204 protein-coding genes, 1 tRNA gene and 4 pseudogenes are annotated in these 217,615 nt (G+C 62.0%); 111 read left to right on the top strand and 98 right to left on the bottom strand.

What is annotated here, in order from left to right:
* Nucleotides 1-336 precede the first annotated feature (336 nt).
* The gene (locus tag E3T27_RS04945) at nucleotides 337-2,562 is read right to left on the bottom strand and encodes a UvrD-helicase domain-containing protein (protein WP_174722181.1); all 2,226 of its coding nucleotides are present in this window, start codon (nucleotides 2,560-2,562) and stop codon (nucleotides 337-339) included.
* Between the two features lie 188 nt (nucleotides 2,563-2,750).
* Between E3T27_RS04945 and E3T27_RS04940 the strand changes: the two genes are divergently transcribed.
* The 5 genes from E3T27_RS04940 to E3T27_RS04920 are packed head-to-tail and all read left to right on the top strand — an operon-like array spanning nucleotide 2,751 to nucleotide 8,977.
* Nucleotides 2,751-3,947 carry a MalY/PatB family protein gene (locus E3T27_RS04940; RefSeq protein ID WP_134571782.1) on the top strand — a complete coding sequence of 399 codons (1,197 nt, stop codon included), beginning with the start codon at nucleotides 2,751-2,753 and terminating at the stop codon, nucleotides 3,945-3,947.
* Nucleotides 3,944-5,362 (top strand): O-acetylhomoserine aminocarboxypropyltransferase/cysteine synthase family protein, encoded by a 1,419-nt coding sequence (locus E3T27_RS04935; RefSeq protein ID WP_420898038.1) that lies wholly within the window; start codon nucleotides 3,944-3,946, stop codon nucleotides 5,360-5,362. The genes E3T27_RS04940 and E3T27_RS04935 overlap by 4 nt, the downstream gene beginning before the upstream one ends.
* A gap of 20 nt (nucleotides 5,363-5,382) precedes the next feature.
* Complete coding sequence (locus tag E3T27_RS04930; RefSeq protein WP_134571780.1) at nucleotides 5,383-5,970, top strand: hypothetical protein; 588 nt, start codon at nucleotides 5,383-5,385, stop codon at nucleotides 5,968-5,970.
* Nucleotides 5,970-8,093, top strand: a complete 2,124-nt coding sequence (locus E3T27_RS04925; RefSeq protein ID WP_134571779.1) for an ATP-binding cassette domain-containing protein — start codon at nucleotides 5,970-5,972, stop codon at nucleotides 8,091-8,093. Before E3T27_RS04930 ends, E3T27_RS04925 begins: the two co-directional genes overlap by 1 nt.
* A complete protein-coding gene (locus E3T27_RS04920; RefSeq protein ID WP_134571778.1) occupies nucleotides 8,090-8,977 on the top strand; it encodes an ECF transporter S component family protein in 888 nt (295 codons plus the stop codon). The genes E3T27_RS04925 and E3T27_RS04920 overlap by 4 nt, the downstream gene beginning before the upstream one ends.
* Before the next feature lie 29 nt (nucleotides 8,978-9,006).
* On the opposite strand, the gene E3T27_RS04915 is transcribed toward E3T27_RS04920, so the two are convergent.
* From E3T27_RS04915 to E3T27_RS04905, 3 genes are all read right to left on the bottom strand, one after another.
* A complete protein-coding gene (locus E3T27_RS04915; protein WP_134571777.1) occupies nucleotides 9,007-9,477 on the bottom strand; it encodes a WapI family immunity protein in 471 nt (156 codons plus the stop codon).
* A gap of 193 nt (nucleotides 9,478-9,670) precedes the next feature.
* Entirely contained in the window at nucleotides 9,671-13,306 is a 3,636-nt protein-coding gene (metH, locus tag E3T27_RS04910; RefSeq protein ID WP_241992124.1) for a methionine synthase, read from the bottom strand.
* A gap of 90 nt (nucleotides 13,307-13,396) precedes the next feature.
* Nucleotides 13,397-13,774, bottom strand: a complete 378-nt coding sequence (locus E3T27_RS04905) for a hypothetical protein (protein ID WP_134571776.1) — start codon at nucleotides 13,772-13,774, stop codon at nucleotides 13,397-13,399.
* Nucleotides 13,775-14,163: 389 nt separating this feature from the next.
* Between E3T27_RS04905 and E3T27_RS04900 the strand changes: the two genes are divergently transcribed.
* The 4 genes from E3T27_RS04900 to E3T27_RS04885 all read left to right on the top strand — a co-directional run bounded on the left by E3T27_RS04900 (nucleotide 14,164) and on the right by E3T27_RS04885 (nucleotide 17,008).
* On the top strand, nucleotides 14,164-14,658 hold the full coding sequence (locus E3T27_RS04900) for a hypothetical protein (RefSeq protein WP_206750152.1): 495 nt from the start codon (nucleotides 14,164-14,166) through the stop codon (nucleotides 14,656-14,658).
* A complete protein-coding gene (locus E3T27_RS04895; protein WP_134571774.1) occupies nucleotides 14,658-15,677 on the top strand; it encodes a DUF6545 domain-containing protein in 1,020 nt (339 codons plus the stop codon). Before E3T27_RS04900 ends, E3T27_RS04895 begins: the two co-directional genes overlap by 1 nt.
* On the top strand, nucleotides 15,670-16,164 hold the full coding sequence (locus E3T27_RS04890) for a hypothetical protein (RefSeq protein ID WP_233200512.1): 495 nt from the start codon (nucleotides 15,670-15,672) through the stop codon (nucleotides 16,162-16,164). The genes E3T27_RS04895 and E3T27_RS04890 overlap by 8 nt, the downstream gene beginning before the upstream one ends.
* 67 nt (nucleotides 16,165-16,231) lie before the next feature.
* Nucleotides 16,232-17,008 (top strand): oxygenase MpaB family protein, encoded by a 777-nt coding sequence (locus E3T27_RS04885; protein ID WP_206750151.1) that lies wholly within the window; start codon nucleotides 16,232-16,234, stop codon nucleotides 17,006-17,008.
* 26 nt (nucleotides 17,009-17,034) lie between these two features.
* Here the strand turns inward: E3T27_RS04885 and E3T27_RS04880 are convergent, their stop codons facing one another.
* Entirely contained in the window at nucleotides 17,035-17,361 is a 327-nt protein-coding gene (locus tag E3T27_RS04880) for an antibiotic biosynthesis monooxygenase family protein (RefSeq protein ID WP_134571772.1), read from the bottom strand.
* A gap of 254 nt (nucleotides 17,362-17,615) precedes the next feature.
* Between E3T27_RS04880 and E3T27_RS04875 the strand changes: the two genes are divergently transcribed.
* The gene (locus E3T27_RS04875; RefSeq protein WP_134571771.1) at nucleotides 17,616-17,909 is read left to right on the top strand and encodes a putative quinol monooxygenase; all 294 of its coding nucleotides are present in this window, start codon (nucleotides 17,616-17,618) and stop codon (nucleotides 17,907-17,909) included.
* A gap of 96 nt (nucleotides 17,910-18,005) precedes the next feature.
* Complete coding sequence (locus E3T27_RS04870) at nucleotides 18,006-18,668, top strand: histidine phosphatase family protein (protein ID WP_134571770.1); 663 nt, start codon at nucleotides 18,006-18,008, stop codon at nucleotides 18,666-18,668.
* A 70-nt stretch (nucleotides 18,669-18,738) separates the two neighbouring features.
* Here E3T27_RS04870 and E3T27_RS04865 read toward each other — a convergent pair whose 3' ends face one another.
* From E3T27_RS04865 to E3T27_RS04855, 3 genes are all read right to left on the bottom strand, one after another.
* Nucleotides 18,739-19,089 carry an MmcQ/YjbR family DNA-binding protein gene (locus E3T27_RS04865; protein WP_134571769.1) on the bottom strand — a complete coding sequence of 117 codons (351 nt, stop codon included), beginning with the start codon at nucleotides 19,087-19,089 and terminating at the stop codon, nucleotides 18,739-18,741.
* A gap of 22 nt (nucleotides 19,090-19,111) precedes the next feature.
* Complete coding sequence (locus tag E3T27_RS04860) at nucleotides 19,112-20,110, bottom strand: LLM class flavin-dependent oxidoreductase (RefSeq protein WP_134571768.1); 999 nt, start codon at nucleotides 20,108-20,110, stop codon at nucleotides 19,112-19,114.
* A gap of 101 nt (nucleotides 20,111-20,211) precedes the next feature.
* Nucleotides 20,212-20,682 carry a methyltransferase family protein gene (locus E3T27_RS04855; protein ID WP_166786102.1) on the bottom strand — a complete coding sequence of 157 codons (471 nt, stop codon included), beginning with the start codon at nucleotides 20,680-20,682 and terminating at the stop codon, nucleotides 20,212-20,214.
* Nucleotides 20,683-20,969: 287 nt separating this feature from the next.
* On the opposite strand from E3T27_RS04855, the gene E3T27_RS04850 reads away from it, so the two are divergent.
* The 4 genes from E3T27_RS04850 (at nucleotide 20,970) to E3T27_RS04835 (ending at nucleotide 24,155) form a co-directional block, all read left to right on the top strand.
* Nucleotides 20,970-21,164 (top strand): hypothetical protein, encoded by a 195-nt coding sequence (locus E3T27_RS04850; RefSeq protein WP_104195663.1) that lies wholly within the window; start codon nucleotides 20,970-20,972, stop codon nucleotides 21,162-21,164.
* Nucleotides 21,165-21,449: 285 nt separating this feature from the next.
* Nucleotides 21,450-22,337, top strand: a complete 888-nt coding sequence (locus E3T27_RS04845) for a dihydrodipicolinate synthase family protein (protein WP_134571766.1) — start codon at nucleotides 21,450-21,452, stop codon at nucleotides 22,335-22,337.
* Between the two features lie 155 nt (nucleotides 22,338-22,492).
* Nucleotides 22,493-23,353 carry a 3-methyladenine DNA glycosylase gene (locus tag E3T27_RS04840; RefSeq protein ID WP_134571765.1) on the top strand — a complete coding sequence of 287 codons (861 nt, stop codon included), beginning with the start codon at nucleotides 22,493-22,495 and terminating at the stop codon, nucleotides 23,351-23,353.
* 244 nt (nucleotides 23,354-23,597) lie between these two features.
* A complete protein-coding gene (locus tag E3T27_RS04835; RefSeq protein WP_104195660.1) occupies nucleotides 23,598-24,155 on the top strand; it encodes a hypothetical protein in 558 nt (185 codons plus the stop codon).
* A 54-nt stretch (nucleotides 24,156-24,209) separates the two neighbouring features.
* Here E3T27_RS04835 and E3T27_RS04830 read toward each other — a convergent pair whose 3' ends face one another.
* Together E3T27_RS04830 and E3T27_RS16695 are read right to left on the bottom strand one after the other, a co-directional pair.
* Complete coding sequence (locus E3T27_RS04830) at nucleotides 24,210-24,623, bottom strand: ankyrin repeat domain-containing protein (protein WP_198416485.1); 414 nt, start codon at nucleotides 24,621-24,623, stop codon at nucleotides 24,210-24,212.
* Nucleotides 24,624-24,838: 215 nt separating this feature from the next.
* Nucleotides 24,839-25,690, bottom strand: a complete 852-nt coding sequence (locus tag E3T27_RS16695) for an aggregation-promoting factor C-terminal-like domain-containing protein (RefSeq protein ID WP_134571764.1) — start codon at nucleotides 25,688-25,690, stop codon at nucleotides 24,839-24,841.
* Between the two features lie 7 nt (nucleotides 25,691-25,697).
* Between E3T27_RS16695 and E3T27_RS16810 the strand changes: the two genes are divergently transcribed.
* Nucleotides 25,698-25,931 (top strand): hypothetical protein, encoded by a 234-nt coding sequence (locus tag E3T27_RS16810; RefSeq protein ID WP_206750150.1) that lies wholly within the window; start codon nucleotides 25,698-25,700, stop codon nucleotides 25,929-25,931.
* Between the two features lie 19 nt (nucleotides 25,932-25,950).
* Here E3T27_RS16810 and E3T27_RS16470 read toward each other — a convergent pair whose 3' ends face one another.
* The gene (locus E3T27_RS16470; RefSeq protein ID WP_158251797.1) at nucleotides 25,951-26,112 is read right to left on the bottom strand and encodes a hypothetical protein; all 162 of its coding nucleotides are present in this window, start codon (nucleotides 26,110-26,112) and stop codon (nucleotides 25,951-25,953) included.
* 130 nt (nucleotides 26,113-26,242) lie between these two features.
* On the opposite strand from E3T27_RS16470, the gene E3T27_RS04820 reads away from it, so the two are divergent.
* Nucleotides 26,243-27,019, top strand: a complete 777-nt coding sequence (locus tag E3T27_RS04820; RefSeq protein WP_104195657.1) for an alpha/beta fold hydrolase — start codon at nucleotides 26,243-26,245, stop codon at nucleotides 27,017-27,019.
* A gap of 270 nt (nucleotides 27,020-27,289) precedes the next feature.
* Nucleotides 27,290-29,173 (top strand): DEAD/DEAH box helicase, encoded by a 1,884-nt coding sequence (locus tag E3T27_RS04810; protein ID WP_104195656.1) that lies wholly within the window; start codon nucleotides 27,290-27,292, stop codon nucleotides 29,171-29,173.
* Between the two features lie 667 nt (nucleotides 29,174-29,840).
* On the opposite strand, the gene E3T27_RS04805 is transcribed toward E3T27_RS04810, so the two are convergent.
* From E3T27_RS04805 to E3T27_RS04800, 3 genes are all read right to left on the bottom strand, one after another.
* On the bottom strand, nucleotides 29,841-30,872 hold the full coding sequence (locus E3T27_RS04805) for an NADPH:quinone reductase (RefSeq protein ID WP_134571763.1): 1,032 nt from the start codon (nucleotides 30,870-30,872) through the stop codon (nucleotides 29,841-29,843).
* Nucleotides 30,869-31,015 carry a hypothetical protein gene (locus E3T27_RS16465; protein ID WP_166786101.1) on the bottom strand — a complete coding sequence of 49 codons (147 nt, stop codon included), beginning with the start codon at nucleotides 31,013-31,015 and terminating at the stop codon, nucleotides 30,869-30,871. Before E3T27_RS16465 ends, E3T27_RS04805 begins: the two co-directional genes overlap by 4 nt.
* A 239-nt stretch (nucleotides 31,016-31,254) precedes the next feature.
* The gene (locus E3T27_RS04800) at nucleotides 31,255-31,881 is read right to left on the bottom strand and encodes a DnaJ family domain-containing protein (protein ID WP_134571762.1); all 627 of its coding nucleotides are present in this window, start codon (nucleotides 31,879-31,881) and stop codon (nucleotides 31,255-31,257) included.
* On the opposite strand from E3T27_RS04800, the gene E3T27_RS04795 reads away from it, so the two are divergent.
* The gene (locus E3T27_RS04795) at nucleotides 31,880-32,314 is read left to right on the top strand and encodes a hypothetical protein (protein ID WP_134571761.1); all 435 of its coding nucleotides are present in this window, start codon (nucleotides 31,880-31,882) and stop codon (nucleotides 32,312-32,314) included. The genes E3T27_RS04800 and E3T27_RS04795 overlap by 2 nt on opposite strands.
* On the opposite strand, the gene E3T27_RS04790 is transcribed toward E3T27_RS04795, so the two are convergent.
* The gene (locus tag E3T27_RS04790) at nucleotides 32,218-33,372 is read right to left on the bottom strand and encodes an EamA family transporter (protein ID WP_134571760.1); all 1,155 of its coding nucleotides are present in this window, start codon (nucleotides 33,370-33,372) and stop codon (nucleotides 32,218-32,220) included. The genes E3T27_RS04795 and E3T27_RS04790 overlap by 97 nt on opposite strands.
* Before the next feature lie 84 nt (nucleotides 33,373-33,456).
* On the opposite strand from E3T27_RS04790, the gene E3T27_RS04785 reads away from it, so the two are divergent.
* A complete protein-coding gene (locus E3T27_RS04785) occupies nucleotides 33,457-34,041 on the top strand; it encodes a CGNR zinc finger domain-containing protein (protein ID WP_134571759.1) in 585 nt (194 codons plus the stop codon).
* Here E3T27_RS04785 and E3T27_RS04780 read toward each other — a convergent pair.
* Nucleotides 34,007-34,987 carry an NAD(P)-dependent alcohol dehydrogenase gene (locus E3T27_RS04780; protein ID WP_134571758.1) on the bottom strand — a complete coding sequence of 327 codons (981 nt, stop codon included), beginning with the start codon at nucleotides 34,985-34,987 and terminating at the stop codon, nucleotides 34,007-34,009. The two genes, E3T27_RS04785 and E3T27_RS04780, sit on opposite strands and share 35 nt — an antisense overlap.
* A 215-nt stretch (nucleotides 34,988-35,202) precedes the next feature.
* Here E3T27_RS04780 and E3T27_RS04775 point away from each other — a divergent pair, with 215 nt between their 5' ends.
* Together E3T27_RS04775 and E3T27_RS04770 are read left to right on the top strand one after the other, a co-directional pair.
* Nucleotides 35,203-36,090: a 1,4-dihydroxy-2-naphthoyl-CoA synthase gene (locus E3T27_RS04775; protein ID WP_134571757.1), complete on the top strand. Its 888-nt coding sequence runs from the start codon at nucleotides 35,203-35,205 to the stop codon at nucleotides 36,088-36,090.
* 267 nt (nucleotides 36,091-36,357) lie between these two features.
* Nucleotides 36,358-38,229 carry an FAD-binding monooxygenase gene (locus E3T27_RS04770; protein WP_134571756.1) on the top strand — a complete coding sequence of 624 codons (1,872 nt, stop codon included), beginning with the start codon at nucleotides 36,358-36,360 and terminating at the stop codon, nucleotides 38,227-38,229.
* 33 nt (nucleotides 38,230-38,262) lie between these two features.
* Here the strand turns inward: E3T27_RS04770 and arfB are convergent, their stop codons facing one another.
* The 6 genes from arfB to E3T27_RS04740 all read right to left on the bottom strand — a co-directional run bounded on the left by arfB (nucleotide 38,263) and on the right by E3T27_RS04740 (nucleotide 43,822).
* A complete protein-coding gene (arfB, locus tag E3T27_RS04765; protein ID WP_104195649.1) occupies nucleotides 38,263-38,685 on the bottom strand; it encodes an alternative ribosome rescue aminoacyl-tRNA hydrolase ArfB in 423 nt (140 codons plus the stop codon).
* 119 nt (nucleotides 38,686-38,804) lie between these two features.
* On the bottom strand, nucleotides 38,805-39,572 hold the full coding sequence (locus E3T27_RS04760; protein ID WP_104195648.1) for an SCO1664 family protein: 768 nt from the start codon (nucleotides 39,570-39,572) through the stop codon (nucleotides 38,805-38,807).
* The gene (locus E3T27_RS04755) at nucleotides 39,572-40,111 is read right to left on the bottom strand and encodes a DUF3090 domain-containing protein (RefSeq protein WP_104195647.1); all 540 of its coding nucleotides are present in this window, start codon (nucleotides 40,109-40,111) and stop codon (nucleotides 39,572-39,574) included. Before E3T27_RS04755 ends, E3T27_RS04760 begins: the two co-directional genes overlap by 1 nt.
* Before the next feature lie 132 nt (nucleotides 40,112-40,243).
* Nucleotides 40,244-41,164 carry a pseudouridine synthase gene (locus E3T27_RS04750; protein WP_134571755.1) on the bottom strand — a complete coding sequence of 307 codons (921 nt, stop codon included), beginning with the start codon at nucleotides 41,162-41,164 and terminating at the stop codon, nucleotides 40,244-40,246.
* A gap of 233 nt (nucleotides 41,165-41,397) precedes the next feature.
* Nucleotides 41,398-42,063, bottom strand: coding sequence for an SDR family NAD(P)-dependent oxidoreductase (locus E3T27_RS04745; RefSeq protein WP_104195645.1), 666 nt, complete (start codon nucleotides 42,061-42,063; stop codon nucleotides 41,398-41,400).
* 70 nt (nucleotides 42,064-42,133) lie between these two features.
* Nucleotides 42,134-43,822 (bottom strand): long-chain-fatty-acid--CoA ligase, encoded by a 1,689-nt coding sequence (locus tag E3T27_RS04740; RefSeq protein WP_134571754.1) that lies wholly within the window; start codon nucleotides 43,820-43,822, stop codon nucleotides 42,134-42,136.
* A gap of 281 nt (nucleotides 43,823-44,103) precedes the next feature.
* Between E3T27_RS04740 and E3T27_RS04735 the strand changes: the two genes are divergently transcribed.
* Both E3T27_RS04735 and E3T27_RS04730 read left to right on the top strand, forming a co-directional pair.
* A complete protein-coding gene (locus E3T27_RS04735) occupies nucleotides 44,104-45,171 on the top strand; it encodes an NAD(P)-dependent alcohol dehydrogenase (RefSeq protein ID WP_134571753.1) in 1,068 nt (355 codons plus the stop codon).
* 112 nt (nucleotides 45,172-45,283) lie between these two features.
* Nucleotides 45,284-46,261, top strand: a complete 978-nt coding sequence (locus tag E3T27_RS04730; RefSeq protein ID WP_134571752.1) for an aldo/keto reductase — start codon at nucleotides 45,284-45,286, stop codon at nucleotides 46,259-46,261.
* 4 nt (nucleotides 46,262-46,265) lie between these two features.
* On the opposite strand, the gene E3T27_RS04725 is transcribed toward E3T27_RS04730, so the two are convergent.
* On the bottom strand, nucleotides 46,266-47,144 hold the full coding sequence (locus tag E3T27_RS04725; RefSeq protein ID WP_134571751.1) for a helix-turn-helix transcriptional regulator: 879 nt from the start codon (nucleotides 47,142-47,144) through the stop codon (nucleotides 46,266-46,268).
* 269 nt (nucleotides 47,145-47,413) lie between these two features.
* Between E3T27_RS04725 and E3T27_RS04720 the strand changes: the two genes are divergently transcribed.
* The gene (locus E3T27_RS04720; RefSeq protein ID WP_198417308.1) at nucleotides 47,414-48,139 is read left to right on the top strand and encodes an SDR family oxidoreductase; all 726 of its coding nucleotides are present in this window, start codon (nucleotides 47,414-47,416) and stop codon (nucleotides 48,137-48,139) included.
* A gap of 67 nt (nucleotides 48,140-48,206) precedes the next feature.
* Here the strand turns inward: E3T27_RS04720 and E3T27_RS04715 are convergent, their stop codons facing one another.
* The gene (locus E3T27_RS04715) at nucleotides 48,207-48,968 is read right to left on the bottom strand and encodes an MOSC domain-containing protein (RefSeq protein ID WP_134571750.1); all 762 of its coding nucleotides are present in this window, start codon (nucleotides 48,966-48,968) and stop codon (nucleotides 48,207-48,209) included.
* Between the two features lie 165 nt (nucleotides 48,969-49,133).
* Nucleotides 49,134-49,832: a class I SAM-dependent methyltransferase gene (locus tag E3T27_RS04710; RefSeq protein ID WP_104195638.1), complete on the bottom strand. Its 699-nt coding sequence runs from the start codon at nucleotides 49,830-49,832 to the stop codon at nucleotides 49,134-49,136.
* A gap of 199 nt (nucleotides 49,833-50,031) precedes the next feature.
* On the opposite strand from E3T27_RS04710, the gene E3T27_RS04705 reads away from it, so the two are divergent.
* Entirely contained in the window at nucleotides 50,032-51,039 is a 1,008-nt protein-coding gene (locus tag E3T27_RS04705; protein ID WP_134571749.1) for an NYN domain-containing protein, read from the top strand.
* Here E3T27_RS04705 and E3T27_RS04700 read toward each other — a convergent pair.
* On the bottom strand, nucleotides 51,036-51,776 hold the full coding sequence (locus E3T27_RS04700) for a hypothetical protein (protein WP_134571748.1): 741 nt from the start codon (nucleotides 51,774-51,776) through the stop codon (nucleotides 51,036-51,038). The two genes, E3T27_RS04705 and E3T27_RS04700, sit on opposite strands and share 4 nt — an antisense overlap.
* A 381-nt stretch (nucleotides 51,777-52,157) precedes the next feature.
* Between E3T27_RS04700 and E3T27_RS04695 the strand changes: the two genes are divergently transcribed.
* Together E3T27_RS04695 and E3T27_RS04690 are read left to right on the top strand one after the other, a co-directional pair.
* Nucleotides 52,158-53,066, top strand: a complete 909-nt coding sequence (locus E3T27_RS04695) for a hypothetical protein (protein ID WP_134571747.1) — start codon at nucleotides 52,158-52,160, stop codon at nucleotides 53,064-53,066.
* Nucleotides 53,067-53,127: 61 nt separating this feature from the next.
* Complete coding sequence (locus tag E3T27_RS04690) at nucleotides 53,128-53,742, top strand: class F sortase (RefSeq protein WP_206750149.1); 615 nt, start codon at nucleotides 53,128-53,130, stop codon at nucleotides 53,740-53,742.
* A 201-nt stretch (nucleotides 53,743-53,943) separates the two neighbouring features.
* Here E3T27_RS04690 and E3T27_RS16915 read toward each other — a convergent pair whose 3' ends face one another.
* Nucleotides 53,944-54,072 (bottom strand): DUF6328 family protein, encoded by a 129-nt coding sequence (locus E3T27_RS16915; protein ID WP_241992123.1) that lies wholly within the window; start codon nucleotides 54,070-54,072, stop codon nucleotides 53,944-53,946.
* Nucleotides 54,073-54,217: 145 nt separating this feature from the next.
* On the opposite strand from E3T27_RS16915, the gene E3T27_RS04685 reads away from it, so the two are divergent.
* A tRNA-Pro gene (locus E3T27_RS04685) sits at nucleotides 54,218-54,294 on the top strand.
* A 234-nt stretch (nucleotides 54,295-54,528) separates the two neighbouring features.
* On the opposite strand, the gene E3T27_RS04680 is transcribed toward E3T27_RS04685, so the two are convergent.
* Nucleotides 54,529-55,659 (bottom strand): hypothetical protein, encoded by a 1,131-nt coding sequence (locus E3T27_RS04680; protein WP_134571745.1) that lies wholly within the window; start codon nucleotides 55,657-55,659, stop codon nucleotides 54,529-54,531.
* 63 nt (nucleotides 55,660-55,722) lie between these two features.
* Between E3T27_RS04680 and E3T27_RS17295 the strand changes: the two are divergent.
* From E3T27_RS17295 to E3T27_RS04665, 4 genes and pseudogenes are all read left to right on the top strand, one after another.
* Nucleotides 55,723-56,286 (top strand): annotated as a pseudogene (locus E3T27_RS17295) (N-6 DNA methylase); the annotation flags it as partial.
* A 594-nt stretch (nucleotides 56,287-56,880) separates the two neighbouring features.
* Nucleotides 56,881-57,909 carry an AAA family ATPase gene (locus E3T27_RS16910; RefSeq protein WP_241992122.1) on the top strand — a complete coding sequence of 343 codons (1,029 nt, stop codon included), beginning with the start codon at nucleotides 56,881-56,883 and terminating at the stop codon, nucleotides 57,907-57,909.
* Entirely contained in the window at nucleotides 57,906-58,961 is a 1,056-nt protein-coding gene (locus E3T27_RS04670; protein WP_166786099.1) for a hypothetical protein, read from the top strand. Before E3T27_RS16910 ends, E3T27_RS04670 begins: the two co-directional genes overlap by 4 nt.
* Before the next feature lie 486 nt (nucleotides 58,962-59,447).
* Nucleotides 59,448-60,950: an FRG domain-containing protein gene (locus tag E3T27_RS04665; RefSeq protein ID WP_134571742.1), complete on the top strand. Its 1,503-nt coding sequence runs from the start codon at nucleotides 59,448-59,450 to the stop codon at nucleotides 60,948-60,950.
* A gap of 349 nt (nucleotides 60,951-61,299) precedes the next feature.
* On the opposite strand, the gene E3T27_RS04660 is transcribed toward E3T27_RS04665, so the two are convergent.
* Nucleotides 61,300-62,148 carry a hypothetical protein gene (locus E3T27_RS04660; RefSeq protein ID WP_134571741.1) on the bottom strand — a complete coding sequence of 283 codons (849 nt, stop codon included), beginning with the start codon at nucleotides 62,146-62,148 and terminating at the stop codon, nucleotides 61,300-61,302.
* A 182-nt stretch (nucleotides 62,149-62,330) separates the two neighbouring features.
* Here E3T27_RS04660 and E3T27_RS04655 point away from each other — a divergent pair, with 182 nt between their 5' ends.
* The 9 genes from E3T27_RS04655 (at nucleotide 62,331) to E3T27_RS04620 (ending at nucleotide 72,153) form a co-directional block, all read left to right on the top strand.
* Nucleotides 62,331-64,511: a KAP family P-loop NTPase fold protein gene (locus E3T27_RS04655; RefSeq protein WP_241992127.1), complete on the top strand. Its 2,181-nt coding sequence runs from the start codon at nucleotides 62,331-62,333 to the stop codon at nucleotides 64,509-64,511.
* Between the two features lie 205 nt (nucleotides 64,512-64,716).
* Nucleotides 64,717-65,277, top strand: a complete 561-nt coding sequence (locus E3T27_RS04650) for a hypothetical protein (protein WP_241992121.1) — start codon at nucleotides 64,717-64,719, stop codon at nucleotides 65,275-65,277.
* 557 nt (nucleotides 65,278-65,834) lie between these two features.
* Nucleotides 65,835-66,452 (top strand): hypothetical protein, encoded by a 618-nt coding sequence (locus E3T27_RS16905; RefSeq protein WP_241992120.1) that lies wholly within the window; start codon nucleotides 65,835-65,837, stop codon nucleotides 66,450-66,452.
* Between the two features lie 7 nt (nucleotides 66,453-66,459).
* Complete coding sequence (locus E3T27_RS04645) at nucleotides 66,460-67,881, top strand: hypothetical protein (protein ID WP_241992119.1); 1,422 nt, start codon at nucleotides 66,460-66,462, stop codon at nucleotides 67,879-67,881.
* Nucleotides 67,882-68,180: 299 nt separating this feature from the next.
* Nucleotides 68,181-68,585, top strand: coding sequence for a hypothetical protein (locus E3T27_RS04640; RefSeq protein WP_134571738.1), 405 nt, complete (start codon nucleotides 68,181-68,183; stop codon nucleotides 68,583-68,585).
* A gap of 277 nt (nucleotides 68,586-68,862) precedes the next feature.
* Nucleotides 68,863-69,942 (top strand): hypothetical protein, encoded by a 1,080-nt coding sequence (locus E3T27_RS04635; protein WP_134571737.1) that lies wholly within the window; start codon nucleotides 68,863-68,865, stop codon nucleotides 69,940-69,942.
* Between the two features lie 433 nt (nucleotides 69,943-70,375).
* Nucleotides 70,376-70,618 (top strand): helix-turn-helix domain-containing protein, encoded by a 243-nt coding sequence (locus E3T27_RS04630; RefSeq protein WP_241992118.1) that lies wholly within the window; start codon nucleotides 70,376-70,378, stop codon nucleotides 70,616-70,618.
* A 4-nt stretch (nucleotides 70,619-70,622) separates the two neighbouring features.
* Nucleotides 70,623-71,456: a tyrosine-type recombinase/integrase gene (locus E3T27_RS16770; RefSeq protein WP_198416483.1), complete on the top strand. Its 834-nt coding sequence runs from the start codon at nucleotides 70,623-70,625 to the stop codon at nucleotides 71,454-71,456.
* 136 nt (nucleotides 71,457-71,592) lie between these two features.
* On the top strand, nucleotides 71,593-72,153 hold the full coding sequence (locus E3T27_RS04620) for a hypothetical protein (RefSeq protein ID WP_134571736.1): 561 nt from the start codon (nucleotides 71,593-71,595) through the stop codon (nucleotides 72,151-72,153).
* Nucleotides 72,154-72,414: 261 nt separating this feature from the next.
* On the opposite strand, the gene E3T27_RS04615 is transcribed toward E3T27_RS04620, so the two are convergent.
* The 3 genes from E3T27_RS04615 to E3T27_RS04605 form a co-directional block, all read right to left on the bottom strand.
* The gene (locus E3T27_RS04615) at nucleotides 72,415-73,410 is read right to left on the bottom strand and encodes an ABC transporter permease (protein WP_134571735.1); all 996 of its coding nucleotides are present in this window, start codon (nucleotides 73,408-73,410) and stop codon (nucleotides 72,415-72,417) included.
* Nucleotides 73,407-74,993, bottom strand: coding sequence for a sugar ABC transporter ATP-binding protein (locus tag E3T27_RS04610; RefSeq protein ID WP_198416482.1), 1,587 nt, complete (start codon nucleotides 74,991-74,993; stop codon nucleotides 73,407-73,409). Before E3T27_RS04610 ends, E3T27_RS04615 begins: the two co-directional genes overlap by 4 nt.
* Before the next feature lie 61 nt (nucleotides 74,994-75,054).
* Nucleotides 75,055-76,014 carry an ABC transporter substrate-binding protein gene (locus tag E3T27_RS04605; RefSeq protein WP_134571734.1) on the bottom strand — a complete coding sequence of 320 codons (960 nt, stop codon included), beginning with the start codon at nucleotides 76,012-76,014 and terminating at the stop codon, nucleotides 75,055-75,057.
* Nucleotides 76,015-76,213: 199 nt separating this feature from the next.
* On the opposite strand from E3T27_RS04605, the gene E3T27_RS04600 reads away from it, so the two are divergent.
* From E3T27_RS04600 to E3T27_RS04550, 11 genes are all read left to right on the top strand, one after another.
* Complete coding sequence (locus tag E3T27_RS04600; protein WP_198416481.1) at nucleotides 76,214-77,236, top strand: LacI family DNA-binding transcriptional regulator; 1,023 nt, start codon at nucleotides 76,214-76,216, stop codon at nucleotides 77,234-77,236.
* A 19-nt stretch (nucleotides 77,237-77,255) separates the two neighbouring features.
* Complete coding sequence (locus tag E3T27_RS04595) at nucleotides 77,256-78,269, top strand: class I mannose-6-phosphate isomerase (protein ID WP_134571733.1); 1,014 nt, start codon at nucleotides 77,256-77,258, stop codon at nucleotides 78,267-78,269.
* A 460-nt stretch (nucleotides 78,270-78,729) separates the two neighbouring features.
* Nucleotides 78,730-80,079, top strand: coding sequence for an MFS transporter (locus E3T27_RS04590; protein WP_166786097.1), 1,350 nt, complete (start codon nucleotides 78,730-78,732; stop codon nucleotides 80,077-80,079).
* A gap of 34 nt (nucleotides 80,080-80,113) precedes the next feature.
* Nucleotides 80,114-81,277 (top strand): amidohydrolase family protein, encoded by a 1,164-nt coding sequence (locus E3T27_RS04585; protein WP_134571731.1) that lies wholly within the window; start codon nucleotides 80,114-80,116, stop codon nucleotides 81,275-81,277.
* Between the two features lie 4 nt (nucleotides 81,278-81,281).
* Nucleotides 81,282-82,499: an alpha-hydroxy acid oxidase gene (locus E3T27_RS04580; RefSeq protein ID WP_134571730.1), complete on the top strand. Its 1,218-nt coding sequence runs from the start codon at nucleotides 81,282-81,284 to the stop codon at nucleotides 82,497-82,499.
* 16 nt (nucleotides 82,500-82,515) lie between these two features.
* Nucleotides 82,516-83,091: a Rieske (2Fe-2S) protein gene (locus E3T27_RS04575; RefSeq protein ID WP_134571729.1), complete on the top strand. Its 576-nt coding sequence runs from the start codon at nucleotides 82,516-82,518 to the stop codon at nucleotides 83,089-83,091.
* A complete protein-coding gene (locus E3T27_RS04570) occupies nucleotides 83,088-84,176 on the top strand; it encodes an amidohydrolase family protein (RefSeq protein ID WP_134571728.1) in 1,089 nt (362 codons plus the stop codon). Before E3T27_RS04575 ends, E3T27_RS04570 begins: the two co-directional genes overlap by 4 nt.
* Entirely contained in the window at nucleotides 84,173-84,946 is a 774-nt protein-coding gene (locus tag E3T27_RS04565; protein ID WP_166786096.1) for an HpcH/HpaI aldolase family protein, read from the top strand. Before E3T27_RS04570 ends, E3T27_RS04565 begins: the two co-directional genes overlap by 4 nt.
* A gap of 37 nt (nucleotides 84,947-84,983) precedes the next feature.
* Complete coding sequence (locus E3T27_RS04560) at nucleotides 84,984-85,955, top strand: phosphotriesterase family protein (protein WP_198416480.1); 972 nt, start codon at nucleotides 84,984-84,986, stop codon at nucleotides 85,953-85,955.
* Nucleotides 85,956-85,971: 16 nt separating this feature from the next.
* Nucleotides 85,972-86,295, top strand: a complete 324-nt coding sequence (locus E3T27_RS04555; protein ID WP_338144889.1) for a 2Fe-2S iron-sulfur cluster-binding protein — start codon at nucleotides 85,972-85,974, stop codon at nucleotides 86,293-86,295.
* The gene (locus E3T27_RS04550) at nucleotides 86,295-87,536 is read left to right on the top strand and encodes an NAD(P)/FAD-dependent oxidoreductase (RefSeq protein ID WP_134571724.1); all 1,242 of its coding nucleotides are present in this window, start codon (nucleotides 86,295-86,297) and stop codon (nucleotides 87,534-87,536) included. Before E3T27_RS04555 ends, E3T27_RS04550 begins: the two co-directional genes overlap by 1 nt.
* Nucleotides 87,537-87,598: 62 nt before the next feature.
* Here the strand turns inward: E3T27_RS04550 and E3T27_RS04545 are convergent, their stop codons facing one another.
* Nucleotides 87,599-88,276 carry a GntR family transcriptional regulator gene (locus E3T27_RS04545; RefSeq protein ID WP_134571723.1) on the bottom strand — a complete coding sequence of 226 codons (678 nt, stop codon included), beginning with the start codon at nucleotides 88,274-88,276 and terminating at the stop codon, nucleotides 87,599-87,601.
* 798 nt (nucleotides 88,277-89,074) lie between these two features.
* On the opposite strand from E3T27_RS04545, the gene E3T27_RS04540 reads away from it, so the two are divergent.
* From E3T27_RS04540 to E3T27_RS04520, 5 genes are all read left to right on the top strand, one after another.
* Entirely contained in the window at nucleotides 89,075-89,749 is a 675-nt protein-coding gene (locus tag E3T27_RS04540; protein WP_166786095.1) for a hypothetical protein, read from the top strand.
* 324 nt (nucleotides 89,750-90,073) lie between these two features.
* Nucleotides 90,074-90,331, top strand: a complete 258-nt coding sequence (locus E3T27_RS04535; RefSeq protein WP_241992117.1) for a helix-turn-helix domain-containing protein — start codon at nucleotides 90,074-90,076, stop codon at nucleotides 90,329-90,331.
* 249 nt (nucleotides 90,332-90,580) lie between these two features.
* A complete protein-coding gene (locus E3T27_RS04530; RefSeq protein WP_134571721.1) occupies nucleotides 90,581-91,012 on the top strand; it encodes a hypothetical protein in 432 nt (143 codons plus the stop codon).
* 352 nt (nucleotides 91,013-91,364) lie between these two features.
* Nucleotides 91,365-91,889, top strand: coding sequence for a hypothetical protein (locus E3T27_RS04525; protein WP_134571720.1), 525 nt, complete (start codon nucleotides 91,365-91,367; stop codon nucleotides 91,887-91,889).
* A gap of 100 nt (nucleotides 91,890-91,989) precedes the next feature.
* Nucleotides 91,990-92,457: an SRPBCC family protein gene (locus E3T27_RS04520; RefSeq protein WP_134571719.1), complete on the top strand. Its 468-nt coding sequence runs from the start codon at nucleotides 91,990-91,992 to the stop codon at nucleotides 92,455-92,457.
* 110 nt (nucleotides 92,458-92,567) lie between these two features.
* Here E3T27_RS04520 and E3T27_RS04515 read toward each other — a convergent pair whose 3' ends face one another.
* Nucleotides 92,568-94,481, bottom strand: a complete 1,914-nt coding sequence (locus E3T27_RS04515) for an ABC transporter ATP-binding protein (protein WP_134571718.1) — start codon at nucleotides 94,479-94,481, stop codon at nucleotides 92,568-92,570.
* 43 nt (nucleotides 94,482-94,524) lie between these two features.
* A complete protein-coding gene (locus tag E3T27_RS16460) occupies nucleotides 94,525-94,689 on the bottom strand; it encodes a hypothetical protein (protein WP_166786094.1) in 165 nt (54 codons plus the stop codon).
* A gap of 356 nt (nucleotides 94,690-95,045) precedes the next feature.
* Between E3T27_RS16460 and E3T27_RS04510 the strand changes: the two genes are divergently transcribed.
* Nucleotides 95,046-95,285, top strand: a complete 240-nt coding sequence (locus E3T27_RS04510) for a helix-turn-helix domain-containing protein (protein WP_241992116.1) — start codon at nucleotides 95,046-95,048, stop codon at nucleotides 95,283-95,285.
* Between the two features lie 121 nt (nucleotides 95,286-95,406).
* Nucleotides 95,407-96,123, top strand: coding sequence for a site-specific integrase (locus tag E3T27_RS04505; RefSeq protein ID WP_134571717.1), 717 nt, complete (start codon nucleotides 95,407-95,409; stop codon nucleotides 96,121-96,123).
* A gap of 7 nt (nucleotides 96,124-96,130) precedes the next feature.
* Here E3T27_RS04505 and E3T27_RS04500 read toward each other — a convergent pair whose 3' ends face one another.
* The gene (locus E3T27_RS04500; protein ID WP_166786093.1) at nucleotides 96,131-96,592 is read right to left on the bottom strand and encodes an SRPBCC domain-containing protein; all 462 of its coding nucleotides are present in this window, start codon (nucleotides 96,590-96,592) and stop codon (nucleotides 96,131-96,133) included.
* Between the two features lie 356 nt (nucleotides 96,593-96,948).
* Here E3T27_RS04500 and E3T27_RS04495 point away from each other — a divergent pair, with 356 nt between their 5' ends.
* Complete coding sequence (locus E3T27_RS04495) at nucleotides 96,949-97,164, top strand: hypothetical protein (protein ID WP_166786092.1); 216 nt, start codon at nucleotides 96,949-96,951, stop codon at nucleotides 97,162-97,164.
* 59 nt (nucleotides 97,165-97,223) lie between these two features.
* Here the strand turns inward: E3T27_RS04495 and E3T27_RS04490 are convergent, their stop codons facing one another.
* Entirely contained in the window at nucleotides 97,224-98,654 is a 1,431-nt protein-coding gene (locus E3T27_RS04490) for a dihydrolipoyl dehydrogenase family protein (RefSeq protein ID WP_134571714.1), read from the bottom strand.
* An 85-nt stretch (nucleotides 98,655-98,739) separates the two neighbouring features.
* Here E3T27_RS04490 and E3T27_RS04485 point away from each other — a divergent pair, with 85 nt between their 5' ends.
* From E3T27_RS04485 to E3T27_RS04445, 9 genes are all read left to right on the top strand, one after another.
* Nucleotides 98,740-99,378, top strand: coding sequence for a class I SAM-dependent methyltransferase (locus E3T27_RS04485; protein WP_134571713.1), 639 nt, complete (start codon nucleotides 98,740-98,742; stop codon nucleotides 99,376-99,378).
* Between the two features lie 736 nt (nucleotides 99,379-100,114).
* Nucleotides 100,115-100,465 carry an NADH-quinone oxidoreductase subunit A gene (locus tag E3T27_RS04480; RefSeq protein WP_104195617.1) on the top strand — a complete coding sequence of 117 codons (351 nt, stop codon included), beginning with the start codon at nucleotides 100,115-100,117 and terminating at the stop codon, nucleotides 100,463-100,465.
* Nucleotides 100,456-101,661 carry a hypothetical protein gene (locus tag E3T27_RS04475; protein ID WP_134571712.1) on the top strand — a complete coding sequence of 402 codons (1,206 nt, stop codon included), beginning with the start codon at nucleotides 100,456-100,458 and terminating at the stop codon, nucleotides 101,659-101,661. The genes E3T27_RS04480 and E3T27_RS04475 overlap by 10 nt, the downstream gene beginning before the upstream one ends.
* Complete coding sequence (locus E3T27_RS04470; RefSeq protein WP_134571711.1) at nucleotides 101,658-102,593, top strand: complex I subunit 1 family protein; 936 nt, start codon at nucleotides 101,658-101,660, stop codon at nucleotides 102,591-102,593. The genes E3T27_RS04475 and E3T27_RS04470 overlap by 4 nt, the downstream gene beginning before the upstream one ends.
* A gap of 2 nt (nucleotides 102,594-102,595) precedes the next feature.
* Entirely contained in the window at nucleotides 102,596-103,159 is a 564-nt protein-coding gene (locus E3T27_RS04465; protein ID WP_104195614.1) for an NADH-quinone oxidoreductase subunit J, read from the top strand.
* Entirely contained in the window at nucleotides 103,156-103,458 is a 303-nt protein-coding gene (gene nuoK / locus E3T27_RS04460; protein WP_134571710.1) for an NADH-quinone oxidoreductase subunit NuoK, read from the top strand. Before E3T27_RS04465 ends, nuoK begins: the two co-directional genes overlap by 4 nt.
* On the top strand, nucleotides 103,455-105,416 hold the full coding sequence (locus E3T27_RS04455) for a proton-conducting transporter transmembrane domain-containing protein (protein ID WP_134571709.1): 1,962 nt from the start codon (nucleotides 103,455-103,457) through the stop codon (nucleotides 105,414-105,416). The genes nuoK and E3T27_RS04455 overlap by 4 nt, the downstream gene beginning before the upstream one ends.
* A 3-nt stretch (nucleotides 105,417-105,419) precedes the next feature.
* Nucleotides 105,420-106,910 carry a complex I subunit 4 family protein gene (locus tag E3T27_RS04450; RefSeq protein WP_134571708.1) on the top strand — a complete coding sequence of 497 codons (1,491 nt, stop codon included), beginning with the start codon at nucleotides 105,420-105,422 and terminating at the stop codon, nucleotides 106,908-106,910.
* A 6-nt stretch (nucleotides 106,911-106,916) separates the two neighbouring features.
* Nucleotides 106,917-108,362 (top strand): NADH-quinone oxidoreductase subunit N, encoded by a 1,446-nt coding sequence (locus E3T27_RS04445; RefSeq protein ID WP_241992115.1) that lies wholly within the window; start codon nucleotides 106,917-106,919, stop codon nucleotides 108,360-108,362.
* Nucleotides 108,363-108,760: 398 nt separating this feature from the next.
* Here the strand turns inward: E3T27_RS04445 and E3T27_RS04440 are convergent, their stop codons facing one another.
* Nucleotides 108,761-111,109 (bottom strand): FdhF/YdeP family oxidoreductase, encoded by a 2,349-nt coding sequence (locus E3T27_RS04440; protein WP_134571707.1) that lies wholly within the window; start codon nucleotides 111,107-111,109, stop codon nucleotides 108,761-108,763.
* 1,183 nt (nucleotides 111,110-112,292) lie between these two features.
* Between E3T27_RS04440 and egtA the strand changes: the two genes are divergently transcribed.
* The 4 genes from egtA to egtD are packed head-to-tail and all read left to right on the top strand — an operon-like array spanning nucleotide 112,293 to nucleotide 116,675.
* Entirely contained in the window at nucleotides 112,293-113,585 is a 1,293-nt protein-coding gene (egtA, locus tag E3T27_RS04430) for an ergothioneine biosynthesis glutamate--cysteine ligase EgtA (RefSeq protein WP_338144887.1), read from the top strand.
* Nucleotides 113,575-114,924, top strand: a complete 1,350-nt coding sequence (egtB, locus tag E3T27_RS04425) for an ergothioneine biosynthesis protein EgtB (protein WP_174722180.1) — start codon at nucleotides 113,575-113,577, stop codon at nucleotides 114,922-114,924. Before egtA ends, egtB begins: the two co-directional genes overlap by 11 nt.
* 3 nt (nucleotides 114,925-114,927) lie before the next feature.
* Complete coding sequence (gene egtC / locus E3T27_RS04420) at nucleotides 114,928-115,692, top strand: ergothioneine biosynthesis protein EgtC (RefSeq protein WP_134571705.1); 765 nt, start codon at nucleotides 114,928-114,930, stop codon at nucleotides 115,690-115,692.
* Complete coding sequence (gene egtD / locus E3T27_RS04415; RefSeq protein WP_134571704.1) at nucleotides 115,689-116,675, top strand: L-histidine N(alpha)-methyltransferase; 987 nt, start codon at nucleotides 115,689-115,691, stop codon at nucleotides 116,673-116,675. The genes egtC and egtD overlap by 4 nt, the downstream gene beginning before the upstream one ends.
* Before the next feature lie 40 nt (nucleotides 116,676-116,715).
* On the opposite strand, the gene E3T27_RS04410 is transcribed toward egtD, so the two are convergent.
* The 4 genes from E3T27_RS04410 to hisD form a co-directional block, all read right to left on the bottom strand.
* Complete coding sequence (locus E3T27_RS04410; RefSeq protein ID WP_241992113.1) at nucleotides 116,716-117,543, bottom strand: aminotransferase class V-fold PLP-dependent enzyme; 828 nt, start codon at nucleotides 117,541-117,543, stop codon at nucleotides 116,716-116,718.
* Nucleotides 117,544-117,761: 218 nt separating this feature from the next.
* Nucleotides 117,762-118,727, bottom strand: a complete 966-nt coding sequence (locus E3T27_RS04405; protein WP_104196062.1) for a 3-hydroxyacyl-CoA dehydrogenase family protein — start codon at nucleotides 118,725-118,727, stop codon at nucleotides 117,762-117,764.
* 58 nt (nucleotides 118,728-118,785) lie between these two features.
* A complete protein-coding gene (locus E3T27_RS04400) occupies nucleotides 118,786-119,532 on the bottom strand; it encodes an SDR family NAD(P)-dependent oxidoreductase (RefSeq protein WP_134571702.1) in 747 nt (248 codons plus the stop codon).
* 10 nt (nucleotides 119,533-119,542) lie between these two features.
* The gene (gene hisD, locus E3T27_RS04395; RefSeq protein WP_104196064.1) at nucleotides 119,543-120,889 is read right to left on the bottom strand and encodes a histidinol dehydrogenase; all 1,347 of its coding nucleotides are present in this window, start codon (nucleotides 120,887-120,889) and stop codon (nucleotides 119,543-119,545) included.
* Between the two features lie 212 nt (nucleotides 120,890-121,101).
* Here hisD and E3T27_RS04390 point away from each other — a divergent pair, with 212 nt between their 5' ends.
* The 12 genes from E3T27_RS04390 to E3T27_RS04335 all read left to right on the top strand — a co-directional run bounded on the left by E3T27_RS04390 (nucleotide 121,102) and on the right by E3T27_RS04335 (nucleotide 132,703).
* On the top strand, nucleotides 121,102-122,466 hold the full coding sequence (locus E3T27_RS04390; RefSeq protein ID WP_134547401.1) for an MFS transporter: 1,365 nt from the start codon (nucleotides 121,102-121,104) through the stop codon (nucleotides 122,464-122,466).
* A gap of 27 nt (nucleotides 122,467-122,493) precedes the next feature.
* A complete protein-coding gene (locus E3T27_RS04385) occupies nucleotides 122,494-123,483 on the top strand; it encodes a LacI family DNA-binding transcriptional regulator (protein ID WP_104196066.1) in 990 nt (329 codons plus the stop codon).
* A gap of 743 nt (nucleotides 123,484-124,226) precedes the next feature.
* Nucleotides 124,227-125,300: a glycerophosphodiester phosphodiesterase family protein gene (locus E3T27_RS04380; protein WP_134571701.1), complete on the top strand. Its 1,074-nt coding sequence runs from the start codon at nucleotides 124,227-124,229 to the stop codon at nucleotides 125,298-125,300.
* A gap of 853 nt (nucleotides 125,301-126,153) precedes the next feature.
* Nucleotides 126,154-126,900 carry a hypothetical protein gene (locus E3T27_RS04375; protein WP_134571700.1) on the top strand — a complete coding sequence of 249 codons (747 nt, stop codon included), beginning with the start codon at nucleotides 126,154-126,156 and terminating at the stop codon, nucleotides 126,898-126,900.
* Nucleotides 126,901-127,219: 319 nt separating this feature from the next.
* Entirely contained in the window at nucleotides 127,220-127,459 is a 240-nt protein-coding gene (locus E3T27_RS04370; RefSeq protein WP_241992112.1) for a helix-turn-helix domain-containing protein, read from the top strand.
* 195 nt (nucleotides 127,460-127,654) lie between these two features.
* The gene (locus tag E3T27_RS04365) at nucleotides 127,655-127,855 is read left to right on the top strand and encodes a hypothetical protein (protein WP_134571699.1); all 201 of its coding nucleotides are present in this window, start codon (nucleotides 127,655-127,657) and stop codon (nucleotides 127,853-127,855) included.
* Between the two features lie 233 nt (nucleotides 127,856-128,088).
* A complete protein-coding gene (locus E3T27_RS04360; RefSeq protein ID WP_134571698.1) occupies nucleotides 128,089-128,514 on the top strand; it encodes a hypothetical protein in 426 nt (141 codons plus the stop codon).
* A gap of 78 nt (nucleotides 128,515-128,592) precedes the next feature.
* On the top strand, nucleotides 128,593-129,252 hold the full coding sequence (locus E3T27_RS04355) for a hypothetical protein (RefSeq protein ID WP_134571697.1): 660 nt from the start codon (nucleotides 128,593-128,595) through the stop codon (nucleotides 129,250-129,252).
* Between the two features lie 466 nt (nucleotides 129,253-129,718).
* On the top strand, nucleotides 129,719-130,432 hold the full coding sequence (locus E3T27_RS04350; protein ID WP_134571696.1) for a hypothetical protein: 714 nt from the start codon (nucleotides 129,719-129,721) through the stop codon (nucleotides 130,430-130,432).
* A 933-nt stretch (nucleotides 130,433-131,365) separates the two neighbouring features.
* Nucleotides 131,366-131,662, top strand: a complete 297-nt coding sequence (locus E3T27_RS04345; protein WP_277612387.1) for a phosphoheptose isomerase family protein — start codon at nucleotides 131,366-131,368, stop codon at nucleotides 131,660-131,662.
* Between the two features lie 55 nt (nucleotides 131,663-131,717).
* Nucleotides 131,718-132,341, top strand: coding sequence for a 3-hexulose-6-phosphate synthase (hxlA, locus tag E3T27_RS04340; protein ID WP_104196074.1), 624 nt, complete (start codon nucleotides 131,718-131,720; stop codon nucleotides 132,339-132,341).
* A gap of 146 nt (nucleotides 132,342-132,487) precedes the next feature.
* Nucleotides 132,488-132,703 carry a hypothetical protein gene (locus E3T27_RS04335; RefSeq protein ID WP_104196141.1) on the top strand — a complete coding sequence of 72 codons (216 nt, stop codon included), beginning with the start codon at nucleotides 132,488-132,490 and terminating at the stop codon, nucleotides 132,701-132,703.
* A gap of 23 nt (nucleotides 132,704-132,726) precedes the next feature.
* On the opposite strand, the gene E3T27_RS04330 is transcribed toward E3T27_RS04335, so the two are convergent.
* A complete protein-coding gene (locus E3T27_RS04330; RefSeq protein ID WP_134571695.1) occupies nucleotides 132,727-134,025 on the bottom strand; it encodes a helix-turn-helix transcriptional regulator in 1,299 nt (432 codons plus the stop codon).
* Between the two features lie 166 nt (nucleotides 134,026-134,191).
* On the opposite strand from E3T27_RS04330, the gene tkt reads away from it, so the two are divergent.
* From tkt to E3T27_RS04310, 4 genes are all read left to right on the top strand, one after another.
* Nucleotides 134,192-136,339 (top strand): transketolase, encoded by a 2,148-nt coding sequence (gene tkt / locus E3T27_RS04325; RefSeq protein WP_174722179.1) that lies wholly within the window; start codon nucleotides 134,192-134,194, stop codon nucleotides 136,337-136,339.
* Between the two features lie 30 nt (nucleotides 136,340-136,369).
* The gene (gene tal / locus E3T27_RS04320; protein WP_134571694.1) at nucleotides 136,370-137,500 is read left to right on the top strand and encodes a transaldolase; all 1,131 of its coding nucleotides are present in this window, start codon (nucleotides 136,370-136,372) and stop codon (nucleotides 137,498-137,500) included.
* A gap of 76 nt (nucleotides 137,501-137,576) precedes the next feature.
* A complete protein-coding gene (gene rpe / locus E3T27_RS04315) occupies nucleotides 137,577-138,278 on the top strand; it encodes a ribulose-phosphate 3-epimerase (RefSeq protein ID WP_104196077.1) in 702 nt (233 codons plus the stop codon).
* A 25-nt stretch (nucleotides 138,279-138,303) separates the two neighbouring features.
* Nucleotides 138,304-138,786: a ribose-5-phosphate isomerase gene (locus E3T27_RS04310; RefSeq protein WP_134547417.1), complete on the top strand. Its 483-nt coding sequence runs from the start codon at nucleotides 138,304-138,306 to the stop codon at nucleotides 138,784-138,786.
* On the opposite strand, the pseudogene E3T27_RS17440 reads toward E3T27_RS04310, so the two are convergent.
* Nucleotides 138,712-139,123: pseudogene (locus E3T27_RS17440) on the bottom strand (6-phosphofructokinase); the annotation flags it as partial. The gene E3T27_RS04310 and the pseudogene E3T27_RS17440 overlap by 75 nt on opposite strands.
* Nucleotides 139,124-139,162: 39 nt before the next feature.
* Nucleotides 139,163-140,647 (bottom strand): glyceraldehyde-3-phosphate dehydrogenase, encoded by a 1,485-nt coding sequence (locus E3T27_RS04300; RefSeq protein WP_134571693.1) that lies wholly within the window; start codon nucleotides 140,645-140,647, stop codon nucleotides 139,163-139,165.
* Between the two features lie 451 nt (nucleotides 140,648-141,098).
* On the opposite strand from E3T27_RS04300, the gene E3T27_RS04295 reads away from it, so the two are divergent.
* Nucleotides 141,099-142,382, top strand: a complete 1,284-nt coding sequence (locus E3T27_RS04295; protein ID WP_198416477.1) for a DNA-binding protein — start codon at nucleotides 141,099-141,101, stop codon at nucleotides 142,380-142,382.
* 238 nt (nucleotides 142,383-142,620) lie between these two features.
* Here the strand turns inward: E3T27_RS04295 and E3T27_RS04285 are convergent, their stop codons facing one another.
* The 10 genes from E3T27_RS04285 to E3T27_RS04245 all read right to left on the bottom strand — a co-directional run bounded on the left by E3T27_RS04285 (nucleotide 142,621) and on the right by E3T27_RS04245 (nucleotide 149,964).
* Nucleotides 142,621-143,166, bottom strand: coding sequence for a manganese efflux pump MntP (locus E3T27_RS04285; RefSeq protein WP_134571691.1), 546 nt, complete (start codon nucleotides 143,164-143,166; stop codon nucleotides 142,621-142,623).
* The gene (gene pqqE / locus E3T27_RS04280) at nucleotides 143,163-144,347 is read right to left on the bottom strand and encodes a pyrroloquinoline quinone biosynthesis protein PqqE (protein WP_134571690.1); all 1,185 of its coding nucleotides are present in this window, start codon (nucleotides 144,345-144,347) and stop codon (nucleotides 143,163-143,165) included. The genes E3T27_RS04285 and pqqE overlap by 4 nt, the downstream gene beginning before the upstream one ends.
* Nucleotides 144,319-144,618: a pyrroloquinoline quinone biosynthesis peptide chaperone PqqD gene (pqqD, locus tag E3T27_RS04275; protein WP_104196084.1), complete on the bottom strand. Its 300-nt coding sequence runs from the start codon at nucleotides 144,616-144,618 to the stop codon at nucleotides 144,319-144,321. Before pqqD ends, pqqE begins: the two co-directional genes overlap by 29 nt.
* Nucleotides 144,605-145,321 (bottom strand): pyrroloquinoline-quinone synthase PqqC, encoded by a 717-nt coding sequence (pqqC, locus tag E3T27_RS04270; protein WP_104196085.1) that lies wholly within the window; start codon nucleotides 145,319-145,321, stop codon nucleotides 144,605-144,607. The genes pqqD and pqqC overlap by 14 nt, the downstream gene beginning before the upstream one ends.
* A gap of 9 nt (nucleotides 145,322-145,330) precedes the next feature.
* The gene (pqqB, locus tag E3T27_RS04265; RefSeq protein WP_134571689.1) at nucleotides 145,331-146,224 is read right to left on the bottom strand and encodes a pyrroloquinoline quinone biosynthesis protein PqqB; all 894 of its coding nucleotides are present in this window, start codon (nucleotides 146,222-146,224) and stop codon (nucleotides 145,331-145,333) included.
* A 72-nt stretch (nucleotides 146,225-146,296) separates the two neighbouring features.
* A complete protein-coding gene (pqqA, locus tag E3T27_RS17285; RefSeq protein WP_104134078.1) occupies nucleotides 146,297-146,398 on the bottom strand; it encodes a pyrroloquinoline quinone precursor peptide PqqA in 102 nt (33 codons plus the stop codon).
* A 45-nt stretch (nucleotides 146,399-146,443) separates the two neighbouring features.
* Nucleotides 146,444-148,129 carry a PQQ-dependent dehydrogenase, methanol/ethanol family gene (locus E3T27_RS04255; RefSeq protein ID WP_134571688.1) on the bottom strand — a complete coding sequence of 562 codons (1,686 nt, stop codon included), beginning with the start codon at nucleotides 148,127-148,129 and terminating at the stop codon, nucleotides 146,444-146,446.
* A 16-nt stretch (nucleotides 148,130-148,145) separates the two neighbouring features.
* Entirely contained in the window at nucleotides 148,146-148,622 is a 477-nt protein-coding gene (locus E3T27_RS04250) for an MSMEG_3727 family PQQ-associated protein (RefSeq protein ID WP_104196088.1), read from the bottom strand.
* Between the two features lie 357 nt (nucleotides 148,623-148,979).
* On the bottom strand, nucleotides 148,980-149,114 hold the full coding sequence (locus tag E3T27_RS17150; RefSeq protein ID WP_255408721.1) for a hypothetical protein: 135 nt from the start codon (nucleotides 149,112-149,114) through the stop codon (nucleotides 148,980-148,982).
* Nucleotides 149,115-149,559: 445 nt separating this feature from the next.
* Nucleotides 149,560-149,964: a GlcG/HbpS family heme-binding protein gene (locus E3T27_RS04245; RefSeq protein ID WP_104196090.1), complete on the bottom strand. Its 405-nt coding sequence runs from the start codon at nucleotides 149,962-149,964 to the stop codon at nucleotides 149,560-149,562.
* Nucleotides 149,965-150,265: 301 nt separating this feature from the next.
* On the opposite strand from E3T27_RS04245, the pseudogene E3T27_RS16890 reads away from it, so the two are divergent.
* Nucleotides 150,266-150,423: pseudogene (locus tag E3T27_RS16890) on the top strand (IS3-like element ISAar4 family transposase); the annotation flags it as partial.
* Here the strand turns inward: E3T27_RS16890 and E3T27_RS04240 are convergent.
* Nucleotides 150,420-151,040, bottom strand: coding sequence for a hypothetical protein (locus E3T27_RS04240; protein ID WP_134571687.1), 621 nt, complete (start codon nucleotides 151,038-151,040; stop codon nucleotides 150,420-150,422). The pseudogene E3T27_RS16890 and the gene E3T27_RS04240 overlap by 4 nt on opposite strands.
* A gap of 118 nt (nucleotides 151,041-151,158) precedes the next feature.
* On the opposite strand from E3T27_RS04240, the gene katG reads away from it, so the two are divergent.
* From katG to chrA, 6 genes and pseudogenes are all read left to right on the top strand, one after another.
* A complete protein-coding gene (katG, locus tag E3T27_RS04235) occupies nucleotides 151,159-153,393 on the top strand; it encodes a catalase/peroxidase HPI (RefSeq protein WP_134571686.1) in 2,235 nt (744 codons plus the stop codon).
* A 98-nt stretch (nucleotides 153,394-153,491) separates the two neighbouring features.
* Nucleotides 153,492-153,620, top strand: a pseudogene (locus E3T27_RS17435) (ATP-binding protein); the annotation flags it as partial.
* A 196-nt stretch (nucleotides 153,621-153,816) separates the two neighbouring features.
* Nucleotides 153,817-154,380, top strand: a complete 564-nt coding sequence (locus tag E3T27_RS04230) for a hypothetical protein (RefSeq protein ID WP_134571685.1) — start codon at nucleotides 153,817-153,819, stop codon at nucleotides 154,378-154,380.
* 650 nt (nucleotides 154,381-155,030) lie between these two features.
* The gene (locus tag E3T27_RS04225; protein ID WP_134571684.1) at nucleotides 155,031-155,504 is read left to right on the top strand and encodes a MarR family winged helix-turn-helix transcriptional regulator; all 474 of its coding nucleotides are present in this window, start codon (nucleotides 155,031-155,033) and stop codon (nucleotides 155,502-155,504) included.
* 186 nt (nucleotides 155,505-155,690) lie between these two features.
* Nucleotides 155,691-157,799, top strand: a complete 2,109-nt coding sequence (locus E3T27_RS04220) for a transglycosylase domain-containing protein (protein WP_134571683.1) — start codon at nucleotides 155,691-155,693, stop codon at nucleotides 157,797-157,799.
* 247 nt (nucleotides 157,800-158,046) lie between these two features.
* Nucleotides 158,047-159,246, top strand: a complete 1,200-nt coding sequence (chrA, locus tag E3T27_RS04215) for a chromate efflux transporter (protein WP_420898039.1) — start codon at nucleotides 158,047-158,049, stop codon at nucleotides 159,244-159,246.
* A 137-nt stretch (nucleotides 159,247-159,383) separates the two neighbouring features.
* Here the strand turns inward: chrA and E3T27_RS04210 are convergent, their stop codons facing one another.
* Entirely contained in the window at nucleotides 159,384-160,094 is a 711-nt protein-coding gene (locus E3T27_RS04210; protein WP_104196096.1) for a TetR/AcrR family transcriptional regulator, read from the bottom strand.
* Between the two features lie 274 nt (nucleotides 160,095-160,368).
* On the opposite strand from E3T27_RS04210, the gene E3T27_RS04205 reads away from it, so the two are divergent.
* From E3T27_RS04205 to E3T27_RS04170, 8 genes are all read left to right on the top strand, one after another.
* The gene (locus tag E3T27_RS04205; RefSeq protein ID WP_134571681.1) at nucleotides 160,369-161,994 is read left to right on the top strand and encodes a class I adenylate-forming enzyme family protein; all 1,626 of its coding nucleotides are present in this window, start codon (nucleotides 160,369-160,371) and stop codon (nucleotides 161,992-161,994) included.
* Nucleotides 161,991-162,773 (top strand): SDR family oxidoreductase, encoded by a 783-nt coding sequence (locus E3T27_RS04200; protein ID WP_104196098.1) that lies wholly within the window; start codon nucleotides 161,991-161,993, stop codon nucleotides 162,771-162,773. Before E3T27_RS04205 ends, E3T27_RS04200 begins: the two co-directional genes overlap by 4 nt.
* Nucleotides 162,774-162,815: 42 nt before the next feature.
* The gene (locus tag E3T27_RS04195; RefSeq protein WP_104196099.1) at nucleotides 162,816-164,129 is read left to right on the top strand and encodes an acyl-CoA dehydrogenase family protein; all 1,314 of its coding nucleotides are present in this window, start codon (nucleotides 162,816-162,818) and stop codon (nucleotides 164,127-164,129) included.
* Nucleotides 164,129-165,229 (top strand): phosphotransferase family protein, encoded by a 1,101-nt coding sequence (locus tag E3T27_RS04190; RefSeq protein WP_198416476.1) that lies wholly within the window; start codon nucleotides 164,129-164,131, stop codon nucleotides 165,227-165,229. The genes E3T27_RS04195 and E3T27_RS04190 overlap by 1 nt, the downstream gene beginning before the upstream one ends.
* A 45-nt stretch (nucleotides 165,230-165,274) precedes the next feature.
* Nucleotides 165,275-166,459, top strand: a complete 1,185-nt coding sequence (locus E3T27_RS04185) for a thiolase family protein (protein WP_134571679.1) — start codon at nucleotides 165,275-165,277, stop codon at nucleotides 166,457-166,459.
* Nucleotides 166,456-166,620 carry a 3-hydroxyacyl-CoA dehydrogenase NAD-binding domain-containing protein gene (locus E3T27_RS17280; RefSeq protein ID WP_134571678.1) on the top strand — a complete coding sequence of 55 codons (165 nt, stop codon included), beginning with the start codon at nucleotides 166,456-166,458 and terminating at the stop codon, nucleotides 166,618-166,620. The genes E3T27_RS04185 and E3T27_RS17280 overlap by 4 nt, the downstream gene beginning before the upstream one ends.
* 76 nt (nucleotides 166,621-166,696) lie before the next feature.
* Complete coding sequence (locus tag E3T27_RS04175) at nucleotides 166,697-168,007, top strand: MFS transporter (RefSeq protein WP_134571677.1); 1,311 nt, start codon at nucleotides 166,697-166,699, stop codon at nucleotides 168,005-168,007.
* 189 nt (nucleotides 168,008-168,196) lie between these two features.
* Nucleotides 168,197-169,345, top strand: a complete 1,149-nt coding sequence (locus E3T27_RS04170) for an FAD-binding domain-containing protein (RefSeq protein ID WP_198416475.1) — start codon at nucleotides 168,197-168,199, stop codon at nucleotides 169,343-169,345.
* Nucleotides 169,346-169,465: 120 nt separating this feature from the next.
* Here the strand turns inward: E3T27_RS04170 and E3T27_RS04165 are convergent, their stop codons facing one another.
* The 9 genes from E3T27_RS04165 to E3T27_RS04125 form a co-directional block, all read right to left on the bottom strand.
* Entirely contained in the window at nucleotides 169,466-169,681 is a 216-nt protein-coding gene (locus E3T27_RS04165; RefSeq protein ID WP_134571676.1) for a hypervirulence associated TUDOR domain-containing protein, read from the bottom strand.
* A 318-nt stretch (nucleotides 169,682-169,999) separates the two neighbouring features.
* Entirely contained in the window at nucleotides 170,000-170,608 is a 609-nt protein-coding gene (locus tag E3T27_RS04160; protein ID WP_134571675.1) for a hypothetical protein, read from the bottom strand.
* A complete protein-coding gene (locus E3T27_RS04155; RefSeq protein ID WP_134571674.1) occupies nucleotides 170,595-171,176 on the bottom strand; it encodes an RNA polymerase sigma factor in 582 nt (193 codons plus the stop codon). The genes E3T27_RS04160 and E3T27_RS04155 overlap by 14 nt, the downstream gene beginning before the upstream one ends.
* An 82-nt stretch (nucleotides 171,177-171,258) precedes the next feature.
* A complete protein-coding gene (gene pepD, locus E3T27_RS04150) occupies nucleotides 171,259-172,755 on the bottom strand; it encodes a beta-Ala-His dipeptidase (RefSeq protein WP_134571673.1) in 1,497 nt (498 codons plus the stop codon).
* Nucleotides 172,756-172,774: 19 nt separating this feature from the next.
* A complete protein-coding gene (locus tag E3T27_RS04145) occupies nucleotides 172,775-173,782 on the bottom strand; it encodes an ABC transporter permease (protein WP_104196112.1) in 1,008 nt (335 codons plus the stop codon).
* The gene (locus tag E3T27_RS04140; RefSeq protein WP_134571672.1) at nucleotides 173,782-175,233 is read right to left on the bottom strand and encodes a sugar ABC transporter ATP-binding protein; all 1,452 of its coding nucleotides are present in this window, start codon (nucleotides 175,231-175,233) and stop codon (nucleotides 173,782-173,784) included. Before E3T27_RS04140 ends, E3T27_RS04145 begins: the two co-directional genes overlap by 1 nt.
* A gap of 80 nt (nucleotides 175,234-175,313) precedes the next feature.
* Nucleotides 175,314-176,363: an ABC transporter permease gene (locus tag E3T27_RS04135; protein WP_134547476.1), complete on the bottom strand. Its 1,050-nt coding sequence runs from the start codon at nucleotides 176,361-176,363 to the stop codon at nucleotides 175,314-175,316.
* 94 nt (nucleotides 176,364-176,457) lie between these two features.
* Nucleotides 176,458-177,618: a sugar ABC transporter substrate-binding protein gene (locus E3T27_RS04130; protein WP_134547478.1), complete on the bottom strand. Its 1,161-nt coding sequence runs from the start codon at nucleotides 177,616-177,618 to the stop codon at nucleotides 176,458-176,460.
* Nucleotides 177,619-177,792: 174 nt separating this feature from the next.
* On the bottom strand, nucleotides 177,793-179,028 hold the full coding sequence (locus E3T27_RS04125; protein ID WP_134571671.1) for an epoxide hydrolase family protein: 1,236 nt from the start codon (nucleotides 179,026-179,028) through the stop codon (nucleotides 177,793-177,795).
* A 214-nt stretch (nucleotides 179,029-179,242) separates the two neighbouring features.
* Between E3T27_RS04125 and E3T27_RS04120 the strand changes: the two genes are divergently transcribed.
* The gene (locus tag E3T27_RS04120) at nucleotides 179,243-180,190 is read left to right on the top strand and encodes a beta-keto acid cleavage family enzyme (RefSeq protein ID WP_104196117.1); all 948 of its coding nucleotides are present in this window, start codon (nucleotides 179,243-179,245) and stop codon (nucleotides 180,188-180,190) included.
* Between the two features lie 55 nt (nucleotides 180,191-180,245).
* On the opposite strand, the gene E3T27_RS04115 is transcribed toward E3T27_RS04120, so the two are convergent.
* Nucleotides 180,246-180,995 carry a lipoyl protein ligase domain-containing protein gene (locus tag E3T27_RS04115; protein WP_104196118.1) on the bottom strand — a complete coding sequence of 250 codons (750 nt, stop codon included), beginning with the start codon at nucleotides 180,993-180,995 and terminating at the stop codon, nucleotides 180,246-180,248.
* A gap of 254 nt (nucleotides 180,996-181,249) precedes the next feature.
* Between E3T27_RS04115 and E3T27_RS04110 the strand changes: the two genes are divergently transcribed.
* The gene (locus tag E3T27_RS04110; RefSeq protein WP_134571669.1) at nucleotides 181,250-182,218 is read left to right on the top strand and encodes a sugar-binding transcriptional regulator; all 969 of its coding nucleotides are present in this window, start codon (nucleotides 181,250-181,252) and stop codon (nucleotides 182,216-182,218) included.
* Nucleotides 182,219-182,277: 59 nt separating this feature from the next.
* Here the strand turns inward: E3T27_RS04110 and E3T27_RS04105 are convergent, their stop codons facing one another.
* The 13 genes from E3T27_RS04105 to E3T27_RS04045 form a co-directional block, all read right to left on the bottom strand.
* Complete coding sequence (locus E3T27_RS04105) at nucleotides 182,278-182,949, bottom strand: 2-oxo acid dehydrogenase subunit E2 (RefSeq protein ID WP_134571788.1); 672 nt, start codon at nucleotides 182,947-182,949, stop codon at nucleotides 182,278-182,280.
* Nucleotides 182,949-183,818, bottom strand: coding sequence for a class II fructose-bisphosphate aldolase (locus E3T27_RS04100; RefSeq protein WP_134571668.1), 870 nt, complete (start codon nucleotides 183,816-183,818; stop codon nucleotides 182,949-182,951). The genes E3T27_RS04105 and E3T27_RS04100 overlap by 1 nt, the downstream gene beginning before the upstream one ends.
* A gap of 39 nt (nucleotides 183,819-183,857) precedes the next feature.
* Entirely contained in the window at nucleotides 183,858-185,417 is a 1,560-nt protein-coding gene (locus E3T27_RS04095; RefSeq protein ID WP_166786090.1) for an FGGY family carbohydrate kinase, read from the bottom strand.
* A complete protein-coding gene (locus tag E3T27_RS04090) occupies nucleotides 185,414-187,138 on the bottom strand; it encodes a glycerol-3-phosphate dehydrogenase/oxidase (protein WP_134571666.1) in 1,725 nt (574 codons plus the stop codon). The genes E3T27_RS04095 and E3T27_RS04090 overlap by 4 nt, the downstream gene beginning before the upstream one ends.
* A 38-nt stretch (nucleotides 187,139-187,176) precedes the next feature.
* Nucleotides 187,177-187,419 (bottom strand): biotin/lipoyl-containing protein, encoded by a 243-nt coding sequence (locus E3T27_RS04085; protein WP_104126184.1) that lies wholly within the window; start codon nucleotides 187,417-187,419, stop codon nucleotides 187,177-187,179.
* Nucleotides 187,420-187,437: 18 nt separating this feature from the next.
* The gene (locus E3T27_RS04080) at nucleotides 187,438-188,466 is read right to left on the bottom strand and encodes an alpha-ketoacid dehydrogenase subunit beta (RefSeq protein ID WP_134547494.1); all 1,029 of its coding nucleotides are present in this window, start codon (nucleotides 188,464-188,466) and stop codon (nucleotides 187,438-187,440) included.
* Nucleotides 188,463-189,446 carry a thiamine pyrophosphate-dependent dehydrogenase E1 component subunit alpha gene (locus tag E3T27_RS04075; protein WP_198416472.1) on the bottom strand — a complete coding sequence of 328 codons (984 nt, stop codon included), beginning with the start codon at nucleotides 189,444-189,446 and terminating at the stop codon, nucleotides 188,463-188,465. Before E3T27_RS04075 ends, E3T27_RS04080 begins: the two co-directional genes overlap by 4 nt.
* A 74-nt stretch (nucleotides 189,447-189,520) precedes the next feature.
* Nucleotides 189,521-190,453 carry an HAD-IIA family hydrolase gene (locus E3T27_RS04070; RefSeq protein ID WP_241992109.1) on the bottom strand — a complete coding sequence of 311 codons (933 nt, stop codon included), beginning with the start codon at nucleotides 190,451-190,453 and terminating at the stop codon, nucleotides 189,521-189,523.
* Complete coding sequence (locus tag E3T27_RS04065; protein ID WP_134571665.1) at nucleotides 190,450-191,955, bottom strand: xylulokinase; 1,506 nt, start codon at nucleotides 191,953-191,955, stop codon at nucleotides 190,450-190,452. Before E3T27_RS04065 ends, E3T27_RS04070 begins: the two co-directional genes overlap by 4 nt.
* The gene (locus E3T27_RS04060) at nucleotides 191,952-193,394 is read right to left on the bottom strand and encodes an iron-containing alcohol dehydrogenase (RefSeq protein WP_134571664.1); all 1,443 of its coding nucleotides are present in this window, start codon (nucleotides 193,392-193,394) and stop codon (nucleotides 191,952-191,954) included. Before E3T27_RS04060 ends, E3T27_RS04065 begins: the two co-directional genes overlap by 4 nt.
* Nucleotides 193,391-194,428 carry an ABC transporter permease gene (locus E3T27_RS04055; protein ID WP_198416471.1) on the bottom strand — a complete coding sequence of 346 codons (1,038 nt, stop codon included), beginning with the start codon at nucleotides 194,426-194,428 and terminating at the stop codon, nucleotides 193,391-193,393. Before E3T27_RS04055 ends, E3T27_RS04060 begins: the two co-directional genes overlap by 4 nt.
* A gap of 3 nt (nucleotides 194,429-194,431) precedes the next feature.
* Nucleotides 194,432-196,042, bottom strand: a complete 1,611-nt coding sequence (locus E3T27_RS04050) for a sugar ABC transporter ATP-binding protein (protein ID WP_134571663.1) — start codon at nucleotides 196,040-196,042, stop codon at nucleotides 194,432-194,434.
* Between the two features lie 78 nt (nucleotides 196,043-196,120).
* Nucleotides 196,121-197,128, bottom strand: coding sequence for a substrate-binding domain-containing protein (locus tag E3T27_RS04045; protein WP_134571662.1), 1,008 nt, complete (start codon nucleotides 197,126-197,128; stop codon nucleotides 196,121-196,123).
* A gap of 219 nt (nucleotides 197,129-197,347) precedes the next feature.
* Here E3T27_RS04045 and E3T27_RS04040 point away from each other — a divergent pair, with 219 nt between their 5' ends.
* Entirely contained in the window at nucleotides 197,348-198,370 is a 1,023-nt protein-coding gene (locus E3T27_RS04040) for a GAF and ANTAR domain-containing protein (protein ID WP_338144886.1), read from the top strand.
* Nucleotides 198,371-198,381: 11 nt separating this feature from the next.
* Nucleotides 198,382-198,858, top strand: a complete 477-nt coding sequence (locus tag E3T27_RS04035; protein WP_134571661.1) for a WYL domain-containing protein — start codon at nucleotides 198,382-198,384, stop codon at nucleotides 198,856-198,858.
* Between the two features lie 132 nt (nucleotides 198,859-198,990).
* Here the strand turns inward: E3T27_RS04035 and E3T27_RS04030 are convergent, their stop codons facing one another.
* The 9 genes from E3T27_RS04030 to E3T27_RS03990 form a co-directional block, all read right to left on the bottom strand.
* On the bottom strand, nucleotides 198,991-200,424 hold the full coding sequence (locus tag E3T27_RS04030) for a right-handed parallel beta-helix repeat-containing protein (RefSeq protein WP_134571660.1): 1,434 nt from the start codon (nucleotides 200,422-200,424) through the stop codon (nucleotides 198,991-198,993).
* Nucleotides 200,425-200,636: 212 nt separating this feature from the next.
* Entirely contained in the window at nucleotides 200,637-202,148 is a 1,512-nt protein-coding gene (gene der / locus E3T27_RS04025) for a ribosome biogenesis GTPase Der (protein ID WP_104126024.1), read from the bottom strand.
* Entirely contained in the window at nucleotides 202,141-202,833 is a 693-nt protein-coding gene (cmk, locus tag E3T27_RS04020) for a (d)CMP kinase (protein ID WP_104196132.1), read from the bottom strand. The genes der and cmk overlap by 8 nt, the downstream gene beginning before the upstream one ends.
* 5 nt (nucleotides 202,834-202,838) lie before the next feature.
* Nucleotides 202,839-203,921, bottom strand: coding sequence for a prephenate dehydrogenase (locus tag E3T27_RS04015; RefSeq protein WP_104196133.1), 1,083 nt, complete (start codon nucleotides 203,919-203,921; stop codon nucleotides 202,839-202,841).
* Between the two features lie 26 nt (nucleotides 203,922-203,947).
* Entirely contained in the window at nucleotides 203,948-204,697 is a 750-nt protein-coding gene (locus E3T27_RS04010) for a pseudouridine synthase (RefSeq protein WP_233193167.1), read from the bottom strand.
* 71 nt (nucleotides 204,698-204,768) lie between these two features.
* The gene (gene scpB, locus E3T27_RS04005) at nucleotides 204,769-205,407 is read right to left on the bottom strand and encodes an SMC-Scp complex subunit ScpB (RefSeq protein WP_134571785.1); all 639 of its coding nucleotides are present in this window, start codon (nucleotides 205,405-205,407) and stop codon (nucleotides 204,769-204,771) included.
* 10 nt (nucleotides 205,408-205,417) lie between these two features.
* Entirely contained in the window at nucleotides 205,418-206,242 is an 825-nt protein-coding gene (locus E3T27_RS04000) for a segregation and condensation protein A (RefSeq protein WP_134571659.1), read from the bottom strand.
* On the bottom strand, nucleotides 206,226-207,143 hold the full coding sequence (locus E3T27_RS03995) for a ParA family protein (protein ID WP_134571784.1): 918 nt from the start codon (nucleotides 207,141-207,143) through the stop codon (nucleotides 206,226-206,228). The genes E3T27_RS04000 and E3T27_RS03995 overlap by 17 nt, the downstream gene beginning before the upstream one ends.
* Nucleotides 207,144-207,260: 117 nt before the next feature.
* On the bottom strand, nucleotides 207,261-207,500 hold the full coding sequence (locus E3T27_RS03990) for a hypothetical protein (RefSeq protein WP_134571658.1): 240 nt from the start codon (nucleotides 207,498-207,500) through the stop codon (nucleotides 207,261-207,263).
* 118 nt (nucleotides 207,501-207,618) lie between these two features.
* Between E3T27_RS03990 and E3T27_RS03985 the strand changes: the two genes are divergently transcribed.
* The gene (locus E3T27_RS03985; RefSeq protein ID WP_233200569.1) at nucleotides 207,619-208,071 is read left to right on the top strand and encodes a CHRD domain-containing protein; all 453 of its coding nucleotides are present in this window, start codon (nucleotides 207,619-207,621) and stop codon (nucleotides 208,069-208,071) included.
* Between the two features lie 11 nt (nucleotides 208,072-208,082).
* Here the strand turns inward: E3T27_RS03985 and xerD are convergent, their stop codons facing one another.
* The 9 genes from xerD to E3T27_RS16885 all read right to left on the bottom strand — a co-directional run.
* Entirely contained in the window at nucleotides 208,083-209,018 is a 936-nt protein-coding gene (gene xerD / locus E3T27_RS03980; RefSeq protein WP_104196138.1) for a site-specific tyrosine recombinase XerD, read from the bottom strand.
* A 2-nt stretch (nucleotides 209,019-209,020) separates the two neighbouring features.
* Nucleotides 209,021-209,641: an NUDIX domain-containing protein gene (locus tag E3T27_RS03975; protein ID WP_104196150.1), complete on the bottom strand. Its 621-nt coding sequence runs from the start codon at nucleotides 209,639-209,641 to the stop codon at nucleotides 209,021-209,023.
* Between the two features lie 67 nt (nucleotides 209,642-209,708).
* Nucleotides 209,709-211,367 carry a CTP synthase gene (locus E3T27_RS03970; protein ID WP_369831120.1) on the bottom strand — a complete coding sequence of 553 codons (1,659 nt, stop codon included), beginning with the start codon at nucleotides 211,365-211,367 and terminating at the stop codon, nucleotides 209,709-209,711.
* Between the two features lie 104 nt (nucleotides 211,368-211,471).
* On the bottom strand, nucleotides 211,472-213,184 hold the full coding sequence (gene recN / locus E3T27_RS03965) for a DNA repair protein RecN (RefSeq protein ID WP_134571657.1): 1,713 nt from the start codon (nucleotides 213,182-213,184) through the stop codon (nucleotides 211,472-211,474).
* Entirely contained in the window at nucleotides 213,181-214,101 is a 921-nt protein-coding gene (locus E3T27_RS03960) for an NAD kinase (protein ID WP_104196152.1), read from the bottom strand. Before E3T27_RS03960 ends, recN begins: the two co-directional genes overlap by 4 nt.
* A gap of 4 nt (nucleotides 214,102-214,105) precedes the next feature.
* Nucleotides 214,106-214,906 (bottom strand): TlyA family RNA methyltransferase, encoded by an 801-nt coding sequence (locus E3T27_RS03955; RefSeq protein ID WP_104196153.1) that lies wholly within the window; start codon nucleotides 214,904-214,906, stop codon nucleotides 214,106-214,108.
* Nucleotides 214,907-215,013: 107 nt separating this feature from the next.
* Nucleotides 215,014-215,184 (bottom strand): hypothetical protein, encoded by a 171-nt coding sequence (locus tag E3T27_RS16455; RefSeq protein WP_166786089.1) that lies wholly within the window; start codon nucleotides 215,182-215,184, stop codon nucleotides 215,014-215,016.
* Nucleotides 215,185-215,194: 10 nt separating this feature from the next.
* Nucleotides 215,195-216,223 carry an HAD-IIA family hydrolase gene (locus tag E3T27_RS03950; protein ID WP_134571656.1) on the bottom strand — a complete coding sequence of 343 codons (1,029 nt, stop codon included), beginning with the start codon at nucleotides 216,221-216,223 and terminating at the stop codon, nucleotides 215,195-215,197.
* Nucleotides 216,201-217,615, bottom strand: a 1,415-nt coding sequence (locus E3T27_RS16885) for a primosomal protein (protein WP_241992106.1), incomplete at its 5' end; no start/stop codon positions are given. The genes E3T27_RS16885 and E3T27_RS03950, both read right to left, overlap by 23 nt.

The following is a 217,615-nucleotide window of genomic DNA, read 5'->3' as shown; positions in this document are numbered from 1 at the left end:
TCGAGCTGCCCAAACTGCACCCCATCAAACGCCAAAGCCAGAATCGCACCGGCCTTTGCAACGGCCGCAACCCGAAAACCCTCAGGTTCCGGCACGGAGCCAGTTGCAGCGGGCGGGGCGGTGAGGGTCATGGCGTCAGTGCCTCCTTCACCCCCAATTATAGCCCGAATCGCTCATGGAGACGAGGAAATATCAGTAAATAGCGAAGGTTTTTTGCGAGTTGAATACTAGGCCGATCATCGAGGGCTGCTCGGTACGACGACTCAAAGATTCGGTGCCTGGCTTCGTCTTCGATGTCGCCTCCCTGACCGTGTGTTCAGGTCAGCGACGCCAGAATTATGCGCGACCGAGCGGAGCGTCCCCGACCAGGTAAAGTCGCTGCGTGGCCCGGGTCATCGCTACATAGAGCGCGCCGGCGCCACGTTCGGAGGCGGCGAGAATGGCAGCCGGGTCGACGACGATGACGGCATCGAATTCCAGCCCCTTGGCGTCCTGCGGCGTGAGCAGCGCGATCTCGCGGCTGAGGCCGAGCGCACCAACGCCGAGCAGATCGCCGAATTCAGCGCGCAGGGTAAATTCAAGGTCGTCGAGAGCGGAGTCGACGACGATCACGGCGAGGGTGCCGCCCGTTCCAAGCGCCAGGTCGCGGCGTACCGCGACCGCAGCATCCGCTACCGTTTCGACCGGCCACTCGCTCGACCGCACCGTGCGGGAGCGCGTGATCGGCAACCGATGTGACATCGCGACCGTCTCGGCCGCCGTAGCGATCTGGCTCGGCGTGCGATAATTCACGGTCAATTCTTCGAGCCGCCAGCGGTCAGCTTCGGGCGAGCCGTCCAGCACCGGCTGCAACGCCTCTTTCCAGCTGGCAGATGCCGCAGAACTGGCTGCCTGCGCGATGTCACCGACGATCGTGAACGACCGGCGCGGACCACGCCGCAACACCAGCCGCCACTGCATCGGGGAGAGTTCCTGGGCCTCGTCAATGACAACGTGGCCGTAGGTCCAACTGCGATCCCGAGCGGCACGCTCGCTGGTCGTTGCGCGTTCATCGAGTTCGGCGAAACTGGCGGCGAGGTCCTTCGCGTTGACGAGGCCCTTCACCTGCATGTTCTCAATGGCCGTTTCGGCGTTCTCCACGTCGCGCTTGCGCTGTTCCTTGAGCGCGCGCTTTTTCGCCTGGTCGACCGCGTTGTATTCTCCGAGCAGCTCGGCGGCCTCATCGAGCAGCGGAATGTCGGCGATCGTGAACTCGGCCGTGCGCGGGCGGGCTAGCAGCTTGCGCTGCGCGAAACGCCAGCGCGGAGTCAGCTCCTCCAGCCACTGCGGCCGCGCATAGAGATCTTGCACCAGTTTTTGCGGCGTGAGCGGCAGCCAGGCGGTGTTGAGCGCGATCCGCACATCGTCGGCCAGGCGTAGGTCTTCGCGCAGCATGGGCAGATCGGTGTCGTCCATCGAACGGCCCTGCTGCTGCAGTTGCTCGAGCCAGACCCGGGAGAGCGCGTTGATAGCGGTCTTCACAAAGGTCACTCGTGCCTCGTTGTGGGTTTTACCGGTGCCGCGAGCGCGCGCGATCGCATTGGCGACGAGCTCGGGCTGCAGCACGATGCGGTCGCCGTTCACGACGAGCTGCTGCGGGGCGGACGGGGTGCGCTGCCGGGAGTGCACGGCTCGCGCAATGAGGTCGGCCATGAAAGCCTGGCCCTTCAGCGCCGCGGCGGCGGGGGCATCCTCGTGGGTCGCTTCGACGCCGGGAAAGAGCTGGCCGACCGAGGCGAGCACCACGCCGGTCTCACCGAGGGAGGGCAGCACGGCCTCGATGTACTGCAGAAATGAACGCGACGGACCGATGATGAGTACGCCACTGTCGCGCAGGCGATCCCGGTGCGTGTACAGCAGGTAGGCGGCACGGTGCAGCGCCACGGCGGTCTTGCCGGTGCCGGGGCCACCCTGTACGACCAGAACACCGGCCAGTTCCGAGCGGATGATACGGTCCTGCTCCGCCTGAATGGTCGAGACGATGTCGGACATGTGTCCGGTGCGCTGCGCGGTGAGCGCCGCGAGCAGGGCGCCCTCGCCCTGGTGTGTGCTGGCATCGGGGTCGGCGAGCAGGGCGGCATCGAGAATTTCGTCTTCGATGCGGATGATGGTGCGCCCCTTGGAGAGCAGGTGGCGACGGGCCCTGGCGCCGAGCGGCGTGGCGGCGGTGGCCTGGTAGAAAGCGCTTGCCTGCGGCACACGCCAGTCGAGCAGCAGCGGCTTGTGATCTTCATCACGCAGGCCCACCCGGCCGATATAGCGGTAGACCGAGTCGCCGGAGTCGTCTGGCATGGTTTCGAGCCGGCCGAAGGCCAGTCGGTCGTCGACCTCGCGCAGTTGCACGATGCGGTCCTCGTAGAGGCGCGCGAAGGTGTCGCGTTCGCTGCGGGATTGGTGGTTACCGCCTACGTCTTGGCGGCGCACCGCTTTGAGCTGGCCTTCAGCCTCTTCCTGCAGCGCGTCGAGCCGCTCATACAGCGCCCGAACATAGTCCTGCTCTCGAACAAGCTCCTGGTCAATCACGAACACCCCTTAAACCCAAGCCCCTAGTTTAGTCGCGGTCAGCGTGGGCCACGCTGCACGTCTGCGCGTCAGATTGAGCTGCCCGCGAACGGTCACCCGGCTCGCCAGCGCGGCGTCGGCATCCGCTCATGTGTCGAATGTTTACGTGCCTGTTCGCTTATTCTCGACGGCTGGAACAAGCTGTGATCATGTCAGTCATCAAGGTCGCACCGCTGGAGCATATCCGGCGCGAGCGCAGCAGCATCAAGTGGACTCGGTTTCCCGCCGACGTACTTCCCTTGTTCGTTGCCGAGATGGACTACCCCCTCGCCCCGGCCATTGTCGCCACCCTTGTGGAGCGGGTGCAGGCTTCCGACACCGGTTACCTCGACGGCCCCGGCCCGCTCGCTCCAGCCTTCGCCGCATTTGCTCTGAACCGTTGGGGCTGGACCGTTGACCCCAGCCACGTGCACCTGGCAACCGACGTGAGCGTCGGCATCGTCGAGGCCCTCCGACTGGCCGTGCCGGCCGGCGGCCGAGTTGCGATCACCCCGCCGGTCTACCCGCCGTTCTACGAACTCGTCGAAGAGGCCGCGGCATCCGTTATCGAAACGCCCCTGCTCGAGCAGGGCGACAGTTGGGCGCTCGACTTCACGGCACTCGAAACCAGCTTCGCCGGCGGCATCGACGCTTTTCTGCTCTGCAACCCGCACAACCCGCACGGCATTGTGTGGCAGCGAGAGACGCTCGAAACGCTGGCCCGACTGGCCGCGCAGTACGACGTGTTCGTCATCTCCGATGAGATCCACGCACCGCTCACCTACCCGGGCGTCACCTTTACGCCGTTCGCCCCACTGGCCCTGGCCGCCGGGGCCCGCGCGGTCACCGTGACCTCGGCAAGCAAAGGCTGGAATGTGGCCGGGCTCAAGTGCGCGGTCGTCATCGCCGCCGATGACGCCACCAACGACCTGCTGAACCGGCTGCCCGAAGAGGTGGCCTGTCGCACCAGCATTCTCGGCCTGCACGCCAACATCACCGCCTTCTCCTGTACCGACTGGCTCGACAATGCCATCGATCAAATTGTCGACAACGATTCCCTACTTGCTGAACTCTTGCGTGAACATCTGCCCACTGTGATCTACCACCGGCCGCGGGCCAGCTACCTCGCCTGGCTCGACCTGCGCCACCTCGGCCTCGGCGAGAGCCCGTACCAGCGCATTCTCGACGACGCCCGCGTCGCCCTCAACAACGGTGAGTGCTTCGGCCTCGGCGGCCAGGGCTTCGCCCGGCTCAACCTGGCCTGCTCGCCCGACACCCTGCGCGAAGCCGTCGCCCGTATCGCGGCGCTCGTGGCACGAGTTCATGCCGCGTCTGCCGCTTTGCCGACGCCGGTAGCCGTCTCATGACGACCACGGATGCCCCACTCCAGCCCGACACCGACGCAACAGGAAGTTTCATGGCCACGCCAGCACCAACAGCAACTTCACGCAAGTCTGATGCCGCCGAAGTGGTCGCGCCGATCACCGATTGGGACGCCTTCAGCTTTGACACCCGCCAGGTGCACGTGGGCGAGTACGCCGACGAGAACCGCGGCGCGCGCATTCCGCCGCTCACCCTGAGCGCCGGGTATGTCTTCGACTCCTTCGACGACGGAGCCGCTCGGTTCAACGGCGGTTCCCGCGAACCTATCTACTCCCGGCAGGGCAATCCCACCAACGCGGTCGCCGAACAGCGACTCGCCTCACTGGAGGGCGGCGCGGCCTGCGTTGCCGTGTCGAGTGGGCAGGCCGCGATCAGCGCCGCCCTGTTTGCGCTGGCTGAATCGGGCGAGCACATCGTTTCGACCGCGAGCATCTACGGCGGCACCCGCATTCTGCTCGGCCGGAGCTTTCGACGCATGGGCATCGAGGTGGACTACGTCTGGGACACCGACTCCGATGCCGCCTGGGACGCGGTGATCCGGCCGGAGACCAAAGCGATCTTCACTGAAACCATTCCGAACCCGCGCAACGACGTCGTCGACATTGCCCGCATTGCCGCCGTCGCCCGCCGCCATGGCATTCCGCTCGTCGTCGACAACACCGTCGCCACGCCGTATCTCATTCGCCCGTTCGAGCACGGCGCCGACATCGTCGTGCACTCCACCACCAAGTTTCTCAGCGGCCACGGCGCCGGGGTGTCGGGCGCCATCGTCGACGGTGGCACCTTCGACTGGGCGGCGAGCTCCCGCCGCTACCCTCTGCTGACCGACTCGTTGCGTCCCGGCCTGCCGTCGCTGCTCGACCGGTTCGGCCCGGCCGCCTACGCCCAGTACGTGCGCGAGGCCGTCGTCAATGATGTTGGCCCGTCGCTCTCGCCGTTCAACGGTTTTCTGCTGCACCAGGGCATCGAAACCCTGTCGCTGCGCATGGAACGTCACGTTGACAACGCGATCGCTATCGCGCACTGGCTCGAGGAGCAGCCCGAAGTCGAGGTCGTCGACTATGCCGGCCTGCCGAGCAGCCCGTTGCACGAGATCGCGCAGAAGTACTACAACGGCCGTACCGGTTCGGTGTTCGCCGTCACCGTCAGGGGCGGAACCGAGGGCGCCCGAGCGTTCACGAACGGTCTGCGGGTGTTCAGTCGCATGACCGGTATCGGCGATACCCGCTCGATGGTGCTGCATCCGCTCACCACCACCCACGCGTCCTTTGCCCCCGATCTGAACGCACGCCTCGGCATTACGGCTGGCATGCTGCGCCTGTCGGTGGGCATCGAATCACTTGATGATCTTCTGCTCGACCTCCGCGGGGGGCTCGACCGAGTCGCCGGCATCCTCTAAACGCTAGGTATTCTAAATTCATGAACTTTATCGCGCCATTTTCTTCTGCGCCCACTCGCACGTTTGCCACCCTGGGAGCGCTCGTTCTGCTCGCCGTTCTGAGCGGATGCGCCGGAACTGACTCGGGAGCCGCCGCCGGCTCGAGCGCATCCGCGACCGCCGCCGCAGGTACTGACTCGGCTACAACGGATGCCGCTCCCGCAGACTGCGCTGGCGTCGCCGTCGTCGTCGACTTCGGCCTGCTCGACGCCGATACGATCACCAAATGCGTCGACGCGACAACGACCATCTCCGCGAGCGACGCCCTGGAAGCTGCCAGCGTCACGACAGAGGGCACCGTCGAATACGGCGACATGGTCGCCTGCCGCGTCAATGACCGCCCGGCCGCCGACGAGACCATCGAGGTCGAGGGGCAGGCGCCATTCACCGAAAGCTGCGCGACGATGGCGCCGATGCACGCCTACTGGGGCATCTGGGTGCAGCCGTCCGCCGAGGCCGACTGGGAGTACGCGCCGGTCGGACTCGGCGAGCTCGAAATCGAGCCCGGACAGTCAGTAGGACTTCTCTTCACCACCACCGGCATGGAAACTGCCACGCCCGGCAGCTAGTGTTTCGCCTGCGCCTGGCCCCGCTACGCGCGGCAGTCGTACTCGCGGTCGGCTTCGTGCTGCTGCGGGTTGTCTACCGGGTAGTCTTTGGCGGCGCAGGCGCGGGCGCGGGCCCGCTGCTGCTGGATCTTCCCCTGCTGCGGCTCGACGGACCGTTCAGCCACATCACGCTGCTGGGCCCGATCACCCTGGTCGGGCTTGGCAACGCCGCGCTCAGCGCACTCCCCGTCGCCGCCGTCATCGTCTCCTTTGGCGTGCTCAACGCTGTCATCAACGTGCAGGCCCTGTTCGCACGTGGTGCCGGTCGCGGGCCGCTGCGGGCAATCTCCCGTTCGCTCGTGATCGCCTGGGCCACATTTCCGGCCCTGCTGGAATCGGTGCGTCGGGTGCGGGTCGCTCGCGCGCTACGTGGTGAACGATCGATCGCATCACTGCTCGTACCCATTTTTGAACAGACCATCGAGCGCGCTCTCGCACTCGCCGCGTCGATGGAGACCCGCGGATTTGCAGCCACCCGCGTCGTCCCGGGCGTCTGCGAGGCACCCGTGGTACTGACGGATGCCGGCTTAGATTTCGGCGCAGACTGGCACCTCGACGAGCTCAACGTCACACTGCGCCCCGGCACCCTGACCGTCATCGTCGGCGCGACCGGATCGGGCAAGACCAGCCTCCTCCACAGCATGAGCGGCCTGTTCCAGCACTTCTACGACGGTACCCAGCACGGTCATATCGACATTGCCGGCGCCGACCGGGCCTCGACTCCCCCACGCGACACCGCCGGTTTCGTCGGACTCGTCGCGCAGAACGTGCGGCTCGGCTTCACGTCCGAAACGGTCCACGACGAGATCGGCTTCGCCTTGGCCGTGCGGGATGTCGCCGCATCCATTGTGCATGCCCGCGTTCTCGAGGTGGCCGCCCGGCTCAAAATCGAGCACCTGGTCGACCGGCCCATCGAGCAGCTCTCCGCCGGCGAAGCCAGCCTCGTCGCGATCGCAGCGGCACTCGTGAACCACCCCATTCTCTTGCTGGTCGATGAACCGCTCGCCGACCTCGATACAACCGCCCGCGACCGGGTCTGCACCGTGCTCGGCCAGCTCGCCCACGAGGCCGGGGTCTGCGTCGTCATCGCCGAACACAATACGAGCGAGTTCGCATCGACAGCGGATGCCTGGCTCCAGATTCGAGGCAGCCGAGTACAGCACCTCTCCGCCGAAATCGGCACGGCCATGACAACGCGCCGTGACGCAGACGCGAATGGCCGACGCCCCGCCGATTCGCCCGCAGACTCGCCCGCCGACTCGCCCGTCGACTGGCTCACTGACTCGTGGGGCACCGCACTGCCATCATTCGGGAGCGGCGCGGGCATGGCAGCGGCGGCGCAGAGCGCGACGCTGAATATCGGCTCTGTGCCTGCGATGCCGCTCGCGAGCATCCGTCGACTGAGTGTTCGGCACAAAACCGACCTGGTCGTCAACGACGTGTCTTTCGACGTGCAGGCGGGCGAACTCGTAGCCCTGCGCGGTAGTAACGGCGCCGGCAAGACCAGCCTGCTGCGGACGATTGCGCTGCCGACCGCTGCCGACACCGTCATCGTCGCCGGGCACGATGTTCGATCCCGCAAGCGGCGAACGCGCCGGCAGTCCGTGGCGCTCGTGCCCGAGAACTTCGACGACCTGCTGTTTGCGATCACCGTGGCCGAGGAATGTCGCCGCGCTGATCGAACGCTGCGCGAACCGAAGTTTAGGCGCGGTCTTCGCGCCGTCCCGCACACCGAAAGCAGCACCGCAGCCCTTTTGGCCCACTTACTCGGCTTCCCTGCCCCAACGGATGCCGCGCCCCTGTTGCAGCGCCACCCGCGCGACCTCTCCGCCGGCGAACGCCTCTGCCTCGTCATGGCCATTCAACTCGCCGCCCGGCCTGCCCTGCTCCTCGTCGACGAACCCACCCGCGGCCTCGACCAGACGGCACGTGCGCTCGTGAGTGCGGCGTTGCTCACGGCCGCCGGTGCGGCCTCAGCGGTCATCTTCGCCACCCACGACGACGACTTCGCGCAGGATCTGGCCACGCGCACCCTGCGCATGCAGGCCGGGCGACTCGCCGCGCCGATCGAGGTGCTTTCATGACCGACGAATCGACCACGGCCCGCAAGAAGGCAACCACCGCCGGGATCGCTCTCGGCGACCGCCCTCGCGAGCGCGCGGATCAGGCGCGGCCGCGCCGCAGCATCCGCTGGACGGAGGGGATTCTCGGTGGCGGCAGCCTGCTTGCCGTCGCCGCGTTCGCCTGGCCGCTCTTCGTCGGAGCCGTGCCGGCAGACGCGCAGGTCGCGGTTCCGATCGTGGCGTTCGCGCTCATCCCCGCACTCATCGTGGCCCTCGCACTCACCCTCGACCGCGAGATGTACACGGCCAAAACCGTCGCGCTGCTCGGCGTGCTCTCGGCCGTCGGTGCCGCGGTGCGTATCGCCGGCGCTGGAGTCGGCGGGGTCGAGGCGGTGTTTGTGCTGCTCATCTTGGCCGGGCGGGTCTATGGCGCCCGGTTCGGTTTTCTGCTCGGTCTGCTCACCATCGCGGTGTCGTCGATGCTCTGGGGCGGCTTTGGCCCGTGGACCCCGTTTCAGATGTTCGCCTGCGGCTGGGTCGGCGCCGGTGCCGGGCTGCTCCCCCGCTGGCGGAACGCCACTCGGCAGAATTCTTCCGGCCAGCGGATGCACGCCAGCCGCGAAATCTTTCTGCTGGCTGCCTATGGCGTGGTCGCGTCCTACCTGTTCGGCTTCCTGATGAACCTCTGGTTCTGGCCTTTTGCGGTGGGCAGCGGCACCGGCATCTCCTACGAAGCCACCGCCGACCCCGGCGAGAACCTTGCCGCGTTCGTGCTCTACTCACTCGTCACGTCGACCCTCACCTGGGATACGGTACGCGCCATCACGACCGTGGTCGGTATCACCCTGGTCGGCCCGGCCGTACTCGCCGCCATGCGCCGAGCACGCCTGAGCCTCCGCCGTTGACCAGGCGACCGCTTGAATCCGCCCAGCGCTTAGCGGGCCGGGAAGACTGAGAGCGCTTTGTCCCACTGATTGGCCGACGAGTCAAGATCTGCAGCCGTCACTGCGATTCCCACCCAAAACTGATCACGCTCATCGCTGCTCTGGCCGACAGGCATGCTTTCAAGCGCAAAGTGCACCCTGACCGACATCAACCCGCCCTGATAGCTGCCAACACTGAACGCAAGATTAGGTTCGGTAAATTCGAGCGACGGCACAACCCCGGCGTCTCCAATGGCGCTTACGGGGACGTCACCGTTGGCCACGCTGCGCAACCAAGCCGAAATGCGCTTCGCTTCAAACGTCGTCAAACACGGAACAGCAAATTGCCACTCCGCGTCAGGCGACGATACGTCCCCCTTGATGACCAGCCAATTGTCATCCCACTCATCGCCCGCAGGGTTCGCGAGCTCATATCGAACGGGTTCCAACGTTACCGACGATTCGTACCCCTTCAACCGCATAAATAAATCCTACTGACCGGGGTTCTTGCTGAAGCGTGCGCTCACCCCACCGTAAAAGAATGCCCTTACCGTCAAGCGATCCACGGCAAAAGCCGCCGCGCCGCTCGACTCACCGCCGCTCGACTCGCGCCGTTCGACTCGCGCCGTTCGACTCGCGCCGTTCGACTCGCGCCGTTCGACTCGCGCCGTTCGACTACACCGAGAAGTACTTTGCCTCCGGGTGGTGAAACACGAACGCGTCGGTCGACTGCTCGGGGTGCAGCTGCAGCTCCTCCGACAAGACCACGCCCATCCGCTCAGGCTTGAGCAGCTCGACCACTTTGCGACGGTCCTCCATCTCGGGGCAGGCCGGGTAGCCCAGGGAGAACCGGGCTCCGCGATACTCCAGTTTGAACATGCCGGCCACATCACTCGGGTCCTCGTCGCCCACGCCGAATTCCGAGCGGATACGCGAGTGCCAATACTCGGCGAGGGCCTCAGTGAGCTGCATGGTGAGTCCGTTGAGTTCCATATAGTCGCGGTACTGGTTCTCGGCGAACATCTTGGCGGTCACCTCGTCGACGTGCGAGCCGGCGGTGACCAGCTGGAGGGCGACGACATCCGTTTGCCCGCGTTCTTGTGACGACCCGGTGTCGCGACCGCGCACGAAATCAGCCAGGCACAGGTGTTTGTCTCGGCGTTGCCGCGGAAAGTTGAACCGCAGCCGGTCAGTGCCAAGCTCGCCCCCGGAGCCGCCGTCGGGCGCGAGCAGCCCGGCCTGGCCGAGGCGCCCGGTCGGGTCATCGCCGTGGTGCAGCACGACCATGTCGTCGCCGTCGGCGACGACAGGAAAGTAGCCGTAGGCGACTGAGGCGTCAAGCATGCCCTCGCCCAGGATGCGGTCGAGCCAGTAGCGCAGGCGCGGCCGACCAACGGTGTCGACCAATTCCTGGTAGCTGGCGCCGTCTTCGGCCCGGCTGGGCTTGAGCCCCCACTGCCCCATGAAGGTGGCGCGTTCGTCGAGAAAGGCCGAGAAATCGGCGAGGGCCACACCCTTGACGATGCGGGTGCCCCAGAACGGCGGTACCGGGATCGGGTTGTCGCTCGCGACCTCGGAACGCCCGGGCATCTCTTCGGGTTCGGTCAAGGTGAGCAGACTCTTCTTGTGAATACGTTTCTTCAGCGGCGGCAGTCCTACCGAGGCTGGGTCGGCGCCGCGGGCGATGGCCACGAGCGGTTCCATCAAGGCGAGGCCCTCGAAGGCATCGCGGGCGTAGCGCACCTGCCCGGCGAAGACGCTGTCGAGGTCGTCCTCGACGTAGGAACGGGTGAGGGCCGCGCCGCCGAGCAGAATCGGCCATTTGTCGGCGAAGCCGCGCGACTCAAGCTCGAGCAGGTTCTCCTTCATCACCACGGTGGATTTCACGAGCAGCCCGCTCATGCCGATGACGTCGGCGTTGTTCTCCTCGGCGACCCGGATAAACTCCGCTATCGATTGTTTGATGCCGATGTTGATCACGTCGTAGCCGTTGTTGGTGAGGATGATGTCGACGAGGTTCTTGCCGATGTCGTGCACGTCACCGCGCACGGTGCCGAGCACGATCGTGCCCTTGCCGGCCGCTTCGGATTTCTCCATGTGCGGCTCGAGCAGGGCCACGGCCGCTTTCATCACCTCAGCTGATTGCAGCACAAAGGGCAGCTGCATCTCGCCGCTGCCGAAGCGTGCGCCGACGACCTGCATGCCAACGAGCAGGTGCACGTTGACGATATCGAGGGCGCTCAACCCCCCGGCTCGGGCCAGGTCGAGGTCAGCTTCGAGGCCCTTGGCTTCTCCGTCGATGATGCGGCGTTCGAGGCGTTCGCCCACGGGCAGGGCGGCGAGTTCGGCGGCGCGCTCGTCTTTCAGAGCGGCGGAGTCGACGCCGGCGAACAGGTCGAGCAGGGCCACCAGCGGATCGTAGGTGAGGGTGCCCTCGGCGTCGTATTCGCGGCGGTCCCAGACCAGGTCGAGCGCCACCTTGCGTCGGTCGTCGGGCACCGAGGCGAGCGGCACGATCTTGGCCGAGTTCACGATGGCCGAGTCGAGGCCGGCCTCCGTCGCTTCGTGCAGAAAGACCGAGTTGAGCACCGAGCGCGCAGCGGGGTTCAGCCCGAACGAGACGTTCGAGACGCCGAGCGTGGTGTGGATGCCGGGGTACTTCGCCTTGATCTGGCGAATCGCCTCGATGGTCTCGATGCCGTCCCGGCGGGTTTCTTCCTGGCCGGTCGCGATGGGAAAGGTCAACGCGTCGACGATGATGTCCTCAACCCGCATGCCCCACACGTTCACGAGGGTATCCACCAGACGGGTGGCGATGCGTACTTTGTGTTCGGCGGTGCGGGCCTGGCCCTCCTCGTCGATCGTCAGGGCGATCACGGCCGCGCCGTGCTCCTTGACGAGCGGCATGATGCGGCCGAACCGCGATGTGGGCCCCTCGCCGTCTTCGAAGTTGACCGAGTTCACCACCGGACGACCACCGATGAGTTCCATGCCGGCCTGCAGCACGGCCGGCTCGGTGGAGTCGACGACGAGTGGCAGGGTCGAGGCGCTGGCCAGTCGGGAGACGACCTGCTTCATGTCGGCAACGCCATCGCGGCCGACGTAGTCGATGCAGACGTCGAGCAGGTGGGCGCCGTCACGCACCTGGCTGCGGGCGATGTCGACGCAGTCGTCCCAGTTTTCAGCAAGCATCGCGTCCCGAAATGCGCGCGAGCCGTTGGCGTTGGTGCGCTCCCCGATGGCCAGAAATGCACTGTCCTGGTCGAAACTGACGTGCTGGTACAGACTCGCGACGCCGGCGTCCGCTTCGAGGGTGCGCGGTTTCGCGGTCACACCACGCAACCGTTCGACCACGGCGGTCATGTGTGCGGGAGTCGTGCCGCAGCATCCGCCCACGAGCCCCAGCCCGAATTCCTTCACGAACTGTTCGTGGGCCGTGGCCAGCTGCTCGGGGGTGAGCGGATAGCTCGCGCCAGTCTTGGTCAGCTGCGGCAGGCCGGCGTTGGGCATACAGATGACGGGCACCCGGGAGAACTTCGACAGGTGACGCAGGTGCTCGCTCATCTCGGTCGGTCCGGTCGCACAGTTCAAGCCGATAGCGTCAATGCCGAGTGGCTCGAGCGCGGTCAGCGCGGCGCCGATCTCGCTGCCCATCAGCATGGTTCCGGTGGTCTCCACCGTCACCTCGACGAAAATGGGCAGGCGGATGCCGGTCTCGCTAATGGCCTGCTTGCATCCGTTTACCGCGCTCTTGGTCTGCAGCAGGTCTTGCGAGGTCTCGATGAGGAACGCGTCAGCGCCACCACGGATCAACCCGAGCGCCTGCTCGGCGAACGTGGTCTTGAGGTTGGCGTAAGTGGTGTGGCCGAGGCTCGGCAGCTTGGTGCCGGGGCCCATCGAGCCGAGCACCCAGCGCACCCGGCCGTCGCGGACTTCGAATTTTTCTGCGCTGGCGCGTGCGATCTCGGCGCCGAGTCGAGCGAGCTCCTCGATGCGATCTTCGATCCCGTAGTCCGAGAGGTTCGACCAGTTCGCCCCGAAGGTGTTGGTCTCGATGGCGTCGATGCCGGTTTCGAGGTAGACGTCGTGAATGGCCGCGATGATATCGGGGCGGCTCACGTTGAGAATCTCGTTGCAGCCCTCGAGCTGTTGGTAGTCGTCGAGAGTGGGGTTGTGTTCCTGCAGCATGGTGCCCATAGCGCCGTCGGCGATGACGACAGAGTTGGTGACGGCATCCAGCAGTGCCTGGGATCGGGCCGGACGCGCCGCATCGACGGGTGTCTTGGCCTCAGGATTTTGCATAGTGCTCATTGGCACAGCTTAACGGCGGGTCCGAATTGATTGCGGCCCCGAAGTAACGTTTCTTAGCGTTCGGGATTATGAGCGGCGCGGCAAGCGTCACTACGAGTGGCGAGCGCCACCCGGTTCCCCGGTCACAATCCAGCCGGTCGCAAAGCGAGTCTTCGTAGTCTGCGCCGACTCGCCCCCATGGAGCTGCAGATTGTCTTCCAAAATCTTGGCCTCAATCGCACGGGCGCTGTCTCCATTGCACACCCACACCCTGATTGTGGCGCCGGACGCACTTGGACGTTTTGGCATCGACCAGACCTGAACCACGACACTGTGACCGGACTGAACGATGCGCCAGGCTGCACGAACGGCCAGCAGATTCGACACGGTCGTGGCACCGTCCACGCCGGTGACGACCTCCGTCTTCGTTTGCGCGTTGTACCAGCTGTCAAAGCTCAGGGTGACCCGCTGATCGATTTCGGCGGGCACGAGCCCCCGCAACCACCTCAGCGCGAAAACGTCAACGTTCGTCCCACTCTGAGATGCCGTGTCATGACGCATCGTGACGCCGTCGATCGCGCCCCGAAAAACCGATCGCCCGTTTTGCCGCTTGGCGCCCCCGACTCGGAGGCGCCAAGACCGCAAATTCCACGTGAAGCGCAGCCTGTGCCCGAGTGCTGGACGGCCATAACCAGTGTCAGACACCGGCATCAGAGCCCCCGCGTTACCGCCAGTTACGAGCCAAGCCATAGCTGTTCCTCCCCCTAGACCAACGTTGGACATGTCTATCGTAGGGCTTCCACGGACCGTGTACCGACAGTTCGTCTACCCGTCCCGGCAAGGGGGTAGACTCCGAGTATCAACACGGGGGTACGGGATTGAGCTACGAGTCACGCCAGAAACGGGCGCACATGATGGTGGCCGAACTCGGTCTGCCCCGGCCGCTCACGGCCGAACTGCTGCACCGACACATGGAAACGGTGCGGGGCAAGAAGATCGTGATTCGAAGTGCGACTCCACGCATGCTTGAGGCCGGGCTCTGCGGTCTTTGGATCGCCGTGGCCGGCGAAGATTTCGAACGGATCTACCATGCACCGACTGCGTCCAGGGTGCACCGCCAGCAGTTCATCAATCACGAGTACGGCCACATGATTCTCAACCAAGAGAAAGAACTGCTGTCGGCGGAGCGTATCGCTCTGCTCGCACCACTCATTCCCCTCGACGCTATCGCGCACGCACTGGCCCGAAGCCGCTTTACCGACGAACAGGAAGCCCTGGCCGAGGCCATCGGCGACCAGCTGGCCTTGATCATGTTGAGCGATGGGCCCAAAATTGCACTGGGTCTCCGGACCGGTTTTGGCCAGGTGTTGTAATGCAAACCACCGTGCTGACCTTCGTGCCCGTTGTCCTCTGGATCGCAGTACTCTTATGCGCACCCTCGGCCATTCGGGGAACACGCCGCCCGCTTTTCTGGTTCCTGATCATGCTCGCGATGAGCATGAGCTTGCAGGCACAACCGGTTTATCGATTTGTTGATCCGTTTTTGGGCGGAATCAATGCCACGTATTTTCTCTTCCATGCCCTCACGATCATAGCTGTCGGCCTACTCGACGTCCTCGTTCAAGAAGCGGTGTCCGTCGGTGGAATCACGCGGAGGCGTCGACGGGTGACGGCTCTCGTCGCCAGCCTGATCATCACAGCTCAGGCAATTCTGTTCTTCTCCAGCGACTGGCGTATTTCGGACGATATTTCCCAGTCTTTCGTTGCCCGGTGGGATTACACCGCATATGCCTCGACCACGTGGATCGCCATGGCAATTTTTGCCGTCTCCGTGGCCTACGCATGTTTGTCGGACATTCGTAAGCAGCCCAGAATGGTCATCAGGTTGTCCTTGGGATTTATGATTCTTGGCTGCCTGAGCGTTCTGATTTATGCACTCATCAGCCTGATCAGTTCTGTGCAATCCAACTTGACTCCGGGTTTTATCTTCCAAGGGTGGCCGCGTGTGGCGTACGTTCTTGCCCTCCTCATCGCGCCGCTAAGTCTGGCAGTCGGTCTCGGACTTACCGCGACCGTCGACGGGCTCATCTCCGGTCGAAAGACCTATCTGGATCGAGTGTTGTTGTGGCGCATCACACCTATGTGGCACCGCCTGCTCTTGACTGCGCCGGACCTCAGCATCGATCGAAAGCTGACTCGTCCTGGCCTGCTCGTCGTTCGGCAGCCCGGTCTGCACTTATACCGTCGGTACGTTGAAATTCGCGACACCCTGCTTCTTGACCCGACGCAGGCCGTGTCGTCGGCCGAACAATCGATCATCGATCGGGTCGAACGGCAAACCCAGGTGCCGCCCGAACCGATCCGACACGATGGGATCAATACTGTTGTCTAATCTGCCGGAGCACGAGTCCCCCACGCCAAGCCCTCGTCCGACCGTCAGCCCCCAGGTGGAGCTGGCCCGAAAACTCAATCTGCTCCTTGATGTGGTTGTGGCCGAAGGCAACACCCCATATACCTACAAGCAGATCGAACACGGACTCAAGAACAAGGGTGTCGCCTTATCCCGAGCACGCTGGGCGTACATGATCACGGGCGAGGGCCCGCTCGTCACTGACGCCGCCCTCCTTACCGGAATCGGTGAATTCTTCCGAATCCCTCCGGAATATCTGCTCCACTCCGATGGCGAACTGCCTGACCGCGTAGACGCCCAACTCACGTTTGTGAAAAGCCTCCGCGTGCGGAGGGTCGTCAGTTTCGCTGCGCGAATGCTCGGGGATGTGTCTCCCGAGACCTTGCGTTCCATAACAGAGCTCCTCGAAGCAGAGCCGCCCGACCTCGATGCTCCGGAGTCGGAGACTCGGCGTCGTCATGAGGTCTAAACAACAAGCTCAAGCAAACGCCGCCCGACACGTGGCTGCCGATGATTGGGAGGCCACCTTCCGTCAAATGGCACTGTATGACTTCGCTACCGACGTCAACATAGGTTTCGTACTGGCGTACTTTAGGAGCTTCGCCGTTCCGCAAATATCGGAGGCACTTCTCGCGACCGGCGAGATCACGCAAAGACCCGGCAAACGGTCGACGGATACCGGAATTGTTGTGTACGAAATCATTACGCACGGTTTTGACAGCGAGCGGGGGCGCACCATGGTGAGCCTGCTGCGCCGCGTGCATGCTGGCGTTCCCGGTACCGATGATGATTTTCTCTACGTTCTGATCAGCCTGCTTATCGCGCCGCTACGGTGGCTTGACAGCCACGGATGGCGAGCCGTGGAGCCAACAGAACGCGCAGCGGCACACCGCTTCTTCTTTGAGCTCGGGCAGCGCATCGGGCTCGAGATAATTCCCAGCAGCTACGACGAAGCAGCGGTGTTCTTCGACGATTACGAAGCGTCACACGTGGCGCCATCCGCTGCAGGCATTGCTCTCACAACCTCAGCCCTCCCCGCATTCACCATCAAGCTTCCTTACCTGGTGCGCCGTTGGGACCGAGAAATCCTGGGTGCGCTTATTGGCGACGTGCGGGTGAGCGTGGCCCTCGGCCTACCATCGCCGGCCCGTGGTTTGACCGCCGCAGTGCGTGCACTTCTGTGGGTGCGGAACCTGCGTACCGCACATTCGGCACCTTCAGAACTGCCAGTCTTTGCTTCTGGTGCTGCGACGACGATCTACCCGACCGGTTATCTGCTTTCCGAAATCGGCCCGCCTGAGTCGAGCCGGTAGCACATCGAAACGTCCGTCGCCCAGGGTCAGTGCCCGGTACCGCCAGCGATGGCGTACGACCACAGTTCGCTGCTGACACCGACCGGGCGCGTGGCCGGTTCGCCGTCTTTCGGCGTCTCGCTACGGTGTCCGTGGGCGAACGACGGAGAGCTCAACCAGGCCTGGAACGATTCTTCGTCGGCCCAGCGAGTCAGGACAAGCCAGGTGAGGCGGTCATCGGTCGGCTTCAACAGCTCGAAGCCCTCGAAGCCGGGCCGGTCGTCGACGGCGCCAGCACGGGCAGCAAATCGGCGGGCAAGCTCGTCGCCGCCGTCGCTCGGCACGGTGATGGCGTTAATTTTGATAATCGTCATGAAACTGCTTTCTGTTCGAACGCGCGAAGTGTATTTCCTCCATGCTGCCACTCTCAGCTGCCAGCCCGCGCCGGCGCTGCTGCGAGCAGCCACAGCCGTGCAATCGGCGCATCTGAATCCCCCCGGCACACCGTGTTCCCTATGCTCGAACTATGCGACCTGTCTCCTGATCGGTCCGGGCATGCCGGACTGCAACGTGATAGACCACGTGTAACCGAATTTTTCCCGTAATCTCAACCCTGTTTGGAGCTGCTATGCCGATCACCGCTTTTCTCGATATCCATGTCAAGGCCGAGTCCCTCACCGAGGCTCCCGAGATGTTACACGACACTCTGCTGACCACCCGCGCCTTTGATGGATGCCTCGGTGTCGATGTGCTCGTCGACACCGAAGACCCCACGCACTTTGTCCTCGTAGAACAGTGGGTCTCGCTGGAGCACGATGCCGCTTATCGCACGTATCGTGCTGGACCGGGTAAATCTTCTTTGGGACCGATCTTGTCCGGCACGCCCGTGCTCACCAAGTTCGAGATTGCCACGGACATCTGACGAAACCGCCGCAGGTGCCGCTCGAAACCCTCAACGCTGGGGCCGTTGGCGCACCGACTTCTCTTGCTCGGTCACGTTGCCTATGCTGAGGGGTATATGCGACTTCTCCTGATCCGCCATGGCCAGACTCCCGGCAACGTTCTCGGGCGGCTTGACACCGCGCATCCGGGGCCTGGCCTGACCGATCTCGGTCTGCGCCAGGCAGCGGCGATCCCCAATGCGCTGCGCTCCGAACCAATTGACGCCATCTTCGTGTCGACGCTGCTACGCACCCACCTGACCGCGCAGCCGCTCGCCGCCGATCGCGGCCTTGAAATACGGGTCGCGACCGGGTTGCACGAGATCGAAGCCGGCTCGATTGAGGGGCTACGCGATCGGGCCTCCGTTCGCACGTATCTGGAGACCGTGATGGCATGGGGCACCGGCAACCTGGATAAGAGGATGCCGGGAGCTGACGACGGCCACGGCTTTTTCCGGCGCTTCGACGCCGACATCGCGCTTGCAGCCGCGGACTCTGAGGTCGCCGCGGTCTTCAGTCACGGCGCAGCTATTCGTGTCTGGACCGCGGCCCGCGCGCAGAACGTACCGGCGAGCTTTGCGGGAGAGCACGAGCTCGACAACACCGGTGTTGTGGAATTCATTGGCTCGCCCGAGGAGGGCTGGACCCTGCTGTCCTGGGCCGGCCTGCCGGTGGGCGGGATGGCCCTTGCCGACCTGGGTGCTGCCGACCCCCTGGGCGATCCACTTCCCGGGGTGTGAGTCGGGGGGTGTGAGTCCGGGTGGTGTGTGAGTCCGGGTATCCGTTCTCCGACCTGAAACACCAGCCCCGCTATTTCGGCCGGGCGCAGGGAACCCGGGGCCGCACCAGAGCGTGGCTGTCGCGCAGCAGCTGTTCAACCAGCTCGACAGGCACATGGCCATCGAGCACGATCGTGATCCAGTGCTTCTTGTTCAGGTGGTAGCCCGGCGTGATCCACAGCGAAAATTCTTCCCGCAGGGCACGGCCCTCTTCCGGATCACATTTGAGCGACACCGTGAACGGCTCGCCCGCCAGGGCTGCGAGGGCAAAGATTTTGCCGTTGCCACTGATCTTGAACACGCTCGTCTCGTCGCCGAATGGAAATGTTTCTACCGCCTGGGGCAGGCCCAGACAGAGGTCGACGAGCGCGTCCGGGGTCACGCTGCCAACCTAGCCCCTCAAGCTAGACAGTGACGAGGTTCATCGCACCAGCCGTGAGTTCGACCGAGCGCAGGCGGTCCTCGATCGACGGAGACTGGTGAGCGAGAATGAGCTCATCGGCCCCGGTTCCCTCGGCGAACTCCTCGAGGTAGGCGCGCACCTCATCAGCGGTACCAACCGCCGAATAGCGCATCATGTCGGCGATATTGCGGCCCTCCGGCGTGGTCAGAAACATGTCGATCTGGTCGTCGTCGTATTCGGGGGTTGCCGGCCCGCGAGAGAGCATGCCGCGCACCCGTGTGCGGCGGGTCGACTCAAACTGTGCCACTGCATCCGCTGTGTCGTCGGCGGCGATCACGTTGGCCGCAATGATGAGGTGCGGCGCTTCAAGCTGCTCTGACGGCGTGAAATCACGGCGGTAGAGCGCGATCGCTTCGTGCAGCGCGTCGGGCGCGAAATGCGAGGCGAAAGCGTAGGGCAGGCCGAGCGCTGCGGCGAGCCCGGCACCGAACAGCGACGATCCGAGAATGTACAGCGGCACATTGGTACCGGCCCCGGGCATGGCCTGCACGCCGGGCACGATCGACTGGCCGCGCAGGTAGGCCTGCAGCTCTATGACGTCCTGCGGAAACTGGTCAGAAGCGCGCGGGTCGCGGCGCATCGCCCGAGCGGTGTTCTGGTCGCTGCCGGGCGCGCGACCCAGACCCAGGTCGATGCGGTCAGGATAGAGCTCGGCGAGGGTTCCGTACTGTTCGGCGATCACGAGCGGGGAATGATTGGGCAGCATGACGCCGCCGGATCCGAGCCGAATCGTGGTGGTCTGCCCAGCCACGTGCCCGATCAGAATGCTCGTCGCCGATGATCCGATGGTCGGCATGTTGTGGTGCTCGGCATACCAGACCCGCTCATACCCGTGTTTTTCGGCCGTCTGGGCAAGCGCAACACTCCCCGCGAAGCTCTCCCGAACGGTCTGGCCGGGAGTGATCGGAGCAAGGTCAAGGATGGACAGCGCAATAGTCATACTGGGAGCAACACTTTCGCGCGGAAATCGTTACCCGGCTCCCGAAACGTTCCCGGATTCGCTTGGTCGGGTCAATCGTGGGCCGTCAATCGCCCGCGGCATCACTCGCCTGAAACAAGCCGGCCGACACCGGGCACGAATCGCCCGACCCGCGCACCGTAGCTGCGGTAATCGGAGTGCTCGGCCACAAGCATCCGCTCTTCCCACCGTGTCTTCATCGAGAGCAGCCCGACCAGCACGATCCACGCCACCACGTGCCAAGCGGATGCCCCCACCAGCACCAGCGCGACACCGCCGGTCATGAGTCCCGCGTAGATCGGGCTGCGGAGGAGCCCGTAAACCCCCGTGGTGACCAGTTGGGCCTCCGCGCGTGGAATCGGACTCGCGGTCAACGCCGACCCCAGTCCGACGACGCCAAGAACCACGAGCACGGCGCCGACCAGACCCAACGCGATCGCTGCCACGATCACTCCGACGTTCGTTGCCCAGAGTGTGCCGTGCGGTAGAAAGGCCAGAGCTGCCAACAAAAGGAATTGCCCGGTCACCAGGCCGAGTGCGAGTGCACGTTTCATAGTGCGAGGATACGCCCGGGTGGAACGAGCACTCATGCAGGTCAACGTCGGATCACCGCCGTGCAATGAAATGAAACATTTTCGCTTTTCGGCAGACAAACACACGACGACAAGTTAACCTCGTACGACTAGACCCGCTCCGCCGACGCCGCCGGAGAGTGACACCGGGCTTCGATTAAGATCGCGTGCCAACTTATCGCGCACGATCGGTTCGAGGCACGCGCCTGCTCCGGCAGGTGCATTCGCCCGGCACCTCTGACGAGGTGCCCCGCTGAAGTGGAGCCACCATGACCGACGACGAACTCCTGCTTGAAATCGACTACACCGGCTATGACAGCTCGTGCCGCGATCCGCACATCACACCGGCCGAGGACCTCGTCGAGTGTCGACGCCTGCGCGGCCACGGTGACGAACCACACGGTACCAGGGTCGGCATGCGCGCCATCCGCTGGCTCGCCGGCGCTGCCCCCCTCGCCGCGTAGATACCCGACTGCTGGCTCCACTTCGACCGCACCCAAACCTGGCGCCCCGCTAGCTAAAATCGCGCGGTCAGCACCGCCGAAAAGCCCAATTGGGAGAAGTAGGGGCCCCAGGACACCGAGATGTTTGAACGAGGAGCGGATGACCCACCGACTCCGCGGGCCAGCCCTGGAACGCGAAATATGCGCACGGCAGGCCGTATCGTGACTCGGCCGCCCTTCTGACCCCCACAGTGCGGGAGGATGGTGGAGCGCCCCTTCCGCGCGCACCGACGAAGAGGCACAGCTATGTTCACCGGGCTCAGCGCTTTCCCCCTCATCCCGACCGACGAGAACGGCATCGACGAACAGGCCTTCGTAGGCCTTGTCGCGCGGCTCGCCGCGGCCGGCGTCGCCTCGATCGGCGCGCTCGGTTCGACCGGAGGGTATGCCTACCTCAGTCGTGAACAGCGTGCTTTGACGGCCAGGGAGGCAGTCGCGGCGGCCGGCACGACCCCGGTCATCGTGGGAATCGGCGCGCTTCGTACCCGACAGGTTCTCGACCACGCCGCGGATGCCCACGAAGCCGGCGCCGCCGCGGTGCTGCTCGCACCCATGTCCTACCAGCCTCTCACCGACGACGAGGTCTTCGGCCTCTACCGAACGGTCACGGCCGAGACGACGATTCCGCTCGTCGTCTACGACAATCCAGGCACCACCCATGTCACGTTCAGCGATGAGCTGCACGGTCGCATTGCCGCGCTGCCGAACATCGGGTCGATCAAGATTCCGGGCGTGGCTGCCGCGGCCGCGCCGGCAAGAATCGCCGCCCTCCGCGCCGTGATTCCCGCGCACGTCACGATCGGCGTCTCCGGGGACTGGCTCGCCGCCGGCGGACTTCTCGGCGGCGCCGACGCCTGGTACAGCGTGCTCGGCGGGCTCTTTCCCGAGGCCGCCCTCGCGATCACGCGAGCTACCCAGGCCAGCGACAGCACCGCAGCCCGCGAAGCCTCCAACCGGCTCGAACCGCTCTGGGCGCTGTTTCAGCGGTACGGCAGCCTGCGCGTCATGTCCGCCGCGGCCGAGACACTCGGCCTCGTGCACTCCCCCAACCTCCCGTTGCCGCTGCTCGGCCTCGACCCTGCGGGCCGCAGCGAACTCGAGGCGACCCTGCTCCGGCTGGGCCTGGGCGCCTGATTCCGGTCAGCTGTGGCCGGGGCCTCACTGTTGCAGCCACCATGCTGTATGTCGTCGAGATTCAGGTGACAGCTTCATCCAGGCCGGTTGTCGTGGCTCGGCCCTCGGCCCTCGGCCCTCGGCCGGCCGTCACGTTCCGCGGGTATCCTCGATAGGTGCATTCAACCGACCAGACCCGAGTACTCGGGGCCACCGAGTGGCGCGGCCTCGAGCAGGCCCACGAAGAACGCGCCGACGCATTTACCCGTGGCCGCCGCGAGCGCGCGGCGACCGGCCAGACGCATCCGGTCGAGGATTTTCTGTTCACCTACTACCCGTTTCGTCCCGGCTTGTTGCGCCGCTGGCATCCAGGAGCCGGCGTGCTGCTGCAGGGCGCTGCCGCCGAGCCTCGCGCGAACTGGAAGTGGTACCGTCGCGAAGGTAGCGACAGCCAGGTGGACGCCGCCGCCTTCGTCGAGAAGAACGAGCGCGTCATGCGCTTCATCGGTTCACTGCTCAGCGCGACTCGGCAACGCCCCGCCCAGTTCGGCTGTTTCGGACTGCACGAGTGGGCGATGGTCTACCGCCAGGGCGAGCACCGGCATGTTGCGCCGCTGCGGCTCGGCCAGAGCGACACCGACGCCGTCGTCGACGGCAACCGCGTGGCCTGCAGCCATTTCGACGCGTTTCGGTTCTTCACCCCCGCCGCTATTGGTCGCAACCAACTGCAACCGACGAGGGAAAACCAACCAGTTCTGGAGCAGCCGGGGTGCCTGCACGCCGGAATGGACATCTACAAGTGGGTGATCAAGCTCGGCCCACTCGTTCCCGGCGAGGTTTTGCTCGACTCCTTCGAACTCGCGCACGACATTCGCCAGCTCGACATGGAGGCCTCGCCCTACGACCTCGCCGATTGGGGCTACGCGCCGGTCGCTGTTGAGACTGCCGCCGGTAAGGCGGAGTATGTGCGCCGCCAGCGCGGTTTCACCGAGCGCAGCAACATCTTGCGTGACCGCGTCGTGGGCCTGCTCGCTTAGAGAAACTCCCCCGCTTGCCATCGGGAAGGGGTTGCCAGACTCTTCTCAGGCTTTGCCATCGCCACCCGCGGACGCCCCTCGTGGCGGCGATCGACCCACGTCACGGCGAGCATTATCCCCACCAAAAACAATGCATGACACCCATTTGGGGTGCCTCGACCAAACCGGATGGAGCAGGGCTCCGGACCATCTGTGCGGCCCGAGTGAACTTCGGACTGGAACAGAAAAACGAATAGGAGCTCTCATGAATACGATCACGAAGCATACGAACATTCGCAAGATTACCGCGCTGGGAATCACCGGCGCCGCAGCATCCGCTCTCATCATTGGAGGCTTTGTCGCCCCCGCCCAGGCGTTTGACGGCGACAGCACCAGCACGACCACGAGCACCGATAGCTCGTCCGAGCAGAACCGCCTTGACGTTATCGGCGACCTGTTCAACCTCTCTGGCAACGACTCGACCGGCAACGGCGTGCTCGGCAACGACACCTCCGTCGGGGGCGTCGGCAACGGCGGAATCCTGAACGGCGGCGTCGTCAACGGTCCGCTGGTCGATGACTCGCTCAACAACGACATCGGTGATGTCGCGTCGGGCAACGAGGTCGGCAACGACGCGTCCGTCGGCAGCGGCAACGACGTTGTCGCACCGATCGAAGCTCCCGTCACCGCCCCGGTTGACGCCGGTAACGGCACCGACGTCGGCACCGACGTCGATGGCGTCGACGTTGAGAACATCGACGGCTCGGTCGACTCGATCGTCAACGATGTCCTCGGCGACCTCGGCCTCGGCCTCGGACGCTAACGCGTTCGACTAGAAGTGAGGGCGTCTCCCACTTGGGGGCGCCCTTTTCGTGTTTCAGCCGCGCTGGTGAGACTCGATGACCTCGCGCATGCGCGGCAGGCCGAACTGGTCGGCGATGGCCACGCCACTGTGCGTGCCGAGGCGGGGGTCGGCATCCGCTTCGAGCAGTAACCGCAGAATCACCTCGTTGTTTCGAAAAACCGCGCAGGAAATGGCGGTCTGGCCCATCGCGTTGATAGCGGATGAGTCCGCGCCGCGCCGCAGCAGCTCAGCGACAGTATCGGCGTGCTGCTGGTACGCCGCCACGATCAGCAGCGTGTCTCCACGCGGGTTGACCACGCCGAGGGGAACTCCGGCGTCGATCATCTCGCCCAGCGGGCCGGTCAGGCCGTCGCGGGCGAGGTCGAAAACGCCCTCGATGATCTGCGGGCTGATAGCCCCGCCGGGTACTTGCGTGTTCTCGTTCACTGATACTCCCGCTCGACAATCCTGTACCCAGCGTATCCGTATCGGCCCGTCGCGCGAGGCGCATGTCACAGTTTGGGTTCCTGGGTGGCTCAAACTAGCGGCGCGATGGGCGGGATGCCGCACTCGGAGCGCGCCGACGTGGATCGCCTGGTTCCTACCTGACGAGAACGTGACGCATCGGGAACCGCCTGGCTACGACGTACCGCTACCGTGCGCTAGTACCAGCCCGATGCTTCCGACTTGTCCCAGGCATCACAGGGTGTGCTGTACCGACTCGCGATATAACCCAGGCCCCACGAGATCTGGGTCGCAGGGTTGGTCTGCCAGTCGGCTCCGGCCGAGGCCATCTTGTTGCCGGGCAATGCCTGCGGGATGCCGGTGGCACCGCTGGAGGCGTTGTAGGCATTCACGTTCCAGCCTGATTCTTTGTCCCACAGGCTCACCAGGCAACCAAACTGATCATCACCCCAGCCGTACTGGTTCGCCATGAGCTGACGGGCGATTTGCTGTGCAGCGTTGGGGTCTGCTGGAGCGGACGGGCGGGCCGGTGCCGCCGGGACGGCATCGGCAGCTTCGGCCTCAGCAGCGGCCTCAGCAGCAGCCTCAGCAGATGCAGCCTCAGCACTAGCCTGGGCGACGGCTGCCTGCTCGGCGGCAAGGCGATCGACCTCGGTCGTGGAGGCGTGCACGTTCGCGGTTTCGGTTGTCGTTACGTCGACGAGCTCGAAGATGCGCTCCGGAGCAAGCAGGGTGACGTGGGAGAGCGAGGCAACGGACGCCGACAGGTCCGTGGCATCCGTCTTACCGTGCGCTGCAGCGATGACGACGCTGGCACCAGACACGGCACTTTCAGAGGCCTGTTCGGCACGCGCTCGCAAGCGCTCCGCATTGAGTTCCAATTGCTCGTCGTGTCCAGCGCCGCTGGAGGCAAGCGCTGTCATGACGGCTATGCGCGCGTTTTCGTCTGCGACGCTGGATTGCACCGCGAAGCCGGTGCCGACAACTGCGGCGATAGCAGTGATGGCGCCGGCTGCCAGGAAGCGGGTCCGCTTCCGGCGGCGACGCACAGTCTGAATGCGGCTCGCGTCAGTCTCAACAGGTGTGGTGGGCGTGGTTGGAGAAGAGATAGGCCTAGCTTTCAGAAAAACGAATCGCTGGCTGTCGCGCGGGCGGTTCTGGTTCGACACTCCGCACGCGGCGTCCGCGGGCGAAAAGACCAGTCTGCACGGCTTTCCTGAACACTTCCTCACTTTCACTGCGTCGGTCGCCGGCACAGGCGTCATCGTCCTGATTCCCCGTATCGGCTAGGAAAGTATCCGTAACCCGGTCAGCTCAGCCCATCGGAGGCGACGAGGGCAACGACCTGGTCGTCGATCGTGAGTGCCCGCTCACGGTCCTCCATCACTTCACGCTGCCTCTCACTCTCGCCTGGCTGCACCTTAACATCGTCGCGGAGCACCCGCGCTCCCCCCTCCCGGATGGCACCCATGGCCACCCTAAGTTCACTCGGGGCACCCGAGTTTGTGCACCACGATCACGTCCATCGGGGCGCCCGGCGCCCGCGCCACCTCGAAAGCGACCGGCACTCCCCTACGCGGCAGCCGTGGTGGAATAGGGGAATGTTGCACCGAAACACCCCCGCGCACAGTTTTGTCCCGTCCCACGACGGTGTGCAGTTGGCCACCTATGAGCTCGGCGACCCGGAGCACCCGACCGTGGTCGTGGTGCACGGCTTCGCTTCGAGCGTCATCGCCAACTGGCACGCCACCGGCTGGACCCGGGATCTGACCCGGGCCGGTTTTCACGTCATCGGCATCGACCAGCGCGGCCACGGCGCCAGCGACAAACCACACTCCCCCGACGCGTACACGATGGAATTGCTCGTCGCCGACGTTGAGGCGGTGCTCGACGCCTACCTGCTCACCGAGGTGTGCTACGTGGGCTACTCGCTCGGTGCCCGGGTGGGGTGGCAGGCTGCCCGCAACCTCGGCGGCCGCATCACCCGGGCGGTGCTCGGCGGGATTCCCGACGGTGATCCGCTCAAAAGTTTTCAAGTAGCGGATGCCCGCGCCCACCTCGAACACGGCCGCGAGGTCAGCGACCGCCTCACCGGCGTCTATCTCGCCATGGCGAAGACCCTGCCCGGTAACGACCTCGCCGCGCTCGTCGCTCTGGTCGAAGGCATGCGCGGCGGCCCGCAGCCCGGCGCCGCAAACGCGCCCACTCAGCCGGTGCTGTTTGCCACCGGCAGCGAGGACAGCATTCTCGACGCCTCCCGGGTGTTGGCCGACGCCACGCCAAACGGCGGCTTTTTCGAGATTCCCGGGCGCAACCACTTCAATGCGCCCACATCGCGGGCGTTCCGCGAGGCGGCCATCGGGTTCTTGAAAGCGTAGGCTTCAGCCGCGCGACACCGTTTCGGCGTCGTCGACGTGCCATCCGGGGTTGTGAGCCCAGATAACGCCGTTCGGGTCAGCGACGTGCCGTGCGAGATATCGCCGAAGACGCCATCACTGGATTCACCCGTTTGAGAAACAGGAAAACGCCGCTCGCGCACCCGGCGCTACGCACGCCAAAAAGCGGATGCCGCGGCCGCGGGCATCCGCTTTGCAAGTTGCCAGACGAGCCATAACACCGGGGGCGAACTCTTCGACTACCGTTGTACTATGACCGCCCCAGACACTACAACGCAGAACGAGGCAGATTCCGCCTCCATAACGAAGACATTTGCCGACCTTGGACTCAATGACGCCATGCTCAAGGCGCTCAAAGTTGTCGGCTACGAGACCCCCTCGGCCATTCAGGCCGCCACTATTCCCCCGCTGTTGGAGGGTCGCGACGTTGTCGGACTCGCCCAGACCGGTACCGGCAAGACGGCTGCGTTCGCGCTGCCTATTCTGAACCGACTCGACCTGTCGCAGAAAAACCCGCAGGCGCTCGTGCTCGCGCCCACCCGCGAGCTCGCGCTGCAGGTGTGCGAGGCGTTCGAGAAGTACGCCGCCCACATGCGAGGCGTGCACGTGCTGCCCGTTTACGGTGGACAGGGCTACGGCCAGCAGCTGTCGGCCCTGCGTCGCGGAGTGCACATCGTCGTGGGTACTCCCGGTCGAATCATGGACCACCTCGCGAAGGGCACCCTCGACCTCTCGGAGCTGAAGTTCCTGGTGCTCGATGAGGCCGATGAGATGCTCAACATGGGCTTCGTCGAGGACATCGAGACCATTCTCGCCGACACCCCCGATGACAAGCAGGTGGCTCTGTTCTCAGCCACCATGCCGGCGCAAATCCGCCGTATCTCCAAGAAGTACCTGCACGACCCGGAAGAGATCACGGTCAAGAGCAAGACTACGACCAGCGTGAACACGACCCAGCGCTACCTGATGGTGTCGTACCCGCAGAAGCTCGACGCGCTCACCCGCATCCTCGAGGTCGAGAACTTCGAGGGCATGATCATCTTCGCCCGCACCAAGAACGAGACCGAACTGCTCGCCGAAAAGCTGCGTGCGCGCGGCTATTCGGCCATGGCGATCAACGGCGACGTGCAGCAGGTGCAGCGCGAACGCACGATCAATCAGCTCAAGAGCGGCAAGCTCGACATTCTCGTCGCAACGGATGTCGCCGCTCGCGGCCTCGACGTGGAGCGCATCAGCCACGTCGTCAACTACGACATTCCGATCGACACCGAGTCGTATGTGCACCGCATCGGCCGCACCGGCCGCGCCGGTCGCTCGGGCGCAGCTATCAGCTTCGTCACACCGCGCGAACGTCGTTTGCTCTCCGCCATCGAAAAGGCGACCCGCCAGCCGCTCACCCAGATGCAGTTACCGAGCGTTGAGGACGTCAATGTGACGCGCCTCACTCGCTTCGACGACGCCATCACGGCAGCACTCGACGAGACCGACCGCATCAGCAAGTTCCGCGACATCATCGCGCATTACGTGTCCCACCACGATGTGCCCGAGGTTGATGTGGCCGCGGCTCTTGCCGTGGTCGGGCAGGGCGAAACTCCGCTGCTGCTTTCGGCCGAGGATGTTCGCGCGCAGCAGCGCCTCGAGCGCGACGAGCGGGTCGAACGCTCCGAGCAGCGCGGCGACCGGCCCGAGCGCGGCGGTCGTTCGGACCGCCCGGACCGCTTCAACCGGGATGACCGTGGCAGCCGGGATGACCGAGGCAGCCGCGACGACCGCGGCAGCTACGGCGCCCGCGACGACCGGCCGGTGCGCAGCGAACGCCCGGTTCGTTCGAGCGGTAAGCCGATGGCCCAGTTCCGCATCGAGGTCGGCAAGCGTCACAAGGTGGAGCCGCGTCAGATCGTCGGCGCCCTCGCCAACGAGGGTGGGCTCAGCCGCGACGACTTCGGGCACATCAAGATCCTGCCGGAGTTCTCGCTGGTCGAACTGCCCGCTGATCTGTCGAGCGACGTGTTCTCCAAGCTGGAGAACACCCGCATCAGCGGCAAGCTCATTGAGTTGCGCGCCGACAAGGGCGGCGCCTCGCGTTCCGCCGAGCAGGGCGATCGCCCGCCGCGCGCTCCGCGCCGCGAGTACTAAAGCCAGATGCAATCAAGCCCCCTCGTCGTTTGTGACGAGGGGGCTTGATTGCATTGAGCGCAGATCGTTGCCGGGGCCAATTCAAAAAACACACTGCTTTACCCCCGGTGACCGTGACCGTACAGAACTCATTCGNCTGCTTTACCCCCGGTGACCGTGACCGTACAGAACTCATTCGCTACCCCGCGGGATTTTCTGTACCGGCCACTGAGCAAGGCCTCTCGTCCGACCACCGAGCAGGGCCTCGCGGCGCGCATAACTCCTGCAATTCGCACCGGGCCCCCGCAACATCCGCAGAAACACACGGGGGTTCCGCTTACGCCCCGCAAATTGCAGGAGTTATGCGCCGGGCTAGCTCCGAAACCCGACCATCGGTGGCCAATTCAGGAGAATCGGCCGCCGAGCAGGGCCTCACGTCGCGCATAACTCCTGCAATTCGCACCGGGCCCCCGCACCATCCGCAGAAACACACGGGGGTTCCGTTTACGCCCCGCAAATTGCAGGAGTTATGCGCCGGGCCAGCTGCGAAACCCGACGACCGGCGGCCAATTCAGAAGAATCGGCCGCTGATCCGGCCCGTACCGCCCGATCCTGGGCAGGCCACGGCTCACACCGGCGGGATGTCCTGATTCAGCCACCGCGGGCCAGACCACGGCCAGACCGCTCGTCAGGCCGCGGAGACGTCGACGAGCACCTTGCCGGTGACACCGCTTTCGACGAGGGCATGGGCGTCTGCTGTGTGGGCCAGGTCGAAGCGGTGCAGCGGCAGACCCGAATCCGCTCCCACCGGCAATGCGCCGTCAAGGAGTGCCTCGTTGATGGCAGCAGCCGCCTGCTGCACGACCTCGATGCCGACGGTGTACAACAACACGAACTGGTACCGCACATTCAGGCTGAAGTGCTTGCGCACATCGAGGGTCATCTGGTCGCCGCCGTTGTTGGCGTAGACCGCGATGGACCCGCGATTGCGAATGACCGCAAGGTCGAGTTCGGAGTTCTGGGCGGGAGCCACCTCGACGATGAGGTCGACGCCATCGGGCGCAATGCTTCGGATTTCGGTGGCGACGTCGGAGTCAGTGTAGGTGAGCACGTGGTGTGCCCCGGCAGCTGTCGCGAGGGCCGCCTTGGCCGGCCCACTCACGGTCGTGATCACGGTCGCGCCGGCCCAGCGGGCAAGCTGGATGGCGGCATGGCCGACGGCGCCGGCACCTCCCGCGACGAGCACGATCTTGCCGTCAAGCGCCCCCGGATGCAGGCGCGTAGGCCCATCTTCGGCCACGGTGAGGGCCCGGTAGGCGGTGATGGCCGGCACGCCGAGGCTGGCTCCCTGATCGAAAGTGGCCGCGGAGGGCAGCAGAAAGACGCGCTCGGCCGGAAGCACCGCGTATTCCTGGGCAGTTCCGCTGTTCGCACGCTGATAGGCGGCGAGGGCGAGCCAGACGCGATCGCCGACAGCTACGTTCGACACACCGGGGCCGACGGCGTCGACGACGCCAGCGCCGTCCTGGTTCGGCACGACGTCGGCGAATGCGAGAGCCTCCCCCGGGCTGGTGCCTCGGCGCGACTTCCAGTCGGTCGGGTTCACCCCGCCCACCACGATGCGCACGCGAACATCCCCGGCACGGGGCTCTGTCACTGGTCGATCGACGAGGTGAAGCACGGACGGGTTACCGGTTTCGCTATACAGAATGGTCTTCATATAAGACCTAACGCCAAAGACGTCGGAATGTTTCCCGGCGGCGGCGCCGCACGTTCGATCGTGGCGTGCAGATTGGTCTGAATGGTGCTCCTGGTCTCGGTGAGCGCCAAGTCGATGTCGATCTCGAATTTGTTCGCGAGCATGACGGTCCACCAGAGCGATTCAGCCGGGGTGAGCTGATGCTCAGCGGTCGCGCCTGCCTCGATCGGCCAGGTTCCGTCGGCTCACTGCCCGGGGCGAAAATAGTCACACTCTGTTCTTCTCACAGAGTTCTAGCGTGGTCGTCGTCACGTGCATCGGCGTGTCGGTCACATCGCCCACCACCCATCTGCGGCTCGAGCAGAACGAACGGCATCCACTACATAGCGGTGCAGGGCGACGGTCAGCGGGCGCGGCGGCGGCGTTCCCGCCAGGTCATGGCGGCGAGCGCCGCGGCCTCACTCTCGCGCTGCTGCCTGGCCGCTTCGCTGCGCACGGCGCGGCGTTCCCGCCAGAGAGCGAGCTGTGTGACCACATCCCGGGTGGGGGTGACCACGGGCGGTCCGCCCTGCAGCTGCCGGCGTGCCGCCACCACTCGGCTGTTGAAATCTTTGAGAATCTCGGTCACCGCAGCCTCAGTCTGCACGCTATCCAGCCGGGCATCGAGCTCGGCGTTCTCGGTGCGCAGGGTGAGGGCCGGCGGACCGAGCCCGGTGATCTTCTCGCTTTCGATCTTCTGGCGAATCCACCAGTCAGGGTCATACCCACGCTCGAGGTTCGCCAGCGGCTTGCCGGCGCCGGGCAGGTTATCGAACTCGCCACGACGAATAGCCTGCTGAATAGCCATTTCCACATACTGGGCTCGGGCTTCCATCATGGATTGCCCGGCCGTGTTTTGCTCGGGGTCGTTTACTTCTGGCGCAGCGGAGTCTGCCTGGTCGGGCGGCACCATGCGTTTGAGTTGGTAGCGGGCCACGTTGAGTCGGGCGTCGCTGGGTTGCGCATCGCTGCGGTCCTTATTGCCGGTCATGGCTGCCAGCCTAGATCGACGTGGTGGCCGAGTCGACTTGGAACGCTGCTCGGGAGGGCACTTCGACACGAACGAACTGCGGGCCGGGCGGCGGGTCGTGCCTCTAGCTGAAATCATTTGGGCTCGCCTCGACATGTTCGACCGTCAGCACGCCCACACGCGCATGCTCACGCTGCGGTTCGGCGCGGAGGGCGGGCCGCGGGCATCCGTTCGTCTGCGCGGTCGCAGCGGACAGACACTCCAAGCCGCGGTGACCGACGTCGTTGCCGAGGTCATTCGCCGTTCGTCGATCGTCGTGCCTTCGACACCCAATGACCCCGGCAGGCGCTTTGCCCGCTATAACTTTCCCGGTTCGCTCGGCCGTTCTGACGTTCTCGAGGTCGTGTTGAACCCGCCGACCATCGACGATCCCGCGCCCGTGCTGATCTCCTGAGCGGATGCGCCGGCCGTCGCCTCGTCGGAGCGCGCGGCCTCGTCGTTCTCGTCGCTCTCGTCGCCATGTGCCTCGCCATGAGCGTCGCCATGAGCGTCGCCGTGTGCGTGCGGCAGTCCCGGCTCGTCGGGCGGCAGCGCCTCGGCGGCCAGCTCGACGCGTTCCTCCCCCACAGCGGCGATGCCGCCCAGAATCAAAAGCCCGCCGAGCAGCTGCAGCGGCGTCAACACTTCGCCCAGCAGCAGCCAGGCGAACAGCGACGCGAAGATGACCTCGAGCAGGCCGACGAACGAGGCGAGCCTCGACCCGAGAATTCCCGCCGCCGTGATGCCCGCCACATACGCGAGCGCGGTGCTGATAATGGCGAGCGCGAGCAGCGGTGCCCACCAGGGCACAACCGTGCCGAGCAGGGACAGGTCAAGAAACGATGCGGTGAAGGGGAGCAGACCGGTCAGGCCGAGCAGGCCGAGGACTGTCCCCCCGACCAGCAGCCCGAAGGCCGCGAGTGCGATCGGGGGCAAGCCTTCGGCCGGGCGCGCGGCCACCACGAAGAACACCGCGCAGGAGATGGCTGCGCCGAAGGCGAACAGCACCCCCATCGGGTCCACGGCCCGAATGGCACCGGGCCCGATCACGAGCAGCAGCCCGCCAACGGCGAGAGCCGATCCGAGCAACACTGTGCGGCGGGGCATCCGTTGTGTCGTCACCCAAACGAACCCGACCAGAATCAGCGGAGCGAGAAATTCGATCAGCAGCGCGGTCGAGACTGGAATAGTCTGCAGCGCGGCAAAATAGGCCAGCTGAGTACCCGCGACACCGACGATGCCCATTCCGAGCACCCGCCACCGGGCCCGCCACAGGGCCGCCCAACGCCCGCGCAACGAATACAGCGCGAATGGCAGCAATACGAGCCCGGCGGTCCACGCGCGGGCGGTCACGGCGGCCGTCGGTGACCAGCCAGCCTCGAGCATCGGCTTGACCAGCGCACCGGAGGTTCCAAACGAAATGGCAGCAATGGCGGCAACGATCACACCTCCCGGCAGGGACGAGATCTTCATGCTCCTCCTTCAGGCGACGTGGGCCTGTCATGGTCTAAACTGTTTTCACCACTGACAGTAGAACCCTGTTGGCAAGGAGTCAACTTGCATTTTGCCCCTGACACCGAGGAAGCACTCGAATTCGTGGTGCTGCTCGGCGCCACTGACCCCGGGGCCTCCCGAAGCGGCCGCGACGAACTCGAAACGCTTGCCGACCTCGCCGCCCTGCTCGCCCCCATTTTGTTCACCGGCCGCATCGACGGAGATGATGCCGAGCTGCTCGACGTGCAACAGACCCGCGCATTGCTGCGCCGGGTCTGGACTCTCGGCCGCGACGACGCCGTCACGGAGGTCAACCGCATGCTGCGCGAGGCCAGGGCACTCCCCCAGCTTGCCCGCCATGATGTCTCGGACTGGCACCTGCACGCGACCGTGCCCGAGGCTCCACTCGGGGAACGCATGCGCGTCGAGGCAGCGCTGGCGTTGATGGACGTGATTCGCAGCGACGAAATGGGTCGCCTGCGAATCTGCGAAGCGGATGCCTGCAGCGGGCTGGTTCTCGACCTCTCCCGTAACGGATCCAAGCGTTTCTGCAGCGTGCGCTGCGGCAACCGCATGAACATGATCGCTTTCCGCGAGCGCCAGCCCACCGGCTCTACTCCGTCGCCGCCTCGTCGCGCACACGGATAACGACGTTGCCGATCTTCTGCCCCGTCGCGACATATTCGTAGGCAGCGCAAATCTCGTCGAGCGGGTAGATCCGGTCGATTATCGGCCGAAACTCGCCCGCTTCGACCAGGCCCTGCAGGAATAGTGCATCGTCGCGGGTGTCCTTGGGAATCGGAAACAATACGCGCCTCCTCCTCAGCACCGGCGTGGTCAGCGCCAGGATCGGATTTTGCCACAGCGTACCAAGTTCGGACGAGAGGTAGATTCCGTTGGGAGCGAGCACCCGGCGGCAGCGTCCGAAAGAACTCTTCCCGACCGTGTCGAGCACCACATCAAACTCATCTTCGAGCGCGGTGAAGTCCTCGAGCGTGTAGTCCACCACCCGTTCAGCCCCGAGTGATTCCATCATGGATAGGTGCGGGGTGGCGCAGACCGCTGTGACGCGAGCGCCGAGATTCACGAGCAATTGCACCGCAGCTGATCCGATCCCTCCCGTACCGCCGTTGACCAGTACATTCTGTCCGGCGGTGACCCGTGCCGCGCGCAGCATGTTGAGCGCGTAGTGGGCGCCCTCTAGAATCGGTGATGCCTCAACGTAGGAAACGTCTGCCGGTATCTCGGCGACCATTCCTGTCGCGGTAACGGTCAGATAGCCAGCGTGACCACCAAATTTCACGCCGCTGTAGCCGAACACCCGCTGGCCGACCGCAAACGCACTGACGTCGGCGCCGACACCGGCGACCTCGCCGGCGAACTCGCAGCCAAGAATCGTCGCCCGAGGCGCCCGCAGTCCGCTGAATAGCCGCACCACGAGTGGCTTGCCGCTGAGAAAGCCGCAGTCGGTGCGGTTGACCGTGCTGGCGAAGACCCGCACCAGCAGTTCGTCGCGCTGGGGTATCGGCTGCGGCGCAGTCTCGACGTGCACGAAGCTTGGTGGTCCGTAGTGACGGTACACGGCAGCTCTCATGCGGCTCAGCGTACCCTCGAATGCCCCGTCGCGACCGGGTGGCCTCGGGACTGGGCCACGGTGGCGGCTGCGCAGTCGACATGCTCGATTCGACCAGCCAAACCCACGACTGTTGCTACGCCGTACGAGGATACTTCGCGTGCTCCTGCGATCGACAAATTAGAGTTATCAGCATGCGCGCTGACCAATGATCCGAGCACACCTAAGCTGAAACCATGACTCAGGTTTCCGAAATTTTTGACCCTTCACTATGGAAGCCCGTCGATGGCTTCACCGCGCTGCAAGACATCACCTACCACCACGACAACGCCGGGCGGGTCGCCCGCGTGGCCTTCAACCGCCCGGAGGTGCGCAATGCGTTCCGCCCGCAGTCTGTCGATGAGCTCTACCGGGTACTTGACGACGCCAGGCAGAACACGCGAATCGGCGTGGTGCTCCTCACGGGTAACGGGCCGAGCCCTAAGGACGGCGGCTGGGCATTCTGCTCCGGTGGTGACCAGCGTATCCGCGGGCGCGACGGCTACCAGTACCGTGACGGGGTCGCAAGCACGGGGCGGCTGCACATTCTCGAGGTGCAGCGACTCATCCGGTTCATGCCGAAAGTCGTCATTGCCGTCATTCCCGGCTGGGCGGCCGGCGGCGGTCACTCCCTGCACGCTGTCTGCGACCTCTCGATCGCCAGCAAGGAACACGGCATGTTCAAGCAAACGGATGCTGACGTCGGGTCGTTCGACGGCGGCTACGGCAGCGCCTATTTCGCCCAGCACGTCGGGCAGAAATTTGCCCGGGAGGTCTTCTTTCTCGCGCGTCCCTACGACGCTCAGCGCGCCTACGAGATGGGCGCCGTGAATGCCGTGGTGCCCCATGCAGAGTTGGAGACGACCGCACTGGACTGGGCCAACACCATCCTGACAAAATCGCCGACCGCGATCCGCATGCTGAAGTTCTCGTTCAACGCCGTCGATGACGGAATGGTCGGCCAGCAGATCTTCGCCGGTGAAGCCACCCGCCTGGCCTACGGCACCGACGAGGCCGTCGAGGGCAAGGACGCGTTCCTGGAACACCGCGAACCCGACTGGTCGCCCTTCCCCTGGCAGTTCTAGCGGGCAGCACGAACTCTCACCACCAAGTACCGACACACCTTTTTCGGCGGCCACCGCATCCATCCAGAGGGCGCTGAACAGGTTGATGAGCGGATGCCCATCCGTGCGCTGGTTGCGGAACTCGCCCGGTCATATATGATTCAAAAAACGATAATAGAACGCCGCATTCTATTATCGAACACAGACGATGCTGGCGTTCGAATCGCCGGACCGAGAGACCGTACCGAAAGACCACACCGAAAGTCCACACACAGAAGTGAGGAAACCGTGCAATTTCACCACCACGGATACGTGTCCACTGATCCCCGCAGGCAGGATGCGGCCGGAGTGGGCATCGATCGCCCCCTCGAACTCCCCGACAACGTCGACGTTCTGATCGTGGGAACGGGCCCGGCCGGCATGATCACCGCCGCCCAGCTCTCCCAGTTTCCCGGTATCACCACGCGCATCGTCGAGCGCCGCGGCGAACGCCTCGCGATCGGGCAGGCCGACGGAATCCAGGCCCGCAGCGTCGAGACCTTCCAGGCCTTCGGGTTCGCCGAGCGCATCATCGCCGAGGCCTACCGCATCACGGAGATGGCGTTCTGGAAGCCCGACCCCGCCAACCCGGCCAACATCATCCGTACCGCCCGCGCCATCGACGACCCCACCGGCATCAGCGAGTTTCCGCACCTCATCGTCAACCAGGCACGCGTGTTGGACTACTTCGCCGAGGTGATGGCCAATTCGCCCACCCGCATGACCCCGGATTTCGGCTATGAAATGCTCAGCCTGACCCACAGCAATGAGGGCGACTACCCCGTCACCGTGACGCTTCGGCACACCAGCGGAGAGCTGACCGGCCAGGAGCGCAAAGTGCACGCCCAGTATGTGGTCGGCGCTGACGGTGCCCACAGCGCCGTGCGCGATTCCATCGGCTGCACGCTGGCCGGTGACGCGGCCTTCCACGCCTGGGGCGTCATGGACGTGTTGGCCGTCACCGACTTTCCCGACATTCGCACCAAATGCGCCATCCAGTCCGGATCCGGCGGAAGCATCCTGCACATTCCGCGAGAGGGCGGCTACCTGTTTCGCATGTACGTCGACCTCGGCGAAGTGGCCGCTGACGACAATGGCGCCGTACGCTCGACGACGATCGACCAGATCATCGTGAAAGCCAACGAGATTCTGCACCCGTACACCCTCGACGTGAAAAACGTAGCCTGGCACAGCGTCTACGAGGTCGCCCACCGTCTCACGGACCGATTCGACGACCTGCTACCCGAGGAGATCGGCATCCGCTCCCCGCGGGTCTTCATCACCGGCGACGCCTGTCACACCCACAGCGCCAAGGCCGGCCAGGGCATGAACGTCTCAATGCAAGACGGCTTCAACCTCGGCTGGAAGCTCGGCTACGTGCTCGACGGCCGTAGCCCCGACAGCCTGCTCAGCACCTATTCCGCCGAGCGCCAGGTCATCGCCAAGAACCTGATCGATTTTGACAAGGAGTGGTCGAGCCTGATGGCGGCAAAGCCCGAAGACCTCACAGTTCCGCTCGAGGACTTCTACACCCAGACAGCGGAGTTTCCATCGGGCTTCATGACCCAATACCCGCCGTCGATGCTCATCGGCGAAGCGACCCACCAGGCGCTCGCCACCGGATTCCCCATCGGCAAGCGGTTCAAGTCCGCCCCGGTCGTGCGCGTCGGCGACGCCAACCCGGTGCAGCTAGGCCACCACCACCGCGCCGACGGCCGCTGGCGCGTGTATGCGTTCGCTGACGCATCCGCTGAAATACTGGCCACCTGGGCCAAGTGGATGCGGACCGCCCCCGATTCGCCGCTGCTCGCGCACACCCCGGCCGACAGCGACATCGACAGCGTCTTCGACCTGAAGGTGGTGTACCAGCAGGCACACACCGAGGTTGACGTGGGCCGGGTTGACGTGGCGTTTTTGCCGAGAACGGGCCCCTTTGGGCTGATCGACTACGAGAAGGTGTACGCCGCCGACCCGGATCACGACATCTTTGAGCAACGCGGCATCAACCGCGGCGGCGTCGTGGTGATCGTGCGTCCCGACCAGTACGTCGCCCACGTGCTTCCCCTGGCGGCCACTCACGAGCTGGCGAGGTACTTTCGGCAGATGTTGCTTGTTCGGTAGGCCTCAGCGAGCGGATGCCGGTGGGTCGCCCACCTACTCGGCCGCGGGCCGTTGCCGATTTTGCTTCGTGGCCGAGCGCTGCTGTTTGACCGCGAGGTGCCGCCGCGCGGAACCGCGGGTGGGCTTGGTCGCGCGCCGCGCCGCCGGTTCCGCGGCTACACCCGCAGTCACCAGGTCGGCGAGCTTTCGCAGGGCAATCTCGCGATTGCGCAGCTGGGAGCGCTGCTCGCTGGCGGCGATGGTGACCACCCCGGAAACGAGACGGTGATTCAGGCGGGTGAGCAGCAGCATCCGCTCGTCGTCGGACAGCACAGTGGACTCAGCGACGTTCCAGGACAGCTCGACCCGGCTGTCGGAAGTGTTCACGTGCTGGCCGCCGGGACCGGACGACCGCGAGAACCGCCAGCCGAGTTCACGCTCGGGAATGGTCAGCGCCGCCGACACCTCAAGATCCATGCCCCTAGCGTTGCACACCCCAGGATCCCCCGCGCACGACAAGCATCACAAACCCTGCGCAACCGGCCTCAGAACAGCGGCCAGCTCAGAACAGTGGCGAGCTCAGAACAGCCGCCAGCTCAGAACAGCGGCCAGGGCACGGCGGGCATGTCGCCGCTCGGGGCGGGGAATCGTGCGTCAGAGCGCAATTGGTCGCAGCGCGCGGCAAACGCCGTGAGTTCTTCGGCGCTGACCAGGCCAGCGAGGGTGTTGCCGAGTTCGCCGGACAGACCGGCTGTGACCCGGTCGATGCCGTCGAGCTCGTCGGTGGTGAGAGCGTCGCCCAGCCAGCCCCACAGTACGGTGCGCAGCTTGTGTTCGACGTGAAAGGTGAGCCCGTGATCGACTCCGTGTCGGTGCCCATCGGTCATCGCGAGAATGTGGTCGCCCTTGCGATCGGCGTTGTTCACGACCACGTCGAACACGGCCATCCGCCGAAGCGGGGCGCTGTCTTCGTGAATGAGGGTGACCATCCGTTCGTGCTCGTCTCGCCCGTCGAGAACGTGTCGCCACCCGGTTTCCGGAACGGCGTCCGCTGCCACCAGGTCGACGGGGCTCTGGGCGGGGTCGCTCTCCTGCCAGAGCTGCACCATGCCTTCGCCCATCGGACCCTCGCGCAGCCAGGTGCGCGGTACGACGTTCCAGCCGAAGGCTTGCGAGACCAGATAGGCCGCCACTTCACGATTGGCAAGGTTTCCGTCGGGAAAATCCCAGAGCGGATGCTCCCCCGCCACCGGTTTGTAGACGACCATCGCGCCATCGATGCTGCCCAGGAAGGTTGCATTCGAGGCCGTCGTGATTCGTCCGGTGAGTGTCAACTCGCCGTCGACCAGGTCAGGAGTCGGCATCAGTCCCCGGGAACGGTGCAGGTGTGGCCGTCGGCGTCGATGGGGTAACCGCAGAGGGAGCACATCGGCCGCCCGGCGCCCACGATCTCGCGAGTGCGCTTCGCGAACGCGCGAGCGGTGCCAACGGGTATGCGCACGAGCAACGCATTGGCCGCTTCAACCGGTTCGAGCAATTCCTCGTCTTCGTCGACCATCGGGTAGGCCTCGATCACCACTTGAACCGTTGATGGATCCCAGCCCAGGCTCATCGAGCCGGTGCGAAATTCCTCAGCGACCGGTTGCTCGAGCGGGTCATTATCGACGAGCTCGATGGGGGTCGTGGCCGGGATACTGAACGGGTTGCCCTCGAAGGTGATCAGCTGGTCGAGAATCTCGTCGATCTTCTCGGCGAGCAGCGCCGACTGCTGTTTCTCCAGCGCGATGCTGATGATTCGCGCGCCGCTGCGCACCTGCAGATAGAACGTGCGCTCCCCGGGCAAGCCGACGGTGCCGATGACGACCCGGTCAGGCCAGACGAACTCATGAACGATTTGGGGCATGTGCACATTTTAGACGCGAGAGCTGCGTGACGTCTGCGGCTCGGCCCGTTACCGACGAGAACGTCAGCTGAAAGGATGCATTGCGGTTATCGAATCGCTGGTCATAACCGGCGCAGGCATCAGTGACGCCGCTCAGTCGACTTCGCTGCGCAAGGGGAGCGTGCGCACGCTGACGAATTGCCGCGCTCCCCCGTCGATGGGGTCAGTGAAGCGCACCTCGTTCGCCAGCAACTGCAGGGGGCGGGTGAAATCGTCAAGCGCGATATCCTGCACAACGGGATAGAGCGGGTCGTCACTGATCGGAATTCCCAAGCCCAGCATGTGCAGGCGCAATTGGTGCGTGCGACCGGTGCGGGGCGTCAGCCGGTAGCTGCCCAGGCCATCGATCACCGATTCGAGTTCAATCAACGATTCAGCGTTGACCGGCCCGCCCGGCAGCACCTCGGCTTGCCAGCGACCAGGACGCGTGGTGAGGTGATTGCGCACCGTCACGGGCAGCTCGAGGCCCGTTCGCAGCGGAGCCAGCGCACGGTAGGTCTTGGCGACCTCACGGCGCTGGAACATCGACTGATACGCCCCGCGCCATCGTCCCTCGGTCGCCAGAATCAGCAGCCCCGACGTCACCCGGTCGAGCCGATGCAGCGGGGACAGCTCCGGAAGCTGCATTTGGGCGCGCAGGCGCACCACCACGCTCTGCACGACATGGCGCCCACGGGGAATGGACGAGAGAAAAGCGGGCTTGTCGATCACCACGATCCGATCGTCGCGATAGATCATATGAATGAGACCCGGAACTACGGATTCCTCGGCCAGATCGCGGTGGAACCACACAAAGGTGTACGGCTGGTAGGGGTCGCGGCCGCCGACTGCGGCGCCGGTGCCATAGACAAAACGTCCCTGGGCCAGAAATCCCGCCACGTCCACGAACTCCGACAACCGCTCGTCGAGCCAGGCCCCCATGGTTTCCCAGAGCGGATGCTGCGACCGTTCCGGCGTGCACACCCACGCGGCATCGAGGCCGTGCCGTTGCGGGAGCGGAGAACGCGGGGGCATCCACTGATCGTACGTGGCTCAGCCGTCACTGCGGGTGTACAGGCGCCGATCGAAATTGGGCCGATATGCCTGCGTGATTCTTCGTTCACAGCACCGACAGCTGCTGCCACCTGGCCTCGTTGCGCCAGTTATCTAAAAGCCCGCCCATGTTCGAACACGGGCGGGCTTTCTATACGCGTGCCGCGCGGTGTTCGCGGTCGCTCACGTGCACGTGCACGTGCACGTGACGAAGGTCAGTCGGCGCTGATCTGCAGGCGGAACCGGTCACGCTGGGTGTGAAGGTTCCAGAGGTGCTCGGCCAGCTTTGCCGGGTCTTTTTCGGGATCACCCGCGATGATTCGACCGCCGATGATGAGCTGGGAGACCTGGATCCCCTCTTCGCCGAGAACCTCATTCAGTAGCTGCGCGTAGGCGGCCTGTCCAGCAAAGGCAATGGATGTGCCCGCCAGGCTCCGTACCGGAGTCACGGCCGTGCCGCCGTTGACGAAGAGAATGGTGCCCCGGTTCTTCCCCAGAAAACGCATTCCGGGAACGACCTGGTGCACGGCCGCGACGGGGCCGTAGACGGAGAATTCGATCGGCCCAACCAGATCAGCGGGCGTGGTTTCCAGCACGGGACGCATGAAGTCCTTCTGCGGCAGAGGGCTGTACTGCAACACCTCGATCGCGCCGAGGGTCTCCGTGACCTGCTCGAGCACCCGGCTAATCGACGCCGGGTTCCGCACATCGGCGACGAAACCCTTCGCCGTGATTCCCTCTGTGCCCAGTTCCTCGGCCAGCGCATCCACTCGGCCCTGGTTGCGCGAAATCAGCGCAACGGAAAATCCTTCTGCTCCGAAACGACGCGCTACTGCTGCGCCGAGTCCCTTGCCTGCACCGATAATTGCGATAGTAGTCATATCGGTTGCAAGACCCCGCCCTGGGGAAATATTCCCCCATGATCAACCCAGCACCACCGTGGGCCCGGTATCAGAGCAGCGGTAAAACCTGCTCACGAACCTGCTTGCGCAACACCTTGCCGAGCATCGAGCGCGGTGTGTTCTCGATGTGCACGATCCGCCGCGGAATCTTGTAGGCCGCGAGGTGCTCCCGGCAGTGCGCCCGCAATGCATCTTCATCGAGGGTGGCACCGGCCTTGAGTTCGATCGCGGCGACAACCATCTCCCCGCCGCGTTCGAGCGGTCGACCGATCACTGCGGCGTCACTGACGCTCGGGTGCAGTCGCAAGACGGCCTCGACCTCGGAGGGCGACACGTTGAAACCACCGGTGATGATCAGCTCCTTGGCGCGGTCTACGATCGTGGTGAAGCCATCCTCATCCACGGTCACGATATCGCCGGTGCGCAGCCAGCCGTTGGGTAAGAGCGCCTTCGCGGTCTCCTCCGGGTTGTTCCAATAACCCTGAAAAACCTGCGGGCCCTTCAACAACAATTCACCCGGCTGCCCCAACGGCACCTCAACGTTCGGATCATCCAGATCGACCACTTTCATCAGGGTCGATGGGAACGGCACACCGATCGTGCCCGTGCGTCGGCTGGCATGAAACGGATTACCCAGGGCGACCGGAGATGACTCGGTCATGCCATAGCCCTCAACGAGAAGTCCGCCCGATACCGATTCCCAGAGTTCCACGACATGATCGGGCAGATTCATGGCGCCCGAAATGCAGTATTTGCACGAGCGCAGCGAGATTCCTTTTTCCTGTGCGGCGAGCGCCGTGCGCTCGTAGATCGGCGGCACCGCGCAGTAGACCGTGGCGGGCGACTTTTTCATGGCGTCGAGAATCAGCCCGGGCTCAAACTTGGGGAACAGCACGAGCAGGCCCTGCTTGCGGATGCCGTAGGTCAGGTAGAGGGTCATCCCGAACGCGTGGAACATCGGCAGGATCGCATAGAAGATTTCTTTGCGGTACTGCGCTCCGTGCATCCATGCCTCACCCTGCAGGGCATTGGAATACAGGTTGAAGTGGGTGAGCATGGCGCCCTTGGGGGTTCCCGTGGTGCCCGAGGTGTACTGGATGGCGGCCAGGTCATCGACCGAGGGGCGCGGATGCTCAAAATCGATCACGCCGAAAGCGAGCAGGTCCTTCCAGGCCATCGTGCCCGGTGCCGGGCCCGTCAGCGCCGCGCGTGATTGGCGCAGCCCCTTCACCGGCAGGTGCAGGGCGAGGCGCTTCAGGGTGGGAAACGCCGTGAGGAGATTGACCGAGACAACGTGGTCGATCTCGATGTCGGCCGGGAACTCCCGCACGGCGGCCGTCGCCTTGTCCCAGGCGATAACAATGCGGGCCTGATGATCTTCGAACTGGTGGCGCAATTCCCGGGACGTATAGAGCGGATTGTGCTCCACCACCACCGCGCCGAGGCGCAGCACCGCGTAGAAAGCGACGACGTGCTGGGGGCAGTTCGGCAAGATCAGGGCCACTCGATCGCCAGCTTTCACCCCGAGGCGACGCAATCCCTCCGCGGCCCGGTCAATCTGATCGCCGAGTTCGGTGTAGGTCGTTCGACGCCCGAAAAACTCCAGCGCGGGGTGAGTGCCGGCTTCGGCCACTGCACGCTCGAGCATGGCCACGAGGGACTCCGTGGGAAGTTCAATCTCGGCGGGAACGCCCGGTTGATAGTTCTTGACCCACGGCTCGTGCTCAGTGTTTGCCATGACACCATCCTCCCCGATTTCAAGCTGAATCCTGCGCGTGACGAGCGGATGCCGTGACACCGCGAACGCATTACCTCAGGCATCCGCTGCCTGCGCCGCACCTGCACGCCCCCGCTGGTTGACACGCCGACATTCCCTGGGTGGGTCAGACAGTGCCACGTTCCAGACTCGATCATGTCGGTGGAATCACGTAACGTTGAGCGAGCGGATGTCACCGTCGACACGTGCCACGGCACGGGATTTCCTCGCATCTCATCATCGGCACTGAAAGACTTTTTTTTATGACGACCACTGTTCCTGCACTCGCCGCCCCCGCGGCCAACCAGCCCCTCGTTCGCACCACGATCGAGTTGCGCACCCCCGGCGCCCACGACGTGGCGATCGACATCAAGTTCGCCGGAATCTGCCACTCCGACATTCACCAGGCTCGCGACGAGTGGGGCGTTGGACTGTTCCCGATGGTTCCCGGCCACGAGATTGCCGGCATCGTCTCTGCCGTCGGCAGCGACGTCACCCGTTACCAGGTGGGCGACCGCGTCGGCGTCGGCTGCTTCGTGGACTCTTGCCGCGAGTGCGTCAACTGCCTCGCCGGCGAAGAGCAGTACTGCCTGAAGGGCGAGGTCGGCACCTACAACGACCGCAACCACGACGGCTCCCCCACCAACGGCGGCTACAGCACCGCGATCGTCGTCGACGAGAACTACGTGCTCGGCATCCCCGATGGCATCGAGCTCTCCGAAGCCGCTCCCCTGCTTTGCGCCGGCATCACGCTCTACTCCCCTCTCGTGAACTGGGAAGCCAGCCCCGGCAAGAAGGTTGCCATCCTCGGCATGGGCGGCCTCGGACACATGGGTGTGAAGATCGCCCACGCGCTCGGCGCCGAGGTCACCGTTCTCAGCCAGACCCTCAGCAAGAAGGAGGACGGCCTGCGTTTCGGCGCAGACCACTACTACGCCACCAGCGACCCGACCACCTTCACCGAGCTCGAGAACCACTTCGACCTCATCGTGAACACCGTGGCCGCGAACCTCGAACTGGAGGGCTACCTCAAGCTGCTCGCCCTCGACGGCACGCTCGTGCACGTTGGAATCCCCACCGAGCCTGACAGCGTGAAGATGGTGTGGCTCGCCGCCCAGCGTCGCTCCATCGCCGCCTCCAAGATCGGTGGCATCCGCCAGACCCAGGAAATGCTCGACTTCTGCGCCGCCCACGGAATCGGCGCCGACATTGAGATCATCTCGGTCGATCAGGTGAACGAAGCCTACGAGCGTGTTATCCGCAGCGACGTGCGCTACCGTTTCGTTATCGACGTGGCCACGTTTGCGAACGAGACCCGCGCCGACGCGTAGGCGCCCTGACCGGCGCGGCATAAGCCACACCGGTCGATAAAAAACCCAGGCACGAACTGCCCCGGGCCGCAGATACAACGCGGCCCGGGGCATCCGTCATTTAAGGAGTCCCATGAAGTATGTGAAGCTCGGAACCACCGGTCTGGATGTCTCAGCGCTCGCCCTCGGCTGCATGAGCTATGGCGAGCCGGAGCGCGGAAACCACGCTTGGACGCTGACCGAGGCGACCAGTCGGCCCTTCATTCGGCAAGCCGTTGAGGCCGGCATCAACTTCTTCGACACCGCAAATGCTTACTCGGCCGGGTCGAGCGAGGAAATCCTCGGGCGCGCCCTCGCGGAGTATGCCAGCCGCGACGAGATCGTCGTGGCCACCAAGGTCTACTCGCCGGTCGGCGAAGGTCCCAACCAGCGCGGCCTGTCACGCAAGGCGGTGCTGCAGGAGATCGACAACAGCCTGCGTCGCCTCAACCTCGACTACGTGGACCTCTATATCGTGCACCGCTTCGACCCCTTCACTCCCCTCGAGGAGACGCTTGAAGCCCTGCACGATGTGGTGCGCTCGGGTAAAGCGCGCTACCTGGGCGCCTCCTCGATGTTTGCCTGGCAGTTTACGAAAGCCCTGCGCCTGCAGCACGTGAACGGCTGGACGCCGTTCGTGTCAATGCAGAGCCAGTACAACCTGATCAGCCGGGAAGAGGAGCGCGAAATGTTCCCCCTCGCCGCCGACGCTGGTATCGGTCTCACCCCGTGGAGCCCGCTCGCGCGTGGAAAGCTGACCCGGGACTGGGACCAGACGACAGCCCGCACCGAAACGGACCTGATCAGCCAGGCCTTGTACGCACAGGCAGAGGTCGGCGATCGCGCCGTTGCTTCCGTCGTCGCTGACATTGCTGCTGAACGCGGAGTGCCGCTGGCTCAGGTAGCCCTGGCCTGGGTGTCGGGTAACCCCGCTGTGACGGCGCCGATCGTTGGCGCCACGAAGCCGCAGCACCTCGACGATGCCATCGCCTCGCTCGACCTCGAACTCAGCGCCGACGAGCGGGCGCGCCTTGAAGCATCGTACGTTCCGCGTCTCCCCGAAGGGTTCTAAAGCATCAGCGGATGGACTCGAGCGCGGGGGCATCCGTCTGATCTGTGCGCCAGGAGGCCAGGATGCGCAGCGCGTCGTTTGAGGCGGATGCCGGCTGGGTGCTGTAGACGAAGAGTTGCTGGTCTGGTTCGCCTGGAACAGGGAAGGTCTCGTAGTCCACATCCACCCGGCCCACGATCGGGTGCTCGAAGCGCTTCACGCCGAACGTGCACTCCCACACCCGGTGCTGGCTCCACCACGCGCGAAATTCGTCGCTCTTGACGGTCAACTCACCGATCAACTCGTTGAGATCCCGGTCGTTGGGGTGGGACCGCGCGTCGTGACGGAGCATAGCCGCCACATCGCACGCCACAATGTCCCAGTCCAGGTACAGCGTGCGCGCCGACGGGTCGAGGAATGTCCATCGGGCCATGCTGCGCCCGAGCCCCGAGGCCTTCGTGAAGTCCTTGAGCAGCAGCTTGGCGAGGTCGTTCATGGCCAGCACGTCCATGCCGACGCCGAGCACGAATGCTGGCTGCGTGGTGAAGGAATCCATGATGGTGCGCACCGACGTGCGCACTGCGTGGGTGCGCCGCCGCTGCTGGATGCGGCCGCCGGTCGAGGCGGATAACAGCGAGAACAGGTAGCTGCGCTCCGCCTCATTCAGGTGCAGCACCCCGGCGAGCGCGTTGACAACGGCATCGGATGCCTGCGTCACCCGGCCCTGTTCCATGCGCGCGTAGTAGTCAACGCTCACACCGGCCAGCCCCGCTACTTCGTCACGGCGCAGTCCGGGTACCCGCCTGGCGGGCGCGTGGGGGTTGACCAACACGCCGACGTCGGTTGGCGTGAGTCGCGCCCGGGCCGAGCGCAGAAAATCAGCGAGGGTATCTTTGTCGTCCATCCCTCCAGTATCTCAAACCAACGCACGTCGAAGTGGGAAGGGTCGGCCCGCCTGTTGTCGACCAGGACCTCAGCGCACACGCACGCTCGCGATTGCACAGCTGTTCGCTGGTGTCATCAACTGTACGATTAGGTATTCGTGCAAGTCTGGGTTCTCCAGCGTCTGTCGGGTGTAAAGCTGCACCGTGCCTTCTGTTTCCAGCATTTGATGGATCAGCGCCGGGTCGCCTTCCTTGCCTCCTCCCGAGCAAGAGAGCCACACATATGAAAATGCAGGATCTGACCGCCAAAATCGCTGTTATCACGGGAGCCTCGAGCGGAATTGGAGCAGCAGCAGCGCGCCTTCTCGTCGAGGAGGGTGCCCACGTCATCCTCGTCGCCCGGCGCGTGGAACGGTTGCAGGAGCTCGCCGCCGAACTCGGAGACTCCGCGACAGTCATGCAGGTCGATGTCGCAGATGCCGCCGCCGTCACATCGATGTTCGCCACCATCAAGAGCCGTTTCGGTGGGGTGGATCTGCTCTTCAACAACGCCGGCCTGGGCATCAATTCGCCGTTTGAGAGCAGCGACCCGGATGACTGGAAGTCAATGATCGATGTAAACCTGTATGGCGTGCTGAACTGCACCCAGGCGGCCATCCCTCTCATGCGCGGTCGGGCCGGCGCCATGATCTGCTCCGTTTCGAGCGTCGGTGGCCGCTATGGCGCAGCCACTTGGTCGGTCTACAGCGCGACGAAGTATGCCGTCGTCGGTTTTCACGATGCCCTGCGCAAGGAACTGGGCGAGGAGGGAATCCGCGTGTCGGTCCTTGAACCGGGCGCCGTCTGGACCGAGTTCGGCGAGAACGTCAGCGATGCGCTCCTGACCCGGCGCACCCAGCTGGAAGCGATGCAGTCCGAAGACGTAGCCCAGGCCCTCGTCTTCGCTTTTGCGCAGCCGGCCAATGTACTCATCCAGGAGATTCTCATGCGCCCGGTCAAGCAGATCGCTCCCTGACCTGCTGCCGCTTGGCGGCCGGCACCGTATCAACCGCGGACAGAGTCGATATCGGCCCGGCCTCTCGTCAGCGAACGGGGAGTAATCGCACCGGGTCGCCGCGGCCGACGCTTCCCGGGCGAATGACCTGCGCGTAGACACCGAATGGAATGTCACTCCCGCTCAGCCGGTAGCGGGCGAGGGTCTTCAGCAGGTTCGTGCCGCGAGCGCCGGTGTCGGGCTCCAGGTCGATGACCGCGCAGCGCGGGATGCCGGCGCCCACGAGCAGGCGTGCGCTCCCCAGCTCGAGTTCACGACCGGCCCAGGAGTCTTCCACGTGTGCAGCCGCGTCGCCCGTGTCGATTGTGAACGTCGCCCGAAACCGGCGAGCGTCAACGGTCGTGGCGGCCTCAGCGGCGAGGCGGCGCAGCGAACTCGTCGTCACGAGGGTGACGGAGTCGCCGTAGACCACGCCGCCCGGGCCGTTGACCTGTGCCACAGCGACATCCTTGCCGAGCAAACGAGAGAATACCCGAGCCCACGGCCCTTCGACCACGTGCATGCCAACGGCGCGACCCCAATAGTCGAGGGTGACAGTTTGACCGTTCAACTCGGGCTTCGCGGCAACCACCTGCCCGCCGATGTCGACCGACAGTACCCCGTCGTCCCACCGGGCTTGGCAGGTGGGCAATAACGGATGCTCAACGGTCTTCAACACCCGGCCGTTCGCAAGGTCGACGACCGCGAAAATTCGGTCCCCCGCCGGACCGTGCGCTTCAAGCAGCACGTTGTCGCGCGTCGTGTGTCGGCCGCCCTTGAGGGCCGACAGGCCAATGTCGCGAATCTGCATAATAGTGATCACCCTAACGGCAAACTGCTTCCGGGCCGCGACTCTCAGCCCGCGATGAGCAGAGGCATACCGCGGGCGCTGCCCGGGGGCACTTCCAAACGTCCCGCAGACCCCAACGCCCGCGTGGCGGTTGCGGAGCGCCGGCCGCAATCTAACTGCAGCCGATCAGCGCAGTCGTCGAGCCCGGAGGACAACGTCATGCGTGTGATGTGACCCGGCGCCGGTTGCGACATGGCGCGGCCGGGTCTCGTCGACCTCGACCTGCCAGCTGTCGTCCAACAGTGCAGCGACCTCTGCGGGGCCTACATAGTCGTCAACATGAAAACCGTGGGCCGCGGCCTCCTCCTTCGTCGGCGCGGGGTGATGCACAAAGAGCAGCACACCATTGGGAGCGACCGCCGCGAGCAGCGCGTGCTCGGCGACGTTCCCGTCGGTGCGCAGCAGCGCGGGGTACTGCGCAGAGACGAGATCAAAGGACGCCCGCGGCAGCGCCGCGTCGACCAGGCCGGCGTGTAGCCAGTTCACCGTCACGTTGCGAACGGCGGCCTGGGCTACTGCCCGGTCGAGCGCCACCTGCGACACGTCCAGCGCGGTAACGCGCCAGCCATGTTCCGCCAGATAGAGGGCATCCGCTCCCTCGCCACAGCCGACATCCAGAGCGCGCCCGGCCGGTAAATCCTGCATCTCGGTCAGGAGTGTCCCGTTCGGATGCCCGCTCCACAGCTGTGCCATGTCGGCGTAGCGCGCGTCCCAGAATTCCTCGACCACGCCGGGATCGCGGGGGGCGTGAACAGCACTTGCCGCCTCCGCGTTGTCGTGGTCGGTCTCAGCGTGATCGGGTAAAAACTCGTTCGTGTGCTCCATGGTTCAAGCATCCGGCTTTCACGGGTTTGCGACAACTTCTGATGCCCCCCGGAGCGATCACGGCCAGGTACACCTGACGCCCACAGCAGTCGATTGCTGGTGCAAGTGGCCAGCCGAGTTGCCCTGCCCCCGCCGCTCGGCGCAGACTGGAGGCACCGGATCGCAACTGAGTCTTCCGCCTGTGGCTAAGGAGCTCACTATGACTGAACCGAACGATGCGCGCGTCGGCCTCTACATCGACTTTGACAACATCGTCATCTCGCGTTACCAGCAGCTGCACGGGCGCAATGCTTTCCAGCGCGACGGCATCCGCGATTTCAATAAGTCGAGTGCGGATGCCGACCTCGAGGTCGCCGCGCGGCTCGCCTCCGCCACGGTGGACTTCAACGCCATCATCGACTTTGCCGCATCGTTTGGCACCCTGGTCGTCAATCGTGCCTACGCCGACTGGTCGGTGCCGGTCAATGCGAGTTACCAGCGTCAGCTCATGTCTCGAGCGGTGGACCTGACCCAGCTATTCACCACGACCACCCGCGGAACCAAGAACGGTGCCGACATCCGTTTGGCCGTCGACGTGGTCGAAGACCTCTTTCGACTGCCCGATCTGACCCACGTGATCATCATCGCCGGCGACTCGGACTACATTGCCCTGGCTCAGAAGTCGAAGCGGCTGGGTCGGTTTGTGGTGGGCATCGGCGTCGCGGGCTCGACGAGCACATCACTCGCGGCCGCGTGCGATGAGTTCGAGGACTACGACTCGCTGCCCGGAATTGGCAAAGGCACCGCTACGACCACCACGGAAAGGCCCAAGGCCAGCAGGAAGGCTCCAGAAACTGCCGAGACCGTACCCGACCCGGCGCCTGTCCAGACCCGTATATTCACCACGATCCCCATGTTCTCGCACATCGAGGACGCGCAGTTCGACGAGCCTGAGGTCGGCGACGACATTGACCCACAGACGCTCGCCACGGAGCTCCTGGTGCGTGCGCTGCAAATCGGTCACGCCAAGGGTGACGCCGACGAGTGGCTCAACACGGGCACGATCAAGAACCAGATGCGCCGCATGGACCCGTCTTTCAACGAGAAGCCGTTAGGCTTCCGGTCCTTCACCGACTTTCTCTCCTCGCGCAGCGAGCTGGCCGAGCTGAAAGAGGATGGCCCGCAGCGGCTCATCCGGCTGCGCCCCGAGGCAGAAAGCAGACGCTAAAGAGTCAACTCACTCTGCGCAGCGGATCGGCGACGGGAGAGCGCTGCTACCCCTGCCGCCACGAGCATCGCCACGCCCGCCGCGGCCGTTGACACGGCGACGATCGTCTCGGTGAAGGGGGTCGTGTCGTGCGACTGATAGCCCACGATGGCCGGCGCGATCTGAAAGGTGACGACGATAGTGCCGGGCAAGGTGACGGCGAGCAGCAACAGGCACGCGACGGATGACGCCCACGACACGAGCAGCCAGCGCACGCTCAAGGCGATCAAACCGGCGAACCCGACCAAGCTCAGGAACAGCTGCACCGGCAGAAATTGCAGCGGAGACGGAACGCCGATCAGGCCCGAAACGAGGGCGTGCATGCCGGTGATGCCGAAGGATGCCGCGGTCGCGACGGTGAGCATCCGCTCAAGGCCGCCGTCGCGATGCGCGACCGATCGCGCCACGGCCGTGATGCCCAGCGCCAGCAGCAGAAGACCCACGCCGAAGAATTGCGCGGTCGTGCCGAGGTCTTGCCACGGGTCCGCGGGGTAGGAGTAGTCGAATCGGTGGTCTTCAATCGAGATGTCGGTGCTCGTCCGGGAAGCGCTGAGCACGACCCACCGTTCCAGCGAGGCGACAAGCTGCAGCGCGGCCGCTGCGAAAAACAGCCCCGCTGCAACGAGCGACCATTGGGCCGAAACACGACGGGCACGATGTGTCTGCATGTGGTTATCGGTGCTAGCGATGGCTGCCATGCGCCCAGAGTAGCAACATGGCGCAAGCTTGCAAGCAATTTGCACGCAAGCGGCGGGCATCGACCGTCACCTCGGATTCGCAAGCCAGCCGGGCCCGTCAACCACCTGATATCTCGAATTCGCATGATTGACGTCAGCTTGGCGAAGCGCGTGGCTGTGCACGAGCTCAGCTGATCTGCGACTGCTCCCGCATCCGCCGAGGAGTGAGTAAATGATATAGATTTCCAGCGCACCATGAGTTTTTTGGCAGCTGAAGTGTGGGTCCCGCCGAAATCTCTTGGCGGTCGCTTCCGGAGAACCGAACGCAATGAGCGCTGCGCCCACAATTAATCCCACTCCATCACATGGCGTGTTATTGTCTGAGCCTATGTGAGGAGCGATGTGCACACAGCTATTTTTATTCCCGGTCTCGCCAACGCAACCCGTCCCGGTAAGTCGTTCACCAGAGTGTTCGTGCTCGCGGCGGTGGTACTCCTTGCCGTTTTTGGCTTGACGTTCGCTCCCTCCGGTTCGTCCGCATCAGCCGCGCAAACGATCGCCCAGTGCAACAATGTTGCGAACACTGGCGGTTTGGGTCTGAACTGTGATGTCACCGTTGTTAATAATCTCGACGCCAGCACCGGAGTGGCCAGTTCAACGGTGACCGTCAAGGAATGTCGCGCGGCTGCAAACACTGCTCCCACCTGCACAACCGCGACAACGTCGTATGACGCGCTCACCACATCGGTGAACCAATGCAACGATGCCGCCAATGGCGGAGGGTCCAGCGTGATCTGCAACGTGACCGTCACCAACAATGTGACCGGGGCGGCATCCACTGATGTCACGCCTGCAACGGTCAACCAGTGCAACGGAACTGGTGCGGAAGGCCCCGAGCCGACCTTGAGCTGCGACCCGTTCCCCGCCAGCACCACTAGCGCAACGATCACGCAGTGTAACGGATCAGTCAACGGCGGCGGCGCTTCCGACCGAGTCAACTGCACCGTGACCCCGTCAACGACCAGCGCGCTTCTCCCGGTGTCGATCAACCAGTGCAACGGCACGGCCAACGGCGGCGGATCCGTTGTCACCTGCGCCGCCTCGTTGACCAATATCACCCTCGCCGCCGCGCCGGCGCCAACGGCGACGCCGATCGCGAAAAACACTCTGCACGATTCCAAGACCGACGGTTTTAATCCCGCCCCTAGCGATGACGCGGGCGCTCCCGTGTTTCTCGGAATTGGCGCACTGCTTCTGGCCGCGCTAGTCGCTGCCGCAATTGGCGCGCGCCGAATCAGTGCTCGGCACTAAACGGGCAGCGCTCATCGGCGCATCTGCCCTCCTCTGTGTGATGTCGGTCGGATGGTTTCTTATGCCACCGACCGACTCTGCGCCAACGGCCACGGCCACGGCCACGGCCACGGCCACGGAGTCACCAAAAATTCACCGGGCGGTTCCGGCGACGCCGGCTCCACCCACGGCAGCGTCGTCCACAGAAGTAACGATTGCAGCTTCAGCGCCGCTGCGTCTCCGGGTACCCTCCATCGGGCTCGACGGAGCCGTATCCGAATACACCCAGGCCATGATCGAAGAACGGGGTGGATTTGACCCGTCCGAACTCACCACGATTTCCTGGGACACAACTATTTCCGGCGGAACGGCAGGCACGGACTCGACCAACACGGTGTACCTATATGGGCACTCCGCAGTCGAATCAGCAGTATTCAACAGCCTCAAAGATGTGCCATCCGGGGCCGTGGCGAGCGTTGACACGGCGAATGGCCGTCTGTGTTACGTCGAGCAAAAAACGCTTCAACTGAACAAGTCGGAGTACAAGTACAACGACGAACTCACCGACGCCATCCCCAACCGCCTGGTGCTCGTCAGTTGCTATCGCCCTTTCGACTACAACCCGGACGCGGCCACCGTGCAGAACATCGTCGTTGTGATGCAATTGGATCAGGCACAAACCGTATCCGGCTGCTAACTACCGTCGACCCGATTACCGGTCGGGTCGTCGGCTCTCGGGAGAATGACCCAGAACGAGAGGATGGCAAGGCCTGTTGCGCCGCCCGCGATAAAGCTAGCCGCTGCACGACGCCGGCGACCGAGAGCCCGTGCCCGAGGTAGAAGTTGAGGTAGATGATGATTAGATCGTGATAAACGTCGGTGAATCTAGTCTGGAAAGTCAGCGGCAGGAAAAGCCAGTGATTATTTGGGTACAAGTCTGCGTAACTCGGAGCTCTTGAAGGGTGTCGCCTTGATTACGGTCTAGGCGCTCGACAGTCGATTCGTCTCGACCGATCCTGGGATCCACACCCGATGTCTCAGCTGTGAGCAGATGCCAGTGCTCGTGGGCGAATGGGTTCCGACGATGTGTTCATGGAGCCTCACATAAGGCGGTAAGCTCTTACAGTTGTCTTCCGCAGGTTTTGAATATTGAAATCGCTTTGCGGAAGCGGCGGGCTGTGGCGCAGCTTGGTAGCGCACTTGACTGGGGGTCAAGGGGTCGCAGGTTCGAATCCTGTCAGCCCGACCAAAGGGCCGTTCGCGAAACTGTTCGCGAAACGGTCTGGTTGGAACAAAAAGAAATCGCTCCTGAGGATTCTCAGGAGCGATTTCTGGTTTAAGCGGGGTGTTCGTGGAGTTGTGTTGGCGACTCGTCGACCAGGGCAGTGTCGCCGGTGGTTTTTTGTGTTTTGCGGCGCGTCGGATTGTTCGGAATGCGGGGAGGCGTGCCCTCTCGGGCGGTAGCGGCGGCGGATGTGGCCGTTTAGGTTCTTCGCGGTGGTCCGCCGGTTTCGTCGCCGTCTGATCGTTTGGGTTTGGTGGGTCGCTTTACATCGGGCGGGTAGGTGTCCGTGTAGGGATTATGGAATTCTCGGTCGCGACGCCGGACGAGCGCGACTGGCGGTTCGCCGTTGACCTGCTTCTTCGCGTCGTCTTTGATCTTGTCGCTGATGAAGGCCGCGATCTTGCGCAGGTTGAAGTTTGTGAGGAGCATGGTGACGATGATTTGGGCGGCGCCGAAGCCGCGGACGCGGCGACGGCTGGCGGATTCGATGTCTTCGGTGCCGCCGCTTTTCACCTGATTATTGAGCGATTCGATGCTGTTTCGGGCGTGGGTGTGGAAGGCGTCCCATTCCTTAGTTCCGTACTCGAATGCTTGTGCGGTGCGGCGGTTCTTGGCGGTGTCGAATGACACCGAGTGTTGAGTGCAAATCTTGTCGGCGAAGTCCGGGAGGTTTTCTTCCTCGACTCCTTTCAGAACTTTCCGGGTCTTGAGGAGCTCGCGGAGAGGGCAGGTCACCGTGGGGCTGGGTCCAAGTGCGGGACAGCGCAGCACGGTGCGGCCTTTGGCATCGGGTTGTTCCTTGACGTGCAGTTTGAACGCGGTTCGGCCCGTGATGCGTGCTCGATATGTTTCGGTGTCGATAACGGCGCCCAGCAGATCCTTGGTGGCGTTCTGCAGTGGTTTGGGGGTGGCGGGGCAGTAGGTGCCGCCTTCGATATAGAGGGCGCCGTGGTCGCCGCCCTGGTGCCCGAGGCGGTCGACGCGGTAGTCCGTAGAGGGTGTGAACCCGAGGTTGAAGGCCGGTTCGTGGAGACGTTCGTCGAGTGAGTTTGCCCAGTATTGCTTGTCGGCGTCGCCGACCCCGGGCTCCAAGCCGAGGGCTTGGGTTGCGCGCATAAGTGAGACGGCTTCCTCGGCAACGCGGATATTGGGCAGGCTCATCGTCGCGGCGACGGCGAGGCCGGGGAACCGTTTCTGTCCGGGGGCTTCGGAATCTACGCGGACGGCGATGTAGAGGTCCGTCGACTGCAAGGCGGCCGCGAACTCGTCATCGGTCGGGAAGGCCCGGTAACTGGTGAGGCTGAGAAAGTGAGCTGTCACGCTCTGCACGTAGCGGTCCTTGCGGACGACCGCGCCGAATCCTGCAAAACGAGCGCCGTCGTTGCGGCCTTGATGAGCGACCTCGTTGGTTCGGGTCCACGACTACTTGATCCGGCTTGCGGCCTTGCCAGTTCCCTTCTTAGCTCGGCGCTTCGGCCACGAACGAATGTGACTGGCTTCGATATCAACGCGCGAATTGCCGCCACTGCCAAAGCCCGATTCGAACTTGCAGGCGTAAGCGCAGACATTTTCGCCCGAGATTGGCTAGCTCAAGACACCGGACCTGAGTGGGATTCAATCTGCATTGAGCCACCGTTTTCCATCAAATTGACGGAAGAGCAACGTCAGGCAAACCCTGGATTTCTTTCTCGCCCCAAATCAGACATGATCTGGGTGCGCAAAGCCGTTGATTCGCTAACTCCACGCGGAGTGGCTGTTGTGATGCTCCCTACTAGGACACTTCACTCGGACCAGGATGCTCATTTCCGAATGAATCTGCTGGAGAAGGGTCAGATTGAGGCAATCATCGCGCTGCCCGCGGGGGCTTCGCTGAGTACAGGCATTGAAACCTGTCTGTGGATTGTCCGAGGTGAGCGAGACCCCGACCGATCGAATCGTGTGCTCCTTGTTAACGGCTCAGAGGTATCGCGCGGCGCTGCGTCAAATGGTTTCGAAGCTGGCAAGGGAATTGCAGATTTGGTTTTGCGATGGAGGGAAGATGAAGGGGGTATTGAGCCACCTTCGTGGCGTTGGACCGCGATTGCGGCAGACGTTCTAGCTGCCTCGCGGGACTTGTCGCCCCGCGCCCATCTCCCGTCGGCTCCTAGAATTACGGAACCGCGACCTCTGGCTCCAGTGCGAATGCTCTCGGCGCTTCAACTTGGCGAGTTCAAGGCGGTTGGTCGCCCGCTCTCGATTCCGCTCCGCCCGTTGACACTGGTCTTCGGACGAAACAGTGCTGGCAAATCCTCCCTGATTCAGGCGTTACTCCTCATGCGGCAATCTTTGAACTCATCAAGACTTGCAACGCGGGGAGACGGGTTTGACTTGGGGACTTTCCGAGGGCTTGTTCATCGCCATGACACTGAACGACAAATGACACTGGGAGTCTCGTTTGGTTCTCTACCTTTGATTGATTCGCCCCTAGTCGTTCCAAACCCGTCGTTAGCTCGCAGCATTGATTTGGTCTTTGAGCAGATGCCGTCGGGCACAGCGCGTACATCGCGAGTCATGGTCACTTTCGACAACGAGTCATTTGAGTTCCTCCGCAGTACGAAGGAGGAAAACGCTCCCTTCACGATCTCCGCCAACGATGCAGAACGATTGGTTCGGCTCGCGACGAGTGAGACGTTTACATATCCAACACGAAAACCATCACGCGATATGGCAGTCCGAGTGAGGCGCGCTCTTTCTCGCCTTGATTCAGCACGAGTCGACGTGCCAGCGGTAGGCAACCTCCCTGGCCCGACGGCCGACATCAATCTTGACGCTGCCCGTCAGTCCTCTACCCATGCCGGATTGGAGGATGGAGGGCTACGGCGCGGAACCAACGCGATTGGCGCGGTGACCCAGGAACTCGAAGCGTTGTTCAGAAGGATGGTTTACTTGGGCCCCCTCCGGCAGCCGCCGCTGCGAGTGAATACCCGTCAAGATGCGAACCGTGTTGCGACTGACATTCCCTTCTTCCTCCTGGACAACAGCTCCGAACGTGAGGAAGTATCCTCCTGGATGCGCCGGCTAGGTGTTGATTACGACCTCGACGTCCTGAATCTCGCCAACGCGCCGGGAGCACATGTTCTCGGTGACATAGCCACTGTGGTGTTGAGGAATGAGCGCAAGGGAGTCTCGTTGAGCACCGCTGATGTCGGGTTTGGCGTTTCGCAGGTTCTTCCCATTCTGGTCGAATTATCTGCTAGGACCGAATCCATCATCCTCATAGAACAACCGGAGATTCATCTCCACCCTGCTATGCAGTCAGAGCTGGCAGACCTGCTCATCGAGTCGACCGACGAAGCTGGGCGTGGGAATCAAATCATCGCTGAAACTCACAGCGAGCACATCATGCTCCGAGTCCAACGGAGGATACGGGAAGGTCAGTTCGACCCCGCGCAGGTTGCCGTCCTTTACGTCGATCAGCGCCCAGACGGTTCGGCCTACGTCAAAGAGCTTCGACTGGATTCAAGCGGAGACTTCATCGATGAGTGGCCGAACGGGTTCTTTTCCGAGCGCTTCGATGAAGTATTCAGCGGTGTCATGTGATTGTGGACATTGCTATCGTTCCTAGTGCGCTGACTGATCTTGCGTTCAGTCGGTTGAAGCGGAGTTCGGTTGCAGCGCAGAGAACTGTCAGAGAAACGTTGCTTGCTCACGGTTCTTTGGTGTTTGCAAGTGATGCGGAGATTGGAGAGTTCATTGCCGCCATCAAGAAATCACCGCTGCTTCTATCTCCAGAGCGCGATCGGTGGCTGAACTTTCTGACCTTGCTGAACCAGCAGAAGCGACTTCTGCCGAACTTCTTGCCGTCGGGGTTCAAGCTCTGTGACCTGAATTCCGAGTCGGACCTCGCTGGTCTGAACGGGACGGGGGAGAAAGTGCTCGTGCTGAGCGAAGATCAGTTCGACCGGGTATTTCCAAACAACCCAGATGCTGTCGAAGAGATTCGCGCCGAGATTAGCGCAACCACAAGCGGCGGCCTGGGTGAGGTTTCGGTAATCGACAGTAAGCGCGCATTGGCGGTAGCAGGAGCGCACGCCCAAGGAACCGATCGTGAACACGTTTGGAATGAACTGTTTGCTCCACTTGCTCGTCGTTCCAAGGGCGTCTCTGTCCTTGATCGCTACATGTTTTCCGAGTTGGCGCGTCGCGATAGCGGCATCCACAGTCGCTATCCTCCCGAACATCTGATCTGGCTTCTTAACCACCTTGCAGCAACTTCTCCGGTCGGGACACGTGTCAGGCTGGTCGGGGGATTTGGCGACGAGCGCCGCGTGCCGGAAGAAGCAACGCAGCTCCTGGACCTCATTCTTCGCCAATGGAATGCCTCTCCTGGGGGAATTATTGAGTTGGAGGTGACGCTGGCCAACTGGAGAGTCAACACAGACCTTCCTCACAATAGGCATATTCGATTCGGATCTTTGGGCTACACGCTTGCTGAAGGACTCGACCGACTCCGCAGCCCACGTCTCTGGGACGAGGATGGATTGAATTGGACCTACAAGTGGGATTTCGAATCTACGCAGATGCTGGCCAACCGAGAAACCAGAGTGGAGCAATCCTCGACGGTGTCAAGCATGCGTCGGACTCTGCCATAGGCTGCACGGATTGCGCGTCTGGCTTAGCTGTCTGCCTGAGGAACTCTTTCTTGTAGTCGGCGAAGGGTCTCGACAATAGTCGTGTAGAAATTAGCCCAGTCAAGTTGGGTTGTCGCACCAATGGGCAGCCTCGGAGATCTCTCCAGAACCCCTGAGTCGAACGCCCGCGGTTGGCGGGTTTCAGACACGCTGACATAACCGCTTTTATCGGTCAATTGGATTCTCGGTATCAAGAGGAGGGCCCGTGTCTCACAAGGAAGTAATCATGCCGCTAATGTGCTCGCCGTTTGGATCTCCTGCTGAGGCCTACCGTTCGTAGCAAACGCGATCGCCGTCGCCGCCGTTGCGGCCGAAGGATCGGAAGTACGCGCTGCGATTTTGGGCCTGTGCTCGCGGTTTGGGTTGTCCCGAAATTGAGCTGAGTTTCGGTAGGGTGTGCTCAGCCGGGTTGAGATAGCTCGATTCGGAGTGAGCTAGGGAGAACCGTTGGCAGACGACGAAGACAATAACAAGTCCGATGAAATCACGGACGAGCCGGAAATTCCCATCAAGGAAGCAACTCAACTGCCAAACCATAGCCACTCCGCAACAGACAAGGCGGTGGCGAACATCCTGGCCACTCAAAGGGTGGCGCTCGGGCCGGTGTTCGACAATATGGCTACGTCAGCGGTGCTGGGAAAGTCCCTCGGGCCATTGACCGGATTCTTATCGGAGTTTTCGGCGTCAATCCGCGAATCGCAGAAGGCGGCCTTCGGGCCGGGGTTTGAGAAGCTCTCTTCGATGGCCGGGCTGGGCTTGAATGCCGGGATGGTGAGCGACCTGATGAAGAGCTTCCCGGCGACGCCCGATTTGGGCCTGGGCCTGAGTACCACGTCATTCCTCTCCTCGCTGAGCAGTTCGATGGAGTGGGCGAAGCTCGCAGCGCTCTCTACCAACACGCTTAGCGCGAGCGACTATTTCGAGGAAAGCGATGAGCATAACTACGCGTACTCGGAGGAAATGCGGTCGCCCGCGTCATACTTCGAGCGAGACGAGGTTGTCATCGACAGCTTTGAATCGCTCAACAAGGCGATAGCGCAGCTCATCAAGAAGAACCCTGACCTGCCTCTGGTTTGGCGTGGACAGCAGAACGCCGAATGGGGCTTGCAGAGCAGCCTCTACCGAAAGCTCCAGGAACAGAACGGCGTCATTCAGCCGTCGGGAGACCCGAAGGGCGAGCAGCCGTTCCCGACTGAGACGCAGATGCAGCATGCTGAGGCGCGTCTCATCGAATATGCCCGAGACAACTGGCGTCTCGATGAAATGCACTCCCTGGAGCTGCTCGCGAGGTTGCAGCACTACGGCGCGCCAACCCGGCTGCTCGACGTGACTCGTAACCCCTACGTCGCGGCGTGGTTTGCCTGTGAGGCTGACCCCGACCAGGACGAGGAGGACGCGCGCCTGCTCGTGCTAGCGACGCGACCGATACCGAAGAAAGGCGAAGAGGAGCGTGTCTCTGAGGCGGACACGAGAGTCAAGATTAGCGACCTCCCGCAAACCGCCCTACCGTTCTGGCACTACTTCGTATCGCCGGAGGAGCGTCAACTCGCCGACTGGGGGACAGGTGCCAAACGACGTGTGTGGGTGCCATCCGCGTACGAGTCGCGCATCGCCGCCCAGAACGGCGCGTTCGTGCTCGACGGGGTACCCATCGTTAACTCGAAGACCGCTCGGTCGTTCCTCCGCGGCGCCGCGGGCGAGTATTGGTCGAAGGCTGACCTGCTCGCGTCGTCCTCTATATATGCCAAGACCTACCACCCGAAGCGTGTTGCAAAGTCGAATGGGCCGAACCTCGCACCGACGTTTACTTACCGAATTACTGCGCAGGCGAAGGCGGAGATTCGCGACGTACTAGAGAGCCGGTTTGGGTACAACTTCTCCACGATGTATCCGGATATTTCAGGGGCGGGCCGGTACCTCAACGAGCACTTCGACGACCTCACGGAGTGACGGCTCAACTGCGCCGCCCACCGCTAGGGATGATGACGACTCACACAATGCAAGCGCGCTTCGGAGCGGTAAATGCGGGCTGGCGACGACCCAGCCATCTGATGTGGTGACGCAGGTTCTTGGCGAATGCGTCAGTACGGCCAAGTAGAGAGCCTCACTTCAGCACTGATCTCGGTTTCGAAAGTGTGTGGACTACACGGCCCTTGGGTTTCAACGGCAACGCCAGCATACGAGACACTGCGGGCAATCCGTTCTCCCAGTCGAATGAGCCGGCCTTCCAACCGCGCCACTTTCTGGGCGTACCGCAGCAACGGCGGCGCTAAGTTCAGGTGGGCCGAGGGAACCCTGCTTAGAGCTGCTGCTTGTCAATCCATATGGGGCTCAAAAATTCCAGATGCGCAGCAAGTGCATTCGCCGCTTCTTCAACAAGCTCATCGTGGAAATACAGGACTATGTCCAATCCGGACCATTGGGTGAACCCAGTCCAGTTGAAACCGGTCGGTTCTTCCCTGTCGAGGAAAAGATACTGGTCCCCTGGCGCGAAACGCTCGCGTATTGAATCGACGCGCATGTTCATAGCGTCGTCGATTTCTTCCACGTATCCGCCCCACCAACGGAATTGGTCAGCGTCCTCATCCCAGGTGACAGCGCCAAGTTCAGGGTCTTGTGTGAACGTCAATTCCGCTCCGTCGGGACCTGACACAAACAAAATGTCGCTCCACGAGAACTGCAGCCCACCCGGGACGCGCCATTCCTTCTCATACTCGTATTTGTAGTTCGGTCTGTTTGGAGAAATGAACGGAGAACGGTTCCAGGCGTCGGCGTTGACGTCGCCAGCGCGTTTGGCGGCAGCTATTTCCCGCTCGATCCTGCAATAGTCACGGGAGTCTAAGTCCAAGTAGATGACTTCTTGAGCGCCCTCATTCTTGGCGAAGGATTTGCTAACTGCAATGCCGTACTTACCCTTAGCGCGGGCAACACGGTGCAGGTCCCCGATTGGGAGCTCGGTAAAGCACGCGGAGAGATGTCGATCACCAACAGCACTCCAGACAGGGAAGAATCCGAACTCATTCCTGGCTTCGACTCGACCTGTCAAGAGGATGCTGACCAGGTCTTCGATGTTGCTGGTGAAATGAACCAAGTGATCTTCGGTAGAAGTGGACGTTCCGAGTGCGCTCACCCTGGCTGTATCAGTCACAAGGCAGTCTTGCATATTGAGCGCGGATGACAGCTCCCAACCGTTGTGGCGCCGTTTGATGGCGCTGTGTTTGTTCTATACAGCGCAACCAAGGGCATGGCCCAAGGCAGTTCGAGGTCATCGGACGGCCGCTGCGGCATTAGCAATGCACCAGAATGGCAAGGACGAGGGGTAAACAATTGATGGACGAAGACGCGACAACTTGGACGTGGATGTCGGACGACCCTCTGGACAGTCCCGGCGACGATCCGAGGTCGCGCTACTTCGACAGGACGGCATTCATATCAACGACAGCGGCCGCCATTCAGGCCGCTAGCCTTCAAAGTAGATCGTCGGTGTTTGGACTTATCGGAGCCTGGGGTTCAGGCAAGACAACGATCATCTCGTCCCTGGCGGCGCAGTTAGAGTCTTCCCAATGGCGAGTGCATCATTTCAATCCTTGGATGTACTCTGACGCCGAGTCTCTGAAATGGGGCTTCTTTTCCGAATTGCGCGAAGCTGTCCCGCCCGGCGACAAGTGGAACGATACGCGAAACAATATGGTCGGCTTTCGAGACTCCATTGTGCCGCTTGCAAAGCTTGCAAGCGCGTTTGGGTTGAATTTGGGAGGTGCGGCCGAGCATCTTTTTGATCCCGACCGGTTGAGCGCCACCAAAATGCGGGAAAGAGTCTCAACTCAACTTGAGGAGCTTGTCGAGCCAGTATTGGTCGTGCTCGACGACTTGGACCGGTTGACGTCAACCGAGCTGCTCGAGGTTTTCAAGCTGGTCCGATTCATCGGCCGCCTGCCGAACGTTTTCTACTTGCTCTGCTACGACGAGGAGACCCTCGTCGATCTGCTGGAAAGTACTGACTTAGTCGGGCAACACAACGACCGTCGAGCTCTCGACTACCTTGAGAAAATCGTTCAGTTGCGCTTCGATATCCCGCCGTTACGGCCGGACCTCGTAGAAACTCTCTTTGAGAGGGCGCTTCGTGGCGTTGTCGCGAAGAGCGGGGCTTCATTGAGCGCTGATGATGAGATTCGGCTGCGCGAATTGCTCCGTTCTGGGTTGATCGAACGGCTCACCACGCCACGGTCAATAAGGCATCTCTTCGCACAGATCGAGGCATTTCTGCCTTCGGTTGCGAATGAAGTAAACACCGTTGACTTCGTTCTGCTCAGTTGGATCCGCACGTTCGAGCCGGGCCTCTACGGCCAGCTTCAGGGCCATCGACACTTCCTCATTCACGGCAACGGGGGGAAGTTTGATTTTGAGTTCGACAAGGCCAAGGCAGTTCTAAAGCGGAGCGATCAACTGGAACTGCTGCTGGGCCAGGGCGGCGTAGCCCCATCCCGCAGGGAAACAGTCGTGAACGCCTTGCAGGGACTGTTCCCGGCCGTCGGGCGCATAGCCAACGGACAGGAAGTTTCGAGTCTTCCGAGGGTCGAGGCACGCCGAATAGCCGACGAGTTCTACTTCGATCGGTATTTCAACTTTGGTGTCCCTGTGGATGACCTATCTGACGCGACCGTTCGATTATCGTTGGCCGGCCTGGAGCACCTGACGAGTCCGTCATCGGCGTTGGTCGAGCTTCAAACTCATCTCATAAGCGACACGAGGCGAACAATTCAGAAGATCGCGCAGGAGCGGGGGCACACGTCAAAGGAATCGGAAGCTATTGGCCTCTGGGCCATTGGCCGGTACACAAGCCTGCCCGAGCAGCACGGGTGGGGAACACCGCGTGACCTTCTGTCAGGGTTTCTCGCTGAACTGATAGTTGACACCGAAGCTGCGAAGTTCCCAGAGCTTGTTCGCGAAGGGTTGGAGAGCGGACCTGAAACCGCCTATATGCTTCTTGACGCAATGCGCTTGTTAGTTGGCCGTCACCTTGGCAGCGGCGATGAGATCCAAGCGTGGAACGAGCAAGGAAAGAAGTTCCAGACTGAGTTGTTTCTGAAGCTCCCTAGCTACGTTGCCGAGATCACGACAAAGCCAGTTTTTGAATTGGACCCCCATGTTTGGCTCGTGATCGTCATCTGGGGAGAATTCGACAACGAGAGCGTGTCAGAGTTAGTCCGCAGACGGCTCAATGACGGCACTTGGTCAATCCTTGATGTTGTGGCACGCTTTGTCGGCAGCACTGTGCCGTCGGGAAGCGGCCCCGACGCGATCGCAACGATCTCGGGGTTCGACCCGAAATGGGCGGGCAACTATATAAGCCTGTCGGCAGTACGCCACGAGCTTGCGCCGCTCATCGAATCCGCAGGCGACACGGAGCCATTGCAGCGAGCGGAAGCGAGCCCCGAAAATCGTCGGGCATACGTTTTGGCCTGGCTCAACGCGCATCCTGACGTGGCCGCGGACGCAACCACGGAGTAGTGGCACCGTCACGCGCCGGCCTCACCCGAATGCCGGCTATCCGCACCGACACTCACCTTTCAGTAGCTTCCGCGGACCGGAGGTCGAAGAGAGACGGGGAGTCGTCGGGCGGGGTATTCGTTCGCGCAGGTGAACCGGGCCTGATCAGTTCCGTCGGAGCCGGTCTGCGGAACCTGCCATGCTGACCAACATGGTAGACACCAAAATGAGCAAGTCCGCCGGTGAACATTGGACCTGTGCGGCGCTCTCCCTCCTTGGCTGGGGCGTCGCGCTCACGCGCGATGGTCTCGAGCGGACGGACATACTCGCCGTGCAAACGACAGGCGTTCGTCGGATGATCGAGGTCCAGGTAAAAGCTGCGCGTGGTCTTGGAGACAAGGTCAGTTGGCCTCTGGGACCCAACGCTCAGCTGCCCTCGATTTCCGACCGCGAATGGTTTGTGCTCGTGATGCTCCCGGACAATCTGGTGACGTCACCGCGCGCGTTCGTCGTGCCCCGCGACCATGTCGCAGCAGCCGCGTGGATCTCGCATATGAACTGGCTCACCGACCCGTCCGCGGAGCCGGGGAAACGCAATGCCCCCGTGGAAAGAGCGCGGGTGTTAGCCCCGGTTTGGAGCCGCTACGAGAACCGGTGGGACCTCCTCGACGCAAGCGCACGCGAAGCCCCGGTGCTACTCCCGCCGGAGTACCGAGATCTTGCCCAAGAACCGCGAGTCGGCCTCCCGCCCCAGCATCCATGGCACTCTGGCATACCGAAATGGTGACAAAAACAGCGACTCGCATCACGACCGGCCAGCGCGAGTCCAGATAGTAGTGCGGGCTCTGCACTATTCTTCTTCGTTCGGGAACCGCCGCTTCTCCGCGGGTAGATGAATATTGAGTCTCCACGGCAGCCTTATTTGGCCGCCAACCTGCATGATCAGATCGAGCTCAGTCTCGTTGCCTTCGAGCCGTGTGGGGACCCAGTCAGACATCAGGCAAAGCCGGCGAGGGCGATTCGACGGGGACTGACGCGAGGCTTGGTGGTGTCCACTCAAGCAGGGGGCGGCCTGTCGTGTGCGAAGGGCAAGGACCGTCGCAAGTGGTGAAATCAGCCGAGCGCCTGCGCCCCCAAAGCCATGGCCGCGAGGAGGTGCGAGAGTTGAGGGAGCAGTAGGATCAAAGCGCGTCCAGTCAGCGCGAAACCAAGGTAGCGAAGATCACCGCCCGCTGCAAAGAGGCTTCGGTTATCGCCGCGTCCCGTCGGGGCGCCTACGTCGACGCCCATGATGTCGTAGGGATCGAATAAAGTTCCGATTGTTGAATCTGAGGGGGATGCGCTTTGGCACTAACTACGTCGCTTGCGGGCCGGGTACGCAACACTACGCTGCCGAAAACTCACGCCCTCCTGCCGCTGTTCGAGGCCGTGGTAAACGGCATCCAGTCGATCGATGCCAGGCATGCCCAAGAACTTGGACGAGGGCGTCTCACGGTACGGATCCTCCGCGAGCAGCAGGCGGCATTCAATCTCGAGACGTCCACCCCCGGCCGCGCGCCGCTGGAGCCTATTACCGGGTTCAGCATCCAGGACGACGGGGTGGGCTTCACTCCTCAGAACATGGTTTCGTTCGAGACGCTCGATAGCGACTACAAAGCGGGTATGGGTTGTCGTGGAGTCGGGCGCCTACTGTGGCTCAAAGCCTTCGACCGGATCGAGGTCCGGAGCGCATATTACGACGAGGCCGACGACTTGCAGGTGCGGCAGTTCAAGTTCTCGGTAGCGCACGAAGTGGAGCAGGACGGAGCTCCTAGCGGCTTCTCTGACTCAGGTTCCACGGTAATTCTCGACGGTTTCAAAAAGGCTTTTCAGCAGAGCGCCCCGAAGATGGTCGAAGCCCATCGCAAGGGAGATGTTCGAGCACTGCATCTGGTACTTTCTTCGGCCAGGCGGTGCGCCTGACGTATACGTGACCGACGGAGATGTGTCGGTCCTTCTCCAGAGCTATCTAAGAGAGCTCGAGCACTCTGAAACGACCTCGTCGATCGTGGTTGACGGGCACAGGTTCAACATGCTCAACTTGCGGCTCAAGACCTCCGCCCGCAACGCCACGCCACGGCTGTATTGGTGCGCCGCGAATCGCGTCGTGAAGGACGAAAATATCTCCGGCAAGGTGCCGGGTCTCTACGGCCGGCTGACAGGTGGGGATGCGGACGAATTCACCTATGTCTGCTACCTCACATCAGACTTCCTCGACGAACACGTTCGCTCCGACCGCACGGACTTCGATCTGCCCGAGCGAATCCCCGGGGAAAACCCGGTCGGCGAGCCGTCCCTCGACGACATCAGACGAGGCGTCTTCCAAGAAGTCGCGCGGGTGCTGTTGGAACCTCTGTCGGCTGCCCAACAAGCAGGTAAGGAACGGGTTCATCAGTTCGTGACCACGAAAGCGCCAAAATATCGCCCGCTGATCAAGTACATCGAGTCCTCCGGCATTACGGTCGACCCAGGAATTAAAGATCAGGACCTTGAGCTCGAACTCCATAGGCACGTTCAGAAGATCGAGGCTGCGGTGTTGGCTGAGGGGCAGGCCGTGTTCGCTCAATCGAGCGGCGACAAGCCTGAAGGCTACGACGAGCGCCTTGCCAAGTACCTCGAGACGGTGACTGAGTTCAACCAGTCAGACCTGGCAAACTACGTATCCCGGCGGCGGACGACTCTCCATATTCTCGAAAAGCTCATTCAGTCCGACGCCGAGGGCAAGTATCCCCGGGAGGAGTCGATCCATGAACTGCTCTTCCCGATGCGGAAGGACTCGAACGAGGTCGGGGCGGATGCCTCGAATCTCTGGATCCTTGACGAGCGGCTCGTATTCCATGACTACCTCGCCTCTGACAAGACGTTCAAGAGCATCGTCATCGCGGAGGATGATTCGATGAACAGGCCCGACGTGCTCGTGACGCGCGTCATCAGGCCAGACGCGCCGGTACTCGCAGCCGAGGGCAAGAAGATGCCGTTGCAGTCCATCGTCATTGTGGAGCTCAAGCGTCCAATGCGCAACGATGCGACTGAGGGGAAGAATCCCATAGAACAATGCCTGGAGTACGTCGCGCGCGTTCGGGCAGGTACCGCGAAGACCGCTACCGGACGCCCCATTCCATCGACGGATGACCCGCCGGCATTTTGTTACATCATTGCGGACCTCACGCCGACGATGGTGAATCGTTGCAAGTTGTCCGGCCTGACCATGACGCACGACGGCATGGGCTACTTCGGCTTCATCGAGCCGTACAAGGCCTACATCGAGGTGATGAGCTACGACCGACTTGTCAACGCGGCGACGGAACGGAACCGAGCGTTCTTCGACAAGCTTGGGCTGTCGTCGAGCTAACCGGCCCGCGAATCGGTCCATCGAATGTCGGGGTGGTTCGAACAAGCTGGGGGTCAGCTGGCTATGAGGACTTGTCAGACGGGATGAGCCTCGGAGACGAGCTACTCAACGTCGGTTCGTCGGGATCGTTCACATTTGTGGCGCCAGCCCTGCTCCTTGCCAGCGCGACACGGTCGGGAGCCTACAAAGGGAACCTCGCCGGAATCCCAGCGCGGCCATCTGTGCACAATTAGCAGGACACCGAAATCTGAGATCAGGTGCGCCGATATACTCGCACGACAGAGATGAGAGGTGTGCTCGTGGGGAACCTCGGCATTTATCAGACGATGACGACCGTCATGAAGGCGATGGGTGGGCCAGCAAAGGCACTCACGCTTGGTGTGGCCGTCGTCGGCACCGCAGGCTATGGCGTGATCCGCCTCGGAGAGTTTGGCGGCAAGAAGCTTTTCGAGGCTGCAAAGGCCACCCTGGCCAACCGACGCGCCAGGTCAGAGGTGATCGAGGAGGTCTTCACCATCCACACCGACGGCGTGGATGACGATGGGCTTGAGTTCAAGGCTGGCGGTCAGTACAGAGTCCTCGAGCAAGATGGCGACGCGGTTCTGATCGAGTTGTTTGGTGACGACGATGGGCACTATGTCTCTGGTGCGTTCCTGGCCACGATCTCAGACTTCCCAGCAGGGCTGCCGACTGCAGACGAGTAGGCGCTCAACGCAGGAAGACCCCGGCTGCCCAGTTGAGCGTCACGGCAAGAACCGCACGAGCGTCTCACCCGCGTCCTTACACATGCGCGCAAACTAACCGTGCTGCTCGGCAATCCAACGGTGGCGGCGCCCGTTGCCGACTCGGGGATGAAGGTCACGGAAAAACGGCTTTCCACGACGGTCTCATTTTTGTCGCCGGCATGAGACAGCGCATGCCATCGTTTGCTGCTCTTGCGATCGCGAATCCCAAGTTGACTGGCCCCACTAAGCTTCGGCCATGCGTATGCCCCGGACCCGGACACAACTTCGACTTGAGCGTCTCGAAGCGAAGATCGACCAACTCACTCTGATATCAGAAAGTGCGCAACGCAACTCCAACGAAGCACTGTCACTTATCAGAGATCTGGACCATGCTGCGGGCGCCAGCAGACCTCGGCATGTCGTTTGGCTGGTGATCGCTTTAGTTGCCTGTGTAGTCGGCGCGATTACTTTTACCAGCCTTGGAGCTCAAGCATTCAACGTCCCAATCGCTTCATCCGACGGCTTCGGATCAATTGACGTTGCTTGGGGTACGGATATGCCCGAAGTAGGTGAGTTTGAGAAGATAAACGAAGTGCAAGCTTGGGTTGAAATCGTCACCGACGAGGGCTTTGATCGCACATCGATCGACGTTCGGTTTCCGCCCGAATCCGCAGGACGTGATTTTCTCATCGTACTGAAGGGATTTGCCCAGTTTAAGAAGTTCAGTGAGTCGAGCTATCGCGTGGTGACGAGACAGTGCGAGGAGCTTCCCGGCATTAGCGAGGATTGCCAGATCATTTCTGGCACTATTCCCACCGGGCTTCCCACAGACCGTTTTGCAGGGGGATATTGTGTATCGCACGCCGAGGGTGAAGCTAGCCCCCTTGTCTCTCTCCATGGCGAATCCAAAGCTATTGAGGCTACAAATTGGGCCTACAACACCGTAAGTTCTCCGAGCATCTGGGGGGAAAAATTTGCACTCCGCACAACCACCTACCAAACAATTGATCTGGGGGCAAGGTTTGCGTTTGCGAACCTAGATGGTTGCGCAATCATCCTACGTTCCATAGTGAGAACGACCGTTGAAACAGATCCGGTTCAAGAGGACCTTCTGTCAGACACATTCGTCAGGTCGGGTGACAACTTGGCCGGAGTGTCTACGATTGTAACGAAAGACCGCAATGCGGATTCGATAGGACAATCTTTTCTGGCCACCGGTGCCGTGTTCGCCGGACTAGCCGCAGGTCTCGCACCGGGACTAGCATCTTTGGTTCGAAAAAGTCGTTCTGGACGTCGACGATTTGCGGCGGGTCCTGCACCTGCACCCGCACCATAAGTCGGTGGCCGCGGACGGTCCCATCCGAAATTGCTAGACACTCGCTCGGTCTGAATTTATCCCGCGAGTCGGGCTCCAACCCCACCAAATGGGGGCACTCTGGCATGCCGGAATCCTGACGGAGAGCAGCGACTGTCTTGAGTGCCTTTCGAGGCGATCGTAAGAAGTGGAGGAAATTGATGCGGGATGCGGAGGAAAACGGCTCTCGTGGTGGCACGCGATCCGCGCCCTGTTGGGTTTCGCGAACAGCCCACCAAAAGTCCCGGAAACTCAAGGGTTTCCGGGACTTTTTAGGTTAAAGAATTGATCACACTATCGAAAACCTACGTTTTACCCGTCTCTGGACGCCTTTTACCGGCCCTGCCGTACGAGGTGCGCAGGTCAGTATTAGTCGTCTTTGATTACCTAGGTGCGCCTGGTGCACCTACGGAATATGAACACAAACGAAGCAGTCTCTGTCTCACCCGTGGCGTTGGAGCCCCTGATGGATGTCGCCGAACTGGCGAACTACCTCGGCATCCCTATCTCCACCGTCTACGACTGGCGCGTGCACGGCAAAGGGCCCGCTGCATATCGGTTCGGCAAACACCTCAAGTTCGCCATCTCCGACGTGCGCGCTTGGATGGCCCAGCAGCGCGAGCCGTCTGTACTGCCGAGTGCCACCGATCGGCGGTGAGCTGATGTCGCGGCCGCGTCTAGTGATCGGCACGTTCGGTGACATCACCGTGCGGATCATGCCGTCGGGCCAGTTCATGGCTCGCACCATGTATCGAGACTGGGACGGTCAGGGCCGCCAGGTGCAGGCCACCGGGAACACGGCCAAGGCCGCTGAGCGAGCCTTAAAGGGCAAGCTCTCTGAGCGGAACCTGCTGCAGCCCTCGAACGGTCACCTGACTCCAGACAGCCCGTTCCCTGACCTGGTGAAGTACTGGCTGGACGACATCGACGCGGAAGGTCGAATCTCCAAGACCACCCGCAATCTGTATGAGCGCAACATGCGCACGCTCGTACTGCCCGTTTTTCAATATCTCACGCTTAGAGAAATCGGCGTCGTTCGCTGCGACCAATTCATTAAGCAGATGGCGAAGCTCTCCTACAGCCGCGCCAAGCAATCGCGTGTCGTGCTGCGGCTGGCGCTCGAGCTGGCGGTGAGGCACGAGATCCTCCCGACCAATCCCATGGACCACGTGGCCCGTCTGCACCGCGAGCCGCACATTCCCGACGCGCTCACCGCGGTTGAGGTGAACAAGATCCGCTTGGCTTCGATTTTCGAGGCACGCGCAGGACTTCGTCCGATGTCGAGGCTCTACGTTCACCTCAGCGATAATCCCAAAGCGGCGATTCTGGCAGGTGCTCGGAGAGGAGCGCCGGTTCAGCTCCTGCGAGTCGACCCGAAAGGCGCGAGCGGGCTGGTCTTCGTGGGGGCAAACACTTGGCTTGCGACTGCGGTGAAATCCACGGGACTTTCAGTGATGACCGTGGTGGAACAGGTCGCACTTGAAGCCGAGGACTAGAGTCCGGCGTATCGAAGTCTTGGCCCACGGACATGCTGTCAACTGCCGCGTCTGGTCCGATTTGGCGACGGTCCCAGCTCGCTGCGCCGTTAGATGACCCCACCACCGCGACGTCGGGTGCGCTAGGTTGACACTCATGAATTGGGAGCCGTATTTCTTAGGACTTGCTGCATTCGCTGGCACGGTCTTCGCAGTAACCCTGGCTGCACGACAAATCGTGCCCCACGCCTTCATGCCCACAACTCAGAGCGATGCCCTTCACAGCGATGCAACCCTGGTGGCTAAGTGGGATTCAGTCGCCGTCACGTACGAGCTTGCCGCCAGCGCGATGTTCGCAATCGCGGTCATAATCCGGGGTTCGTTTACAGCCTCGGGACTCGTGGTACTTGCGGCCGCGCTTGGCGGATGTCTCATATACCGTCACGGCCGCGCCTACCTGAAGCTACGTCGTTCTGGCACCGAGAATCTCACGTGGAAAGATGATGCTTGGGCGGCCGCAAATGTCCTGCCCCTGTCCGCCTATGTCCTAACGGCGTCGCTCTTCGTGTGGGGAGACTTCTTTGGGCACGCATCCGCTGAGCTCCTCGCGGCCGCGATTACCTGGTTGACGCTTTCTGGGACCTACCAGGCAGTCGCATGGTACGAACGTTCGTGGGCTAAACCGCCGGCGGCGAAGGAGGCCTTGTCTCCCGTGTGACTGCGTGCAGTGGGTGCGGTGCGCTGATTGGTGGGACGAACTAGGGTTTTGTCTCTCTCAGGGTCCACCGCCTCGAGCATTATCGCAGGTGGGAGTCCAGAGATACCGCGGGCACCATGTTCACATTACGACTGGCTCGGGACGGAGCAGAAACGGTGCGGTCTGTGAACCTTTTCATTTCAAACTTGACGCAATCTTGGACAAGGTATTCGAGGCTGACTAGCTGCATCCGTCCACCGCTCCGACAAGTCGCCGACGGCTCTAAGTGCGCTTCAGGTTTTTCAACCCGTCGATGCCGACGGCGAGCACGATCACGGCCCCCTTCACGATGAGCTGGTAGAAGAACGGTACGTTCATCAGAACCAGACCATTGCTCAGTACGCCAATGATGAGCGCGCCCACAAGGGTTCCGCAAATGCGCCCGCGGCCGCCAGCGAGGGCCGTTCCGCCAAGAACGACGGCGGCGATGGCGTCCAGTTCATAGCCTTCACCGGCCTTGGGCTGTCCGCTTTCGACGCGGGCTGAGAAAATTACTCCGGCCAGTCCAGCACACGCGCCCATGATCAAGTAGACACGCACGAGGGTCCATTTGACCTTGATGCCCGCCAGACGGGCCGCCTCGCGGTTGCCACCGATCGCGTAGATGTGCCGACCGAAACTCGTCCTCTCCAACACGAACCAGAGAATCACGTAGACCAGAAGCATGATCACAACCGGGGTCGGAATGCCGGCCACAGCACCATTACCAAGACCTCGATAGCCGAGGTCGCTGGCGATGAGAGGTTGGGCATCCGTTAGCGAATAGGAAAAGCCTCGAATGTAGGTGAGCGCCCCGAGCGTGATGATGAATGAAGGCAGCCCGAGATACGCGACAAGAGTTCCATTGATGAGACCTGTGATTGCTCCCACGAGCATGCCACCGACCACCGCGACGATGGCGGGGGCTCCCGCGGTCCAAAGCAGCACTGAGCTAACGCCGGTGAGGGCTACGACCGACCCGACGGACAGATCAATGCCTCCCGTAAGAATAACTAGGGTCATTCCGGCAGCAAGAATCGCGTTTATCGACACCGCCCGGGCAACATTTAGCCCGTTATTCACGCTCAGAAAGTTCGGTGCAATCACGCTCATCAAGGCGACGAGCAATAGCAGCACCACGAGGATGCCATAACGGTCCCACAAACTGGCTACGTCCACAGCGGACTCGCGCTTGGGGGACCGCCAAGGTTCCAGATCCGTCTTCTCCGTCAAGGTCATCGTTTTTTCTCCCCCGCGATGGGTGTCTCAGTGCGTTGTTCTTCGATGCGGTACTCATCGGCGGCGACACCGGTGGCGTACATCATGACGTTTTGTTCTGTCGCTTCCGCACGACTAATTTCCTTGGCGATGAGGCCGTTGCGAACGACAAGCACGCGATCGCTGATGCCGAGCGCTTCCGGCAGATCCGATGAAATCATCAGGATGGCCATTCCTTGCAGGGTGAGGTCATTAATGATGCGATAGATCTCCTGTTTGGCACCGATATCGACGCCCCGTGTGGGCTCATCGAGTATCAGTACTTTCGGCTGTACGAGAATCCACCGCGACAGTACGACCTTCTGTTGGTTACCGCCGGATAAACCGGAAACGTTCTGACTGATCGACGTGCTGCGCACCCGGAGAGCCGCTACCTCACGCTCGACGGCATCGCGAATCGCGCGCAGGTTTAGAATTCCACCCGTACCGTAATTGTCCATACTGCTCATCACGGTGTTATCGCGAATCGACATGTCCAAAAACAGCGCCTGCTCCTTGCGGCTCTCTGGCAACAAACCGATGCGGTGGCGAATTGCATCTCGCGGGCTACGCACCGAAATTGGCGTGCCATCGATACTCACCTGGCCGGATTTCGCGCGATCGGCGCCGAAAATCATGCGCGCCAATTCGGTGCGCCCTGCGCCAACAAGTCCGACCAGCGAAACGACCTCACCGGCACGAACCTCGAGGTTCATGGGGCCAACATCCCGGCCATTACCAAGCTCGCTGACGGCCAACACGACTTCACCGGCGGAGCGATTCTCGTGCACGTAGAGGTTATTCACGTCGCGCCCCACCATGTGGTTCACCACTTGGGCAGGTGTGACATCCTCGCGGGCTGTCGTACTCACCCATTTTCCGTCACGCAACACGGTGATGCGATCTGACAGCCGCCACACTTCTTCCATGCGGTGGCTGATGTATGCCAAAGCCATACCGCGTGCCCGCATTTCGTCGACCAGGGTGAAGAGACGCTCGGCTTCGTTCTGAGACAGCGATGCCGTCGGCTCGTCAAGAACCAAGATCTTTGCGTTTTCGGCCACAGCCCTCGCGATTTCAACCAGCTGCTGCATACCGACGCTGAGTCGGCCCAGCGGCACATCAACGGAAATATCTACGCCGATACGGTCCAGCTTCTCCCTGGCCGAGCGCCGCATCTCCTTCCGGTCGAGGACCCCGTGCCGCGTAGGCTCATGCCCCAGCGACAAGTTCTCCGCGATCGTCATTTCGGGAACTGTATTCAGCTCCTGGTGGATGATGGCGATTCCCTGGGCGAGGGCATCCCGCGGATTCTGGATGGTCGTGACCTGCCCGTTGATCTCAATCGTTCCAGCATCCGGAGTATACACGCCCGAGAGAATCTTCATGAGCGTGGACTTACCGGCCCCGTTTTCTCCCATCAATGCGTGGACCTCGCCGGCGCGCAGGTCAAGGTGCACGTTATCGAGCGCTTTCGCGCCGCCGAATCGTTTGCTGACGCCGGTCATGCGCAGTAGTGGTGGTGTCATAGTCCGCAGCCTTAGTTGCTGGTCAGTCATGATCATTTGAGGTCTCGCCCAGAGGGGCGACGACGGCAGGGTGGGCTACCGTCGTCGTGCTGAGTGGTTAAACCCAACCCTCATAGGTTGCGACGTTCTCGCTGTTGACGATGGAGCTCGGCACGAGGATGGTGTCGCTGTCGAGAGTGTCGCCGGCGCGCAGTTGCACGGCCATCTCAAGTGCGGTGGCCCCCAGCAGGTTCGGATCCTGCGCTGACGTCGCCTTGAACATCGACGATGTTGACGACATCTCCTTGACGGCTTCGGGCGAACCGTCGACACCGGTAATCACGATGTCGGACTTGCCAGCCTGCTGAGCCGCCAAGGTGGCACCGAGCGCGGTCGGGTCGTTGACACCGAAGATTCCGACCACATCGGGGTGAGCGGTGAGCATGTCGGTTGTCAGAGTGAGGGCTCGCTCGCGACCGTTGTCACCATTCTGAGTGCCCACGACGGTTACATCGGGATGAGCTGCGAGTGCTTCCTCGCAACCAGCCATCCGATCCTGGATCGAGGTGGTCGGAGTTCCGTCCACGATGAGAATCTCGCCGGCTCCGCCGATCTGCTCGATCAGGCTCTCGCAGGAGAGACGGCCAGCCTCAACATTGTCGGTCGTCACGGTGGCATCAGCATTCTTCGCACCGACATCGACGGCGACGACGGTGATGCCGGCGTCCTTTGCACGCTGCACGGCCGGACCAATGCCTTCCGAGTCGACGGCGTTGATGAGCAGCACGTCAATGCCCTGCTGAATGAACGCATCGATCTGATCGTTCTGCACCGCGAGGTCCTGGCGACCATCCTGCGCGGTGTATGTAGCCCCGAGTGCCTCGGCTGCAGCTTTCACACCATTGTTCATCGACGCGAAGAATGGATTGCCGAGGTCCTGCACCATAAGCCCGACGCTAGTCACCTCGGTGCTCGAAGCCCCGGAATCGCTCGTGACGATCTCATTCGTGCATCCAGTCAATGAGAAAGCGGCGATGGCCAGGGTGCCTGTCATCGCGAAAGTCTTGAGAATCTTCATTGGTTCCTACTCCTTTGTAATGACGCTGCACCTGGCACCAAAGCAGATGCACACATCGCGTACCGATCCGGGCTGCTTCGCCCATATGGAACAATCTCCCGGTCGCCGGGACAACGTTGTCTAGCTTTACTATATACACTGAGACAACGTTGTCTAGTCGAATATGTGTATTAGCCGACATCCAGAATCAGGAGGATTGATGGACGCCACGGCATTTGGCACGTTTCCGCGTCGACCCACCATGGCCGACGTTGCTCGCAGCGCCGGAGTGAGTTTAAAAACCGTGTCCCGCGTCATTAACGGTGTGTCTACCGTCGACGTAGCCATGGCCGCCCGGGTCCGCGACGCGGCCGGGCAGCTCGGATTTCGCGCTAACTTCGCGGCCTCCGCCCTGCGCTCGGGATCGTCGAGCGCAACGATCGGCCTCCTGATCAAGGACCTAAGCAACGAGTTTTATGCCACCATCGCCTCCGGCGTTGCCGAGGTGGCCAGGGCACACCAGACTCAGCTCATCACAGCGCACTCCGGCGAAAATGCCGAAGACGAGATGGAAGCCATCTTTGACCTGTGCCGGCGCCGGGTCGATGGACTCCTCATCGTGCCGACCGGCGGCAACCATTCCGCCCTGCGATCCGAAATCGACCTCGGCATCCCGATGGTGTTCCTTGACCGCAACCCGGTCGGCCTCGACGCTGACAGCGTGGTCATCGACAACTATGCCGGCGCCCGCGACGCCACTTTGACACTGATATCCGAAGGACATACTCGCATCGGAGTGCTCGTCGACACGCTCAACATGCCGACCATGCGGCAACGCGTCGAGGGCATTCATGCCGCATTCGCTGCGGCAGGCCTCCCCTGGGATGACACGCTTCTGTCCACCAACGTGCGCGGCCCCGCGGAAGCCAGCATCGCAGTGGAACGCCTACTATCCCTATCGGTGCCGCCCACTGCATTCTTCTGCGGAAACAACCGATCCAGTATCGGAGCACTGCGCACCCTGTGGGAACAGCGACGCACGGAAGCCCTGGTCGCCTTCGACGACTTCCAACTTGCAGAGCTCATGCCCCGACCCTTTCGGGTTCTCCGCTACGACAACCGAGCGCTCGGCACGTTAGGCGCCGAGCTGCTGTTTCGTCGCATCAGCGGTGAGATCTTCGACCCTGTGACCGTCGTACTTTCGACCGAACTCTGCCCACGTGGCATTCAAAATTTCCAGTGACCGACAAGAAGGAGCCAAAATGACCACGCTTGAGCACCTCAAGAGCAACCAGCCGGCCGACCGGTTCTACCGTGGCGGTAATAAGATTCGCAGCTTCCGCTCCGTTGACAGCGAAGCAGCAACAGGCGATCACGTTCCCGAAGACTGGGTCGGGTCGACCACAACCCTCTTCGGGGATGCTCGGGTCGGTCTCAGCCGCCTCGCGAACGGAACCACGCTGCGCGATGCCGTGGAGCAGCATCCACAGCATTGGCTGGGTCCAAAGCATGTGGCCGCATTCGGCACCGACACCCGCTTGCTCGTGAAACTACTCGACGCGGGTGAGCGCCTGCCCGTGCATGTGCATCCCACGGATGACTTCGCCCTTAATCATGTGGGCACCCAACATGGCAAAGCCGAAGCGTGGTACATTCTCGAGGGCGGCACCGTGCACCTCGGGTTCACACGCGCGATCGAAGCAGAGGAACTTGGCCGCTGGGTGGACGCCCAGAACGTTACCGCGATCTTGGCGGCAATGCACACCGTTGAGGTTCACGCTGGAGACAGCATCTACGTGCCACCGGGAATGCCGCACGCAATCGGCGCCGGCATCTTCCTCATCGAGGTACAGCAACCCGAGGACCTATCTATCTTGCTTGAATGGCAGGACTATGCCATCGATGGCCCCGCTGACGGCCACCTCGGAATCGGCTTCCGGGCTGCTCTTGATGCCACGGACACACGTGCTTGGACGTCAGCGCAAATCAGTGCGCTGGTGGTTCGGGGCGGGGTTAGTGATCACACGCTCGCAGACTCCTCGGCAGAATATTTTCGTGCATCCCGGGTCGATGTATCAGCTCCGACGACATTCGCCGCCGGGTTCAGCGTACTGGTCGTATTGTCCGGGACCGGAATGGTGACAGCGTCCGCACCCGGGGCTCAAGCGATCCCGCTGTCGGCTGGAGATACGTTGCTCCTGGCACACGCGCTGGGGGAATTCACCGTCGACGGCAATCTTGCCGTTCTGCGCTGCCAGCCCCCGGCAACTCGATAGGGGAACCTCACCTGCGCGCGCGATGACGCTTCCCGTACGGTAAACGGACGCGCGGTGCTTCCATGCCCGCGCCTCCACGGCACCATCGACGGAGACGTGAATACCCTCGACGCTCGGTTCACTTTCGCCTGTGGTCAGCCACGACCGCGACCGCGACCACCAGATGCTGGAGTCGGCCACAGAAGCGACGAGGCGCATTGCGTCGACCCTCGGTCCAGACGAGCCTGAAGACATTGGTGACTAGCTCGTTGCCTGCACGTGCAGATCGGTCCCATCTGCACGTGTGCGACCATGAGCTCCGAGCGCTCCGCCGACGCTGAAGGTGTCGCCATCTGCTCACACCTCCATTCTTCTGCGCTGTAGAGCATTGTTTTATAAAAAATAAAATGTTAGCGTTTGTGCAGGCCACACCGAAGTGGCTGACAAAGGGGCACAAATGAGCGGCTTACCGTCGACCGGCTTGAACCAGACCGACTCCGAGATCGATCCGGATGTCGCGGTAACTCCCCCTAAGGAACGTCGCCGTGTACTGATCTCCAGCTTTATCGGCGCGCTCATCGAGTGGTACGACTTCTACCTGTACGGCATTGCCTCCGCGATCGTCTTCAGTCGGCTCTTTTTCCCAGAATTCGACTCCACAATCGGTACGCTTCTTGCCTTCTCCACACTGGCGGTTGGCTTCTTCGCCCGCCCCATAGGTGGCGCCATCTGGGGTCACTTCGGCGATCGCATAGGCCGCAAAAAGATGCTCGTACTGTCCATTATCGCCATGGGTATCGGCACAACGGCCATGGGGCTCCTACCTACCCATGAGCAAATCGGCATAATGGCGCCCATCCTCCTGGTATTTCTCCGCTTGATCCAGGGTCTCGCTGGCGGCGGCGAATGGGGCGGCGCCGTACTCATGGCGATGGAGCATTCCCCCAACAAGCGCGGCTTCTCGAGCAGCTTCCCGCAGATGGGGCTGACCGGTGGAATTCTCCTCGCCAGCGGCGTATTCGCCCTTATGACTCTCCTGCCGGATGAAGACCTGCTGACTTGGGGATGGCGAGTACCGTTCCTCCTGTCCGGCGTGTTGGTTGTGATCGGCATGTGGATTCGACTTGGAGTGAGTGAGAGTCCTGTCTTTGTTGCTGCCCAAAAGAAGGCAGCTTTGGCGGCCGCCGTCGCTGAGCGCAACGGCGAGACCATTGCTAAGCAGAAGGCCCCGATCATCGAGGTATTCCGTCACCCCAGAATGCTCATCATCACGATCCTGCTCGTCATCGGACCGTTCGCGGCCAGCGCCGTATACCTTACTTTTGCCACGGCGTATGGCCTTCAAGTCGGCTTCACCGCGGCCCAGATGTTGACGGCAACAATGATCGCTGCGGCCGTGGGCTTTCTCGGCCAGCCGGTGTTTGCGACCTGGTCCGATTCCATCGGCCGCAAGAAGGTCGTGGGTTGGGGACTCGTGCTGCAGTCGATCAGCGGCTTCTTTCTTTTTGAGCAGATGAATCAGGGCAGCCTGATCGGGATGTATCTTGCGATGACCTTCGCCGCCATCGCCCATGCCATGTGCTACGCCCCCCTAGCCGCCTGGTTGGGCGAGTTGTTCCCCACGCACCTGCGATATACCGGGTCGTCGATGGGCTATCAAATTGCCGGATCTCTCGGTGGCGGACTCACGCCGGCCTTCTGCGTTGCACTCCTCTTGTGGTCTGGAGGAGCACCGAATTCGATCTTTATTGCCATCTTTATGTGCGCCATTAGCTTGCTCTCGCTCATTGGGGTTCGCATGGCCAAAGAAACCTACAAGTCAAAGCTTTAACCGATACTCACGCTCTCACGAGCAGAGGAGAACCATGACAATCACAGAATTCCAAACACAGGCCGCAACTCAGGCAGCATCAAAGCTCGGTGTGATCGACGTCGACTTCCACCCGATGCCCCTGCCCACCGACCCCCAGGTCGCTAAGCACATCCCACAACAGTGGCGCGATTACATCAGCCGCTACGGTCTAGGCGCCATGGGCGGCGGCGTCTTCCCGTCCCAGCGAGAGTTCACGCATCGACTCGACGCCATCGATACCAACGGCCGAGTGGGCCTGGACCCGTTTCTCGCGGTAGAACAGGTATTGGATCCGTTCGACATGACCGCCGCCGTACTGACGTGCCCTCAGGCTTACATCATCACAAACGGCGGGGCGAATATGCCCGAAAATTTGGCCAAGTCGGTGTACAGCGCCTACAACAATGCTCTAGCGGAGACCTGGTGCGGAGCAGATGACCGCTTCCGCGCTTCCGTGACCGTCGCGCGCGATATCCCCGGTGGTGAGAAAGAGATCATTCGCTGTAAGGAGGGCGAATCTGGCGACAAGTTCGTCCAGGTACTGATCTCCCCGTCCGGCCAGGATCCGATCGGTAAGCAGCGCTACTGGCCGATCTTCGAGGCCTGCGAAAACTACGACATCCCAATTTCGTTCCATGTTCCGGGCCTCGGGCGCCAGCCCACGGGCGCCGGGCGGCAGAACTTTTACGCAGAGACCCACGCAGCATTCGGGGTGCTGCCCTTGGCCATGCTTCCCAGCATGATCTTCGAGGGCGTTTTCGACCGCTTTCCGAAGCTCAAGGTCGCTGTCCTCGAGATGGGCTGGGACTGGGTCGTCCCGTTCAGTTGGCGTCTCGATGCCACCTGGAGCATGCTGCGCGATGAGGTGAGTCACCTACAGCGCAAGCCGTCCGAGTATTTAAAGGAACATTTCTGGTTCAGTACCCAGCCTCTCGAAGAGCCGGAGCGTCCCGACCAGACCGAGGACGTCTTTCGAATCTTCGAGGAGTCCGGTTTCGGCGAGCGCCTCATGTTCTCCTCCGACTATCCGCATTGGGACTACGACTCCCCCTACGAATCCGTACCGGAAAGCTTCCCCGAAGCCCGTCGCCGCCGCATCCTTGGAGAAAACGCGAGCAAGCTCTACGGAATCCCGCTTCGGGAAAACAGCGGATTGCCGTCGCCGACGGCCGCGTAACGCTATGTCGACACTGAGCGAAAAGATGGCGCAGCGCCGCATATCGGGTGTTCGCAACTCTGACGATGCGCGACGCGTCGCGAGAAGGCAGCTTCCCCGGGCGATCTTTGACTACGTAGACGGCGGCGCGGAAGACGAAGTAACTCTGGGATGGAATACTCAAGCGTTTCGTGATCTCGCGTTTGAGCCTCGCGGTGGAACCTGGATCGCAGACCCAATTCTGCGAACGAAGGTGCTCGGCCTCGATCTGTCGATGCCCGTGCTGACCGCACCCTGCGGCGGCATGCGGTTGGTGCATCCAGATGGCGACATCGGCATCGCGGCAGCCGCATCGAAAGCCGGAATCGCACACGTGGCCACCTCCGCATCGGGCTTTTCTCTCGAGGAGATTGCGCAGACTCCTGGACCGCAGTGGTTTCAGGCCTACCGTTTCTCCAATCAGGAGGCAATGAAGACGCTCATCCATCGCGCCAAGGCCGCCGGTTTCGAAGGTCTCGTCGCAACCATCGACACGAGCGTGGCAGGCAATCGAGAGAAAGACTTTCGCAACGGCTTCAGCTACAACATGAGCATCAACCTAGCCAATGTCGTGAAGATGGCACCAAAGATGGCCTCACGGCCGGGCTGGGTCTACCGGTTCATGCGCGACGGCATGCCCTTTCAGCTACCTAACACCGCCGACCTCACCGTCGACGGCAAGCCAATGGAGCTCACCGAGATGACGCGCGTCGGCAAGGACTCGCACTCCCCCTCGTGGGAGGACATCACCTGGATGCGCGCGAATTGGGATGGCCCACTGATCGTCAAAGGTATCCTCAACGTGGCCGATGCCGAGCGAGCCAAACGCATCGGTGTCGACGGCATTATCGTGTCCAACCACGGCGGTCGCCAGCTCGACGGGGCCCCCGCCACGATCAACGTTTTGCCCAAGATCGCTGAGGCCGTCGGGGACGACGTCGTCGTGATGTTGGACAGCGGTATCCGACGGGGCAGTGATGTCGTGAAAGCTTTGTCGCTCGGAGCCAAAGCAGTTCTCATCGGTCGCCAGCCAGCCTGGGGGCTCGCGATCGCCGGGGAGTACGGGGTAAGCCACACCCTCGAGATTTTGCGCACCGAAATGATTCGAACCATGAGGCTGCTCGGCTGCCCATCGGTCGACCACCTTGACCCCACGTGGGTAGCTGAACGGCCTTTGGGTCGCATCGTTGCCACACGCCAATGAGAAAGCGAATCTGCAGATGAATCAGGATGTCCGCCGTACCAAACGGCACCAGAAATACGTGGTCGGTCGCGTCGACGAGTTCCCTGAGAGCGGACGGATGATCGTGGACCTCGGGGGTCGCGAGATCGGGATCTTTCGAATCAAGAACAGGTTCTATGCCGTGCTCAATCGCTGCCCACACCTTGGAGGGCCGCTAGTCAAAGGCCAGCTCGTCAATGCGGTCACCTCGACGGGCCCGGGCAACATGACTCTCGACGATTCGAAGGACCTCATCACCTGCCCTTGGCACAACTGGGAGTTTGATATCAAGACCGGTCAGTCATTCTGGAATCCGGCGCACCTAAAAGCTCGGCCCTTTTCGGTGGGCGTCGAGGCGGGTAGCGAAGTGGCCGAACAGATCGAGGCCGGCGCTGTCGGACTGATCAAGGGGCCCTACAAGGCAGAGACGATCGAAGTGGCCGTGGAATCGGACTACATCGTACTGTTCACGGTGCCTCAAGCTCCCGGCCTCGTACGGAATGACGCCACGGCTTTTCACCCCTGCGGCTCTCCGTCAGCCGCCACTAACAAAATGGAAGAAGTCATCTCATGACAACCGCACTCCTCGCGAAAACCGAAAGACGCCAGTTCTGGACGGGTTCCGTCATCGACTGCGATGTGCATGCCAACGTTCCCACTATTGAGACTCTCTTCAACTACCTCGACCCAGTCTGGGTCGAGGGCACCAAAGAGCGCGGATGGCACGGCCCGACCGGACCGCGGCTGAGCTACCCACCGGGAGCCGCAACAACGGCTCGCGAGGAATGGCGCCCGGCCAACCAGATGCCCGCTTCTCAGTTGTCGTTGCTGCAACAGGACATCCTGGACCCGTGGCAGGTTGATCGAGCGGTTCTGAACTGCTACTACGGGATTGACTCGCTGCGGCACCCCGATTGGGCTCCTGCCTTGGCGAGCGCGGTGAACGACTGGATTATTGCGGAGTGGCTTGATAAGGATCCGCGGCTCGCAGCATCCCTCGTCATTCCGGCCCGAGACCCCAGCGCGGCCGCTGCCGAGATCGATCGGGTCGGCTCCCATCCGGGCTTCGTGCAAGTCATGCTGCCCGTTCGGTCCGAGCGCCTGTACGGGCAGCGCATCTTTTACCCCATCTTCGAGGCCGCGACCCGAAACGACTTGGTCGTCGGTCTGCAATGGGGTGGGACGTCAGAAGACGCGCCCTCGCCCACCGGCTACGCCTCCTGGTACGCCGAAGAATACGCGGCCGAGACACAAATGTATCTGGCGCAACTCACCAGCATGGTGTTCGAGGGCACGTTCCAGAAGTTCCCGACGCTGCGCGTCGCGGTAATGGAGGGTGGCTTCACTTGGGTACCGATGTGGGGGTGGAGTATGAACAAGAAGTGGAAGGGCTTGCGCCGAGAAACGCCGTGGGTTGATCGGCTACCGATGGACATCATTCGCGACCACGTACGTTTTTCCGTGGCGCCGGCAGACCTCGGGCCACGGGAGCACTCCCAGCGCATCATCGATTGGCTCGGCTCTGATGACCTGCTGATGTTTGCCACCGACTACCCGCACCGCCACGACGACCGCATCGACGAGCTTCTCGATCTGGTGCCCGAGACCATGAGACCGAAACTCATGTCGGAGACGGCCCGGGCGTGGTACAAACTGTGAGCCCCGCGGGAAACATTAACTTACTCAAAGCGAAAATACTTCGCGGCGAGACTGTCGTTGGTCTGTCCTGCGCGTTGGGCAGTGCCCAAATTGCCGAGGAGTTCGCTCTGGCGGAGTTCGACTACATCTACATCGATCAGCAGCACGGTCTGACTTCTCAGGACACGATGATCGAGATGCTACGTGCCATCGCTCGTAGCTCGACGACACCGCTGGTGCGGGTCGCCCAAAACAATGCCGGCCTTATTGGGCAGGCGCTGGATGCTGGCGCCGAAGGCATCATCGTGCCCATGGTAAACAACGCAGCCGAGGCACAGCTCGCCGTCGCAGCATGCCGCTATTTTCCGCAAGGTCGGCGAAGTTGGGGACCCATCCGCGCCAAATATGGCCTCGGCACGGATCCGGCCGCGGTGAATCGTGAGGTGCTCTGTCTTGTCATGATAGAGACCTCCGAGGCACTGGCAAATGTTGATGAGATCGTGCAGACGCCCGGCGTCGACGGCATTTATCTCGGCCCCGCCGACTTAGGCATCAGTCTCGGATTCCCGCCCCTGGCCTTTGAACAGACCACAGATGAGCGGCAACTGGCAGCGATCGAGCGAATCCGGCTTGCCTGCGTGCGGGCTGATCGCGTTATCGGCACCAGCGGCGACCCCCGCAGCATGCGTGCCGCCGGGTTTGGCATGGTCACCGCCGCGATGGACGCGATGCTGATTCGGTCCGCCGTTGCGAAGATCGACCGCCTGGACGCCGTCCTGGCCGGTTCATAAGCACATCACCAAAGATAGAGAGCGATAGATCATGACAATGATTGAAACAGTCCGAGGCCCGATCCCGATCAAAGACATCGGTGTCACCCTCACACACGAGCACATCTTCACAAAAAACCCCGAGCTAGAGCAGAGCTACCCCCATCCCGAGTGGGACGAGGACGCGGCGACGAAGACGGCTATCGACGGGCTAAATGCGCTCCATGCCAAGGGCATCGAGACGATCGTCGATCTGACGGTTCCCGGCCTCGGTCGCTTTATTCCTCGTATTCAAGCTGTTGCTGCAGCGGTAGATCTCAATATCGTCGTCGCGACAGGCTTTTACACTTTCAAGGACCTGCCGACGTTTTTCCAAACCACGGGCCCTGGGCGCATGGTCGAGCGAGATGAACCGCTCGAGGAATTCTTTATTCGCGACATCACAGTCGGCGTTGGCGACACCGGAGTGAAGGCCGCCATGATCAAGGTCGCCACCGACGAGTTCGGCATCACGACCGACGTCGAACGCGTTATGCGCAGCGCCGCTATCGCTCACCTCGAGACCGGCGTGACGATCACGACCCATACGCACGTCGCCCACTACACGGGCCGCGACCAGCAAAATTTCTTTCGCGAGAACGGCGTGCCACTGGAAAACGTGGTCATCGGGCACTGCGGTGACAGCACCGATATCAGCTACCTGCGTGAACTCCTTGACAACGGATCCACTCTCGGTCTCGACCGGTTCGGCATGGAGCAAGTTTTGAACGATGACCTTCGAGTTGACACCCTCGTCGCACTCATCGAACTGGGCTACGCCGAGCAGCTGACGCTGTCCCACGACGCCGGGTTCTTCAGCATCAACACCCCGCCGTCGTGGCGAACAAAGAATGCGCCGAACTGGCACCACGCCAATATTTCCGATCGCATCCTGCCAAAAATTCGCAAGCGGGGCATCGCCGAGGAAACCATTCACCAAATCATGGTCACGAATCCGGCACGCATCCTCGCCGGCCGCCGAGAAAAGTAGGGACTCGAAAATGTCAATGATTACCTATCACCACGAAAATGGCCATTCCGATTTGATTAGGGCGGTCGCCGGTACGTCCGTAATGCGCGCTGCCGTGATCAATGGTGTCGAGGGCATTATCGGTGAATGCGGCGGCCAGGCCATGTGCGCGACATGCCATGTATACGTGCGCGAGGAGTTCCTCGACCTGTTGCCGGAGATGAGCGATGACGAAGAAGAGATGCTGGAAATTACGGCGTCGCCGCGCGACGCCGTGCGATCCCGCCTAGGCTGCCAGCTGAAGATCACGACTTCCCTGAACGAGATCGCCGTCGACGTACCGCCCACTCAGGTGCAGTAATGACTGAGAACATCATCATCATCGGAGGCGGCCAGTCGGGCGTTCAACTCTGTGACTCGCTTCGAACGGAGGGCTATATCGGCGCGATCACGCTCTACGCCAATGAGACGCATTTGCCCTATCAGCGGCCGCCCCTTTCGAAAGATTTCATTGCCGAGGGAGCCGATGCTGTTGCTTTGCCACTGCGGGCGGAGCGTTTCTTTGCCGACCGCGCCGTGGACTTTTATCCGGGCGTCTCCGTCACGAGCATCGATCTCGGCACCAAAACGGTCACCTTGAGCGATGAAACTTCGACAAGTTACACGAGTCTCGTTTTCGCTACTGGAGCGCGAAACCGCACCCTCACGATCGAGGGCTCCAAACTCGCGGGAATCCACTACCTGCGCACCCTTGACGATGCGACACTGTTGCGCAAAGAACTGGCTCAGGCTACCCGAACGGTTGTTGTCGGCGCAGGCTTCATCGGTCTGGAATTCGCCGCGGCCGCCCGCCAGCGCGGGCTGGACGTAACCGTGCTCGAATTCGGCCCCCGACCGATGGGCCGTGTTCTGTCAGAGCCGATGTCCCGCTACTTCACCGAAGCTCACACCCGAAATGGTATATCCATGAAATTAGGCGAGGGCATTTCAGCATTTGCAGGTGACGAAAGGGGACGTATAACCAGCGCGATCGGGACAAGCGGAACGGAGTATCCAGCAGATCTCGTATTGGTCGGCGTGGGAGTAATTCCCAACGACGACCTGGCGTCGGCCGCTGGGATCGACAGCGACAACGGCATCATCGTCAATGCGACTCTCCAGACATCCAACCCAGACGTCTTCGCCCTCGGAGACTGTGCACGGTACCCACACGCTCAGACAGGGACCATGACCCGGTTGGAATCTGTGCAGAATGCGACCGATCAGGCCAAGACTCTTGCCAAGACCCTCACCGGCTACCCCGCCATATACGACAGCCTCGCGTGGTTTTGGTCGCAGCAAGGCCCCATCAAACTGCAAATCGCTGGCATCACCGACGGTCACGACAAGTCTGTCCTTCGCGGCAATCTGCAAGCAAACAAGTTCTCGATCTACTGTTTTCGCGATACAGCTCTGGTTGGGGTCGAATCGGTTAACAGTCCGGCAGACCACATGACCGCTCGACGGGTCCTTACCAACGGCTTTCCAATTAGTCCAGAGCAGATCGCCGACAGTAGCTTCGACCTAAAGTCACATTTGAAAGCACTCGAGATTGCGGAATGAGGCTAGTCGGCTTGCGGATACCAAGGGCGAAGTTGCGCATTATCATCGCGGTGCGTAGCAGTTCATTCCTGCCAGAACGCGAGCGAGTCCAACCAGGCAAGCAGCAAACTGCAGGTGGCCAAAATGTGGTCCCGCATTGAAGATCGGGCACCCTCTGCATCGCCCAACTCGATTCGGTCAATGATCGTGGTGTGACCAAGCCTGTTGACCTGTTCCCAGCCCGGGACGCCATGGAACGCAGAGTCAAATTGCAGCGGCACCAACCGCCGCGCTGAATCGGCGAACCAAAGGAGCTTGGGAGCATCCGCCATGGCATGGACCGCGGAGTGCAACTTGGCGTTCAGGGTAAGCGCGAGGGCGCTGCGGTGGTCCTCCAACTGATGAAGTGCACGGTCTACCTCCCTGAGGACATCAATTCCATCGGGCGTGACTCGAGCCGCCGCTCGAGCAGCGAGCTCTCCCTCTGCCGTAGCCCACATAAAGTAGGTGTCTTGGACATCGTTCCGCCGAATTGGCGCAACGCGAAACCCCCGGTTCGGAGCGTGAACGACCCAACCGTCTTGGGCAAGCAACAGAAGTGCCTCACGTACGGGCGTGATGCTCAGGTTCAGCTTTTCGGCCAAGGGTGCAAGCCGTAGCTGCTCTCCGTGTTGAACCCCACCGGTTAAGATTTCGTCTCTGATTGCAGACGCTACAACATGTCCCAAAAGTTCGCGCTCCGGCTTTACTACGAAGTTCATTCAAATATTTTATCAGATCTGGAACTGACGACGGGGCGTCGCTTCGGGGATCGAATGCTGCATCGTGGTTACTAACGCGGCGGATGAAAAACCACTTCCATCACAGAAACGAGCGATTAACCGGATTCCGCAATTCGTGTCACGTTCTAATGCGCCTCCACGCAGATGCCCACCATTTACCCACCTGAATCAACTCTGACCGACCGACAATGTCCGCGTAAGATCAGATCAAGCGAACCGCCCGGTTCCCTGCAAAATCACAGGAAACCACGAGTTCCCGAGACATTCAGTCACGTCCAGAATCGCCCTGATTCTGCAAGGGGTCGCAGGTTCAAATCCTGTCAGCCCGACAGATGAAATAGCAGGTAGAGGCCAGTTCCGCACTTTGCGGGGCTGGCTTCTTTTGCATGAATTCGACGATAACGCCAACGGTTACGCCAAGTGAGATTCTCGGTCCGCCACGAACGGATCGCACTAATGTCGGGAGACATACGCCCGCGAGTGGCCGCCTCAGAATGGCGCGACGGGCTACGTCGGTGCCCAGGCCTTAAGAACGTTGGCGAGGAGCACCGGGAGGTAGAGGTCCTGGGGGTGGTGCCGCATCCGTTGGTCAGGGCCTCGGTCCAGACCTCGCTAAACGGAGTCCGGCGACGCACAAGAGCGTCGACCTTGGAAAACGACACTTCATGCCCTTGCTTAGGAGCACCTTGTGACTGAGCGGCCTTCAGAGGGTCGACCTTGTCGTTTCACGGAGGTCCTGAACCAAGTTCGGCTCACTGCATCCGCGATGATGACTTTATGAGCAACGGTGGAGAGACAGTCTTCGAGTACGAAATGATCCCAGATTCCGCGGACGCCCGATTGTTCGTGGAACTGTCGAGCTATGGCGCCGATCTCAGCGAAGCTCGTCATGCCCTCGCCCTTGCGAGCGAGGGCAACGAGGACTCCCCACTTCGAGATGCGGCGGCGTATCTGATCGGCTTCGCGGCTCTCGCCTACTGCCGCACTTTCTTCGCCTCGAACGTGCGAAAGCCTTTGACCGACCACATATCGATTCCCGACGAGCTCCAGGACCTTCACCGGTTGATTGGTGCATTCAGGAACACCACAATTGCGCATTCCCAGTCTGAGCTCGCAATAACCTTCCCAGTTGGAATCCTCGACGCCGGCACCCTGCGGGTGAGAGACGTGACAGCAGCGACCACATCTCAGACGCTCCCACCACCACTGGTGAGCCGCTTCCTCGCACTCTTGGAGACTGTGGATGAGCTCCTCTTCGAAGTAACCGAGCCGGTCCGGCAGCGCCTGATCGAGCAACTTGGCAGGTCCAATCGGGCCGGCATGGTTGCTGGGGGTGCCCGACCGATTGTGATCAACGCGACGGATGCTGACTTCGATCCGCGGACGAAGCGCTCACGCTATCCCACCTCAAACAAGCTGCATTGGTCATCAACACCGCTGAGCGGCCAATGAAACCGCGCTTCGCGCTCGATCCGATCTGACCAAGCCAGAGATCGTGCCCCGGCAGCGCTGGAGGAAAAGAATGGGGACTGCGGAGGAAAATGAGTTCCACAGTCACCGACGATCCGCGCCCTGCTGTGTTTCGTGAACAGCCCACCAAAAGTCCCGGAAACTCACGAGTTTCCGGGACTTTTTAGGTTAAAGATTTAACTAAGTCATCACTACGTCATCACTTTCAGCGTTCCAGAGCCGGTGATTCGATCCCGCCGTGCGAGTCGCCGACGTCGGTTTCGGTACCTCCCGATCGTCCGGGATCGTCGTGCACACCTTCTGGGCATGAGTATCCACGACGACAAGCTAACCTCGACTCCCACCGACGACTGGGGGCTCGAGCCTCTGATGGATGTTGCCGAGCTGGCGGCCTACCTGGGCATCCCCATCTCCATGGTCTACGACTGGCGGGTGCACGGCAAAGGCCCCACGGCCTACCGGTTCGGCAAGCATCTGAAGTTTGCCATCTCCGACGTGCGAACCTGGATCGCCCAGCAGCGCGAGCCTTCCTCCAGCGAGCCCAGACGCACCGATCGGCCGTGAGCTGAGATGGCCCGGCAACGGTTGACGATCGGCACCTTGTCTGGTCGTCGACGCAACCCGTGGGGTCGCTGGGCAATCATGCGTTCGTACCTCCTCGACGGGGAGCCTCGATCCCAAGTCCAGCTGGCGAAAGAAACCAGCGTGACGCAGTCTGCGGTGTCCAAGTCAAACAGCGCACTCGATCACCTTATTGTCCGATCAACTTCTGGTTGGAGGGCGACAGATCGCTTAGCGCTCTGGGAGATGTTCATGGCTGAGTACGCTGGCCCGGGTGGAATCACAACACACTGGTACGGGCTGGATGCTGTCACTGACCAGTCGAATGCGGTTGTGGCCGCCGGCGCATCCGCTGGAGTCCAAGTTTTGGTCTTTGGAGATTCCGCAGCTGACCAGTTGGCGCCGTGGCGTGTGCCTACGCGTGCTGTCATCTCCGCCACGTCGGGGATCGCCCTGGGCAAGCTTGGCTTCGCGCAGACCACTGATGCGCGTGCCACGCTCACGTTCACCGTTCCGGCCGACCAAACGATTTGGGCAACCGCAGCCTCGTGTTCGCAACGAACCGACACGCCGACCGTCGATCCGGTCATCGCGGCGTGGGATGTCAGGCGGACGGGTGGCCCGGACGCGGATGAGGCTGTTCAACGGATCCGTGATTTCGTGCTTGCACGAGGAGGATCTTGATGATCCGACGCTCGGTAGAGACGGTCGCGACCTCCAAGGCCGACACGCCGCCTACCAGGCGTTGGAAGACGTGGCCCGTATCACCGAGCACCTCGAGGATGTCCGGGTCGTAGGCGGCCACCTGGCCAGCTTGCTGCTGACCGCATTCCCCGTCGCGGGAGCAATCATCCGGCGAACAATATGGCTAGATGAGTCGATCGAACCGGCCGCAGTCCCAAGTGGCGTAGGGGTGTGTTGTCGGATAGCGTCGCATTTATTTCGCGGTTCGCGGGCTTGTCCATCTGTGGAAGTGCGCACGCGCAAGAACTTCCATGGCTACGGTTGTAACGAGCATAGTGATTGAGAGCGCGTAATGACGTACAGCGTAATTCGAGTTCGCGCGACGCCTGGTGCCTCGCGCTCAGGGCACAGGGGTAACGTGCTCGTGGTTGCTGGTATCGCGGTGGCCGCGTGGATCTCTTTCGGCCGCCACCTCTTCGGGATCGGTGGCGACCTCACCATCATCTACGCGGCGACGCTGGGTGTGATTTTTGCCGCCTTGCTGGTGTTCACGGGGCTCGCGGTACGACGCACGGCACGTCGAGGGTTCGAAACTCGCGCGATAACATACGCGTTTTTCCTTGTATCAGGCGTTAGCGGACTCTTGTTGGGACTCACGCTTCCAGATTCAACACCTCGCGGTTTGCAGACAATCATCAGCGGACCCACACAGCCTGCGTTGGATATCGCTATTGGTATCGCGAACCCCCTGGGCGTTATCGGAATCGCGACCGCGATCATTGCGCTCGTGCTTTCGATTCGCGATTCGCGCGGTCGAATCACGCTTGTTGAGTCTTGGGGCGACGAGGATGACGGCGCCCTTGTCGACCCCGCGTAGCGGCAATTCGTTGCATCGACGCCGCTCTCGAAAGACCCACGTGCAGCGCGTCAGGCCGGAAACACCGTCTAAGAGACAGCCCCCACCTAGGCTGAGCAGTATGACAATCGAACAGGTTGAGCAAGGGCCCCGCCAAGTTGCGCGCACTGTTGAGGTGCCGGCTTCGGCCGAAGACATCTTCGCGTTGGTGGCTGATCCGCACCGTCACGGTGAGCTGGACGGCTCGGGCACCGTCGGCGGTACGGTGTCGGGGCCGCGGCGGCTCACCCAGGGCGCAAAATTCTCGGTAGCGATGAAGCAGTTCGGCGTCCCGTATCGCATCACCAGCACGGTGATGCGCATCGAAGACGGTCGGCTTGTAGAGTGGCGTCACCCCGCGGGACACCGGTGGCGCTGGGAACTCACGCCGCTCACGCCCACGTCTACGCGCGTTACGGAGACGTTTGACTACAGCACCGTCCCAGCCGTTCAGGGAAAGGTCTACGAGCTGCTCGGCTTTCCTCGGCAGAACGCCGCCGGCATCGAAGCCACCCTTCGCCAACTCACGTCGCGCTCCGCCCGCGCTTGACGTGAGGCCACCGGGCCGGAGTCGGTTACGCGGACGTAATTACCAGCGCCACCGACTCGTCGGTCGTCCGGCTCAGGCGCCGAACCGCATGGTGGCGAAGTGCTCAGTGACTAGATCCCGCTTAGCGCTTCCGCATCCGCATCCGCATCCGCCGCAACATCCTTCTGCACGGCGAACTGGGTCCGGTGCAATTCCTCGTACCGCCCACGCACAGCCAGCAGTTCCTCGTGCGTACCGCGCTCCACGATCGAGCCGTCCTCAACCACGAGGATCAGGTCCGCGCTGCGGATGGTGGAGAGGCGGTGTGCGATCACCATCGCTGTCCGTCCCTTGAGCGCCTCGCTGAGCGCCGCCTGCACGGCGGCCTCAGACGTCGAGTCCAGCGCCGCCGTCGCCTCGTCGAGGATGACGACGCGCGGCTGGGCGAGCAGGAGCCTCGCGATGGTCATCCGCTGGCGCTCACCCCCGGACAATCGGTAGCCACGCTCGCCCACCATGGTGTTCAGCTGGTCGGGCAGGGACCGGATGAGCGGCTCGAGCCGCGCACGGCGGACGGCGTCCCACACCTCATCGTCGGACGCTTCCGGCCTCGCGAGGCGCAGATTGGAGAGGATGGTCTCGTGGAACAGGTGGCCGTCTTGCGTCACCATGCCCAGGGTATGCCGCATGGAGACAAAAGTGACATCGCGGACATCCGTCCCCGCGAGGCGCACGGCGCCGCTGTCGACGTCGTACAGGCGCGAGAGGAGCTGCGCAATCGTGGACTTACCGGCACCGGACGTACCAACGAGGGCAACGGTCTGACCCGGCTCGATCCTGAAGGACACGCCGTGCAGAACCTCGTCGCCGCCGCGGGTGTCCAATGTGGCAACCTCCTCGAGAGAGGCGAGGGACACCTTGTCCGCGGACGGGTAGGCGAAGCGGACGTCGTCGAACTCGACGGCCACCGGGCCTTCGGGGACGGCGACGGCGTCGGGCTTCTCCTTGATGAGCGGGTCGAGGTCCAGCACCTCGAAGACGCGCTCGAAGCTGACCACCGCGCTCATGATCTCCACCCGTGCGTTTGCGAGGCTGGTCAGCGGCGCGTAGAGGCGGGTGAGGAGGAGCGCTAGGGTGACCACGTCACCGGTATTCAGTTGGCCGGCGAGTGCGAGGAAGCCGCCGAGCCCATACACGAGCGCGAGGGCAAGAGCAGAGACGAGCATCAGTGCGGTGAAGAAGACGAACTGCAGCATCGCGGTGCGCACCCCGATGTCGCGGACGCGGGCGGCGCGGACACGGAACTCCTCGGCCTCCTCGTCGGGCCGGCCGAACAGCTTGACGAGGGTGGCGCCGGGCGCCGAGAAGCGCTCGGTCATCTGCGTGCTCATGGCGGAATTGTGGTCGGCGGCCTCGCGGCGGAGCGCGGCGAGGCGGCTGCCCATACGGCGGGCGGGTACCAGGAAGATGGGGAGCATGATCACGGCGAGAACCGTCACGAGCCAGGACGTGCTGAGCATGACGATCAGGGTGAGGATCAGCGCCACCAGGTTCGTGACCACGCCGGACAGCGTGCCGCTGAAGGCCTGCTGAGCGCCGATCACATCGTTGTTGAGGCGGCTCACGAGGGCGCCCGTCCGTGTGCGGGTGAAGAACGCGATCGGCATCTTCTGCACGTGATTGAAGACGGCGGTGCGGAGGTCGAGGATCACGCCTTCACCGATCCGCGCCGAGTACCAGCGCGTCACGAGTGACACGGCGGCGTCGGCCACGGCCACGAGCGCGATGACGACGGCGAGCCACACAATCGTGCTGACCGCGCCCTGGGCGACGATGACGTCGACCACCTGGCCGGCGAGTACCGGCGTCGCGACCGCGAGGAAAGCTCCCACGGTGGAGAGGGTGATGAAGATCAGCAGCTTGGACCGGTAGGGCACCGCGAACGTCATGATCCGCCGCACGGACTCACGGGAGAAGCCGTGTTTGCCGTCCCTGGCGCTCGAGATCTTTTGCAGCGAGCTCCAGGCCGCGCCTTCCATGCTCATGATGGTTCCTTCCGTGGGTACCAGACCAAGTTTAGATGGCGAGTTACCCGAGCTCGGGGTTCTCCCCAGCGGCGGCGAACCGGGGTTTTTTCATGAAACGGCTCTCGGCAACGAACGTGTGGGCGGTGTTTGCAACGCGGCTGCCGAGGTGACGCGCGGTGCGCCGGTCAGCGTTGGCAATGAAATACGCCCGCCAAAAGCGGTTCATAAGGTCATCATTTACCCATCACATTCATCACTGAATGACCCAAAACGATGACGTACAATTGGAAGCAGCGAACCGCTCGGTTCCCTGTAAACACAAGGGAATCCGCGGGTTTTCGGAGACAGTCGGCAACGACATAATGAAGGCAAAAACCTCCAAGGGGTCGCAGGTTCAAATCCTGTCAGCCCGACAGAAAGTCCCGGAAACTCACGAGCTTCTGGGACTTTTTAGGTTAAAGAATTGATCACCTCATCTAAAACCCCTCCGAGAATGCCTTCTAGCGGCTCAGCTATGCGAGACCACCACGTTACATTCGGTCCCCTTCGATTGCTTAGGTGCACCAGTCGCACCTACGGAATATGAACACAAACGAAAACAATTCAACCGCCGTCTCGTTGGAACCGCTGATGGATGTCGCCGAGCTGGCGAACTACCTCGGTATCCCGATCGCGACTGTCTATGACTGGCGCGTGCACTGCAAGGGGCCGACCGCATATCGGTTCGGCAAACACCTAAAGTTCACCATCTCCGACGTGCGCTCCTGGATGGCCCAACAGCGCGAACCGTCTGGGCAGCCCGGTACACCCGCTCGGCGGTGAACTGATGTCGCGGCCACGTCAGACGATCGGCACCTTCGGCGACATCATCACGCGCGTGAGGCCGTCGGGCCAGTTCGAGGCCCGAACCCACTATCGGGATTAGGATGGACAGTCGCGCCAAGTGCAGGCCACCGGCAGTAGCGCCAAGGCGGCCGAACGCGCGTTGAAGGGCAAGCTAGCGGAGACGACCCACGTACAGCCCACGAACGGCTATCTGACTCCAGACAGCCCGTTCCCTCACCTGGTGAAGTACTGGCTGGACGACATCGACGCGGAGGGCCGAATCTCCAAGACCACCCGCAATCTACACGAGCGCAACATGCGCACGCTCGTGCTGCCGGTGTTTCAATTTCTCACGCTGCGCGCGATCGGTGTCGTTCGCTGCGATCAGTTCATCAAGCAGATGGCGAAGCTCTCCTACAGCCGGGCCAAGCAATCGCGCGTCGTGCTGCGCCTGGCGCTCGAGCAGGCGGTGCGGCACGAGATCCTTCCGACCAATCCCATGGACCACGTAGACCGTCTGCACCGGGAGCCGCACATCTCCGACGCGCTCACGGCGGTCGAGGTCAACAAGATCCGCACCGCGATCGCTCGCTGGGAGGCCGGCGTCGGCTACATCTCCGGTCCCAGGCCAGACGGGCAGCTCGGCTCGATCGTCGAGGTGATGCTCGGTACGTCAGTACGCATCGGAGAGGTGCTGGCAATCCGGCGCCTGGACGTTGACGTCACCAGCGCCGTTCCGTCCATTCGCCTGGCCGGCACGATCGTGAGCCGCAAGGGCGAGCCGACCTTTCGGCAGGACCACCCCAAGACAGCTAGTCGAGCGACTCCCCCGTAATCGTGAACTACTCAGTGACACCCTCGAGTAGGGTCGCGAGCTCGTCGAGTTCGACGTCCCAGCCCTCTCGGTTCTGCTCAAGACGTTCGCGACGGTAGCGGGTGCCGCCGGGGAGTGTGTCGAAGCCCGATTCGATGACCGTGACATCCGTCCCGGAACCAACATCGGCGACGGTGAAGCGCACGTGCGTCGAGTACTCATCGAGCTGATCGGCGGGGATTCCCGACCACCGGAAGCCGAACGAGCCGTCGAGCACGACCTCGGTGATTTCGATCGGAAAGCTGCCGTAGTCATCCCAGTCGATGCTGCCAGTTGCACCGGGCTCGAGCGCGGCGAACACCACACCGTCGCCAAACCACTTGACCATCACCTCGGGGTCGGTCAGCGCCTTCCAGACCTGCGCGCGAGAGGCTTCGATGTGCACGGTGCGGGTCACGGTGTGCCCCTTGATTCTTGCGTGATCAGACACGGTATTTCCTTCACGTTCAAGCCGAGCGCGACGGGACAGTGCCCGCCGAGCGGCACGTCAACAAGATCTGCAAACGCACCTCATCGAGCCTACTCATGATTACGTGTCTGTTCACGGCCGGGAGAGTGCCGTGGACGCGAGGGGCAACGCATCAGAGGTCGGTCCTCGAGAGCCCAGAGCGCATGGACGCCTCACGAGGCCAATCATTCGCCAGGTGTGGTTCCCGCCTAGTCCAGCACCGTCATTCGGAACAACCCGGTTTGCTTGGCGCCATCGACTACGAGAGCGCCCGTCGATGAACCGATTGGTCTACCACGTCCCTAGATTCGAGCGAGGTCGCGATGTGCAGGCCCGCGATGCGGGCCGCGGTCCGAGCATCCGCTTTGGTCAACCTGCTCGTGGGCACGCGCTCGATGACGTCCTGCAGCGCAAGCTTCACCACCAACGACTCGGCCGGCACCCGCGGCATTCCCCGATGTGCCCGCGCCCGATGCTGCATCGATCTCGACAGCTCTGGCCGCGGAGAACTCGCGCATGCGGGCGTCGTTCTTGAGTATGTGGTCGGTCAATAAAGGTGGTCTTTTATGGCAACGCACGAACCGGTAGATCGATGACGGCTGCTTCCTCGATCTCACCGCAGGCGCGCACTCCGCAACCGTCGGAGGGTGCGCGTCGCCACCAGAAAGAGACCGGAACTGAGTCGGTGGCGCACATCGGCCACTGCCACATTCCAGAGGCCGTCGTTGTAGGTAGGGTATGCGTGCGTGGTTCCGGCGATATTGCTCGTGGTGAGCCGGTTCTTGACCGCCAAGGAGATCTCGCCGAGAGTTTCTCCGGCTCGGGGACCCACCACAGTGCCGCCGAGCACTCGGCCGCGTTTGTCCACGACCAGCTGCGTGTAGCCATCCGTTTTCGACATCGTCACAGCCCGGTCGACGTGCTCGTGGTCGCAGGTGACGATGCGGTGGCCTCCGGTCACATCTTTGGTTTGCAGGCCGACGGCGCCTACCTCCGGGTGGGTGAACGTGACCCGGGGGACCACCGCACTATCGAACTTGCGGGTCAGGCCGAGGATTGCGTTGGTCGCGGCCACGCTGGCATTCACTCCGGCAGTGTGGGTGAACTGGGGCAACCCGGTCACGTCCCCTGCAGCCCAGATGCGAGGGTTGGAGGTGCGCAGCCGGGAATTGACAACGACGTTGCCGTGAGAGTCGAGTCGCACTCCCACAAGCTGCAGATCGAGACCGGCGGTGTTCGGGCGGCGGCCCAGTGCGGCAAGCACCCGGTCGAAAGACAGGGTGCTTTCGTCGCTGAGGGTGAACGTGCCTGAACGGCGATCGGTCGAGGAGACCTTGGTCACGCTGGAGTTCGTGCGCACGTCCACGCCGTCCGCAATGAGCGCGGCGTGGATGATGGCGCTGGCCCGTTCATCCTCCTTATGCAGGATACGTGGCCCGTTCTCTACGAGCATCACGGCCGATCCGAGACGAGCCATCGCCTGGGCGATCTCACAACCGATCGCCCCGCCGCCAAGCACGACGAGCCGCTCGGGAAAAGTACGCAGGTCCCAGAACGTTTCGCTAGTCAGTAGATCGACCGAGTCGATCCTGGGGATAGCCGGCAATCCCGGCGAGGCGCCGGTGGCGATCAAGGCCTGCCGAAACCGCAGCTCGCGACCGTCGACGTCGACGGTGTCGGGACCGGTGAAACGTGCCCGGCCCCGTACCACCTCGACGTTGTCCCCCACGAGCGACTCCTCGGAATCAACCGGAGCGATTTCGTACATGGCGGCCCGCACGTGCTCCATCACCCGAGCGAAATCCACGACAACATCGTTCACGCTCACCCCGAGGCCTGCCGACGAACGGGCCGTCGTGGCGGCATCCGCGGCCGCGATTAGAGACTTCGAGGGCACGCAGCCGGTCCACAGGCAGTCCCCACCGAGGCGGTTGTCCTCGATCAAAACAGTCCTCGCCCCGAACCTGGCTGCGGTGCGGCTGGCCACGAGACCAGCCGTTCCTCCACCGATGACGACGAGGTCCCATACGTGCGTTTCAATCATGTCTGCGAGCGTAGACGGTCTACGCTGCCACCAGCGAGAGCGAGCCTGGTTAGGCTGATGGGAACGAAAGGCCGGTCGAGCACTCATGGTGAATGTCTACGAGGCTGCGGGCCGCCTCTACGATGCGCTGTCCGGAGAACATGTCGTCTACCGAGCCGGCCGACAATCGGGTGTGGCGCTGTTGAATCTGCGTGCCGGCGACACAGTCCTGGACCTCGGCTGCGGCACCGGCCTGAACCATGCCCTACTCGTCGACGCCGTCGGGCCGTCGGGCACAGTGGTCGGGCTGGACCGCAGCCCGAAAATGCTCGAGATGGCCCACCGCCGAGTGGAAACCAACGGGTGGACACGCGTGTGCCTGATCAAAGCGGATGCCACCACGTTCGATCTGAATGAGGTCGCGAAAGAACTCCCGGTACCGTCGAACGGACTCGTCGACGCCGTGTTCTCCAGCTATGCGATGAGTGTCTTCGACGACTGGCACCCGGCCTGGGATCGGATGCGGGCGCTGCTCAAGCCCGGTGGTCACGCCGGCATCGTGGACATGCAGCTGCCCGTCGGCCGCGCCCGGATATTCTCTCCACTCGTGCGGCTGGCCGCCTCGGTTGGTGGGGCCGACCTCCACGCTCGCCCGTGGACCGTCATCCAACGTGAAGGTGTGGATGTTCGCTCCGCGTCGCTGCGCGGCGGCCACATCCAGGTAGTGGCGGCCACGATCCCCTAGCCGACGACTTGGGTCGTGTGTGTCTCAGATCACAGAACTCCGGGGAGGCAAGGTCAATCGTTCGCAGATGCAAATCTGGGAGATTCATCCCCTGAAACCGAGCCTGGACCATTCGCGGCTGGTCCCGCTCGATGAGCAGACCGGCGACCTGATACGCCTGGTGCTTAACGCCGGGCACAACTTGGACTGAGGCGCTCCGGCTTCATCTGCACCCAGCAGTGCCAACACGATAGCGCCACGCTCCGAAGCTGAATGAATGGGCAAGTTGGCGTCAACGCCGTGGATAAAATCTACGTCGGGACGTCAGACGTAAACGAAGCGACCGCCGACTCGAAATTATCGAACAGGACATGTCGTCGCGGTGCTTCTATGTTCATGACGTCAAAAGCAGAACCACGTTTTCCGATGTAACCGAGGACCTTTTTTGGTGACCTTTCGTGGCACCGGCGATCACCGACACGCCAGTCATGGTCGGACAGACTGCGAACCTCAAGATCTCCCGGTGAGCATGGTTCGTGGCTCTGATTCGACATTGAATCTCCTTCGTGATGAGCGGTTGCGGCTGGCCAAGCCTTGACCGGGTCCAATACTGTTGCCAGCAAACGCAACGCCTACCGATGGCCGCCAGCGTACCGGTGCTGCACAAAGTCCCGACTAGCTTCACGCAGATGACTAGGTTGGAGAATGCATCGATCTAAAAAAGCTATGAGGCCGAGGAGTGGTGAGAGGGAGGCGCGTGTCCACCTACATCAGCATTGCCGTTCTTCTCGCAGTCGCGCTGCTAACAGTGGGCGGCCTCTACCTGGTGGCGCGGTACACCGCGGTGGCCCCCGACCCCCTTGAGCGGTTGCCGTTCCTTTCCGGCTGGGAGCCGGAAGAACATGCGCTGTCCAGGTACCACGCCAGGTGGTACCCGCTGACCCTGCTCTTTCTAGCCTTTGACGTGGAGATGCTCTTCATGTATCCCTGGGCATTGGTCGTGGCGAAAGACGGAATCGGCGCCGTCGTGGAGATGTTCGTCTTTCTCGGTGTGCTCATGGTCGGTGTCGTCTGGGCTTGGCGAGAGGGTGCGCTGCGGTGGGTCTAAGAAGCACGCTGGCAGGACGCGCCACCCGCAGAGTGCACGTGCTCGTGCTGGAAGTTCCCGGCTGGGGTGAGACTCGTATGCGCGTGGAGGCGGAGCTTGCTCGTCGGGGCTGGACGTCGGCGACATCCCCGGCGGATGCTGACGTTCTGCTGGTCTGCGGGGAACCGGGAGAGGAACTCGAGTCCGCGCGCGCCCGCCTTTGGTCACAGCTTCCCGGCCCACGGGTGCGTACGGCAGTGAACACCGCAAGCGATGTCGCTTCGACTCTCGACCGTGCCATGGATGACCTCCTCGATGACGTCAGACAACACAGCGATGCGCGAACCCGCTCGCGCCAGCCAGCAAAACCACGTGACGAGACCGCGCACACCGAGCACGCAGCGCCTGGCGACAGCATCGAATCGACCGAGCATGACGTGGATATGAACATGGACATGGACATGGACATGGACATGCCGATGCCGGGAGGGATCCCTTTAGCGTCGGGCGGACCCGATCGCGACGGCCTCGAAATGGATGTGCTTCACGTTCCTCTTGGCCCGGTACTCCCCCACTGGCCCGCCGGGCTCGTTGTGCGCTGCGTGCTCCAAGGTGATGTGATCGTCAGCGCTCAGGCAGAAATCCTTCCCGCGGCGCAACCGAGTGGTGACGGCCTTGTCCCGGATAATAGCCACCGGACGACGGACGACGAACGACGACGGGCTGTTATCCGTCGTTCCGATGCTGCGGCGTCGGTGCTTGCTCTAGCCGGGTGGTCGTTCGCGGCAGGCCGCGCCCGACGGATTCGCGACGCCGTGGCGTCGGGCACGGCGCTGCTCGACGTGGCAGCCGACCTTGACAAGCTTGCGCAGAGCGTCGGCCGCTCCTGGACTCTGCGTTGGACGCTGAAAGGCATCACGGTCGGTGACACACTCGCCCAAGCGGAAAACGGGATGGGGCAGAGCGGATCCGAGACGGTGAGAGGCCGCCTCATCGGCTGGCTCGACGAGGCGCGACGCACTGCCCGAGACGACAAGGCTGAAGGAGCGTACGAGCTGCAGGACCCCCTGGCGTTGCAACGCAGCCTGCTGAGCGCGATCCCGCGACTGCTCAACGGCACGGATATCGCGACCGCGCGGCTCATCATTGCCGCTCTGGCAATCGAGACGGCCCCCGTCACTCAGACTCCACAGTCGCATATGAGCGACAAAACATGATTGACATCATCGAGGTGAATCCTGTCTGGGCTCTGTTTGCTCCGGTCGCACTCGGCGTTCTCGCCCTGGCCGGAGCCGCGTTCAATGGGATCCTCGTCTCTCGTGCCGAGAGCCGGTCGTTCCGTTCGGGAGCGGCCATCCCGGTGTTCGAGATCGCCCGTCTGATGCGCCAGCGACGCCGCACGACCGTCGCGGCTGATGTTCTCCTCTGGCGCATCGGCTGCGCCGGCCTCGTGGTGGTCGCGGTGCTGAAGACGGCGGTGATCCCGGTGGGTCCGTGGGTTCTGGCGGATATACCGGTCGGGGTTGTCTGGTTCAACGCAATGGACGTTCTGGTGTGGGCGCTCGTGTGGCTGATCGGCTGGGGCGCCAACAGCGCCCACGCGCTGGTGGGCGGCTACCGGTTTCTCGCACAGGCCGTCTCCTATGAGTTGCCACTGATGTTCGCACTGGTGACCCCCGCCGTCGCAGCGCATAGCCTGCGGGTGGGCGATATAGTCGCCGCGCAACAAGAGTTGTGGTTCGTTATCTGGATGCCCATCGCCTTCGTCGTCTTCTGCATGAGCGTCGTCGCTTTTTCCAACTGGGGACCCTTTGCGACAGCCGCGAGCGGAGACATCGCGGGTGGGATCCTGACCGAGGTATCCGGCGTGGACCGGCTGCTGATTCTCGCGGGACGCTATGCTCTGCTCACGACAGGCGCAGCCTTCGCCGTTGCTCTCTTTTTCGGCGGTGGGGCCGGTCCGCTGTTGCCGAGTTGGCTGTGGACGCTCGTGAAAACCCTGCTGTTGCTTGCGGCGTTCGTCACCCTGCGGCATCGTATGCCAGCTGTGCGTCCCGAACGCCTCGCTGAAGTCGCCTGGATAATCGTGCTGCCGGCGGTACTTGTGCAGACGCTCGTTGTCTCCATCGTCGTCGCTGTGAGGGGCTGAGCATGCTTTCGGTCATTGTTTTCTCAGCACTGGCGGTCATCGCTCTCGCCTCGGGAATCGCGGTCTTCCGCGTCGACTCCATGGCGCGGGCAACCTACGCCCTGGCTGTGTCCTTCGTCGCCGTCGGCGCGATGCTGCTGATGTTTGATCTCGACTACATCGGCGTCATCACGATTCTCATGATGGTGATGGAGATGGCCATCATGGCGATCTACATGATCATGTTTATGGGGATGAACCCTGCCCTCATGCCCATGAGCATGGTCCACAACAAACGATGGTCGGCGATCCTCGCCGTTGGCACCTTCCTCCTGCTCGCCGGTGGCGCATTACTCATCCCCTGGCCCGCACGCAACGGTTCGCCGGCCGCCGACCTTACCGCATCCCTCGGCGAGGCAATCATGGGATCCAAGATGCTCGTGATGCTCACCGTGAGTCCGATTCTGTTCGCAACGATCGTCGCTGCCCTCGTACTTGCAAACCCCAGGGGCCGCTACGACCGTTGGGGCGACGATCTGGATCGTCCCACTCCTGACGACCCACAACAGGGCGGGTTGGGACGATGACCCTGCAGCTCGTCCTTATCGCCGCCGCGGCACTATTCTGCATCGGGCTCTACGGCGCGCTCTCCCAGCAAGTCGTCGTCATGGTGATGATGGGGCTGGAGCTCATGCTCAACGGCGTCATCCTCGCGGTCACCGCATTCTGGTGGTTCCTGACACCGATCCCAGACGGGCAGGTTCTCCTGCTCGTGGTGATCGCGGCGATGACCGTGGAAATGGCGATGGGGTTCGCCGTTGCCACTCTCCTGCATCGTTCCCGGAGGTCAGATATGACCGACTCAGCAACGGACCTCACCGGATGAACGATGCAACGGTAAGCACGTTGGGCGTGGCTGCGCTGTGGCTTCTCGTCACTCTGCCTGCTCTGGCGGGAATTGCACTCTGCCTCACGGGACGGCGCGCGAATCTCGTCGCCGTTCCGGTATCGCTCGGCACCGCAGGCTTCACCGTGGCGGCGGCGTTCGTCATAGCTTCCTTCCGCCCGTCCGTCGAAGTCCCGTTCTTGGCCGGCGCTTCATTCGGGCTCGCGGTCGACGGACTCTCGGCCCTGATAGTGCCGACGGTCGCAGTTATCACCCTCATGGTCCTGGTCTTCGCGGCCGCTGAGGGAACGGAATCGCCAGCGCGCTTCCACGGACTGATGCTCATCTTTGCGGCGGCCGTGGCGGTGACGGCCACCGCCACGACATTGCCCACTCTGCTGTTCGCGTGGGAGATCATGGGCGCCATGTCCTACGCGCTGATTGGCTTTCACTGGCGGGAGGACCACCGGGTCGGTGCCGGACTGACCGCGTTCATCACGACCAGGTTCGGCGACCTCGGTCTCTACCTCGCGGCTGGAGCCGCCTTGGCGGGCGGCGCCGGGTTGGGAATCGCTGACCTGGCTGCGGCTCCGTCCCCGTGGCGTCACCTCATCGCCGCGGGAATTCTGATGGCCGCATTCGGCAAGGCAGCGCAACTGCCCTTTAGTTTTTGGCTTTCTCGGGCGATGGAAGGCCCGAGCCCGGTTAGCGCCCTCCTGCATTCGGCGGCGATGGTGGCGATGGGTGGTTACCTCCTGCTGCGACTCGCTCCGCTGCTGGAGGTCACGGGCTGGGCTGCGACGACGGCAGCGTGGGTGGGCGCCCTGACCGCTCTGCTGCTGGGCGCCGTCGCAGTCACCCAGACAGACCTCAAACAGCTCTTGGCGGCATCCACTGCAGCGCAGCTCGGTTTCGTGGTGCTGGCTGCCGGCGTCGGTTCCATGGCGGGCGGGACGACCCACCTCATCGCTCACGCTTCAACGAAAGCGCTCCTGTTCCTCGCGGCGGGCGCCTGGCTCGCGGCGCTCGGCACCAAGCAACTGCCAGCGCTCCGGGGCGCCGCTCGCCGCTGGCCGCTGGTCGGGGTGACGTTCGCTGTCGGCGCCCTGTCCCTGGCCGGAATAGCCCCTCTGGCCCTATGGGCGACGAAGGATCAGCTCCTGGCCGCCGCCTTGGAAACCAGTACGGCCCTGTATGTCGTGGGCTTGGCCGCCGCCGCACTCGCCGCGGCATATGCGGGCAAAGCTCTCATCATCGTCTGGAGCCACCCACTGGCGAATGCCCGCGACGAGTACGACACCGAGCAGCGCGGCACGCGGCACATCGGCGCCTGGAAACGGGTACCGCTTACCGTCCTGGCGGCGGGCGCGGCGCTCCTGGGGGTGCTCACCCTGCCGCCGGTCGGCGACTGGGTACGGGGTGTGCTCGGAGCAGAATCAGAACCGCGGCCCGGCATGCTCGAACTGGTCGGCTCGACCCTGCTGGCACTCCTCGTACTCGGTCTGGTGGCCTGGAAGGGAGCGCCTCGATCTTCCTGGGCCGCGAACTGGCTCGGGCTCGAGCAGATGACCCGGGTCATGGTCGTCGACCCGCTTCTTCTCCTCAGTAAACGACTCGCCCGTTTCGATGACGCAGTGCTCGATCGTGGAATCCACGTTGCGGCGCGCGCAGTAATGCTCGGCGCCCGTCGACTCGGCCGGTTCGATGACCACGGGCTCGATGCGGCAGTGACTGCGGCGGCACGCGGCAGTATCGTCACCGGTTCCGCTGCTGCCCGGGCAGACACCGACGGTGTGGATGCGGCAGTCGAGGCTATCGCGGGCACCGCGCGCCGGTTCGGCGTGATCGCCCGGCGTCCCCAAACGGGCCAACTGCATCAGTATTACGCGCAAATCACCGTCGTTCTCGCTGTCGCCGTCATCCTTCTTCTCGTTCTCCTTCTTCCCGTTATGAGGTAATCCATGCTCAGTCTTGTCGTCTTCCTGCCGGTACTGACCGCGGTGATCCTCGTTGTCGTGCCCCGGGTTCCGGACCGGGCCGCCCGGTGGGCCTGGCTGGGAATCGCTCTTATCGATCTGGCGCTACTGGTGGGAATGTGGATCGCCTTTGACAGCCCGAAACCCGGCGACCTCGCGTACGAGGAACAGCTGCAGTGGATGCCGAGTGTGGGCAGTAGTTACCACCTCGGAGTGGACGGTCTGTCCCTGCCGTTGCTCACTCTGACCTCCGTGATCTTCGCCGCCTGCGCGATCTATGCCCTCAGGGAGAACGACCGACCCAGGCCGCAGGCCGCTCTCTTCCTGTTTCTCCAGTCGGCCTGCCTCGGCGTGTTCGCCGCGCAGGACCTGATCTTGTTCTTCGTCTTCTTCGACCTGTCACTGGTCGGCATGTACTTCGTCATCGCCGGTTGGGGCCATGGTAACGCCGCGCGCTCGGCGCTGAAGTTCTTCTTGTACACGTTCCTTGGGTCTTTGGCCCTGCTACTCGGTTTCATCGGCTTATATCTTGGCGCCGACCCGCACACCTTCGATATGGTCGAGCTCGCCCAGTCTCCCCCCTTCCAGAACAACCCCGTTGCAGGGGGCTTCGTGCTCGCCGCCATCCTTATCGGCCTCGCGATCAAGACGCCCACGTTTCCGTTCCACACCTGGCTACCGCCGGCTCACACCGATGCCCCCGCCATCGGCTCTGCCGTGCTGGCCGGCGTGCTGCTGAAAATGGGCACCTACGGTTTCGTGCGCATCGCGATGCCTCTACTTCCCGACGCCTGGCGATCCTGGGCCTGGGTCATCATCGTCGTCGGCATCGTGTCGGTGCTCTATGGCGCCCTCGTTGCCTTGGCCCAGACCGATGTTAAACGGATGATCGCCTACACGTCGGTCAACCACATGGGCTACATCGTTCTGGCCGTCGGCGCCGCTGGCGTCGTCAGCGACAGCTCCGCCCAGGCGCAACAGCTCGCCGTCACCGGTGCTGTCGTGCAGATGGTCAGCCATGGCCTGATCACCAGCGCACTTTTCCTCCTCGCTGGCGTGCTGTACGAACGACGGCAGAGCTACGATCTCAACGCTTTCGGCGGGCTCGCGGCACCGGCACCCCGGTACGCGGCATTCTTCGCCGTCGCCGCATTCGCGTCCCTCGGACTGCCCGGCTTCAGCGGGTTCATCGCCGAATTCCAGATTTTCACCGGCAGCATTGGAACCGTACCGCTGAGCCTGCTCGCACTCCCTGGCATCCTGATTACCGCGGCGCTGTTCCTCCTCGCATCGCAGCGTCTCCTCACGGGCAAACCGCGCGGGTTGTCCACCGGGTTTAGCGACCTGAACACAAACGAGACACTTTCCATCGGCTCGCTGCTGGTTCTCTCGGTAGTCATCGGGGTGTTCCCGCGGTTCCTACTGGACATCATCGAACCCGCAGCATCAGTCGTCGTCAACCTGGTCAGCCGTTAGTTGCCCGTGAACGTAGCACTGGACACTCTCTCCCTTTTACCGGAAGTTTTCGTTCTCGGCGGGGCGATCGTCGCGCTCCTCGCCGGGTCGTTCCTTCCCCGAAACCGCCAAGTCGCGACCCGGTGGATAGCCATCTGGGCGCTGATGGCGAGTGTGGTCGCGGCCGCAGCCGGGATGATGCAGCCGTCGACGACGATTTTCGAAGCGAGCTTCGCCGTGGACATCGGCTCCGGTTTCGGTCGAATCATCATTGCCCTGGCAACGATCTTCGTCATCGTGCTCGGAATCGAGGAACTCAGCGGCACGCGTCGGGAAAGTGAAACGTACGCCCTGCTGCTTCTCGCCGCCCTCGGCGCCATGCTCCTGTCTGGCGCCAACGACCTCCTCATCCTCGTAACCGGGTACCTGCTCACCTCGATCCCGTTATATGCCCTAATCGGAATGAGTCGTTCCCCCCATGCCGCCGAGGCTGCGATGAAGACGTATCTACTCGGCGCGCTGCTCGGAATCATGATGATGCTGGGCGTCACCGTGCTGTTCGGAGTCGGCGGAGGCACCTCGTACCGTCAGCTGGGCCCCGCTCTACTCGGTGCTCCGGCTGCCGCCGTGGCTGTGGGGGTCGTCGCAGTGCTCGGAGGCTTGATGTTCAAGGCTGGCGGCGTGCCGGGACACTTCTGGATTCCGGACGCGACACAGGCAGCCGGAACGGCTGTCGCAGCTTTCCTCACCACCATTCCGAAAGTCGGCGCTCTCATTGCGGCCTACCGACTGCTCGACATCATCCCGGCAAGCATCGACTGGCCACTGTTGGTCGGGCTTCTCGCCGCTGCCAGCATGACCCTCGGAAACCTTGCCGCATTCTGGCAAGACGACGTTCGCCGGCTGCTCGGCTGGTCGACAGTGAGCCAGGTCGGCTACCTCCTGCTGCCGGTCGCGGTTGCCGGGCGCAGTGACCTCGCCCTGCCATCGCTGCTTCTCTATCTCGCAGGTTACGCCGCCACTAACCTCACCGCCTTTGCGGTGGTAGCGGCACTTCCCACTCGCCGCGCCATCACCGACTATCGCGGGGCGGCCAGCTCCCATCCCTGGCTTGCCGGCGCCCTCGTCGTGAGCCTGCTCGGCCTCGTCGGCACACCCCCGACCATCGTGTTCGTCGGCAAACTCACCACGCTCGCCGCTGCCTGGGACGGCGGCCTCGTCTGGCTCGTGGTCATCGCCGTGATCAATAGCGTGGCGAGCCTGTTCTACTACCTGCGCTGGCTGGCACCGATGTTTTTCCACACTCCTGCGCTTTCCTATCCCACGGCAACCTTGTCACCGGTCGCCGCTGCAGCACGGGCGCGACGCCGCTGGGCAGCTCACTCGGCCATCACCGGAGCTGTATTCGTGCTCGTTCTCGGCGTCGTCGCCGGCGGCATCCTGTCAATCGCCGGGTCTCCCCTCGTTCACTGAATTAGCTGTGCTCACGCATCGACTTCAGAACATGTTTCTTGCCAACGAACATTTTTCGGTGAAGATGCCGCCTTGTGTAAGAGGGCGAACGAGGCGGGGACGCACCCGAAGGCACAGGTGAAGCCTCTGGTCAGTGCCCCTTGCATCCGGGCTCTTCAGCGCAGAGTTGAACACACTCCACGCGTCGACGGCGCCAATCGAGAACTGCAGCAACAGCGCTGCCATCACAAGCCCCATCGCATCACCGTCGGCTTTTTGGTCGTTCCGCCGATCGCAGTGGCTGATGATGACGTAGCGCTACCTTCCCGGTGGTGCTGGACAAGTCCCCATTGAAACACTCGTGGCGCGCAGCCTTCGCTAGTTCGGCTCTTCGCTCTCCCGCGGCTGGAGCCACAGCGCTATATTCCCGCCAATGTTCCTTCTGGCGCACGGCGACTGCCCGCACGGTACGTCTCGACCGGTTCCAGACGTACGACGACCGCTTTCGAAGCCGGTGTGTTGCTCCCGTCGGCCGTGGATCCCAGAGGAACGAGCGGGTTCCCTTCGGGAAAGTAGGTAGCTGCGCACCCGCGTGACGTCGGGAACGCGACAACCCTGAAGTCGCGCACCACTCGGTCGACGTTGTCCGTGAACTCACTGTGCACGTCGACGATCTGGCCATCTTCGACACCGAGCATGGACAAATCGTCTGGATGGACGAAGATCACCTTGCGGCTCTTCTTGATGCCGCGGTAGCGGTCATCCAGGCTGTAGATCGTCGTGTTGAACTGGTCGTGCGCGCGCATCGATTGCAGCAGCAGGCGTCCAGCCGGGCACTCGATGTATTCGAGCTCGTTGACCGTGATCATGGCTTTGCCGGTTGGCGTGTTAAACGTCCGCGAATCACGCGGCCCGTGGGGAAGGATGAAACCGTTGTCCCGGTGGAGTCGCTCATTAAAGTTGTCGAAGCCCTTGATAACGTGTTCGATGTGATCACGGATCGTGTCATAGTTCTCTTCAAACCCGGCCCAGTTGATGGGCCCGTCGTCACCGAATACCTGGCGCGCGATCCGAGTGACGATTGACACTTCGGAGAGTAGCTTGTCCGAAATCGGCTTGATCTTGCCTCTGGTCGCATGGATCGCGCACACGGAGTCTTCAACAGAGAGCATCTGCGGGCCCCCGGCCTGGATGTCGATCTCGGTGCGCCCCATAGTTGGCAGGATCAACGCTTCGTCGCCCACCGTGAGGTGGTTACGGTTCAGTTTCGTTGAGACCTGCACGTTGAGGCCCACAGAGCGGAATCCTGCTTCGGCAGCTGCGGTATCCGATACCGCGGACACGAGGTTGCCGCCCATCGCAATCCACACCTTGGTTTTCCCTGCGAGCATCGCTTCCACCGACTGAACGGTGTCGAAGCCGTTCTCACGCGGAGGATCGAAGTGAAATTCTTGCTGGAGGGCATCCAGAAATGCCGGAGGCATTTGTTCCCAGATACCCATCGTGCGATCGCCTTGCACATTACTGTGACCACGGATCGGAGAGGCGCCTGCGCCTGGCTTCCCGATGTTTCCCCGAAGTAACAGGAGATTCATGATTTCTTTAATGATGGCAACAGCGTCTTTGTGCTGAGTCAGCCCCATCGCCCAGGTGATGATGACCTTGTCTGCCTTCATGTACCGCGCAGCAAGCTCGTCGATCTCCGCCGTCGTCAGTCCGGTTGCTCGAAGGACCGAGTCGTGATCGAGCGTGGCGACATGTGCCTTGAACTCCTCAAGCCCCGCGCAGTTTTCCTCGATGAACTCGTGGTCGAGAACCGTTCCGGGGTGTGCGGTTTCGGCGTCGAAGACGCGTTTGGAGATTGCCTTCATCAACCACCCGTCGCCGCCCGCGCGGATTTGCACGTACTGGTCGGCAAGACCTGTTCCGTGGCCGATGATACCTTTCACCTTCTGCGGGTTCTTATAGCGGATCAAGCCAGCCTCGAGGAGCGGGTTGACCGCAACGATATCCGCACCGGCCTCCTTTGCCTCCTCGAGGGCCGTAAGCATTCTGGGGTGGTTCGTACCAGGGTTTTGCCCCATGACGATGATCAGGTCCGCTTGAGCAAAGTCCTTATAAGCGACCGTGTTCTTTCCGATGCCAATGGCCTCGCCCATGGCTAGCCCAGTGGACTCATGGCACATATTGGAACAATCGGGGAGGTTGTTGGTGCCAAGTGACCGGGCAAGCAGCTGGTAGATGAATGCGGTCTCGTTGGCGGTGCGACCACTGGTATAGAACGTCGCCTCGTTGGCAGAATCAAGGGCTTTCAGCCGGTCGCCAATAAGCGTGAACGCATCATCCCAGCTGATCGGCTCGTAGTGGTCTTTGCCTTTCGGCTTGTAAACAGGCTCAATCAGTCTGCCTTGCATGCCGAGCCAGTACTCCGACTTCTCCAGCAAACTGCTGATGGAGTGTGCCGACCAGAAGGTCGTCGGGATAGCCACCGGCGTAGCTTCCCAGGTAACGGCCTTCGCCCCGTTCTCACAGAACTCGAACGTCTTGCGGTGATCCGGGTCCGCCCAAGCACAACTCATGCAGTCGAAGCCGTCCTTCTGATTCATATCGGTTAGCAGCTTCAGACTGCGACCAATACCCATCTCCAAAAAGGCCGGCCCCATGGAATGGGTGACACCGGGCACTCCGGCAGCCCATGTCTTCGGATCCCCGACCACCATTTCAGTGGCATTTTCGTTGATATCCTCGATCGGGGCTTTCGCACTCATACCGCACCACTTTCTTGTAGTCTTGCCGGTATTTCGACGACGTGTTTATCGCCGGAATAGATCACCATAAAACTTTCCTGAGGAAGTCCTCCGATATTAATCGCACCTCGGACGCCAGTTCGGCGGCGCAGAAGAGTGGAGCCAAGACAGCGGCTAACACCGGGACGCTAACCATCTCGGTCTTGTGCGTCAATACGACGCCCGTCCTGCTCGACATAGTAAACACCGTGCCCCGAGGAGACAACCTGTTCTGTGCGCAGTTTGTCAAAACATATCGCCGAAAATCCGAGGTTATTGTCGCTTCGTTGTCGTTCACTTCATACCTAGACTACGTACGCACCCTGTCAACACTCGTCTGGTGACAAACATCAGAAGAACTCGTGGCGTAGGAATTGAATTCCAGACGCCGATTCCGCTGCGGAACACCGATAGCCAGCGAGTCATCCAGAACGCTATATGTGCGCATGGTCACCGCGAGAGAAATCCCCCCAACCCTAATCTTCAGTGGCTTCACTCGAGTAAAAACATCTTCTTGCATAACTAACGAATCATCCACTCTAAAGCAGACAACTTTTCGTCGAGCCACTCTCCCACTCATATTTCAGTCCTATCAGCTAAACGAGAACCACGCAAGCATTCGGTCCCGACCAAGGGGTGGAATAGAACGATTCCTACTATGTCAACCGATTGATAACGTGTCCGACTCCACTCCGTCGCACACCGACCGTCGAACGCGCTGGGTCGAATTAATCTACACCGCAGGAATCCACCTCTAACCACACCGAATCGTCTACAGCCAGCTCAGTCTTCGGCGCGGAGGTAGACATAAACAGTTTCTTGGCTGACCCCAAACTCACGAGCAAGAACAGACTGCGGAACGCCAACGGCAGCCTTCTCACGCAGCTCAGCCGCGCGAGCCATGTACAGCGATCGGGTAAAGGACCTGCCCGCGTCTTCATCGAGCAGCACGACGAATAAGTGGCGGTTACTCGCTGCTTACCTCCCCGAGAACTCCACGTTTGATTGGACGTCTTCAACGCCGTACTGAGTGGCTCCGACGCCGGGCCGCTGACGAGGATGGGTTCCATCCTTGAGCTCACTGCGGCATAATCGGAAAAACGGCCCCGTATGGTGACGATGAATTACCCACCCGCCGGGACGTGACCGGAAGGAATGGTGTGCTGTGAATTCTGCAAGGTTGCCCGGACGTGGCGTGGGTGCACTCTCGGAATCTGACGCGGAGATATATGTTGCCTCCGTGTGCTTTAAGACCGGGCCGCCGGGTGCTGCCGGAGTTGAGGTCGAACGGTTAGTCCACGATGTCTCGGATCCTCAGTTCCCGGTTTCGGTGGCGCGGGTCAGCGACGCGATGGCGGCATCACAGGGACCGTTACCGGGTGGAGGAGTAATCACCTTCGAACCAGGCGGGCAGTTGGAGGTGAGCTCTGTGTGCGCGCCTGATCTTCCCTCTCTCGTCGTGGCGACCCGGGCGGATCTTGCAGCTGTTGAGGCTCTGCTGGCGGATGCTGGTCTTTGCTTCGGCGCGGTGGCTTTGGACCCTGCTCGGCCGCCGGTGCGGTCATTGGATCATCCACGTTATGCCGCCATGGAGCACCATTTTGATCGTTTCGGCTCTGCGGGACGGGTCATGATGTGTTCCACTGCTGCTCTGCAGATTTCGCTGGAGGCTGGGTTCGACACTCCGGGTTCCAGTGGCGCGGCGCAACGTTGGGCGCGACTGCACAATCTCGTTCCGGTCCTTGCTGCTATGTTTGCAAATTCCCCGTTCCTTCATGGCGTCCCCAGCGGTTGGCAGAGCAACCGGCAGCGTATCTGGTTGGCGATGGATGCTTCCCGGACCGCAATGGTTCCCCGCTCGGTGGACCCGCGCTTGGACTGGGCCCGCTACGCGCTTGATGCGCTGCTGCTGTGCATTCCCTCAACAGAGGCTGCCTGGACAGCTCCGCGCGGGTTGACGATGCGGAACTGGTTACGTGGAGAAGGCCCAAGACCTGCAACGCTCGACGACCTGAAGTACCACCTGACAACTTTGTTCCCACCTGTCCGCCCGCGGGGGTTCATGGAGATCAGGGTGATCGACGCACAGGCAGGCAGCGACTGGGAGTCTGTCACGGCCATGGTGACAGCCCTGATGGATGATGAGCATGCAGCCGACCTGGCCGCAGAGGCCTGCGCCCCGGTGGCGTCCCTGTCCAATCCGCTCAGGACAGCTGCCCGTCACGCGTTGACAAATCCCGTGCTCGCTTCGGCAGCCTACGGCTGCGCCGAAGCTGCTCTGATGGCATTGCCCCGTTTAGGGGTTGACGCCGCCACGCGTAACCGCGCAGAAGATTTTGTTGATCGATTTACGGCGCGGGGCCGGTGTCCTGCGGAGGAACGACTGGAGGTGTGGAGAAAGACCGGCAGTTATTTTGGTCCGTCAGAGTATGAGGAGCGTTGTGAAAATGTCCGATAATTTTTTTGAATCCGGTGCCGATCCGGAAAATCTCAAAACTTTCATCGCCGACGCGCTGGAAAGGTCCCGGAACCGAACGCATGCGCTGACTGAGTGCGACGAGGAAGATCTGCTGAAGCAGCACTCGGCGCTGATGTCGCCGCTGGTCTGGGACCTCGCGCATGTCGGCAGCCAGGAGGAACTCTGGCTGGTCCGCGACGTCGGCAAAATGGAGCCGCTGCGGTGCGACATCGACGAGATGTACGACGCTTTCCAGCATGCGCGCAGCGCTCGCACCTCGCTGCCGTTGCTCTCACCGGAGGAGTCCCGCAAGTACCTCGCCCAGGTTCGGACCAAAACCCTCGATGTCCTGGATCGGACTCCCCTGGAAGGCTCGCCATTGGTGGATCGTGGCTTCGCCTTCGGAATGATCATCCAGCACGAGCAGCAGCACGACGAAACGATGTTGGCCACCCACCAGCTCCGGGTTGGCACACCAGTCCTGCATGCCCGGACTTTGGCAGCCGACGTCGTGTCCACCGACCGGCACTCTCTACCAAAGGAAGTGCTGGTCCCCGCAGGGACGTTCATGATGGGGACCTCGGTGGAGCCCTGGGCACTGGACAACGAACGTCCCGCCCATCCGGTCGATCTGCCCGCGTACTGGATCGACACTATTCCGGTAACCAACGGCGCCTACCGATCTTTCATAGACGACGGCGGCTACCGAACCCCCCGCTGGTGGACGGCCCAAGGATGGAAGCACGTCAGAGAAACCGGAATAGTGGCGCCCAAATATTGGGAACGCGACGGTGACCGGTGGGTCAGAACCAGATTCGGCGTCGTTGAACAGGTGCCAGAAGACGAGCCGGTGCAGCACGTGTGCTGGTTCGAAGCGGACGCCTACGCCCGCTGGGCTGGGCGTAGGCTTCCGACCGAACCAGAGTGGGAAAAAGCTGCGCGGTACGACCCCCGGTCCGATTGCTCGAGGCGCTACCCGTGGGGTGATGAAGATCCCAGCCCGCATCACGCGAACCTGGGCGGATCAGCTCTGCGGCCTTCCCCTGCCGGCTCCTATTCGCGCGGCGCATCACCGTTGGGCGTACGCCAGCTCATCGGTGATGTTTGGGAATGGGTCTCCAGCGACTTCCGCCCTTACCCCGGATTCATCGCGTTCCCCTATCAGGAATACAGCGAAGTTTTCTTCGGGTCTGACTATAAGGTGCTACGCGGCGGCTCCTGGGCGGCGGACGCAGCCGCGTGCCGTGGGACATTCCGCAATTGGGATTACCCAATCCGACGGCAAATCTTCGCCGGCTTCCGTACGGCGCGGGATGCCGCACCGGACGAGGTGCGTTAGCCGGTGTGCCGTCACTTAGCTTATATCGGGTCCCCGATGCCGCTCGCGGAGTTGCTGCTCGCCCCCGCCCACGGGTTGTTGACGCAATCCTGGGCGCCCAGACATCAGCGATACGGGACCGTGAACGCTGATGGTTTCGGTGTCGGATGGTATGCCTCGGGGGATCCCTTACCCGCCCGTTACCGCCGCGCAATCCCTCTCTGGGCAGACGGGTCCTTCGCTGATGTCGCTCGGGTGACCTCCAGCCGGGCGGTGCTCGCGGCCGTCCGGTCCGCGACACCAGGAATGACGCAGGAGGCATCAGCTGCTGCCCCCTACGCGCACGGGCCCTGGCTTTTCAGCCACAACGGCCGGATAGAGGGTTGGCCGCAGGCAGTGGAAGCTCTGGCCGCATCGCTTCCGCCCGCTCGTCTGCTGGCCCTTGAAGCTCGAGTCGACTCCGCCCTGCTCTGGGCACTTGTCCTGGAACGGCTCGCCACAGGAGACTGCGCCGGGGATGCGCTGGCGCACGTGGTCAACAGCGTCTCTGCCGTCACCGGCGCCCGACTGAATTTTCTACTCACGGACGGCACGGTCATAGCGGCCACGGCCGCCGGAGATACCCTCTTTTGGCGAACCGGTCCCGGGAGCGTCGTGGTGGCCAGTGAACCTTTCGATGACAGCCCCGACTGGCATGAGGTGGCGGACAACTCTCTTCTGACCGCCACCGCCGGCTACGTCGACGTCCGTCCAATTCCCACTCTCACGAAGGAACAGGTAGCCCCATGAGCCTCTTTGCCGCCCGCCCCGCCATCATTCACCACCTATCTCCGGACCATCTAGGGCGAAGCCTGCGCGCAGACGTGCGCACAGGACTGAGCGCGTCGCCGAAAACGCTGCCACCCAAGTGGTTCTACGACAAACTCGGCAGCGAACTATTTGAGCGCATCACAGGCCTGCCGGAGTATTACCCCACACGAGCCGAACGTGAAGTGCTAGAACTCCACGCGGCAGAGATAGCGACCGCATGCCCTGCAGAGACGCTGATCGAGCTCGGTTCTGGATCTTCCCGGAAAACCCCCCTGCTGCTCAACGCCCTGAAAGACGAAGGCTCCCTTCGCCGTTACGTTGGCGTAGATATCAGCGATAGTGCACTGCTGGATGCCCAAAACGAATTGGCTCCTGCCTTCCCCGGCCTTGAGCTGCAGGCCGTGACAGCGGACTTCGAGACCCAGCTGCACCTGCTACCTCGGGCCGGACGTCGCATGGTCGCGTTATTGGGCAGCACCATCGGTAATTTTGAGCCATCGACCCGAGCGAGTTTTCTTTCTAACGTTCGCGACTTGCTCGGCAAAGACGGTGGTTCACTGCTTCTTGGTACGGATTTGGTGAAATCGCCACACGTCCTCGTTTCGGCTTATGACGACACGGAAGGGATCACCGCTGACTTCAACCGGAACGTGCTGCGCGTTCTCAACACCGAGCTCGGTGCCAATTTCGACGTGATGGCCTTTGAACACATGGCGGTGTGGATGCCCCGAGAGGAATGGATCGAGATGCGGCTGCGCGCCAGCAGGCCAATGATGGTGCACCTGCCAGAGATGGATATGAACATCCAATTCCACGAGGGGGAAGAACTTCGAACGGAAATTTCGGCCAAATTCCGCCTTGACGGCGTGGTCGAAGAGATGGAAACGGCGGGGTTCTCCGTGGCCGGGCAGTGGACGGATCCGCAAAATCGTTTCGCCCTGACCCTGGCCGCAGCGATCTAAACCGGCCCGGGGACTGGCCCCGGCCAACATGTCAGAACGATCACCGAAGAAAGCCAACAAGTCGCTGGATCTCAGCCTCCGTGTTGTAGTAGTGCACCGAGGCCCGCACCACCATATCCCCCTTTATCGTGTCCACTGTGGGGACGCGGTCGACCTGAGCGGAGAATAAGGGTGCTACCGAGACATTGATCCGGTGATCTGCCAAGTTGGCCTTGATATTCGTGGCGTTGTTTCCTTTCACCGAAAAGGTTACGATGCCGCACCTGATGATCCCGCGATCGTGGACAGTGACCGAGGGCACCGCCGCCACTTCAAACCGCAGCTGACCCGCGAGACCGACGACACGCTCTTGTACAGCCTCCAGGCCCAAGGACACGGCGTGATCGGCGGCCCGTCCGAGGCCAGTGGGGACTGCGGAATGCCCGTCTAGCATGACGGTCTCCAGCTCTCCTAAGACCGCGCTACGCACATAAACAAACGCCGTACCGCGCGGTCCGCGCAAAAACTTTCGCCCTGTTCCCACCAGCACGTCGCAGCCCAATAAGTGCACATCCAACGGCATCTGGCCCACCGACTGGCATGCATCGAGCACAAACATCACCGTGTCAGCACGGCAACGTCTGCCTACCTCCACCGCCGGATCCACCAAGCCGTTGGCCATTGGCACATGTGTAAGCGCGACCATGCCAACATTTCCACGCTCGATTTCTCTTTGTAGGGGCTCCACGTCAACCTGCCCGTCAGCATCGTCATCAAGCACCACAACCTCTAGGTTATTGCGGCACGCAATCTGCCGCCGCGCAACCACATTGCCGGCGTACTGGCCTTGCACCCGTTGAGTGAACATTCTCTCTTCTGAGATGTCCACTCAATGGGGGCAAGGCCAACCCCACCGGTCAAGATCTCGTCTCTGATTGCAGACGCTACAACATGCCCCAAAAGTTCGCGCTCCGGCTTTACTACGAAGTTCATTCAAATGTTTTGTCAGATCTCGAACTGGCCGAAAGGGCGTCGCTTCGGGGATCGAATGCTGAATCGTCTCGGGGTCATGGCTGCTAGCCATTACGACTCACCCCTCAAGTGAATTTAGAGTCCGGGGGCCTTTCCAAGCTCGACGCGCAGCTGGGACAGGCGGGCGTAAGCATGGTCGCGATATGCCAGTAATGCCTCCGTTTCGGCGGCATCGATGTCCAGAATTCCGCGACCAGATTTGAGGCCGAGATCGCCATTCTTGATTATTCTGGTCAGCGATTCCGGAGGAGAAAAGCGATCTCCGTAGGCCGTCTCGAGGGTTCTATAAGCCGCTTCATACACGTCAAGGCCCGCCATGTCACCGATGGCGAACGGGCCGAAGAGGGCCAGCCTAAACCCGAAGGAGTTGCTGACGACAGCGTCAATCTGTGCGGGTGTCGCGGTGCCCTCTTCGACGATGCGCATCGCCTCCTTATAGAGCGCAAATTGAAGCCTGTTGGCGACGAATCCCGGCGTGTCTGCCACCCGCGCGGGTATCTTGCCCGACTTGACGATGAGCGCTTCGGCGACGTCAATGGCCTCCGGGGCGGTGTTAGGCCCGGGTATCAGCTCGACGCCAGGAATGAAGGGTGCCGGGTTCATCCAGTGCACGCCCAGGAATCGCTCCGGGTTAACGACGGCCGCGGCCAGTTCACCGATGGGAATCGCCGAGGTGTTGGTGCCGATAATGGCGTCTATTCTCGCACTCTGCGAGATCCGCTGCAGGATGTCCAGTTTGACTCTGAGAGTCTCGGGCGCTGCCTCGGCGATGTAGTCCGCGCCGACCACGGCGTCTTCGATGGAGTCTGCCGCGGAGAGGTTCTTCCCGATGGTGTCTGCGGCTCCCACGGGCATCAGGCCACGGGCCTCAAAATCCTCGGCCTGCCTGATAAGACGGATCCGCGCCCGTTCTGCGGTCTCCCTATCAATGTCAGCCAGTCTGACCGGGTGCCCCCCGAGGGCCAGCACCTGAGCGATGCCGCCTCCCATATAGCCCGAGCCGACGACGGCCGTCGTTGAAATGTTAGCTGTGACAGTCATGTGTAACCCTTCCGAGGAAGCGGCCCCGGGCTGTGGACCGAGGCTGCCTGGATCGTGTCTAGCGGATGGTGTAGCCACCGTCGATCGCGATGGTGTGACCGGTGATAAGCGATGCGGCGTCGCTGAGCAAGAATGCGACGGCTCCAGCGACGTCCTCGGGCTCTCCGAATCTGCCGATCGGGATCCGGCCGAGAAGCTCGGCCGCCCAGTCTGGCCGGCTCAGGGTGGATTCGGTCATTTCCGTGCGCACGAATGTGGGTGCAACTGCATTGACTCGAATCCCGTTTCCCGCCCATTCAAGAGCCAGAATTTTGGTCAGGTGAATGAGTCCGGCCTTACTCGTTCCGTATGCAGCACGTTCTTCAATCGCAACGATGCCGGTTTGGGAGGCAATGTTGACGATGGATCCCGCCGTGCCGTTGCTCAGCCAGCTTCTGGCCAGCGCCGTCGACAGGAAGAAGCTGCCTTTGAGATTCGTATCGAAGACGGTATCCCAATCCTGATTTGTTACCTCGATGGCGGGTTTGGGGATATTTACGCCGGCGTTATTGACCAGCATGTCAATGCCACCGCTATGCAACTGCAATGCGGCGACAAACTCAGAAATCGAGTCAGGGTCGGTCATCTCGACGGACAGCGCCGGTGTGCCATACCTGTCCGCTATCTGCTGACTGGTCGCAGCGTCACGACTCGTTCCGTAGACGGTTGCACCTTGCTCGGCAAGGCCATCGGCGATGGCCTTGCCGAGCCCGCGCCCGGCGCCGGTCACGAGCACACGGTGCCCGTCCAGACGAAAGTCGACCATCGGGTGCGTGCTATTTCTCGAAGGTGTGGGTCGACCACGGGAGCGTCGTGCCGCGGTACTTCGCCGCACGAACATCTCCCGAGCGGGCGTGGCCTTCAAAGCGTTCCACGCGTGCTGCCCGTCCACACAGTTCACCGAAAAAAGCGCTGGATTCGGTGTTCGTGACTTCCTGGTACGTCACGGTACGCAAGAACTTTCCCACCCAGAGTCCGCCGGTGTAGCGGGCGGCCCCGCGGGTCGGCAGAACATGGTTGGTTCCGATCACCTTGTCACCGTAGGAGACACAGGTTCCCTCGCCTAGGAACAGTGCACCGTAGAAATTCATCTTCTCGAGAGCCTCTCGAGGATTCTCTGTGAGAATCTGCACGTGCTCGTACGCGTATTCGTCGGCGAGGGCGTAGGCATCATCAAGATTTTTGACGACATGAACGGCGCCCCAATCCTGCCACGCCGCAGCCGCGTAGTCCCGGGTAGGCATGTCGACCAGCAGGGTGTCGATGTGTTCGATGACCTCCCGTGCAAGTTTCTCGCTGGTGGTGATCAGTACGGCCGGAGAATCCGGACCGTGTTCTGCCTGGGAAAGGAGGTCCACGGCAACGATGAATGCATCGGCGTGCTCGTCAGCGACGATGAGCACCTCCGTGGGCCCGGCAAAAAGGTCGATGCCCACTTCGCCAAAGAGCTGGCGCTTGGCTTCGGCGACGAACGCATTGCCCGGGCCGGCGAGCATGTTGACCGGCTTGATGCTCTCCGTGCCCACGGCCATAGCCGCAATGGCCTGGATGCCGCCAAGGAGGTAGATTTCATCGGCGCCGGCGAGGTGCATGGCGACTACGGTCGCATCTGGAATCTCACCCTTTATCAGCGGCGTGCAGGCGGCCACGCGAGCGACTCCGGCGACCTTGGCGGTAATGATGGTCATATGAGCGCTGGCCAGCAGCGGATACTTACCACCGGGAATGTAGGCACCGACCGCCTGGATCGGCACGTTCTTCTGACCCAGGAGCACGCCGGGCATGGTCTCGATTTCAAAGTCCGTCAGCGACTCGAGTTGCTTCTGTGCCATGAAGCGCACCTGCTGCTGAACAAAGGTGATGTCATCAATGACCTGTTGGGGCACGCGGCCCATAATCTCGGAAAGCTGCTCCGCCGTGAGAAGGAATGATTCCGGCGCGTAGTTGTCGAATTTCTTCGAGTACTCCCGCACAGCCTCGTCACCCCGGGTACGAACGTCGTTGATGACGTTCTCCACCGTGGCACGCACGTCGGGAGTACTGCCGCGATTCGCGCTTGTATCTGCCGGTGCCTTCAGCAGTTGTGAAGCGACGAATGACGTGGTTGCCGTTTCGACGGTCATGGGAAAACCTTCCATCTACGTTGATGGGCGACACTTGAGGCGCCCGGTCCAAGGCCCAACCGAGCCCGACTTGTTGACGAGTGTATACGTATACACCGCATTGATCAAGACATTGCATCTATCGCGTGAATACGTATACACTCCTGTCTACGGATGCCGCCGATATGGTCGTACCCGGAGGCCGACACGGTCACAGACAAAGGAGTCTCGGTATGAGCGCCCCCGCCACAACAGCTGCACCCCCCACAACTCCACCCACGGTTGATCCGAAAATGCGTCGCAGGGCGCTGGTCTCCTCAACCCTTGGTACCTGCATTGAGTGGTACGACTTCTACGTGTACGGCGTCGCTGCCGCCATCATCCTGAACGTGCAGTTTTTTCCCAACGCCAGCCCGTTTGTGGGCATCCTGTTGTCTTTCAGCACCTACGCCATCGGCTTCGCCGCACGCCCGATCGGCGGAATCATCTTCGCCCACTTTGGTGACCGGCTGGGCCGCAAAAAGATGCTCATGATCACTCTCGGCCTCATGGGCACCGGCACATTTCTCATCGGCATCCTTCCGACCTACAACACCATCGGCATTGCAGCGCCGATCCTGTTGGTGCTGCTGCGGATCGTCCAGGGCATCGGAGTTGGCGGCGAATGGGGCGGTGCCGCTCTCATGGCTACCGAATTCGCCCCCGCTAAGAAGCGTGGCTTCTTCGGCTCCTGGCCCCAGATTGGCGTTCCTGTCGGCACACTGCTGGCCAACGGTGCATTCTTCATCATGGGAGGCCTCATCACCCCTGAGGCCTTCATCGCCTGGGGCTGGAGAATACCCTTTCTAATCTCCATCGTGCTCGTGGCGATCTCGTTCTACATCCGCAGCAAGGTGGCCGAATCCCCCGTTTTCGAGGAGATCAAGCGCAAGGGCGAGATCGAGAAACTCCCGGTAGTGAAGGTCATCAAAACGCGACCACTCATTATTCTCAAGGTCGTTATGATGCGGTTCGCCGAGAACGCAAACTACTACATCTACACGACATTCCTGCTGGCTTATGGCCCCGCGATCTTGCTAGAGAAGAACAGCATTCTCCTCGCCACGATGATCATGGCCGGCCTCGGCGTCTTCTCCATCCCATTCTGGGGCTGGGTTTCCGACCGGTGGGGTCGCCGGTACACCGTCATGGCTGGCGCAGTCACCATGTTAGTAATGGCTTTCCCGTTCTTCTGGGCCGTCCAGACCGGCGATTTTTTTATGGTGCTGCTCGTGCTGATCCTCACCTGCAACATCGGTCGTGACCTGTGCTACTCCGTCGAACCCGCCTATTTCACAGAGCTTTTCGAACCGAAGCTGCGCTATTCTGGAGCCTCGGTTGGCCCGCAGGTTGCGGCGGTTTTCGCCGGCGGGTTCGCGCCATTGGTCGCTACGCTGTTGATCGGGCCGGAGTTTGACCGGTACTGGCTCGTGGCGGTCTACATGGTGCTGACCTCACTCATCACCCTGGCCGGCGCTTTTTGGTCCCCCGAGACGGCCCCACGGGTGCGACTGCGCCGTGGCCTCTCCGCCGAATATGATCCAATCGCTAACAAGTAATTCTGTAATCTCCTCGAGGAGGACGACGTGATAACCAGCCGAGACGTCGCACAATTAGCCGGCGTGTCCCAAGCGACAGTCTCGCGTGCCATGTCGTCCTCCTCGAGAATCAGCGCTGAGACAAAGGCCCGGGTTCTGGCGGCGATGGAAACCCTGGAGTATGTGCCACACGCCGGGGCGCAGGCGATGAAAACCCAGCGTACGAACACAATCGGCGTCGTCGTTGCCGACATCACAAATCCCTTCTACCCGGAAGTGCTCGATGAGTTAACCCGTGAACTCGACGCTGCAGGCTACAGAGTCGTCATTTGGAACGCGGGCGGCGGCAGTCACCATGATGCCCTGCGTGCCATCCGAGAACGAGCCGTGGACGGCGTCATCTTCACGACAGCGACCGAGGACTCTGCGGAGCTGCAGGCCGCGTTGAAGAAGGGCAGCCCGATTGTCTTGATCAACCGCCGCATCGACGGTCTGCAATGTGATCAGGTGACGAGTGACAATCTCTCCGGCGGGGCCGTCGTTGCGGACTACCTTATCCAGCACGGAAAGACTCGGGTTGGCTTCATCGGAGGCAGCGAAAGCGCGAGCACCTCGCGCGATCGCGGCCGGGGATTCATGAACCGGATGACGGAGCACGGTTATCCGGTTCCGGACGACCTTCTTCGTCAGGGCGGCTTCTCGCACGAGCAAAGCTTTCGGGTTATGAATGAGTTCATCAATCAGGCCAATCCGCCGCAAGCCGTTTTCTGTGCCAACGACTTCATGGCCTTCGGAGCCCTCGATGCGGTGCGCAGTAATGGGCTGACCGCCCCTGACGACTTCTGGGTCATCGGGTATGACGACGTTGAAATCGCATCATGGCAATCTTTCGACCTCACCACCGTGCGTCAGCCAAGCCGAGAAATGGCTCGTGTCGGAGCACACATGCTGCTCGATCGCATCAACTCACCACAGATGACAGCTCAACAAGTTATCTTTCCTTGCGAACTCATCATCCGCGGCAGCGCTCGGGACTGAGGCATGGCTTAGATCAGTTGCGCTGCACACCCGCGGCAGCTGGTAGATCTCCGCAGCCGACTCCGCGAATACCGAAATGAAATGATCCTAATCGATTGGAAGCACGCCAACTGCTCAGTCCGATCGGGTTTTCTCCACGTGGGCGCTCCACCAAACAATCGGGCTGCTCTCCGCGGTGATCATTGAACTCGCCCCGGATACCCCGTCCTGGGACGAGATCACCCGACTGATCGATTCGCCCCCGAAACCCCGCGGTAAATCCCAGAAGACCGTAAAGCGCTCCAACCTGGCCGAGGCACGCCAGCCACGGCCACTGCGCGCGCCTCTCCCGCTACTGCTGGGGATTCCGCCTCTACCGGATTGGGACACCAGACGGACTCCCCGTCGTCTGCGGCCTCGACAACCCCAAGGTCGGCAAACGCGCAGCCGCCGAAAGCACGCTCCGCCACCAACAACTGATCAACCAGAGCAGGTCATTATCTGAGACAAGGCTTTGCCGACGTGAACGTGTCCACTGAGCAACCAACTCCACAACAAAATTGTCTCAAATCCTAGGTGGTTTGCCGACTCGGGCTGTATTCGTGGTGCGGGGGTGGCTATTTAGTGAAGGTAGACCCGGTGTCAACGTCGGGTGTTCGTTTCTTGAGTGTTCACCGCACGGGCACTCTTCGGCCACCCGATGAGTCTGTCGCAAACCTATGGTTTGTGACGTTACGGCCTATTCCAATTGAGCGGAGCATCCTATGTCCTTACATCTTGTTCTGGCCACGCTGGCCCTTATGCCTGCCCTAATGGCACCTGCCGCACTGCCAGCAGCCGCAGCCGACGATTCCGGCGTGCTGCCCCAGAAGACCCACTTTGATCTGCAGGCCCACCGGGGTGGCATAGGCATGACCACTGAAGAATCGCTGGAGGGGTTCGGCAAGGCCATGCGCCTAGGTGTCACCACGCTGGAGCTGGACACCCAGATCACCCGGGACGAGAAGGTAGTCGTCAATCACGACCGGCAGATCAGCCCGTCAAAGTGTCGTGACACAGAACCGGCCACGCAGGGCGACCCGATGTACCCGTACGTGGGTAAGTACATCAAAGACCTGACCCTGGCTCAGATCAAGACGATGGATTGCGGCTTCCAGCAGCTACCCGGCTTCTCTGAGCAGGAGCAAATCGAAGGCTTCCGGATGGTCGAGTTGAAAGATGTGTTGAACCTGGTCAAGAGCTACCACGCCAAGCAGATCACCTTGAACATTGAGACCAAGGTTGAGGCCGGAGCCCCGGAGCAGACTGCGCCAGTGAACCTCTTTGTGCGTCGGGTCTTTGAGGAGATTCGCGCCTCGGGCATCGAGGACCAAGTCACCATCCAGTCCTTCGCCTGGGGGGCACTCAACGAGATGCACAGCCTTGCGCCCGAGTGGCCTCTGGTGGCGCTGACCAACCGAGACTTCCTGCAGGTGGGTGAGCCCGGTGCCTCACCCTGGCTCGGCGGAGTCGACGCCGACACCTACGGCGGCGATCTCGTCACGACGGCTGCCGCAGCAATTCCCGGTGGCCTCACTGCGGTGTCACCCAACTATGGGTTCCCTCAGAATGGCACGGTCGCCGACCCCGGCTTTCAGTTCTACCCGGATCAGCAGATGGTGTCAAAGGCACACGCCCGCGGTCTCAAGATCATTCCGTGGACCAGCGATGATCCGGCCACGGTGAAGGAGCTCATGGACCTGGGTGTCGACGGCATCATCACGGACTACCCGAATCGGGTTCGGGATATCATGGCCGACCGCGGGATGAGACTACCGAAGGCGTACGAGCCGCGCTAACAACTGATCGCGAGAACCGGAGAAAAATCCGTCTTGCGTCGAAGAAAATTGGCTTCGGGTTGCGGCAAAGTTCGCGCCCCGCGGCGTTTCGCGAAACGGTCCGATCGGAACAAAAAGAAATCGATCCTGAGGCTCCTGAGGAGCGTTTTCTACCTATCTCATCAAGCAACCTCCACCTCGGGATCGAAACTGACACCGAACGCGGTGTCGCAGTCGGCGAGGATCCGCTTTCACGCGAGGGCGACGGAAGCAGATGCCCACGCGTCACTGAAAGCGTCATCGTCTTGCTGTGCTTGCACGCGGACGCCCATCTCTCACCCACCTGAATCAACCATGGACCACCAAGAATGTCCGCGTAGAGTGGGATATAGTGCGTTGCGCGGTTCCCTGTAAAACCAAGGGAATCCGCGAGTTCCCGAGACATTCAGTCAGGTCCAGAATCGCCCCGATTCTGCAAGGGGCGGGTTCGAATCCTTTCAGCCCGACAGATGAAATATGTCAGAGGCCAGTTCCGCACTTCGCGGAGCTGGCCTCTTGTGCGTGATTCGGACGAATACGCCAACGGTTAGGCCAATTGAGATTTTCGGACCGCCACGAACAAAGCGCACTAACGGCGAGAGACAGGCAACCGCGGGCGAGTGACCGCGTCATAATGGCGTGTCGGGCTACGTCGGTGCCCAAGCCGTGCGAATGTCGGCGAGGAGCGCCGGGAGGTAGAAATCCTGGGGGTGGTGCCGCATACGTTGGTCAGTGCCTCGGTCCAGACCTCGCTGACTCGAGTCCGGCGGCCTGCAAGCGCGCCGACCTTAAAAAACAAGATTTGATGCCTTTGCGTAGGAGCACTTTATAATTAATGGGCCTGCAGAGACGCGACCTTGTGGCTCTCTGCGCCAGGTCGGCTCACAGCATCCACGATGATGGTCTTGTGAGCAATGGTGGAGAGACAGCCTTCGAGTTCGTGATGATCCCGGATTCCCCCGACGCGCGGTTGTTCGTGGAACTTTCCAGCTATGGGGTCGACCTCAGTGAGGCCCGTCATGCCCTCGAGCTTGCCAGCGAGGGCGGCGAGGACTCGCCACTTCGAGATGCAGCGGCATACCTGATCGGGTTCGCCGCTCTTGCCTACTGTCGGACCTTCTTCGATTCCAAGGTGCGAAAGCCTCTGACAAAGCACATCGTGATCCCTGCCGAATTCCAGGACCTCCATCGGCTTGTTGGCGCGTTCAGGAACACCACAATTGCGCATTCCCAGTCTGAGCTCTCGACGACTTTCCCGGTTGGCATCCTTGATGCGAGCACCCTGCGAGTGAGAGATGTGACGACAGCAACCTATTCTCAGACGTTCCCGCAACCAATGGTGAGCCGCTTCCTTGAACTCTTGGAGGCTGTGGATGATCTCCTTTTCGAGGCGATCCAGCCGGTCCGGCAGAGGTTGATTAAGAAACTGGGCAGGTCGGATCGTGCCGCGATGGTTGCCAGGGGTGTCCGCCCGAATGTGATCGACGCGTTAGATGCTGACTTTGATCCGCGGACGAAGCGATTGCCCTATCCCACCTCGAACAAGCTGCATTGGTCGTCGACACCGTTGAACGGCGAATGAATTCGCGCCTCGCGCTGGGTCCGATCCGAGTCACGGTCAGGCGCTGAACTTCCTGGAGGAAAGGAATGAGGGCTGCGGAGAAAATGGAGTGCTGCGCTCACCGCCGATCCGCGCCCTACTGCCTTTCGTAAACGGCCCACCAAAAGTCCCGGAAACTCGAGGGTTTCCGGGACTTTTTAGGTTAAACAATTGATCACCCCATCTAAAACCCATCTAAAACTCCTCCGAGAACGCCTTCTGGCGACTCAGCAGTGCGAGGCGACCACGTCACATTTGGTCCCCTGTGATTGCTTAGGTGCGCCAGTCGCACCTACGGAATATGAACACACACGAAGCAACTTCAACCACCGTCTCCCCCGAGGGGTTGGAGCCCCTGATGGATGTCGCCGAGCTGGCGAACTACCTCGGCATCCCGGTCTCCACCGTCTACGACTGGCGCGTGCACGGCAAAGGCCCTGTTGCGGACCGGTTCGGCAAGCATCTGAAATTTGCAATCTCCGACGTGCGTTCCTGGATGGCCCAGCAGCGCGAACCGTCTGGGCAGCCCGACAGGCGGTGAACTGAGATGTCGCGGCCACGCATCACGATCGGCACCTTCGGCGACATCACCATCCGCACCAAGCTGTCGGGCCAGGTCGAGGCCCGCACCCACTATTGAGATTGGGACGACCAGTCGCGCCTGGTGCAATCCACCGGCACCTCCGCCCGGGCCGCCGAACGAGCGCTGAAACGCAAACTTTCTAAGAGGAAACTGATGCAGCCCACGAACAGCTTCCTAACCCCGGACAACCCGTTCACCGAATTGGTGACGTACTGGCTGGATGACATCGACGCGGAGGGTCGAATCTCCAAGACCACCCGCAATCTGTATGAGCGCAACATGCGCACGCTCGTGCCGCCGGTGTTTCACGATCTCACGCTGCGCGAGATCGGCGTGGTGCGATCAATTCATTAAACAGATAGCGAATCTCTCTTACAGCCGGGCCAAGCAATCGCGGGTCGTGGTGCGATTGCCGACCGGAAGGCTGGCGTCGGCCATGCCTCTGGCCCGCGGCCGGACGGGCAGCTCGGCTCAATCAAAATCATGATGATTTTGTGCAGTTGTGGGCAGAATGTGGGCACGGGGACCTCGGCCGGTGCCAGGCCGGTGTGCGCAACCCGCGAGCACAGATGCATACCTCGTTAAAATTGCGGTCTCAACGCCCTCCTAACCGAGAGCCTTCCACAGCACGCCCGCAACCGCAGGTCGACACCATCGGTGTCTACACCGGCACGACCGAATACGGCTCCAGCTCGATGGGCGATGGCACAACCCTGCAAATCACCGCGGACGGCAATTGGAGCCTGACCATCGCGCCAGTTTCTGCGGCACCCGGGCTCGCAGCATCCGGTGCCGGTGACGGCGTGTTCCTCTACGACGGCTCCGCCAGAAAAATCACGGCCACACACGACGGCTCAAGCAACTTCTCTCTCATCGAAGAGACCCGCGAGGCCTTCACCATGGGACTGCTCGTAAACGAGATCGGCGCCGACTCAGGAACCGTGCCGCTGAGCTCCGGCCCGTCCGCCATCGTCGTCAGCGCCGACGGCAACTGGACCCTGCTGGCCGAATAGGGGGTTACGGGGCCACGTCTTTTTGGGCCTGTCCCCCGTGCCGACACGATAACGTGAATCGATACTTTGGGGGAAACAATGAACGACAACATCAAGCCGAATTCCGCGCCGCCATTTCGCCGCGCATCAAAGGGCCCCGCCCTCCTCACCTACTGGGCCATCTTATTTAAGCGGATGCCCACCCTAAGCGCCCAGCGCACCCCGCTACTCGCTCTGGTCGCCACCGGTGCAGTGGCTGCCGTTGCGATCGCAACACTCGGGGTCTTGCTCTCGAGTCAGGTCGATCAAACGGTTGCTGTTCGAGCGGAGTTGTCGTCGAAGAGCGACAACTACGACTCACTCCGCAGTGACTGGAACAAGCAGAATGACACGATCAGCGGATTGCGCTCGGCCGTCGGCGTCGCGGAACGGCGCGAAGAGAATCTTCTATCGGCGGAGGCTGCGCTCACCACGCGATCATCCGCCTTGGACACCCGCGAGGGCGAGATCAAGGTCGCCGAAGACGTCGCTGCCGCCAACACCTTTGCCGGAGAAGGCACCTTCCGAGTAGGAGTTGACGTGCAACCAGGCCAGTACACGTCTGAAGGTGGAACGAACTGTTACTGGGCGCGCCTCAATGCCACGGGCGACGACATCATCGACAACGACTTGGCGTCTGGTCCCGCCGTCCTCACCGTGCAAGCGTCCGATGGCCTCATCAAGACCTCGAATTGCGCGCCGTTCACCAAGACCGGCTAGCCGACGCGGATTGCAGTAGCGCTGGCGGCGAAATGACGCGTGCGGGCATCCTGGCACGGTGGACGGACAGACGCGTTCTTACCTGCCAGAGGTCGCCTCCGACTGACACTTGAACGGCGGGTCAGGCTGAAAGGCAGCGGGCCCCGAGCCGCGGTGAAACTATCGGCGGGGCGTGCCCGGTAACCAACCAGAGAGATCCCGCAACCCGGCGGGCGTCCTGCTGGCGGCATGGGGACTGTGGAGTAGCGGTCGGGTGGCCAGGGGTACAACGGCCTAGTTCCATCATCACCGTCCAGGTGAATAAGGCCAGTGGGAGTTTAGGCGGCTAGTTCGAGCCGTCCATTCTCGCCGTGTTATTTATTCACGTTTCGTGAGCGGTCCCCCTGTACAGTAAGTGCGTAATCCTCACAGCTGTGACGCACTCCCGCGCTCATGGTTCGCCGTGGTGGAAGAACGGAATCCCCGCATGAGAAAAATCTCGCTCGGCCTGATCGGCATCGTCGCCGCAGCCGTCAGTCTCGCCATTGCAGTACCCGCGAACGCCGCCAGCAGCGTCCTCTACGTACCGGACAGCTTCAACCCCGCACTTTCTGACACGAGGGCGACAGGGCACTACGAAGTGGTCGCTACCGGTCTCCGCATTTATACCGACTCGACCACCAGCACAGACAAGGTCGCTGAGTACGTCGACACGAACACCCTGCTCGCCGCAGCCGGCGAACCAAACCTTGAGTACACGAACACAGCCGGGGGTATCCCCGGCGCCCAGCTCATCGTCGACTTCGACTCTGACGGCACCGCCGATGGGATCCTCATCGGAGAGCCTGCCGCCTATGGCAACGACTGGTGGTTGAGTAACTCCGCAGACCTGTTCGTCAAGAACGGAGCACCGTCCCACATGGGCGGATTCGGCAGCGACAACCACGGCACCCTCGACCAGTGGCGGACCGCCTTCCCAAACGCTGTCGTCACCGCGTTCGGCTTCTCCCTCGGTTCAGGAGTCAAAGGCGAGGGCGTCCTCAACGCGATCAACTTCGCTGGCACTGAATACACGTTCGGAACTCAGACTGTGCTCTCGGGCAAGGACAACTGCAAAAACGGCGGGTGGGAAACTAGCACGAGTCCCGTCTTCACGAATCAGGGTGACTGCGTCAACTTTTTCGCCTCTTCGAAGGGGTAGTCGTACTCGGCAAGGACATTGGTGACAGTTCGGGCTCGTGAAAGGTGAGGGCCTCCGGGCTTCGGGACTGCAGATGATGATCACGCTGGTTTGATTTCTGATCCGGTTTCGTGGCGTGAGCAACAACGGAACGGTCAGTGGCGTTAAGCGGATGGGTTGAGTCCATCTACCGCCATTGGCTGTTCCAATGTCGGTGGAGTTTCTGACAGATGACGAGGTCGCGACCTTTGGCCGGTACGCGGTGGCGTTGACGCAGGCAGACCTGGACCGCGTGTTTCCTCGACGACGCCGATCTGGTGTTGGTGGGCCGACATCGAGGCGAACACCCTCTTGAGCTCGTCGCACTGACCTGATATTTTCGGCCAACTCCGAGCTGCGTGCGCTGTCGGAGGTCTATGCGAGCCAGCACGCTATAAAGAAGTTCATAAGCGACTTCGCATCCGCGTGGCACACGGTCATGAATCTTGACCGCTTCGGTCGGTCATGATCCCATCTGCCGGATGATACGGGTGGGAGCGTGATCAACTTCCTCGAATGGTTCGACACGAACTACTCCGACGCTCGTCAGGGAACCACTCCGCCAACTCGGAGTGGCTGACCGCGACCGCCGAGGTGAGACCCCGATGCTGGACTTCCTGCCGCGCCCGAACGACGTCGCGCTGCGAGCACCCCGCGATCTCGAAAACCGACGGCTAGCTGCTGGGCGCAGAATCCTCAACCCGATTGGGCCGGTTTCACACGCCTCGCCACAATCCGAAGCTGCCTTCATCCGGACAGTCCACCGAGGAGAACGGGCACCCTATCCGAAAGGGTAGTGAGAACCGTCAGAAAACAGTATTACCCCTGCTCGTTTGCTTCGCGAGGATGATCATCAAGCGGAAAGCATCCGTTCGTCCACTAGAACCCGATGACTGAATCGAAGGGGTACAAATCGTGAATCCGACAGCACCTGCGATTCGTACCGTGCACAGTACCGCAGTTGACATTGCTCGTAATCTGTCCCTCGTCAGGGACGAGATCGCGGACACTACGGCCAAAATTGACGAACAGGAGGTCGCCACCCTGACGGCCCACCTTGGCCAGACAGGCCGGGTGTTCGTCGCCGGAGCGGGGCGGAGCGGCCTTGTCTTGCGAATGGCCGCCATGAGGCTGATGCACCTGAGCCTGACCGTCCACAGCACCGATGAACCGACCGAACAACTCTGGCTCAGGCACGCCAACCTCAAATAACCGAGGCCTCCACTTTCCACATTCACCGTGTTCCCCTACAGAAAGAAGCAACATCATGAAACTCCAAGTAGCTATGGACCTCCTCACGGTCGAAGATGCCCTCGAACTCGCCGGCAAGGTCGCCGAATACGTCGATATCATTGAGCTGGGTACCCCCCTGATCAAGGCCGCTGGTCTCTCCGCTGTTACTGCCGTCAAGGCGGCGCACCCGGACAAGATCGTCTTCGCTGACATGAAGACCATGGACGCCGGAGAACTTGAGGCCGATATCGCCTTCAAGGCCGGCGCTGACTTGGTCACCATCCTCGGAGCCGCCGACGACTCGACCATTGCCGGCGCCGTCAAGGCAGCCAAGGCCCACAACAAGGGCATCGTCGTCGACCTCATCGGCGTGGCAGACAAGGTCACCCGCGCCAGGGAAGTCCGCGCGCTGGGTGCGAAGTTCGTCGAAATGCACGCAGGCCTGGACGAGCAGGCCAAACCCGGTTACGACCTGACCGGGCTGCTCCGCTCCGGAGAAGAAGCCCGCGTCCCGTTCTCCGTGGCGGGCGGTGTGAACCTCTCCACGATCGAGGCGGTCCAGCGCGCCGGCGCCGATGTCGCCGTCGCCGGTGGTGCCATCTACGGCGCAGCCGACCCCGCCCTGGCAGCGAAGAATCTTCGCGACGCCATCCGCTAGCCCGTCCATTAATGGGGCGTCTCACACAGCTGCGGGACGCCACCCCCGGGGTGCGGTACCAGTATTTCCTGGCCCGCATTCCGGGATTCTTCACCTCTGGCGCCACAGGCCATCCCAGATGGATTCCCCGGAAAGAAGCTCCTGTTATGCGCAGCCACGCCATCGAGCGTTTGGAAGTCCTCATCACCGAGCCTGGTCGACTTCACGAAATTCTCAACGACGCAGAGGCCGGGCTTCGGCAGGCAGCAATGGCCCAACGGTGCGCCGGTATTTTGGTGACCCGCCACAATGCAGGCCGTTACACTCTAGAACTCAGCGACACGGTTCCTTTTGGGGAGACTTGGGAGCAGACACTCTCCTAATTTCGGTGGGCTGCCGTGCATCCTCAGCGGAGTCCGGTGCTGTGCGCCAGGGCGATGGCTTCGGTGCGGGAGGCGACGTCGAGCTTCCTGAACAGGTTTCTTACATGGAATTTAACTGTGTTTTCACTGATGGCCAATGTCGAAGCGATGGTGCGGTTGCGTTCTCCGGCAACGAGGTGCTGGAGAACTTCAAGCTCTCGGGGCGCAAGGTTCCAGGCAGTGATATCCCTGGCCAGGCGGGCGGGGGGGTCCAGAGGGAGCGTCACGAAGATGTCTGCACCCCAGCCCGGCATGACGTCGATCTGCAGGTTTCCGTTGAGTGCCTGCACCCGCCGGTTCAGGCGAAGGATGCTTGGCGCATCCGCGGCGAGCGTACCGCGGCCGTTGTCTCTTACGTTGATGAGCAAGTTCACCCCATCGCAGTCCCACTGCGTTCGGACCCTGCTGACGTCGGGTTGTTCCATCATGACCAGAAGGAGTCCACGAACGATGGCCCGCGCCGCGTGCGCAACTTCACCGGGCAAGTCTCTTCCATTGAGCGGTGGCTCGATGAACTCGACCTCAAGGCCGCCGAAGCGTGTGAGCGGTCGAAGGTCCTGCCGAAGGCGCTCGAAGGCTGTGGCGACGGGTTCTTTGACCAGGTCATTCGTGCGGTCGCTGAGGGTGCGGAGCTCCACCAGAGCTTTGGCGGTAAGGTCAATGACGGCCGAGTGCGCTGACGTATCGTCCGAGCGCAGCGCTGCCAGGAGGATCTCCAGGGTTGTGGAGTGCAGATCCGTGAGTTCCGCCGTCACGCGAATACGTTCAGCCGAGGCCGCCCGGGATTCCAGCAGGTACGACGGCGGCGCATCGGCCACTTTCTCACGAATCCGCCGGGCAGCAATGCGCCACAGATACATCAGCAAATCGACCTCGTCGGCATGCTGCGGATCGTTCGGCTGAGGGTCCGTCAGGACGAGGAGCGCATTGCTGGAGGCGTGTTTCAGGGCGAGTACGGGGCGGTGTCGCCCGGCGAGCTCAACTTCTCCGAACCAGGGAGCCTCATCGGGAAGGGCAGCGCGAAGCGCGCCAAGTTCGACGATAGAGACCTTTGAGATGATGTCTTCATCGCCCACCTTCTTCTGCGGCCGTCCGGTGCAGTCTTCGGTGAAAATGATCAGCGCACTGCTTCCCAGGTAGGGAAGTATGGCGTCACGCAGCCCTTTTGCTATCTGGGTCAAGGGCGCGTCGGCCAGTTCCGCCACAGCGTGCAAAAGTGGCCACGGCAGTTCCGAAAGAGGCACGGGGACTACCTTGCGGCGCTGATCGGCGGAGGCGTTCATGTGCATACACTACCGGGTTGAAAAGACTCTTAACCTATCCCAAAGTGTAGTTAGAACCGTCAGAAAACAGTATTACTCCTACGCGTTTGTTTAGAGATGGTAGATATCAAGCAGAAGCATCCGTTCGACCGCTACAGGCCGATGATCGAATCAAAGGGGATTAATCGTGAATCCGAGAGCTACCTATTCCAGCACAACAGATTCAGAGATACTGTCCTGGACGTCCGAGGACCGGCGCGCCGTGGACACAATCCGGGTTTTGGCCGCGGACGCCGTTGAGAAGGTCGGCAACGGCCACCCTGGCACCGCCATGAGCCTTGCCCCGGCCGCCTACCTTCTTTTCCAGAAGCTGATGCGACACGATCCGAAGGACCTCGACTGGATAGGTCGCGACCGTTTCATCCTGTCCCCCGGGCATAGCTCACTGACCCTGTACATCCAGTTGTTCCTGTCGGGCTGCGGGCTGGAGCTCGACGACCTGGAAGCCTTGCGCACCTGGGGCTCACTGACGCCCGGACACCCGGAATACAAGCACACCAAGGGTGTGGAAATCACCACCGGTCCACTCGGCCAGGGCCTGGCCTCGTCAGTGGGTTTCGCCTACTCGCAGCGCCGGATGCGCGGGCTCATGGATCCCGACGCTGCTCCCGGCACCAGCCCGTTCGACCACACCATCTGGGTTATTGCTTCCGACGGCGACATGCAGGAAGGCGTCACGGGCGAGGCGTCCTCCCTGGCCGGGCACCAGGAACTGGGCAACCTCGTGGTTGTCTATGACGAGAACCATATCTCCATCGAGGACGACACCGACATCGCCTTCAGTGAAGACGTTCTCAAACGCTACGAGTCCTATGGCTGGCACACCCAGCGCGTGGACTGGACCGAGACGGGCGAGTACGTTGAAGACGTAGAAGGCCTGTACTCAGCCTTGCTGGCTGCGAAGGCCGAGACCTCCAAGCCGTCTATCATCTCCCTGCGCACTATCATCGGCTACCCCTCGCCCAAGAAGCAGAACACGGGTGCCATCCACGGATCCGCTCTGGGGGCCGCCGAAGTGGCAGCGTTGAAGGCTGAGCTCGGATTCGACGTGGACAAAAACTTCGACGTCGACCCGGCAATCCTGGCCCACACCCGCAAAGTCATGGACCGCGGAGCGGAAGCCCATGCCAAATGGACCACCGATTTCAACGCCTGGAAGTCCGCCAACCCGAAAAACGCTGCCCTGCTCGAGCGCATCGAAAAGAAAGAACTTCCGGCCGGCTGGGAAGCCAACCTTCCTACCTTTGAACCCGGCAAGGACATCTCCACCCGCGCAGCGTCCGGTAAGGTCCTCAACAGCATCGGCGACGTGCTTCCCGAACTCTGGGGCGGCTCTTGCGACCTTGCCGGCTCCAACAACACGACCATCGAGGGATATGGGTCGTTCGTGCCGGCATCCAAGCAGACCGACACGTGGTCCGGCAACCCCTACGGCCGGGTACTGCACTATGGGATTCGCGAACACGCAGCTGCCTCCATCGTCAACGGCATTCACCTGGGCGGTCCCACGCGGGCCTTCTCGGGTACCTTCTTGATTTTCAGCGACTACCAGCGCCCTGCCATACGCCTGAGCGCGTTGATGGGGGTCCCGTCTATATACGTGTGGTCGCACGACTCGATCGGCCTCGGCGAGGACGGCCCCACCCACCAGCCGGTAGAGCAGCTCGCTACCCTGCGCGCCATCCCGGGACTGGACGTGGTTCGCCCCGGCGATGCGAACGAGGTTTCCGCGTCCTGGAAGAAGATCCTGGAAACCACGGAGAACCCTGCCGGTATTGTGCTCACCCGTCAGAACATTCCCACCTACGCCCGGGGCACGGGCGTGGCCACCTCCACTGAATTCGGCTCAGCCGACGGAGTGGCCAGGGGCGGGTACGTGCTGGCTGAAGCCGTCGCTGTCGGCTCCGTCACCACCGCTCAGGTCATCTTGATCGCGACCGGTTCGGAGGTCCAACTCGCCGTTGAAGCTCGCGAAGCACTGGCCACCGAGGGCATCGCCGCCCGCGTGGTCTCCATGCCGTGCGTCGAGTGGTTCAACAAACAGGACGCCGCCTACCGCGAGTCCGTCCTGCCAGCCGCCGTCACGGCCCGCGTCTCCGTTGAGGCGGGTCTTGCTTTGGGCTGGAAGGAATTCGTCGGCGACGCCGGCCGTTCCGTCAGCCTTGAGCACTTCGGTGCCTCGGCCGACTACCAACGCCTATTCCAGGAGTTCGGCATCACGGTGCCGGCAGTCGTCGCCGCCGCCAAAGCCTCCCGCGCCGCGGCACGCAACTAACCACTGTTTTCGAAGAAAGAAGCTCAAGTCATGACACAGTCAACTCCCACCGCGCAGCTTTCCGATGCCGGCGTGTCCATCTGGTTGGACGATCTCTCCCGCGAACGGCTCTCCAGCGGTAGCCTGCAGAAACTCATTGACGAAAAAAACGTTGTGGGCGTCACCACCAACCCGTCCATTTTCCAGGCCGCGATAACGTCCGGCACGGACTATGACGCCAAGATCGCCGAACTTGCGGCCAGGGGCAGCAGCCTCGATGAGACGATCTTCGAGATCACCACCACCGACGTCGCCGACGCGTGCGATCTCTTCGCCCCGGTTGCCGCCGCTACCAAGGGCGTCGACGGCCGTGTCTCGATCGAGGTCGATCCCCGCCTCGCCTGGGATACCGACGGGACGATCGCCGAGGCCAAGCAGCTCTACAAAAAAGTCGGCAAGGACAACGTCCTCATCAAGATTCCGGCAACACTCGAAGGCCTTCCGGCCATCACGGCGACCCTGGCCGAAGGCATCAGCGTCAACGTCACTCTGATCTTCTCGCTGGAGCGCTACCGCGCAGTTATCGAGGCCTTCCAGTCCGGTCTGAAACTGGCCATGGAAAACGGCCATGACCTCTCCAAGATCCACTCGGTGGCATCGTTCTTCGTCTCTCGAGTGGACACCGAGATTGACAAGCGCCTCGATGCCATCAGCACCGACGCGGCCAAGGCACTCAAGGGCAAGGCAGGTGTGGCCAATGCCCGTCTTGCCTATCAAGTCTACGAAGAGCTGTTCTCCACTAAGCGATGGGCAGTCTTGGCCGAAACCGGCGCACTGCCTCAGCGTCCCCTGTGGGCCTCCACCGGCGTCAAAGACCCCGCCTACCCCGACACGCTATATGTCACCGGCCTGGCTGCTGCCGGCGTCGTGAACACCATGCCGGAAAAGACACTCGACGCGACCTTCGATCACGGGGTCGTCACCGGTGACACCATCACCGGCACCTACGAGGAAGCAGCCGGCGTGCTCACGGCCCTCGAAGGCCTCGGCATCTCGTACACCGAGGTCGTCGCTCTCCTGGAATCCGAAGGACTGGACAAGTTCGTAGCCAGTTGGAAGGAACTTCTGGCCGACGTGGAGGGCGCCCTCGTCACGGCCCGGGAACGCGCCCCCATCCGCTGATCTCTCAGCTACGACGCTGCCGGCCTAATCCGGGCCTGATCCGCACGCTCTAAACCGCTACCGAAAGGCAGACACCATGTCCATTTCACCCTTGCAGTGCTGCATCAACCCCAGCATCCTTTCGGCCGACTTCGTCAATCTCGAAGCCGAATTGGCCCGCATCGGCAACGCCGACGCCGTTCACGTCGACGTCATGGATAACCACTTCGTGCCGAACCTCACCATTGGATTGCCGGTGGTGGAACGGCTGCAGAAGGTCAGCCCAGTGCCGTTGGACGTGCACCTGATGATTTCCGATGTCGACCGCTGGGCGCCGTCCTACGCCGATGCCGGAGTGGCCTCGGTGACCTTCCATGTGGAGGCGTCGGACGCACCCATCAAACTGGCCCGCGAGCTGCGGGCCAGAGGAGCCAAGGCAGGCATGGCGCTTCGCCCGGCTACGAGCGTTGAACCGTATCTGCACATGCTCTCGGAGCTGGACATGTTGCTGATCATGACGGTGGAGCCCGGTTTTGGCGGGCAGTCGTTCCTGGATGTTGTGCTACCCAAGATCCGCCGTGCCCGGGAAGCTATCGAGGGTTCAGGGGTTGACGTGGCCATTCAGGTCGACGGCGGCATCACCGAAGAAACCATCACGCGGGCCGCGGAAGCGGGAGCCAACGTCTTCGTCGCCGGATCGGCCGTCTACGGCAAGTCCTCGCCTGCGGATGCCATTGCGTCACTGCGCGACGCAGGCCAGCGTGCCTTCACAGCAGCACTCCACTCCAGCCACACGTAACCCCGACAAGTCTGAAGGACCACTCATGCGCGTTCACATCGCAACCGACCATGCCGGCATGGAGCTCAGTTCCCACCTAATTACGGCACTGGCAGCCAAAGGCTACGAGATGGTGGACCACGGCCCCACGGCTTATGACGCCGAAGACGACTATCCGGCATTCTGCATCACTGCCGCGTCCGCCGTCGTGGCCGACCAAGCCGCGGGCGTGGACGCCCTCGGGATAGTGTTGGGCGGATCGGGCAACGGTGAGCAGATCTCTGCGAACAAGGTCATAGGCGTGCGCGCGGCCCTGGCCTGGAACCTCGAGACGGCAAAATTGGCTCGCGAACACAACGATGCGAACGTGGTGGCCCTAGGGGGTCGCCAGCACACCGTTGAGGAGGCTACCGAACTGATCGAGGCATTCCTGGCCGAGCCCTTCCGCAATGCCGAGCGCCACGTGCGACGCATCGGCCAGATCACCGCGTACGAGGCTCAGCCAAACAAGACCGCGGCCTCGTCGTAGCGCTCCTGCGGAACGACCTGCACTCATGCATCGGTGATGGGATTCTGCGGTAGGCCCCCGCCTGTCGAAGGCTTGCGTCGCGATGTGCACGGCGGTATCGAAACCGAAGCTGTATTCGGTCGTATCAAGGTCGTTGTCCACAGCCTGGGGAACATCCACGTTTTTTAGTCCTGCGTCCGTGAGCCGCTCGGCCGCAGCACGGGACCCTCCCCGCCAATCGCAATGATGGCGTCAATGTTTCAGTCGGCGCGTGTGGCCGCGGATGACACCGGGGCCGCCGCCGTTTTCAAACATTGGTGCGCGATGTGCCTAGCGTGCTGCCACCCTGATAGGCGATCGTCACCGCTGGTGAGAATTTTAATTTTCGTGTCACGGCTCACACGGCGGCAAGCACGGACAAGGCCTCCCGAACGACATCAGTCGCGGGGAAGAACGGGCGGTGCACACCAGCCATCTCGTCCATGACGCGGATCACCTGGCAGCTGTAACCGAACTCGTTGTCGTACCAGACATAGAGAATTAGGGTCTTGTCTGTTGAAACGGTGGCGACTCCGTCCACAATGCCGGTACGACGGGAACCGACGAAGTCGGTGGAGACTACCTCGGGTGAGTCAATATAGTCGATCTGCTCGCGCAGGTCAGAATGCAGCGACATCTCACGAAGGTAGTCATTCACCTCGTCCCTGGTCGTTGTGATCTCGAGGCTGAGGTTCAAGATGGCTAGGGAGACGTTCGGCGTGGGGACACGGATGGCGCTGCCCGTGAGCTTGCCCAGCAGTTCGGGCAGAGCCTTGGCCACTGCCTTCGCGGCACCGGTCTCGGTGATCACCATGTTCAGTGCGGCGGAACGGCCGCGCCGGGCACCTTCGTGAAAGTTGTCGACCAAGTTCTGGTCATTGGTAAACGAGTGGACGGTTTCGACGTGGCCGTGGATTACCCCGAACCTGTCATTTATGGCCTTGAGCACCGGCGTGATGGCGTTCGTGGTGCAGGACGCCGCCGACACGATCCGGTCAGCATCAGTGATGGTGTCGTGGTTGATGCCGTGGACGATGTCCTTCAGCGAACCATCCCCGGGAGAGGTCAGCAGTACCCGTGCAACACCCGTGCTCTGCAGGTGTTGGGACAGCCCCGTGGCGTCACGCCAACAGCCGGTGTTGTCCACCACCAAGGCGTTCGTGATGCCGTAGGCTGCGTAGTCAACGGTGGCAGGGTTGTCCGAGTAGATGACCTGCACCTGCACCCCATTGGCCGTGATGGTGTTGGCATCCTCGTCGATTCGAATGGTGCCGTCAAAGGGACCGTGAACCGAGTCACGGCGCAGCAGGCTGGCACGCTTGGAAAGGTCGTTGTCAGACCCACGGCGCACCACAATGGCACGCAGGCGAAGGCCGTGACCGCCACCGACCTTTTCAATCAACAAGCGGGCCAAGAGTCGGCCGATCCGGCCGAAGCCGTAGAGCACGACGTCGGTGCTGGTACCGTCCTCGTAACCGTGCTTGCCCACGATCCCGGCGAGCTCGGCACGAAGGAACTCCTCCAAGGTGGCACCGTTGCCATCTTCTGTGAACTTCTGGTTCAGGCTGGCAATGTCGATCGTGGCCGAACCGAGCTGCAATTTCGCCAAAGTGTTGAGTAACGGAAAAGTCTCCTCCGGGAGCAATTCGTCTTTGCCGATCCGGCGCGCGAAGCGGTGCGCCTTGAGGATGTCCATTGTGGAGTTGTTGATCAAACTCCGGCCATGAATATTGAGCAGCACGTTATTTTCGCGGTACAGGCGGCCTATCACCGGAATCATGGCCTCGGCGAAGGCCTCCCGGCCCATCCATGCATCGAGACAAGAAGCAGAGGTTTGTCGCATCGGACTGCCTTTCCAGAAAAAAACGATAACCCCATCCTCTTATCAATTGCGGGTAGGGGAAACGCTAATTCAGACGGTTCGAACCACCTGTTTAGGTAGGTAAATCTGGGATTTGCGAATAGGGCTGCCGCGCCATATGGTTTCCTATTACACCAGCGAATGTAATAGTGGAGCGAATCGCGTTCGGTGGATGCACCGCGGGAGCACTCACTGCACCGGCCGGCTCATACATCGGGCCAGGAGCAGTCCGTACCAGCGATGCCCGTCCGAGGTTGGCATTTTGGATCTCGTGGTAGACCGTGCAATTTGATGAGTAGCCCTAAGGCAGTGCACTATTTCAAATGACCAGCGACCCCAGCCGACATCCCGCAACTCGACCGCGACCGACATCCATGGCGCGTGGCAACGATTTGTTCAGGGAGAGGACGATGTCTACGGCGTGAGGCCAGAAGTGGCGATCTCGTGGCAGCGATCCAGGGATCAGTACCACATCGACCCGTTTCTGTCCGAGGCCCCAAGCGCGGTCTCACAGGTCACGCACTCCCTCGATCAAGATGTCGTCTTCGCAGAGCTAGGTTTTCGCGCCGCTGCCATTGCAAACGAGCTAGCCGACACCGGAGGCGTTATCACCGTTGCCGACGCCAGCGGCAGAATTCTGGCCGCCTGGGGCGACAAGAACACCCGCTCAATCGCCACTGAGGGCGGCCTCGCGCCATGGTTTTGCTGGTCAGAGGGCGCGGTGGGCACGAACAGCATGGGCACCGCACTCGAAACCAAGCACGCAGTTCTGATCAGGCAATCGGAGCATTGGGCCCAGGCCTTCCACGAATGGTCCTGCGGAGGTATCGCGGTGCGGGACGTGGTGGGCGGGGAGCCACTCGCCGTCCTGAACATCTCGTGTTGGCGCACTGAACTGCCACCATCCTCGCGCAGATGGCTGGAGACCGCTGCCACCCATGCCCAGAACAGTTTGCGCAAGCGCGCCCACGACAGCGGCAGTGAGATGCTCGCCGCTTTCTCCCACGCCGGGGGACGGCCGAACGAGTCACTCGTCGCCGTCGACACGGCAGGTGGGGTGGTGATCGCCGACGATGCGGCGAGCATCATTCTCGGCGTGCCCGGCAACACCCCCGCGGTCAACCCCGCCGTGCGCTGGACTCCGCAGCTCCCGTCATTCATCCACGCTGCCCGCTACGCCACTAAGCGGGCGAGCGCAGACCCGGGATGGACCGGCTCGACGCAGATCCTCACCACTCGGGCAGACGAATTGTTATCGATCGGAATTCGCCCCGTCTTTCTGCACCGTACTGTGATCGGACACCTGATCTCGTTCGGTGGCTTCGCTGGCGAGCAGTTCCGACAGGCACAAACAGGCGGGGTCTTGCTGGGACAGTCCCGTCGAATAGTGGCCCTTCGCGAGGAGAATCGCATGGTGCTGCTCGGGACGTCAGAGGTCGCCGTGGCCGAATCAGATGGCAGCGACGTGTGGCTTCTCACGAATGAAGGCAGGCTGCGCGCTGCTCTGTCCGGCTTGGACAAACTCGACAACGAGCTGGCCGATACTGGCGTTTTCTTGCGAGTGCACCGTCAGTACCTTGTCAATCTCAGCCGAATTCGGGAGGTGGAACGCCGAGACAAGGGCGAACTGGTCCTGGTCATGGACAATCGCGAGAACACCAGGGTGCCGGTGTCCCGGCGAAACGTGAGCGCGGTACGTCGTGCGCTGAACATCTAGGGACGCACGCCACCTCAATCGTCACGCCGAGCCCCTCAGTGTTGGTGCACTTCGCAGGCGCAATACATGTTTCGACACGTATAGCACGCGGGCATCATCTTGCAGCGCGGACAGACGGCCTCGCAGCTGACTGGCACCGTGTGCCGGTCAGCATCCGCCGACGCATAGGACTCCAGGCAGTGATAGCACAGCGGCCGCGCACTGGCGTCCCCCCTGTTACGTACGTCGATGTTCGACATCAGAAGTCGCCTACGCCCGTGAACATCAGGCCCGACATCAGCAGAACGCCGATTCCGGTCAGCAGGTCTGGACGGACGCTGAAGGGGACCAGGTTGACGGCCGTTTTACCGATCGCGTGTCCGGCGAACGACAGGATCGCGGTGGTGACTCCGAACAGCAAAGGCGCGATCCATACCGTTCCGCCTACGAGGCCGAGGGCCGCGCCCCCGGCCACATTGTCGAGGCTCAACGGCACGGGCAGCCAGCGTCGAGCGACTTTCATGTCCGGGTCCACACGCTTGGGTGACCGGATCGATTTGATCACGAGATAGAGGCCGTATCCGGCCAGGACGGCCGCACCGATCATCTCGGCCGTGTCAGAGATCTTGGTGCTCATGAACACGCCGACAAGCATCCCGACGAGCGGTGCCACACCATCCCAGACGCCGAAGTACAAGGACGTTTTCAGTGACTCGCGCCAGGTTGGTTTGAGTAGTCCGAGCACGATCGATGTGCGAAAGTTGTCCATACCGAGGACGAATCCGAGCGCTATTACGCCTATCATTGCCTGCCTTTCAATATGGTTTCGGAGAACTGAACGAGCGTTGTCGCGGACATCCCCCGCGTACTAACGGTCGTCCGTTTCTTGGTGCGGATCAGTTTCGAGCGGGGAGTCAGCGAGCTCTCCTGCGGACGCAGCGGGTCGTTAGCTGCCGCCACCGCATCCTCAACGATCCCGTGGTCGGGCGAGAGATGACAGACCGGGTCAGTCCGGGCAGCGTCGCCGGTGAGTGCGAAGGCCTGACAACGACAGCCGCCGAAGTCTATTTCCTTGCGGTCACAGCTGCGGCAGGGGTCTGGCATCCACGCGTCGCCGCGATACTGCTGGAACAGTGGCGCCGACTCCCAGATCCACTCCAGGGAATGCTCGCGCACGTTGGCCGGGGGCAGGTCAAGGGCGCGGCCCAACTCGTGGGCCGCCGGACACGGCAGCGCCTCGCCGTTGGGTACGACCGTGAACTGGCGACTGGCCCAACCGTCCATGCAGGGCTTGGGATACTTACTGTAGTAGTCCGGGATGACGTAGATGATCTCCATTGTGTCGCCGAGGCGTTCTCGTGCCGCCCGCACCACCGCCTCAGCGCGCTCCAGCTGGTCCCGGGTCGGCAGCAACTCATCGCGGTTATGCCCTGCCCAGCCGGCATACTGCGTGTTTGCCAGCTCTACACGGTCCGCGTCCATCGCTACCGCCATATCGAGAATGCCGCCGATCCGGTCGATGTTCTGCCGGTGCAGCACAACGTTGAGGGTGAGTGGCCAGCCCAGCTGCTTGACGAGCCGCGCGGCCACCTGCTTACGCTCGAACGAAGTAGTCCCCGCGATCTGGTCGTTCAGGGCCGCTTCATCGGCCTGGATACTGAGCTGTATGTGGTCGAGGCCTGCGGCGAGGAGTTGCTCGGCACGACGAGTGGACAGACCGAGCCCACTGGTGATCAGGTTGGTGTACAAGCCCAGGTCGGTAGCGCACTGCACCAATTCGACGATGTCGTGGCGCTGCAACGGCTCGCCGCCCGAGAGGTGCAACTGAAGTACACCCAGTTCCGCCGCTTCGGCAAATACTCGTTGCCAGTCCTCGGTGCTCAGCTCATCGCGATAGGCGTCGAGCTCGAGCGGATTAGAGCAGTAGGCGCATTGCAGCGGACAGGCGTATGTGAGCTCAGCGAGCAGTCCGTAGGGCTTTTCCATGATTTACCTCCATGCCATGCTTGGTGACGAGATTCGCCACGAAGCTTCGGACGTCGCTTTCAGCGACCTGGTCGTATCGGTCGCGCAGTTCGGCACTGATCTCCGCGATAGTTCGCTGGGCGTCGCACAGCTCCACGATCGCGGCTCCGGTGGCGTTGATGACCCAAATCGTCTCCGGTGAGAGCAGCGCATATTCCTTGCGCGCGGCACTGTAGGTCAGCCGCACGTGCGGCGCCAACCGCGGCCGGGCGTCCTCGTCAGTGAGTTCCATAGCCTTGGTCAATCGCATCGAGCATGCTCCACAGCACATCGCACTTGAAGGACAGCGCCGCCACGGCGGCTGCCTGCGTCTCTGGAGTGACGCAGTGCTCCCTCACGATCGCGAGACCGTGCTCTGAGTCGAGGGGCGCTTGGGTGATCCGAGTCCTGAAGTAGGCGAGACCCTCTGGGTCGATCCAGGTGTAGTGGCGTTCGAATGCCGCGAGCCGCTTTGCCATCAGGTCGGGTGCGAACAGCTCGGTGAGCGACGATGCCACTGCCTCCACCCATGGCCGGGTGCGTGTGAAGGTGACATAGGCGTCGACGGCGAATCGCACACTGGGTAGCAGGTGCTGTGAGTTTTCTACCTCTTCACGAGTCAGGCCAACGGCCTCGCTAAGACGCAGCCACGACTCGATTCCGCCGGTTCCCTCCGTGGTGCCGTCGTGGTCAGTGATCCGATGGACCCAGCGGCGTCGTACCTCACGGTCTGGGCAGTTGCTGAGGATCGCCCCATCCTTCCGGGGAATGTTCAACTGGTAGTAGAAGCGATTGGCCACCCACCCGCGGATTTCCTCGGGGCTGGACTGTCCCTCGTTCATACGGCGATGGAACGGATGCTCGCTGTGGTATTGCTTCGCGTGCGCGCGGAGCGTCGCTTCTAGTTCGTCGGGTGTGAGTAGTACCGTCTCTTCGGATGTGAGTAGTAGCGTCATCGTTGCTCCTTAGATCTCAAGTTCAAGCCCGTCCACGGCGACTTCCATGCCATGCCGGGCAAGAAGCAGCCGTTCTGGCGAATCGTCGAGCAATATCGGATTGGTATTGTTGATATGGATGTAGATCTTGCGATCGATGAGCAGCGGTGACAGCAGCTCAAGGCTGCCGCTCGGCCCGTCGATTGGAACATGTCCCATGTCACGCGAGGTCTTGCTAGCCAGGCCGAGGCTGGGCATCTCGTCATCACTCCAGCAGGTGCCATCGATCAGCAAGGTGGAGCAGTCCGTCAACTCCTCCAGAATGTCGGGCGTGAGCTGCTGCACGCACGGGAGGTAGACCAAACTCTGACGGCTGGTGGTGTCCGTGACGCGGTAACCCACGACCCTGCCTTTCTCCGCGGCGCCGGCGAAGCGCATCCGCTTCGTGGTGGGGACGTCGAAAGCACGGTACGCCAGCCCCCCGCCCAGTAGCACCTCGGTGCCGGGGACCACCGGTCGCCACGTCACCGGACAATACTCTTTGAGCGTTCGCAGTATCCCGGTTCCGGTGGTGAGGGTCTCGTACACCGACTCTGTTGCGTGCACCTCGAGTCCGCGACCCTCCCGTATCAGGAGCAGGCCGAGCGTGTGGTCGAGTTCAGCGTCGGTGAGCAGAACAGCCTGTAGCCGCGTCACTCTACCGTCGTCGGTGTGCAGGGCGGGAAAGGATTCTATGTGTGACTGGATGTCCGGTGAGGCGTTGAACAGAAACCATTGCTGCCGGTCAGCGCTGACCGCAATGGACGACTGGGAGCGTGGAACGCAGGGTCGCGAGCCGCTTCGTACCGCGCGGCACTGAGGGCATGCACAGTTCCACTGCGGGAACCCTCCCCCGGCTGCCGATCCCAGTACGCGTGCCCACATCCCCGCCGCATCCTTTCGTTGTGAATCCGGTGGGGTGCCGGGCCAACTCGGCCCGGCACCACACCGGATCGCTTACATATCCAGGGTGCCCGCGTAAGCGGTTACCTCAGCTGACACGCGGATTTCTGCGAGCGTGGGCGATTCCCACTTCGGCAGATTGTTGTCTACGATCATGTTCGTTTTCTCCTCTCAGTCTCCGGATGGGTATTGGGACAGCGATCACCCGGGCAGGGCGAAAGCGATCAGCGCGCTGCCGTGGCCCGCGCCGAGCATTCCGGGGATGATGCCTTCGAGCCATCCACCCCATCCCACTGGAACGACGACGTACTGCTTGCCGTCGACGCTGTAGGTCGAGGAGCTGCCGTGATGGCCGCTGCCACACTGGAACTCCCACAACTTCTCACCGGTTCGGGCGTCCAATGCGACGAACTCACCGGTCGGGGTGCCAGCGAACACCAGATCGCCAGCCGTGGCAAGCACGGATGCGGCCATGGGGTAATCGATACGCCAGCGCCACTTCTCTTCACCATGAGTGTCGAACGCACTGACCGACCCGGCCATGTCGTCGATGTCCACCGCGACACCAGCGCCCCAGTAGGGCATGCTCTCCTTGAACTCGCGCCGCCGGCGGGTGGCGGTCGCACCAACGTCGGCCACAGGCACGTAGAACATCTCAGTCTTCGGACTGTACGCCGCGTGCGTCCACTCTTTCGCACCAGCCGGGCCGGGGTAGAAGTGCACCGGTTCGCCCTCTTTCTCCGGGTACTTCCGGGGAGTGACTTTACCGTCTCTGGTGATGACGCCCCAGTCGATCCGGTCCACGAAGGGAGTCACGTGTTGCAACTCACCGTTGGTGCGGTCCAGCACGAAGAAATAGCCGTTCTTGTCAAAGTGGCCCAGCAACTTCTTGCCGTCCCGCTCGAATAGCGTCATTTCCATAGTGGAGTCGTAGTCCCACAGGTCGTGCGGAGTGAACTGGTAGTGCCACTTGATCTCACCTGTGTCGACGTCCAGCGCGACAAGGCTGTCGGTGTAGAGATTGTCACCCTCGCGAACCTCGCCGTCGAAGTCGGGTGCCGGGTTACCGGTGCCCGCGTAGTACAGGTTTGTCTCCGGGTCATACGAACCAGTGACCCAGTGGTTTCCGCCACCGCGCTGCCAAGCCTCACCGTCAGCGGGCCAGGTCTCGGAGCCCGGTTCGCCCGGCTTCGGCACGGTGTACGTGCGCCAGCGCTGCTCGCCGGTCTCCAGGTCCCAGGCGTCGATGTGACCACGTACCCCGAACTCGCCGCCAGCACTGCCCGTGATGAGCAGGTCCTTGATGACCGTCGGAGCGATCGAGGCGCTCTCACCAGCGCGCACGTCGCCGATGGTCTTCTGCCACACCACGTCACCGTTGGTTGCATTCAGTGCAACCAGCTGGGCGTTAGGAGTCACGAAGTAGACCTTGCCGTTGGCCACCGCGCAACCCCGGTTGACGTTGCCGCAACAGAGCGAAACATCGAAGGGCACGGCATGCTTGTAGCGCCAGAGTTCCCGGCCCGACGCCGCGTCGAGGGCCCAGAACCAGCCGTCCCAGCCAGTCACGAACATGACGCCGTCCACGATCAAGGGGCAGGTCTCGAATGCGTAGGTCGACGCACCCGCGATCTGACCGGCTTGGCCTGCCTGGAAGATCCAGGCGGGAGCGATCTTGCTCACGTTCTCGGAGTTGATCTGGTCCAGCAGGCTGTACCGCTGTCCGTCATAGGCACCGTAGTAGGTGAGCCAGTTCTGCGATTCCGAACGCGCTTTCAAGAGCCGCTCATAATCGATGTTGTCGGTCACCGCAGGGGCGATTCCCGGCATGGCGCTCAGCGCAGAGTGGTTGATGGCCTCGCCAGCGTCCACATATTCTATTGTCATCAGTTCAATCCCTTATCTATGGTCGGGGTTGTTCGGGTCGATCAAGTCGGGCTTCTGGGGGCACTTCACCCTGGACAACGATTGCGGCGGTCAAACCGCGGCCCTCGTCATTCCCTCCGGGCGAGCTGTACCAGTAGTAACCCGGGCCATCCAAATTGATCGTCGCCCGTCCTCTCGAGTGATTGACCAACCAGAGAAATTTCTGGTCGCCATTGCTCGGCAGGAGGCAGGCGTGTGTGTTCTTGTCGTCGTTGATGACGGTCAATTCAAGAACACCACCGTGAGGCAGAACCAGGATGGCTGGTTCCCAACAAATCTCGTCCTCTAAAATGCGGATAGTAGCTTCCATTGTGCCGTCAGCACGCTCGGTCGCCTCAGCGATGGAGCCGGTCGCCAACACTCGGCCCATGGACGCCTTATTCTGACCGTCCAGACCAAGCCTGGCCAGTAGAGCAGAGCGTTCTTCAGTTACGGGTTCTTCAACAATCGTCACGGGACATCACCTCTTCATTGAAATCACATTCGCGTTTACCGGACTCCTTGCCCAGCAGGCTGTTACAGAGTCCGCTCGCTCATCCGAGCCAGTTGACAGGTAACGGTATGCCCACCCGAACCGCGTCTACCAGAGACAACCGCCGGACCGACACACCATGCCGCTCAGCCGCCTCAACGTGCCGCTCGTCAAAAACCGTCCCAGTTTGCATGCCGCCATTTTGTCAACGGCTTCGTCTCTAAGCGGGTAGTTCGATCTCATATCTCTCGGGCGGGACGTGCCCGAAGGCGCCGTGATGCGCCTTGTGGCGCCATTCGGCTCCGTCCAAGGCGAGAGCATCGACGTCAGCCAGGGTCCTCAGCGGGCCGTCGCGCAGGATGAGTTCTTCGCGATCGACTCGTCTGTGTAGGTGCCCATCACGGTCTCCACGCCGGCATTGTCATAAGCCTCACTGATGCCCCCGATCAAGGCCACGAGTCTTTCCAGGGCCACCGTTGCGGTGTACCGGATCGACGCGTACCGGATCGACGCGTACCGGATCGACGCATTGGAATGAGGGAACGTCCCGGGAGGCACACCACACGTCGTTTCAAATGAGCGCGCCGCCACGAGACTATCTTGAGCTTTTGCGGATTCTTAATCAGGCAGTCGAGTACCTCCTACTCGCCGCTCCAATGCGCGAACATATTGGACAGCGAAAGGCGATCCTTCCAAGCATCGTCCGCTCAGCGTCGCGAGATCCAAATACACGAGAATTTCTGGGAGAAAAGAATCGGAGACTCGCTCGGGGTCGACGAAAGCGCTCAGCAGGCGCTGCAGCGAGCGATCACAAAAGGAGGAGAGCGCCACACGCCACACGCCAGCTTCCACCGGTCCAGATCGGGGTATCGACCGTACTGCCCCATCCCGGCGGTGTGCGCGGGGCACAAAGGGCAGGCTACGTCAGAGAGGCCTTGGCGCCTGCTTGAGCGACGGCCTGGTCCTGTTCGCCTGAGCCACCGCTAACGCCGATGGCGCCGATCACTTCGCCGTTGCGGGTGAGTGGGATTCCGCCGGCAAAGATCACGATCCGGCCGTTGTTGCTGGCTTGAATACCGTAATACTGCTGGTTGGGCTGGGAGTTATCCCCCAGGTCCTTGGTTTGGATATTGAAGGCCCGGGCAGTGAAGGCTTTGTTGATGGAGATGTCGATTCCGCCAAGCCAGGCGCCGTCCATCCGTACGTGAGAGATGAGATTGCCGCCGGCGTCAACGACGGCGATGTTCATAGGCTGTCCGACCTCCGAGACCTTGGCCTCGGCTGCGCTGATGATGATGCGGGCGTCCGCAAGGGTCAGTGTCATGCTGGTTCTCCTCGATCGGGTGGGGCCGCGGATTTCGTCCACGGCCGGTGGTTGGACGGTAGAGCAGACGGGCTCCTGCGAGCTTGCGGCTTTCGACAGTACAGACGTTCGCGTTTCGTGGTGAATACCAGCCCGCTGAGATGAATTCATTCCCCTATCCGGGCGGCACTTCCTAGGATGATAGTTGATTTGCAGGGTGAGCTGCAGAACCCGCGAACATTTTTCATATTTTTTTTCTCACGGTAGCGGCTGCCTCGATTTCTGCCCTTGTAAACCCGATAGATGGTGGAAAGTTTTTTAATCGACGGTCAACAACGAACGTGTTTATCGCACTGCCTACGCCACGAAATCACAAGCTCGGCGCTACGCCATCCGGCATATCGAAGGATATACAACAGTCGACGCAGGCATTCCGAACTCGGTTATCGCCGGCCTAATGACGTCCACCACGGTTGTTAACAGCCAACATCGGCAGCGTAGAAAAACCCGCTCATTCCGTTATTTGAAGCACCCGAAGCAGGCCAAGACAGGGACACCGCTACGTGGTGGTCAATCGCGAGGTCATCGACGCTGAAACCCTCCGACGCATCACATCCATCAAAACCGGCACGGCGACCGCATCCTTGATGATGAACAGCGCAGCCCGACGGAGACAGGATAACGGGGGACGGCTCGTATCGAGCGGCACGTTGATGCGGGTGAACGGCATGGTGCGGCAGTCTTGCGGTCGTGTCTGGTCGTCGAGATTTGAGTGGCATACGGTTAATTCTCAACTGGATAGCGGACTCTATGCATGCCTGTTGCGCAAGGGCCTCGATAAACACGTATGTGATTTCAATGAAGAAATGAGGAGGTGATGTCCAGTGACGACTATTGAAGAACGGGCCGATCTTCTTCACGGCACTCGTCGCTGCCTGTCTCGTGCCGTCAGCGCGCTCAGTCGCCTCAACGACGAGGAGGATCGTCAACGTTTGGCCCATGGATGAATTGTCTCGTCTGTCCAAGCCGAGCCTGGCCGGGGCGAGAAACCCCCAGAACTTCGACCAGATCGTCCCGATCCGCTTCCAGTCGTCCATAGCGGTGAGCGATGACCACCCACCGCGACCGCCGCCAATCGGCTGCGGCGTAGAAGAAAAACACATCAGATTGTCTCAAAAACTTGACGGGCACAGAGGCTCGCCTGAAGGAGTGGCCATGTCTGGAAGCCCTGACGCCTACGTCGATCGTACGTATAACCAGACCGTGAACGCTCGTCAGTCATCCAAACTGCGAAATCATCCCGCAGAAGACAGGAACCCACATGACTGGTGGCCCCAGAGGCTCGACCTAAGGTGCCTAGCTCGACCGAGCCGCACCATCAATCCGCTGGGCGAAGACTTTGATTACGCCATAGAGTTCCTCTCCCTCGATCTGGAGGATCTGGCACGCGATGTGGACGAGGTGCTCACGACTTCGCAAAGCTGGTGGCCCGCCGACTTCGGACATTACGGACCGCTTGTGCTGCGGATGGCGTGGCACAGTGCTGGCACCTACCGCGTCGGTGATGGTCGGGGAGGTGCCGGCGCGGGTATGCAACGCTTCTCCCCGTTGAACGGTTGGCCTGATAACCGCAATCTGGACAAGGCGCGCCGACTCCTGTGGCCGGTGAAGCAGAAGTACGGCTGCAAAATCTCCTGGGCCGATCTGATGATCTTCGCGGGTAACCGTGCGCTGGAATCGATGGGCTTCACGACGTTCGGGTTCGGCGGTGGCCGGGAGGATGCCTGGGAGGCCGACGAGACCTACTGGGGGCCAGAAGACAAGTGGTTCGCCGACGAGCGACACAGCGGGATCCGGGATCTCGACCAGCCCCTGGCGGCCAGCGATATGGGACTGATCTACGTCGATCCGCAGGGCCCAAACACGGTGCCCAATCCGGTAGCCGCCGCACGCGACATCCGTCAGACGTTCCGTCGCATGGGCTTAGACGATCAGGAGACCGTCGCGCTGATTGCGGGAGGGCATACGTTCGGCAAGACCCACGGAGCGGCCGACCCCGGCGCCTGCCTCGGGCCCGAACCCGAAGCCGCACCGCTCGAGCAACAAGGCCTGGGCTGGGCCTGCCGCTTCGGAACGGGCAACGGTGCCGACACAGTCAGCAGTGGGCTCGAAGGGATCTGGACACCCACCCCGACCGCCTGGGACAACAGTTTCCTAGAGACACTGTTCGCCTACGAGTGGGAGGTGACGCTCAGCCCTGCCGGACTATGGCAATGGATCCCGAGCAACGGTGCCGGTGCCGGCACAGTCCCGGACGCCCACGATCCGGCCAAGACCCATGTCCCGACGGTACTCACCACGGACCTCGCATTCCGGGAAGATGCAGAATACGAGGCGATCGCGCGGCGATTCCTAGAGAATCCAGACCAGATGGCGGATGCGTTCGCACGGGCCTGGTTCAAACTCACACACATCGACATGGGCCCAACCCAACGCTACCTGGGGCCGCTCGTCCCGTCCGAACGACTGATCTGGCAGGACCCACTGCCCGACGTCGACCACGAACTCGTCGATGCCGATGACATCACTGCGTTCAAGCGCCAGCTGCTCGAGTCGGGCCTGGCGGTGGGGCAGCTAGTCTCCACCGCGTGGGCATCCGCTTCCACGTTCCGAAACAGCGACAAGCGCGGTGGTGCGAATGGTGCCCGCCTCCGTCTCGAACCGCAGCGCCGCTGGGATGTCAACGAGCCTGAAGTGCTGGCTACGGTGCTCGGCACACTCGAGCAGATCCGCAAGCAGTTCAACGATTCCCAGCGTGGCGGCAAGAAGATCTCACTTGCCGACCTGATCGTGCTTGGCGGGTGCGCCGCGGTCGAATACGCTGCCGCCAGGGCCGGTCACGACATCGAGATACCTTTTCGGCCGGGTCGTACGGATGCGACGCAGGAGTGGACCGACCCTGAACGGTTCGCCGCGCTCGAACCGACGGCTGATGCATTTCGCAGCTACCTCGGCAAGGGCAACCGGCTGCCATCGGAAGTTCTGCTCATCGAGCGCGCGGGCCAACTGACCCTGAGTGCCCTCGAGATGACAGTATTGCTCGGCGGCTTGCGCGTGATCGGCGCAAACCACGGCCGATCCCCCCTGGGCGTGCTGACCTCGACACCGGGCTCGCTGACCAACGACTTCTTCGTCAACCTGCTCGACATGGACACCGTGTGGGCGCCGAAGCCAGGCGACCCCACGACGGAGACGACCTACGAAGGCCGCGACCGGCAGACCGACGAGCTCAAGTGGGTCGCGAGTCGCACTGATCTCATTTTTTCGACCAACTCTGAGCTGCGTGCGCTGTCGGAGGTCTACGCGAGCCAGCACGCTGAAAAGAAGTTCATACGCGACTTCGCATCCGCGTGGCACAAGGTCATGAATCTTGACCGCTTCGGTCGGTGATAATCCCATCTTCCGGATGATGCCGGTCAGTTGCCTACTATGCCAACTAGCCCCAACAAGGGCATCTGACTGGGCATCTAAATGAGAAAGTCCGCGTCGGGTCTGGGAAGTCGTATCTAGGCTGCGCGATCGCCAAACGCACCTGCGGGCACCGCATCCGCGCCCTCTATGTCCGCACGCCCGACCTCGACGAAGCCTGGGTCGCGGCTTACGACAGCCCCGGCGGTTTCCGGGAAATTCCTTGCGCACGTACGCAAACGCGCCCCACAATCTCCCCCAAACACACCCATTACCGATCGGTATCGGTCAGAGGTTGAGCCGCGCGCGGCACATAAGCTGATGGCTGGAACTGAAAATCACCGGGCAATGGCCTTAGCAGAAAGACCACAAGCAGCCGCAATACATCAAGCAGGAGGACCCACAATGTCCAGAATGTTCGCACTGATCTCCGCACGGCTGTCGGACCGCAGCATCGTGCGCTCCCCCAGCCAGACCTACGATTCTTCCACGTCCAGGCGGCGTGTCGTGCGTAATCGAGTTAGTGCTGCGGCACTGGGGCTTGTGGTCGCGGGGTTGTCAGGCTGCTCCGGCGTCGGTGCTCCGCGCATACCCCCTACGGAGCTGGGATCGAAAAACCTCGGCATGAACGCGGTGGTGGGTCCTATCGAAGTCAGAAACCTGCTTCTAGTCGCACACGGCGAAGCCGAGCCCGCACGCCTCATCGGGGTCCTCCTGAATGGATCAGAGAAAGAAATCCAGGTAACGCTGTCAGACCAAGACGACGAGATCTCCGTCACCCTCGATCCGGGCGAGCAATATGCCTTCCAGGAACACCCGACCCTCTTCGAGACCGCTGACGAGATACCAGGTGCGGTAGCGGATGTCACCGTCACTGTCGGAACGGACACCGAATCAGTGCAGATCCCGATACGAAACGGCAGCCTGAAATGGCTCGAGCCGTACCTGCCAAGCAGCACGAGCAACTGAGAAATAGGGATCAGCGGCGACATTCGCGGGATCACTGTTTCTTCTCCAACTACAACTCCTGCCTCCGTGCCGGGACGATAGGCAACGCGACGGGACGGTGAAAACACCAGCGATCTACGAACGGGTACCGAGGCGGTCGAATCACCCCGCGCCACGTCGCGGGCGTCACTCGGTTGCGCGGTCCATGGTCAGCGCCGTTCACGACGTACCAATCCACCGTTCCAGATTCTTGTCGTCCTCGCCAGCCATGGGCCCTCAAGCCCGAATTCACTTGGAATGACGGGTTTTGTTCGAGAACGAGTTGGACAATTCCGCAAGGACGCCACAGGCTGGCCGAAAGCGCCGTCCCGCACAGGATCGCCATTACGAACGCTCTTTTGACTGCCGTCGGCGGCGGTATTCACCAGCTCGTTGGCGGGCCCGTGGACCTGTCGGCACGGGAGTTTGCTCTGACCCGCTGCATGACTTCACTTTTCTTCGCCTGGCGCTTCGGAATTGAAATTATTTCCTGAGATTCAGATTCGTCGAAGCCAGTCTCCGTTCGGGTGATTACCCCGTGGCGTTGGAGTTCATATTGGGTGCCAACCCGCCATAAATGTATGCTTGCAATTGTTGCGGGTTTGCAACTATTGCATGAGACGAAGGTTTAAGTGATTCCTGACGAAGATTTCGATGCTCGCGCGGCGGACGCCGCGTTGACAGCTTCTCGTGCGCTGATGGGTGTGGTGGCTCGATCTGTCGCAGGTGTCCTGGAGATCATGACGTTGCCCCAGTTTCGTGTTCTCGTGCTGTTGGACACCTCGGGGGCCCTCCGGATGGGCGTCCTGGGCGAAGCCATCGGCGTCCTTCCCTCCACGTTGAGCCGGGCAATCGATCGCATTGTCGAAGCTGGTTGGGTGAGGCGCACGACCAGACCAGCTAGTCGACGTGAGGTACTCATTGAACTCACGCCAGCAGGACAAAACCTTGTCACTCATGCCCTGGAGCAGCGCCGCGACAACATTGCCGAAATCCTGTCCGTCTTGTCGCCCGACCAAAAGTCCGCAATTGTTTCTGCATTTGAACTCTTTGCCGGGGCCGCCGGGGAAACCTCGTCGAAAGAATTGTTGATCCTTGGCATCTAGCACGATAGACGCTCTCCCAAGACTCCAACCCTCACAGGTTGGACCGTGACCCCCGCGTTGCGCGTGCGAGCGATTGAGGCGCACTCATGCCGTTTTGTCTACTAGCGGATCCATGAGGTAGCGATAATTTTAGACATCAATGTCACTGTCCCCACGAAAACAGGAGGCACGTCCCTAGGCGCATTCATGAGGTTTGTCGGGATGAGTGTCGTCGCCGGCGTCCTCGTGACGGCGGGTATGGCGCCGGTGGTCGCGTTGGCCGGCGTGAGCGCGACGCACACCATCACGGTCCTTGACAGCCTGCCGGGCTATCTGGGAATCGAGCAGCTCTCGCAAAAGAGCAACATTTATGCCACCCAGGACGATGGCACCCCCGTACTGCTTGCGTCGTTCTACGACCAGAATCGGGTCGAGGTTGAATCGGATGCCATCAGTCAATTTGTGAAAGACGCCGCGGTCTCGGGTGAGGATCCTCGTTTCTTCGAGCACAACGGTATTGATATTCAGGGCACGCTGCGCGCGGTTGTGAGCAACACATTTAGCGATTCGCTGCGGGGAGGATCATCGATCACTCAGCAGTATGTCAAGAACGTTCTCGTGCAGAAATGCGAAGTCATCGCCGAGCAGGAGCAGAGCGACCTGTGCTACACGGCGGCCACGGAGATCACCGCCGAGCGCAAACTTCGCGAAATGCGCTTCGCGATCGCCGTGGAGAAGAAGTACGACAAGGCGGACATTCTTCGCCAGTACCTCAACATCACGGGCTTCGGTGGCACGGTCTACGGTATTGAGGCAGCGGCCAATCATTATTTCAACACGACAGCGGCGGCAGTGACTCTGCCGCAGGCCGCAAGCCTCGTGGCGATCGTGAACAACCCACGAAAGTTCCAGCTCGATATACCGGACAGTGTCACCAATGGCGCCGCCAACGACTATGCCGCCAATAAGATGCGCCGCGATTATATTCTCGGGGAAATGCTTGCCGAGGAGAAGATCTCCGCCGCCCAGTACGAGGCAGCGGTCGCCACGGTGATCGCCCCGGTCATCACTGCGCCCAGTACCGGCTGCGCTACGGCCGGCGCCAACGCCTACTTCTGCGACTATGTCGTGCACGCACTTCAGACCGACCCCACTTTTGGTGAAGACGAAGAAACGCGGCTGCTTAATTTTCGCCGTGGTGGGTACGACGTGTACACCACGCTGGACCTGGATCTGCAGGGTGCGGCCGTGACAACCATGAACGAAAACGTTCCCAAGATCTCCGACGCGGGAGACGTGGGTGCCGTCATTTCCAGTGTTCAGGTCGGCACCGGTAGGGTGCTCGCCATGACCCAGAACAAGGACTACAGCCAGGATCCGGCCGTGCTGAATTCCGGGACCAACTACAGTGCCATCAACTACAATACCGACCGTGCCGCCGGGGGCTCGAGCGGTTTTCGGCCCGGTTCCACCTACAAAGTATTCACGCTGGCCGAATGGCTCAGCGAGGGGCATTCCCTCAACGAGCGCGTTGATTCTGAGCGCACATCGCACTGGGGCGCTTTCCAAGACAGTTGCCGGGGTACGCAGCGTTACCCCGGGTGGAACCCCCGCAACGACTCATTGAATCAAAATAGATCCAATTACAGCGCTCTCGAATCGACCATCAATTCCTACAACACCGGGTACCTGGGCATGGCGAAAGAGCTGGATCTGTGCGGTATCCGCAAGACCGCAGAGGCCTTCGACGTGCACCGCGCCGACGGCAACCCACTTCGCCAGGGAGCCAGTTCCGTGCTCGGCACCAACGAAATCGCGCCCCTGACCATGGCCGTCGCCTTCGCCGGTATCGCCAACGACGGGGTGACCTGCTCACCGGTCGTCGTCGATCGAATCGTGGCCGCCGATGGCACCGAACTGCCCGTTCCGGAATCCGAGTGCAGCGCATCGGTTGAGCCCGTAGTATCGGGCGCCATGGCCTACGCCATGCAGCGCGTGATGAGCGAGGGCACCGCCCGCTCGTCGTATTACCGAACCAGTCCCCGCGTTCCGATGATCGGCAAAACCGGAACCACGGGTGGCGCAGCGGATACCTGGATGAGTGGCGCGAGCACCGAGGTGGCAACCGTGGCCGGTGTCGTGAGCGTCACGGGCTCCCTCGACCAACGCTCCATGTACTTCGACAGCGGATACGCCGCTACGGCCCGCCATCGGATGTGGCCTGACGTCATGTCCGTCGCCAATGCGAAGTATGGCGGAGACGACTTCGCTGACGGATCCCCCAGTGCTCTCCGCACGCGTCGCACCTCGAACTGAGTCCGGGAGGCTCGGCAGCCGCTCTACCGTCTTGTCTCCCCTGGGAGATAAGGCACTTGGGTTTCGAGACACTATATTTCGCTTTTATCGAGTCGTCGCTTCAGCGCAGAGGGTGGTCGGCTCGTTAACCTCAACGTGCGACACTCTGCCTGTGGCCAGAAAAGTAACTGACGAACAAACTACTAGCCAGACTGAGCGAGAAGTGGGCAAAGCAATACCCTTCGAGGGCGGCACGGCTGACCATCGCTTGCGCGGGAGCGTCTGGGAGGTCTTTTGGGTATTTCTGAGAATGGGACTGACGTCCTTCGGCGGCCCAGCGGCACATCTCGGATATTTTCGCGGGGAATTAGTCCAACGCCGCAGATGGCTGAGCGACAGCGATTACGCAGACCTGGTCGCGCTCGGCCAATTCCTCCCCGGCCCCGCGTCGAGCCAGGTCGGATTCGGCTTGGGACTCTTCCGAGCAGGTCCGTTCGGCGCTATCGCCGCATTCCTCGCTTTCACTCTGCCCTCCGCCGTCTTGATGGTCGCTTTCGCGTACGGCGCGAGCGCATTCCAAGGCGTAGTCGGTTCCGGAATTATCCGTGGGCTCACGATCGTCGCCGTTGCGATTGTCGCTCAGGCTGTCTGGGGAATGGCACGAACTCTCACACCCGATCCCGCCCGCGCATCCATCGCAGTGATTGCCGCTCTGGGCGTACTTCTGCTTGCGGGCTCGATGGGGCAGATCATCGCTCTTCTGGTGGGCGCGTGTGCTGGCCTGATTTTTTGCCGTGCCGGCGCCGGCGCCGTGACAGAAATGATCCGATTCCCGGTCTCCCGCGTCGCCGGATGGATCTGCCTCTCACTCTTCGTGATCCTGCTTGTCGTATTGCCACCCTTGGCTGCCGCGACGAAATGGGGGGCTATCGATTTGTTTGACGCGTTCTACCGGGCCGGAGCGTTGGTGTTTGGCGGTGGTCATGTTGTGCTGCCGCTGTTGCAAGCCGGGGTCATGGATACCGGGTGGGTTTCGCCGGATCAATTCCTCACTGGATACAGTGCGGCGCAGGCATTGCCCGGTCCTTTGTTCACATTCGCGGCGTATCTCGGAACCCTCTCAACCGTGGGTCCTGGCGGTATCGCAGGCGCTACTCTCGCTCTTACCGGTGTGTTCCTCCCCGGACTGCTTCTCCTGATCGGGGTAATCCCGTTCTGGAATGCGTTCCGATTGCGAGCATGGGCCCAAGCGCTCATGCGCGGCGCGAACGCTGCTGTTGTCGGCGTCCTCGCCGCAGCGCTGTACGACCCCGTCTTCACCACCGCGATTACTGGTCCTGCCCCGTTCGTCCTGGCTCTTATATGTTTCGTGCTACTCATCACCTGGCGCACACCGGCCTGGGCTGTCGTAGCCGTCGGTGCTGCCGGTGGGATAGCGCTTACTTTTTTGCCCGGAGGCGTACTCTGAGGCGGCGACGATCTCTGCGGCAATAGGGTCGTTTTGCCCGGTGTCGATATCAGGACTGCCGACGCCTCGAACACCCCCGCCGAACGCTTCAATGAGCTGCCGATCACTGAATAGATCACCCAGCGTTGCAACGACCCCTAGAAACCATCGCGGTCTGGCCTGCCTCGTTCATCTGTTCGCACAGGTATGGGCGCCGTGGGGGGGCTCTGTCTTCGAGAACCTGAGCCAACCCCCAACGTCATCCGGGCGATGTTGGCGTATCGAACGGCCAGCTCTTCGGGCGAAAGCTCACCGTCACGGCGGTACCACTGTGCAATACCAGTACACATAGTCACGATGGCTCGACTGGTGTCTTTGGGGTGCTCAGCGTCAAAGATCCCCTCGCGCATACCCTGATTGATAATGTCGTCCACCATCTGCTGCTGCTTATCGCGGGATGTGATGTGCGCCAATCGCGACTCGCCTTCCAGGCTTCGGATCTCACTAGCAGCAATGAAGGCGAGCTCACTGCGATGAGCGTGAAAGAGCGCCAGACATTCGATCAGAAGTCGAAACTGTTCCTCCACTGAGGAACCTGCCTCCGCTACGGCGTCTTCGCTCCTGACCAGTAAATCCTGCATCGCGAACTGCACGATCGCCACCAGCAGCGCCTGCTTGGAGGCGTAGTGGTGATAGAGGCCCGGTACGGAGAGCTTGGCCCGAGCGGCCACAGTGCGAATCGTCGTGCCGTGATAGCCGTGCTCCACAAAGCTATCCAAAGCCGCTTGTAGCAGGGGTGGCAGAGTGTTGTCGGAGTATTTGCGCCATACGGCTTCATCCCCGACTCTCTTCGCAGTCTCAACTTTCACGAATACTCCTTCACCTGTTGACGCCTGATTGCCATTGTCTGTCTTGACAGATGATGACGTCTACTCCAGACTAACTCCTACCGAGCGATCGCTCGGTAGGAGTTAGTAAAGTCAATTCCGGCGACGATGCCGGAGAGGGGCGGCTGTCGTGACTCGTTCATCTGTGACCAATCGTTGTGAAATCGGCTCTTTCGTCCAGGGTCGTCCTGGGATCAACGCCGTAGAAGATTCTCAGACCGCACCAGACGTGCTCAGCCGGGAAGTACGTGCAGGGATGCGGTACGAGTCCACCGTAGAGGCGTGGAAGGCCCGCGTCGCCGGCAACCCTGAGCGCGTCGCCCTTCGCTACTTCGATGGCTGGATGACGGCCGCCCAAGTCGACCGCGCCTCCGACGCTCTCGCCGTAGCGCTCGTGGCCCGCGGCACAATTCGCGGTGCCCGGGTCGGCATCTACCTCCAGAACACCCCGCACTATGCGCTCGCCCTGCTGGCCCTCTGGAAATTGGGAGCGACGGCGCTGTTGCTGAATCCCATGTACAAACGTCGCGAGCTGCGACGCCTCGTTGACGACTCGGGTGCCATCGGTGTTATTTGTGCCGATACGGCTGAGTTGGAAACTCGCCAAACGCTAGCCGGAAGCACGGTTTGCTGGCTCATCACTACCTCTGCACGTGACTTCCAGACGCGAAACGATCCGCGCAGTTGTGACATGACAGCACGCCCAGCGGCTTCAACTGACGGGGACGTCGCCGCTCTGATTCGCGAATTCGACGGCTTGCGACCCGCTGACATTGCGCTGACCCGCGACGACGTGGCGCTCTTGACCTATACCTCGGGCACGACCGGCCCGCCAAAGGGCGCCATGAACACCCACGAAAACGTCTTAGCCGTCGCCACGACGTTTGGCCGCTTTGCACGGCTGGCCCCCGGTGACATCGTCATGGCCGTGGCCCCACTATTTCATATCACTGGCGCCGTGATTAACGCTGCGATCTCGCTGTTCACCGACACAACCCTGGTTTTCACGGGCCGCTTCGACCCCGATATCGTCTTGGAGGCCTTTGCCGAGCATCGGGTCAGCTTTACCATCGGCTCGATTACCGTGTTCAACGCGATTTTGGCGCTTCCGCATGCCAGTGCCAGCCATTTTGCCTCCGTCAAGACTCTGTACTCCGGTGGGGCCCCAATCCCGCCGGCTACCGTGGAGCGCTTCCACAAGCGCTTCGGCGTCTACATCTACAACGCCTATGGATTAACCGAAAGCACGTCCGGTGTGATTGCCGTTCCGCCCTGTGCCACAGCGCCCGTCGACGCCTCCAGCGGCACCCTGTCTATCGGCATTCCATTACCGCACGTTGTAGCCAGAGTCATCGATCCGAACGGTCACCCCGTTCCACCGGGTACTCAGGGCGAGCTGGAATTATCTGGCCCCCAGATCATCCCGGGTTACTGGAATAATCCGGATGCCACCGCCCACGCAATGCCCGAGGGCAGGTTCCGCACCGGCGACGTGGCCATCATCGACACACAAGGCTGGATTTATCTGGTGGACCGGCTGAAAGACCAGATCAACGTCTCCGGGTACAAGGTCTGGCCCCGCGAAGTCGAGGACACGCTGTATGAACATCCCGCAGTCCATGAGGCCGCCGTGATCGGCCAGTCGGATGAGTACCGCGGCGAAACAGTCGTCGCTTTCGTCTCCCTGAAATCAGGTGTATTGGTCACTCCAGCCGAACTCATCGCATTCACCAAAGAGCGTCTCGCAGCTTACAAGTACCCCCGCATCGTGCACATCGTCGACGACCTACCTAAGACACAGACCGGAAAAATTCGCCGCCAGGAGCTCCGTGATGAAAACACGGCAGCCCAGGGCGTACTGCACCCGAAAGAGAAATTATGAGCGAGCAATCCGTGCAAGCGCACCGCCTTGAGGGCAAGACGGCCATCGTCACGGGTGCCAGTCGCGGGATCGGGCTGGCCATCGCCTTGCGACTGGTGGCCGAGGGCGCCCAGGTCTGTATCACCGCCCGTAACGCCGAGGCGTTACACGATGCGGCCGCCCAGTTTCCGAAAGGATCCGTAATCCCGCTCGCCGGCAAAGCCCACGATCCGGACCACCGCCTCGAAGTTCTCAATGCTGTCGCCGAAACATTCGGCCAGCTGGACGTCCTCGTCAACAATGCGGGCATCAACCCCGTCTACGGTTCGGTGATGGATCTCGACCTTGCCGCCGCGCGCAAGATCACCGAGGTGAACGTCTTCGGTACCCTGGCCTGGATTCAGGATGCTTATCGCCACGTTGCCCTGGATTTCGCCGGCCGCGGCGGCACCGTGATCAACGTGTCTTCGGTCACCGGGCAGACACCGGCACCCGGCATCGGTTTCTATGGCGTGACCAAGGCCGCCATTGCACATCTGACCCGCACCCTCGCCGTTGAAATGGGACCGAAGATACGGGTGAATGCGGTTGCACCGGCGGTTGTCAAGACGCAATTCGCCCAGGCCCTCTACGAAGGCAAGGAGGCGGAAGTCGCCGCGAGATATCCCCTGGGCCGCCTCGGCAATCCAGAGGATATTGCCGCCACCGTTGCCTTTCTCGCGTCCTCAGATTCGGCCTGGATCACCGGCCAGGTCATCAACCTCGACGGCGGCCTGCTTGCAGCCGGCGGCACCGCTTAACACGCCACTCATCGGCCCCCGGCCGCGGAAGGAAATAGAACAATGAGCACCGAGTCACTGCCCGCCGACATCGAAGATTTGCGCATCCGCACCCGCGAATTCATCCGCAGCACGGTTATTCCCGCTGAGCCGCGGCCGGGCGAGCGCCTGGCCCAGTCCACCCGCGACCGACTACAGGCGGCAGCGAAGGCCGCCAATGTCTTCGCTCCGCACGTACCTCAGGAATTCGGCGGCCAGGGCGTCCCCATCCAGCACTGGTCCGCGATCTTTCAAGAGGCCGGATATTCCCCGATCGGCGCGTCCGCGCTCAACTGCATGGCGCCGGACGAGGGCAATATGCACATGCTGAACCTGATCGCCACGGAGGCGCAGAAACAGCGCTACCTTGTGCCCCTGGCCGCCGGCACGTCACGGTCCTGCTTCGGAATGACCGAACCACACCCTGGCGCCGGTTCAGATCCGGCCGCCCTGCTCACCGAGGCCACAAAGGTCGACGGCGGATGGTCCATCAATGGTCACAAACGATTCACCAGCGGCGCCGACGGCGCAGCCTTCTGCATCGTGATGGCCCACACCGAGGCCGTCGAAGACGCCCCGACCGGTGCCACCATGTTTCTGGTCGATTTCGACAACCCAGGCATCCGGCTCGGTGAAAACATCCACACCATGGACCGTGCCATCGCTGGCGGCCATCCCCACATTTATCTTGAAGACTGCTTTGTAGCGGATGACGCGGTACTGGGGGCCGTCGGGCTCGGCTTCACATATGCCCAAGTGCGCCTCGGCCCAGCACGTCTCACCCACTGCATGCGCTGGCTCGGACTGGCCCGGCGCTCGCTGGACATTGCCCTGGACCGAATCGAGCGCCGCGAAATGTTCGGCTCCCCGATGAAGAACCTGGGCCTTGCCCAGGAACTGATCGCCCAGTCCGTGATCGACATCGAAACCTCCGACGCCATCATCGATAAGACCGCCGCGCTGCTCGAAACGGATCCACGGGCCGGATCCGCGATGTCCTCCATCGCAAAGGTGCACTGCTCGGAGGCGATCTTCCGGGTGGTCGACCGCGCCATCCAGCTCTGCGGTGGCGACGGGGTTTCGGACGGGCTTCCCCTGGCTGCCTACCTAAACGAGGTGCGACCGTTTCGGATTTACGACGGCGCCAACGAGACCCACAAATGGGCCATTTCCCGGCGCGCATCGGCGGCGCGAAAGCGAGCCGTCGACGAAGGAGAGCCGTACCTGGCCGACGTGCACGGCTCCGATCTGCACAGCTCCGATCAGCACGGCGCTGCCGCGGGCAGTACCGACCTGCACGCCACTGATCTCGACACCGCGCTGGCAGGAATCCGGTGATGCGCACCATGCCCGACGGTGTCGAAGTCGTCGCCAACTACGCCGACGCAGCGCGGCTGGGTTTGCCGCCGCTTCTCATTCTCGACGCAGTCGAAGAGTTCATGGATGCCAAAGGGCTCGGTATCGGGCCGCTGTCCTGGTGTCGAATCGGTGACGGGCAGTCCAATGTCACCTACCGTCTCCAGCGCGGCACCGAGGTGTTTGTGTTGCGCCGCGGCCCCCGTCCGCCCCTGCCGCGATCCACCCACGACATGGTTCGTGAGGCTCGGATCCAACAGCTGGTCAGAAAACAGGGGGTGCCGGTTCCCGAAATTCTCGCAATTTGTAACGACGAGTCGCTTCTCGGCGTTCCCTTCTACATCATGTCTTTCCTCGGCGGCACCGTTATCACCGATCGAATCCCTGACTACCTCAGCACCACGGCGCAGCGCAAGGCGACCAGCGCCGCCGTTGTCGACACCCTGGTTCAGCTACATCAGGTGGATGTTTCCGCTGGAGAACTGGCCGCGTTCGGACGCCCGGAAGGCTACCTGAAGCGACAGGTCCAGCGATTTTCCGCCCTGTGGGAGGTGAACACCACCCGGAATCTGCCCGAGGTCGTCAGCATCGGCGGCTGGCTGGAACGCAATATTCCCACCAGCCAGGCCGCCACGGTGATCCACGGTGACTTCCGGGTTGGCAACCTGATGTTCGAACCGTCGTCCCCGGCACGCGTGATGGCCATCCTGGACTGGGAAATGGCCACAGTGGGTGACCCGTTGGCGGATCTCGGTTATCTCACGGCAACCTATTCGGAACCGGGAAGTTTTTCTACGCCGCTCGAATTGACCACAGTGACCCGCGAACCCGGATACCTCACCCGCGAACAGCTCATTTCGCGGTACCGCGAGCGGATGCATGTGGACTTGGACGTGCTGCCCTGGTACCAGACGCTGGCGCTGTGGAAAGCATCCATCTTCTGCGAGGCCATTTACACCCGCTGGCTCAAGGGTGAACGACCGGGCGACACCGGCTTCGGCCCCTCGTTGGAAGAAGGTATCCCGAGGCTGCTGGACGGTGCCCGGCAATTTGCCGGCGTCGGGTCGACCGTCGCATCCTGAACCCTTTCACGCCATTGCCCGGCACGTCAGAGAAACGAGATTGCAGTGTCACAGCAGAAGATAGTCATCGTTGACGGAGCCAGAACGCCCGTCGGGAAATACAACGGGGCCCTGGCGGCCGTGCCAGCACACCAGCTGGGCGCCATTGCTGCGGCCGAGGCAATGGCACGCAGCGGCGTTGCCGCGGACGACATCGACGAGGTCATCATGGGCTGCGTCGGCCAAGCCGGTGCGGATGCCTACAACGCCCGCCGCGTCGCTCTGGCAGCCGGCGTGCCCGAGCGCACCCCCGCCTTCACCGTGAACAGGCTCTGCGGTAGCGGACTGCAGGCCATCTGGTCGGCTGCGCAGCAGCTGCGCTGGGGTGGAGCCGACGTTATCCTGGCCGGCGGCGATGAATCGATGTCCCGGATGCCCTTCCTGGATTACAACGCCCGCGGCAATGCCCGGCTGGGCGACCGCACCCAGGTGGACGGCACGCTGGCCATGCTCATCGACCCGTTCAGCGAAAAACATATGGGTGTCACGGCCGAAAATGTGGCAAAAAAATACGGGGTGTCTCGGCGGGAGCAGGATGAGTTTGCCTGCGAAAGCCAACGCCGAGCAGGCACCGCGGAAGCTCAGGCGGTATTTCTTGCGGAAATCACACCGGTTCTGGTTCCGGGGAAGAAGCCGGTGACGGTGACCGTCGATGAGGCGCCGCGCCCGCACACTACCCTCGAGACGCTGCAGGGGCTCCGCCCGGCGTTTCAGACGGGGGGAAGCGTAACCGCCGGCAACTCATCGGGAATCAACGATGGCGCAGCAGCCGTTATTTTGATGAAGGACAGCATAGCCCGCGACCGAGGACTCGGTGGCCTGGCCACTCTGGAATATGTCGCGACGGCCGGGATCGATCCGGCGCTGATGGGTTATGCCCCGGCCCTGGCGCTGCGAAAACTCTTTGACGAGACCGGACTCAGTCCGGCAGACATTGAGATCGTCGAGCTGAACGAAGCCTTCGCGGCCCAGTCCGTCGCCGTCATCCGCGACCTGAAACTTGATCCAGAAAAGACGAACCCCTACGGCGGGGCCATCGCTATGGGTCACCCGATCGGAGCGACCGGCGCCATTTTGACCCTCCGCGCCGCCCGGCATTTGCAGCGCACCGGCACGGAATATGGCATCGTCACGCTCTGCATCGGCGGCGGCCAGGCACTCGCCGCTCTGATCAGGAGGTACGAGGCATGACGCCCCGAACCGGAATATCAAGAATCAAAACGGTGGGTGTTGTCGGCTCGGGCGCACTGGGCCGCGGAATCGCCGAAAGCTGCCTCCGTGCGCGCCGGACGGTGCCTCTTCATGACACTTCAGCCGAAAGACCGGAGCCAGGTTCTACCCGCACGACATAATTTCCGACTTGCGACCCATCGACATCCCGCTTGGGTGCGATGACGTGAATATCTTGAGGCAAAGGAGCCTTTTCTGATGACCCAGATCGACGAGACCGACAACGACACAGCCCAAGAAGCCAGCGGCGTCACCGAACGGTCGAAACGGCGGGACCTGATCGCCAGCACTCTCGGCAACGTTCTCGAATGGTATGAGTGGAGCGCCTACGCGGTCTTTGCGCCGTTCATCGCCGCTGCTATGTTCAACCCCGAGGATCCCATCTCCGGACTCCTCTCCACCCTGGGAGTATTCGCCGTCGGCTTCCTGATGCGACCGCTCGGCGGCATCGTCTTCGGCCTGGTCGCCGACCGGCGCGGACGCAAATTCGTCCTGGTCACGACAATGCTCATGATGGCTGGCGGAAGCCTGGCCATGGCTGTGATGCCGACATATCAGAATGCCGGCGCCTGGGCGTCACTCCTGCTGCTCATGGTCAGGGTCATCCAAGGGTTTGCGCACGGCGGAGAAACCGCGACCGCTTATACCTACGTGGCCGAGATTGCGCCGCGGCGCCATCGCGGGCTCTGGGGCAGCGCCGTCTTCATCGCTATCTTCGGCGGGTCGGTATTGGCCTATGGTGTCGCCGGTGGGGTGACCAGCATCATGCCCGACGACAGTGTCGCGGCTTGGGGATGGCGCATCCCGTTCATCCTCGGCGCTTTCCTCGCCCTTGCAGCTCTTTATATGCGACGCAACATGGGTGAGAGCGAGGTCTTCGACGAACACACGACCGGCGCCGAAAAGCCGGCCCCGCTGCCGAAAGCTCAGGTTGCCCGAACAATCGTGCTGATGATCGCCATGACTTCCGGGGTGACAGCAGCCCATTACACCTGGACCTCGTACGCCTCCACCTACGCAATCACCCAGAAAGGCATGGACTCGGGTACCGCCTTCTGGATGACCCTGACGGCCCAGTTGATCGCCCTGGCAACCCTGCCGCTCTGGGGGTGGATTTCCGACCGAGTCGGTCGGCGCCCGATGATGCTGATCTTCGCCGTACTCATGATCGCGCTTTCCCTCCCCCTGACTGCCATGATCACTTCGGCGGGGTGGACGCTCCTGCTCGCCTCGGCGATCGCTTTAGTGATCGTCGCCATCCCCGGAGCTTTGCTCTCGGCCATTCTCTCCGAGAATTTTCCGACCAGAATTCGTACCCGGGCCATCGGTTTCGCCTATTCCATTTCAGTGGCCGTGTTCGGCGGCACCGCTCCCTACTTAAACGCCCTCCTCAACTCGCTGGATGTTGGCTGGCTCTCCAGCGTGTACATCATTGTTCTCTGCGCGTGCACAGGGATCGCCTGTTTCATCATGAAGGAAACGAAAGGCATCGACTTGAAAGACGCCTGATTCTGTGCTCGGCGGTGGTGAATGGTCGTGACCTCGGGGAGTGAGTACGGTTCGCGCGACACGTGCGCAGTATTTTGACCGGGCCGTGTTTCACCGCTTGATATCGGCCGGCGTTATGATGACCCGGTGATCATTGATCTTGCTGGTATCTCCGCCGAAGACGCTGTCGATCGACACCTGTCGCACCTCGTGAGTGATCGAATCAGGGCAAGTCCCGACATCCGCGGCGGCCAAACGGCGGCGGATGCTGCGCTCGCCGCGTTTGACGTGACAGGGTATGCCGCGACGCGCAACCGGGTACTTCCGGCATCGGGTCGCGGCGCCTCCCGGTTGTCGCCCTACATTCGCCACGGGTTGCTTCCTTTGCTGGAAGTCTGGAATGCAGCCGCCGGAGGTCCGGCACCGGATGTCTCCAAATTCCGTGACGAATTGTTCTGGCAGGAGTATGCCCGACATTTATATGCTCGTGTTGGCATGCACCTGCATCGCAATTTGCGGTTTGACGTTGCATGGTCGGGGGAATTTGCGCCAGCGGCCTGGCCGCGCGAAATGGCCTGCGTCGACTGGGCGCTCTCGAGTTTGGAGACGGACGGCTGGCTGGTGAACCAGTCTCGTATGTGGCTCGCCTCGCAGTACACGGTGCGATCCGGGGCAGGCTGGGTGGCCGGTCAGGAGTATTTTCATCGCCATCTGTTAGACGGTTCTCGCGCGGCCAACCTGCTCGGGTGGCAATGGACGGTTGGCGCGGGCTCCAGCAAACCCTATGGATTCGCGCGTTGGCAGGTCGAGAAACGCGCGCCTCAATTGTGTGCGGCGTGCCCCCTCAACCGCAACTGCCCGATCCAAAATTTTCCTCCAGACCGAGATCTGCACCCGGTTTTGAATCCGACTCCGCTGCTCGTGCGGGACGACGATCTTGCAACCACGCAAGGTCCCACCACGGTCGTCGAGCGCTCCACGCCGAAATCGGTCTTGCTCACGGTGGAATCGCTGGGCGATGCGGATCCCGCTCTTCTTGCGCATCCCCAGCTGCCGGCCGTCTTTATCTTTGACGAACCAGCCCTTGAAAAACTTCAGCTTTCGAGCAAAAGATTGGTATTTTTCGTCGAGACACTGCAGGACCTGGCTGCGCGGCGCGAGGTAATCGTACACCTCGGAGACCCGAGACGAATCGCTCCAGAACTCAGCGCCGCGATCACCTGGGCTCCGGTTCCGAGCTTCGAGAAATACGCCGGGACCGCGGTGGAGCTTCATCCATGGCCCTGGCTTGCCCAACCTCACGCCGGCTCTGTCCAGAGTTTTTCGGCGTGGCGCAAGAACCTCACGCGGCCGAAATAGCCTGAAAGTGCGTCACCGACCGGTGTGCGCAATAACATTCCGTGCAGAAATCGACCGTGCGCGCCAACCGATGCGCCGACGCCCGAAACGCCAGGGCTGGTTCCTGGCACTCCCTTGGTTCTAACGAGGCGACAGCTTGCGAAGGGCGCTGGCCTTGTGCGCGGCTTGTGCATCCGTCTTTTCAGATTTCACGATAAACGCCGGCTCATCTTTTGAGGCGTGAAACCTTTGGCCCGCAAAGTCGAAATCGCTCGTCTTCTTCTCGACTACCTCCCCCTGAGTTCGTCCTTGAGATGTCGCCCAACTCACCCGGTCGCCTGTACTGAAGTCTGTCATCCTCGAAGCATACGGACGGAGACGGATCTGGGCTAGCACGGCGGGGTTGGTATTAATTGCAATCGGCCTCGTGAGGCCGAAACGTCGGCGCTCTGCTGACAGACCGAGAGTGGTTTCAACACACAGAACAGGTTGCTCGCCGGATCGTCTCGAACCAGCCACGGCACGTCAACCTGACCCAGGTCAGCGGATGTTGCGCTGGGCGCCCCGTCCCAGCTGCGGCGCTCGCACAGCGGTCGCACTGACCACCGTGGCGTTTCCGATACCAGAGGGGACGATTTCACGCACTATTGCCACCGGCTGCTTTGCGGGCCTGGATCAGCCGGGGAACGCTGCGTCGTAAACCGTGCGGAGCTCGGTACTGTCGGCCCCGGTCACGCCGCAGCCGGTGATCGTTCCATCGACTGCGCCGACGAGGTAGCTCTGGCCGACCTCGAAGGGCACGCCCGAGAAGTCGGAGGTCACCGCGTCGACTTGGGCTACTTCCACCCGGTCGGCGACGTCGCCGGTGAAGCGCTCCGTGACCTCCAACAAAATGGTCTCGCCCTGGATCTGCAGCACCGTCGCGGCGAACGCCTGCTGCTGCGCCGCGACGGTCGCCGGCTCGAGCACGAGGCAGCTGCCACTTGCGAGGCCTCCACCGATGGGAGGCTGCAGCGTCTCGACAGTGGGTTCCGCACCGCCGAGCACGAGGGGCGCGACGATTGCAGCGGCGAGGGCGAGGCCGGCGGCGATACCGATTAGCGGCCTCCACCGCCGAAAGTCGCGTCGCGGCGCCTCGGGGGTGACGGTCCTGGTGCTGGAAGACTCGTCGGTCATGATCTGCTCCATTCTGTGGTCGAGCCACGTCGGCGAGGCAGGGGGCAGCCCGCGGGCCGGATCGGCAGCGCGCAGCTGATCGCGCAGCGCACGGTCATCGTCGTGCATCTTCGCTCCCTTCGTCATAAGTCATATGTCCGGCCGGGTTGCCGGATTTCAATAGCTCCTGCTTGAGTCGCGCCTTTGCACGGTGAAGTCGGATAGCCGCTGCGTTTGCGCTGATGCCGAGCACGACGGCAAGTTGTGGGCTCGTGAACTCGTCCCACGCCCACAGCCGCAAGATTTCGGCGTCGTTTCGACGCAGGCCAGCAAGGGCTGCGGTCACGCGGGCCGCCTTGGCTGTGCCATCGACGGTGGATGCGGCGGGGCTCTCGTCCGCAGCGGCCGGTGGCGGGTCGATGGCGATGATGCGGCCGATGAGACGGGTACGGCGACGCTCGGCACGTCGGGCGTTGCTGAGGCACTGCCGCGCGACGACGATCGCCCACGGCAGGGCGTCGTCGGGCACTTCGTCAAGGCGGCGCCAGCACACCAGCAGGGTGTCGCCGATCACGTCGTCGGCCGTCGCAGCGTCGGTACGGCGGTGCAGGTAGCGGCGCACCGGGTCGATGACGAGTGCGACGAGGTTACGCATCCGCTTCTCGCGGTTGGTGTCGGTGTCCGTCACAACTCTCATACTGAGGTATGTCCGGCAGGGGCGCGGGGATTTCATACGGGGTTTTCTCGTGCCGTTCCACCTGTCGGTTTCCCGCCTCTGCCTATCCCAGTCGCGAAACGACCATCTTGATCAGCGGCCAGACACGTTCCACGGACTTGTGATTCACTCTCTCCGCGGAAGAATGCAGGGCCTGAAGCTCGGTGCCGATCGAGATGATATCGGCGACGGGCACCCTTCTGCTGAACATACCGAGCTCAAGTGAGCACTGAGACACCTCGACGTTGGGCTCCTTGCCGAGCACGTCGCGGTAGGCCGCAGACGCCGTGGCCAGGAGTTGGGATTGCGGACGATACGGGAACTCCGGCGCGTCGAGGCCGTAGAGCTCACAGACGACACCACCGCCGGCGAGCGCCACGAGCGCTTGTACACGCTCGATCAACTCGTGTTTCCTCGTGGTCAGGGCCGACGTGACCGTCGACATGATCCGTGCACCGTCAGCCGTCGGTCGCAACGTTCCGACATTGTTCGACGTTTCCACACGACCGGGGACGTGCAGATTCCAGCTGACCACCCCCTGCGGGATAAGCCGCAAAACGGTCATGAGCCTGAGTCCGGCGGCACGCGAAAATGCGACATTAGGACGTATCGCGTTCTTCAGTTCGACGCGAATGGCGGGGTCAGAAATCTGGTATTCACTCTTGACATGTACATCGAGCTCGGCGATGAGAGCCTCGATCGAATCCGTGTCCGCGTCATTAAAGACGATGACAGCGGATGCATCGGCCGGGATCGCACTATTTTGGGCACCGCCAAACGGATCGGCAATGCGCACCTCATGCTCACCGGACAGCCTGTGGACCGCGCGGGCCAGCACCTGCAGAGCGTTCGCCCGCTCCAACTGGATGTCGAATTCGCAGTGACCACCATTGAGCCCGCGCACCTCCAGCGAGCGCGCGCGGGTCAAGGTATCCGGTATTGGTTCGAACTCCCCCGGGACATCGACTGTGAACGTCACGTCCCCGCTGCACCCCGCGAGGATCTCTTCGTCGGTTATCCAGTTGAAGTCAATCATGCGCCGCCCAGCGAGTTGCGTGACGTCGAACTGTCCGGCCCCCACCTTCCCCTTCTCTTCCATGGCTGTGAGCACTGCCTCCAGCGGCGGATGAGGAATGTCCTTCGATTCCAGCAGTGCGAGGATGTAGGACACTCCGATTCCGTTGTCCGCCCCCAGAGACGTTCCCGACGCCGAGATGTACTCGCCGTCGACGACAAGGCTCAACGGTTGGTTCACGAAGTCGAATTCGACACCTACGGCCTTTTCGCAGACCATATCCAGGTGGCCGTGCAAAATGAGCGGGGCTGCATTCTCCAGGCCTCCCTGCCCTGGCTTTTTAACGAGTACGCAGTGCAGGTCATCCTGGGTCGCCTCGAGTCCGAGCGTTCGGGCGAAATCCACGACCCAGTTGGCGACCTGTTCCTCGTTCCCTGACCCTCGCGGGATGCTCGTGAGCACTTCGAAGAATTGGAATACCTCGCGCGGTTCGAGGTCTCTGAGCACGCCAGAGTTGGTCGCTTCTATGACGTCCACTGCAGACATATGTGATCCCTCTCGTTTGTTACTTGACAATGCTTGATTTGTTGCGCGACATGGTGAGGGCAACTACCCCGATGATGACTGCGCCATAGACCAAGCTCTGGGCCTGGGCGTCGATGCCGACGGCGGTCGTCGCGATAGGAACCAGGGCAACGGTCAACGCTCCGAAAATTACTGTGAGCGGATTGACGACACCTCCGGAGATTGACGTTCCTCCGATCAGAGCTGCAGCGATGGCGGGAAGCAGCAGGTCGCTGCCCAGCCCGGTGGGAGACGCGGACCCCGCCTGCGCGATGATCGCGATGCCGGCGAGTCCGGCGGCGAACCCCGAGAGAGCGAAGGCCAGCACCTTGAGGGACCGGGTTCGAACCGCAGAGAAGATCGCGGCCGACTCGTTCTTGCCGACGGCCGTCATTCCGCGGCCGATGCGGGTATAACGCAAAAGCACCCAGAGGGAGACCGCAAGAAGCACGCCCATCCAGAATGTCATCGGCACATTCGCGATTCCGCTTTCGTACAGCGCGTGAACGCCCTCCCCGTTGCTGGCGACGTAGACGGTCGTGCGGCCGCTGGCCACGAGCGCGACTGCTTGAAAGATTCCCAGCGTGCCGAGTGTCAGGGCGAAGGACGGTACCTGCGCGTAGGCGACGATCAAACCGTTCACGGCTCCGAAAGCGGTGGTGGCCAGGAGCACGATTACCGGCGATAATCCCGCTACGGGCCCGAGTGTGAGCGCGAGCAGGATTGCTCCCAGCAAGCCAATCGCGGCATTCGACAGGTCAATCGACCCGACGTTGAGCACCATTGCCTGCCCCAGTGCCAGCAAAAGAATAGGGGCCGACGACGACGCGATTATCGCCAGTCCTCCGCTCCCGATGAAGGCTGGCGTGAGGATGGCAACGACGACGAGTATCGCGAGGAAGATGACGATTGGGCCAATCGCATGCCAGCCTCCGATGCGCTTCACGGACGGCAACTTTCCGCGGGCAGGGACGGCGACCTTCGTTCTCTCGCTGTCAATCTTGGTCATCACAGCATCCTTTCGAGCAGGTCCAGGGTCGCGGGATTGTCGTGCCCGAGGTCGAAGACGCCTGAGATCCGGCCGTCTCGCATCACCACGATGTCGTCGGCGATGTCTAGCGCCTCATCGATCGTGTCGGGAATGAGGATGATCGCGGTTCCTTCATCGCATACCGACCGAATCTGCGCATTCACTGTTTCGGCCGCGCCCGGGTCGAGACCTCGAAGCGGATGGTCCAGCACGAGAGCCTTCAGATGCGCGGAGTTCAACCACTTGGCGAGGACGACCTTCTGCTGGTTACCGCCGGAAAAGTCCTGCAGCATGTGCTCCGGCTCGCGAGGCCGAATATCGAGCTTCTCAAACCACGCACGTGCCAGAGACAGCCTGCGCCCGGGAAGCTCGAACGGCCCGAGGGCCGCGGAGCCGGGATGCGTGAGCGTGATGTTTTGATCCGCCGGCATTTCCCCCACCATTCCCTCTGTCTTGCGCTCCGCGGGGACGTAGCCCACACCAAGAGCAACGGCCTTCTTGATGGACAACTGGCGCCCGGAATAACCCGCGATCGAGACCGATCCGGAATCGAAGCCTTCGGCCCCGAATATCGCTCGCGCCACGGACTCGCGGCCGGAGCCGCTGGTACCCAGGATGGCCAGGATTCGGCCGGGGTAGGCATCGATCGACACATCCGCATAGGAGCCTGCCCGGGTGAGGTCGTGGATCGAGATGACTGGACTATTCGCCGGATCGATACTGCGCCGGCTTCGAACGGCAGCGTGAGTTTCCCGACCGACCATAAGACGGAATAGTTCCTCTTCGGTTACGTCATCGACGGCGCGGTCGGCGATCAATTCACCGTCACGCATGACCACGACGCGATCGCAAATCCGCATCACCTCGTCGAGTCGGTGCGAGACGAAGATCACCGAGCCGATGTCGCGAAGCTTGGAGATTTCCCTCTCCAGGATCGCGGTCTCCGTCCTCTCCAAAATCGCGGTCGGTTCGTCGAGGATCACCAGAGGAGTCGTGTGACTGGCGGCACTCACCCGGATTGCTCGTGCGATCTCGACCATCTGGCGATCAACGAACGACAGGTCGCTGACCCGCGTCTTCGGATTCAAGTGCGATCCGATCAGGTCGAGAGCCTGTGCCGCGTCCGCGTAGAGGCGTCGCCAGTTGTAGAGCCCCAGCCGGTTGACACCGCCCCGGCCGCTTGGGGTGTTCACCTCAATATTTTCGGCAATAGTGAGGTTCGTGAATAGTGATTGCTCTTGGTGAACGACCCCGATCCCCACGCGTAGGGCATCAGCTGGCCCGCGGAACTGGACTTCGCGTCCGTTGACCGCGATTGTCCCTTCATCATGCCGATAGTTGCCTGACAATATCTTCAGCAGCGTGGACTTGCCCGCGCCGTTCTCGCCGATAAGTCCAATGACCTCACCGGATTGGATACTCAGGGACACTCCACGTACGGCACGATTAGATCCGAAGCTTTTGGAGACATTGTTCAGATGAAGCACTGCAGGAGTTGTGGTCACGTCGCTCACTTCGCCACCCGCAATCTGTCACGCTGCGACCATGCGGCGAACACGATGGCTGCGACCAGAATCGCACCGGTGACGGCCGACTGATAGCTCGACTCAACACCGGAGAGGATGAGTCCGTTGTTGAGGATCGTCAGGAGGAATACGCCCAATACGGTGCGCAGGATCCCCCCTTTTCCGCCGGCGAGGTGAGTTCCTCCGATGACAACTGCAGGGATGACGATGAAGAGCACCCCGGAGCCGACTGTGGGCGACCCGATGTCGAGTTGAACAGTGGCGAGGATACCGCCGAGCCCACTCAGCACAGCGGCGATGGCAAAGACGGCGACCTTCACAGGGAAAGCGGGAAGGCCCGCCGAGCGAACGATCGTCTCGCTGTTTCCAATGGCAAGGGTCACGCGGCCGATCCGGGTGCTGCGCAGAACGAGTATGCCCAGACCGATGACGAGCAGCGCCACCCAAAAGGAGTTAGGAAGACCAAAACTAATTCGCGAGGTCCAGCCCTTGAGTCCTTCATCCTCGAGACGAGGGAGAAGGTCGGTTCCATAGAGCATGGTGGCGATTCCTAGCCCGACGTACCACATCCCCAGAGTGACGATAAATGAGGGAACCTTCAGTGCGGTGAAGATGAGACCGCTGGCGACTCCGAGCAGGAGTGCCACGCCGAGGGCGATAACCCAAGCCCACGGCCCCAGGTCCGCTCCCCCGCGCGAGTTATTACTGAGGAGTATCCAGGTCATCCCGGTTGCCCCCATGACTCCCTCCACGGACAAGTCGATGGAGCCGAGGAGAATAACTAAAGTCGCGCCCACGGCCACAATCAAGGGGATGGCGGACTGGGTGAGTACGTTCTGAATGTTGGACGCGGTCAGAAAACGTTCATTGAGCAGGGAAAACACACTGATAAGAACGGCGAGGGCCACGAGTAAACTCAGTGGTTCGGCGAGACCGCGAAACCGAGCGCGGCGCTCGATGCCGGACTCGCGGATCCTGATCGCGGTGGTGGTTATGCCACCCGCGCCCTGTTCCGACAAGACTTTGTGAACCATGAGAAATCTCCTCGTTGATACCGATCACATAATGGTGATGTACCTGATCCGGCCCTCGTCGATCAGACGAGGGCCGGATCAGGTGGCCGCAATGCTACGGCTTGGGCAGGACTTCGGGTCCACCGCCGCCGATCAGAGTTGCCGGCTCGGTGTCCCACGGGCCCTTCTCGACGAGCTGGTCGACGAAATCAGCTGCAGCGGTGGGGGTGTCGTACTTCAGGTAGTCGCCCAGGGTTTCGGGCGTCACACACTTGATGTCAAAAAAACTCGTGCGCTTTTCCTTGGGCAGTTCAGACGGAACGATTTCTCCGGTCGCTGCCAGGTAGGCCGTATACAGACCGATAGCGGAGGCCATGTAGCCGCGGTGGAAGGTCTCGCCGACGATGGCGTTGTTGCCATAGCCTTTCTCCATGAGTGCCACCGTGTCGGGGTACAGGCCGTCAGAGGCGAACTTCACCTTGTCCAGCAAACCCGCGTCGTCGAAGGCCTGGATCGCACCGAGCTGCATGCCGTCATCGGCGCTCCAGACACCATTGATCTGGTCTCCGTACTTGGCGATCAAGTCCTTTGCATTCTGATTCGCGAGCTGCGGGTCCCAATTCGAGGGCTGGTTCTCGAGAATCTTGATCCCTGGGTAGTTTTCACGCATTTCAGCCTCAAAGCCGGCAACACGCGTCTGGCTCGTTGTGCTGTCCTGGACGCCGGGGAACATGATGACGTTGCCCTTGCCGCCGAGCGCATCACCGATCGCCTGAGCGTTGCAGCGGCCCGAGTCCACGCCGGGGTGCTTCTGGAAGGCCACAAAATTGTCGCCCGAGTCCCAGGGCTCGAAGTTATCCGGCTTGTTCCACCAGATCGACACGTAGCCGCCGGCACGCTTCACAGCGTCCACGATCGTCGGGGTGTCTGAGCTCGCGACGGTGTTGACGAACATCACGACCTTCTTGCCCTGCGCCAGAATTGCCTGAATCTTTGAGATTTCAGTCTGCGACGAGCCCTGCGAGTCGATGATCTCGAGCGGAATGTCCAGTTTTTTGGAAAGAGCCTTTGCCCCCTCGATATTGGCGATGAAGTAGGGGTTGGTGGTGTTGATGACGGAGGCGACGAGGACCAGGTCCTCCTTGGCAATGGGGCCAGAGGAAGAAGATCCGCCGGCTCCGCTCGCGGTCGACGTGCACCCGGCGAGTGCGAGCGCAGCGACAGCGGCGATGGCGGCGAATCGAACGAGCGCACCGCGATTGTGTTTCAGAGACATCTTTGACTCCTTGTTGGTGGGTGAGGCTTGGACTACGTCCCGTGCATTTTTATTCAATAAAGCATTTTTGATTCATTGTGAGGATAGAGGCGATGAGGTGCGCACACAAGAAAATTTCGCTTGATAGTTCACCTGTAACCGATTCGTTAGAATCGGGTGCCGACAAAGCGTGCGTCAGTGCAAGGTGCGGAAGAAATCACGGACGTCGGTCACGTAGATTTCCGGTTCCTCCAAAGGAGCAAAGTGACCACCGCTCTGGTGAACCCGGTATTGCTGGAGGTTGAAGTATTTCTCCGTCCAGGTTTTCGGCGGCTTGTATATCTCGCCCGGGTAGATCGAGACGGCGGTCGGTACTCCTACGACCGGGAACCGGTTGTGACTCGGAGTCCACGGGTTTCCTCGGCATTCCCAGTAGTACCGGGAGGACGTTCCGCCCGTTCCGGTGAGAAAGTACACCGCGGCAGTCGTGATCAGGTCGTCCTTTGGCCAGACATTTTCAAATGCCTCTGTGCCGCTACCTCGTTCCGCGAGGCCCCAGAAGTACCGCTTTTCGGTGATCCAGGCCAGCTGGGCTGCAGGTGAGTCGGCAACGAGCGCCGCGAGCGTCTGTGGCTTCGTCAATTGGAGCTCACCGTAGCCGCTCTCATTCTCGACGAACAACTTTCCCCGATCGAACCAGTCGGATTCGTCAGCAGAGTACTCGCTCGCCGCCGGCAATCCCAAAGCAGAGTCGTACACGATGCCCTCGGGTTGGTCGGGATGTTGTGCGAGATAGTGCGACATCTGCGCGGGAAAGTGCGTATAGACGCCGATGACATCGGATTCATACTTGTGCCCGTGCTGTTGTGCGATCAGCGCACCCCAATCCCCTCCCGCGGTGGCATAGCGGTCATACCCGAGGATCTGCTTCATGAGTACGTTCTCAAGATCAGCGGTCTTCCAGAAATTCCACCCTGTCTCTGTGAGCGGCGAGGAGAACCCATAGCCGGGCAGGGAGATGAGAACCACGTCAAAGGAGTCAGACTCCACGCCGCCGAATTTAACCGGATCCGTGAGAGGCTCGATGATCTTGCGGACGTCCCAGAAAGTCCACGGCCAGCCATGGTGGAGAAGCAGCGGCTTCGGATTGGTTCCCTTGCCACGTACATGGATGAAGTGCAGGGGAACGCCCATCACGTCTACCTTGAAGTGTGGGAGTTCGTTCATCTGACGCTCCACAGCGCGCCAGTCGTACTCATTGATCCAGTAGTCGATGAGGGTGCGATGGTACTCGGTATTGTAGCCATAGCGCCAGTCTTCGTTCCCAAAGTCCTGGGGGAATCGAGTCCGTTTCAGGCGCTCCATCATGTCGTCAAGATCCGCGTCGGGGATGCGGATCTCGTACGGACGAACATCAAACGAGTCCAACAAACTAGAACCTCCTTGTTCCGTGTCGCACACGCGGGGGTATTTTTTATTCAGTGACTGCGTGTATATTCATTTTATATCTCATCCGGCGTTCATCTGTCAACGAATCGCGGCAGTCCGGAAGCTACAGGCGGACTGGGCCCAAGTATCGTCGTCCGGTTTGGACAAAGCACTAGACCGTTTCGGATGCAATCATCTCGAGAAAGAGAAGTGAACCATGGTCACTGCCCTCGACAAGTATGCGGATATGAAGCCCAACTGGGACTACCCAGTCATAATCGAGTCTCATATCAACGGCATTCGTACGAAAGAAATGAACCCGAACACCCCGATTTCCTATGACGAGATTGCGGAAGACGCAATTCGCTGCTGGGAAGCCGGGGCCGGTGCGATCCACGCCCACAACACCAGTTTCGACCTCATGGGCGAAGACGCGTATAAGGACTACATGCGCACATGGGACAAGGTGTTGCAGAAGCACCCTGACATCACCTGGTACCCCACGACCTGCAACAACCTCCGCCTCAAAGGCGACGAGAACGGCCTTCAGCACGTCCCCTTCCTCGTCGAGAAGGCAAACGTTCGGATTGCCTGTGTCGACACCGGGCTCACCCTATTCGCTACAGAAACGGATGCCGAGGGCTATCTCGCTGGCCCCGAATTCGGGTTCAACTACGAACGCGTTGGCAGCCAAATCAAGATGCTGCGTGCGCACGGCACTCCCATGGTCTTCGGCGTCTACGAACCAGGCCACCTTCGCCACGCTATGCACTATGTCAACAAGGGGCTCTCCACGCCGGGTTCCATGTGGGATTTCTATCTCATCGGGGATTACGGTCTCACTGCCACAGATCCCATCGGGACGAACGGCATGAAGCCAAGTCTTGAGAGCCTGTACTACTACCTCTGGATGATCGAGGAAGCGAAAGTCAAACACCCCTGGTACATCTCGATCTGGGGTCAGGGCGCCCTCGACGACACCTCGATCCTCCGCAGGGCGATCGAGCTCGGGGGCCACATCAAGACTGGACTGGAACTGTTTTATGATCCGGCTCGCAATCCGACAAACCTGGAGCTGCTGCAGCAGGCCCAGGAAATCGCCAGGGAAGTCGGCCGGCCCATAGCAACGCCGGAAGAGGCGAGGGCTCTGTACAACATTCGATGATGCACAACTGACGGGCGTATTTCGCGCAGCCCCCTGCGCTCGAATGCAAAACTATTTACGCACGAGCATCGTCAATATGGGTTATCTGCGGAAACGCCCATTCCGAGTGTCGCTGTTGGAGCCCGGTCACAAGCTCGTGCACGATTTCGTCGAGTGTCCCCTGGACCCCCTCGCCACGGACGCTCCCCAAACTCGAAGGCGACCAGTCAAGCTTCATTGCACCGTAAACCGCGTCGACGACTGGCCGCAGTCGCTCGGGTTTTTCCAGCACGATGCATGCGGTCAGCAGCCTCGCACTGCGCATGGCGCGCTGAGCGATTCCTACGACCTTCACCTGCCCTCGCGCGTTGACGCTATGGTCACCCGCACAGTATTCCCCGACGACGGGACCGACTCGAGCGTCGAGGCCGAGGTCGCCCAAGACATCTCGAAAACAAGCAGCTCCCGCTTCAAAGGCCGCAATGTGATCACCGTAGAACTTCAAGGGGGCCATGAGATCGATGATCAGGCACGTCTGGTCGTACGCCACTGCTCGTCCCCCCGCGAGGCGGATCACTGGGTCAAAGCCGAACCCACGAGCCGCCGCGGAAGCTGCGGCGAATTCAGGCATCAAGCTTTCACGTCGGCTGAATGCCATGGTGGGAATCGGACGATAGGCCCTGATCCGAGCATGAGCGTTGTCGTCTTCTTGCATCTCGCGGAGCACGCGTAAGGACTCATCGATGTCGTCTTGCGCTGTGTTGCCGACCCGACCCAGTGATAAATTCGGTACGCGAGTGAGCAACTTCTGGTTCACCTCCGTCATCACGTGCAGGACTCAAACTCTGAATCTGGGAAGAGGTGATCGATAGATTGTTCGATCAGCTGGCGCATGCGCCTCTGCACCGAGAGGCGCGTTCCATCGAGTCCAACCTGAAGAGACTGGTGTGGGATCGCCATCCGTCGACCTCTTTTCCCCAGGATACTGACCTAACCTGAACCCGGAGTCTAGAGTGAAATGGATATTCTTGCAACCGACGAATCTTGATACAATTACGTAACCGAGTGATAGGAGACGCTGTGGCTGCTGACCTTGAACCGCGCAGGTTCATGACAAAGGTGGCGCGGATGTACTACACCCACGGCATTCGACAGATCGAGATCGCTTCGACCTTGGGCATGTCGCAGGCCCGTGTCTCTCGGCTGCTTCAAGCCGCTGAGCAAGCGAAAATTGTGCGAACGATTGTCGTCATCCCTGAGGGCCTGCACGCGGAGGTCGAAGAAGATCTCCAGAAGCGCTACGGCTTGTCTCAGGTTCATATCGTGGAGGCGCTGGATCCAAACGATGAGGCCGGCATCAATCGCGACCTCGGAGAGGCCGCTGCGCTCATCCTCTCCGCAATGCAGTTATCAGGGAAAACTATTGGCTTCACTTCATGGAGCCGGTCACTGCGTTCACTCGTAGCCACCCTCGAACCGTCGAAAAAAAAGAAGTCCGGTGCCACTCGCATCGTTGAGATGCTCGGGGACGTCGGCCCGCCACAGTCGCAGCATGATTCCACCCGTTCCACGCAGCGCTTTGCCGACCTGATCGGTGGGACTCCCCTGTTTATCCGCGCTCCCGGGGTTCTGTCTTCTGCGGAAGTGCGTGAAGCAATGATTAGCTACGACGCACACACCCGCGAAGCGATCGCGGCGTTAGATGAGTTGGACGTTGCCCTTGTCGGTATCGGTACCTGCAATATCGATGCACCGTTGGAGCCGGGCGGCAACTTTTTCACAGTAGAACAATTCGAAATGGCAAAGTCGCTCGGCGCCGTCGGACAGATCAACCTCAGGTTCATCGACACGGAGGGAATCCCGCTTGAAAGCGAGCTTGATTCCCTGGTGATCGGCGTGACCTTGGCCCAGCTTCCCGCTAAGGGCGGACGATTTGCCGTCGCTGGTGGAAGGTCGAAATACGAGGCCGTGCGCGCGGCCCTGCGCGGTCACTGGATCGACACCCTGATCACGGATATGGAAACGGCAGAGCGACTCCTGCGGGAGTAAACGCCGGTGAGCGGCGGCCCGCACCGCGAGTCGCCGCCACCGTCACCGAATGCACGTTGTTAAAGCGGCGCTTCCAGTTTCGTCTTCAACGCCGCGAGAAATTCGGCCGCAACCGCGCCATCCAGGGCGCGGTGATCCGACGTCAGGGTCAATTCGGCGATCGGGCGCCAACCCCCGCCATCGTCAGTCCAGACATTTCGTCGGATCGTGGCTCCAACCGCCAGGATCGCAGCCTGGGGCGCATTCACGATGGCATCGAAGCGGGTCACCCCGAGCATGCCGAGATTCGAAATCGTAAACGTCCCTCCGGTGATGTCGTCGCGCCCCAGTCCGCCGGAACGTGCACGGCCGACGATGTCGCGCCTACGCTGAGCGATCTCTTCAAGATCCAACTGATCGGCGTTGTGAATAATCGGAACTGTCAGACCTTTCTCTGTGGCGACCGCTATTCCGACGTGAGCTCGGGGGAAAGATATGACCGCTTCGCCGTCGACGTGGACATTCACTGCCGGCACCACGGTCAGAGCATGCGCGGTTGCGCGAACAAGCACGTCAGTCACTGTCGCCCCCGGTACGACGACCTTGGCACGCGATGCCTCCGTCATGTCGACCTCCACCGTGAGGTGGAACACCGGCGCTTCCCACGCCGTGACCATGCGCCGCGCTGCGGTTCGACGCATGCCCTTCAGCTCGGTGCGCTGACCCTCGTCGAGATCGAGTGCTTGAGTCATCACGCCCGCGCTTCGGTCAGGACGGCGGTCGTCGAGGCGCCGGCACACCCGTACTCGCGCATCTTTGCGATCGTCGCTTCGATCATCTGGCGCTTTCCTTCAGACAGGGCATCTTCGAGCTGGCGGTCACCGTGCGCCCAGGTCTCTTCGATACCGCGGCGAAAGGCATGGCGGAGATCGGTATCAGCGTTCAGCTTGTGCACGCCAGCCGCGATCGCGGCGCTGATATCCGACTCCGGCACTCCCGACGCTCCGTGCAGAACGAGGGGAACGCCCGTCACATCTCGAATGCGCTGGATTCGGTCGATGTCGAGGGGCAGGGGGGCACCGGACGTGATGCCGTGCATCACGCCTGCTGAGATCGCCAGGAAGTCGACACCGGTTTCCGCGACGAATCTTTCGGCTTCGTCGACGTTGGTGTAGTGCGCCGACCAGTCAATACCGTTGGATGCATCGGGAATGCTACCCAGTTCGGCTTCCACCGGAACGCCGAATGAATGTGCGACCTGAACGACGTAGCGGGTAGTTTTCACGTTTTCTTCGAACGGCAAATGAGAGCCGTCGAACATGATCGAGTCAAATCCGAGACGCAGGGCTTCGAAGACCTCGTCGTAGGTACCGTGGTCGAGGTGGATGACCGCATCCGCTCCCGTACCGTCGAGTTCATGACGGGTCATGCGGTACGCGGCCTCGAGACCCAAATGAGGAACGATCGCCCGCCCGACCTGCAGGAACACTGGCGATTGAGCGCGAATCGACGCTTCAATCAGTGCTTGCGTGGTCTCAGGGTTGTGCATATTGAAACCACCTACTGCATAGCCGCCTGCTCGGGCGCGGGCAACATAGTTTTCAGCTGTCTTCGTGGTCATCATGATCCTCTCGATTGGTTCAGTTGTGAGACCAGCACGTCAGTGTGCGGCCAGTATCGGGACGGGATTTGAAACCGTCCCGTTAGTCGGGTGAGGTGGTGCCGGCGGCATCATGCGCGCGGATCGCACGGCAGCCTGCCAACCGCCGTAGAGCTGGTCGCGACGATCGCTGCTCATACGGGGCTCGAATACTCGCTCCGCGCGCCACGTCTCGCGCACGAGATCTTGCGCGTCCCACAGACCCACCTCCGCTCCGGCAATATAGGCGACTCCGAGAGCGGTGCGTTCGAGACCCTCCGGCCGAACAACCGGCATGCCGAGGATGTCTGCTTGAAACTGGCACAGAAAGTTGTTGCAGACTGCTTTTCCATCCACCTTCAGCGACGTCACGTTCGTACCGCCGGCGCGCAGAGCATCAAGGTTGTCGCGCGTCTGGTAGGCCATGGCTTCAAGCGCCGCGCGAACGATTTGGTCGATGCCCGTGTCAAGAGTCAACCCAAAAATTGATGCGCGGACGTCTTTGTCCCAGTAAGGGTCGCAGAGGCCGGCGAATGCGGGAACAAAGTAGACGCCCTGGGTGTCTGTGACCCGTTCTGCGATGCGCTCCATCTCCGCGACAGATCCAACCGCGCGCATCTTGTCACGCAGCCAATGGAGCGTCTGCCCGCTATGGAATACCACCCCTTCGACTTCGTAGCTGGTGAGCCCGGGAATGTTCATCGCCACGCTGGTGGTCATTCCGGGCAGGAGCAGAGGGCTGCTCCCGACGTTGGCGACGAGCACGCCAGCGGTTCCAAATGTGTTCTTGACGGAACCTTCGTCGAAGCATCCCTGCCCAAAGAGCCCGGCCTGTTGATCAGCGATGATCGCCTGGATGGGTATGTAATGGCCGACGCCACCGGGCAGAATGCTGGGGTCAAGGTAGCCGAAATGCGAATTAGAGGCACGCACCTCGGGAAGAAGCTCCTGGGGGATTCCGTAGACGTCGCACAGTCGGTCGTCCCACACGAGTTCGTTGATGTTGAGCAGTGCCGTTCGCGACGCTGATGTCGCATCGGTGACGTGCTCACGCCCGCCAGTGAGGTTCCAGACAAGCCAGGTGTCGACTGTTCCGGCAGCGTAGGCGCCCGTGCCGGCCAGTGCTTTGAGTCCCGGAACATTTTCGATGAACCAGGCCAGTTTGGGGGCTGAGAAAAACGAGTCGTTCCGGAGGCCGGTGCGCGTGCGGATCTCGGCATCGAGCCCCAGGTCTGACCAGCGCTGCACGATCTCATCGGTCTGATGCGAAGACCACATGATCGCGTTGTGAACGGGGATGGAGGTAGAACGATTCCAGATCAGACAGGTTTCCCGGTGAGTCGTCACCCCGACCGTTGCGATGTCGCGCGCCGTCAGCCCCGACCGGGCCATTACCTCGTCGATCGCTGCCCGCATCGCAGTCCACAGCTGGGCTGGGTCGAGCTCGACCCAGCCGTGGTTGGGGAAAAGGGGCGTGAGTGAATTTGATGCCTCCGCCACGATCCGCCCGTCCGTATCGACGAGTACCGCCCGCGCGCTGCTCGACCCTTCGTCGAGCGCGAGGACATAGCGGCCTGTCATAGGTCCGCCCCGCTCTGGAGGGCGACGTCGTCGACGGTCAACCCACTTTCCCGTTCCCCCGATGTCACGCGAACGGGAATTTGCGCTGCGGGTCGGCCGGGCACTGCCAGGTGGCCGAGCCATTCAACGTAGCCCTCGATCTCATTCTGGATACGGTCTTCATCCCAGCCGTTGATCGCCGCCATGATCGTCGCGATCCGCTCGGCGCCCTCAATGCCGTGATCCGGTTCAAACGCCAGCAGGAGACGTCTCGCCATGACGTCCGTGAGAGTTCGGGCGAATTCTTCAGCGATGGCGAAGACCACTTCAGCAGCCAGCGCCCCCGACTTCTCGTCGACGATCTCAGCAAGTCTGGCGTCGTCACTCACGAGAGCCACTATGTTCGCTGCCCGCACCCCGTACAGAGCGAGGAGGCGCTTCGCCACTAACGGTGGCAAATCGCCGTTCGCAATGAACGCCTTCGAGAACGTCTCATAGTTTGCAACTCGAGCACCAGGAAGTGGGCTGGTCAGAGTGATTGTTTTGACCTTCTTGGCGCCCAGACTGCGAAGCGCCAGGTTGACGGCGTCCTCTGAGAGCTGCCGGAACGTCGTGAGCTTACCCCCGATGACGGAAAAGAGGCCCTCGACGCCGTCTTCAGCGTGGTCGTGGATGATATGGCTGCGCGGAATCTTCCATTCGGGCACACCGGGAGCGTACGGCAGTGGTCGCACTCCGCTGTACGTGTACAGGACATCGTCGGTGCTCAATTTTGCGCCCGGTACCAGAGTGTTGACCTCGTTGAGAAGGTAGTCGATTTCCGACTGTTCTGCGCGAGCAGAGTCCGGCTCCTCGTCGTAGAGGTTGTCCGTGCACCCGATGAGGTATCTGCCCATCCACGGTATGACGAGGACCAGACGGCCATCGGCCTGCGACTCGTAGTACACGACGTCGCGCGGCGCCCCGGGGAAGGGCGCCACGACGATATGGCTTCCTTTGGAGCCGCCGATGAATCGGGGTGAACTGACTCCCCCAAAATCAGCCAGCAGGCGGTCGACCCACGGTCCAGCGGCGTTCATGACCACCCGTCCGCGCACGGAATGACGTTCTCCCGTGATCGAATCGGTGTACTCGACGCCGGTCACTCGAGAATCGGACTTCAACAGCCCATCGACTCGGGAGTGGGTGACGATGTCGGCCCCGTCACTTTTAGCGGCTACCGCCAGTTCAACGCAGAGGCGCTCGGCATATTCAACCTGACCGTCGATGAAGACCGCGGAACCGGTGAGTCCGGCAGGTTCCATCCCGGTGAAGCGGGACAGCACCGCGCGCTTCGTCAGAATGCTGTGGTTGGGTTGCTTCTTGTCCCACGAGAGTACGTCGTAGGCGATCATGCCGAGGCGGATCAACCACGACGGCCGCTTGTTGCGGGCATAGAAAGGCATGAGAAGCGGCACAGGCTTCACCAGGTGGGGAGCGAGCTTGAAGAGGCGCTCGCGCTCCTTCAGGGATTCGCGAACCAGGGCGAAGTCCTTATGCTCCAGGTATCGGAGACCCCCGTGAATCAGTCGCCCCGACCACGCGGACACGCCGCTGCAAATATCTTCCTGGTCGATGACAATCGTTCGCAAGCCTCGCGCAGCAGCGTCGCGCGCAATGCCGAGTCCATTAATGCCAGCACCCACGACGACGAGGTCGTAGGGTGCGCGGGTGTCGCCGGCGTTCGCTAAAGATGCGCTCATGGCTCCTCCTCCTTCGTTGTTTTCGTTGAGGCCCGCGTTTAGTCGGTTTCGATCACAGCGAGAATGGTGCGGACCTCGACTGAGGAACCTTCCTCGACCAAGATCTCAACCAGGGTTCCCGTGGCAGGTGACTCGAGGGTTTCCTCAACCTTCTCCGCCTCGACCTCCGCCAGAGGTTCGTCTTCATCGACGTGGTCGCCCACCTTCTTGAGCCACTCGACGATTGCCCCTTCACTCATTCCCATTCCCCACTGGGGAAGCAACACATCTATACGCGCCATTTGGTTCCTCTTTCGTTATTAAACTGCGGCTGCGACCGGCTGAAGCGCCGGCAGGTCGACGACGCGCCGAATGGCAGCCGCGATTGTGGCCTTCGTCGGGTACATCTGCTTTTCGAGCGAGGGGCTAAAGGGAATTTGCATGTCCGGTGCCGTCACACGAATAATCGGGGCTTTGAGAGAATCAAAGATTTCTTCCGCGACGAGCGCACTGATCTCTGCCGCTGCACCGCAGGTGCGGTGCGCCGGCTCGGCTACAACCAAGCGCCCAGTCTTCGCCACCGACCGCAAAATGGCGTCACGGTCGAGTGGAACGAGCGTTCTCGGATCAATGACCTCGACGGACACGCCTTCCTGTGCGAGTTCTTCCGCTGCAGCCACTGCCTCTGGCACTGAGCTCGAGATAGCGACGACGGTGACGTCCGTTCCTTCCCGCGCCGTGCGTGCGACCCCAAGCGGAATCCAAAACTCGTTCTCGTCGACGTCCTCCTTTGCACTCCACAGGAGGCAGGCCTCGAAACTGAGGATTGGGTCGTCGGAGTCGACCGCGGAGCGGAGCAGCCCTTTTGCGTCTGCGGGCGTGGCAGGGGCAATGATTTTCAGTCCGGGGACGTTCATGAACATCGGATACGGACGGTCCGAGTGGTGCGCGCCGGTGTTCAGTCCATAGAACATGGCGGAGCGGAAGACTACGGGCATCGAGGCCTGGCCGCCGAACATGTACCGGTTTTTCGCCACCTGGTTCACGAACTGGTCCATGGCCATATAAAGGAAGCTCGAGTAGGAGAGGTCGACTATCGGGCGCAGCCCGGTCATCGCAGCACCAGCGGCCGCGCCAACAATGCCCTCCTCGGAGATCGGGGTATTGCGAATGCGGTTCTTGCCATACCGCTGCAGAAAATCACCCTTATCGCTGCGGGATTTGCCGCCGCCGGTAGTGCCATAGACATTCGCTTCGACATCTTCGCCGATGATGATGACGCGCTCGTCGGCGTCCATGGCCTCGCGCTGGGCTGCGCCGATAGCACCCAAATAGCTCATCACAGTCATGCTGCGGACTCCTTGTCGGTGTAGAGGTCGTCGAAGGCGACCGAGAGATCGGGGTAGGGACTCGCGTCCGAGAACGCGACAGCCGCGTCGACCTCGGCGAGCGCAGTGGCCTGGAGGCCATCGAGCTCATCGTCAGAGAATCCCTGAGATGCCAGATAGTGACGAAAGAGGATGATGGGATCCTTCTTCAACCAGGCTTCGCGCTCACCTGCGTCTCGGTAGTCCGTGCCGAGTCTCAGCCCTTCGGAGTGTTCGTTGTACCGGTAGGTCATGACCTCTACCAGTGTGGGACCGTCCCCGGCGCGCGCCCGTGCTACCGCTTCGGAGACCGCGTCGTAGACAGCCAGAACATCCTGTCCTTCTTCAACTCTGATTCCGGGCATCCCGAATCCAGCGGCGCGTTCGGAAATGATGCCCGATGTGACGGTGTGTGCCGGAGTGCTCAGCGCGTACTGGTTGTTTTCGCACAGAAAGATCATCGGGAGGTCCCACACGCCGGCCATGTTCATCGACTCGTAGAGGACCCCCTGATTGGCGGCTCCATCGCCGAAGAAGGCGAGCGCTACTTTGCCGTTGTTCAGCACCTTCGACGACAGGGCTGCTCCATTGGCAATCGGGATGGACGACCCCACAATGCCGGACTCACCAAGACTTCCTACTGCGAAATCAGCGAGGTGGAGCGAGCCACCCTTACCTTTACAGACGCCCGTCGCCTTGCCTGCAAGTTCAGCCATAAGAGGGCCGAGCGGTGAGCCTTTTCCGATGGGGTGCCCGTGGCTGCGGTGGTTTCCACTCATGTAGTCACCGGCACCGAGTGCCATCGTGGCGCCGACAACCTGCGCTTCTTGCCCGATACTGGTGTGAACAGTGCCGGGAATGTGGCCGCGTTTCACCATCTTGGATGCGCGCTCATCGAACGCTCGGATTCTCAACATTCGCAGCTGCATTTCACGCAGGGTATCGCGTGCCAGTTCGGCCATTGGGAACCGCCTCTCTCTCGACTTCTTCGTCTGCGTTCACGAGTGAATATTCATTCGTGTTATGAAACTCTATGCTACGCAGTTCTGTGTCCCACTGCAAGCGATTTCGATGGGACATCAGACCAACCGAGTTGATGCCGTACAGCCGCCGGAATGACATGGTCTACTCGGTCAAGAATGTAAGTGGGCTGGTCCGCTGCAGCAGTGCGCGCCACCGAGTCGAGGTCGGCATCCCCGGTGAGCACAAGCGCGGAGTCCATCCGGGCATCCACGGCCATTTTCACATCTGTGTAGAGTCGATCTCCCGTCATAAGGCATTGCTCAGGCCGTAGCCCCAGGGTTGCCATCACCGTTTCCAGCATGATCACGCTGGGCTTACCGGCGTTGGCGACGCAGGACACACCGGTACACGCCTCGATCGCCGCGACGATCGCCGCCGCGTCAGGTTCACCGCGGCCACCAGGAAACGGGCAATAGCGATCCAGATTGGTCGCCACCAGGATCGCATCCCGCTTCCACAGTGCGTCGAATGCGATTTGAAGCTTGGAATAGTCGAATCCTCGGTCATAGCTCGCCAAGACGATGTCTATCTCATCGGGGTCAGACGACGTCGGGATGCCCGCATCCTGCAGCGCCGTGATCAGCGGTTGTTCAGCAATCGGGTAGACCGTTTTGCCGGGGTGTTCACGCCTGAGCCAGGCGACCATGCTCACCACTGAGTTGACAACCTCCTCGGGCGCAACCTGAATGCCGAGTTTCGTGAGTTTGGCTACGTACATTGCCCGGTCGAGCGTTGGGTTGTTCGAGAGAAACACCACCCGACGTCTCGTCTCGCGGAGGTGCGTCAAAAGCTGGAGCGCTCCGGGAAGAAGCTCCTCGCCCAGGTAGATGGTGCCGTCCAGGTCGAACAGGTAGGCGTCGTAGACGCGTTCGGGCAGCGCCCGCGGTGCGTCGTCATCCGTCTGCGCCGCGGGCGAGCTCAGGCTGGTCGCCGTCGTCTCACTCACGCCATCACTTCGATCCGGTCGTGGAAGAAGGAGCGGAACGCGGGGTAGATCGCGGCGTATCGGCGGTAGAGCGCTTCGTAGTCGTCGGCCGCTTTCGGGTCGGGTTCATATCGAAACTCGGTGGCGCTCATGGCCTCGGCGGCGTGGCGGATGCTGGGAAAAAGTCCCGCCCCGAAGGCTGCGAGCATGCCAGCACCCAGACAGGTTGTCTCCCTCTGGCGCGACAAGACAACGGGCCGGCGCAGAACATCCGCGATTATCTGACACCAGAGCGGGCATTGCGAGCCGCCTCCCATAGCGACGAACTCTTCCACAGTGTCCCCCGTTGCTTGCTCAACCTGGTCTTGACTCAGCCGCAGTTCGAAGGCGACGCCCTCCAGGACGGCGCGATAGATGTGGGCGCGGCGATGCACGCCCTGAAGGCCCACCATGATGCCGCGGGCTTCATGGTCCCAGTACGGCGTGAGCGCTCCGTTCCAGTAGGGGACGACATACAGGCCGTCACTGCCGCGAGGCACGACCGCCGCTTCGGACTCGAGGGTCGCCTCGACCCCGCCGCGAAACTCCTCCGAGCAATGAGTGAACGTGTCGATGAACCAGGAGATCATGTACGTGCCGGCCCCCACGAAGGTCTCGTACGTGAAGCTGCCGGGTATCGTACCCAGCATCGCTCGATACGCCCTGTCGGGCTGGTACTGAGAGGAATACGTTCCAGAGATCAGACCGGTACCGATATTGAGGTAGGCCCGCCCCGGCGCCGCGACCCCCGCGCCGAGGCCGGCGCACTGTCCGTCACCGGCTCCCGCGACGATAAGCGTGCCAGGGAGCAGACCGAGAAGCTCTGCGGCATCGACAGTGAGGCCTCCGATGACGTCTCCGGGAAAGTGCAGCGTTGACAGTTGAGAGCGGTCGAGACCGAGGTGTGTCAGGACGGCCGGGTCGTAGTCACCGGTTCGAATATCGACGAGGCCGGTAGGGTCCATACTTGCTGTCGAGGTCGCCCAGAGGTCGGTCATGCAGTGCACCAGATAGCCATGAACCTCGACGACGTGCGCCGTACGCCGTAAATTCTCGGGTTCATGCTCGGCCATCCAGAGCAATTTATAGTACGAAACGGTTGTGTTCGGTGGCTTACCGGTACGGTCGTGTACATCGGCCGAACCAAACCGGTCCACTTGCTCGCCGGCCCTGGAATCGAGCCACAGCATCGCCGGTCGCACGGCTTCGCCGTCGTCGTCGAGGCACACGAAACTCTCGCGCTGGTGGGTTACGGTCAGGGACGCAACACGCCTGACGTCGAGGCCCGCGACGGCACTGCGCACCGCGCTTTGCATAGCTGTCCACCATTGGCGCGGATCTTGTTCGCCGCGCCCCGGCGCGGGGATACTCAAATCAAGTTCGGCCCGACCACTCGACACCTCGGTGCCATCCGCGTTCCAGACACTCGCTTTCGCGCCGGTGGTTGAGCAGTCCACCGCGATGACCACGCGCTCATCGCTCATGACGTCGGCTCGCTCTCCGCCTGAAAGGCCTGCTCGATCACCACGTCCACGTCGGCTGGCGTCCACCAACCGAGGAGGAAGAGCAGGTCGATGACCGTGAAGCGGTCGCGCATGAAGAGGCAATTCGCGACAGCCCACCGCCAGATGTCCGGGGTGACCCATTCGACAAGGTCACCCGGCGTTGTGGGTGAGCCCGCAGCAAGCAGACCGGCAGACAACGACGCGGGCGTGGGGACCGCGGCAGCAATCGCGACGCCATCGGAGACCGCGTTGGCGACCATGCCCTTCATGCGCTCCGGGTCGGCGTTCCACGCTTCGATCTTGCGGGCGTAATCGGACCAGCATTCCTCACCTCGACCGCCGGTCTCGTCGCAGACATCGAACGCTCGCTTCACCTGCTGTTCGAGGTCGCTCGCAGCGGGGAAACGTACTGTGAACCCACCCTCGGCCACTCGGCGGCGCAAGAGGTCCCACGCTGCGGACGCAACCTGAGTTGCAACGCCAACCTGAGCTCCGTGGAGGCCGATCGGCAAATTGTGGGCGGCGGCATACATGTCGAGCATGTGCGAAACGACATGTTCAACACCGGAGAGGCAGGCCGTTGTACCCGCAATCCCTGTGCCCATTCCACGAATGGCGAGCATCCGGGTCAGGTCAAGCACGACTCCGGGGGCACCCTCGGCGAGGCCATCCGCCCAGGTGGCGGGGTCACCGGCGAACTCGAGCAGGAAATCCCGCGGGGTCAGCCGAAAACTGTTGTCGAAGCCCAAGCGGTTGGCGAGTTCCCAGTCAGCAGGAGCGGTGTAGAGCGAGAGCACCTCACCAAAACCGGCAGTGTTCATGGCAACGGGTGCGTCTGCGATTGTCGTGGTGTCGGCGAGCACGACGTCGGGCCAGCGGGATGGGATCGTGCGCTTCACCCCATTGCGCAGGACCACCGAGACGTTGTCGGTAAAGCCGTCGACGGATGCTGCGGTTTGCACGATCACGAGCGGGATTCCTCCCAAGCGATCGGTGGCCACTTTCCCGATGTCGGAAATAGTGCCACTACCGATCGCGACGGCGCAGTCATAACCTTTGATAGCAGCCGTCGCAGTTTCGAGCGCGTCTTCGTCGGCGTGCAGCTGTCCCCCGTGGCCGAGCACGACAATCTCGATCGTGAACGCTTCGGCAAGGAGCTCGCACAGTTGCTGCTTCAGGTCACGGCCGTCGCGCAGGATGGCCGTCTCGTCGACCAGCACTGCGACTCGACGCGTTCCGGTCGGTCCGTCGGCCACCAGGCTTTTCACCGCTGGGACTAAATCGAAGCTGGCTTGGGGCGAGATCACCAGGGCCCGGATACCGAGCGGAACCAGGTCGACAGCGTCGGCCGTTGAGGCGATGACCGCGCGGATCGCGTCGAGGTCGGTGGGATCGGTGATTGAGGCGAATGTACTCATGTGTGCCTTCTGCTCGACTTTCGGTCAGTGAGTACCGCGGCGGCGATAACGGCGCCAATAACCACGGGCTGGAGGTTGGCGGAGACGTTCAGAAGCGACATTCCGTTGTTCAGGACTCCGATGATGAGGAGTCCGACGAACGTGCCGAGGAGACTGCCCGACCCGCCAGAGAGGCTGGCACCGCCGATGACCACTACGGCGATAACGTTGAGGAGGTCAGCTGCGCCAGCGGTGGGCTGCGCGGAGTCGAGTCGTGATGTGACCAGGAGGCCTGCTACTGCCGCTAATAATCCGGCGATGGTATAGACCAAGATTTTGGCGCGGCGCACGGGAAGTCCGGAAAGTCGAGCCACCTCCTCATTTCCGCCGATCGCATAGAGCGCACGGCCCGACGGCCGGAACTTCAGCCAGAATGCCGCGATGGCGAATATTGCGACGAGAATAACGCCCTCGATAGGGATGCCGAGAATGCTGGTAGCTGTGATCGCAATGAACCAGTCGGGGAACCCCGTGATGGGGTTGCCATTCGTGATGAACAACGCGAGGCCAGCCGCTGCAGACATCGTTGCCAGCGTTGCGATGAACGGTTGCAGTTTGCCGTAGGCGGTCAGGATGCCGTTGATGAGGCCGACGAGGGCGCCCACGATAAGGCCCGCAAGGAGCGCGACCTCGAAAGGCCAACCGGCCATTTTGTACATTGCGGCCATGGACATCGAGCTGAGCGCCAGCACGGAGCCAACGGAAAGGTCGATACCTCCCAGGAGGATGATCAGTAGCGCTCCGACCGACATGACGCCGACCGCTGAAACCTGGCTCAAAATATTGAGCAAGTTGCGTGGCGTCAGGAAGTACGGGGATAGGAATGAGAGTGCGACGAATATCACGATCAGGCCGATCAGGGGACCGGGAATTTGGCTCATTATGCGCCGGAACCGGTTCGTGTTGACGGACGCAGCAGACGAAGGCGCGACCTCGCCGTGGGCGGGAGAAGAGTCTGGCCGAGGCGGCGTGACGTTGCGGTCGATTATGGCCATGGTTCAGTTCTCCTGCGTTCTGATCGTCGTTTGATACTCTGCTTCGCCGTCGATCGGCGACTCCAGTGGGGATTCTTTTGGGACGTTGCTGAGCGCGAGGGCCATGACGGCTTCCGGTGTCGCATCGGCGCGATCGAGAATCGCCCGCTGGAGGCCACCGGACATCACGAGCACGCGGTGCGACAGGCCGAGTACTTCTTCGAGTTCTGATGAAACGACGATGACGCCGACGCCGGTTTCAGCTAGGGCTCTGATGGTCTCGTAGATCGTCATCTTCGCTCCGACGTCGACCCCCCTGGTGGGCTCGTCGAGGATGAGTACTTTGGGCTCGTTCACCAGCCACTTCGCCAGCAGGACCTTCTGCTGATTTCCGCCCGAGAGAGAGCCCACGGGAATGTCGAGCCGTCCGCGGATGTCAAGGAAATCCCGCAGCTTGTTCGCGGTTGCTGTCACCTTCTTCTTGGTGATGATTCCGGCTGAGCTCAGCTTTTTTTCCCACGGAAGGGTGATGTTTTCGGCACCGGTTCGGTCCAGGTTGAGTCCTTGGCCCTTCCGGTCTTCGGGAACCATCGCGATCCCAGCGTCGATTCCCGACCGTGGGTTCCTGATCTGAACGACCTCGCCGTGCACCTTGATTTCCCCGGCGTCGGCTACATCCGCTCCGGCGATAGTTCGCACAACCTCGGTTCGGCCAGCTCCCACGAGCCCAGCGAAACCGAAAATTTCGCCCCGGTGAACATCGAAGTCGATGCCCGCGAATACTCCAGTCTTGCTCAATCCTGTGACGGAGAGTGCAATCTCGCTGGTAGCGGGCTGTGGCGCCCGGTGGGAAAAAACGAAGTCGCGGCCGACCATCGCCTTGACCATTTCATCTTTCGTGATCTCACTTGCCGGCCAATTTCCTACCAACGCGCCGTCCCTAAGGCACACGATCGTATCCGCGACTTCTTTGATCTCTTCCAGGCGGTGGGAAATGTACACGATTCCTACACCACGTTGTCTCAACGCCGCGATCTGAGCGAAAACATGTTGAGTTTCGGACTGGCCGAGTGAGGCCGAGGGCTCATCGAAAATGATGTATTTCGGTTCGCGGGAGAGAGCGCGTGCGATCTCGATTTCCTGCTGCGCCGCGATGGAAAGTCCTGCAACGGGACGGCGCGGATCAGTCTGTGAACCGACAAGCTCGAGGTATTCCCTCGCCTCGTCGTTGATGCGATTGCGATCGATCACTCCTCGCCGACGAGGCAGCCTCCCGATAAAGATGTTCTCCGCTACCGACAACTCCGGAACCATACGAATCTCTTGATGAATAAGCGCGACGCCATTTTTTAAGGCATCTGAAGGCCGAGTTGGTTCGTAAGGGACGCCGTCAATGGTCATCGAGCCGCCGTTGGCTTCAACTATGCCCGCGATAATCGACGACGTTGTCGACTTTCCAGCCCCGTTCTCGCCGATGAGTCCAATGACGTTCCCGGGCCGGAGCGTAATGTCAACGCTCTTGAGTACGGGAACTCCCCAGTAGCTTTTGGAAAGCCCCGTGCAAATAAGACCCGAAGAATCTCCGTCTGCCGGGCCTTCGTGAATTGTGTGTGCGAGTGTCTGTACCACTGTCATCCATTCATTGCGATCGCAATAGAACCGGTGGAAGACGGTCTAACGCAGTTAACACGTCTCCCACCGGCAGCTGTTCGATTACTTGAAGTCAGGACCGTAGAACTTCGCGGGATCGTTGTCAGCGACGTTCTCACCGGTGACGAGCACCGTGTCCTGGTACTGGAGTTCGGGAATGTCGCCGCCGTTTCCCTCGGCAATCTTCACCGCGTCCTGCACCGATAGCTGCCCCATAAGGTACGGCTGCTGCGCCATCGTGGCCTGGGTGAGTCCGTCTGCGACCGCCGTGAACATCGTCGGGAATCCGTCGATACCGACGAAGACCAAGCCGGTGCGGCCTTCCTGCTGCGCCGCCTTAGCTGCGCCCAGAGCCATGGCGTCGCTTTCACCGAAAATTGCCTTCAAGTCGGGATTTGCCGTCAGGATATTCTGCGCGGCGGTGAACGCCTTGGTCTCGTCCCAACCGGCTGATTCCTGAGCGACGACTGTGACGTCGGGATAGTTGGCCAGTGCGTTTGCACAACCTTCGCTGCGCTGCAACTCCGCGGTGGAGCCAAGCGGGCCTTGGAGGATCGCTATGTCGCCGGCGCCACCGAACTGGTCAAACATCCAGGTGCACAGCTTCTCGGCTGCCGCGACACTGTCCGTCGCGATGTAGGTCGCAAGTTTGCCCTTACCAGACTCGGGCTTTTGGTCGACGGCAATGATCGGAATACCGGCGTCATTGGCCAGCTTGACGCCGGCTGCTGCCGACGTTGCGTCCTGGGCGATGAAAATGATCACGTCGACCTGCTGGGTGATCAAATCCTGAACCTGGTTGACCTGCTGACCGGAATTGTTATTGGCGGAGAGCGTGACGAGTTTATAGCCGGCTTCGTCTGCAGCCTGCTCCATTCCGTCCACGGCTGCAACGTAGAACAGTGACTTTTGGTCAGCGACTGCAATCCCAATCGTTTTGCCATTAGCGCTGCCGCTTCCGGACGCGCCTGTCGGGGAGATAGTCGGGCTGCAGCCGGTAAAGAGCAGAGCGGCCGATAAGGCGGCTGCGGTCGCGATCATACGTTTTGGGCGAAATTTCATACTCTGCATGCGTTTCTCCTTTGAAACAGTTCACGGCTTGGTGCATATTTATTCATAAGCTGATCGACCATGCGGCCTTGATCGAGTGTGGCACGCCCTCCAAAGGTCTGTCAAGAACCTGCCCTGCTCCGAACCCATTGGCCTACCCGACTGAGCACGCAGGCCGGGAAGAATTCGACGGCGGCGCTAAGTCCAATGACCGCGTGGAGCTGTTCGAAGAAGTCGAGGATGATGATCGGCGAACGTGGTCGGCGAACTTGGCAAATATCGCGGGCCATCTTCGGGGGAATGAACGCGATAAGTGCGGCCGATACCGTCGCCGAGCGGGTCGCCCAGCGCGGCCGAGATCGCTTGGCCGGGATCACGACCCAGAGCGGCTGGCTGATCGTTCCGCTGACGGTGACAACGTCGCTGAAGGTGAGAACGTCGCTGACCAACAGCAGGATAGTGACGGGAAGGAAGACGCCTTCCTCCCAAAATACTGAGATTCGGGCGGAGCTCGTTACCAATTGTGGGAAGGAGTCCAGAATGATACGTATGACGAATCTGTCTCGCGCCTCGCTGGTGAGCGGAGCATTTGTGCAACTGGCTGACGCGCTGGTGGGAGAGTACGACTCTGCTGATCTCCTGCGTACTTTGGTCGATCAGTGTGTTGTGTTGCTCGACGCCACGGCAGCGGGTCTTCTCCTGGCAGATCAACAGGGCAATCTTCAGGTCATCGCCTCCACGAGTGAGGAAAGCCGTCGGGTCGAGGTGCTGCAACACGAGGCCGGCGCCGGTCCATGCGTTGACGCCTATCGTTCCGGCACGGTCGTCACCCTGAGCGATATTGCAACGGATGGTAACGACTATCCTGTTTTTCAGGCAGCAGCGCTGGCCCAAGGTTTTCAATCCGTACACGCCATTCCGATGCGCTTTCGTCCAAATACAATCGGCGCACTGAACCTGTTTCGAAGTCACAAAGGTGCGTTGAGTGATGAGGATGCGGTCATCGGGCAGGCCCTGGCCGACGTGGCGACCATCACTCTCCTTCACGAACGTACAGCTCGAAAAAACGCGACGGTGAACGCTCAGCTTCAACACGCACTGAACAGCCGAGTTTTCATCGAGCAGGCAAAGGGCGTCATCGCGGCACGCAACAACATCAATATGGATGAGGCCTTCAAGCGTCTCCGCGCGCACGCCCGTTCGCGCCAGGAGCCTATGCACAGAAGTGCCGCTGACGTGATCAACAATCTGATTCTGATCTAGACGGTGTATCCCTGCGGCGCCGGCTGAACCGGTGGTCGAAAGAATCCCCGACACGGAACTGCCCGAGCCGCCGCTACTCGGGAGACACCACAAACCGACAGCTTGAACCGTTGCACCTCGTGCATACGATGGGCCACTGGTACCTCCTCGCCTACAGCCTCGATGCTGCCGACTGGCGAACCTTTCGCGTTGACCGCCTCAGCGAGGCGCAGGTCACCGACAAGCCCGGCTACCCGCGAAAACCTCCAGCCGACGACCTGCGCGAAGATGTGACGATGCACGTAGCAAGCGGATGGTGCCTGGTGACCGGGACCGTTCGCGTGCACGCTCCGCACGCTCCGCGCGCCACGGTCGCCCCTGGATCACACCGCCTGGGGAACAGTCCCGCTTCTGGCAGTCCTTCGGGTGCCTTGAGCGTGCGGGCACGTTTCCCGGCTCGGGAGGTCGAAGCCCCAGATTCGAAGGTGCAGACTCTTTGCTCACAGTGAGCGCAAAAAAGCGGCCGGACCTGCGCAAACAGGTCCGGCCACATCCATCTAACAAATTTTGAGTTTACACATCACACACGCACTAGCTACCGTAATACTGGCAAGGATCCAGCGCCATGACAGCGATCAGAACTACCCTTTTCTGATCGTGACGAGGGTGTCGTCGGGTACGTAGTAGTTATTCGCAAAGTCGATCTTGGTGGTCGTCGGGGCGATCACGGCGCAGTTGGAAAGGCGAGAATCACGACCGAAAGTGTTGTCGGTAATGGTCGCTCCCCTGATCGGACCGTGTGACTTTTCCGCAATGTTCACGGTGCAGGCTCCACCGTTCGCGAAGTTGTCGCTAAAAGTGAAGTTGGAGACCGGTCCCCGGTCCTGCGTGATCTGCACGGCAGCGCTGTGCGAATCGGTGAGCCGGTTGCCGGTCACGGTCACGTTGTTTCCAGCCTGAATCTGAATGCCATCGTCGTGACTGGGGGAACCGCCCTGATTCGGGTCATTGCTGTAATGCATGTGATCGTGGATCCAGGAATCCTGCAGACTCACGTTGCTTCCGGTGACGTGAATGCCATCGATGACGTTATTGATGTTCAAGCGTGTCGCCGTGAAGTTATAGCCGTAGATTCCATTGGCGTGGGGCGAAGCGGTACTTGGGGACAGCTCGGTATCGGTGACAACCAGGTTTCGGTGTCCGCCGAGGTTATTGATTAGCGCCCCTGGACCGTTCATGGTGCCACCCCGAATGATGGAATTCTTGATGGTCACATCGGGGGCGCTGATCTTGATCAGGCCGCGAATATCAAGGCCATTCAGCACTGTGCCCGGTTTGGTCACGTTGATGTCACCATTGTGCACGGTTAAAGCAGTTCCAGAGGGAACGCCCGTGTTGGAAGCACCGGGCGTTGCACTCGTCACCGGCGAAGGCTCCGGAGTGGGACTCGGTACGGGAACCGGTGCCGGCGCGGGAGCCGGTGTGGGAGTGGGAGTCGGTGTCGGAGTCGGAGTCGGAGTGGGAGTCGGTGTGGGAGTGGGAGCCAGAGCACGAATGGGCTCCGGAGCCGGTGCAGGCGCCGGGCTGCCTTCGGCGCGCTCAAAGCCGTCGACCGAAAGGTTCAGCGTGACGTCGGCGACGCTACTGACGGCGGTGACCGTGCCGTCCATCTCCGGCGTCACGGGAACCGTTATGGTCTTGGTTGGGCTGGTACCAGCCGGCGCGGTAAACGAGTACGCTTTGGAGCCCTCTGGACCAAGTGCAATTTTTACCTGAGTTTGCGAAGCGACCTCAGAGGTGAAGAACTTCACCTCGACAGATTTCAGGCCGGACGGTACCGTACCCAAGTCGGTGGTGACTCTGTCGCGCTCGGGAATCACAATCGATGCGCTCAGTGTCTCGGCGTTGCTGATATCAGCTTGAGCCGGACTGACGACGAGACCGGACAGGGCGACGACGGAAACTGCCAGAACCGAAAGAACGGCCTTCCGTGGAGCCGTGCTGGTGGAGACAGTCGGGGTGGTGCCAGTTGAAAATTGATTCGAAAAAGATGTGCGGGTATTTCTGAATGCCATTGGTTAGTTACGTATATTCTTTGTCGCGCACAAGTCCGGGAACGTGCGGTTGATCGGCCGTAGGGGGCCACAATGTACTCCATGAGCATTGCCCACTTAGGGTGCACACGCAAATCGAGTGACCTCACTTACGCTGCCGCGACGAACACTCGGCACTCAAAAAAAGCGGCCGGACCTGCGTTAACAGGACCGACCGCTTGAAGTCTGCGAATCTAGCGTTTGCGCTTCTCACGCACGCGCATACTGAGGTTGATCGGGCTGCCCTCGAAGCCGTAGATCTCGCGCAGGCGTCGCTGAATGTAGCGACGGTAGCCCGGGTCAAGGAATCCGGTGGTGAATACCACAAACGTCGGCGGGCGGCTCGAGGCCTGTGTACCGAACAGAATCCGAGGCTGCTTGCCGCTGCGCACGGGGTGCGGGTGGGCGGCAGCGAGCTCAGCCAGGAAGGCGTTGAACTTACCCGTGGCGATGCGGGTGTCCCACGATTCGAGCGCGAGCTCAAGCGCCGGAACCAGCTTTTCCATATGACGACCGGTTTTGGCCGAGATGTTCACGCGCGGGGCCCAAGCCACGTGCGCCAGATCCTGCTCGATCTCCCGCTCCAGGTATCGGCGACGGTCGTCGTCGATCTGGTCCCACTTGTTGAACGCCAGAACGAGTGCACGGCCCGATTCGATGACGAGGTCGATGACCCGAATATCCTGCTCGCTGATGACTTCGGTCACGTCGAGCAACACAACGGCAACCTCGGCCTTTTCCAAAGCCGCGCTGGTACGCAGGGAGGCGTAGAAGTCGGCGCCCTGCGAGAGGTGCACACGACGGCGAATGCCGGCGGTGTCGACGAAACGCCACACCTTGCCGCCGAGCTCAACCTGCTCATCGACCGGGTCGCGGGTCGTGCCGGCGAGCTCGTTGACAACAACACGCTCCTCCCCCACGACCTTATTGAGCAGGCTGGACTTGCCGACGTTCGGGCGACCGAGGATGGCCACGCGGCGCGGACCGCCGACCTCCTGCTTGGCAACGTTGGAAATTTCGGGCAGCACGAGCAGGATCGCATCGAGCAGGTCGGCAACACCACGACCGTGCAGGGCAGAAACCGGCCACGGCTGGCCGAGGCCGAGCGACCACAGGCTGGCCGCTTCGGGCTCCTGGCGCACGTCATCGACCTTGTTGGCGATCAGAAAGACCGGTTTGCCGCTCTTACGCAGCATTCGCACGACGGCCTCATCGGTCGAGGTCGGGCCCACGTTGGAGTCCACGACGAACATGACCAGGTCGGACAGGTCGATGGCGATCTCGGCCTGGGCAGCGACGGAGGCGTCGATACCCTTAGCGTCGGGCTCCCAGCCGCCGGTGTCGACGAGGCTGAACTTGCGCTCGTGCCATTCGCCCTTGTACGCGACACGGTCACGCGTCACACCGGGGGTATCCTCGACGACGGCCTCGCGGCGACCGAGGATACGGTTGACCAGCGCTGATTTTCCCACGTTCGGGCGCCCGACAATGGCGATCACCGGAACGGCCGGCAGGTACTGAATCGCGTCGGGGTCGTCGGTGACGGCCTGCAGTACGTCGAGGTCTTCCTCATCGAGGTCATAGTTGTCGAGGTCCGTGCGCAGCGCGACGGAACGCCGCGTGGCAAGTTCCTCATCGAGATTGGCGAGTCGTTCCGCCAGCTCGGTGTCGAGCGCTGCGCTCGTGTCGTCGTATTCGTTACTCATTCAAAGCCCGCTTCGTGCGTGTGTGGTAGACGTCGATGACCGCTTCAACGGTCTGCTCGAAGTCGAGATGGGTGGAGTCGACGGTTATCACACCGTCAGCCGCGCTCATGAAATCGACAACCTGTGAGTCAGCACGATCACGTGATCGCAACTGTTCTGCCACGGTTTCAGCCGATTGGGTCGTTATTTCCGCAGAGCGTCTTCTCATTCTAGCCTCCTCGGATGCCGTGAGTAGAATGCGCACCTCGGCTTCCGGGGCCACGATGGTTGTGATGTCGCGTCCTTCGACGATGACTCCGGGTCGATCCACGTTCTCGGCGATGCTGCGAAACAGCTCGGTGAGCGCGCCTCGCACCGCGGGAAGGCGGGCGACAGCGCTGACCGCTGCACTGACCTCCGGTGAGCGGATGGCGTCGGTCACGTCGGTCTGCCCCACCGTGACGAAGTAGTCGTCTGGGTCGGTACCGATCGCATAGTCGAAGTCTTTGAGGAGCGCGGAGACGGCATCCGTTTGGGTGTTGTCTGTATTGCGCTCAAGCGCCAGCCAGGCCAGCGCGCGGTAGGCGGCGCCGGTGTCGAGGTAGGCGAAGCCGAGACGACGTGCGGCGGCACGGCTCACGCTCGATTTGCCGCTGCCGGCCGGCCCATCGATAGCGACGAGGGTTGGAAGGGTGTGACGTGCCATGTACGTTAACCAGCAATCCGCCAGCCGCGCGCGGCCAGCTCTTCGGTGAGGCGAGTGACGGCGCCGGGCAGTACAGAGATTTCGGCGAGACCGATCTGGGCGCCGGGCGAGTGTTCCAAGCGTAAGTCTTCGAGGTTGACTCCGAGCTCCCCGATGTCGTTGAGCAGGCGAGCGATCTGGCCGGGCTGGTCGTTGACCATGACGATCATCGAGGAGAACCGTCGGTCCTGCCCGTGTTTGCCGGGCAGACGGGCCACTCCGACGTTTCCGCCGGCGAGTTCCTCGGCGACCTGGCGCTGCGCTCCGGGCGCGTCTGGATCTTCGAGGGCGTCGATGAACCGGTCGAGGTCGTCTCGGTAAGCCAGCAGCACATCACGCACCGGGCCGGCGTTGGCGCCGAGAATCTGCACCCACAGATCGGGGTCGCTCGCCGCGACCCGGGTCACGTCGCGCAGGCCCTGGCCGGCCAGGTTGAGCGAAGAGTGCGCTGCCCCGGTGAGGCGGCGGGCCATCAGGGTGGAGATGACCTGCGGCACGTGCGAAACCAGGGCGACGCCGAGGTCGTGCTCTTCCGGCGTCATCTCGACCAGGATCGCGCCGAGGTCGAGAATGAGATCGTCGATAGCACCGGCCTGCTGGTAGCTGATCGCGTCGTGTGCGGCGACCACCCAGGGGCGACCGATGAACAAATCAGCGCGGCCGGAGAGCGGGCCGCCCTTCTCCCGACCGGCGAGCGGATGCGACCCGATATAGCGGCTGATATCGGCTCCGCGCTCGCGCAGCTCGGCGAGCGGCGCGAGTTTGACACTCGCGACATCCGTCACGATCGCTCCCGGATAAGCCTCGAGCTCGCGGGCGACGATCTCGGCGGTGACGTCGGGAGGCACGCACACGACGATGAGTTGCGGGAGATCGCCCGGCTTTGCAGCGCGGCCGGCACCGTAGTCGATGGCGATGCGCAGGTTGGTCGGTGACGCGTCGGCGAGGATCGTCTCGATCTTGCGGTCCCGCAGGCCGAGGCCCACGCTGGTTCCGAGCAGACCGACGCCGACGATACGCACCGGACCGACGAGGCGGCTTTCAGCCATGGTTGTGTCCCCTACCATTGCTGCTGTTAGTTCGCGTCAGGGCGCGCACTCGGCGCCTGGCGGGACACGGTGAGCAGTTGGCCGAGTTCTTCGCGGGTGAGTTCGCGCACGGCGCCCTGCTGCAGGGTGCCCAGGTTCAGCGGCCCGAATTGGCGACGCACAAGGTCGACCACGGGGTGACCGACGGCGTCGAGCATCCGTCGCACGATGCGGTTGCGGCCGGAGTGCAAGGTGAGCTCGACCATGCTGAACCCGCCGCCGGGAGGGCTCGTGAGGATGCGTGCCTTGTCGGCGTGGATGGGGCCGTCGTCGAGTTCGATGCCGCTTTGCAGCTGGCCGATGGTCTGCGGCGAGACGCGCCCCTCGACCTTGGCGATGTAGGTCTTGGAGACGCCGAAGGAGGGATGGGCGAGCACGTGCGCGAGGTCACCGTCGTTGGTGAGAATGAGCAGGCCGCTGGTTTGGGCGTCGAGCCGGCCCACGTTGAACAGGCGTTCGTCGAACTGGTCGGTGAATTCGCGCAGGTCGGGTCGCCCGCTTTCATCCTGCATCGAGGAGACAACACCGACCGGCTTGTTGAGCATGAGGTAACGGCGGGTGGTGTCGAGCTGCACGGCCACGTTGTCGACGGCGACCTGGTCGGTTTCGGGATGCACGCGGCGGCCGAGCTCGGTGACGACCTTGCCGTTCACCCGCACCCGCCCGGAGGTGATGAGGTCTTCCGAGACGCGCCGACTGGCGACGCCGGCCGAGGCAAGTACCTTCTGCAGGCGCACACCGTCAGCTGCTGCCTCTGGATTGAAGTTGGGGTCGCGGGGCGCTGCGTCGCTGGGCGTGTTGTCCTGGGTCAAAGTAGATCCTCGAATCCGTCGGTGCCGTCGTCGAGTAACGGCGATAGGTGGGGTAACTCGGCGAGCGAGTTGATTCCGAGCTGGGTGAGCAGCAAGTCTGTGGTGGCGTAAGCGATCGCGCCGGTTTCACTGTCGGTGAAGGCCTCGGTGATGAGGCCGCGACCGAGCAGGGTGCGCACGACGGAGTCGACGCTGACGGCGCGAATGCTCGCGACCTGCCCACGACTGATCGGCTGCTTGTACGCGATCACGGCGAGGGTTTCGAGTGCTGCCTGGCTGAGCCGGCTGGGATTCTGGGTCAGCACGAAGTCGGTCACGAGCTCGTCGTGCGTGGCGCGCACGTAAATGCGCCAACCGCCGGCGACCTCGCGCAATTCAAAACCGCGGCGCACCGTGGAGGTACCGTCCGGTGCCGTGACTCCATCGAAATCGGCGACCAGCCGGGCAACGGATTGCGCCACCTCGGTAATCGGCCGCCCCACGGCGGTCGCGAGGTGCACCAGGCCCTGGGGCTCATCGGCGATCATGAAAACGGCTTCGAGCTGGCGGTCGAGGGCGTGGGATTCGCGCACAGCGAATGCTGCGGCATCCGTTTTCCCGGCGCGCGACCGGGTGTCGGTGGCCTGGTTCACCATATTGCCGACTTCAGTTGTCATAGTCGGCTCCAAGCGAGCCGAGATTTTCGTCAGACCATTCGCGCCCGTCGAGCGACGGGCTACTCCAGCGCAGAATGAGCTCGCCGAGGGGCTCGATTTGGTCAAAGGACAGGGCGCCGTGGCGATACAGCTCGAGCACCGCGAGAAAGCGGGCGATGATGACACCCTTCAGATCAACGCCAGCGGTGAGCGCCCGGAATGAAACCGGCTCCCCCGCCTGCAGCATGGCGACGACGTAGGCGGCCTGCTCGCGGATACTGACCAGCGGCGCGTGCAAGTGTTCCAGGCCTACAACGGGCAGCTCGCGCGGAGCGAGGGCAGCGGCGGCCAGCGCGGCGAAATCGGCGAGCGACAGCGTCCAGACCAGCTCCGGGGTCTTCTGACGGTACTTCTCCTCGAGCCGCACCGATCGCACGTGACGGCGGGTCTCAGTGTCGAGCTGGTCGGTGAACCAGGTCGCCGCTTCCTTGAAAGCGCGGTACTGCAGCAGGCGAGCGAACAGCAGGTCGCGGGCTTCGAGCAGGGCTAAGTCTTCGGCGTCGACGAGTTCACCCTGAGGCAGCAGGCCGGCCACCTTGAGGTCGAGAAGCGTCGCGGCAACGACCAGAAACTCGGTGGCCTGGTCGAGTTCCTCGGCCGCGTCGAGGCCGCGCAGGTAGGAGATGAACTCGTCGGTCACCCGGCTGAGCGAAATCTCGGTGATGTCGAGTTCGTGCCGGGTGATGAGTTTCAACAGCAGATCGAACGGGCCCTCAAAGTTGCCGAGGGCGACCGAAAACGCGGGCTTCTCGGCCGCGCTAGGCGACTGCGCCACGGTGGATCAGTTCGCGGGCCACCTGCAGGTAGGCCTTGGCGGCTGCGTGTTCGGGTGCGAAGTCGGTGATGGGTATCCCGGCCACGCTCGCGTCGGGAAATTTCACGGTGCGGCCGATGACGGTCTCCAGCACACTGTGGCCGAAGGCATCAACGACGCGCTCGAGGACTTCGCGGGAGTGCAGGGTGCGCGAGTCGTACATGGTGGCGAGAATGCCGTCGAGTTCGATGGCGGGGTTGAGCCTGTCGCGCACCTTATCGATGGTCTCGATGAGCAGGGCGACGCCGCGCAGGGCGAAGAATTCGCACTCGAGGGGAATCAGCACGCCGTGGCTGGCGGTGAGCGCGTTCACCGTGAGGATACCGAGCGAGGGCTGGCAGTCGATGAGGATGACGTCGTAGTCGCTCGAGATCTTACGCAGCACACGGGCCAGAATCTGCTCGCGGGCGACCTCGTTGACCAGGTGCACCTCGGCGGCGGAAAGGTCGATGTTGGCCGGGATGACATCGAGTCCCTCGACCGAGGTCGGCTGGATCGCGTCTTTGGGGTCGACCTTGCCGTCGAGCAGCAGGTCGTAGATAGTGGTGACGTCGTGGGTGGGCACGCCGAGGCCGGCTGAGAGTGCGCCCTGCGGGTCGAAGTCGATGGCGAGCACGCGACGCCCGTAGCTGGCCAGGGCCGCGCCGAGGTTGATGGTCGTCGTGGTCTTACCGACGCCACCTTTTTGGTTGCAAAGGGAGATGATGCGGGCGGGACCGTGGCCTTTGAGCGGCTCCGGATCGGCGAATTCGTGTTTTTCGCGTCCCGTCGGACCTACCGGAGTGTCGTCGAAACCGGGTAGCGAAATTCGCTCGCTCAACTTACGCGTCACTGGCCCGTCCTTGATTTGTCCTGCACCCATCACTTGCTTGATTGTAGCGAGTGGAACGACGCGTCGCCGCAAGGATCGCCGCGTGGCCCCGTCTCGGTGGCTCGGCCGGCAGCATCCGTCGCCGTTGTGGCGGGAGCGTGACCGCGACTATTTGAGCGATACGTTTCGAGACGCGAACCCGCCGAGGCTGCTTTTTACAAAGATGTTTCCCGGATTCACGGCCACGTTGCCGATCGTGGCGCAGTAGCGTCCGCCGCCCTGATTGATCAGGGTGCCGATCTGTACGTCGGTCGAAGTCTTGAACACGCGAGTGGAACCCTCGACCCGGAATCGGCCCGACGAGTCGGCGTTGCGGCTCGCGCTGGACAGATCACTGACGATACGCACCGGTTAGTGAATCTCGACGGGCACAGGGCACCGCCGGGACGCGACCACGCGTTGCGCACCGCGCTAACCGCGGGTAGCGTGACGGCACTGACAACTTTCACCGACCAGAGGACGAATCATGAGCATGAAGAAATCGGGCGGCCTGCGGACACTCGCGATAGTGGCGGCCGTCGCGGCTCTGACCGCGGCCAACACGGGTGTCGCCGTGGCCAGACCGGATGGCGGCCCCGCAATCCCGCTGAACAACGGTCAGGAAACGACTGGGGCAGACACTGGGGCGAGTGGTTTCTTTAGCTATGCCATCACCGGTGACCAGCTGTGCTACACCATGACGGCGCGAAACCTGTCAGTGCCGGCTGTGGCGGGCCACGTCCATCTGGCGCCTCGGACTGTCGCCGGCCCGGTGGTCATCCCCCTCATTGTCGGCTCCGGCACCAGCTGGACGGTGCAGAGTTGCGCAACCGCCGACCCCGCCCTGCTCCAAGCCATCAGCGCCAACCCCCGCGCGTACTACATCAACGTGCACACACCTACCTTCCCTGGCGGCGAAATTCGCGGCCAACTGAAGTAACCACGAGGTGACTAGCGCGCCCGCGGATGGGCGGTCGTGTACATGTCACGAAGGGTGTCGACGGTCACCAGCGTGTAGATCTGGGTGGTGGCGACCGAGGAATGGCCGAGCAGTTCCTGCACCACGCGTACATCGGCGCCACCGGCGAGCAGGTGCGTCGCGAACGAGTGGCGCAGGGTGTGCGGCGACACGGGCACGGTGAGCCCGGCACGCTCAGCGGCAGCACGAATGATCAGCCAGGCATTCTGCCGGCTCACTCTTTGTCCGCGCAGGCCGAGGAACAGCGCCGGTGTCGAGCGTCCACGCGCTGACAGTATCGGCCGGGCCCGCACGAGATAGTCAGAGACAGCGGCGCGCGCAAAACTGCCGACCGGCACGATGCGCTGTTTATCCCCCTTACCGGTGAGCCGCACCGAGTCGAACACCTCCACGAGCACGTCGTCGACATTGAGATTGACCACCTCGCTCACCCGGGCTCCGGTCGCGTAGAGCAGTTCGAGCAGGGCCTTATCGCGCAGGCGCTGAACGTCGTCACCGTCGGTCGCCGCCAGCAGCGCGCTGACCTGTTCGATTGAGATGGCCTTAGGCAGGCGCAGGGCGAGTTTAGGCGGTTTGGTGTCGTGCGCCACATCGGTTTCGACCACTCCCTCTTCGAGCAGAAAACGGTGGAACCCGCGCACGGTCGAGAGAACGCGGGCGATGGATGCCGCCGTCAAAGGGGCTTCCGGGCGCAGGCCGAGATGCTGCACAAACGACGAGATGTGGTGCCGAGTGACCACTTGCAGGTCGGTGATCGGCCTGGGTGGGCCGTCGGGAGAATCAACCGCCAGCCACGCCGTGTACAGCCCCAGGTCGCGGCGGTAAGCGGCGACGGTGTTCACGGCGAGGCCGCGTTCGACCGCCACGTGCCGCAGGTAGGAATCCACCGCCGTCTCGACGGTCGTCATGCTCAGGACGTGATGTGCAGGCTGCGCGAACCACTGCTGCGCGGATGCCGCGGCCACGGCGAATCCGCGGGTGCAAGCGCGCTCCAGCCGCGCGAACGAGCCACCTGAGCGGCCAGAATGCCCACCATCAGGATCGGGTTGGAGACGCGCCTGGCCAGCACGGCGTCGACGCATGCGTCGAGCGATACCCAGCGTGGTTCGATATCGGCTTCTTCGTGGGTGCGGTCGAATGCGGCAATCGCCGAGACGCCCCGAGCGAGATAGATCCGAATGGCTTCGTTGCTGCCCCCGGGCGTGGTGTAGAACTCGGTGAGCAACGCCCACTCGGTGGCGACGACATCCGCTTCTTCAGCCAGCTCGCGCTGGGCGCCGACGACGGCGTTCTCACCGGCAATGTCAAGCAGTCCGGCCGGTAGTTCCCAGCCGCGCAAGCCGGTCGGGTGCCGGTACTGCTTGATCAGCAGCACGCGGTCCTGCTCGTCGAGGGCCAGCACAGCGACCGCGCCGGGGTGGTCGATGTACTCGCGGGTGATGCTCGCTCCGTTGTAGTCGAACGAGTCGCGGCGCACGTTCCAGATGGCTCCGTCGTAGACCACGTCGCTCGCTGAGACCTGCACCGGCATGACGTCGTCCTGCAGCACGTCGTCCTTCAGCACGTCGTCCTGCAGCACGTCGTCCTTCAGCAAATCGTCAGGCACTGAGCTCTTCCTTCACCTCGAACAAGCGGCTGGCCTCCTGGCGGTCGAGCGCAGCCTTGATCAGACCGCGAAACAGCGGATGCGCGTGGTTCGGCCGTGACCGCAGCTCTGGGTGGGCTTGGGTTCCCACGTAGAACGGGTGCTCCTCGCGCTTGAGCTCGACGTACTCGACCAGGTGACGGTCAGGGCTGGTGCCGGAGAACCACAGGCCGGCCTGTGCGATCTGGTCGCGGAAGGCGTTGTTGACCTCATAGCGGTGACGGTGACGTTCGGACGCTTCGTTGGCGCCGTACAGCTCGGCGACCAGAGAGCCTTCAGCAAGGGTGGCCGGGTAGAGGCCAAGGCGCATAGTTCCGCCGAGGTCACCGCCGGCGATGATCTCCACCTGCTCTTCCATGGTCGCGATGACCGGAAACTCGGTGTCCGGGTCGAACTCGCTGGAGGAGGCTCCCGGCAGGTCGGCCTTGTTGCGGGCGTACTCGATGACCATGCACTGCAGGCCAAGACACAGGCCGAGCACGGGGATGCCGTTTTCCCGGGCGAACTTGAGGGCACCGAGCTTGCCCTCGATGCCGCGGATACCGAACCCCCCTGGCACGCAGATGCCATCGAGTTCGCCGAGCAGCCGCGCGGCTCCCTCGTCGGTTTCGCAATCGTCGGAGCCGATCCAGACGATTTTGACCTTGCTCTGGTTGGCGAATCCGCCAGCTCGCAGCGCCTCGGTGACCGAGAGGTAGGCATCCGGCAGGTCGATGTACTTGCCGACCAGGCCGATGGTGACCTCGTGCTTGGGGTGGCGCACGGCTTCGAGCAGGTTCTTCCAGCCGGTCCAGTCCACAACGTCGGCGGTGAGGCCGAGGGCGTTGACGATGTACTTATCGAGGCCCTGGTCGTGCAGCATGGTGGGGATCTCGTAGATCGAGGCGACGTCGACGGCGTTGACCACGGCATCCTCGTCGACGTCGCACATGAGCGCGATTTTGCGCTTGTTCGACTCGGAGACGGGCCGGTCGCTGCGCAGCACGAGGGCGTCGGGCTGGATTCCGATGGATCGCAGGGTGGCGACGGAATGTTGAGTGGGCTTGGTCTTCTGCTCGCCGGCAGCGCCGAGGAACGGCACGAGCGAGACGTGCACGAAGAACACGTTGCCGCGACCGAGTTCGTGGCGCACCTGGCGGGCGGCCTCGAGGAATGGCTGGGATTCGATGTCACCGACCGTGCCGCCGACCTCGGTGATGATCACGTCGGGGCGCACATCGTCGCTGGCCTGCAGGCGCATGCGCCGCTTGATCTCATCGGTGATATGTGGAATGACCTGCACCGTGTCGCCGAGGTACTCGCCACGGCGTTCCTTGGCGATGACCTGCGAGTAGATCTGCCCGGTCGTCACATTGGCCGACTGGCCCAGGTTGATGTCGAGAAAACGTTCGTAGTGCCCGATGTCGAGGTCGGTTTCGGCGCCGTCATCGGTGACGAAGACCTCACCGTGCTGGAACGGATTCATCGTTCCCGGGTCGACGTTGAGGTAGGGGTCGAGCTTTTGCATGACGACGCGCAGGCCGCGTGCCGTAAGCAGGTTACCGAGGCTGGCCGCCGTCAAGCCCTTACCGAGCGAGGAGACCACACCCCCGGTCACGAAGATGTGCTTCACGGTGCCGTCTGAATTGCCCGGGCCGCCTATGCGCGTGTTGTCTGAACCGCGTGTAATTATATTTTCCACCACGGGCTTCAATGCTATCACCTGATTTTGATCGCTTATCTGTCAGAGGTGCGGGAGCCGGACTGCGCAAGGTCGAGCAGTTCCCTGGCATGTTCAAGACCGCTCTTCGAGTCGGGCAGGCCAGAAAGCAGGCGGGCCATTTCGGCGGCACGGTCGTCGCCGCGCAGCTGACGCACGCTCGATGCGGTGACGGATCCATCGCTGTCTTTGACGACGCTGAGGTGGTTGCCGGCAAACGCGGCGACCTGAGCGAGATGGGTGACCACGATTACCTGCGCGGTTTCGGCGAGTCGCGCGAGTCGCCGACCGATTTCGATCGCGGCGGCTCCGCCCACACCGGCATCGATCTCATCGAAGACAAAGGTAGGTACCGGGTCGGTCGCGTTGATGACGACCTCGATGGCAAGCATCACCCGAGAGAGTTCACCACCGGATGCCCCGCGCGCCAACGCCCGCGGCTCAGCGCCAGCGTGCGGCTGTAACAGCAGGCGCACGAGGTCGATACCAGTGACGGTGCATTCCAGACCGGCTTCAACCTCCACGAGCAGCACGGCGTCCGGCATCGCCAGCGCGCCGAGCTCGGCGGTCACCCGAATTCCGAGTTGCACCGCGGCTGCCTGGCGCAACGTTGTCAGGGCAGCGGCGAGATGGGTGACGAGCTTTCGGTCGGCATCCGCTTCGGCGCTGAGCTGCCCGATGCGGTCAGAGTCGGAATCAAGCTCGAGCAGCCGGGCACTGCCGGTATCGAGGAATCCAATGGCTTCCTCGAGGCCGCCCGGGTATTTACGGGCGAGAATGCCGAGTATGGCCCGCCTCTCCTGCACGATTTCGAGTTCGCGGGCGCCATCGGCGTCGAGGCCGGCGAGGTAGCTCGAGAGCTCGGCAGCGATGTCGGCAACGACGAAACCAGCGTTGGCGATGGCGGTCACGAGCGGCGGCAGGGCCACGTCGTGGGCGGCGACCCGGTCAAGGGCGCGCCGGGCGGCTTCGAGCAGGGCGACGACGTCGGGCGCGTCGTCGGGGTTGTCTTCGGCGGAGACGAACTGGCGGGCCTGCTCTCCGGCCAGGCGGAGTTCTTCGAGGTTGCCGAGGCGTTCGGCGCGTTCACCCAACTCGGCGTCCTCGCCGGGTTGCGGGGCAACCGTTTCAATCTCGGTCAGCGCGGCGCGCAGTTCGTCGGCCTCGCGGGCTCGCAAATCTCGTTCGGTGACGAGCCGGTCGAGATCGACCTGGTTGGCCTGCCAGCGGTGGAAGGCATGCTGGTAGTCGCCGAGCACTGCGGCGAGTTCGGGGCCGGCGAAACGGTCGAGGGCGTCACGCTGGGCGGCGGCGGAGCGCAGGCGCACCTGGTCGCTCTGGCCGTGCACGACGACGAGATCGTTGCGCAGGTCACCGAGCACGCTCGCCGGAGCGCCACGTCCGCCGACCATCGCGCGGCTGCGTCCCTCACTCGAGACGGAGCGTCCAAGGATGAGTTCGGGTCCATCGAGGTCTCCCCCAGCGTCACGGACCCGGTCGGCGACCGCGCTGGTGGGGTCGATGACCCAGCGACCCTGTACAAAACTCTGCGGCTGGCCCTGACGCACGGTTCCGGCATCCGCGCGATCGCCGAGCAGCAGTCCGAGCGCGGTGACCACCATGGTTTTGCCAGCACCGGTTTCTCCGGTCACGGCGGTGAAACCGGGGCCGAGCGGCAGCGTCGCCTCGGCGATGACGCCGAGGTCGCGAATGAACAGCTCGTCGATCACTCGCGGCCGACCGGACCGCGCCAGCCAGTGACCGGCAGGTTGAATTTGTTGACCAGGCGGTCGGTGAAGGGGCCGATGTGCAGGCGGGCCAGGCGCACGGGAACATCCGAGCGGCGGACGATCACACGGGCGCGGCTGGGAAGATCCTGGGTACGGCGACCGTCGGCGCAGAGCACTGCGCGGGCACCGGTGCGCGACAGCACCTCGACGGCCAGTGACGACTCCGGCCCGACCACGAGCGGCCTCGCGAACAGTGCGTGCGCGCTGAGCGGAACCAGCAACAGCGCTTCAACGCCGGGCCAGACGACGGGGCCGCCGGCCGAGAACGAGTACGCGGTCGAGCCGGTCGGGGTGGAGAGCACGACGCCGTCGCAGCCGAAGGATGACAGCGGGCGTCCGTCGACCTCGACGACGACCTCAATCATGCGTTCGCGACTGGCTTTTTCGACAGTGACCTCGTTCAGCGCCCAGGTTTCGTAAACGACCTCGTCAGCCACCTTGACCCGCACCGACAGGGCAAGCCGTTCCTCGACCTCGTAGTCGCCCTTGAGCGCGCGGCGCACGGCCTCGCCGAGGTCGTCCCGCTCGCTTTCGGCGAGAAAACCGACGTGACCGAGATTGATGCCAAGCAGCGGTGCCGAGCATCCACGCACGAGTTCAGCCGAGCGCAAAATGGTACCGTCTCCGCCGAGCACGATGACAAGTTCAAGGTCGGACGTTCGCACCGTGTCACCGAGAATCGCGATATGACCGTTCAGCTCCGGGCAGGCGGCCAGAAGGTCAGCGCGTTCGTCCATGGCGAGCACCGGCACCGCCCCGGAGGCCAGAAGCTGCTTACACACCGTCGAGGCGGCTTCAACGGAGTCAGCGCGGCCGGTATGGGCGACGATGAGAAAATATCGCGGGGTGTCGCTCAACTCCTCACGCTCCAACCAGTGCTTCGATTCGGTCCATCCATTCTGTCGGATTCGTGCCGGTCGTGGCGCTCATCCAGCACAGATACTCGTGGTTTCCGGCCGCCCCAATGATGGGCGAGGCGATGACTCCACAGGTTCTCAGGCCGAGGTCCCAGCCGGCCCAGAGTACACCGGCCACGGAGTCGCTTCGGAGGCCCCTGTCGTGCACGATGCCCTCACGGATACCGCCGCGGCCTACCTCAAACTGCGGTTTGATCAGTAGCACGAAGTCGGCGCCCGCCGCGGCTGTGGCCACAAGAGCCGGCAACACGGTGGTGAGCGAGATGAACGACAGATCGGCCACGACGAGGTCGGGTCGGGTGTCGATTCCGGATGCCCCGGCGAGGGTTTCCGGGGTTGCATAGCGGATGTTGTACCCCTCGACCAGCTTCAGCCGCGGCTCGGTCTTCAGTTGCGCAGCAAGCTGGCCGTGGCCGACATCGGCGGCAATGACCGAGGCGGCGCCACGTTCGAGCAGTACCTGGCTGAAACCGCCGGTACTCGCCCCCGCGTCGAGCGCTGTACGGCCGGTGACGGTGAGGTTGAAGGCATCGAGTGCAGCGTTGAGTTTGTGGGCACCCCGGCTGACGTAGTGGTCGGTCGCGGCCACTTCGAGAACCGAGTCCGCCGAGACTTTTGTGCTGGCCTTCACGACGGGGACACCGTTCACCGTGACGAGGCCGTCGGCGATAAGTTTGGCCGCTACGGTTCGGGAGCGAACCAGCCCACGATCGGCCAGGGCGGCGTCCAGGCGGGAGTCGGGCATCCGTTCTGGAAGCCCGTCACGCGGGTCGGCGTAATTCAGTTCAAATTCAGCGTGGTGCTCAGGCATGGGTGTGTCTGTTTCATGATCGTGGGGGGCATCAGCGCCGGTCATGCCCGGCCCGCCAGGTCGGTATCAGCGTCTTCGAGTTCTTTGCGCAGCTGCTCGTGTAGCGCACTGAACGCTTCGGCGCGCTGCGCGAGCGGCCGGGCCTCGATGCCAGCCAGCTGCGGCGCGAGATCGACCACTTCTTCTTCGGGCATGACGGGCTCGGGGTTCACAGTGTCTAGGCTACTGCGCGAGATACAGTCGCTCCGGAACGTTGAGCCCGTAGATCGCGCGTCCGGATCGGTAGATCGCGGCGCACGCGGCGCGCAGCAGGTCGATTCCGCCGTCGCCCTCCTTGACGATTTGCACGTCGTTGCCGTTGATGCGCACGCGTGCTCCATTAACCGTGGCGGTCGAGCCGTCCTTGGAGAACACCGTCTCGGGGTACGGCTCGTGCAGCTGTTGCAGGTTTTCAATGATGAACGTCGGCCGGGAGTCTTTGTCGGCGGCGAGGGCCTGTTTGGCCCGGTCGATGCCGGTGAGCACGAGCACGGCGGGGATTCCGGCCCGATTGGCGCCCAGAATATCGGTGTCGAGTCGGTCACCGATGAAGAGCGCATTCTGCGCACCGAAGCGCCGCGTGGCCTCCAGAAAGATGGCCGTTTCGGGTTTGCCAGCCACGAGTGGAAGTCGACCAACGGCCGTGTGCACGGCGGAGACGAGAGTGCCGTTGCCGGGGGCGATACCGCGGGCGACCGGAATGGTCCAGTCGGTGTTGGTGGCGATCCACGGAATGCCCGTGCCCACTCCGTCGGCGTTGAGCGCGAACGCCGCCTCGGCGAGATGCACCCAGCCGAGCTCTGGCGAGAAGCCCTGAATCACGGCGGCGGGCTTGTCGTCTGCCGATCGGGTCACGACGAACCCGGCCTTGAGGACCTCGTCGACGAGCCCGTCGCCACCAATGACGAGGATGCTCGCGCCGGGTTCCACCTGCTCTGCCAGTAACCGCACCGCAGCCTGGGGTGAGGTGACAACATCCGCTGCCGCCACGCTCAACCCGAGCTGGGTGAGGTGGTCCGCGACCGACTGGTCGGTGCGCGCAGCATTATTGGTGATGTAGCCCACACGGATGGTCTCGGCGGCACGGTTCAGGCTCTCGACGGCAAAGGGAATCGCCGCCGGGCCGGTGTACACCACACCGTCAAGGTCTGCCAGAAGTACGTCGACACCGGCCAGCGGTGTTGCCAATTCAGGCTTTCGGCGATGTAACATCCGGCTCCGTCTCGTCATCAGTTTCAGCCGTGTCCGCAGCTTCAGCAACGGCGTTGTCGTCGACGTCGACGACGACGTCAACGTCCTCAGCGTGGTCATCGTCGGCGTTATTTTCTTCCTCAGCGACGAAGGACGCGAGGGCGTCGTCTTCGTCTTCTTCCATCTCTTCGATCTCGATGGTCTCGTCATCGTCACCGGAGGCTCCGAGGGCGGCATCGGCGCGCGAAGCCCGTTCGAGCCACTCGTCGGCTTCGTTCTCCCTGCCGAGCTCGGTCAGCACTTCCGCGTAGGCGGCGAACAGCTCGGGGCTGTAGGAGAAGGCCGTGTTGGGATTGAGCTGCGGAATTTCGAGTTCGACGAGTGCGGCATCTGTTTCGCCGAGGTCGAGGCGTGCACCGGACATGGCGATGGCCAGGCCCACCTGGACAGATGGCGACAAAGTGGCACGGTCGACCGAACGACCCAGCTCGAGGGCACGGTCGGGACGACCGACGCCACGTTCACTGTCGACCATAAGGGGGAGCTGATCGTTGGAGCCCGAAATGCGACGGTAGGTGCGCAGCTCGCGCAGGGCCAGGGCAAAATCGCCCGTGGCATACGCGGTGATCGCCAGGCTTTCGCGCACCACACCGATGCGACCAGCCCGACGGGCAGCGCTCATCACGTGCAGGTGGGCGAGTTGGGGGTCTTCGTCGATGACGCGTGCGGCCATGGCCAGGTGACGCCCGACGGTCTCGGCATTCTCCTTCGTCAGGGTTTTGAGCTCGTTACGGGCAATGCGGTCCAGGTCGTTAGCCGAGATGTCGTCGGGAAGTTCCGGGTCGTCGTGGCGCGGACGCACCGAACGCAGCTCACGCTGCATGCGCTGCTCCTCGGTCATCTCCTCTTCGACGACGCGGGCATCGCGGTCGTTACGCGCCGGCGCACCGTCGCGAGTCCACAGTTTCTTGCCGGCATCGACACGCGGGGCGCCGGCACGGTTCGGCGAACCGCCGCGCTGGGTCCACGGCTTGCTGTCACTGTCCGAGCGCGGACGGTCGCTGCTGGGTCGTTCCGAGTTCCCGCGGTACGGAGCGCGGTCGCTACCACCGGACGGACGATCCGAGTTGCCACGGTACGGAGGACGCTCACCCTGCGAGGGACGATCCGAATTGCCGCGGTACGGCGGACGCTCGCTACCGCCGGAAGGGCGGTCGGAGTTACCCCGGTACGGAGGACGCTCACCCTGCGAGGGACGGTCAGAGTTGCCGCGGTACGGCGGACGCTCGCTACCGCCGGAAGGGCGATCCGAGTTGCCACGGTACGGAGGACGCTCACCCTGCGAGGGACGATCCGAATTGCCGCGGTACGGCGGACGCTCGCTACCGCCGGAAGGGCGGTCGGAGTTACCCC

It is taken from the genome of Cryobacterium lyxosi (assembly GCF_004403345.1).
Classification (GTDB): Bacteria; Actinomycetota; Actinomycetes; order Actinomycetales; family Microbacteriaceae; genus Cryobacterium; species Cryobacterium lyxosi.
This window is presented reverse-complemented; position numbering and strand designations above follow the sequence as displayed.

Bases quoted from the DNA above. Each gene is read 5' to 3' on its own strand.
- E3T27_RS04940 (WP_134571782.1), top strand. From the start codon at position 2,751: ATGTCAGTCATCAAGGTCGCACCGCTGGAGCATATCCGGCGCGAGCGC.
- E3T27_RS04935 (WP_420898038.1), top strand. From the start codon at position 3,944: ATGACGACCACGGATGCCCCACTCCAGCCCGACACCGACGCAACAGGA.
- E3T27_RS04930 (WP_134571780.1), top strand. From the start codon at position 5,383: ATGAACTTTATCGCGCCATTTTCTTCTGCGCCCACTCGCACGTTTGCC.
- E3T27_RS04920 (WP_134571778.1), top strand. From the start codon at position 8,090: ATGACCGACGAATCGACCACGGCCCGCAAGAAGGCAACCACCGCCGGG.
- E3T27_RS04915 (WP_134571777.1), bottom strand. From the start codon at position 9,477: ATGCGGTTGAAGGGGTACGAATCGTCGGTAACGTTGGAACCCGTTCGA.
- metH (WP_241992124.1), bottom strand. From the start codon at position 13,306: ATGAGCACTATGCAAAATCCTGAGGCCAAGACACCCGTCGATGCGGCG.
- E3T27_RS04895 (WP_134571774.1), top strand. From the start codon at position 14,658: ATGCAAACCACCGTGCTGACCTTCGTGCCCGTTGTCCTCTGGATCGCA.
- E3T27_RS04885 (WP_206750151.1), top strand. From the start codon at position 16,232: ATGGCACTGTATGACTTCGCTACCGACGTCAACATAGGTTTCGTACTG.
- E3T27_RS04880 (WP_134571772.1), bottom strand. From the start codon at position 17,361: ATGACGATTATCAAAATTAACGCCATCACCGTGCCGAGCGACGGCGGC.
- E3T27_RS04875 (WP_134571771.1), top strand. From the start codon at position 17,616: ATGCCGATCACCGCTTTTCTCGATATCCATGTCAAGGCCGAGTCCCTC.
- E3T27_RS04870 (WP_134571770.1), top strand. From the start codon at position 18,006: ATGCGACTTCTCCTGATCCGCCATGGCCAGACTCCCGGCAACGTTCTC.
- E3T27_RS04860 (WP_134571768.1), bottom strand. From the start codon at position 20,110: ATGACTATTGCGCTGTCCATCCTTGACCTTGCTCCGATCACTCCCGGC.
- E3T27_RS04855 (WP_166786102.1), bottom strand. From the start codon at position 20,682: ATGAAACGTGCACTCGCACTCGGCCTGGTGACCGGGCAATTCCTTTTG.
- E3T27_RS04850 (WP_104195663.1), top strand. From the start codon at position 20,970: ATGACCGACGACGAACTCCTGCTTGAAATCGACTACACCGGCTATGAC.
- E3T27_RS04845 (WP_134571766.1), top strand. From the start codon at position 21,450: ATGTTCACCGGGCTCAGCGCTTTCCCCCTCATCCCGACCGACGAGAAC.
- E3T27_RS04835 (WP_104195660.1), top strand. From the start codon at position 23,598: ATGAATACGATCACGAAGCATACGAACATTCGCAAGATTACCGCGCTG.
- E3T27_RS16810 (WP_206750150.1), top strand. From the start codon at position 25,698: ATGCGGCTCGCGTCAGTCTCAACAGGTGTGGTGGGCGTGGTTGGAGAA.
- E3T27_RS16470 (WP_158251797.1), bottom strand. From the start codon at position 26,112: ATGGGTGCCATCCGGGAGGGGGGAGCGCGGGTGCTCCGCGACGATGTT.
- E3T27_RS04820 (WP_104195657.1), top strand. From the start codon at position 26,243: ATGTTGCACCGAAACACCCCCGCGCACAGTTTTGTCCCGTCCCACGAC.
- E3T27_RS04810 (WP_104195656.1), top strand. From the start codon at position 27,290: ATGACCGCCCCAGACACTACAACGCAGAACGAGGCAGATTCCGCCTCC.
- E3T27_RS04805 (WP_134571763.1), bottom strand. From the start codon at position 30,872: ATGAAGACCATTCTGTATAGCGAAACCGGTAACCCGTCCGTGCTTCAC.
- E3T27_RS16465 (WP_166786101.1), bottom strand. From the start codon at position 31,015: ATGCTCGCGAACAAATTCGAGATCGACATCGACTTGGCGCTCACCGAG.
- E3T27_RS04795 (WP_134571761.1), top strand. From the start codon at position 31,880: ATGGCTGCCAGCCTAGATCGACGTGGTGGCCGAGTCGACTTGGAACGC.
- E3T27_RS04800 (WP_134571762.1), bottom strand. From the start codon at position 31,881: ATGACCGGCAATAAGGACCGCAGCGATGCGCAACCCAGCGACGCCCGA.
- E3T27_RS04790 (WP_134571760.1), bottom strand. From the start codon at position 33,372: ATGAAGATCTCGTCCCTGCCGGGAGGTGTGATCGTTGCCGCCATTGCT.
- E3T27_RS04780 (WP_134571758.1), bottom strand. From the start codon at position 34,987: ATGAGAGCTGCCGTGTACCGTCACTACGGACCACCAAGCTTCGTGCAC.
- E3T27_RS04775 (WP_134571757.1), top strand. From the start codon at position 35,203: ATGACTCAGGTTTCCGAAATTTTTGACCCTTCACTATGGAAGCCCGTC.
- arfB (WP_104195649.1), bottom strand. From the start codon at position 38,685: ATGGATCTTGAGGTGTCGGCGGCGCTGACCATTCCCGAGCGTGAACTC.
- E3T27_RS04760 (WP_104195648.1), bottom strand. From the start codon at position 39,572: ATGCCGACTCCTGACCTGGTCGACGGCGAGTTGACACTCACCGGACGA.
- E3T27_RS04755 (WP_104195647.1), bottom strand. From the start codon at position 40,111: ATGCCCCAAATCGTTCATGAGTTCGTCTGGCCTGACCGGGTCGTCATC.
- E3T27_RS04750 (WP_134571755.1), bottom strand. From the start codon at position 41,164: ATGCCCCCGCGTTCTCCGCTCCCGCAACGGCACGGCCTCGATGCCGCG.
- E3T27_RS04745 (WP_104195645.1), bottom strand. From the start codon at position 42,063: ATGACTACTATCGCAATTATCGGTGCAGGCAAGGGACTCGGCGCAGCA.
- E3T27_RS04740 (WP_134571754.1), bottom strand. From the start codon at position 43,822: ATGGCAAACACTGAGCACGAGCCGTGGGTCAAGAACTATCAACCGGGC.
- E3T27_RS04735 (WP_134571753.1), top strand. From the start codon at position 44,104: ATGACGACCACTGTTCCTGCACTCGCCGCCCCCGCGGCCAACCAGCCC.
- E3T27_RS04730 (WP_134571752.1), top strand. From the start codon at position 45,284: ATGAAGTATGTGAAGCTCGGAACCACCGGTCTGGATGTCTCAGCGCTC.
- E3T27_RS04725 (WP_134571751.1), bottom strand. From the start codon at position 47,144: ATGGACGACAAAGATACCCTCGCTGATTTTCTGCGCTCGGCCCGGGCG.
- E3T27_RS04720 (WP_198417308.1), top strand. From the start codon at position 47,414: ATGCAGGATCTGACCGCCAAAATCGCTGTTATCACGGGAGCCTCGAGC.
- E3T27_RS04715 (WP_134571750.1), bottom strand. From the start codon at position 48,968: ATGCAGATTCGCGACATTGGCCTGTCGGCCCTCAAGGGCGGCCGACAC.
- E3T27_RS04710 (WP_104195638.1), bottom strand. From the start codon at position 49,832: ATGGAGCACACGAACGAGTTTTTACCCGATCACGCTGAGACCGACCAC.
- E3T27_RS04705 (WP_134571749.1), top strand. From the start codon at position 50,032: ATGACTGAACCGAACGATGCGCGCGTCGGCCTCTACATCGACTTTGAC.
- E3T27_RS04700 (WP_134571748.1), bottom strand. From the start codon at position 51,776: ATGGCAGCCATCGCTAGCACCGATAACCACATGCAGACACATCGTGCC.
- E3T27_RS04690 (WP_206750149.1), top strand. From the start codon at position 53,128: ATGCCACCGACCGACTCTGCGCCAACGGCCACGGCCACGGCCACGGCC.
- E3T27_RS16910 (WP_241992122.1), top strand. From the start codon at position 56,881: ATGGTCACTTTCGACAACGAGTCATTTGAGTTCCTCCGCAGTACGAAG.
- E3T27_RS04655 (WP_241992127.1), top strand. From the start codon at position 62,331: ATGGACGAAGACGCGACAACTTGGACGTGGATGTCGGACGACCCTCTG.
- E3T27_RS04650 (WP_241992121.1), top strand. From the start codon at position 64,717: ATGAGCAAGTCCGCCGGTGAACATTGGACCTGTGCGGCGCTCTCCCTC.
- E3T27_RS04635 (WP_134571737.1), top strand. From the start codon at position 68,863: ATGCGTATGCCCCGGACCCGGACACAACTTCGACTTGAGCGTCTCGAA.
- E3T27_RS04630 (WP_241992118.1), top strand. From the start codon at position 70,376: ATGAACACAAACGAAGCAGTCTCTGTCTCACCCGTGGCGTTGGAGCCC.
- E3T27_RS16770 (WP_198416483.1), top strand. From the start codon at position 70,623: ATGTCGCGGCCGCGTCTAGTGATCGGCACGTTCGGTGACATCACCGTG.
- E3T27_RS04620 (WP_134571736.1), top strand. From the start codon at position 71,593: ATGAATTGGGAGCCGTATTTCTTAGGACTTGCTGCATTCGCTGGCACG.
- E3T27_RS04615 (WP_134571735.1), bottom strand. From the start codon at position 73,410: ATGACCTTGACGGAGAAGACGGATCTGGAACCTTGGCGGTCCCCCAAG.
- E3T27_RS04610 (WP_198416482.1), bottom strand. From the start codon at position 74,993: ATGATCATGACTGACCAGCAACTAAGGCTGCGGACTATGACACCACCA.
- E3T27_RS04605 (WP_134571734.1), bottom strand. From the start codon at position 76,014: ATGAAGATTCTCAAGACTTTCGCGATGACAGGCACCCTGGCCATCGCC.
- E3T27_RS04600 (WP_198416481.1), top strand. From the start codon at position 76,214: ATGGACGCCACGGCATTTGGCACGTTTCCGCGTCGACCCACCATGGCC.
- E3T27_RS04595 (WP_134571733.1), top strand. From the start codon at position 77,256: ATGACCACGCTTGAGCACCTCAAGAGCAACCAGCCGGCCGACCGGTTC.
- E3T27_RS04585 (WP_134571731.1), top strand. From the start codon at position 80,114: ATGACAATCACAGAATTCCAAACACAGGCCGCAACTCAGGCAGCATCA.
- E3T27_RS04580 (WP_134571730.1), top strand. From the start codon at position 81,282: ATGTCGACACTGAGCGAAAAGATGGCGCAGCGCCGCATATCGGGTGTT.
- E3T27_RS04575 (WP_134571729.1), top strand. From the start codon at position 82,516: ATGAATCAGGATGTCCGCCGTACCAAACGGCACCAGAAATACGTGGTC.
- E3T27_RS04570 (WP_134571728.1), top strand. From the start codon at position 83,088: ATGACAACCGCACTCCTCGCGAAAACCGAAAGACGCCAGTTCTGGACG.
- E3T27_RS04560 (WP_198416480.1), top strand. From the start codon at position 84,984: ATGATTGAAACAGTCCGAGGCCCGATCCCGATCAAAGACATCGGTGTC.
- E3T27_RS04555 (WP_338144889.1), top strand. From the start codon at position 85,972: ATGATTACCTATCACCACGAAAATGGCCATTCCGATTTGATTAGGGCG.
- E3T27_RS04550 (WP_134571724.1), top strand. From the start codon at position 86,295: ATGACTGAGAACATCATCATCATCGGAGGCGGCCAGTCGGGCGTTCAA.
- E3T27_RS04545 (WP_134571723.1), bottom strand. From the start codon at position 88,276: ATGAACTTCGTAGTAAAGCCGGAGCGCGAACTTTTGGGACATGTTGTA.
- E3T27_RS04540 (WP_166786095.1), top strand. From the start codon at position 89,075: ATGAGCAACGGTGGAGAGACAGTCTTCGAGTACGAAATGATCCCAGAT.
- E3T27_RS04535 (WP_241992117.1), top strand. From the start codon at position 90,074: ATGAGTATCCACGACGACAAGCTAACCTCGACTCCCACCGACGACTGG.
- E3T27_RS04530 (WP_134571721.1), top strand. From the start codon at position 90,581: ATGGCTGAGTACGCTGGCCCGGGTGGAATCACAACACACTGGTACGGG.
- E3T27_RS04525 (WP_134571720.1), top strand. From the start codon at position 91,365: ATGACGTACAGCGTAATTCGAGTTCGCGCGACGCCTGGTGCCTCGCGC.
- E3T27_RS04520 (WP_134571719.1), top strand. From the start codon at position 91,990: ATGACAATCGAACAGGTTGAGCAAGGGCCCCGCCAAGTTGCGCGCACT.
- E3T27_RS04515 (WP_134571718.1), bottom strand. From the start codon at position 94,481: ATGAGCATGGAAGGCGCGGCCTGGAGCTCGCTGCAAAAGATCTCGAGC.
- E3T27_RS16460 (WP_166786094.1), bottom strand. From the start codon at position 94,689: ATGAACCGCTTTTGGCGGGCGTATTTCATTGCCAACGCTGACCGGCGC.
- E3T27_RS04510 (WP_241992116.1), top strand. From the start codon at position 95,046: ATGAACACAAACGAAAACAATTCAACCGCCGTCTCGTTGGAACCGCTG.
- E3T27_RS04495 (WP_166786092.1), top strand. From the start codon at position 96,949: ATGCGGGCCGCGGTCCGAGCATCCGCTTTGGTCAACCTGCTCGTGGGC.
- E3T27_RS04490 (WP_134571714.1), bottom strand. From the start codon at position 98,654: ATGATTGAAACGCACGTATGGGACCTCGTCGTCATCGGTGGAGGAACG.
- E3T27_RS04485 (WP_134571713.1), top strand. From the start codon at position 98,740: ATGGTGAATGTCTACGAGGCTGCGGGCCGCCTCTACGATGCGCTGTCC.
- E3T27_RS04470 (WP_134571711.1), top strand. From the start codon at position 101,658: ATGATTGACATCATCGAGGTGAATCCTGTCTGGGCTCTGTTTGCTCCG.
- E3T27_RS04465 (WP_104195614.1), top strand. From the start codon at position 102,596: ATGCTTTCGGTCATTGTTTTCTCAGCACTGGCGGTCATCGCTCTCGCC.
- nuoK (WP_134571710.1), top strand. From the start codon at position 103,156: ATGACCCTGCAGCTCGTCCTTATCGCCGCCGCGGCACTATTCTGCATC.
- E3T27_RS04455 (WP_134571709.1), top strand. From the start codon at position 103,455: ATGAACGATGCAACGGTAAGCACGTTGGGCGTGGCTGCGCTGTGGCTT.
- E3T27_RS04450 (WP_134571708.1), top strand. From the start codon at position 105,420: ATGCTCAGTCTTGTCGTCTTCCTGCCGGTACTGACCGCGGTGATCCTC.
- E3T27_RS04440 (WP_134571707.1), bottom strand. From the start codon at position 111,109: ATGAGTGCGAAAGCCCCGATCGAGGATATCAACGAAAATGCCACTGAA.
- egtB (WP_174722180.1), top strand. From the start codon at position 113,575: ATGTCCGATAATTTTTTTGAATCCGGTGCCGATCCGGAAAATCTCAAA.
- egtD (WP_134571704.1), top strand. From the start codon at position 115,689: ATGAGCCTCTTTGCCGCCCGCCCCGCCATCATTCACCACCTATCTCCG.
- E3T27_RS04405 (WP_104196062.1), bottom strand. From the start codon at position 118,727: ATGACTGTCACAGCTAACATTTCAACGACGGCCGTCGTCGGCTCGGGC.
- E3T27_RS04400 (WP_134571702.1), bottom strand. From the start codon at position 119,532: ATGGTCGACTTTCGTCTGGACGGGCACCGTGTGCTCGTGACCGGCGCC.
- hisD (WP_104196064.1), bottom strand. From the start codon at position 120,889: ATGACCGTCGAAACGGCAACCACGTCATTCGTCGCTTCACAACTGCTG.
- E3T27_RS04390 (WP_134547401.1), top strand. From the start codon at position 121,102: ATGAGCGCCCCCGCCACAACAGCTGCACCCCCCACAACTCCACCCACG.
- E3T27_RS04380 (WP_134571701.1), top strand. From the start codon at position 124,227: ATGTCCTTACATCTTGTTCTGGCCACGCTGGCCCTTATGCCTGCCCTA.
- E3T27_RS04375 (WP_134571700.1), top strand. From the start codon at position 126,154: ATGGGCCTGCAGAGACGCGACCTTGTGGCTCTCTGCGCCAGGTCGGCT.
- E3T27_RS04370 (WP_241992112.1), top strand. From the start codon at position 127,220: ATGAACACACACGAAGCAACTTCAACCACCGTCTCCCCCGAGGGGTTG.
- E3T27_RS04365 (WP_134571699.1), top strand. From the start codon at position 127,655: ATGCAGCCCACGAACAGCTTCCTAACCCCGGACAACCCGTTCACCGAA.
- E3T27_RS04355 (WP_134571697.1), top strand. From the start codon at position 128,593: ATGAACGACAACATCAAGCCGAATTCCGCGCCGCCATTTCGCCGCGCA.
- E3T27_RS04350 (WP_134571696.1), top strand. From the start codon at position 129,719: ATGAGAAAAATCTCGCTCGGCCTGATCGGCATCGTCGCCGCAGCCGTC.
- hxlA (WP_104196074.1), top strand. From the start codon at position 131,718: ATGAAACTCCAAGTAGCTATGGACCTCCTCACGGTCGAAGATGCCCTC.
- E3T27_RS04335 (WP_104196141.1), top strand. From the start codon at position 132,488: ATGCGCAGCCACGCCATCGAGCGTTTGGAAGTCCTCATCACCGAGCCT.
- E3T27_RS04330 (WP_134571695.1), bottom strand. From the start codon at position 134,025: ATGAACGCCTCCGCCGATCAGCGCCGCAAGGTAGTCCCCGTGCCTCTT.
- tal (WP_134571694.1), top strand. From the start codon at position 136,370: ATGACACAGTCAACTCCCACCGCGCAGCTTTCCGATGCCGGCGTGTCC.
- rpe (WP_104196077.1), top strand. From the start codon at position 137,577: ATGTCCATTTCACCCTTGCAGTGCTGCATCAACCCCAGCATCCTTTCG.
- E3T27_RS04310 (WP_134547417.1), top strand. From the start codon at position 138,304: ATGCGCGTTCACATCGCAACCGACCATGCCGGCATGGAGCTCAGTTCC.
- E3T27_RS04300 (WP_134571693.1), bottom strand. From the start codon at position 140,647: ATGCGACAAACCTCTGCTTCTTGTCTCGATGCATGGATGGGCCGGGAG.
- E3T27_RS04285 (WP_134571691.1), bottom strand. From the start codon at position 143,166: ATGATAGGCGTAATAGCGCTCGGATTCGTCCTCGGTATGGACAACTTT.
- pqqE (WP_134571690.1), bottom strand. From the start codon at position 144,347: ATGGAAAAGCCCTACGGACTGCTCGCTGAGCTCACATACGCCTGTCCG.
- pqqD (WP_104196084.1), bottom strand. From the start codon at position 144,618: ATGGAACTCACTGACGAGGACGCCCGGCCGCGGTTGGCGCCGCACGTG.
- pqqC (WP_104196085.1), bottom strand. From the start codon at position 145,321: ATGACGCTACTACTCACATCCGAAGAGACGGTACTACTCACACCCGAC.
- pqqB (WP_134571689.1), bottom strand. From the start codon at position 146,224: ATGTGGGCACGCGTACTGGGATCGGCAGCCGGGGGAGGGTTCCCGCAG.
- pqqA (WP_104134078.1), bottom strand. From the start codon at position 146,398: ATGATCGTAGACAACAATCTGCCGAAGTGGGAATCGCCCACGCTCGCA.
- E3T27_RS04255 (WP_134571688.1), bottom strand. From the start codon at position 148,129: ATGACAATAGAATATGTGGACGCTGGCGAGGCCATCAACCACTCTGCG.
- E3T27_RS04245 (WP_104196090.1), bottom strand. From the start codon at position 149,964: ATGACACTGACCCTTGCGGACGCCCGCATCATCATCAGCGCAGCCGAG.
- E3T27_RS04240 (WP_134571687.1), bottom strand. From the start codon at position 151,040: ATGGACGACTGGAAGCGGATCGGGACGATCTGGTCGAAGTTCTGGGGG.
- katG (WP_134571686.1), top strand. From the start codon at position 151,159: ATGTCTGGAAGCCCTGACGCCTACGTCGATCGTACGTATAACCAGACC.
- E3T27_RS04230 (WP_134571685.1), top strand. From the start codon at position 153,817: ATGTCCAGAATGTTCGCACTGATCTCCGCACGGCTGTCGGACCGCAGC.
- E3T27_RS04220 (WP_134571683.1), top strand. From the start codon at position 155,691: ATGAGGTTTGTCGGGATGAGTGTCGTCGCCGGCGTCCTCGTGACGGCG.
- E3T27_RS04205 (WP_134571681.1), top strand. From the start codon at position 160,369: ATGCGGTACGAGTCCACCGTAGAGGCGTGGAAGGCCCGCGTCGCCGGC.
- E3T27_RS04200 (WP_104196098.1), top strand. From the start codon at position 161,991: ATGAGCGAGCAATCCGTGCAAGCGCACCGCCTTGAGGGCAAGACGGCC.
- E3T27_RS04195 (WP_104196099.1), top strand. From the start codon at position 162,816: ATGAGCACCGAGTCACTGCCCGCCGACATCGAAGATTTGCGCATCCGC.
- E3T27_RS04190 (WP_198416476.1), top strand. From the start codon at position 164,129: ATGCGCACCATGCCCGACGGTGTCGAAGTCGTCGCCAACTACGCCGAC.
- E3T27_RS17280 (WP_134571678.1), top strand. From the start codon at position 166,456: ATGACGCCCCGAACCGGAATATCAAGAATCAAAACGGTGGGTGTTGTC.
- E3T27_RS04175 (WP_134571677.1), top strand. From the start codon at position 166,697: ATGACCCAGATCGACGAGACCGACAACGACACAGCCCAAGAAGCCAGC.
- E3T27_RS04165 (WP_134571676.1), bottom strand. From the start codon at position 169,681: ATGACAGACTTCAGTACAGGCGACCGGGTGAGTTGGGCGACATCTCAA.
- E3T27_RS04160 (WP_134571675.1), bottom strand. From the start codon at position 170,608: ATGCACGACGATGACCGTGCGCTGCGCGATCAGCTGCGCGCTGCCGAT.
- E3T27_RS04155 (WP_134571674.1), bottom strand. From the start codon at position 171,176: ATGAGAGTTGTGACGGACACCGACACCAACCGCGAGAAGCGGATGCGT.
- pepD (WP_134571673.1), bottom strand. From the start codon at position 172,755: ATGTCTGCAGTGGACGTCATAGAAGCGACCAACTCTGGCGTGCTCAGA.
- E3T27_RS04145 (WP_104196112.1), bottom strand. From the start codon at position 173,782: ATGACCAAGATTGACAGCGAGAGAACGAAGGTCGCCGTCCCTGCCCGC.
- E3T27_RS04135 (WP_134547476.1), bottom strand. From the start codon at position 176,363: ATGGTTCACAAAGTCTTGTCGGAACAGGGCGCGGGTGGCATAACCACC.
- E3T27_RS04130 (WP_134547478.1), bottom strand. From the start codon at position 177,618: ATGTCTCTGAAACACAATCGCGGTGCGCTCGTTCGATTCGCCGCCATC.
- E3T27_RS04120 (WP_104196117.1), top strand. From the start codon at position 179,243: ATGGTCACTGCCCTCGACAAGTATGCGGATATGAAGCCCAACTGGGAC.
- E3T27_RS04115 (WP_104196118.1), bottom strand. From the start codon at position 180,995: ATGACGGAGGTGAACCAGAAGTTGCTCACTCGCGTACCGAATTTATCA.
- E3T27_RS04105 (WP_134571788.1), bottom strand. From the start codon at position 182,949: ATGACTCAAGCACTCGATCTCGACGAGGGTCAGCGCACCGAGCTGAAG.
- E3T27_RS04100 (WP_134571668.1), bottom strand. From the start codon at position 183,818: ATGACCACGAAGACAGCTGAAAACTATGTTGCCCGCGCCCGAGCAGGC.
- E3T27_RS04095 (WP_166786090.1), bottom strand. From the start codon at position 185,417: ATGACAGGCCGCTATGTCCTCGCGCTCGACGAAGGGTCGAGCAGCGCG.
- E3T27_RS04090 (WP_134571666.1), bottom strand. From the start codon at position 187,138: ATGAGCGCATCTTTAGCGAACGCCGGCGACACCCGCGCACCCTACGAC.
- E3T27_RS04085 (WP_104126184.1), bottom strand. From the start codon at position 187,419: ATGGCGCGTATAGATGTGTTGCTTCCCCAGTGGGGAATGGGAATGAGT.
- E3T27_RS04080 (WP_134547494.1), bottom strand. From the start codon at position 188,466: ATGACTGTGATGAGCTATTTGGGTGCTATCGGCGCAGCCCAGCGCGAG.
- E3T27_RS04075 (WP_198416472.1), bottom strand. From the start codon at position 189,446: ATGGCCGAACTGGCACGCGATACCCTGCGTGAAATGCAGCTGCGAATG.
- E3T27_RS04065 (WP_134571665.1), bottom strand. From the start codon at position 191,955: ATGAGCGATGAGCGCGTGGTCATCGCGGTGGACTGCTCAACCACCGGC.
- E3T27_RS04060 (WP_134571664.1), bottom strand. From the start codon at position 193,394: ATGAGTACATTCGCCTCAATCACCGATCCCACCGACCTCGACGCGATC.
- E3T27_RS04055 (WP_198416471.1), bottom strand. From the start codon at position 194,428: ATGGCCATAATCGACCGCAACGTCACGCCGCCTCGGCCAGACTCTTCT.
- E3T27_RS04050 (WP_134571663.1), bottom strand. From the start codon at position 196,042: ATGACAGTGGTACAGACACTCGCACACACAATTCACGAAGGCCCGGCA.
- E3T27_RS04045 (WP_134571662.1), bottom strand. From the start codon at position 197,128: ATGCAGAGTATGAAATTTCGCCCAAAACGTATGATCGCGACCGCAGCC.
- E3T27_RS04040 (WP_338144886.1), top strand. From the start codon at position 197,348: ATGATGATCGGCGAACGTGGTCGGCGAACTTGGCAAATATCGCGGGCC.
- E3T27_RS04030 (WP_134571660.1), bottom strand. From the start codon at position 200,424: ATGGCATTCAGAAATACCCGCACATCTTTTTCGAATCAATTTTCAACT.
- der (WP_104126024.1), bottom strand. From the start codon at position 202,148: ATGAGTAACGAATACGACGACACGAGCGCAGCGCTCGACACCGAGCTG.
- cmk (WP_104196132.1), bottom strand. From the start codon at position 202,833: ATGGCACGTCACACCCTTCCAACCCTCGTCGCTATCGATGGGCCGGCC.
- E3T27_RS04015 (WP_104196133.1), bottom strand. From the start codon at position 203,921: ATGGCTGAAAGCCGCCTCGTCGGTCCGGTGCGTATCGTCGGCGTCGGT.
- scpB (WP_134571785.1), bottom strand. From the start codon at position 205,407: ATGGTGAACCAGGCCACCGACACCCGGTCGCGCGCCGGGAAAACGGAT.
- E3T27_RS03995 (WP_134571784.1), bottom strand. From the start codon at position 207,143: ATGGGTGCAGGACAAATCAAGGACGGGCCAGTGACGCGTAAGTTGAGC.
- E3T27_RS03985 (WP_233200569.1), top strand. From the start codon at position 207,619: ATGAGCATGAAGAAATCGGGCGGCCTGCGGACACTCGCGATAGTGGCG.
- xerD (WP_104196138.1), bottom strand. From the start codon at position 209,018: ATGACGACCGTCGAGACGGCGGTGGATTCCTACCTGCGGCACGTGGCG.
- E3T27_RS03975 (WP_104196150.1), bottom strand. From the start codon at position 209,641: ATGCCGGTGCAGGTCTCAGCGAGCGACGTGGTCTACGACGGAGCCATC.
- E3T27_RS03955 (WP_104196153.1), bottom strand. From the start codon at position 214,906: ATGCCCGACTCCCGCCTGGACGCCGCCCTGGCCGATCGTGGGCTGGTT.
- E3T27_RS03950 (WP_134571656.1), bottom strand. From the start codon at position 216,223: ATGTTACATCGCCGAAAGCCTGAATTGGCAACACCGCTGGCCGGTGTC.